Source organism: Methylomonas albis, from assembly GCF_014850955.1.
Classification (GTDB): domain Bacteria; phylum Pseudomonadota; class Gammaproteobacteria; order Methylococcales; family Methylomonadaceae; genus Methylomonas; species Methylomonas albis.
The window spans coordinates 3,223,110-3,453,795 of record NZ_JACXSS010000001.1 but is presented as its reverse complement, the minus strand read 5'-3'; the positions used below and the strand labels follow the sequence as shown (position 1 = coordinate 3,453,795).

207 protein-coding genes and 4 pseudogenes (1 of these 211 running past the window's edge) are annotated in these 230,686 nt (G+C 51.4%); 92 read left to right on the top strand and 119 right to left on the bottom strand.

Annotation, left to right across the window (positions count from 1 at the left end; all coding sequences use genetic code 11):
* Positions 1-2 precede the first annotated feature (2 nt).
* Both EBA_RS15860 and EBA_RS15855 read left to right on the top strand, forming a co-directional pair.
* On the top strand, positions 3-458 hold the full coding sequence (locus tag EBA_RS15860; RefSeq protein ID WP_192375610.1) for a hypothetical protein: 456 nt from the start codon (positions 3-5) through the stop codon (positions 456-458).
* Between the two features lie 3 nt (positions 459-461).
* Positions 462-1,313 carry a TIGR03758 family integrating conjugative element protein gene (locus EBA_RS15855; protein WP_192375608.1) on the top strand — a complete coding sequence of 284 codons (852 nt, stop codon included), beginning with the start codon at positions 462-464 and terminating at the stop codon, positions 1,311-1,313.
* Between the two features lie 24 nt (positions 1,314-1,337).
* On the opposite strand, the gene EBA_RS15850 is transcribed toward EBA_RS15855, so the two are convergent.
* A complete protein-coding gene (locus EBA_RS15850) occupies positions 1,338-1,970 on the bottom strand; it encodes a hypothetical protein (protein ID WP_192375607.1) in 633 nt (210 codons plus the stop codon).
* Positions 1,971-2,337: 367 nt separating this feature from the next.
* Here EBA_RS15850 and mobH point away from each other — a divergent pair, with 367 nt between their 5' ends.
* The gene (gene mobH, locus EBA_RS15845; RefSeq protein ID WP_192375606.1) at positions 2,338-4,107 is read left to right on the top strand and encodes a MobH family relaxase; all 1,770 of its coding nucleotides are present in this window, start codon (positions 2,338-2,340) and stop codon (positions 4,105-4,107) included.
* A 127-nt stretch (positions 4,108-4,234) separates the two neighbouring features.
* Here the strand turns inward: mobH and EBA_RS15840 are convergent, their stop codons facing one another.
* Positions 4,235-4,546, bottom strand: coding sequence for an integration host factor subunit beta (locus tag EBA_RS15840; protein ID WP_192375605.1), 312 nt, complete (start codon positions 4,544-4,546; stop codon positions 4,235-4,237).
* A gap of 558 nt (positions 4,547-5,104) precedes the next feature.
* Between EBA_RS15840 and EBA_RS15835 the strand changes: the two genes are divergently transcribed.
* The 4 genes from EBA_RS15835 to EBA_RS15820 all read left to right on the top strand — a co-directional run bounded on the left by EBA_RS15835 (position 5,105) and on the right by EBA_RS15820 (position 9,583).
* Entirely contained in the window at positions 5,105-6,775 is a 1,671-nt protein-coding gene (locus tag EBA_RS15835) for a Mu transposase C-terminal domain-containing protein (RefSeq protein ID WP_192375604.1), read from the top strand.
* A gap of 2 nt (positions 6,776-6,777) precedes the next feature.
* Positions 6,778-7,686 carry a TniB family NTP-binding protein gene (locus EBA_RS15830; protein WP_192375602.1) on the top strand — a complete coding sequence of 303 codons (909 nt, stop codon included), beginning with the start codon at positions 6,778-6,780 and terminating at the stop codon, positions 7,684-7,686.
* Complete coding sequence (locus EBA_RS15825) at positions 7,683-8,870, top strand: TniQ family protein (protein WP_192375601.1); 1,188 nt, start codon at positions 7,683-7,685, stop codon at positions 8,868-8,870. The genes EBA_RS15830 and EBA_RS15825 overlap by 4 nt, the downstream gene beginning before the upstream one ends.
* Positions 8,871-8,968: 98 nt before the next feature.
* On the top strand, positions 8,969-9,583 hold the full coding sequence (locus EBA_RS15820) for a recombinase family protein (RefSeq protein ID WP_192375600.1): 615 nt from the start codon (positions 8,969-8,971) through the stop codon (positions 9,581-9,583).
* 218 nt (positions 9,584-9,801) lie between these two features.
* On the opposite strand, the gene EBA_RS15815 is transcribed toward EBA_RS15820, so the two are convergent.
* Positions 9,802-11,274 carry an IS1182 family transposase gene (locus EBA_RS15815; RefSeq protein ID WP_192375599.1) on the bottom strand — a complete coding sequence of 491 codons (1,473 nt, stop codon included), beginning with the start codon at positions 11,272-11,274 and terminating at the stop codon, positions 9,802-9,804.
* A 565-nt stretch (positions 11,275-11,839) separates the two neighbouring features.
* On the opposite strand from EBA_RS15815, the gene EBA_RS15810 reads away from it, so the two are divergent.
* Positions 11,840-13,393 (top strand): vanadium-dependent haloperoxidase, encoded by a 1,554-nt coding sequence (locus EBA_RS15810; RefSeq protein ID WP_192375598.1) that lies wholly within the window; start codon positions 11,840-11,842, stop codon positions 13,391-13,393.
* 42 nt (positions 13,394-13,435) lie between these two features.
* Here the strand turns inward: EBA_RS15810 and EBA_RS15805 are convergent, their stop codons facing one another.
* The 15 genes from EBA_RS15805 to EBA_RS15740 all read right to left on the bottom strand — a co-directional run bounded on the left by EBA_RS15805 (position 13,436) and on the right by EBA_RS15740 (position 25,870).
* Positions 13,436-14,104 (bottom strand): TIGR04282 family arsenosugar biosynthesis glycosyltransferase, encoded by a 669-nt coding sequence (locus EBA_RS15805; protein ID WP_192375597.1) that lies wholly within the window; start codon positions 14,102-14,104, stop codon positions 13,436-13,438.
* Positions 14,105-14,107: 3 nt separating this feature from the next.
* Positions 14,108-14,899, bottom strand: a complete 792-nt coding sequence (locus tag EBA_RS15800; protein WP_192375596.1) for a sterol desaturase family protein — start codon at positions 14,897-14,899, stop codon at positions 14,108-14,110.
* Entirely contained in the window at positions 14,899-15,582 is a 684-nt protein-coding gene (locus tag EBA_RS15795) for a TIGR04283 family arsenosugar biosynthesis glycosyltransferase (protein ID WP_192375595.1), read from the bottom strand. Before EBA_RS15795 ends, EBA_RS15800 begins: the two co-directional genes overlap by 1 nt.
* Before the next feature lie 16 nt (positions 15,583-15,598).
* Positions 15,599-17,749, bottom strand: a complete 2,151-nt coding sequence (locus EBA_RS15790; RefSeq protein WP_192375594.1) for an FAD-dependent oxidoreductase — start codon at positions 17,747-17,749, stop codon at positions 15,599-15,601.
* 174 nt (positions 17,750-17,923) lie between these two features.
* A complete protein-coding gene (gene nrtS / locus EBA_RS15785; RefSeq protein WP_192375593.1) occupies positions 17,924-18,226 on the bottom strand; it encodes a nitrate/nitrite transporter NrtS in 303 nt (100 codons plus the stop codon).
* Between the two features lie 195 nt (positions 18,227-18,421).
* Positions 18,422-19,384 (bottom strand): arsenosugar biosynthesis radical SAM (seleno)protein ArsS, encoded by a 963-nt coding sequence (gene arsS / locus EBA_RS15780; protein ID WP_192375592.1) that lies wholly within the window; start codon positions 19,382-19,384, stop codon positions 18,422-18,424.
* A 2-nt stretch (positions 19,385-19,386) separates the two neighbouring features.
* Positions 19,387-20,034 (bottom strand): DUF3047 domain-containing protein, encoded by a 648-nt coding sequence (locus tag EBA_RS15775; protein ID WP_192375591.1) that lies wholly within the window; start codon positions 20,032-20,034, stop codon positions 19,387-19,389.
* Positions 20,035-20,126: 92 nt separating this feature from the next.
* Positions 20,127-20,327 (bottom strand): zf-HC2 domain-containing protein, encoded by a 201-nt coding sequence (locus EBA_RS15770; protein ID WP_192375590.1) that lies wholly within the window; start codon positions 20,325-20,327, stop codon positions 20,127-20,129.
* Entirely contained in the window at positions 20,320-20,907 is a 588-nt protein-coding gene (locus tag EBA_RS15765) for a sigma-70 family RNA polymerase sigma factor (protein WP_225616333.1), read from the bottom strand. Before EBA_RS15765 ends, EBA_RS15770 begins: the two co-directional genes overlap by 8 nt.
* Positions 20,908-20,933: 26 nt before the next feature.
* Positions 20,934-21,977 carry a methyltransferase domain-containing protein gene (locus tag EBA_RS15760; protein ID WP_192375588.1) on the bottom strand — a complete coding sequence of 348 codons (1,044 nt, stop codon included), beginning with the start codon at positions 21,975-21,977 and terminating at the stop codon, positions 20,934-20,936.
* 73 nt (positions 21,978-22,050) lie between these two features.
* The gene (locus tag EBA_RS15755; RefSeq protein WP_223146695.1) at positions 22,051-22,935 is read right to left on the bottom strand and encodes an MIP/aquaporin family protein; all 885 of its coding nucleotides are present in this window, start codon (positions 22,933-22,935) and stop codon (positions 22,051-22,053) included.
* Positions 22,936-22,970: 35 nt separating this feature from the next.
* Positions 22,971-24,092, bottom strand: a complete 1,122-nt coding sequence (locus tag EBA_RS15750; RefSeq protein WP_192375587.1) for an inorganic phosphate transporter — start codon at positions 24,090-24,092, stop codon at positions 22,971-22,973.
* A 455-nt stretch (positions 24,093-24,547) separates the two neighbouring features.
* The gene (locus EBA_RS24620; RefSeq protein ID WP_267874710.1) at positions 24,548-24,616 is read right to left on the bottom strand and encodes a hypothetical protein; all 69 of its coding nucleotides are present in this window, start codon (positions 24,614-24,616) and stop codon (positions 24,548-24,550) included.
* Between the two features lie 80 nt (positions 24,617-24,696).
* The gene (locus EBA_RS24615; RefSeq protein ID WP_267874709.1) at positions 24,697-24,750 is read right to left on the bottom strand and encodes a hypothetical protein; all 54 of its coding nucleotides are present in this window, start codon (positions 24,748-24,750) and stop codon (positions 24,697-24,699) included.
* Positions 24,751-25,015: 265 nt separating this feature from the next.
* Positions 25,016-25,870, bottom strand: a complete 855-nt coding sequence (locus EBA_RS15740; protein WP_192375586.1) for a hypothetical protein — start codon at positions 25,868-25,870, stop codon at positions 25,016-25,018.
* Positions 25,871-26,427: 557 nt separating this feature from the next.
* Here EBA_RS15740 and EBA_RS15735 point away from each other — a divergent pair.
* Complete coding sequence (locus tag EBA_RS15735; protein ID WP_192375585.1) at positions 26,428-27,048, top strand: recombinase family protein; 621 nt, start codon at positions 26,428-26,430, stop codon at positions 27,046-27,048.
* Between the two features lie 3 nt (positions 27,049-27,051).
* On the top strand, positions 27,052-27,294 hold the full coding sequence (locus EBA_RS15730; RefSeq protein WP_192375584.1) for a WGR domain-containing protein: 243 nt from the start codon (positions 27,052-27,054) through the stop codon (positions 27,292-27,294).
* A gap of 4 nt (positions 27,295-27,298) precedes the next feature.
* On the opposite strand, the gene EBA_RS15725 is transcribed toward EBA_RS15730, so the two are convergent.
* The gene (locus EBA_RS15725; protein ID WP_192375583.1) at positions 27,299-28,417 is read right to left on the bottom strand and encodes a DUF3800 domain-containing protein; all 1,119 of its coding nucleotides are present in this window, start codon (positions 28,415-28,417) and stop codon (positions 27,299-27,301) included.
* A 205-nt stretch (positions 28,418-28,622) separates the two neighbouring features.
* Between EBA_RS15725 and EBA_RS15720 the strand changes: the two genes are divergently transcribed.
* The 14 genes from EBA_RS15720 to qatD all read left to right on the top strand — a co-directional run bounded on the left by EBA_RS15720 (position 28,623) and on the right by qatD (position 48,460).
* A complete protein-coding gene (locus tag EBA_RS15720) occupies positions 28,623-29,216 on the top strand; it encodes a DUF1819 family protein (protein WP_223146694.1) in 594 nt (197 codons plus the stop codon).
* Positions 29,216-29,803: a DUF1788 domain-containing protein gene (locus EBA_RS15715; protein ID WP_192375582.1), complete on the top strand. Its 588-nt coding sequence runs from the start codon at positions 29,216-29,218 to the stop codon at positions 29,801-29,803. The genes EBA_RS15720 and EBA_RS15715 overlap by 1 nt, the downstream gene beginning before the upstream one ends.
* Positions 29,804-29,829: 26 nt before the next feature.
* Positions 29,830-33,453 (top strand): BREX system P-loop protein BrxC, encoded by a 3,624-nt coding sequence (gene brxC, locus EBA_RS15710; RefSeq protein ID WP_192375581.1) that lies wholly within the window; start codon positions 29,830-29,832, stop codon positions 33,451-33,453.
* 82 nt (positions 33,454-33,535) lie between these two features.
* The gene (locus EBA_RS15705; RefSeq protein WP_192375580.1) at positions 33,536-33,769 is read left to right on the top strand and encodes a hypothetical protein; all 234 of its coding nucleotides are present in this window, start codon (positions 33,536-33,538) and stop codon (positions 33,767-33,769) included.
* A complete protein-coding gene (locus EBA_RS15700) occupies positions 33,766-34,188 on the top strand; it encodes a type II toxin-antitoxin system VapC family toxin (protein WP_192375579.1) in 423 nt (140 codons plus the stop codon). Before EBA_RS15705 ends, EBA_RS15700 begins: the two co-directional genes overlap by 4 nt.
* A complete protein-coding gene (gene pglX, locus EBA_RS15695) occupies positions 34,185-37,739 on the top strand; it encodes a BREX-1 system adenine-specific DNA-methyltransferase PglX (RefSeq protein WP_192375578.1) in 3,555 nt (1,184 codons plus the stop codon). Before EBA_RS15700 ends, pglX begins: the two co-directional genes overlap by 4 nt.
* 33 nt (positions 37,740-37,772) lie before the next feature.
* Positions 37,773-40,379 carry a BREX-1 system phosphatase PglZ type A gene (gene pglZ, locus EBA_RS15690; RefSeq protein ID WP_192375577.1) on the top strand — a complete coding sequence of 869 codons (2,607 nt, stop codon included), beginning with the start codon at positions 37,773-37,775 and terminating at the stop codon, positions 40,377-40,379.
* Positions 40,380-40,387: 8 nt separating this feature from the next.
* Positions 40,388-42,226: a protease Lon-related BREX system protein BrxL gene (gene brxL / locus EBA_RS15685; RefSeq protein ID WP_225616332.1), complete on the top strand. Its 1,839-nt coding sequence runs from the start codon at positions 40,388-40,390 to the stop codon at positions 42,224-42,226.
* Between the two features lie 2 nt (positions 42,227-42,228).
* Positions 42,229-42,429 (top strand): hypothetical protein, encoded by a 201-nt coding sequence (locus EBA_RS15680; protein WP_225616331.1) that lies wholly within the window; start codon positions 42,229-42,231, stop codon positions 42,427-42,429.
* A 62-nt stretch (positions 42,430-42,491) separates the two neighbouring features.
* Entirely contained in the window at positions 42,492-43,475 is a 984-nt protein-coding gene (locus EBA_RS15675) for a PIN domain-containing protein (RefSeq protein WP_192375576.1), read from the top strand.
* A gap of 30 nt (positions 43,476-43,505) precedes the next feature.
* Positions 43,506-45,458: a Qat anti-phage system ATPase QatA gene (qatA, locus tag EBA_RS15670; RefSeq protein WP_192375575.1), complete on the top strand. Its 1,953-nt coding sequence runs from the start codon at positions 43,506-43,508 to the stop codon at positions 45,456-45,458.
* Positions 45,459-45,643: 185 nt separating this feature from the next.
* Positions 45,644-46,321, top strand: coding sequence for a Qat anti-phage system associated protein QatB (gene qatB, locus EBA_RS15665; RefSeq protein ID WP_324615379.1), 678 nt, complete (start codon positions 45,644-45,646; stop codon positions 46,319-46,321).
* On the top strand, positions 46,318-47,691 hold the full coding sequence (qatC, locus tag EBA_RS15660) for a Qat anti-phage system QueC-like protein QatC (protein ID WP_192375573.1): 1,374 nt from the start codon (positions 46,318-46,320) through the stop codon (positions 47,689-47,691). The genes qatB and qatC overlap by 4 nt, the downstream gene beginning before the upstream one ends.
* 13 nt (positions 47,692-47,704) lie before the next feature.
* Positions 47,705-48,460, top strand: coding sequence for a Qat anti-phage system TatD family nuclease QatD (gene qatD / locus EBA_RS15655; protein WP_192375572.1), 756 nt, complete (start codon positions 47,705-47,707; stop codon positions 48,458-48,460).
* 27 nt (positions 48,461-48,487) lie between these two features.
* Here the strand turns inward: qatD and EBA_RS15650 are convergent, their stop codons facing one another.
* From EBA_RS15650 to EBA_RS15635, 4 genes and pseudogenes are all read right to left on the bottom strand, one after another.
* A complete protein-coding gene (locus EBA_RS15650; RefSeq protein WP_192375571.1) occupies positions 48,488-50,395 on the bottom strand; it encodes a tetratricopeptide repeat protein in 1,908 nt (635 codons plus the stop codon).
* A gap of 29 nt (positions 50,396-50,424) precedes the next feature.
* Positions 50,425-50,721: a hypothetical protein gene (locus tag EBA_RS15645; RefSeq protein ID WP_192375570.1), complete on the bottom strand. Its 297-nt coding sequence runs from the start codon at positions 50,719-50,721 to the stop codon at positions 50,425-50,427.
* 156 nt (positions 50,722-50,877) lie between these two features.
* A pseudogene (locus tag EBA_RS15640) lies at positions 50,878-51,336 on the bottom strand (ATP-binding protein); the annotation flags it as partial.
* Between the two features lie 131 nt (positions 51,337-51,467).
* Positions 51,468-52,277, bottom strand: coding sequence for a retropepsin-like aspartic protease family protein (locus EBA_RS15635; RefSeq protein WP_192375568.1), 810 nt, complete (start codon positions 52,275-52,277; stop codon positions 51,468-51,470).
* A 459-nt stretch (positions 52,278-52,736) separates the two neighbouring features.
* Between EBA_RS15635 and tnpA the strand changes: the two genes are divergently transcribed.
* Complete coding sequence (gene tnpA, locus EBA_RS24940) at positions 52,737-52,832, top strand: IS66 family insertion sequence element accessory protein TnpA (protein WP_407663600.1); 96 nt, start codon at positions 52,737-52,739, stop codon at positions 52,830-52,832.
* Between the two features lie 31 nt (positions 52,833-52,863).
* Here the strand turns inward: tnpA and EBA_RS15630 are convergent.
* From EBA_RS15630 to EBA_RS15615, 4 genes and pseudogenes are all read right to left on the bottom strand, one after another.
* Positions 52,864-53,063, bottom strand: a pseudogene (locus EBA_RS15630) (cold-shock protein).
* A gap of 163 nt (positions 53,064-53,226) precedes the next feature.
* Entirely contained in the window at positions 53,227-54,558 is a 1,332-nt protein-coding gene (locus tag EBA_RS15625; RefSeq protein WP_192375567.1) for a tyrosine-type recombinase/integrase, read from the bottom strand.
* 384 nt (positions 54,559-54,942) lie between these two features.
* Complete coding sequence (locus EBA_RS15620; protein ID WP_192375566.1) at positions 54,943-55,407, bottom strand: IS3 family transposase; 465 nt, start codon at positions 55,405-55,407, stop codon at positions 54,943-54,945.
* A gap of 60 nt (positions 55,408-55,467) precedes the next feature.
* Positions 55,468-55,755 carry a transposase gene (locus EBA_RS15615; protein ID WP_192375565.1) on the bottom strand — a complete coding sequence of 96 codons (288 nt, stop codon included), beginning with the start codon at positions 55,753-55,755 and terminating at the stop codon, positions 55,468-55,470.
* 223 nt (positions 55,756-55,978) lie between these two features.
* Here EBA_RS15615 and EBA_RS24935 point away from each other — a divergent pair.
* Positions 55,979-56,122 (top strand): annotated as a pseudogene (locus EBA_RS24935) (IS3 family transposase); the annotation flags it as partial.
* 375 nt (positions 56,123-56,497) lie between these two features.
* Positions 56,498-56,689, top strand: coding sequence for a hypothetical protein (locus tag EBA_RS15605; protein WP_192375564.1), 192 nt, complete (start codon positions 56,498-56,500; stop codon positions 56,687-56,689).
* A gap of 189 nt (positions 56,690-56,878) precedes the next feature.
* On the opposite strand, the gene EBA_RS15600 is transcribed toward EBA_RS15605, so the two are convergent.
* Positions 56,879-58,183 carry a DUF3422 family protein gene (locus tag EBA_RS15600; RefSeq protein WP_192375563.1) on the bottom strand — a complete coding sequence of 435 codons (1,305 nt, stop codon included), beginning with the start codon at positions 58,181-58,183 and terminating at the stop codon, positions 56,879-56,881.
* A 567-nt stretch (positions 58,184-58,750) separates the two neighbouring features.
* Between EBA_RS15600 and EBA_RS15595 the strand changes: the two genes are divergently transcribed.
* Entirely contained in the window at positions 58,751-59,728 is a 978-nt protein-coding gene (locus tag EBA_RS15595; RefSeq protein WP_192375562.1) for a YcbK family protein, read from the top strand.
* 65 nt (positions 59,729-59,793) lie between these two features.
* On the opposite strand, the gene EBA_RS15590 is transcribed toward EBA_RS15595, so the two are convergent.
* The 3 genes from EBA_RS15590 to EBA_RS24610 form a co-directional block, all read right to left on the bottom strand.
* Positions 59,794-61,560: a L,D-transpeptidase family protein gene (locus EBA_RS15590; protein ID WP_225616330.1), complete on the bottom strand. Its 1,767-nt coding sequence runs from the start codon at positions 61,558-61,560 to the stop codon at positions 59,794-59,796.
* Between the two features lie 299 nt (positions 61,561-61,859).
* Entirely contained in the window at positions 61,860-62,534 is a 675-nt protein-coding gene (locus EBA_RS15585; RefSeq protein ID WP_192375561.1) for a transaldolase family protein, read from the bottom strand.
* A 56-nt stretch (positions 62,535-62,590) separates the two neighbouring features.
* Positions 62,591-62,716: a hypothetical protein gene (locus tag EBA_RS24610; protein ID WP_267873591.1), complete on the bottom strand. Its 126-nt coding sequence runs from the start codon at positions 62,714-62,716 to the stop codon at positions 62,591-62,593.
* A gap of 202 nt (positions 62,717-62,918) precedes the next feature.
* Here EBA_RS24610 and EBA_RS15580 point away from each other — a divergent pair, with 202 nt between their 5' ends.
* Positions 62,919-64,016, top strand: a complete 1,098-nt coding sequence (locus tag EBA_RS15580; protein ID WP_192375560.1) for a DUF1624 domain-containing protein — start codon at positions 62,919-62,921, stop codon at positions 64,014-64,016.
* A 120-nt stretch (positions 64,017-64,136) separates the two neighbouring features.
* Positions 64,137-64,910, top strand: coding sequence for a hypothetical protein (locus EBA_RS15575; RefSeq protein ID WP_192375559.1), 774 nt, complete (start codon positions 64,137-64,139; stop codon positions 64,908-64,910).
* 434 nt (positions 64,911-65,344) lie between these two features.
* Here the strand turns inward: EBA_RS15575 and EBA_RS15570 are convergent, their stop codons facing one another.
* From EBA_RS15570 to EBA_RS15560, 3 genes are all read right to left on the bottom strand, one after another.
* On the bottom strand, positions 65,345-66,484 hold the full coding sequence (locus EBA_RS15570) for a DEAD/DEAH box helicase (protein WP_192375558.1): 1,140 nt from the start codon (positions 66,482-66,484) through the stop codon (positions 65,345-65,347).
* A gap of 209 nt (positions 66,485-66,693) precedes the next feature.
* Complete coding sequence (locus EBA_RS15565) at positions 66,694-67,059, bottom strand: sirohydrochlorin chelatase (RefSeq protein ID WP_192375557.1); 366 nt, start codon at positions 67,057-67,059, stop codon at positions 66,694-66,696.
* A gap of 9 nt (positions 67,060-67,068) precedes the next feature.
* Complete coding sequence (locus tag EBA_RS15560) at positions 67,069-67,470, bottom strand: thiol-disulfide oxidoreductase DCC family protein (protein ID WP_192375556.1); 402 nt, start codon at positions 67,468-67,470, stop codon at positions 67,069-67,071.
* 1,249 nt (positions 67,471-68,719) lie between these two features.
* On the opposite strand from EBA_RS15560, the gene ppgK reads away from it, so the two are divergent.
* The 4 genes from ppgK (at position 68,720) to EBA_RS15540 (ending at position 73,153) form a co-directional block, all read left to right on the top strand.
* Positions 68,720-69,463, top strand: coding sequence for a polyphosphate--glucose phosphotransferase (gene ppgK / locus EBA_RS15555; RefSeq protein ID WP_192375555.1), 744 nt, complete (start codon positions 68,720-68,722; stop codon positions 69,461-69,463).
* A 532-nt stretch (positions 69,464-69,995) separates the two neighbouring features.
* Positions 69,996-70,463, top strand: a complete 468-nt coding sequence (locus EBA_RS15550) for a (2Fe-2S)-binding protein (protein WP_192375554.1) — start codon at positions 69,996-69,998, stop codon at positions 70,461-70,463.
* Positions 70,460-72,817: a xanthine dehydrogenase family protein molybdopterin-binding subunit gene (locus EBA_RS15545; protein ID WP_192375553.1), complete on the top strand. Its 2,358-nt coding sequence runs from the start codon at positions 70,460-70,462 to the stop codon at positions 72,815-72,817. The genes EBA_RS15550 and EBA_RS15545 overlap by 4 nt, the downstream gene beginning before the upstream one ends.
* Positions 72,818-72,982: 165 nt before the next feature.
* Positions 72,983-73,153, top strand: coding sequence for a hypothetical protein (locus EBA_RS15540; RefSeq protein WP_192375552.1), 171 nt, complete (start codon positions 72,983-72,985; stop codon positions 73,151-73,153).
* An 80-nt stretch (positions 73,154-73,233) separates the two neighbouring features.
* On the opposite strand, the gene EBA_RS15535 is transcribed toward EBA_RS15540, so the two are convergent.
* The 6 genes from EBA_RS15535 to EBA_RS15510 form a co-directional block, all read right to left on the bottom strand.
* The gene (locus tag EBA_RS15535) at positions 73,234-74,079 is read right to left on the bottom strand and encodes a PA4780 family RIO1-like protein kinase (RefSeq protein ID WP_192375551.1); all 846 of its coding nucleotides are present in this window, start codon (positions 74,077-74,079) and stop codon (positions 73,234-73,236) included.
* 7 nt (positions 74,080-74,086) lie between these two features.
* Positions 74,087-77,488, bottom strand: coding sequence for a DEAD/DEAH box helicase family protein (locus EBA_RS15530; protein WP_192375550.1), 3,402 nt, complete (start codon positions 77,486-77,488; stop codon positions 74,087-74,089).
* Between the two features lie 6 nt (positions 77,489-77,494).
* Entirely contained in the window at positions 77,495-77,857 is a 363-nt protein-coding gene (locus EBA_RS15525; protein ID WP_192375549.1) for a HepT-like ribonuclease domain-containing protein, read from the bottom strand.
* Positions 77,854-78,144, bottom strand: a complete 291-nt coding sequence (locus tag EBA_RS15520) for a nucleotidyltransferase family protein (RefSeq protein WP_192375548.1) — start codon at positions 78,142-78,144, stop codon at positions 77,854-77,856. The genes EBA_RS15525 and EBA_RS15520 overlap by 4 nt, the downstream gene beginning before the upstream one ends.
* Positions 78,145-79,359 (bottom strand): restriction endonuclease subunit S, encoded by a 1,215-nt coding sequence (locus tag EBA_RS15515; RefSeq protein WP_192375547.1) that lies wholly within the window; start codon positions 79,357-79,359, stop codon positions 78,145-78,147.
* Positions 79,360-79,525: 166 nt separating this feature from the next.
* The gene (locus EBA_RS15510) at positions 79,526-81,064 is read right to left on the bottom strand and encodes a type I restriction-modification system subunit M (protein WP_192375546.1); all 1,539 of its coding nucleotides are present in this window, start codon (positions 81,062-81,064) and stop codon (positions 79,526-79,528) included.
* A gap of 182 nt (positions 81,065-81,246) precedes the next feature.
* Here EBA_RS15510 and EBA_RS15505 point away from each other — a divergent pair, with 182 nt between their 5' ends.
* The 4 genes from EBA_RS15505 to EBA_RS15490 all read left to right on the top strand — a co-directional run bounded on the left by EBA_RS15505 (position 81,247) and on the right by EBA_RS15490 (position 86,463).
* Positions 81,247-82,782, top strand: a complete 1,536-nt coding sequence (locus EBA_RS15505) for a phytoene desaturase family protein (RefSeq protein WP_192375545.1) — start codon at positions 81,247-81,249, stop codon at positions 82,780-82,782.
* Positions 82,783-82,785: 3 nt separating this feature from the next.
* On the top strand, positions 82,786-84,378 hold the full coding sequence (locus tag EBA_RS15500; protein ID WP_192375544.1) for an aldehyde dehydrogenase family protein: 1,593 nt from the start codon (positions 82,786-82,788) through the stop codon (positions 84,376-84,378).
* Complete coding sequence (locus EBA_RS15495; protein ID WP_192375543.1) at positions 84,378-85,877, top strand: phytoene desaturase family protein; 1,500 nt, start codon at positions 84,378-84,380, stop codon at positions 85,875-85,877. The genes EBA_RS15500 and EBA_RS15495 overlap by 1 nt, the downstream gene beginning before the upstream one ends.
* 172 nt (positions 85,878-86,049) lie before the next feature.
* Entirely contained in the window at positions 86,050-86,463 is a 414-nt protein-coding gene (locus EBA_RS15490) for an RNA recognition motif domain-containing protein (RefSeq protein ID WP_192375542.1), read from the top strand.
* Positions 86,464-86,490: 27 nt separating this feature from the next.
* Here EBA_RS15490 and EBA_RS15485 read toward each other — a convergent pair whose 3' ends face one another.
* From EBA_RS15485 to EBA_RS15455, 7 genes are all read right to left on the bottom strand, one after another.
* A complete protein-coding gene (locus EBA_RS15485; protein ID WP_192375541.1) occupies positions 86,491-88,155 on the bottom strand; it encodes a diguanylate cyclase in 1,665 nt (554 codons plus the stop codon).
* Positions 88,152-88,607: a response regulator gene (locus EBA_RS15480; RefSeq protein WP_192375540.1), complete on the bottom strand. Its 456-nt coding sequence runs from the start codon at positions 88,605-88,607 to the stop codon at positions 88,152-88,154. The genes EBA_RS15485 and EBA_RS15480 overlap by 4 nt, the downstream gene beginning before the upstream one ends.
* Complete coding sequence (locus EBA_RS15475) at positions 88,597-89,793, bottom strand: sensor histidine kinase (protein WP_223146692.1); 1,197 nt, start codon at positions 89,791-89,793, stop codon at positions 88,597-88,599. Before EBA_RS15475 ends, EBA_RS15480 begins: the two co-directional genes overlap by 11 nt.
* A gap of 116 nt (positions 89,794-89,909) precedes the next feature.
* Positions 89,910-90,791, bottom strand: a complete 882-nt coding sequence (locus tag EBA_RS15470; protein ID WP_192375539.1) for a CHASE domain-containing protein — start codon at positions 90,789-90,791, stop codon at positions 89,910-89,912.
* The gene (locus tag EBA_RS15465; protein ID WP_192375538.1) at positions 90,788-92,971 is read right to left on the bottom strand and encodes a PhnD/SsuA/transferrin family substrate-binding protein; all 2,184 of its coding nucleotides are present in this window, start codon (positions 92,969-92,971) and stop codon (positions 90,788-90,790) included. Before EBA_RS15465 ends, EBA_RS15470 begins: the two co-directional genes overlap by 4 nt.
* Positions 92,972-93,018: 47 nt before the next feature.
* Positions 93,019-95,430 (bottom strand): ABC transporter permease, encoded by a 2,412-nt coding sequence (locus EBA_RS15460; RefSeq protein ID WP_192375537.1) that lies wholly within the window; start codon positions 95,428-95,430, stop codon positions 93,019-93,021.
* Positions 95,427-96,125, bottom strand: coding sequence for an ABC transporter ATP-binding protein (locus EBA_RS15455; RefSeq protein ID WP_192375536.1), 699 nt, complete (start codon positions 96,123-96,125; stop codon positions 95,427-95,429). The genes EBA_RS15460 and EBA_RS15455 overlap by 4 nt, the downstream gene beginning before the upstream one ends.
* Before the next feature lie 88 nt (positions 96,126-96,213).
* Here EBA_RS15455 and EBA_RS15450 point away from each other — a divergent pair, with 88 nt between their 5' ends.
* Positions 96,214-96,786, top strand: coding sequence for a methyltransferase family protein (locus tag EBA_RS15450; protein ID WP_225616329.1), 573 nt, complete (start codon positions 96,214-96,216; stop codon positions 96,784-96,786).
* A 44-nt stretch (positions 96,787-96,830) separates the two neighbouring features.
* Here EBA_RS15450 and trxB read toward each other — a convergent pair whose 3' ends face one another.
* Positions 96,831-97,787, bottom strand: coding sequence for a thioredoxin-disulfide reductase (gene trxB, locus EBA_RS15445; RefSeq protein WP_192375535.1), 957 nt, complete (start codon positions 97,785-97,787; stop codon positions 96,831-96,833).
* 171 nt (positions 97,788-97,958) lie between these two features.
* Between trxB and EBA_RS15440 the strand changes: the two genes are divergently transcribed.
* From EBA_RS15440 to EBA_RS15425, 4 genes are read left to right on the top strand one after another with little or no spacing between them, the layout of a single operon-like run.
* Entirely contained in the window at positions 97,959-100,262 is a 2,304-nt protein-coding gene (locus EBA_RS15440) for a DNA translocase FtsK (RefSeq protein ID WP_192375534.1), read from the top strand.
* A 5-nt stretch (positions 100,263-100,267) separates the two neighbouring features.
* Positions 100,268-100,462 (top strand): hypothetical protein, encoded by a 195-nt coding sequence (locus EBA_RS15435; protein ID WP_192375533.1) that lies wholly within the window; start codon positions 100,268-100,270, stop codon positions 100,460-100,462.
* Between the two features lie 10 nt (positions 100,463-100,472).
* On the top strand, positions 100,473-100,739 hold the full coding sequence (locus EBA_RS15430; RefSeq protein WP_192375532.1) for a SemiSWEET transporter: 267 nt from the start codon (positions 100,473-100,475) through the stop codon (positions 100,737-100,739).
* A 19-nt stretch (positions 100,740-100,758) separates the two neighbouring features.
* Entirely contained in the window at positions 100,759-101,577 is an 819-nt protein-coding gene (locus EBA_RS15425) for a GntR family transcriptional regulator (RefSeq protein ID WP_192375531.1), read from the top strand.
* On the opposite strand, the gene EBA_RS15420 is transcribed toward EBA_RS15425, so the two are convergent.
* Positions 101,574-102,518 carry a ribokinase gene (locus EBA_RS15420; RefSeq protein WP_192375530.1) on the bottom strand — a complete coding sequence of 315 codons (945 nt, stop codon included), beginning with the start codon at positions 102,516-102,518 and terminating at the stop codon, positions 101,574-101,576. The two genes, EBA_RS15425 and EBA_RS15420, sit on opposite strands and share 4 nt — an antisense overlap.
* Positions 102,519-102,649: 131 nt before the next feature.
* Between EBA_RS15420 and EBA_RS15415 the strand changes: the two genes are divergently transcribed.
* The 10 genes from EBA_RS15415 to EBA_RS15370 all read left to right on the top strand — a co-directional run bounded on the left by EBA_RS15415 (position 102,650) and on the right by EBA_RS15370 (position 109,579).
* The gene (locus tag EBA_RS15415) at positions 102,650-103,513 is read left to right on the top strand and encodes a hypothetical protein (protein WP_192375529.1); all 864 of its coding nucleotides are present in this window, start codon (positions 102,650-102,652) and stop codon (positions 103,511-103,513) included.
* A 45-nt stretch (positions 103,514-103,558) separates the two neighbouring features.
* The gene (locus tag EBA_RS15410) at positions 103,559-104,389 is read left to right on the top strand and encodes a hypothetical protein (RefSeq protein WP_192375528.1); all 831 of its coding nucleotides are present in this window, start codon (positions 103,559-103,561) and stop codon (positions 104,387-104,389) included.
* 132 nt (positions 104,390-104,521) lie between these two features.
* On the top strand, positions 104,522-105,112 hold the full coding sequence (gene cobO, locus EBA_RS15405; RefSeq protein WP_192375527.1) for a cob(I)yrinic acid a,c-diamide adenosyltransferase: 591 nt from the start codon (positions 104,522-104,524) through the stop codon (positions 105,110-105,112).
* A 62-nt stretch (positions 105,113-105,174) separates the two neighbouring features.
* Entirely contained in the window at positions 105,175-105,582 is a 408-nt protein-coding gene (locus tag EBA_RS15400) for a ketosteroid isomerase-related protein (protein ID WP_192375526.1), read from the top strand.
* A 105-nt stretch (positions 105,583-105,687) separates the two neighbouring features.
* Positions 105,688-106,050 (top strand): hypothetical protein, encoded by a 363-nt coding sequence (locus tag EBA_RS15395; protein ID WP_192375525.1) that lies wholly within the window; start codon positions 105,688-105,690, stop codon positions 106,048-106,050.
* A 375-nt stretch (positions 106,051-106,425) separates the two neighbouring features.
* Positions 106,426-106,749 (top strand): cold shock domain-containing protein, encoded by a 324-nt coding sequence (locus EBA_RS15390; RefSeq protein WP_192375524.1) that lies wholly within the window; start codon positions 106,426-106,428, stop codon positions 106,747-106,749.
* Positions 106,750-106,811: 62 nt separating this feature from the next.
* Positions 106,812-107,447 carry a DedA family protein gene (locus tag EBA_RS15385; protein WP_192375523.1) on the top strand — a complete coding sequence of 212 codons (636 nt, stop codon included), beginning with the start codon at positions 106,812-106,814 and terminating at the stop codon, positions 107,445-107,447.
* A gap of 9 nt (positions 107,448-107,456) precedes the next feature.
* The gene (locus EBA_RS15380; RefSeq protein WP_225616328.1) at positions 107,457-108,536 is read left to right on the top strand and encodes an AI-2E family transporter; all 1,080 of its coding nucleotides are present in this window, start codon (positions 107,457-107,459) and stop codon (positions 108,534-108,536) included.
* 8 nt (positions 108,537-108,544) lie between these two features.
* Positions 108,545-109,318: a DUF3530 family protein gene (locus EBA_RS15375; protein ID WP_192375522.1), complete on the top strand. Its 774-nt coding sequence runs from the start codon at positions 108,545-108,547 to the stop codon at positions 109,316-109,318.
* Between the two features lie 24 nt (positions 109,319-109,342).
* The gene (locus EBA_RS15370; protein WP_192375521.1) at positions 109,343-109,579 is read left to right on the top strand and encodes a TIGR02647 family protein; all 237 of its coding nucleotides are present in this window, start codon (positions 109,343-109,345) and stop codon (positions 109,577-109,579) included.
* Positions 109,580-109,586: 7 nt separating this feature from the next.
* On the opposite strand, the gene EBA_RS15365 is transcribed toward EBA_RS15370, so the two are convergent.
* Positions 109,587-109,952, bottom strand: a complete 366-nt coding sequence (locus EBA_RS15365; RefSeq protein ID WP_192375520.1) for a DUF6164 family protein — start codon at positions 109,950-109,952, stop codon at positions 109,587-109,589.
* A gap of 79 nt (positions 109,953-110,031) precedes the next feature.
* Here EBA_RS15365 and EBA_RS15360 point away from each other — a divergent pair, with 79 nt between their 5' ends.
* Complete coding sequence (locus EBA_RS15360) at positions 110,032-111,735, top strand: ATP-binding SpoIIE family protein phosphatase (RefSeq protein WP_192375519.1); 1,704 nt, start codon at positions 110,032-110,034, stop codon at positions 111,733-111,735.
* 10 nt (positions 111,736-111,745) lie between these two features.
* Here the strand turns inward: EBA_RS15360 and mutM are convergent, their stop codons facing one another.
* From mutM to EBA_RS15340, 4 genes are read right to left on the bottom strand one after another with little or no spacing between them, the layout of a single operon-like run.
* A complete protein-coding gene (gene mutM / locus EBA_RS15355; RefSeq protein WP_192375518.1) occupies positions 111,746-112,561 on the bottom strand; it encodes a bifunctional DNA-formamidopyrimidine glycosylase/DNA-(apurinic or apyrimidinic site) lyase in 816 nt (271 codons plus the stop codon).
* Positions 112,562-112,568: 7 nt separating this feature from the next.
* Positions 112,569-113,192, bottom strand: a complete 624-nt coding sequence (hflD, locus tag EBA_RS15350; protein WP_192375517.1) for a high frequency lysogenization protein HflD — start codon at positions 113,190-113,192, stop codon at positions 112,569-112,571.
* A 1-nt stretch (position 113,193) separates the two neighbouring features.
* Complete coding sequence (locus EBA_RS15345; RefSeq protein WP_192375516.1) at positions 113,194-113,631, bottom strand: rhodanese-like domain-containing protein; 438 nt, start codon at positions 113,629-113,631, stop codon at positions 113,194-113,196.
* A 28-nt stretch (positions 113,632-113,659) separates the two neighbouring features.
* Positions 113,660-114,865: an EAL and HDOD domain-containing protein gene (locus EBA_RS15340; RefSeq protein ID WP_192375515.1), complete on the bottom strand. Its 1,206-nt coding sequence runs from the start codon at positions 114,863-114,865 to the stop codon at positions 113,660-113,662.
* Positions 114,866-114,985: 120 nt separating this feature from the next.
* Between EBA_RS15340 and EBA_RS15335 the strand changes: the two genes are divergently transcribed.
* The 3 genes from EBA_RS15335 to EBA_RS15325 all read left to right on the top strand — a co-directional run bounded on the left by EBA_RS15335 (position 114,986) and on the right by EBA_RS15325 (position 118,078).
* Positions 114,986-115,195, top strand: coding sequence for a heavy-metal-associated domain-containing protein (locus EBA_RS15335; RefSeq protein WP_192375514.1), 210 nt, complete (start codon positions 114,986-114,988; stop codon positions 115,193-115,195).
* Positions 115,196-115,261: 66 nt separating this feature from the next.
* Entirely contained in the window at positions 115,262-117,508 is a 2,247-nt protein-coding gene (locus tag EBA_RS15330; protein WP_192375513.1) for a heavy metal translocating P-type ATPase, read from the top strand.
* A gap of 12 nt (positions 117,509-117,520) precedes the next feature.
* On the top strand, positions 117,521-118,078 hold the full coding sequence (locus tag EBA_RS15325; protein ID WP_192375512.1) for a Uma2 family endonuclease: 558 nt from the start codon (positions 117,521-117,523) through the stop codon (positions 118,076-118,078).
* Between the two features lie 44 nt (positions 118,079-118,122).
* Here EBA_RS15325 and EBA_RS15320 read toward each other — a convergent pair whose 3' ends face one another.
* Genes EBA_RS15320 through EBA_RS15305 form a run of 4 tightly spaced genes read right to left on the bottom strand, consistent with a single transcriptional unit; the run spans position 118,123 to position 122,301 of the window.
* Positions 118,123-119,739: a methyl-accepting chemotaxis protein gene (locus tag EBA_RS15320; protein WP_192375511.1), complete on the bottom strand. Its 1,617-nt coding sequence runs from the start codon at positions 119,737-119,739 to the stop codon at positions 118,123-118,125.
* Positions 119,740-119,744: 5 nt separating this feature from the next.
* Entirely contained in the window at positions 119,745-120,326 is a 582-nt protein-coding gene (locus EBA_RS15315; protein WP_192375510.1) for a hypothetical protein, read from the bottom strand.
* An 11-nt stretch (positions 120,327-120,337) separates the two neighbouring features.
* Positions 120,338-120,844 carry a cytochrome c3 family protein gene (locus EBA_RS15310; protein WP_192375509.1) on the bottom strand — a complete coding sequence of 169 codons (507 nt, stop codon included), beginning with the start codon at positions 120,842-120,844 and terminating at the stop codon, positions 120,338-120,340.
* A gap of 2 nt (positions 120,845-120,846) precedes the next feature.
* Positions 120,847-122,301 (bottom strand): hypothetical protein, encoded by a 1,455-nt coding sequence (locus EBA_RS15305; RefSeq protein ID WP_192375508.1) that lies wholly within the window; start codon positions 122,299-122,301, stop codon positions 120,847-120,849.
* A 238-nt stretch (positions 122,302-122,539) separates the two neighbouring features.
* Here EBA_RS15305 and EBA_RS15300 point away from each other — a divergent pair, with 238 nt between their 5' ends.
* From EBA_RS15300 to lpxB, 3 genes are read left to right on the top strand one after another with little or no spacing between them, the layout of a single operon-like run.
* Complete coding sequence (locus EBA_RS15300) at positions 122,540-123,478, top strand: Gfo/Idh/MocA family protein (RefSeq protein ID WP_192375507.1); 939 nt, start codon at positions 122,540-122,542, stop codon at positions 123,476-123,478.
* A 12-nt stretch (positions 123,479-123,490) separates the two neighbouring features.
* A complete protein-coding gene (locus tag EBA_RS15295) occupies positions 123,491-124,588 on the top strand; it encodes a DegT/DnrJ/EryC1/StrS family aminotransferase (RefSeq protein WP_192375506.1) in 1,098 nt (365 codons plus the stop codon).
* Between the two features lie 54 nt (positions 124,589-124,642).
* Positions 124,643-125,797, top strand: coding sequence for a lipid-A-disaccharide synthase (lpxB, locus tag EBA_RS15290; RefSeq protein WP_192375505.1), 1,155 nt, complete (start codon positions 124,643-124,645; stop codon positions 125,795-125,797).
* Positions 125,798-125,846: 49 nt separating this feature from the next.
* Here lpxB and tgt read toward each other — a convergent pair whose 3' ends face one another.
* Entirely contained in the window at positions 125,847-126,956 is a 1,110-nt protein-coding gene (tgt, locus tag EBA_RS15285) for a tRNA guanosine(34) transglycosylase Tgt (protein ID WP_192375504.1), read from the bottom strand.
* Between the two features lie 299 nt (positions 126,957-127,255).
* On the opposite strand from tgt, the gene EBA_RS15280 reads away from it, so the two are divergent.
* From EBA_RS15280 to EBA_RS15245, 8 genes are read left to right on the top strand one after another with little or no spacing between them, the layout of a single operon-like run.
* Positions 127,256-128,356, top strand: a complete 1,101-nt coding sequence (locus EBA_RS15280) for a response regulator (RefSeq protein ID WP_192375503.1) — start codon at positions 127,256-127,258, stop codon at positions 128,354-128,356.
* Between the two features lie 7 nt (positions 128,357-128,363).
* A complete protein-coding gene (locus EBA_RS15275) occupies positions 128,364-129,284 on the top strand; it encodes an ATP-binding response regulator (protein WP_192375502.1) in 921 nt (306 codons plus the stop codon).
* A gap of 17 nt (positions 129,285-129,301) precedes the next feature.
* Positions 129,302-131,509 carry a PAS domain-containing protein gene (locus tag EBA_RS15270; RefSeq protein ID WP_192375501.1) on the top strand — a complete coding sequence of 736 codons (2,208 nt, stop codon included), beginning with the start codon at positions 129,302-129,304 and terminating at the stop codon, positions 131,507-131,509.
* Positions 131,506-132,012, top strand: a complete 507-nt coding sequence (locus EBA_RS15265; protein WP_192375500.1) for a DUF4118 domain-containing protein — start codon at positions 131,506-131,508, stop codon at positions 132,010-132,012. Before EBA_RS15270 ends, EBA_RS15265 begins: the two co-directional genes overlap by 4 nt.
* Positions 132,012-132,272, top strand: a complete 261-nt coding sequence (locus EBA_RS15260) for a hypothetical protein (protein ID WP_192375499.1) — start codon at positions 132,012-132,014, stop codon at positions 132,270-132,272. Before EBA_RS15265 ends, EBA_RS15260 begins: the two co-directional genes overlap by 1 nt.
* 13 nt (positions 132,273-132,285) lie before the next feature.
* Positions 132,286-135,405: an ATP-binding protein gene (locus tag EBA_RS15255; RefSeq protein ID WP_192375498.1), complete on the top strand. Its 3,120-nt coding sequence runs from the start codon at positions 132,286-132,288 to the stop codon at positions 135,403-135,405.
* Positions 135,402-135,839 (top strand): response regulator, encoded by a 438-nt coding sequence (locus EBA_RS15250; RefSeq protein ID WP_192375497.1) that lies wholly within the window; start codon positions 135,402-135,404, stop codon positions 135,837-135,839. The genes EBA_RS15255 and EBA_RS15250 overlap by 4 nt, the downstream gene beginning before the upstream one ends.
* A gap of 13 nt (positions 135,840-135,852) precedes the next feature.
* The gene (locus tag EBA_RS15245; RefSeq protein ID WP_192375496.1) at positions 135,853-139,014 is read left to right on the top strand and encodes a response regulator; all 3,162 of its coding nucleotides are present in this window, start codon (positions 135,853-135,855) and stop codon (positions 139,012-139,014) included.
* Positions 139,015-139,067: 53 nt separating this feature from the next.
* Here EBA_RS15245 and bfr read toward each other — a convergent pair whose 3' ends face one another.
* From bfr to pta, 15 genes and pseudogenes are all read right to left on the bottom strand, one after another.
* The gene (gene bfr / locus EBA_RS15240; protein WP_192375495.1) at positions 139,068-139,538 is read right to left on the bottom strand and encodes a bacterioferritin; all 471 of its coding nucleotides are present in this window, start codon (positions 139,536-139,538) and stop codon (positions 139,068-139,070) included.
* A gap of 171 nt (positions 139,539-139,709) precedes the next feature.
* Positions 139,710-140,687 (bottom strand): CobW family GTP-binding protein, encoded by a 978-nt coding sequence (locus tag EBA_RS15235; RefSeq protein ID WP_192375494.1) that lies wholly within the window; start codon positions 140,685-140,687, stop codon positions 139,710-139,712.
* A 36-nt stretch (positions 140,688-140,723) separates the two neighbouring features.
* Entirely contained in the window at positions 140,724-141,725 is a 1,002-nt protein-coding gene (locus EBA_RS15230; protein WP_192375493.1) for a CobW family GTP-binding protein, read from the bottom strand.
* Positions 141,726-141,736: 11 nt separating this feature from the next.
* The gene (folE2, locus tag EBA_RS15225) at positions 141,737-142,525 is read right to left on the bottom strand and encodes a GTP cyclohydrolase FolE2 (RefSeq protein ID WP_192375492.1); all 789 of its coding nucleotides are present in this window, start codon (positions 142,523-142,525) and stop codon (positions 141,737-141,739) included.
* Between the two features lie 82 nt (positions 142,526-142,607).
* Positions 142,608-144,247, bottom strand: a pseudogene (locus EBA_RS15220) (formylmethanofuran dehydrogenase subunit A).
* A gap of 10 nt (positions 144,248-144,257) precedes the next feature.
* Positions 144,258-144,974, bottom strand: a complete 717-nt coding sequence (locus EBA_RS15215; RefSeq protein WP_192375491.1) for a DUF1826 domain-containing protein — start codon at positions 144,972-144,974, stop codon at positions 144,258-144,260.
* Positions 144,975-144,984: 10 nt separating this feature from the next.
* Positions 144,985-145,770 carry a ZIP family metal transporter gene (locus tag EBA_RS15210; RefSeq protein WP_192375490.1) on the bottom strand — a complete coding sequence of 262 codons (786 nt, stop codon included), beginning with the start codon at positions 145,768-145,770 and terminating at the stop codon, positions 144,985-144,987.
* Positions 145,767-146,012: a hypothetical protein gene (locus EBA_RS15205; RefSeq protein WP_192375489.1), complete on the bottom strand. Its 246-nt coding sequence runs from the start codon at positions 146,010-146,012 to the stop codon at positions 145,767-145,769. The genes EBA_RS15210 and EBA_RS15205 overlap by 4 nt, the downstream gene beginning before the upstream one ends.
* On the bottom strand, positions 146,005-147,222 hold the full coding sequence (zigA, locus tag EBA_RS15200) for a zinc metallochaperone GTPase ZigA (RefSeq protein WP_192375488.1): 1,218 nt from the start codon (positions 147,220-147,222) through the stop codon (positions 146,005-146,007). The genes EBA_RS15205 and zigA overlap by 8 nt, the downstream gene beginning before the upstream one ends.
* An 81-nt stretch (positions 147,223-147,303) precedes the next feature.
* Positions 147,304-149,340, bottom strand: coding sequence for a TonB-dependent receptor (locus EBA_RS15195; RefSeq protein ID WP_192375487.1), 2,037 nt, complete (start codon positions 149,338-149,340; stop codon positions 147,304-147,306).
* 966 nt (positions 149,341-150,306) lie between these two features.
* Positions 150,307-151,449: a hypothetical protein gene (locus EBA_RS15190; RefSeq protein WP_192375486.1), complete on the bottom strand. Its 1,143-nt coding sequence runs from the start codon at positions 151,447-151,449 to the stop codon at positions 150,307-150,309.
* A 522-nt stretch (positions 151,450-151,971) separates the two neighbouring features.
* A complete protein-coding gene (locus EBA_RS15185) occupies positions 151,972-152,193 on the bottom strand; it encodes an ATP-binding protein (RefSeq protein WP_192375485.1) in 222 nt (73 codons plus the stop codon).
* Between the two features lie 707 nt (positions 152,194-152,900).
* Positions 152,901-154,100, bottom strand: coding sequence for an acetate/propionate family kinase (locus tag EBA_RS15180; RefSeq protein ID WP_192375484.1), 1,200 nt, complete (start codon positions 154,098-154,100; stop codon positions 152,901-152,903).
* A 193-nt stretch (positions 154,101-154,293) separates the two neighbouring features.
* Positions 154,294-154,821 carry a DUF2380 domain-containing protein gene (locus EBA_RS15175; protein ID WP_225616326.1) on the bottom strand — a complete coding sequence of 176 codons (528 nt, stop codon included), beginning with the start codon at positions 154,819-154,821 and terminating at the stop codon, positions 154,294-154,296.
* Positions 154,818-156,947, bottom strand: a complete 2,130-nt coding sequence (gene pta, locus EBA_RS15170; RefSeq protein WP_192375483.1) for a phosphate acetyltransferase — start codon at positions 156,945-156,947, stop codon at positions 154,818-154,820. The genes EBA_RS15175 and pta overlap by 4 nt, the downstream gene beginning before the upstream one ends.
* 246 nt (positions 156,948-157,193) lie before the next feature.
* On the opposite strand from pta, the gene EBA_RS15165 reads away from it, so the two are divergent.
* Together EBA_RS15165 and EBA_RS15160 are read left to right on the top strand one after the other, a co-directional pair.
* Positions 157,194-157,838 carry an FHA domain-containing protein gene (locus EBA_RS15165; RefSeq protein WP_192375482.1) on the top strand — a complete coding sequence of 215 codons (645 nt, stop codon included), beginning with the start codon at positions 157,194-157,196 and terminating at the stop codon, positions 157,836-157,838.
* A 4-nt stretch (positions 157,839-157,842) separates the two neighbouring features.
* Positions 157,843-158,226 (top strand): PilZ domain-containing protein, encoded by a 384-nt coding sequence (locus EBA_RS15160; RefSeq protein WP_192375481.1) that lies wholly within the window; start codon positions 157,843-157,845, stop codon positions 158,224-158,226.
* A 9-nt stretch (positions 158,227-158,235) separates the two neighbouring features.
* Here EBA_RS15160 and EBA_RS15155 read toward each other — a convergent pair whose 3' ends face one another.
* Genes EBA_RS15155 through EBA_RS15135 form a run of 5 tightly spaced genes read right to left on the bottom strand, consistent with a single transcriptional unit; the run spans position 158,236 to position 162,406 of the window.
* Positions 158,236-158,715: a protein disulfide oxidoreductase gene (locus EBA_RS15155; protein WP_192375480.1), complete on the bottom strand. Its 480-nt coding sequence runs from the start codon at positions 158,713-158,715 to the stop codon at positions 158,236-158,238.
* Positions 158,715-159,449 (bottom strand): M48 family metallopeptidase, encoded by a 735-nt coding sequence (locus tag EBA_RS15150; protein WP_192375479.1) that lies wholly within the window; start codon positions 159,447-159,449, stop codon positions 158,715-158,717. Before EBA_RS15150 ends, EBA_RS15155 begins: the two co-directional genes overlap by 1 nt.
* The gene (locus EBA_RS15145) at positions 159,446-160,117 is read right to left on the bottom strand and encodes a transglutaminase-like cysteine peptidase (RefSeq protein ID WP_229427846.1); all 672 of its coding nucleotides are present in this window, start codon (positions 160,115-160,117) and stop codon (positions 159,446-159,448) included. The genes EBA_RS15150 and EBA_RS15145 overlap by 4 nt, the downstream gene beginning before the upstream one ends.
* Positions 160,104-162,008, bottom strand: coding sequence for a bifunctional diguanylate cyclase/phosphodiesterase (locus EBA_RS15140; protein WP_192375478.1), 1,905 nt, complete (start codon positions 162,006-162,008; stop codon positions 160,104-160,106). Before EBA_RS15140 ends, EBA_RS15145 begins: the two co-directional genes overlap by 14 nt.
* Before the next feature lie 5 nt (positions 162,009-162,013).
* On the bottom strand, positions 162,014-162,406 hold the full coding sequence (locus EBA_RS15135; RefSeq protein WP_192375477.1) for a group II truncated hemoglobin: 393 nt from the start codon (positions 162,404-162,406) through the stop codon (positions 162,014-162,016).
* A 126-nt stretch (positions 162,407-162,532) separates the two neighbouring features.
* Between EBA_RS15135 and EBA_RS15130 the strand changes: the two genes are divergently transcribed.
* A complete protein-coding gene (locus tag EBA_RS15130) occupies positions 162,533-163,201 on the top strand; it encodes a Bax inhibitor-1/YccA family protein (RefSeq protein WP_192375476.1) in 669 nt (222 codons plus the stop codon).
* Between the two features lie 302 nt (positions 163,202-163,503).
* Here the strand turns inward: EBA_RS15130 and EBA_RS15125 are convergent, their stop codons facing one another.
* A complete protein-coding gene (locus EBA_RS15125) occupies positions 163,504-163,644 on the bottom strand; it encodes a hypothetical protein (protein WP_192375475.1) in 141 nt (46 codons plus the stop codon).
* Between the two features lie 362 nt (positions 163,645-164,006).
* Here EBA_RS15125 and EBA_RS15120 point away from each other — a divergent pair, with 362 nt between their 5' ends.
* Complete coding sequence (locus EBA_RS15120) at positions 164,007-164,573, top strand: globin family protein (RefSeq protein WP_192375474.1); 567 nt, start codon at positions 164,007-164,009, stop codon at positions 164,571-164,573.
* Positions 164,574-164,733: 160 nt separating this feature from the next.
* Here EBA_RS15120 and EBA_RS15115 read toward each other — a convergent pair whose 3' ends face one another.
* A complete protein-coding gene (locus tag EBA_RS15115; protein WP_192375473.1) occupies positions 164,734-166,113 on the bottom strand; it encodes an L-serine ammonia-lyase in 1,380 nt (459 codons plus the stop codon).
* Positions 166,114-166,363: 250 nt separating this feature from the next.
* Here EBA_RS15115 and EBA_RS15110 point away from each other — a divergent pair, with 250 nt between their 5' ends.
* On the top strand, positions 166,364-166,726 hold the full coding sequence (locus tag EBA_RS15110; RefSeq protein WP_192375472.1) for a hypothetical protein: 363 nt from the start codon (positions 166,364-166,366) through the stop codon (positions 166,724-166,726).
* A 138-nt stretch (positions 166,727-166,864) separates the two neighbouring features.
* Here EBA_RS15110 and glnA read toward each other — a convergent pair whose 3' ends face one another.
* Positions 166,865-168,274, bottom strand: coding sequence for a glutamate--ammonia ligase (gene glnA / locus EBA_RS15105; protein ID WP_192375471.1), 1,410 nt, complete (start codon positions 168,272-168,274; stop codon positions 166,865-166,867).
* Positions 168,275-168,436: 162 nt separating this feature from the next.
* Positions 168,437-169,861, bottom strand: coding sequence for a porin (locus tag EBA_RS15100; protein WP_225616325.1), 1,425 nt, complete (start codon positions 169,859-169,861; stop codon positions 168,437-168,439).
* A 407-nt stretch (positions 169,862-170,268) separates the two neighbouring features.
* Here EBA_RS15100 and EBA_RS15095 point away from each other — a divergent pair, with 407 nt between their 5' ends.
* The 5 genes from EBA_RS15095 (at position 170,269) to EBA_RS15075 (ending at position 174,822) form a co-directional block, all read left to right on the top strand.
* Positions 170,269-170,607, top strand: a complete 339-nt coding sequence (locus EBA_RS15095) for a P-II family nitrogen regulator (RefSeq protein ID WP_020485491.1) — start codon at positions 170,269-170,271, stop codon at positions 170,605-170,607.
* Positions 170,608-170,629: 22 nt separating this feature from the next.
* Positions 170,630-172,033, top strand: coding sequence for an ammonium transporter (locus EBA_RS15090; RefSeq protein WP_192375470.1), 1,404 nt, complete (start codon positions 170,630-170,632; stop codon positions 172,031-172,033).
* Between the two features lie 181 nt (positions 172,034-172,214).
* On the top strand, positions 172,215-172,553 hold the full coding sequence (locus tag EBA_RS15085; RefSeq protein WP_020485493.1) for a P-II family nitrogen regulator: 339 nt from the start codon (positions 172,215-172,217) through the stop codon (positions 172,551-172,553).
* Between the two features lie 132 nt (positions 172,554-172,685).
* Positions 172,686-173,978, top strand: a complete 1,293-nt coding sequence (locus EBA_RS15080) for an ammonium transporter (protein ID WP_407663558.1) — start codon at positions 172,686-172,688, stop codon at positions 173,976-173,978.
* A gap of 79 nt (positions 173,979-174,057) precedes the next feature.
* The gene (locus EBA_RS15075) at positions 174,058-174,822 is read left to right on the top strand and encodes an inositol monophosphatase family protein (protein WP_192375469.1); all 765 of its coding nucleotides are present in this window, start codon (positions 174,058-174,060) and stop codon (positions 174,820-174,822) included.
* Here EBA_RS15075 and EBA_RS15070 read toward each other — a convergent pair.
* The gene (locus tag EBA_RS15070) at positions 174,801-176,015 is read right to left on the bottom strand and encodes a glycosyltransferase (RefSeq protein WP_192375468.1); all 1,215 of its coding nucleotides are present in this window, start codon (positions 176,013-176,015) and stop codon (positions 174,801-174,803) included. The two genes, EBA_RS15075 and EBA_RS15070, sit on opposite strands and share 22 nt — an antisense overlap.
* Before the next feature lie 249 nt (positions 176,016-176,264).
* Between EBA_RS15070 and EBA_RS15065 the strand changes: the two genes are divergently transcribed.
* On the top strand, positions 176,265-178,082 hold the full coding sequence (locus EBA_RS15065; RefSeq protein WP_192375467.1) for an autotransporter domain-containing protein: 1,818 nt from the start codon (positions 176,265-176,267) through the stop codon (positions 178,080-178,082).
* A gap of 73 nt (positions 178,083-178,155) precedes the next feature.
* Here the strand turns inward: EBA_RS15065 and rpe are convergent, their stop codons facing one another.
* From rpe to EBA_RS15045, 4 genes are all read right to left on the bottom strand, one after another.
* Positions 178,156-178,827: a ribulose-phosphate 3-epimerase gene (gene rpe / locus EBA_RS15060; protein ID WP_192375466.1), complete on the bottom strand. Its 672-nt coding sequence runs from the start codon at positions 178,825-178,827 to the stop codon at positions 178,156-178,158.
* Positions 178,828-178,962: 135 nt separating this feature from the next.
* The gene (locus EBA_RS15055) at positions 178,963-181,335 is read right to left on the bottom strand and encodes a sensor domain-containing protein (RefSeq protein WP_192375465.1); all 2,373 of its coding nucleotides are present in this window, start codon (positions 181,333-181,335) and stop codon (positions 178,963-178,965) included.
* A 21-nt stretch (positions 181,336-181,356) separates the two neighbouring features.
* On the bottom strand, positions 181,357-182,058 hold the full coding sequence (locus tag EBA_RS15050) for a response regulator (protein WP_192375464.1): 702 nt from the start codon (positions 182,056-182,058) through the stop codon (positions 181,357-181,359).
* A 27-nt stretch (positions 182,059-182,085) separates the two neighbouring features.
* Complete coding sequence (locus EBA_RS15045; RefSeq protein ID WP_192375463.1) at positions 182,086-187,203, bottom strand: ATP-binding sensor histidine kinase; 5,118 nt, start codon at positions 187,201-187,203, stop codon at positions 182,086-182,088.
* Positions 187,204-187,322: 119 nt separating this feature from the next.
* On the opposite strand from EBA_RS15045, the gene EBA_RS15040 reads away from it, so the two are divergent.
* Entirely contained in the window at positions 187,323-187,889 is a 567-nt protein-coding gene (locus tag EBA_RS15040; RefSeq protein WP_192375462.1) for a thioredoxin family protein, read from the top strand.
* Between the two features lie 45 nt (positions 187,890-187,934).
* Here the strand turns inward: EBA_RS15040 and EBA_RS15035 are convergent, their stop codons facing one another.
* Complete coding sequence (locus EBA_RS15035) at positions 187,935-189,515, bottom strand: methyl-accepting chemotaxis protein (protein WP_192375461.1); 1,581 nt, start codon at positions 189,513-189,515, stop codon at positions 187,935-187,937.
* Positions 189,516-189,771: 256 nt separating this feature from the next.
* Here EBA_RS15035 and EBA_RS15030 point away from each other — a divergent pair, with 256 nt between their 5' ends.
* Genes EBA_RS15030 through EBA_RS15020 form a run of 3 tightly spaced genes read left to right on the top strand, consistent with a single transcriptional unit; the run spans position 189,772 to position 192,297 of the window.
* Positions 189,772-190,809 (top strand): YjgN family protein, encoded by a 1,038-nt coding sequence (locus tag EBA_RS15030; protein WP_223146691.1) that lies wholly within the window; start codon positions 189,772-189,774, stop codon positions 190,807-190,809.
* The gene (locus EBA_RS15025; protein WP_192375460.1) at positions 190,810-191,823 is read left to right on the top strand and encodes a M48 family metallopeptidase; all 1,014 of its coding nucleotides are present in this window, start codon (positions 190,810-190,812) and stop codon (positions 191,821-191,823) included.
* A 60-nt stretch (positions 191,824-191,883) separates the two neighbouring features.
* The gene (locus EBA_RS15020) at positions 191,884-192,297 is read left to right on the top strand and encodes a Dabb family protein (RefSeq protein WP_192375459.1); all 414 of its coding nucleotides are present in this window, start codon (positions 191,884-191,886) and stop codon (positions 192,295-192,297) included.
* Positions 192,298-192,363: 66 nt separating this feature from the next.
* Here EBA_RS15020 and EBA_RS15015 read toward each other — a convergent pair whose 3' ends face one another.
* The 7 genes from EBA_RS15015 to amrB all read right to left on the bottom strand — a co-directional run bounded on the left by EBA_RS15015 (position 192,364) and on the right by amrB (position 199,698).
* Positions 192,364-192,993, bottom strand: coding sequence for a bifunctional 4-hydroxy-2-oxoglutarate aldolase/2-dehydro-3-deoxy-phosphogluconate aldolase (locus EBA_RS15015; RefSeq protein ID WP_192375458.1), 630 nt, complete (start codon positions 192,991-192,993; stop codon positions 192,364-192,366).
* 75 nt (positions 192,994-193,068) lie between these two features.
* Positions 193,069-194,889 carry a phosphogluconate dehydratase gene (gene edd, locus EBA_RS15010; RefSeq protein WP_192375457.1) on the bottom strand — a complete coding sequence of 607 codons (1,821 nt, stop codon included), beginning with the start codon at positions 194,887-194,889 and terminating at the stop codon, positions 193,069-193,071.
* 90 nt (positions 194,890-194,979) lie between these two features.
* The gene (locus EBA_RS15005) at positions 194,980-195,900 is read right to left on the bottom strand and encodes a methyltransferase domain-containing protein (protein ID WP_192375456.1); all 921 of its coding nucleotides are present in this window, start codon (positions 195,898-195,900) and stop codon (positions 194,980-194,982) included.
* A gap of 63 nt (positions 195,901-195,963) precedes the next feature.
* Positions 195,964-196,674, bottom strand: coding sequence for a 6-phosphogluconolactonase (gene pgl, locus EBA_RS15000; RefSeq protein WP_192375455.1), 711 nt, complete (start codon positions 196,672-196,674; stop codon positions 195,964-195,966).
* A gap of 31 nt (positions 196,675-196,705) precedes the next feature.
* Positions 196,706-198,172: a glucose-6-phosphate dehydrogenase gene (gene zwf / locus EBA_RS14995; protein WP_192375454.1), complete on the bottom strand. Its 1,467-nt coding sequence runs from the start codon at positions 198,170-198,172 to the stop codon at positions 196,706-196,708.
* A gap of 202 nt (positions 198,173-198,374) precedes the next feature.
* On the bottom strand, positions 198,375-198,932 hold the full coding sequence (gene amrA / locus EBA_RS14990; RefSeq protein WP_192375453.1) for an AmmeMemoRadiSam system protein A: 558 nt from the start codon (positions 198,930-198,932) through the stop codon (positions 198,375-198,377).
* Positions 198,919-199,698 carry an AmmeMemoRadiSam system protein B gene (gene amrB, locus EBA_RS14985; RefSeq protein ID WP_192375452.1) on the bottom strand — a complete coding sequence of 260 codons (780 nt, stop codon included), beginning with the start codon at positions 199,696-199,698 and terminating at the stop codon, positions 198,919-198,921. The genes amrA and amrB overlap by 14 nt, the downstream gene beginning before the upstream one ends.
* A gap of 156 nt (positions 199,699-199,854) precedes the next feature.
* On the opposite strand from amrB, the gene amrS reads away from it, so the two are divergent.
* The 7 genes from amrS to EBA_RS14950 all read left to right on the top strand — a co-directional run bounded on the left by amrS (position 199,855) and on the right by EBA_RS14950 (position 205,103).
* Complete coding sequence (gene amrS / locus EBA_RS14980) at positions 199,855-200,937, top strand: AmmeMemoRadiSam system radical SAM enzyme (RefSeq protein ID WP_192375451.1); 1,083 nt, start codon at positions 199,855-199,857, stop codon at positions 200,935-200,937.
* Between the two features lie 189 nt (positions 200,938-201,126).
* Positions 201,127-201,972, top strand: a complete 846-nt coding sequence (locus EBA_RS14975; protein ID WP_192375450.1) for an OmpA family protein — start codon at positions 201,127-201,129, stop codon at positions 201,970-201,972.
* 23 nt (positions 201,973-201,995) lie between these two features.
* On the top strand, positions 201,996-202,544 hold the full coding sequence (locus tag EBA_RS14970; RefSeq protein WP_020485518.1) for a V4R domain-containing protein: 549 nt from the start codon (positions 201,996-201,998) through the stop codon (positions 202,542-202,544).
* 33 nt (positions 202,545-202,577) lie between these two features.
* Positions 202,578-202,991: a roadblock/LC7 domain-containing protein gene (locus EBA_RS14965; RefSeq protein ID WP_020485519.1), complete on the top strand. Its 414-nt coding sequence runs from the start codon at positions 202,578-202,580 to the stop codon at positions 202,989-202,991.
* A gap of 20 nt (positions 202,992-203,011) precedes the next feature.
* On the top strand, positions 203,012-203,455 hold the full coding sequence (locus tag EBA_RS14960; protein ID WP_192375449.1) for a roadblock/LC7 domain-containing protein: 444 nt from the start codon (positions 203,012-203,014) through the stop codon (positions 203,453-203,455).
* A gap of 152 nt (positions 203,456-203,607) precedes the next feature.
* Complete coding sequence (locus tag EBA_RS14955) at positions 203,608-204,480, top strand: class I SAM-dependent methyltransferase (RefSeq protein ID WP_223146689.1); 873 nt, start codon at positions 203,608-203,610, stop codon at positions 204,478-204,480.
* Positions 204,481-204,719: 239 nt separating this feature from the next.
* Positions 204,720-205,103, top strand: coding sequence for a NifB/NifX family molybdenum-iron cluster-binding protein (locus EBA_RS14950; protein ID WP_192375448.1), 384 nt, complete (start codon positions 204,720-204,722; stop codon positions 205,101-205,103).
* A gap of 63 nt (positions 205,104-205,166) precedes the next feature.
* Here the strand turns inward: EBA_RS14950 and EBA_RS14945 are convergent, their stop codons facing one another.
* The 5 genes from EBA_RS14945 to EBA_RS14925 all read right to left on the bottom strand — a co-directional run bounded on the left by EBA_RS14945 (position 205,167) and on the right by EBA_RS14925 (position 211,322).
* Entirely contained in the window at positions 205,167-206,057 is an 891-nt protein-coding gene (locus tag EBA_RS14945) for a TonB-dependent receptor plug domain-containing protein (RefSeq protein ID WP_225616324.1), read from the bottom strand.
* Positions 206,042-207,175, bottom strand: a complete 1,134-nt coding sequence (locus EBA_RS14940) for a TonB-dependent receptor plug domain-containing protein (RefSeq protein ID WP_225616323.1) — start codon at positions 207,173-207,175, stop codon at positions 206,042-206,044. Before EBA_RS14940 ends, EBA_RS14945 begins: the two co-directional genes overlap by 16 nt.
* A 439-nt stretch (positions 207,176-207,614) precedes the next feature.
* Positions 207,615-208,298: a Fe2+-dependent dioxygenase gene (locus EBA_RS14935; protein ID WP_192375447.1), complete on the bottom strand. Its 684-nt coding sequence runs from the start codon at positions 208,296-208,298 to the stop codon at positions 207,615-207,617.
* A 3-nt stretch (positions 208,299-208,301) separates the two neighbouring features.
* Positions 208,302-209,012, bottom strand: coding sequence for a PepSY-associated TM helix domain-containing protein (locus tag EBA_RS14930; RefSeq protein WP_192375446.1), 711 nt, complete (start codon positions 209,010-209,012; stop codon positions 208,302-208,304).
* A gap of 117 nt (positions 209,013-209,129) precedes the next feature.
* Positions 209,130-211,322 (bottom strand): TonB-dependent receptor, encoded by a 2,193-nt coding sequence (locus EBA_RS14925; protein WP_192375445.1) that lies wholly within the window; start codon positions 211,320-211,322, stop codon positions 209,130-209,132.
* Positions 211,323-211,757: 435 nt separating this feature from the next.
* Between EBA_RS14925 and EBA_RS14920 the strand changes: the two genes are divergently transcribed.
* Positions 211,758-211,970, top strand: coding sequence for a hypothetical protein (locus tag EBA_RS14920; protein ID WP_192375444.1), 213 nt, complete (start codon positions 211,758-211,760; stop codon positions 211,968-211,970).
* 59 nt (positions 211,971-212,029) lie between these two features.
* Positions 212,030-212,275 (top strand): hypothetical protein, encoded by a 246-nt coding sequence (locus EBA_RS14915; RefSeq protein WP_192375443.1) that lies wholly within the window; start codon positions 212,030-212,032, stop codon positions 212,273-212,275.
* A gap of 47 nt (positions 212,276-212,322) precedes the next feature.
* Here EBA_RS14915 and EBA_RS14910 read toward each other — a convergent pair whose 3' ends face one another.
* From EBA_RS14910 to EBA_RS14825, 18 genes are all read right to left on the bottom strand, one after another.
* Positions 212,323-215,079: a M16 family metallopeptidase gene (locus EBA_RS14910; protein ID WP_192375442.1), complete on the bottom strand. Its 2,757-nt coding sequence runs from the start codon at positions 215,077-215,079 to the stop codon at positions 212,323-212,325.
* A 60-nt stretch (positions 215,080-215,139) separates the two neighbouring features.
* Positions 215,140-215,400, bottom strand: a complete 261-nt coding sequence (locus EBA_RS14905; protein ID WP_192375441.1) for a hypothetical protein — start codon at positions 215,398-215,400, stop codon at positions 215,140-215,142.
* Positions 215,401-216,154: 754 nt separating this feature from the next.
* Complete coding sequence (locus EBA_RS14900; RefSeq protein ID WP_192375440.1) at positions 216,155-216,469, bottom strand: HNH endonuclease; 315 nt, start codon at positions 216,467-216,469, stop codon at positions 216,155-216,157.
* Positions 216,470-216,632: 163 nt separating this feature from the next.
* Complete coding sequence (locus EBA_RS14895; RefSeq protein WP_192375439.1) at positions 216,633-217,286, bottom strand: hypothetical protein; 654 nt, start codon at positions 217,284-217,286, stop codon at positions 216,633-216,635.
* A gap of 100 nt (positions 217,287-217,386) precedes the next feature.
* Entirely contained in the window at positions 217,387-218,226 is an 840-nt protein-coding gene (locus tag EBA_RS14890) for a hypothetical protein (protein ID WP_192375438.1), read from the bottom strand.
* Positions 218,227-218,299: 73 nt separating this feature from the next.
* Positions 218,300-218,698 carry a GFA family protein gene (locus tag EBA_RS14885; RefSeq protein WP_192375437.1) on the bottom strand — a complete coding sequence of 133 codons (399 nt, stop codon included), beginning with the start codon at positions 218,696-218,698 and terminating at the stop codon, positions 218,300-218,302.
* Between the two features lie 39 nt (positions 218,699-218,737).
* Positions 218,738-219,055: a hypothetical protein gene (locus EBA_RS14880; RefSeq protein WP_192375436.1), complete on the bottom strand. Its 318-nt coding sequence runs from the start codon at positions 219,053-219,055 to the stop codon at positions 218,738-218,740.
* A gap of 11 nt (positions 219,056-219,066) precedes the next feature.
* Positions 219,067-219,882 (bottom strand): heme ABC transporter ATP-binding protein, encoded by an 816-nt coding sequence (locus EBA_RS14875; protein WP_192375435.1) that lies wholly within the window; start codon positions 219,880-219,882, stop codon positions 219,067-219,069.
* 1 nt (position 219,883) lies between these two features.
* Positions 219,884-220,978 carry a FecCD family ABC transporter permease gene (locus EBA_RS14870; protein WP_192375434.1) on the bottom strand — a complete coding sequence of 365 codons (1,095 nt, stop codon included), beginning with the start codon at positions 220,976-220,978 and terminating at the stop codon, positions 219,884-219,886.
* Positions 220,975-221,877, bottom strand: coding sequence for a heme/hemin ABC transporter substrate-binding protein (locus EBA_RS14865; protein WP_192375433.1), 903 nt, complete (start codon positions 221,875-221,877; stop codon positions 220,975-220,977). The genes EBA_RS14870 and EBA_RS14865 overlap by 4 nt, the downstream gene beginning before the upstream one ends.
* A 154-nt stretch (positions 221,878-222,031) precedes the next feature.
* Positions 222,032-222,568, bottom strand: a complete 537-nt coding sequence (locus EBA_RS14860; protein ID WP_192375432.1) for a HugZ family pyridoxamine 5'-phosphate oxidase — start codon at positions 222,566-222,568, stop codon at positions 222,032-222,034.
* Positions 222,569-222,650: 82 nt separating this feature from the next.
* Positions 222,651-223,652 carry a ChuX/HutX family heme-like substrate-binding protein gene (locus EBA_RS14855; RefSeq protein ID WP_192375431.1) on the bottom strand — a complete coding sequence of 334 codons (1,002 nt, stop codon included), beginning with the start codon at positions 223,650-223,652 and terminating at the stop codon, positions 222,651-222,653.
* A gap of 122 nt (positions 223,653-223,774) precedes the next feature.
* Complete coding sequence (locus EBA_RS14850; RefSeq protein ID WP_192375430.1) at positions 223,775-224,506, bottom strand: VPLPA-CTERM sorting domain-containing protein; 732 nt, start codon at positions 224,504-224,506, stop codon at positions 223,775-223,777.
* Between the two features lie 146 nt (positions 224,507-224,652).
* Entirely contained in the window at positions 224,653-224,898 is a 246-nt protein-coding gene (locus tag EBA_RS14845) for a hypothetical protein (RefSeq protein WP_192375429.1), read from the bottom strand.
* Between the two features lie 14 nt (positions 224,899-224,912).
* Positions 224,913-227,315 (bottom strand): TonB-dependent hemoglobin/transferrin/lactoferrin family receptor, encoded by a 2,403-nt coding sequence (locus EBA_RS14840; protein WP_324615358.1) that lies wholly within the window; start codon positions 227,313-227,315, stop codon positions 224,913-224,915.
* A gap of 320 nt (positions 227,316-227,635) precedes the next feature.
* Entirely contained in the window at positions 227,636-227,920 is a 285-nt protein-coding gene (locus tag EBA_RS14835; RefSeq protein ID WP_223146687.1) for a hypothetical protein, read from the bottom strand.
* Positions 227,866-228,990, bottom strand: coding sequence for a PepSY-associated TM helix domain-containing protein (locus EBA_RS14830; protein WP_192375428.1), 1,125 nt, complete (start codon positions 228,988-228,990; stop codon positions 227,866-227,868). Before EBA_RS14830 ends, EBA_RS14835 begins: the two co-directional genes overlap by 55 nt.
* 12 nt (positions 228,991-229,002) lie before the next feature.
* Positions 229,003-230,686, bottom strand: partial view of a TonB-dependent siderophore receptor gene (locus EBA_RS14825; protein ID WP_192375427.1) — the 3' portion only. The gene runs 518 nt beyond the window's last position; the window shows 1,684 of its 2,202 coding nt (coding positions 519-2,202); the start codon falls outside the window, past its right edge; the stop codon is at positions 229,003-229,005.

Below are 230,686 nucleotides of genomic sequence, written 5' to 3'. Positions count from 1 at the left end.
TCATGAATATAAAGTTGGCGCTTTCTTTATCCGTTATTCTCAGTGTGAAACTGTCCATGCTTAGGGCGGAAGTCGTTGACCGTGAACTCGAAAGTTTGCTGAAGCAACAGGTAACCATCAACGAAGGCGTGCAGATAAGACAAGTTATGCCGGTGGAACTCGACGATAGTATTACGGGCGTTGAAAAGGCCGTGCTGTGGACAATCCTGGGGCCGACTTATTGGCGCAATCAGTTGAGTATTTTAGCCAACCAACCAGAGCATCTGAGGCTTTTGGCAACAATTCCGGTTACCGGTATGGCAATCGGATTCGGATCCGTAAAACCGGATGGCACGTTGCAGGTCAAAACCAAAATCAGTGTTCCGAACGATCCTTTGTGCTGCCCAAGCCAGGCTAAAATGCTTTACTTTCGTTATCGGGCAGGGCAGTTGTCGGCTGTCATGCCTAATTCGCAATAACGTATGGCGAATTCCAGGCGACTGATTGTTCTGGGGCTATCCTTTTCAGCGCTGCTTTGGGCGGCGTCTGAATATAGCGACTACTTGGCTGCACTGAGCGCAAAAGAGTCCGGTAACAAGCCAGCCAGCGTGAATCCTTACGGGTTTTTGGGCAGCTATCAAATGGGCGAAAGCGCTTTGATCGATGCGGGTTATTACCAAAAAGATCCGACTCCGAACGTCAACGATTGGCAAGGTAGCTGGACGGGAAAAAACGGTATTTACAGTAAAACCGATTTTTTGGCCAATGCCTCCGGGCAAACGCAAGCCATCAGCGATTACAACAACAAACAATGGAGCATGATACAAACGTTGGGGCTGGACAGTTACGTAGGTCAAACAGTGGGCGGCATGCTGTTGACCGAGTCGGGTTTGTTGGCCGGCGCTCATCTGGTGGGGGTGGGTGGGCTTCGATCGTTTTTAAAGTCCAATGGCACAGTGCTCCCCAGTGATGCCAACCACACTGCAATCACCCAATATATAGCGGCTTTTAATGGCTTTAACATCGCGGCAATTACAGGCAATACGACTTCTGGCGGCAATAGTGTTAGCGGAATGCAAAATCCACAAGCCGGTAAACATCAGCCATCGCTTTCGACCGCTTTTGCCTCTGGCGCTGGGGGTATAAGCTTTCAGAATATCAAAACGGCGATTCAGTCGATCATCGCCATCCTGCTGTTTTTGTGGACAGCCTTTGTTACCTGGGGGCAATTCAAATTATGGGGTGATAACGGGATCTCGATGATGGGGATGCAGACCAATATTCTCAGAGCGAGTGTCGTGATGCTGTTATTGATGTTTATTTTTATGACGTAGACTTCCTACCAAATCGGAAAGTGGTCAATAAAGACCGCCTTCTCGAAAACCATCGTCCCATTTTCCAGTGGCGTAATTGTAAGCAGAGCCACCCCATTTGGCCTCGAAATCTTGTTCAATTCGATCTGTCAGACCTATCCGAGCGACTAAAATAAATCCAAACACATAAAAAACAGCACTTACCAAATTTTCGATAAAAGGCGTGAACAGTATGAATGTTGCAAGCAAGGTTCCTGCACACCAAAAGGCTACTTTATTTCTAATCAATGGCCTTGCCTGTTTCAATAGGACGCGGTGAATTGCGCCGATCAGCAATTTGAAATGAATACACCGAGTGAGACCCAATCCCAGCAAGCTCAGGATCAACAGGCTAGCGGCAACTATCATTGCTAGGCAACCGGCAACACCCAGATTGACTATCCATTTAACGCTGTTGTCGGCATCGAAAATCAACCCCATCACCAGAGGAAAGGTCGCTACGCAGCCGGCAAGAATCAGCCACTTGCCGGCGCAATTAAGCCAGAACAACGCCTTGTCATTGAAAAATGAAGCATCGCTATTCCGTTGCAAGTTGCTGAGCACGGTGTTCAATCGGTAAATCGCCGTCAGCAGACAGAGGGGTAAAACAATGGCCAGAACGAATAAAAATGTTTCCAAATTGCCCTCCGATACAACGAATGCAGGCTCTTAGGATTTTGGTTGTGGCGTCAGTAGCGCAGTCCAAGATTGAGGTTAGCGGCTTAACTGGGTTGGCTCAATGCCTAGCCTAGCAAAATAAAGTGTCCGCTGTCTATCGTTAACTTGGGTTTATTCGTTCCAGCTCGGAAGCGAAGTGCGTTCTTTAAAAACCTAAACGCCAAATTTAGCGTTTTTGCTATTGGGCCGTAGCTGGCATTAGTTATCATGAGGACTCGCTGAACTCAATATCTGGCCTATCAATTCGATCGGATATGAGCATGACACAAACGCTTGAATTCATTAAAGCCTTTACCTGCTTGGGCTTAGATAGCTGCTATCGCTACTCATGCTAAAACTCAGATGGTTTAAAGAACCGATCAAAAAGGTACCTGCCGCGCGGAAACCTGATGAGTTGAGCGATATTCCTCATTTGCTGCCAATACAAACTGCGGCCGAACTTTTGACAGCTCATCACAGCTTTTTGGTTCAAATTGAGGAGCTTGCAGGCTTGGCCAAAGAACCTTTCAACGGCTTTTATTTAACCGCAATCCAACGTTTTGCCCGTTTCGTACAACAATTGCCCGCTTCCGAAGTACATCATCATGCAGGCCCGGGCGGTATGTTGACGCATACTTTGGAAGTGAGTGTCATTGCCCTGAAAGTGCGCCGGTCTTATTTATTATCCGAAACTGGCGGGGCGGAAGAGATTGCGTCTAAACAGGATTTATGGACCTATGCGGTTTTTCTGGCGGCATTGTGTCATGACTTGTCTAAGGTGGCGGTCGATCAAACCGTCACGATATTCGACCGAAATCGCCAGCATCAAATGTGGGATCCTTGGAATCAATTTATGGACGAGCAAGGTATAGGCTATATCGCTGAATTTGTGCCCAATCGGCGCTATCGGCTGCATGAAAAAGCCACGCCGTTATTGACCAACAAAATCATACCGCCACTGGGACTGCGCTGGTTGACCAGCGATCAAAACATTTTTGCGCGCTGGTTGGCTTGTGTTTCCGGCTATCTTGAAAATGCCGGCAGCCTGGGCCAGATCGTCAACATCGCCGACAGTCAATCGGTGGCGGCCAATTTAGGGGCCGATGACAGCCGCATGTCCACCGTGAAAACCATACCGTTACATGAAAAAATGCTGACGGCCTTGCGATATTTATTGGCGGAAGGCACCTTGCCATTGAACCGAAACGGCGCCGCTGGATGGATACAAGGCGAATATTGCTGGATGGTCAGCAAAAGAACCGTGGATGCGGTTCGGGAACATTTGATACGCGAAGGCCATACCGGTATCCCAACGAAAAATAGCCGGTTATTCGATCTATTGCAGGAACATGCGGTGCTAATCCCTTACGGCGACAAAGCCATCTGGACGGCATGCATAGCAGGAGAGGGCTGGTGTAATGAATTAACCTTAATTAAAATCCCGCTGACCAAAATCTGGAGCAATCCGGAACGACGACCGGAACCCTTTGCAGGTAGTATCAGTGTCATTGAAAGAGAATCGTCAGTAGTCAACGACACCGTCGATGCAAAATTAGATCCGGCACAACCCGCATCTGCTAAATGCTTGACCTCGAAGAACATCGAAAACGACAGGACCGAAATCGATACGGACGATACGACTATTTTGCCTTTGATGGTTGATAGCGGTATTGATGAGTGCCCTGAAATTACGCACGATGCCAATCTTGATGAGCAATCCAGTAACCCAGATAAATCAACAAAAGAACCTATCGATCCCGTCGATGGCTTTTTTGCATGGCTACAAAACGGGATTCGCCAAGGCATTATCAAAATCAATCAACCCAAAGCCCGCGTGCATTTGGTTAACGAAGGGGTTGCCCTGATGACCCCCGGCATTTTTCAAGATTACGCTGTGTTTCAGGACGGCAACCCTGGAAATTGGTCCGTCATCCAGAAAAAAGTCTTGAAAAAGAACTGGCATGTAAGGGGAGAAAACGGCTTGAATGTAGTGAAATATCAAGTCAGTGGCGCCAGCAAATCGACTACCGTCAATGCCATTCTATTTGAAGAGCTTTCAACTGTATTCGGTGCAGGGTCTGCACCAGCCAGTAATCCACATTTACAAAAAGTACCTTAACGACAAAATGAGAGAGGTAAGGTGCGTTGATCTCAACAAGCCTAACTATCGCGCATTTAACTATGCCTTGGAGCGGCAATGGCTTGGCTGTGGAAAGCAAAGAATGACAGCTGATTTAATGGTGCCATTAAAGGTCTTTGATATTCGGATAGATCTCTCTCGAATGATTAACGCGTTCGCGCAAATCCAACCCTGGTTTAAAGTGGGTGGCATAACGGCTTGGTAAACTTACTCGTTCACCCGTTTTAGGGTTGTGGCCCATGCGGGCGGCTCGCCGGGTAATTGAGAACCCACCGAAACCGCGAATTTCAATGCGTCCGCCCGTCGCTAAGTTATGAGTCATACTGTGAATCAGGCTATTGATGGCCAGTTCGACATCCCCTCGCAATAAATGTGGTAATTTTGTTGCCAGTTGTTCAATCAATTCGGATTTGGTCATCTTGATACAGCGAGTTCTGTAAGTGCGTGTATTTATTGTCTACCGCTGACGCTGCATTGATTGGCAAAACCAGCAGCATGCGGGCCACTTGTGCATAGCGGTTTTGGTCTCTGGCTTTAAGTAAGCTTAGCAAAAAAAAGGTTTGGGATGCATTCACTAAGGAATGGATAGTAGTGATGTGATGTTGGAGTCATCGATCCTGTGCTGTGTTCCGGTGCCTGCGGTTCGGTTGTTAAGATGTCGAGCTCATTCGAGCAATCCGAAAATCTTTATCAGCGGTTGGAATCCCGGCGAAAAAGTGTTACATCAAAGCAATTTAATGATCTTTGTAAATCATAGAATATGTTACGGGTTATATGATAATTTTTTTGATGGCACAAGCGAAGTCTTTTGGGGTGTCACATAAAGGACCGGTGTCAATGTCAGAAGACGACTGCACCATCTTATTGGGCTAGAACCACTTAGTGCAGTCAACTATTGAGCAAAAAAATATCAATAGACATCTGCACAGTGCGTCATTATGCTCAATACTTCTCTTCACTGAAGTGAGTATTTGGTATGGAACCCGAGTCCACTAAATTCACTGAACAGGGAGTGTTGACTTTATCTCAAGAACATTGGGAGCTGGCTCGTGAGCGAGCCAGTATCATTGGCCGACTCGCGGCCTTAGAAATCGTTGGACATCAAACAGCCGATGAAGCCGCCCAAAAATTGGGTATCTCCCGAAGACAAGTTTATGTCCTCATTCAAAGATTCCGGCAAGGTACCGGGTTAGTGACGGATCTTGCCCCAGCACACACCAGTGGGGGCAAAGGTAAAAGGCGATTAGTCGAAGCGGTAGAAAATATCGTCAGTGAATTGATACGGAAAAAGTTTATGAATCGGCAAAAGCTGACTATCGCGAAACTTTACCGGCGTATTAAACAGGAATGTAAGACGAGAGGATTACCGGTTCCCGCCCGTAATACGGTTGCCCTAAGAATAAAATGGTTGAATCCAGTGCAGGTGAAACAAGCACGGGAAGGAGCCGATGCTGTTCGATCTTTGTTGTCAGCCGGCGGTACGCCGCCAGAAATCACCGCCATTTTGGAACAAGTTCAGATTGACCATACGGTAATCGACCTAATTGTCGTTGATGAACGCGACCGGCAGCCTATTGGTCGACCGTACCTGACAATCGCTATTGATGTGTTTAGTGATTGCATTGTCGGTATGGTTGTGACGTTAGAGCCTCCGTCCACCGTTTCTGTCGGACTCTGTCTAGCCCATATGGTTTGCGATAAGCGTCCCTGGCTTGAACAATTACAGTTAGATGTCGATTGGCCTATGAGTGGAAAACCCAGGTCAGTTTATGTGGATAATGCGCCGGAATTTAAAAGCGAAGCGTTGCAGCGGGGCTGTGAACAACATGGCATTTTGCTGAGTTATCGTCCGCTAGGGCAACCGCATTATGGCGGTATTATTGAACGGTTGATAGGCACCATGATGGGGGATATTCATGAGCTCCCCGGTACCACCTTTTCAAATCCGGAAGCTCGCGGCGATTATGATTCTGAAAAAAAGGCCGCGTTAACACTCCATGAATTGGAACGCTGGCTAACGATAGCGGTCGCTTATTATCATGGTGAAGCACATTATAATGATCTACAAGAACCCCCGGCAAAGCGTTGGTCCAAAGGGCTTACCTTAAATGGCCCGCCGCCTGTTGTCACTAATGCAAAAGCATTTCTGATCGATTTTCTACCGATTATCCGACGCTCCTTGACGCGTACCGGTTTTAGAGTCGACTACATTGATTACTTTGCCAATGCGTTAAAGCCCCTAATTGCTCGGCGGAAGAAGGGCGGCACTATGTTCCTGATACGTCGCGATCCAAGGGATATTAGCCGTATCTGGGTATTGGACCCGGATAGTCAAAAGTATCTGGAAATCCCTTACCGCTCCTTGGAAAACCCTGCCATTACGTTGTGGGAACATCGTCAAGCCATCAAACGGCTGCGAGCTGAAGGTCGGGACCAAGTGGATGAAGTTTCTCTGTTTCGGATGATCGACCAGATGCGCGATATTGTCCACGATGCCCAAAAAGCCACGAAACGAACTAGGCGAAACAATGAGCGGCTTAAACACTTAACGCATTCGACAAAGAAAAGTAAACCCCAGATACCGCCTGATTCCGACCAATCGGAAATTAAGTCTGCCGTACCCTTCAGCGACATTGAGGAGTGGTAACGATGAAAGACAATTCTATTTTAGACCTATCCTATTTGACCCCTTCCGCTCAGCGCTTGGCACATCTCCCTTCTGCCGAGCGGATCATGCATACACGTGCTGAACGATGGATCGGTTATCCACGTGCGGTGGACGCAGTCAATCGGTTGGAGGCGCTGTATCAATGGCCGGCGAAACAACGCATGCCGAATCTCCTCATTATCGGGACGACCAATAATGGAAAATCCATGATTGTTGAAAAGTTTCGCCGTCAACATCTACCCAGTTCGAGCCCGGACGCTGAGCATATTCCTGTTCTTTGTGTGCAAATGCCATCCGAGCCTTCAATACTTCGCTTTCATATAGGATTGCTTGCCGCGATGGGGGCGCCACTAAGATCGCGTCAACCTATCGCCATCTTAGAACAACAAGCACTGAGCTTAATGCGCCGTATCGGCGTCAAGATGCTGGTGATTGATGAACTGCATAATATTTTGGCGGGTAACAGCAACAGCCGGCGGGAATTTCTTAACTTGCTGCGGTTTTTGGGGAACGAACTTCGAATTCCATTAGTGGGGGTCGGCACTCGCGACGCCTATTTGGCAATCCGTTCCGACGATCAACTGGAAAATCGGTTCGAGCCCTTGATATTACCGTTATGGCAAGTTGACAAGGATACCTGTTCGTTGCTGGCAAGTTTTGTGGCGGCATTCCCCCTACGCCGCCCGTCCAATATTGCGACCGACGACATGGCCCAATATCTGTTAGCGCGTAGTGAGGGCACGATAGGTGAGCTGGCGTTGTTGCTGACCAAAGCCGCTATCGCCGGTATCGATACGGGTGAAGAGGCCATCAACCAAAGGACATTAGCATTAGCTGATTACGCCGGCCCGAGCGAACGCCGCCGGAAATTTGAAAGAGAGCTCAATTGACATCGGCTCAACGATGGCCGATACATCCGGTCCCCGTCGAAAACGAAGCCTTATCGTCCTGGCTATCTCGAATTGCCCGGTGTTACCAAATGGACTTGGAACATTTAATACGTTATGAATGGGGACAAGGACAATTGCTGGATATTGACATTCTACCCCCCATAGGTTTTCTTGAAATCATTGCTCAACGCAGTGGCGTAGGGCTGGAGAGACTTCGACTGATGACGATGTCGGGCTGGGCACCTTGGTTACTGGACAGTTTGGCCCCTGATCCTAATTCTTACGCCAGTTATGTTCATCAAATGTCGGTTTTATTTCCACACCCAAAGCGTCAGCGCAGATTGATACCGAGATGGCGAGCTTGGTTGCCCAAGCAAACCCTACAGCGAGCCTGTCCAAGTTGTTTGAATGAATCACCGGGTCACGAAACATTTAAGCTGATGTGGCAGTTCCCTTTATTTATCAGCTGTCCCATTCACGGATGCTGGCTGCAATCTTATATTGGTGATGGCCAGCTGAGTTCCTGGCATCAACTGGATGCGGCATTAATACGTGAAGCCAGTGACGCGATCAAGACAATGGATAGGCGTACCGAGCAAGCATTGACGTGTGGGCAAGTTGACTTGCCTAGACGACCAGTACATGCTGGCGTTTGGTTCCGGCTGTTACGGGCGTTAATTGAAGAATTGAGTATGCCGGTTTATATCAGCCGGCTGCAATCGAAAGACCTTGCAAGGATATGGGCCACCAGCGGCCACCCTGTTCGAGCAGGACAATCACGCTGGTATCCATTCGAAACGTTAGACCCTTCGGCGCAATTGCAGTTTTTGGAAGCCTCGGCGGTGGCAATGAGCATGATAGAAAACCAAGAAATAAGGGCGCGCGGTTGTCTAGCCCCCTTATTTTTGTCTGAACCAGATCAATTCGTTGATGCTGGTCATCCGCTGCCTGAGCCTCCGGAATCGACTGAGAAAGAAGTTCACTATTGGCAGATAGCCGAAAGATCGTTAGCAAAGACTATTGACGAGGCTCGAACAAACCCAGTAGTCGCAAAAGCGTTGTTTACGGTTCTGCTGTTTGGTCGTCGTGATGCCAAGACCATGCGAACAATCCGAACACATCTATCCGCTTTTGGAATTCCCGCGAAATGGTGTCACAATAAACCAAATTCTTACCCTTTATAACACATAGATTATATTACGGGTTATTTGACATTTTTTGACGGCACTGACGAAGTCTTTTAAATTGTCACATAAACGACCGTATAAGTGACAGGTGAAAAATGCTAATTGGTTATATGCGGGTATCAAAAGCCGATGGTTCTCAGGCATGCGATTTGCAGCGCGATGCCCTCTTAGCCGCCGGCGTTGACCCCGCACACATTTATGAAGACCAGGCCTCCGGAAAACGGGAAGATCGCCCAGGTCTAACCGCTTGCATCAAAGCCTTACGCGAAGGGGATACGCTGCTGGTTTGGAAGCTGGATCGGTTAGGGCGTGATTTACGGCATTTGATTAATACCGTACATGATCTGACAGGCCGAGGCATCGGCCTCAAAGTTTTAACGGGTCAGGGCGCCGCCATCGACACCACGACTGCTGCAGGGAAATTAGTCTTCGGCATTTTTGCGGCACTTTCCGAGTTTGAACGGGAACTCATCTCAGAACGAACTGTAGCCGGTTTGGCTTCGGCGCGTGCCCGCGGACGAAAGGGAGGGCGACCCTTTAAAATGACTGCCGCCAAACTGCGTTTGGCTATGGCGGCTATCGGGCAGCCAGAGACCGTGATCGGAAATCTATGTAAAGAATTGGGTATTGCCAGACAAACTTTATATAGACACGTTTCACCCAAGGGGGAGCTGCGACCAGACGGCGTGAAACTCTTATCTAATGGTTAGAAAATGGGTGGCGACTTCTGTTACCGGCCCAGACCGTGTAAAAACGCAAAAATGGGGTGTTCGAGCAAGAATATGGAATTTAGTTGGGTTTTAAAGCCATCGTGGTTAGCAGGGGAAGCTTCCATTCTGGAAATAGCGGGATCGACTTTTGCCGAAAGAGGACTCTGTAAAGCCCTATTGGCCGACTGGTTTTTCACAACCGTATTGTGAAATAGCACTTAAATGGCTATGACTGATTCACTATGACGACACAATGCCATGTTGGCTTTGATACCTTCAATCAGCGCTTTAAGACCTATGATATTGATCACTCGCTTCAAATTATAGGCCAGCACATGCAAGCTCATTTCGGTGCGAACGTGCGCCAAGGTTTTCATCAGAAAATGCGTGGCCCCCATCCAGGCTTTGAGCGTGCCGAAAGGATGTTCAACCGTTTGCCGGCGAATACGCATACTATCAGACGCTAAGTCCAGGCGAGTTTGCATGGCATCAAGAATACCCTCATGTTCCCAACGCTTGACGCGCCGTTGTGGGCTGGGCGTACATTGTACCTTGAGCGCACAGCTTTGACAGGCCGAACTCCAGTAGCAATGTAATTTCAAACCTTTCTCAATAGTGGAAAAGCGCCAAATCAAAGCCTCCCCAGCCGGGCAGCGGTATTCGTTTTTCTCGGCATCAAAAATGAAATCAGCTTTGCCAAAACGGCCATCAGCTGTGGCGATTGATGTCACGGTCTTGGGCACAATCACGGTAATACCGGCTTCGTGGCAGGCGAGGATTTCTTCGCTTTTGAAATAACCGCGATCGGCAATGACGGTTAAATCTTCAACCCCCATCGCACTGCGGGCTTTTTTTGCCATGCTGGACAATTGGCTTCGATCCACACCCTCGTTGATCACCTCGTGTTCTACAATCAAATGATGTTCAGTATCTACGGCGGTTTGCACGTTATAGCCGACGATACCCGTACCGCGCGTCTTCATTGAGCGAGCATCAGGATCAGTCAGGGAAATCTGTTTATCGGGTGTCTGATTAAGCTGAACCTCGATGTCTTTCAGGGCTTTCATCTGCGCTTTTAAGGCGCCAATTTTGTCTTGCAAACGCTCGGCTTTCGGCTGTGCTACAGCAGGCTCTTGACGATCTGCAGTATCCAGTTCCGTCAAATAACGATTGATACTCGACTCGATCTCTTCCATGCGACGCTGCAATTTCGCGCTGGTGAAGTTGCGATCACGGTTATTGACGGCTTTGAACTTGCTGCCGTCTATAGCCACCAGGGCTTCCGAAAATAATCCCAGTTGCTGGCAAAGCATGACGAATTGGCGACAGACGTTGCGGATGGCCTTACCGTTCTCTTGACGGAAAGTGGCGATGGTTTTGAAATCCGGCATCAAGCGTCCGGTTAACCACATCAACTCGATATTACGCTGAGTTTCTTTCTCCAAACGACGGCTGGATTGGATGCGATTGAGGTAGCCGTAGATGTAAATCTTCAATAAAACGGCTGGGTGATACGCGGGTCTGCCGGTAATGGCGGGTTGAACGCCTTCGAAACCGAGTGACTTAAGATCCAATTCATCCACAAAGACATCAACGACACGAACGGGATTGGTCTCGACCACATAGTCATCCAGACTTTCCGGTAGCAAGGTAATTTGAGTGCGACATTCGCCTTTAATGAATCGAATCATCAGCTGGCTCCGATCAATAAATCCTGAGCGAAATTATACCAAAGCTGGCGTTTTGACACAGTCTGGGCCAAAAGCAGACGATCAAGGTCGGGTTCCATTTTCAATAGTAAAGGCACCCTTTAGCCCAGTTCACTGACTTCTATTGGGCGAGCAAATTGCCTTATAACTGAATCACTAAGGCCTGAAGCTGCCAATAATAATTGATTAGGTGGCCTACTTAGTCCGCTGAGAACATTAATTTTCTTGAGTAGATTGCTTTAGGTGTTTTTCACCTACATGGAAAGTCTTGGCCAAATTAATGATAACGGCAGGATGCGGTAACAGGGTACCCAGAGCTTGTCGGGCAATTACTTTTCTCACTTTTGATTTGCACTTAAATTTCAAATTACTTCTTAATCGGGTAACAAATTCAGGCAGTTAATTTAATGAATTAATACACAAAATTACTTGTAATTTTCCATGTTATCTCTGTACGTTGGTACACATGATTTTTCCTTACTTATCTTTACAATGAGAATTGCCGTCAGTGAAGCCGGCAAACTTTTATTTCGTAGGGGGAGAAAATATGCATTCAAAAACAACCGAACTTTCTATTTCTAAAGGTCGAATAGGGATCCTAGCGGGAACGATCTTATTGGCATTGTCATCTCCGGCGCGAGCTGCGGTGCCGGGTGTAGATCCAAACGAGAACGTTCTTTTACAGTGGAATGATGCCGTATTGGAAGCAATTCGAGAAACCCATCCAGGGCCACCAATGGTTGCTAGGATGTTGGCTGTTTTAAATACCAGCACTTTCGATGCCTGGGCGGCCTTTGACAACAAAGCCCGTGGTACACGTTTTGGACCGACATTGAAGGCACCGGCGAATATCCTTAATGATGCAGGTAAAAAAGAAGCGATAGCGTATGCTGCCTTCCGTGCTGCCTCGGATTTATTTCCACAGTCCGCTCAACAACAGTATTTCAAGGATCTAATGGCTCAGCAAGGTTACGATCCTAATAACGCTACAACGAACAAGAACACAGCAGCAGGTATTGGTAATGTTGCAGCGGGTGCTGTATTGACTTATCGCCATCAAGATAAATCCAATCAATTGGGTAATATCAACGGTGGTGCGCCATATTCCGATTGGACCGGATATCAGCCAGTTAACACACCGGATCAAATCAACGACCCGAATCGCTGGCAACCGCTCCGAGTATCGGATGGCCACGGCGGCACTGTAGTCCAGAAATTTATAGCACCGCATTGGGGACGTGTGTTGCCTTTCGGAATCAAAGATTGGGATAAGGACGTCGTAACTCCCGTGCGCAAAGAAATCAAACAGCGTACTGGTAGAGTAGGCCCAGCGACAGTTGATCAGCCCGAGTATAGAGAACAGGCGTTACAAGTTATTGCTTATAGTGCCTCTTTAACCGACCAACAGAAGGTCATTGCCGAATTCTGGGCTGACGGTCCTAGCTCGGAATTGCCGCCCGGTCATTGGAATTTATTCGCTCAAACGGTTTCTCATCGCGATAACCACAACCTTGATCAAGATATTAAGCAGTTCTTTGCGGTGTCAAATACGGTATTCGATACTTCAATCGCGATTTGGGGAGCAAAGGTCAAATTCGATTCCGTTAGACCTGTGACTGCAATTCATTACCTATTCGGTGGACATACGATTAACGCCTGGGCGGGGCCTTATCAAGGAACACAAAGTATTGATGGTCAAAACTGGGAGCCATACCAAGCATCGACCGTTGTCACTCCACCATTTTCCGAATATCCCTCCGGACATAGTGCGTTCTCATCTGCGGCGGCAGAGGCTTTGAAACGGTTTACCGGCAGTGACGTGTTTGGCGATACTTATACCCAGTCTGCCGGAGTGTCCAGGGTTGAATCCGGCCAAGTGCCAGCAGCAGACATCTCATTGAGTTGGGCGACCTTCAGTGATGCGGCGGACGAGGCGGCCATTTCTCGTCGTTATGGCGGCATTCACTTTGTCGATGGCGATGTAGATTCTCGTCAAATGGGTCGAAGAGTTGCGAAACTGGATTGGCCGGTAATTCAATACTATTTTGGTAATTCAAATAGCAAAGAATGGCACGAGGACGAACACGATCATGATGATTAATATCGTTAGCTGATCAAAAATCGTTTGTCATGAAAGCGGGCTTTAGTGGTTAAAACTGCTTTGGCCCGTTTTTTTGGATTGCTGCTTCAGTTGAATAACTTCAAGATAACGTTGCCAATCTTGGTAAGTATCGACGTCCCATTGCATAGCCAACTCATACATGCTCAGTCCACTCTTCTTGGCTCTGCGCCGGGTGTTCGCCATAACCTGGGAATTGCTCCAGACCATATTGCTGAATAAGGTTGGCTGAACAGAATTTAGACCGATCATCACATAACCACCATCTTCCGCCGGAGCGACAACAACATCGTGACCTTCGTGCAACTTCATAAAAGCTTGATGGATATCGTTAAAGGAAAGACTTGGACAATCGCAGCCCATCAGTAAGGCATATCGATATCGGCAGAAACCGGAATCAAGTGCGAGGTGCATACGAGTTCCTAAATCGATTCCGTACTGTTCTTGAAGTGTGATTGGGTAAACGCGCGCGCAGTCCTGAAAAAAATCATGGTTAGCGTCGGGAGCACAGTAAAGCTCAACCGGACACAACGGTTGTTGAACAGCTCTATCCAATGTCATTTTAGCCAGCTGCCGATGTGCATTGGCAGCCTGCTCGGCATTTAATGCTGGTTGTAGCCGGGTTTTAACCTGGCCCGGAATCGGTGCCTTGCAAAAAATCTGCAGTACGCTGTCGGGAAACTGATAAACCATGGTTCAGCGTTTGTACAGAGGTCGAAACGGCATGGCTAATAACTGGAAGAAACCCAGTGCTTGTCGGTCGCGAAATCCGTTCAAACCAATAGTCATCTCGGATTGCGGTTGCTGTGATCGATGACAGTAGGTCTTGAACAGGCGGTCCCAGCAAGACAAGGAAAAGCCAAAATTGCTGTCGGTTTCCTGTTGCCGGGTGGAATGATGAATCCGGTGCATGTCAGGCGTGACCAATAGATAACGCAGCATCCGCTCGAAAAGCGGCGGCAGGCTGAGATTACCGTGATTGAACAATGCGCAGCTATTCAGGATGATTTCGAATGCGATGACGGCCAGAGGATCGGCACCGAGTGCCATCACCAGCAATACTTTGTAAGCCATGGACAGCATGATCTCTAAGGGATGAAAGCGCACGGCGGTGGTGGTGTCGAAATCAAGGTCGCTGTGATGGACTTGATGCAGACGCCAGAACCATTGCCAACGATGGGCCGCGACATGTTGCGCGTAAATCGCCAAATCCAGGAAAAGCAGGGTTAGCGAAATGTTTAGCCAATCAGGTACGGGTAAGTTGTTAAACAGGCCAAGCTGTTGGTCGCGGGCCCAGTTCGCCGCCAGCCAGGCTGCCGCACCGATGCTGATGCGCATCACACCGGCATTCAACGCCGCCAAACCGAGATTTATGGTCCAACGTTGACGGCGAGACATACTCAAACGTCGCGTTGGACTTAGCAATTCCCAACTCAACATCGCCAACAAAATGCCGATAAACACGCCAAAGCTAAGCATAGCTTCCATCACCGCCTCCTGTAATAACGCATGGCCAGATCTTCGGGATCGGCACCGAAAAAATACGCTAAACGCAGCCACCACATTAGCAGGATGGTTTTGAATAGTCCGTACTGTTGCCAGCGCCGTGCCGAAGTCAGCACTTTGGCCTTCAAACAACAGGGTTTACCGAGTTTTTTCAGTTTCTCACTGACAGCAATATCTTCCATCAACGCAATCTGCGGAAATCCTCCCACAGCTGCAAATGCTGGTAGGGTCATAAACAAAGCTTGGTCACCGGTTGCAATGCCGGTCAGCCGCGAGCGCTGATTCATCATGAAGGCGATTAGTTTGAAGATGGGGTTAGGGGTGTCGAATGCCACATCGAAACGTCCCCAGTGGAAACCTTCAGCTATGGCTTGGCTAATCAAATCAATCCCGTTTTCCGGCAATCGAGTATCGGCATGTAAAAACAGCAGAATCTCAGCATCAGCTTGCAAAGCACCTGCATTCATTTGTGTAGCCCGACCGCGAGAACTAAGTATGACCTTATCGACCAATGGCTTGGCCATTTCCGGGCTATCGTCGTGACTGCCGCCATCAACCAGAAGCAGTTGGCAACGATCACGTAGACCTTGCAAGGCATGTAATTTAGCAGGGAGTTGTCCGGCCTCATTGAGAACTGGGATGACGATACTCATTTGGTAAGTCATGTCTTGAATTTGTCCCTCAAACCTTACGCCGCCAAGTATGATAACGGCCCAGCCATGCCAGTAAAACCTTGGGCGCATGATTGCGCTTCCAGACCCCCGCTACGTATTTATTGGCTTCGGCCAGGGTCGGATAGATATGAATGGTGCCGAGGATTTTATTCAAACCAATACCGTGTTTCATTGCCAGCACGAACTCGGCCAGCAAATCCCCGGCATGCTCACCGACGATGGTCACGCCGAGAATCTTATCCTTGCCGGGCACAGTCAGCACTTTGACAAAGCCGTGCGCCTCCCCGTCGGCAATCGCCCGATCCAGGTCGTCGAGGCCGTAGGTTGAGACTTCATAAGCGACATTTTGCGCTTGCGCGTCCTGTTCATTCAAGCCAACTCGGGCTACTTCAGGATCGGTAAAGGTTGACCAGGGAATCACCGAATAATCGGTACGGAATTTCTTGAATTGACCGAACAAGGCGTTGACCGCCGCATACCAAGCCTGATGTGCGGCGGTGTGGGTAAATTGATACGGCCCCGCCACGTCGCCGACGGCGAAAATACTCGGGTAATTGGTTTGTTGGAACGGGTTGATTTCCAGGGTGTTGCGCGGCGACAAGGCAATACCCAGTTCTTCGACGCCGTAACCTTGCACATTGGCGGCACGACCGATGGCGATCAACACTTTGTCGAAGGCGATTTTGACGATTTGCCCATCATGCTCGGCCAACATAATGTGTTCGCCGTCTTCGACGATGAATTCCTTGGCTGTGTGATTGACTTTGACGTCGACGCCTTCTGCTTCGAAGCTGGCCTGGACAATGTACGACACTTCCGAGTCTTCCCGCAGCATAAGGCGCGGGGCCATTTCCACATGCGTGACTTGACTGCCCAAGCGGGCGAAGGTTTGCGTCAACTCGCAGCCTATCGGACCGCCGCCCAGCACCAGCAAGCGCTTGGGTAAGTAGCTTAAATTCCAGATGTTATCAGAAGTCAGATAATCGATGTTTGCCAGTCCGGGAATCGCCGGAACTAAGGGCCGGGCGCCGGCGGCGATGACTATAGCGCGGCTGGTGATGGTTTTAACGCCGTCGACTGTCGTGACTTCCACCGCCCAGGGCGAAACGATTTTGGCCGAGCCTTCAATAATTTCCACGCCCAGCTCGGTATAGCGTTCGGTGGAGTCGTGCGGCGCTACGGTTTTGATCACCTGTTGCACCCGTTCCATCAAGGCGGCGAAATCAAATTCAGCCTCGGCTTTGGCGATACCAAACTCTCCAGCACGTTTGATATGAGACAGCAACTTGGCCGAACGGATCAGCGCCTTGGATGGGACGCAACCGGTGTTAAGGCAATCGCCTCCCATTTTGTGTTTTTCGATCAACGTCACTTTGGCTTTCACAGCAGCAGCGATATAGGCCGACACCAAACCGCCAGCTCCGGCACCGATGACAATCAGATTGTTGTCGAAGTGGTTCGGTTTAGGCCAGTTCGCATAAATTTTGCGTTGTTTGAAAAATTCGAGCATTTTCTTGGTCACCAAAGGAAACAGACCGAGCAAGGCAAACGAACCGAGCAAAGCTGGAGACAGAATAGCAGAGAGCGAATCGATTTTCGCCAACTGGGTGCCGGCATTAACATAAACCACGGTGCCTGCCAGCATGCCGACCTGACTGATCCAGTAAAACGTCCTGGTCTTGATCGGCGTCAAACCCATTGCCAGATTGATCATGAAAAACGGAAACAACGGCACCAATCGCAAGGTAAACAAATAAAAGGCGCCGTCGCGGCTCACGCCCTCATCAATGACTTGTAATCGGTTGCTAAATCGCGATATGACCCAGTCGCGCAACAAAAATCGCGCTGCCAGAAATGCCAGAGTTGCGCCGATGGTAGAAGCAAACGAGACAATCAGCGTACCCCATACCAAACCGAACACCGCGCCGCCGGCCAGGGTCAATATCGTCGCCCCCGGTAATGACAGCGCAGTGACCGCGATATAAAGCGCGGCATACAGTGCCGACGCTAGCATTGGGTGAGCCAGACGGTAATAAGTGATGCCGATCTGTTGGGCTTTTAAATTTTCCAGCGTCAGATAGTACTGTAAATCCAGGGCAAAAAAAGTCGCTATCAATGCGGCAACACCCAGCAATAAAAAAAGTCTGGAGGTTTTCATACCGACCTGCCGATTCTGAATAGGCAAGGCTTCGGAGGGTGTTTGCAGGTTTTCTGGGTAAACATCTAAGTTCCTTAAATACTATTGGGCTCGCCTGTTAGTCGTGTTTGCCTGTCGTTCCTGTATGGCGTTAAGGGAATAGGTTGCGGAGCCTTAGTTGAATTGAATGACTCGCTACGAGTCTGTCCGCTGATGAAGAGTAAGCGCGGTTAAAGCGCCATAAGTAGCCACCAGAAAAGGCACGCTATAGGTTAATAACGCCCTGATCACATCGAGTCCTTGCATTGCCGGGTAATCCAAAAACAGTAAGCCGAGCACGGCTTGTGGTTGATTGATCAGATTCAACAGAGTGCCGACGACAAAGGCGATCTTGCCGGAGCGGCGGTATATGCCAAGTCTGATGGCCGTGCGATGCAGATCAAGTAATTTTGCAAAGCAACTTCCTACTGCGTCTTTGCAACCCCTCCACTTAACCATCCAGGATCACCTCTAACAAAAATGTAGATTTGGAGCGCGCTGTATGGCAAAAATCAGTGCGCATAAATCCATGCGATTCGTTCAAAATATGCTATTAAGGTTATATTATTTAAATAGTTGCTCGTTTAATGTCATGCGTAGGACAGCCAAGCAAGCACTTTTGTATGGTTTGCTTAAGCCCGGATAAGGCCAAAGTCAGAGCAAAGCCCCGCCGCAGCTGCTGCCTTGACCGGCAGTGCAACCGTAACAATGGGCGGCGGTGGCAATTGGTGCGTTTTTGAGTTGTTCCAACTGCAACTCGCTAATATTTACTTTGGGTTTGGCTACGGCACCCAATGGCAAATCCAGCATCTGGTTGAAATCGCAGTCATAGACATACCCTTGCCAGTCAATGCTGAGGGTATTTAGGCACATCAGGTTTTCAAGATTGTCGGCGCGAAAACTGTCTTTTAATAACGCGAGATAGGAGTCGAAGCGGCCATGGCTGATCAAGCTGCTGCCAAAGCGCTGAATCGGCATATTGGCGATGGCAAACAGGCGGTTGAAAACGATGCCGTAATGCTGCTGTAAGTGCTGTTTGTAAGCTTGTTCCAGTTGCTGCTGGTCGGGCGGCAACACGGCATCTTGCGGATTAAAAACCAAATTCAACTCCAACCCACTATCCAATTGACCATAACCCAGTCGATTCAGGCGCTGCAAGGCCGCCAGACTGTCTTTGAACACACCTTTGCCGCGCTGCTTATCAACATTTTCTTGCAAATAGCATGGTAAGGAAGCAACGATCTCTACCCTATGTTCCGCTAGAAAATCAGCCAAAAATCGATAGCGTGGGTCTTCCAAAATGGTCAGATTGCATCTGTCGATGACTTTAATACCCAATTGCCGGGCCGTGCGAACCAGATACAAAAACTGCGGATGCATTTCCGGTGCGCCGCCAGTCAAATCCAGCGTGTGAATGTTAGCGGCTTCGGTCAACGCCAACACCTGATCAACGGTTTCGCGACTCATCATCTCGGTGCGTTTGGGACCGGCGTTAACATGGCAATGCACACAACTCAGATTGCACAGATAGCCGAGATTGACTTGCAACACTTCCAGCGGCTTGCGGAGTAGGGCCGGAAAGTCACTATTAATCAGCAGAGGTTTGGAGTCGTACATGCTTAATCCTTGGAAAACCAGATGTCGCCATAAGCGGCAGCAGCTTGACCGCCACCGTTGTCGGTATCGGTCATGATGGCGACGGCATCGATAGCGGTGATGTCTTCACCGAATAGTTTCTTGAAATCGTCCCGGACATTGCGTTTTTCGGTTTGCCAAACGTTCAGTGAGGCTTCCGGCCCACGTAAAGCCAACATCATCGCATGATCACCGGCAAAGGCATTGGGCCAAACGGTATCCTTTTTAGTGTTGCCGGCCCAGACATAATTGATGGCCTTAGTTTGCCAAAATGCCAGACCGCCTTTGACTACCACATACACCCGCGCAGCATAATCGTCGCCGGGTTTGCTTTGTTCGTTCAAGCCGGTCAAACGATTGCCGATGCGCCACGACCAGTTCAGGAAAGGGGTTTGTTCCAAATCGATACGCTTTTCCTTGAACATGCCCGAACCGGCGGCACGACTATCGGCAGTCAATACCGACACGCCATCGATAGCTTGTAAGCCATATATGGTTTCGCCTTTGAAACTTTTCTGCTCCCAGCCCTCCAGCGTATTGCGGCTGAATTCGCCGATAGGCAATTTGTTATCAGCGACTGCCACCTTAATCAGTGTGGGTATGGTTAAAAATACCCACCAGAATATTTTCATGTTTACCCTGCTGTGAGTAGTCTCAAAAAATTATCCATAGCCAAGCAGCAACTGAATAAATATAAGTAATGTAAACAAGCATGATAAGGCGATTAAGATTTTCTCTTAGCTAGATCTTGGATATGCTGAGTATATGTCTGTGCAGTTTTGCGAATGAATTGTGATTGAGTCTTGAAGTTTCGACACCGGGAACACATCATTAAATGCACTCTTACCGTCAGTCGTTCGCCTAAGCCGAGCTTTTTGTCTAAACCCTGAGATATCAGGGAAGTAATGTTCCGACAGCTACGCATTACTATTCTCCTTTTTAACGTTCGTTTGATTAAACCACCGAACTTCCAGGCATTCACGCAGCCGCAAACGGGCTCGGTGCATGGTGACCCAGTAATTGGCGTCGCTTAAGCCTGTTTCCCGGCAGACTTCTTCTGTTTCCAGACCCACGATTTCGCGCAACATGAACACTTTTGCCATTTTCGGCGGCAGATTGTTCTGGCACATTTCGTAAATGGTCCAGAATTCTTGTTGCTTGAGTGCCGCTTCGGGATCGTTCCAAGTTGTAGGGCAACCAATCCAAAGACCGTTGCTCGTGAAAAACTCACCCTCATCGCCTTCATCTGTATTGCTGTAGTCTTGATCAAAACTGTAGAGGTCGACTTCACGGCTGTTGCGTCGCCAATGATCAGCAATTTTGTTTTTCAAAATTCCAATTAGCCAAGTGCGTAAGCTAGCCTTCCCTGCGAAACTCGCAGAAGATTGCCAGGCAGCCAGCAACGTTTCTTGCACCGCGTCGTCTGCCAGTTCGGTGTCTTTGAGTTGAAGCAAGGCATAGCGAAGCAGCATCGGTCGATGCTCGACCAGTAGGGTTTCGCTCAATGGAACGGGTGTGCTTATCTCCTCACTCAACAGCATGCGCTATCAGCCGAGATACCAGGATTGCCAGGTCCGGGGGCGCAATCGAATAAACCAAAATGACGCAACTTATCGCCGAGGACTTGAAAGTGATCACCGTAGCGACTGAGCGCGAGCATGTCGGCAGTGTTGCCGCATACTCTTAATGGTCTGCCGGTCTCGAAATGGTGGTGATCATCTAAATCAAAGCTGTGTGGATGTTGATCAATGGTGCCCAAATAGACGGCGACTTGGCCGAAGTCTTCGCAACGATCCTCCAAAGCCATTTTGAAGGCCCGCACCGTGACAGACTCGAATTTAACCATACCGATTTTTGCGAATACTTCCGGGTCGTCAATGCTGATCGGGTTGTGTTTAGCCCGACGGACGTCTGGGCACCCCAAGTCCTGCAATATGCGCCGGAAGTCCTCCCAATATAGCGCGCCGCCCAGGCATTCGCCCAGCAAGACCGGATCTTGACGTAATTCGACGGGGATACGGCGGTCGGCGAATACATCGGAAAAATACAGTTCACCACCTGGCTTTAATACTCGAAATATTTCCGCCAATACACGAGGCTTTTCCGGTGAAAGGTTGATCACACAATTGGATACCACGACGTCGATGCTGTTATCGGCTATGCCCACGGTGTGCAGATTTTCGATATGCCCGTGCAAAAACTCGACATTAGCGAAGCCGAATTGCTCTGCATGCCATTCACGATGGCGCACAGCCACTTCCAGTTGTTCAGGTGTCATGTCGACGCCAATTACTCGCCCGGTAGGGCCGACCAAGTTCGACAGCAGATAACAGTCCCGACCGGTGCCACACCCCAAATCCAATACAGTTTTACCTTCTAGGGCCGGTGGTAAAGGTGAGCCGCAACCGTAAAAACGTTCCAATACCTCAGGGTGTAAGCCGGCCAACAGGATTTTCAAATAACCGGGCATAGCATCAATGCTACAACAGGCGCTGGTTTTCAGATCGTTACTTGATTTCAATACCTGGCCATAGTAGTTCTGGACGGATTCGTTGATTTCGATAGAGCTAGTCATTGGGATACCTCAAGTGGTAATGTCTGTATATAGAAAATAGGAAGATTGATGTAATTATTTTGGCGTATCGTGTTCACGAACAGCAGGGTGGAGTTTTCATGGCTGGCTCGAGGATACGCACAACAAAAACGGCAGCGACAATACCACCCAACAAAGGACCGACTATGTAGACGAAAAAAAAGCCACCGTCTTGATCCGGGAACGCGGCATCATTCCACCCCATTAAAAAGGCGACCATGCGCGGCCCAAAGTCCCGTGCGGGGTTTAATCCGGCTTGAGTGAGCGGAGCAATTAGGCAGATGATAGAGGTTACAGTCAAACCGATGAAAACTGGAGCCAACCCGTCATCCGGCCGGCCAACGTTACAGCCTTCGGTTAAGGCGAATATCATCAATACTAACAACAATGTCCCAAAGGCTTCCGCAATCAATGCCAAGTGCATGGATACGACAGCTGTACTGCCCGGACTGAGGTAGTACTCACCAAATAGCATAGCGGTTTTGATAGAGTCAGCAGTGCCTCGAATGATGCCATGAGCTGTTTCATAAGCCGCAATTGATGGCGAGAACAGCCCGTAAATGACCAATCCCGCTGTAACGGCTCCGACAAATTGACTGATTATATAAATCGGTAATCGGGCAATCGGCATCCGTCCACCGAAGACCATTGCTACACTGACGGCAGGGTTAAGATGCGCACAGGATAAATGCCGGGTCAGGTAAATAGCCAGGGTCACGGCTATTCCCCAGACTAAGGCAATCTGCATTAATCCTTGATGTGCATTAAATAAAACCGAAACAGCAACAGATCCACAGCCGAACAAGACCAATACAAAAGTACCTAGCGTCTCACCAATCATTTCTCTCAAATATTTTATCGACATATTTCCACTGGGTCGGTTTGTTGCTTCATCGTAAGCCTTAGCCCGGTTATAAACGAGTAGTTCGACTAAACTCAAAACCGATCTTCATGCTGTTTCTTGTTTTTTGACTTTTAAAGTTTGATGTTAAGGCAGAGTGTGATTGCTGCCGAACAAATAGCCGCACACGGCAAGGTCAGCAACCAGGATAAGGCAATTGACGTGATCACTTCTGAATTGGCCTTGCCGCTGACCAAACCAATGCCAAATAATGAACCTACCGAAACATGGGTGGTGGAAACCGGCATACCAAGTTTGCTGGCAAAAATGACTAACAGTGCCGTAACCAGATTAGCCGATAAGCCCTGTCCATGCGTGATGGTAGTGATTTTATGACTCATGGTTTCCGCTACCCGTCGGGCATTGAACACTCCACCCAACATCATCGCCGTAGCAACCAGAATAATGATCCAATGCAAATCAAAACCGGGAGCCAGCAATAACAAGGCGGCAATTTTCGGTGTGTCGTTCAGGCCGCGCGCAAAACAAACTGCGCCGGCGCTGCAAAAATGCAGCCCATCTCGAAGGCGCTCAAGATTAAACCCCAAAACCAGGCTAGATTCTCGCTCAGCGCAAACCTCGTGACGATCAAGGCTTAAAGACGGAACGATTGCTGAATCGATTGCCAGGGTCATATTGACGTTACTGACCAACGCCATACTTTCCGGATTTTCAATGCATAAACACAGGTCATTAGTTAGTTGTCTGTGGTTATGCCAAATGCTCAGACCTCGATACAACAAGCCCGCAGATAATAACGCCACAAACGGACTCAATAGCAATGGCAGTACGAAGTTGTTCAGCAACGGTGCCAGACTGAGATTACCGGATGTCGCTAATAGGGTGCTACCCGCCATGGCGCCTAATAAAGCGTGAGTCGTTGAAATCGGAAAGCCATAACGAGTCGCTAGAATCACCGTCATTCCAGCGCCACCCGCGACGGCAATCATGAACGGTAAAGTGTGTATCAATTCGTCCGGTGCCAAGCCTTTACCGGAAAACTTGACCAGCAAAGTCTGTGCTAAAAACAGCGCGGAAATCGAACCGGCCAATGTCGTTAGCGTTCCCCAAGTCAGAGCCTGCCGAAAGTTCGCGGTGCCGCTACCGAACAAACTCGCCACACCCTTGAAGTTATCATTGGCACCATTGGCATAGGCCAGAAAGCAGACGCTGATAAATAAAATGCTGGTGAGCATGAGAAATCTCCTGGATTGGGTCGACTATATGTTCTAAGTCGTTAGGAGAGGATCAAACCTTACAAAAAATATTCTGTAATCGAGAAATCAATGGTAAGTCATGGTGATAAGCAACATCGTAAGTTCATGATGGGTTGGTTTTTTCGAAATTGCCTAGTACCTCGCCAATGAACGACGTTACAGATATCTGTTAAAAATGCTTAACTGTTCGGTTTAAATGCCCAAAGCACGTTAAATCTTAGTTTCTCCCGCGAGCATTCCAGTTACAAATGCCGCGGGCAATCCCGCCAAGATTTTATAAGGATGCCAAGCTGTCGGTACAACCTGCAGTCCAAACTGGCATGATCGTCGAGTCTACGACCCAAAGACCAGTGGAACAAACGCTGTTCTAATTTGATCGGCAAATCGTTGATGCTGGCAAAGCGCCGCTGTATGAAGCCTTGTGGGGTGAATTCCTAATTCTGATTATCGTAACTGCGGAATCGCTGGCCGGAATCGTCGCGCCATTCGTAGGCAAAGTGCACCGAAAGCCGTTGATCGGGAAAACCCACAATTCCTTAATCAATCGATAGCCGAATTCTTTGACCCAATAGCGTCGCAAGGATTACCCCACTTGTTCGCGGCCTTGCGGAAATTCGGCGCGGTTACGCCAGGGGATGTCTTCGGTATAGATCAGCGCATCGCGATCCGGGTAGCATTAGTTTCAGGCATCCGCTGGCTGCGCACTTTCTGATCACGGCAAGAGTCCTTCGAGATAGTTCAGAAACCTTTCGCGCCGCGAGAGTTTGCCTTAGTTGGTGTATTTGGCATAGCTCAAACCGGGCTTTTGATACTGTTCCATTTGCGTCATCTCGAATATGGGTATGTGCTGAATAATATCACTCGCGGGTTATAAATCAGAAGTTCCTCGGTTCTCACGCAATTTATCGAGTACCGAAAACGACGCTTGGGTCATTGTAAACACCATCATAATTTCCGGCACCGTCAGAGCCTGAAAAGGTAAGTACATTACGTGTGTTCAACTTCATAATACTTTTTGGTGCTAAACCGTCAGCAACGGGAACAGAACCGCCAACGCCTTGTGCTTTTCCAGGTCCCCAAGGGCTAGACGTAATTTCGCATCGAAAAAAAATCGACCCGCTTGAACCTGTGGGAAGGATGGGTTCACCAGATTGATACCGAATAACAATAGGCTCTCCTTTGTTTATTAGAACTTTAGTGCCGCGAATTTCCTTGAGACTGCTCGGTTGGATTGCATAGCCACCAAACACCACCATGGTTCCTCCTGGAACGGTAATACCTGTCCAATCACCACCAAGCTCAGTTTTAGCTTGCAAAATAAGCAGAAAACCGCCGTCATGTACTTCCCAACCCAACTTATGAATATTATATTTATCAAGAATATGGGCACGATAATTGGCTCTTGGATCAGTAGAAAAGGGAGAAAAGAAAGCTTTACCGTTAGCTGTAGCACTATCGACATTTATTCCAAATCTTTTTAAGAAAAAAGTCTTTGCTGCCGCTTCTTCTTCGTCTATTTGCTTTGGAGTTAAGCCCATGATGGTTTCGAACCAGTATGTTCCAAAGCAAAATAAATTTTGGCAATTAGGTATGTCTTGATTTGGACTTGCAAGATCGTACTGACCATCCATAAAATAGACTGCCATACTTTTAAAACCTTCAGGTATGGCAATCGGTTTGTTTTCTTGAGCATTGGCAGTAAAACTTGCCAGAAGAAAAATACTGGGTAAAGTTATCCTTGAAATAAAACTAACCATTTGATTTTACTCGTTTTGGTATAGATTACTTTTTCCACTACTTAAACTACTTAAGTGCGGTCTGGACTATAGTTGAAGTGAACCCCATTGTAAAGGAACCTCTGATTAATACCTCGCCAGCGCTATAATTCAGCAATATCACCGTATTAGTGATGCCAAATGAAAAATTGAAGGCCCGCTTTTGAGGGGCTTTTTATTTGAACCTATCATCCGGTTCCTCAAAACAGTCGTCATTTGGAAGACTGGTTTATAGAAATAATAAACGACCGCTTTGTAGCGCTAGAACTCGCGGAATCTGTATTTTACTGAATGGCCGGATTGGAGAAACTCGATAGGCCGGTTAGGGTCGAAATGCCACATTCGCAATCTCCCCGAAAGATATTTCTAACCAATCCAGCATATTAAAGTAGTGCAGTTGTCTTCTGACATTCGTGCAGTCGTCTTCTGACATTTACAACCGGTTTCGGACAGTCCTTACAAGGCATGTACTAAACTAGGCTTATCGATTTACGTACATGTGTTATAATTCGTACATCCTTTTCGGACGGAATTAGAACATGTCACGCGTCTTTGCTTACTGTCGAGTGTCGACCACAGACCAGACCACCCAAAACCAAAGCCGGGAAATTCAATCTGCCGGTTTCGCTATTCAACCGCATCGTTTGATTGAAGAAAGCATCAGTGGTTCAGTCGCGGCTAAAGAACGGCCAGGTTTTAATAAGCTGATCGACCGAATGGAATCGGGCGATGTGTTGGTGGTTACCAAGCTGGATCGCCTAGGTCGCAACGCCATGGATGTAAGAGCCACGGTCGAGCATCTTTCTGATTCTGGGGTGCGGGTCCATTGTCTGGCGTTAGGCGGGGTTGATCTGACCAGTTCTGCCGGAAAAATGACCATGCAGGTGATCGCAGCGGTCGCTGAGTTTGAGCGTGACTTGCTGATTGAGCGAACCCAAGCAGGCCTTAGTCGTGCGAAGGCAGCGGGTAAACAGTTTGGTCGACCGCCGGCACTTAATGCGGAAGCTCGTGCTGACGTTGTCAAACGATTGGCCGCAGGCAGCAACGTTTCGGAGTTGGCTCGGGAATTCAAAACCACTCGGCAAACCATTATGCGGATTCGGGAAGCGGCGATGAAATCACCGCAAACTGATAATACGGTCCACTCGCCTGGGGAGTAAGCGATGAATCATCTCTATCTGGAAAGACACGATACCGAAAACAACATGCATCGTTTTTATCAGATGTTTGTGACGCCGGGCCTATTTGACGATTGGTCGTTGATCAAGGAGTGGGGCAGGGTTGGCTCACCCGGTACTGTCAGAACGGAGTGGTTCGACAGCCAGGAAGAGGCCATCGTCGCGGGGAAAAAGTTGTGTGCGTCTAAATGTAAAAAGGGCTATTACGCTATTCGCACAGGTAAATGACACTTTAGATAGTTGTTTGCCCTATGCGATCTTGTACATATTCATTTTCTATATCTAAAAACATTTGCGCTCGTTTCAATTCCTCGGCAGTAGGCGGCTTTTTCGTCGAAAAGTATCCGTTCAATGCTTTTTCCAGATTTTTGAAGGAAAAGTCGCTTTGATAGGCATTTTTAATCACATAATTTATTAGCTGTGCAGAATGATAATCAAGCGGCTTCCCATCAAAGAAGCGTTTGTACAGCCAAATCACTATGTCGATTGCTTGTATTCCGGCGCTATCTGCGGAGGCGCTTATTCTAAATTGACTTCCTTCGACGCATCGTAATTTACGCTCTTCGCCCATCGATAAAATAATATCATTGGGGAAATTTTTATGTATGAGGTGCCACTCTTCAAGAGTTCTTGCAAATTGGCTTTGGCGATCATGAACAATTTCTGCTACTTGTCGTTGCCATTTTTTTGACCTTTGCTCAATGCCATTAAGCAAATTGGAGAAGCCAACCATATTCGGCCAATGACCCAATTTGACAGACTTTGTACTGTAAATACTAATTGAATCTGGGTTTTGTTTAGCCCACTGTATAGCACAACTGATTAGTTGTTTCAGACCTTTGTTAGACATATTCAAAGTATCTTGTTCAAGAGCAAGTAATGTATTCAAAAACATTTGCTGTGCTCTTGCGGCCTTCTTTTCCATAAGCGATAACCAAAACTTATTTGCAGTCTCTTCATTAAGATTAATAGCGAAATGATACGTTAAAAGTAAACGTGACCACCGGCTATGATAATGATGTGGTGGAACTGCTTTATTTTCTGTTGGATCAAATAACGTATCTACAAATTTAGTAACGATTAGATATTTTTTTTCAACGCGAGAAATAAAAAAACGGGCATTGCACTTTTTAAAAAGCTTAAGAAGATCCTCCGCGATTCTCTCGATCTTTTCAGGTCCTAAGTCATTGGCATGTAATTCAGGTTCACCGATCTTCGAAGCGATGGTTTTAATATCTCGCGCATGAAGCAAGTCAAAGTTTATTTTTGTCATCAATGCGGCTGTAATGAATACCGGCTGATCTGAGTCGAAAATTCCAGCGTTTCCGGTTTCGTCAACGTATGCGTACATTTATTACTTCCAATACCTGATAGAAACGATAAGCCCAATAGCGACAAAGCCATCAGGCCAAATGCATTCAATATAGAATATGTTTAGACCTTAAAACAACAATCATTGGAATCCACCTAAGACGAAGGCATCTCATTTTTTAGCGGCTAAAATTTGAATTTTTCACATAAAATGCTCTGATGGTTTTCGTATTCAAGCCTTATAAGTGACTAACATATACAACGCAGAAATCTCAGCAGGCTCCCTGATGCCCCTAGAGAGCCGCCGAATTGCGGCGTTTCTCTTGACTCAACCAACTGAATCCGCATGGCGGAGAGCATTGGTCGAAGAGAATCTTTTGCAAAAAAAAGCGCCTTCCACTGCGCTACGTCAGGCCAAATTGATCAGAAAACGCCTTGAAACACTCGATCCGCCGGCCTGGGAGTTGGTCGCTAACCGTGAGCAAGAGGTGTCTATTCAATTGTTGTTGGTAGCAGCCATTAGGCATAGCCAACTGTTAGCTGATTTCATTGAGCATGTTTACATCGATCACCAGCGCCGCTTAGACTTAGCCATTTTGCCGGGTAACTGGGATGGATTTTTCACCGAATGCACTCATAAAGATCCATCGGTAAGTTCTTGGTCAGCGTCCACTCAGACTAAATTATTCCAGGTCATTATTCGTATTCTGTCTGAAGCCAAATACATTGAAAGCACACGTAACATGAAGCTCACACCGCAATCATTACATCCCGAAGTGAAACGTTATCTATCAACAAGTGGCGACACTTATGTAATGTCATTATTGGAGCGGGCCTAATGGCTTTAACCTTTGAGGAACGACTCAATCAAATTATCCCCAAAATCAGTTCCAAAGAATTCCTAAGCAACAAAGGATTGGGTAATGAAATAGGTTTTTGGATTTTCGATTACCCTCCAGAACGGGAGCTAGAGATGAGGGATTTTCTCACTAGAACAGTTCTCCCCAGTGTGCATAAAACCCAGCCGCCTATCCGAACCGGCGTCATCAATTTATTCGATCTAGTCATACAGCTACTTGAGGAACGCAAGTTGTTGGATAAGGCAATCGAAATGCAGGGCAAGAAAGGGGATGATGCAGTCATGGCTGCGCTACGCCCAGTGCTTAAGGAAGACAAATTGGCTCAAAAAGTGGTGTCCTTAGTAGAACTGGATACCATCGACTTGCTGATTCTTTGCGGCGTTGGAAGCGCTTACCCTATGCTGAGAACTCATACGTTACTTTCTGCTTTGCATCCTCTGATGGGCGCAACGCCTTTGTTGATGTTATACCCCGGTCGTTACGACGGCTACTCTCTGCGGTTGTTTAACAAACTCTCCGAAGATCATTATTACCGTGCCTTCAGATTGGTTCCTGAAGTGCAATAACTCACCTATGAATTAAGAAGAATAAGATGGAAATAAGGGATTTATTCACCAAGCCTATCGACCGTCCCATCAATGGCGTCATCAAAGCCGACCAATTAGATGCCGAAAGCGTTTGGCAGGAATTGGAAGAGTACGTTGTAACCAAACAGCTAACAGAATACTTTCGGCGTTTTTTCGATGCCTATCTAGCTGCTGCCGAAAAAGCCAAAGACCCGACCATCACCGCACGTATGGGTGTTTGGGTATCGGGTTTTTTTGGCTCCGGTAAATCCCACTACATCAAAATTCTGTCTTACCTGCTGGAAAACATTGAGGCCATCGATCCTAAAACCGGTGCGCATAAGAAGGCGGCGGAGTTTTTCGATGAGCACAAGATCAAAGACCCTTTGCTTCTGGCCGATATTCATAGAGCCATCAAAGGTACAGCCGATGTCATGCTGTTTAACATTGATGCTAAAGCCGATGCCAAAACCGACCGTGATGCCATTGTTCAAGTGTTTCTGCGCGTCTTCAATGAAAAGCTCGGGCTTTGCGGTGATGCGCCTCATATCGCTGAAATGGAACGCTACTTAATTTCCAAAGACGCCTACGACACTTTCAAAACCGTCTTTCAAAGTAGAAATGGCAATACCTGGCAACAAGAGCGCGATGCCGTCGATTTTCTGCGTGATGACGTAGTGGCCGCTTTGGCGCAGTCGCTGAATATGACCGACGAGTCAGCGGGCCGCTGGTTCGATAATGCCCGTGATGATTACCGGATCAACATCGAAGGTTTCGCTAAGCTAATCCGCGAATACTTGGAAGCCAAACCAGCCGACCATCGTGTCATCTTTCTGGTCGATGAAGTCGGCCAGTTTATCGGTGACAACACGCAACTGATGCTCAGCTTGCAAACCATTATTGAGCAGTTAGGGACGCTCTGCCAAGGCCGTGCCTGGGTGATCGTGACTAGTCAGGAAGACATTGATGCGGCGATTGGCGAAGCCAACAAAGCCAAGTCTCAGGATTTCTCCAAGATTCAAGCCCGCTTTCATACTCGCTTGTCTTTAGCCAGTTCCAACACCGATGAGGTCATTGGCGAGCGTTTACTGGCAAAAACCGAGCAAGCCCATGTCACCTTACGCGATACCTTTGCGCAAAAGGGCGACATCATTAACAACCAACTGTCCTTTCTGGGAAATGCTGTCAATTTGCGCGGCTACCGGGATGCCGCCGAATTTGTGGCCTACTATCCCTTTGCGCCGTATCAGTTTCAACTGCTGCAAAAAATATTCGAATCAATTCGTAAAGTCGGTGCCACGGGCAAACATTTATCGCGCGGCGAACGCTCGTTGCTTGATGCGTTCCAGTCCGCCGCCGTGCAAAATGCCGGCAAGCGTACCGATGCGTTGATACCGCTGTATGACTTTTATCCGTCCATCGAAAGCTTTATTGATAGTGTCGCAAAACGATCAATTGACCAAGCACCTTATAACGAAGCGTTAGAGTCCTACGACACAAAGTTGCTCAAAGCCTTGTTCCTAATACGGTACATCACGGAAACAGTCAAACCCACCATCGATAACCTGGCAACCTTGTGTGTCGAAGAAGTGGATGCCGACAAGCTCGCCCTTAAACGCCGAATCCAAGAATCCTTAGCCCGCTTGGAACAGCAACAACTGGTCAGCCGTAATGGCGATTTATGGTTTTTCCTGACCAACGAGGAGCGTGATGTTGCCCGCGAACTGGGTCATGTTGAAGTGTCATCCGCAGAACGGACCCGCTTGCTGTCCGAGTTGATTTTTGAAGACATTCTTAGAAGCCAAACCAAAGTTCGCCATCGCGATTCCAAAGGCGATTATGACTTTAACCGGCTTCTGGACGGTACGCCGTGGAAAACCGCCAACCACGTACTGACACTGGAAGTGCTCAGTCCACTCGGTGACGACTACGACAGAATGCAGGAAGCCACCTGCATCATGCGCAGCGCAGAAGGCTCAGGTCGCGCGATTCTTCGCATGGCAGAAGGTCATCGGCTCTATGAAGAGCTCAACCTTTATCTGCAAATCGAAAAATACATCATCAGTCCCAAGGCCGATCAAGCGACACCATCATTAAAACGTATTCTCGGTGACAGAAAGGACGAAAATCGAGAACGGCGCTCACGACTGGTTGAGCAACTTGGCAATCTCATGGCCACCGGCGACTACTATGTTTTAGGTCAAAAACCCGACATTAAACCTGGCTTGCATCCGACTAGCTTGTTGGATGAAGTGATCAATTATTTGATCGCCAACACTTACAGCAAACTACCTTATCTCAAGTACCGTTGTGCCGATCCAGTTGCCGAAATTAAAGCGGTTTTATTGGCAGACGATGTCAAACAATTATCGCCACTAGATAACAGTATCGAAGAACTCAATCCCCTGGCACTCAACGAATTACGCCAATACCTGTTACTGACAGCCTCGCAAAATCGAGTGCTGTTATCGGATATTGTCGACCGCTTTACCGGCATCCCCTGGGGCTGGAAACCTGATTGGGAAATTGTCTTGCTGGTCGCCAGGTTGTTCATGGCCGGCGAGATCAAATTAATGCTGGAAGGATCAGACCTCGATCCGCGCGCGGCGCTTGATCCGTTAACCAAGTCTGTGCGCTTTCGACAAGTATCTATCCTCAAACGCAAATCCGCCGATAGCGTGTCGTTAAAACGCGCTCGTGACTTACATCGGGAGCTATTTGCCAAATTACCCCGCGAAGAGGAAGACGCTCTGGTTGCCGATACTCGCGACAGCCTGAGCCACTGGCAAAACGAACTCAAAAGCTACAGTCACACTGCATCGAATAGATACTACCCCGGCAAAACCGTCATCGATCAAGCTATTACCACTATCGGCAAACAATTGGCCATTCGCGATAGTTACGAATTTATCGAAACCTTGCTAACTGGCAAAAACGACTGGTTGGATTTGGCTGACGAGATTCACGATGTCCTCAGCTTTTACAAAACTCAACTGCCCACTTGGCAACGCATGTTGGAGGCTATGACGGCCTTTGCCGACAACCATGAGGCCTTACAACAGGATGCTGATGCCGCCGAGGCCATTAAGCTAATCATCGCTATTCGGGATAACACTGCACCTTACGGGCAAATCAACCGTATCGATCCTTTACTCATCACGGTTGAAACGGTGAGTGAGCGACTGGCCGGCAAAGAACGGGAAATTGCCCTATTAGCGATTGAGCAAAAATTGGCGGAAGTTGAGTCGGATCTGAATAAGGTGAATGCCGATGCTGCGTTACGGAATAAAGCCTTGTACCCTTTACAACAGCTTAAGGCCAGTATTGCTGGGTTGATAAGCATCCCCAAAATCCGTTATCTGGCCGAACAAGCCGATCTGCACCTGGATTCGGCCATGGATGCCATAGCTGCCTCGCAAAAACAAATGCCGACTGGCGGGAATGAGCCTGTATCTGGCAAACAAGGTACAGAAACATCGGCAAGACCCGTTGTAACGCCGCAGCAAAAGCCCATCAAAGTGATTCGTGCCCAAGCCTTAACCAGCAAAAGCTATCTGGAAACCGAAGCGGAAGTCGATACTTATTTAGCCAAACTTAGACAAGAACTACTGACGGCCCTGGAAGAAGGTAAAAGAGCTCGAATTCAATAAAGGAGCCTGTCTATAAATCGTTGCACTTTCCATGGCAATGACCAATAATTTGTTGAAATCTTCAACAACACAGGAGAGAGCCATGGCTACCGTGAATTTCAGCGTTCCCGACGACGTTAAGGAAGCCTTTAATGTCGCTTACCAAGGACAAAACAAAAGCGCCGTGATTGCCGATTTGATGCGAGAAGCCATCGAACGTGCAGAACGCAAACAACGCAGTCACGATGCGATATTGAGAATAATGGACCGGCGCAAGCACGCACCGGCGATTACCGATGATGAGATTCGGGCAGCGCGGGAAGACGGTCGTCCATGATATTGGTGGTCGATGCCAGTGTTGCGCTCAAATGGTTCTTCCAAGACCGGGACAACGAAGAAGATTGTGATTTGGCGCTAGCCATTCTCTATGGTGTCGATGAGGGGCGCATACGACTCATGCAGCCCCCGCATTTTATTGCGGAAGTGGCGGCGGTACTCACCCGCGAAAAACCAGATGAAGCGGAAGATGATCTGTTTGATTTATTAAACATTGAAAGCCGCGTAGCCAATGAACCAGAAATTTATACAACCGCAATCGACCTCGCAGCACGTTATCGGCATCACCTGTTTGATACTCTCTATCACGCAGTTGCACTAAATACTCCCGGCGCAACACTCATCACTGCCGACACCGCCTATTACCGAAAAGCCGAAGGAAGTGGTCGGATTTTGCTACTAAGGGATTACACCGAGTGAACAAAGCTAAACTCAAAACCTACGCACCACAGGCTCGCAAAGATTTCATCGCCGCCGTCACCGCTCGCGCGCATCGTCTCGGGCTATCTGAAGAAAACGGCCAATTGCAGGTGTCACCCGCCGAAAAAAGTGGAGATCTGGTGATCATTGCCGGACAATCCTGGCCAGCCAAAATCAGCCGCCAACGCGATAACCTCATCGGACTGATGCAGAAACACGGCTTTGCTCAAACCGTGGAAAACGTGGCCTATACCTGGTTTAACCGCTTCGCCGCCTTGCGGTATATGGAAATTCACGATTACCTGAATCATGGTTATCGGGTACTGTCCAGCCGCGAAGGCGGTTTGCCGGAAATACTCAGCCACGCTCCGGAACTGGCGCAAAACGGCAATCTTCCCGGCCTAAATCCGCAACGGGCCATCGAACTCAAGCTGGCTGGCGATCAGGACGGCGAACTCTACCGTCTGACCCTGATTGCCCAATGCAATGCACTGTCCAACGCTATGCCGTTTCTGTTCGAAAAAATCGACGACGAAACCGAACTGCTGTTACCGGACAACCTGCTGCTGACTGATTCGATCATCGCCAAGCTGGTCGATTCGATTCCGGAAGAAGACTGGAGCCAGGTCGAGATCATCGGCTGGCTGTATCAGTTTTACATCAGCGAGAAAAAAGCTCAGGTCATCGGCAAGGTGGTTAAATCCGAAGACATTCCCGCCGCCACCCAGTTGTTTACCCCCAACTGGATCGTTCAATACCTAGTGCAAAACAGTATTGGTCGACTGTGGTTGATGGCCAATCCTGCATCGACACTGAAAAGCGAATGGCCATATTACATCGAACCTGCCGAACAAACTCCGGAAGTTCAAGCCCAGCTCGATGCTCTAATTCAAACACGCATTGCACAAGACGGCGGCAGCCTGAATCCTGAAACACTAACCGTCCTCGACCCCGCTTGCGGTTCTGGGCATATCCTGGTGGAAGCCTATGAGGTGTTGAAGGCGATTTATCTGGAGAGAGGCTATCAACCCCGCAGCATTCCAAGGTTGATACTGGAAAAGAATTTGTACGGTCTGGACATCGATGACCGCGCCGCGCAATTGGCCGGCTTTGCTTTGTTGATGAAAGCCCGTGCCGATGACCGCCGCTTGCTGGACAATCCGCCCAAGCTTAATGTTTTGGCCTTGCAGGAAAGCAAAGGGCTGGCTACTGATGAGTTGGTTCAAGCATTGTCGGGTTACGCTCCGCTAACCCGACCTAATATTGCATCGTTATTAGAAACTTTTGCGAATGCCAGAACCTTCGGTTCGTTGATTCAAATTTCGTCGGAATTGTATGTGCAATTTCCCGCAATGCAGGAAGCCTTGCTACAGACCATTCAGAGCGGTGACCTGTTTACCCAAGCGGCGGCATTTGATTTGTTGCCACTTGTACGGCAGGGGATGATTTTAGGGATGCAGTTTGATTCGGTGGTGGCAAATCCACCCTATATGGGCGGCAAAGGTATGAATGGAGCCTTGAAAGAATATGCCAAACATCAATTTCCCGATAGCAAATCTGATTTGTTTGCCATGTTTATTGAGCGGGGCTTTAAGTGGTGTAAACCATTCGGTTTTAACAGCATGGTGACAATGCAGAGTTGGATGTTTTTATCGTCATATAAGGAAATGCGGGAAAAGCTGTTGTTGGAGCGAACAATTCAAACCATGGCTCACCTAGGTGCTCGTGCGTTTGGCGAGATTTCTGGTGAGGTTGTCCAGACAACCGCAGTTGTTCTTCATTGCCGGCATTTTAATAACTATAGGCCAGTTTTTTTTCGACTGGTTGATGGACAAGAAGCGGAAAAAGAAGCGGCATTGCGTGCTGGTCAGAATCGATTTGATGAGTCGGCACAGGATGATTTCAATAAAATCCCTGGGAGTCCTGTGGCATATTGGGCTTCGGATAAAGTTCGCTCGGTGTTTTCGACGATCCCTCCGTTGGGGCAAAAAATAGATTCTCGCCAAGGTATGGCGAGTAGTAACGACACAAGATTCGTGCGCTATCACTGGGAGATAGATAATTCAATAATAGGATCTAATTGCGCAACTCGCTCTGAAGCTAAATTATCTGGGAAAAAGTGGTTTCCATATGACAAAGGTGGTGAATATCGAAAATGGTTCGGAAATAACCTGCATGTAATCAATTGGGCTAACGACGGCCAAGAAGTTCTTGCTTTTGCAGCGGATCTATATGGATCACCAACAAGGACTATCAAGAACATTTCCTATTATTTCCGAGAAGGCATCACTTGGTCCGCAATATCATCAGGCAAACTATCAGTTAGATTGACAAATTCTGGTCACATCTTCAGCAATGGTGGAATGAAGGCGTTCAGTGATGATAGAGATAGACTTTTAATAGGGCTCGGTCTTCTTAACAGCAAGATCACGGACTGCTTTATCTCTTATTTATCTGAAACGATAAATTATGATGCTGGTCTTATCGCCAGACTTCCTTTAGTTGAAACGACATCAATCACTCCGTTGGTTGATAAGTTAGTGATAATTGCAGCTGAGTTTTGGAATTATTCAGAACAATCCATGGAATTCCAAGCCTCACCACTAATTATTCTTGGGCGCTGCGAATTGACTGTTAATGCCGCATGGCTTACTTGGTGCCGCCATGTAGAGAAAAGTATTGAAAAAACAAAAGAGTTGGAAGAACAAGTTAATCATTTCTTTATCGAAGCCTACGGCATGCAAGATGAACTATCGCCAGAAATTCCCGAAGAACAAATTACTATAGCCCGCGCCGACCGCGAAAAAGACTGCCAACGTCTGATTTCCTATGCCATCGGCTGCATGATGGGCCGTTACAGCCTTGATAATCCAGGCTTGATTTATGCGCACGCCGGCAATGTTGGTTTTGACCCAAACCGCTATAGATCGTTTTCCGCCGACGCCGACGGCATCGTGCCGATCACTGACGAACTTTGGTTTGAAGACGATGCCGCCAATCGCATCCGTGAGTTCTTGCTGGCGGTATGGGGCTCGGAAACCCTGGATGAAAACCTGACCTGGCTGGTTGAAAGCCTAGGCCAAAAAACCAACGAAACCCAGGAAGAGACCATCCGCCGCTATCTGGCCGGCAGTTTCTTCAAAGATCATCTGCAAACCTACAAAAAACGTCCGATTTACTGGCTGTTTTCCAGTGGCAAACAAGGCGCATTCCAGGCTTTGGTCTACCTGCACCGCTACCACGAAGGCACCTTAGCCCGCATGCGTGCCGAGTACGTGGTACCGCTCATCGGCAAAATTCAGTCCCGTATCGAAATGTTGAAAAAAGATGCCGATGCCGCAGCATCCAATGCTGCCCGCAGCAAATTGAACAAAGAGAAGGAAAAGCTTGAGAAAAAGCATGTCGAATTGCTCGCCTATGACGAAAAACTCCGTCACTATGCAGATCGCCGCATCCAGCTCGACCTTGACGAAGGCGTAAAGGTCAACTACGGCAAGTTTGGCGATTTAATGGCTGAGGTGAAGGCTATAACGGGCGGCAGCGATGACTAAAATAAACAACGATTGTCTAACGAAGATATTCGCATGAGTTTACAACGTATCACCGATTCGTTAGTCAGCTTGTTTGCTGCTTATCCCATTGTGTTTTGGAATGATGTCGATGCTGAGTTTTCTACGTCTATTGAAAACCTCGCCTTGGAAGGCGTCAATTTGGTTCGGCTGAATGAGACGCCGGCGCTGCAAGTCAAAATCGATATTGAGAGGCAACTCGATCAACGCTGGTTGCTTTATAGCCCACAAGCAGAGCCCGATCCACATCACGATTGGCTGCTGGATATTCGGCTGCGCAGTAAGTCCTTTAAAGCCGATTCGACATCGATTTTACTGGATGACTTGGGTTTGGTGTCGCAAAGTCTGCGCGGCTATTTGAAGGGACGCGGTAAATTCTTTCGATCCAAAGACCGGGTTGAACGCTTGAAACGCTTGGTGGTAGCCGGCGATAACGCCGACGATCTTGACCGTAAGATGTTGGCCGTTCTGACTCGTGCAGACCAGCCTGAGTTTTTTGCCATACTCCAGCGCTTGTTTGCGGCACTGGTGAGTGACGGCAACGTCGAGTTGAATGCTCAACCTAAACTTTGGCAAGACATTATCGGTAATGATTTGGGCGATGCGTTTTGGTTGTTGGCAAAAGCGCAATTCGGCTACTCGGAAACCGACCCCAGCTTGCGCGATTTACTGTTCCGCATCCTGGTTACCGATTTTTGCCGGTCGTTACTTTGTGATCCAGCGGAATCGTTAAAGCATTTCATTCTGCCAGAACAACATCTGGCCGCCAATGCCTCGGTATTTGCTTCCCGATGGCGTTCTGACTTAAGCCATTACAGTAGTTACAATTTGATTTCCGCCACTGTGGAAAGGGATTTGGAGCTTAATCGGGTGCTAAGCGGATTTTCAGCCGATGATCTCGTTGAAGTGATGACTTTTGAAGAAGTCGAGCGGCGTATCATCAGTGACTTGAAAGATAGAGTCCTCAGCGGTGCCGGCGCTATGATGGAGTCGGTGTTTACCTTGATTGGCCGTCGCCGGGAAGGTCATTGGGCCAACGCTATTCTGGCCAATGCCAATGACGTGAGCCGAGCATTGGCGGCCAGTTATGACGCTTTGGAAGCGGGTACGCAATTTCTAAGCCTTAAGGCGCAGTATCCGGACGGCTTTAGTTTTGCCTCTGCCGAGGCCGGGTTTACCGTATATCAAGCTGAGCTATTTCGTTTCGATCAACTCTATCGGCATTTCAATCGCGCGGCTGAATATGTCGAACCGATGGGCTGGGCGGTTTTGCATGAATTGAGGCAACGGATTGAAGCCAGCTATTCCGGCTGGTTTATTCCCCAGCTGAGTTCGGCATGGGATAGAGTACTGGAGGGCGAAACCGGTTTGCTTTCCACCTGGCGACTACCAGCGGTTATTAATCAGCAAGACTTTTTCGCCAAGGTTGTCAGCCCCTTATCGGATAGCGGTACCAAACGAATGTTTGTAGTGATTTCTGATGCCTTACGCTATGAAGTTGCAGAGGAGTTGGTTCAGATCATCAATAGTAAGAGCCGACTCAAAGCTAACCTTTCCAGCCTGTTAGGCGTGTTGCCGAGCTATACCGGCTTAGGTATGGCGGCTTTGCTGCCTCATCAAACACTGTCTTACAAAACCAATGCGAATCTGGATCTTGTCGCCGATGGCAAGCCGGTATCGTCAATAGAACAACGTAGCGGGCATTTAACGGCCTATGCCGGCGTTGCCATTAAAGCTGAAGACTTGCTAGTGATGGGCAAAGATAAGGGCCGGGAGTTCGTAAAGGATCGGCAACTGATCTATATCTACCATGACCGTATCGATTTGATTGGCGATAAGCAATCGTCCGAGAGCAAAACCTTTGAGGCGGCCGCCGACACGGTCACAGAACTTGCGCAGTTAGTCAGTTTTATTGTGAACAGTCTGAATGGCTCGAATGTGCTGGTAACGGCGGACCACGGCTTTATGTATCAGGAATCCGCACTGGAAGAAGCAGATAAATCCGCATTAAGCGATAAACCGGAAGGGACTTTACGAGCGAAAAAGCGTTATTTGCTTGGCCATAATCTTGGCAGTATCGACAAAGCCTGGTCTGGAAATACTGCGTTGACAGCGGGTACCGAGATGGAGGGTAGTCTCGATTTTTGGGTACCGAAGGGAGCCAGTCGTTTTCATTTTGCCGGTGGCGCACGATTTGTTCATGGCAGTGCGATGCCGCAGGAAATCGTGGTTCCATTAATAGCCATTCGCGAGAGTGAGTCGGAAGCGACCAAAACCAAGCCAGTCAGCATCAGCTTGTTGGGTGCGTCCAATAAGGTGGTCACCAATACCCAGCGTTTTGAGTTTATCCAGAACGAGGCCGTTTCTGAACGGGTGTTAGCGCGGTCGGTGGTGATTTCGCTACGCGACGGCGATAAGCCCATCAGTAACGAGCAGACCGTTACTTTTGATAGTAGCTCGCAATTGCTGGATGAACGTAAACGGTCATTGATGCTGACGGTGTTGTCTGGTGCTTATGATCGCAATAAAGATTACTTTTTAGTTGCCCGAGATGCTTCCACGAAAGTGGAAGTGTTGCGGGTGCCGGTGAAGGTGGACTTGGCTTTTAGCAACGATTTCTAGGATCACCGATGACCGAAACTTTAAATCCCGTCGACATGGATACCAGTCTGGATAAGCTGCTAAACCAGCACTTTGCCGGCAAGGTGGTCCGCAAAGACTTAACCAAACTGATCAAAGAAGGCGCGAACGTACCTGTCTATGTGTTGGAATATTTGCTGGGCATGTACTGCGCGAGTGACGACGATGAGACGATTCAGGCCGGTTTAAAAAACGTCAAACGTATCTTGGCGGAAAACTATGTGCGTCCTGACGAAGCCGAAAAAGTGAAGTCGAAGATAAGGGAAAGCAGCACCTACAAGGTTATCGATAAAGTCACCGTCAAACTCAACGAAAAGAGGGATGTTTATGAGGCATTGCTGGCAAACCTTGGCGTAAAAAATGCGGAAATATCGGATCGATTTGTCCGTGATTTTGAGAAGTTATTGGTGGGCGGCATTTGGTGCATTGTGACGGTACTGTACCAGTTCGAGGAAAATCAGAAGGGCTCTCCTTTTATCGTCACGGAATTAAAGCCCATCCAGATGCCCAATATGGACATGCAGGAATTGTTCGAAAGTCGGAAGCTGTTTACCCATGAACAATGGATAGACGCACTACTGCGTTCAACCGGGATGGAACCCTCCTGTTTTAAGGAACGGGCGAAGTGGCATTTATTGGCCAGGATGATTCCGTTGGTCGAAAACAATTACAACTACTGTGAACTGGGTCCGCGCGGTACCGGTAAAAGCCACATCTACAAAGAGATCAGTCCAAATAGCATTCTGGTGTCCGGCGGGCAGACCACGGTCGCCAACTTGTTCTACAACATGAGTGCGCGCAAAGTCGGGTTGGTGGGCTTATGGGATGTCGTGGCATTCGATGAAGTTGCCGGCATCAATTTTAAAGACAAGGACGGCATCCAGATCATGAAGGATTACATGGCCTCGGGCTCCTTCAGTCGTGGTCGGGAATCGATCAACGCCAATGCGTCAATGGTGTTTATCGGTAACATCAATCAAAGCGTCGAGTCCCTGGTCAAAACATCTCATCTGTTGGCCCCGTTTCCGGAAGTGATGATCGATTCCGCATTCTTTGACCGGTTCCACGCCTATGTGCCGGGTTGGGAAATCCCCAAAATGCGGCCTGAGTTCTTTACCAATCAGTACGGCATGATCGTCGATTACCTGGCCGAGTTCTTACGGGAAATGCGTAAGCGTAATTTTGCGGACGCTATCGACAAGTGGTTTAAGCTTGGTAACAACCTGAATCAGCGGGATACGATTGCGGTAAGGCGCACGACATCAGGCTTATTGAAGTTGCTTTGCCCGAACGGCGATTACGATAAAGAGATCGTTCGCAAGTGCCTGGAATATGCCTTGGAAACTCGGCGACGAGTCAAAGAGCAATTGAAAAAAATCGGCGGCATGGAGTTTTACGATGTGCATTTCAGTTACATCGATCTTGAAGAGGCTCAGGAACGTTTTATTACCGTGCCGGAACAATCCAGTGGCGCACTGATTCCGGAAGGCCGCTTGCAACCCGGTACATTGCATACCATCAGCATGGGTTCGTCTGAAATGCCAGGCACTTATCGCCTGGAAATACAATCGATCAATGGCAACGGCAAGATCAACGTCTCAGGTCTTGCGCCACGGGAATCAGTCAAAGTGGCCTTCGATTACTTCAAAGCGAATGCGTCGAGAGTGAGTGCTTCCATAAAAAGTGGCGAGCATGACTTTCATCTACACCTTGTCGAACTACAAAATACCGGTACACCGGATGCATTAACCCTGGCCGGCTTTATAGCGCTGTGCTCCGCTGCATTAATTAAACCCATGCAATCGCAGATGGTCGTGATGGGGATATGAGTTTGGGCGGGACTATTGTTCAGGTTAGAAATCTGGCAGAGAGTCTTCAAGTTGCTTTCGATGCAGGTGCAAAACGCATTTTGCTGCCGATGTCGAGCGTAACGGATATTCCGACCGTGCCGGGTGAGTTGTTTGCCAAATTCCAAACCAGTTTTTACTCTGACCCTGTTGATGCGGTTTTTAAGGCGTTGGGGGTTGAATGATGGAGTTTGAGGCGCAATGGAGCAGTTATATTGAGTGTCAGGCCGCATGAGTAAAATATCCCATGTTTAGGATTCTTATTGATACCTGCGTATGGCTCGATCTCGCCAAAGATTACCAGCAGCAAGCTATTCTGAACGCTCTCGAAGAACTGGTTCGGCAGGGAGATATAGCATTGATCCTTCCCCGCACAGTCGTTGATGAATTCGACCGTAATAAAGCTCGGGTCATCGAAGAGAGCAGTCGCAGCCTGTCGAGTACGCTGAAGCGTACTAAGGAGGTCGTGGAAAAGTTTGGCGACCCAGAGCTAAAGCAGGCTGTCCTAAATCAGCTAAACGATGTTGATCACCGGCTTCCGACTTTGGGAGAGGCTGCAATTGGCACTGTCAGTCGGATCGAGAGGCTATTCGAGCATACCCCAATTATTGAAATTTCAGATGCGGTGAAGCTACGCGCGGCACAACGTGCAATTGATAAGCGCGCACCGTTCCATAGGCAACGCAATGGTATCGATGATGCCATTTTAATTGAGCTCTACGCAGATGAGATTAGTACAACGGTTAAAAGCCGGTTTGCCTTTATATCCCATAATACGAAGGACTTTAGCCATCCGAGCGCGACGAACAAGCAACCACATCCAGACATTGCATCCTTATTTTCGAGAGTAAAGTCGCTCTATTTTATTACTCTTGGCGAGGCCCTACGTCGCATTCATCCCGCACAATTCGCCGATTTGATGATTGAGCAAGAATGGGTTGAAGAGCCAAGGCGGCTGACGGAAATCACTGATGCAATCGACGAACTTTCTAACAAGGTTTGGTGGAACCGACACCAGAATTGGCTGTATCGTCTTGATACTGGGGAAGAAGAATTGACAGAGGGGCAAAAACCAATCCTGGAAAAGGCAAAGCAGGCAGCGGAACAGATTGAACGCAAGTATGGCAGGGAAAATCTGGGCTGGGATGACTTCGAATGGGGAATGCTTAATGGCAAGCTGTCTGCCCTACGTTGGGTTCTTGGCGACAATTGGGACATGCTGGATACATAAGAAAAAGGCACTGACGATGAGGAATGGCGAATGATTCTGACAGACAATGAGACAAGTATCGATCTACTCAACAACGAAGCTATCGCTATTACAATCATCGATCTACTGCGTAAGCGTCCGGATCGGCCATTGACAATCGGTATACATGGCGACTGGGGTGCTGGAAAGTCGAGTGTTCTGGAAATGATCGAAGCGGGCTTCGTCAGCGACGATAAGGTTCTATGCCTCAAGTTCAATGGATGGAAATTCCAAGGTTTTGAGGACGCCAAAATAGCGCTAATCGAAGGCATCGTGACAGGGCTTATTGAAAACCGTCCGACGTCGACTAAAGCCGCCATAGCGGTCAAAAACGTCTTCAATCGGATCGATTGGCTGAAGGTTGCCAAGAAATCAGGAGGTTTGGCCATGACGGCCTTCACCGGCATACCGACAATGGGTCAAATCGATACTATCGTTAGCGCACTTGAAGGCGTGCTGGCTGATCCTGGACAGTTGGCGAACAAAGAAACTCTTACCACTGCGATTGATGGCGTCAAGTCAATCCTGAAGCCAGCCGAGACGAAGAATGTGCCACAAGAAATCGAAGGCTTTCGCAAAGCCTTCGATCAGCTTCTAAAGGATGCTGATGTGGAGCAATTGGTTGTTTTGGTTGATGACCTTGATCGTTGTCTGCCGGAAACAGCCATCGAAACACTCGAAGCTATTAGGTTGTTTGTTTTTGCCGCAAGCACGGCATTCGTTGTCGCCGCCGACGAGGCAATGATCGAGTATGCAGTGCGCAAGCATTTCCCGGACTTGCCGGAGACAACAGGACCACGCGACTATGCAAGGAATTACTTGGAAAAGCTGATCCAAGTACCTTTCCGTATTCCAGCGTTGGGTGAAACAGAGACGCGCATCTATGTAACGCTCCTGTTAATCGGCGCTGAGGTTGGAGAGGACGATAAAGGCTACGCAGAACTCATCAAAGAGGCTCGATTAAAATTAAAGCGACCCTGGGAAAGCGCACCACTCGACGCCGCAACTGTCAACAAAGCGCTCGGCGACAAAGCTGACAAGGCGCATAACGCCCTTATGCTCAGTGACCAGATCGGGCCTATTCTCGCCAGCGGTACAAAGGGAAACCCTCGACAGATTAAACGTTTCCTCAATACGTTGCTGCTGCGAAAGCGTACTGCTGATGCTCGCGGCTTCGGTGATGAAATCAATCTACCGGTTCTCGCGAAGCTAATGTTGGCCGAACGCTTTTTGCCAAGCCTGTTCGAGCAGATCGCGACAGTATCGGTGACTCATCCGCAAGGACATTGCGTGGATTTAGCATCTTTGGAATATGCCAGTACATCCGATGGAAACGGCAGCAAAAAAAACGACACAAAAGAGAAATCTTCCGACGATAAAACGTCGAAGGCAGTGGCGACTGCAGAGAGCGCCACTCTTTCCGAATGGAAGGCATCACAATTGATTATGGCTTGGGCACAAGTGCAGCCATCGCTCGCAGGAATTGATCTTCGTCCCTATCTGTTCGTGACCAAGGACAAGAAAGATTACTTTGGTCCAGCGTCAGCACTCGGGCATCTCGCCAAAGTCGCAGAGAAGCTTTTTGAATCGAAACTGTCCGTGCAAGCATTAGAGCCGGAATTGAAACTACTCGCGCAACCCGAAGCGGAAAGTCTGTTTGAGGCAGTGCGAACTAAAATCATGAGTGGCGATAACTTCAAGACCAAACCCACCGGGGTTGAAGGAATGGTAATCCTTGTCAAGGCACAACCCAGCCTGCAGGGCAAGTTGTTGGATTTCATTCAAGCACTACCAGATAGTCGATGTGGGGCTTGGGTAGTTGGTGGTTGGCAGACTGCACTCAAAGATGTCGATGCAATTGCCAGATACGAAATGATGCTTGAAGGCTGGTCTAAACTCACGAACAACCAGATGCTCAAACTTGCGGCAGAGGGCGCGAGTAAGACTCGCAAGGGAGACCTGTAGTGGGAACATCGACAACATACAGTGGCCCAGGCGGAGGCACGCCACTTGTTCCGTCATGGCTCGAATCGAATGGCCAGGCAGGTGAACCTGCTCAGTCAATACTGCCAGACAGCCTACCAGACAGCGTACCGCTAGCACCACCAAATCGACCCGAAATACCAGTGCCAGCAGACCCTAATCGCTTCATGGCTCCTAGAGGGAACTTCACTCGCTTTGCTCACTCCGATGGGAGCGATAGAGCTAGCTTGGGGCGCGCGATTTCAGGCTATGTAACTACATCCTCAGGAGGCGCACGACACGCTGCACAACGGATGGGCGCTTCACGGGGGGCCGGTGCGCGGTTGTTAGGGTTCCTTACAGATGTTCAGACTCGCGGTGTAACAGAAGCCCTTCGTACACTTAATCTGGAGGGATTAGCAGGACGTCCAATTGGCGAAGTCTTTATTGGCTTGGCTGACTACATATGCCCGAATGCAGGAACCGTTGATGATGGTATCGCCAGGGAAGCGTTCGTCGAAACGATAATCGAGCTTACAACAATGGGTGTCGCAAATTTGGACGCACTTACACCTGACCAAATGCAGACGGTCTTCGAGCTTTATGCAACCCACGCCATTGAAGCGCGCTTGTGTAATGACATTGGCACCAAGCTCATCATCATGCCTACCAATGCGCAAACTGCGCTCCATATCCAAGAACAGTTGCGAGATTTTATTCGCAATGGCGTCAGTGATGCACTAACCTCAGCTCGTACCGAAACGCCTGTACTGACGCAAGATCGCATCCAGGCATTTGTCGATTCTGTTTATGAGCGATCCTTTGGAATTCTCAAGGCACTTGGTGACGCGGAGGCCTATCAATGATGAGACACCTTATTGCAGGTCGCTTCGGCCCCGACGATCAGATTCACATCCCAAATGCTACTGATGAACAGGTGACACGATTAGAGCTTGTCGCTGGAGAAAAATCACTTGACCACGGCATCGACGGAGCCTTGACCAGCCTCAAGAACCTTAATGTTTTTCCTTCAGAAATTGGCCTTGATCTGCTCATCGTCGCCGCGCACGTTCATGCCGCCGACACGAGAATATCGCGCGTCGAACAGTCGCAAGACTCATGGACGCGCGAAATCAGAATTGTTGTCCCTGTTAGCGACCCAACTCGTTGGAAGAATGCCGCCGGAACCCTTATATGTATGCTGGATTTTCTGACCGGAGATCGCTGGTCCATAGGTTTCAGGTCGCGGCCAAAACGATTTGGCAGCATCATTAAGTCGCAAACCACGTTGTTACCAAATACATTCGATGAGGTCAGTTTATTCTCTGGTGGACTAGATAGCTTGATTGGGGCCATCGATCTTCTGGAAAACGGACATATACCCCTACTAATTAGCCACGCAGGCGATAGCGCATCAAGTGATGCTCAAAACAAGCTGTTCGCTAAACTCAAAAACCATTACCCAAGCTCATCGTTCGATCGACTTCGGTTGCCAATGGGTTTTGCTGACGGTCTTGTAGAAGGCGTCGGCTCCGAAAACACGACTCGTGGGCGATCATTCCTATTCTTCGCGCTTGGCGTGTTTGCTGGCACAGGGCTTGGCTCACAATTCATGCTACGCGTACCGGAAAACGGGCTTATAGCTCTGAATGTACCTCTTGACCCTTTGCGACTGGGCTCGAACAGTACGAGAACGACTCACCCCTTCTACATGGCTAGGTGGAACGATTTGCTTGCCAAACTGGGCATTAATGGAAAAGTCGAGAATCCGTACTGGGACAAGACCAAAGGTGAAATGGTCGCTTCATGTGCAAATGAGGCGCTTCTTCGCTCTACCGCTAACGACTCCCTTTCGTGCTCATCACCCGCATCAGGTCGATGGCAAGGGCTGCAAGGGCACGGAATTGAGCACTGCGGACACTGTCTTCCATGCTTGATCCGTCGCGCTTCGTTTGATGCGGCTTGGGGACCTGGCTCCGATTCGACTGTTTATACTGTGTCTGATCTTAGAGCTCATCCACTCGATACGAAAGGATCGATTGGCAAACAAGTACGCTCGTTTCAATTTGCAATCGAGCGATTACGGAGGCGACCAGACTTGGCAAGGTTGCTCATTCACAAACCTGGGTCGCTTGCTGATGAAATTGGTCGCCTCGATCAATTGGCCGACGTTTATCAACGCGGCCTCAACGAGGTCGCCCAGTTAATAAACGGTGTCACCACAAAGCCGATCTGATGAAGGAATAATCATGAGTGTGTTTGAAGGTCTCGTCGATTTCCACTGCCATCTTGACCTTTATCCAGATCATCGACTGGCCGTACAAGAGGCAGAGGCGGCTGGCGTTTTCACGCTTGCCGTGACGACTATCCCAAGAGCTTGGCCGCGTAATCACGAATTCGCGCAAACTACACGCCATGTGCGTGCAGCACTTGGTCTTCACCCTCAACTCGTTGAGGAACACGCCAGCGAGCTTGAGTTATGGAACGTATATCTTTCGGAGACACGATACATCGGCGAAGTAGGGCTTGATGCGGGGCCACGCTTCTATAAATCATTTGATCTACAAAAGAAGGTTTTCAAGCATATTTTGCAGCGCTGCGCGGAAGCTGGTAACAAGGTGATCTCCGTGCATAGTGTTCGGACGGCAAAAACCGTGCTAGATCACATCGAGGCATATCTTCCGCCAAACCAAGGGAAGATCGTACTTCATTGGTTTACAGGAACTAAGGCTGATGCCAGGCGCGCTATCGAGATGGGTTGCTACTTTTCCGTAAATGCCGAGATGTTTAACAGTGAACGTCATATTTCTATGGTTTCGGCTCTACCGCTCGAAAGGCTGTTGACGGAAACGGATGGTCCCTTCACCCAAACGGGCGGACGTCCATCCAAGCCATCTGATGTACTAGTAGTCGTTGAAGCCATAGGACGTCTGCATGATTTATCATCCGTTAAAGTGATAGCAAGTATAAAATCCAACCTCCGTAGGTTGCTTGAATCCAAATAGGGGTTAGACAAATCGTGGCAAACATTTCTAATGTTTTGTTTCACGCTGTTTTAGACGTTGTAGGGCAAGACTTAAATTCTGTTTGGTACGCTCGATATAGTACTGTGCCTGTGCTGTTTCAAAAACGCTCAAGGCCACTTGATAGGCCTGCACCGCTGCCTCTAGCGATTCTGTGCCTGATTCACGCTCACCCAAGGCTTGAAGGACAGCCCCAAGATTGACTTGGGTCAAGGCCCATTGCAGCGGCAATCGCTCGCGGGTTCTTTCCTCCTGCGCGGCGCGATGGGCCTGTAGCGCTGCCTTCAGCGTTTCCGTGCCGGATTCTCGCTCGCCCAAGATTTGAAGGGCAGTCCCCAAATTGTTTTGGGTCAAGGCCCATTGCAGCGGCACGCGCTCGCGGGTATATTCCCCCAGCGCGGCGCGGTAGGCGGCGACGGCTTCTTCGAGGGTTTTAGTGCCGGACTCGCGCTCGCCCAAGAATCGAAGGGCATTCCCCAAATTGTTCTGGACCGTAGCCCATTTCAGCGGCACGCGCTCGCGGGTATATTCCTCCAGCGCGGCGCTGAAGGCTTGCACTGCCGCCATCAGCGTTTCCGTGCCGGATTCACGCTCGCCCAAGGTTCGAAGGACAGCACCTAAATTATTCTGGGTCATGGCCCATTTCAGCGGCACGCGCTCGCGGGTATATTCCCCCAGAGCTGCGCTGAAGGCCTGCACTGCCGCCACCAGCGTTTCCGTGCCGGATTCACGCTCGCCTAATCTTGCAAGTGCAGTCCCCAGATTGACGTGGGTTCCGGCCCATTGCAGCGGCACGCGCTCGCGGGTTATTTCCTCCAGCGCGGCGCGGTAGGCGGCAACGGCTTCTTCGAGGGTTTTCGTGCCGGACTCGCGCTCGGCCAAGGCTCGAAGGGCATTCCCCAAATTGTTCTGAACCGTAGCCCATTTCAACGGTACGCGCTCGCGGGTATATTCCTCCAGCGCGGCGCGATAAGCGGCTACGGCTTCTTCGAGGGTTTTCGTGCCGGATTCACGCTCGCCCAAAGTTTCAAGGACAATCCCCAAATCTGTCTGGGTCCCGGCCCATCGCAGCGGCTCGCGCTCGCGTGGAAGATTGAGTAGCTGTTGACGGAAAACTCCAATTGCTTGTGCTAGCACCCCGTTATCGCCTTTTTCATCGCCATAACGATAAAGGGCTGACGCTTGACGGTTTAGATAATCCATCCGGCTCTCCGTATCCGCTGCCGGCAGCATTTCACTAGCCTCCTTGAAGTGCGATGCTGCCACTAAATAATCCAATTGTGTCAGACTCAACTCGCCACGTTCAGCGCGATGGGCCGCAGCGGAACGGAAGTGCTTATCTGCCGTTTCCTGATGCCGCTTCGCAACGGCCAAGTCTTTGTCTTCAGCGGATGCCAAGAGCTGCTCGGCGAGCGTATAATTGCCGTTATCAATGGCTTTTGCCGCTTCTTTGTGTAAATTTTCTACTGCAGGGTCTTCGTCTTCAAGTGATTGCATTCTTGCAACCAGCTCTTGATGTTGAGCCGCAATTTCCGCCAGCTTTTCGAGTAATTTATCCGGTTGAACCTTCTTTTCTCCTAAAATCCGGAAAAAAGTTTTAACCGCTTTGTCAGTAACGCCTATAGTGTTTGTTAAAACGGCTATAGTTTTTTTGGTATCGTATCGGCTATGAATCGCCGCAAGAATTTGCTGATAGGTAATATTGGAATTCTGGATATTAACTAAGATAATATCTCTACCCGCATTTAAATTGGATGCTGTTATTCCGCTATTGCCATTACCTTTATCGACAACAGTAATATTTCCCTTCTCAGATTTGGCATCATTAAGCTTGATACCATTCTCCGGTGAGGCATCAAGCGCAATAATGCTCAATGCGGCTAGCAGAATAATTTTGGATTGTTTTAAGTTATTCATTAACCAAACTTTTTTAAAAAAAATAACAGCTAATGTGTTTGTTCTGAATCTTTAGCTGATTTCTCATCCACTAAGGTTATATCGCCCTTAGCTGTTATCTTTTTCACGTCAATACCACGCCCTTCTTTGTCGTGCGCTTTAATATTGCCATCCGCTTTAACATCTTCTGCTCTAATGCCAGGTGGAGGCTGTTGATTATTTTCGCCGTGCACTGTCACATTCGCGGCAGAAGTATGAACCGCAATATTCACTTGATCTCTAAACAAGAAAAGAAAAATGACAACAACTGTTGCCAGTATCAATGTTATGGCAATTTTAGTTTTCATGAATAATGATGTAAGTCTATTAGAGATTAAAAGATTAACATTGTTGACGCCAGTTGAATATTGATTATCTAGAAGGCGTTGTACCGATCGAAAATTGACCAAGGACTTTAGTGGTCCAGCGTACACCACAGGGAGGTTTTAGTCGACCCGACTAAGTCAGCTCCGTTTGTGGTTGATGGATCGTTGCAAGGATGGGCGACTCCCGCTTGGTCGCTTCCTAGACTGGATGCGCTGTTTGGCATTAGCGCTGCTGTGTTTAAACGGAATGAGTCATTACCGGTTTCGATAATCTGGCAATGATGGGTCAGACGATCCAGCAACGCAGTGGTCAGTTTGGCATCGATAAACACGCTAGTCCATTCCGAGAAGTTCAAGTTGGTCGATATGATGACGCTCCTGCGTTCGTACAGCTTGGATAGTAAGTGGAATAGCAGTGCGCCGCCGGCCTGTGAAAACGGTAAATAGCCTAACTCATCTAAAATCACACAATCCACCTGCATCAGACTGAGCGCCAAGCGCCCTTGTTTACCGGCTGCCTTCTCCAGCTCCAAGGCATTGACTAATTCAAAGGTAGAATAAAAACGCCCGTTTGCCGTGATGCTGGATACCTGAAATGTCAAACGGTCTGGGCCGGTCGGCGCCACTGGCGGGTTTCGATTGGAATTCCTGGTGGTTTTGACATTGGAATCGGTGGTGGATTTAATTGGAATACGCAATGACCAAGAATAAGGCATTTGATACTTATGTCAGCGGTCGCTGTATTTCGTGGTGCATACTTTGCTGGCATCACAACTTACAGTTCTTTTTATGGTTGTCGGTCGCTTAATTTCTTGTTTTGCAATTGGTTGTTCTACAGCCAAAATATTTGGTCGAACAGAGGAGGGCGGCATGATTGAAGCCCTGGTAATTTGTTCGGGCGAAGAACCATTGGCCACCAGTGTCATGGTGTTGCCGCTTTGGGTGATATTGAAATACTTCAAGGTATTCATGCCGATCAGCACTTCTTCCAGATGCTCGTTAATGGCCGCATCAAGATTTTGGATTTTCGCATTGCCGATTTTCAGGTGGTTTATTTTAGTAAGCCGGTCTACAACTTGGCCTCCGGCTGTATGTGCGTTTATTTGGGCGCCAACGGGCAGGTGAGCTGCATAGGCTAAGCTGGCAGGAATTGAGGTTATGGTTGCGCCGGTATCAATCAAGAAAGGCATTGGAACGTCATTGATATATGTCGTCCCCCGGAAATGTCCTTGCCGGTCGGCCGTTATTTCAAGACCGCCTGAAATGGGAATAGCAACAGGATCAGAACCACCAGGAATGGAAATGGTGGGCGATGTTGGGCGATGATCTGCTCTTTGTTTCAGCAACCTATCTGCACCTTGCCAAAGCCCGAACAGCATCAGTGCCGGCATCAAAAGATATTTAAAACCCCCAGAGTTCTGTTTGGAGGATTTCTTGGTGTCTTTATTGCGCTTGAGAAATTGGTCAAAGTCACTGACATTCGATTTTGACGCTGATTTATGTTTTTCCCAGTAGTAATCTCTATCCTGAATGCCCATGCTGCGCTCTCACGGTTGTAACGTACGCCATAATTCGCTGATTATCACATGAGAGGCGTCGTCAGGATGATAACTACCGCACGCTGAGCGTAAATAGCTTCTGATAATTTTTGAATAACTTCGACGCGATGTCACCCTGTCGGGTTCATGGTCATAAATTCCTTCATAGCTTCCGACTCCTGGGTAAATTAACGCGTGGTTAAGTTACTCCGGATAGGACATTTCAACTTTGCTAAAACAGGACATTACTATATTGCACTAACAGTGTGACTTCGCATAACATTGATTATGTTAATTTTTTTGAGATTTACTGTCATACTTTATAATAAAAACAAACATTTAGACAGAATCTGAGTAAGCGCTTAGCCGTACCGCCTGTGAAAAATATTGCGCCGATGGCATCCTGTGCTTTTTTGATCAGGAGCAGGTATGGCCATCACATCGAAATAGCGGCAGCATATTGAAGCGTGGCAAAGCAGTGGTTTGTCACAGGCAGAGTATTGTTCGCAACAGCAGGTCAGTGTCCGCACGTTCACGGCGAGGCTACGAATCTGATTTCACACTGTGCAGTACACTGATTAGACGACTATAAAGGCGTCACGTTTTCAGCTTGTGGACCTTTGGCCCCCGAGGTCACTTCCAGGGTTACTCGCTGACCTTCGTTCAGGTTTTCCGGCCGTTGCCTTGGATCACGCTAAAGTGAACAAAAACATCTTTGCCGTCGGCTTGCTCAATGAAACCAAAGCCTTTTTCATCGTTGAACCACTTTACGCCCACCGGATAAATTTGAAAGGAGAATCGATGCGGAAAAAATTGAATTCCTTGACCCAAGTTGAACACTTGGAGTAAAAATCCGCTTCCACCGATGCGTTGGGTTTTAGGTGTTCAAGTTCAACCAGAATCGGTGTTCAAATTAATCAGAATACGCACCGGTTTCAGGGTGAACGTTTTATTCAATCAAAGGAAGTTGGTTTGATTGGCTAATAATGGTTTCTAACCAATCAGTCCATTGGTTGATACCTTCCCGCTTTTCTTTTAAATAATCATAACGGTCATAATGGATTGAGCCAATGTCTTGAAAAGCATGACCCTGGATTTTGTTTCTAACTTCTAGTCCAATGCCTATGCTGCCTGCCAAGGTTTTCCAGGTTCTACGCAAGTCTCTGGGGGCAAATTTTGGAAAGGGCGTTCGCTTACTGTTTCCCTGAGGCGAACAGAATCGGTAAACAGCTTGTGACAATGAATCGCTAGTGCGAGGTTTGGTGCCATCGAGATGATGAGGAAAAAGGAACTGACTATTGCCAGAGTATTGTCTGAGTTCATCGAGCAAGCGAAGATGGAACTCCGTGATAGGAACCAAGTGGGGTTCCTTGCTTTTATTTTTACCCCTATTTTTTCTTCGTTCGGCCGGGATAGTCCACAATAATTCTTGCCGATCAAATTCAGACCAAGAAGCATTTAACACTTCCTCAACCCGCTGGCCGGTAGAAATTAACAGTTTAATGGCCAGGGCCATGTCGGGGCTCATGGCATCCACACCGATTTCGCCCCAAAGCCTGCTAACATCTGCCTTACTGAGATAATTATGTGCGACTCGATTTTCACCCGGTGCTTTTTTAGTATCAATGACTGGATTGATGCTGATGTTGAAATTAGGGAGTTCTTTGTTTTTATTCCAACGGGGTGAAGATTTGCAATGTTGGCCAAAAGAGAATGCCGCTCTGAGATATGAGCGCGTTCGGTTGGCAAGTGTTGGTGCGCCTCTATTTTCGATAGTGGCGATAATATCAATAATGTGTTCGGTGGTGACTTCACTGCACTTTAGGTCACCTATGCAAGGATCTATGTCCCTGAGATAAATCGAATTAACTTGTTTGGCAGATCGCTTGAGATCCATTTCCAGGTCAAGCAAATAAAATTTAAACAAATCCTGTACTGTGCCTAGTTTGTTAACTCGTTCTTTTTGAGTCAGCGCATCAATTTTTAATTGTGTGCCATAAGATATGGGGTCTAAACCTTTGTCCAGTATCTGGCGGTTATGTCGAGCCGCTTCGCGGCCTTCTTTTAGCGACATGGCAGGGTAGGTCCCTAGCTTTATAAATCGTCTTTTTCCTGATTCGGGACTGGTATAGGAAAGCGCAAACGTTTTTAGGCCGCTTGGTAAAATTTGCAGCATGAAGCCTTTTAAAGCAGGGTCGGAAGAATTATCCCTGAGTCTTACGGTGTTTGTGCTTGCTTTAGCGTTTTTGATTAATCTATCGGTTAAGCCAGTTTTTAGCATGATGAGAGCCTACTTAGAGAACAACAGCTTTCAACGAAAAATGCATAAAGACTATAGCATAAAATGTCGCTTTTAATGTCGCGTTGTGCTTGCGATTTGGTGATATGGAGTGAGACGAACTGAGATGCATCAGACTTATAAGGTAATGAAAATTAAAAATAAATATATAAAATGAGATTTTATGATACAACGCGTTTTGTGCCTGTTAATCACTAGGTCGGCGGTTCGAGCCCGTCCGGGGGAGCCAAATAAATCAAGGGCTTGCAGCGATGCAGGCTTTTTTTTGCTTGCTCGGGACACTGGCGGGACAATTGTTCACAAGTGTCTACAATTGACAGCAATAAATACGGCTGCTTTTCCAATTGCAAGTTTTTCTAAAAAATATCAGTGATTTCTGATATTCAAGGCTGATAGTGATTTAATGAATGAGCTAGAGACCGCCAATGGTTTTGGAATAATCTTCGTCATTGCTGTGGTTGTGCTTTGCGCCCTTATTGTTTGGTTACTCCAGACCTGATTGGGCCGAATAACATCGACACCCCGTAACAGGTACGGATAAAGCTTGTGCTGCGGATGCGGCTTACTAGTGTTGGGGCCGGGGGCCATGCCAACCAGACCCAACTGCTGTATCAAACGCTGAACCCGCTTGCGATTGACGCGGTAGCCGCAGTCCTGAAGGCAACGCCTCATCCGCCTGGAGCCGTAAAACGGGTGGCGGGTGTACTCCTCGTCCTGTAATTTCAATAAGATGAGATCACGTTCAGCAACGTCTTTCAGCAAGCGCTTTTTCTGCTCAGACACCACCGAACGAGTGACCTTGAGTAGTCGGCATTGTCGGGAAAGCGTCATCGTCTCATCCGCTGCAATCCAACGTTGCCGCTCCTCTACAGGCTGATCCCAGATTTTTTTCTAGTGCCCCGTGTGGGAATTAAGCCAATCCAGTTCCATGTTCAATTGCCCAATCTTGGCGTATAGTCGATCGGGGTCGCTTTGGGCGTTGACCGGTTTCGGCCCGCGCTTGCCCTCGAACAGGCTGCCGGCATGGTCCAGCAACTCCTTTTTCCATTGGCTCACCTGTGTCGGATGGACGCCGTGCTCTTGGGCAATCTCATTGATGGTCTTGGCACCCTTGACCGCTTCCAAGGCAATCTTGGCTTTTTGGGCACCTGTAAATATCTTCCGTTTGCTATTACTCATTTCCTGCCTTCTATTTTCCGACAGGGCATAGCTTAAACTACTGTCTGGATTTCGGGGTCCACTTTACATTGGCGAGTCTGGAGTTGGGTGGCTGGATAACAAGAGCCGTATGAATCGAGATGTTCACGTACGGTTCTGTGAGCAACTGAAGGGGGCGGTTCCCTTCGGTTGACTCGACCACCAACCGAACGATTTTTTCGCAGCGTGAAGCGAGCAGCTCAACTACGAAACATTCAAAACCCACGAAGCGGCAAAACTTAGCGTGACCAATTATTTGGCTTTTTACAATGGCCGAAGATCACACGCAACATTGGGCTATCTATCCCCGATCGAATTCGAACGGGAGTATTTTAGCGATGCTGCCTAAACAGGTGTCCGGATTTCGTTGGCCATTACACTTTGGTCGAGGGTCGTGTTCTCGGATAGGCTTCTAGCGTCTCTGGTGGTTGAACAAGAACAATTTAAAATTGCGACAATTCGCCGCACTTTTTCTGGACAAAGCGGTTTCAGTAAACTAGAATGCGTCCACCTTGACTTAGGTCAATACCAACCAAAAGGTTTGTATCTAGTGGGGGAGGAAAAAGCGACCGTGTAACGGTACAACAATAATAAGAGCGCAAGCTATTAACCTGCTATCACTGATAACAGGCGTCCAACAAAACATAAAAATAACACCGGACGAAGCCCACTTAATTGTGGGCTTTTTTATGCGTGCATTGCCATAAACCTGTTTGCTATTCAGATGGCCGAAAAATCAGATTCGCTTCCACTAGAGATTATGGAAGCAGAGCGCTTCATTGATGAACTGATGAATGACACCAAGCACCCGATTCACAATCATGCTCATCCTTTACATAAAGAATCAGTTAAAGCATTAGACGATCTCATGCAGACTCTGGATGCGATGCGCCATGAATGGCTGTCTAAGGGATAAGTCGCTTAAGAGTGAATTACAGCGATTCAAATTAGATTCAGTTTGCAATCCGGAAGCTTCAAAAGAATGAATTAGCCAGAAATTTAGTCTCTACTATCCGGGCCTCGTCTAGTCCAAGAATAGCAATGCTCAAGTTTAATTGCGGGGCGAAGCTAAAAGATCATTTCGATTCAAGAATAGGGATGGAATTCACTCTGTTGTATTTGCAATGATTCTGTGAATCCGTCTGGTACTAATGCCAATGATGACCAAAATAAACGGAATCGATACGCCTTCAACCAACTCGGCGTTAACGTGCCAACCTAAGCTGTGTAGCGCTTCGGCGATTTTACCAATCAGGCTTGCGGCGTAATAGGTAATGGCTACCATTGAAATACCCTCAACCATTTGTTGCATGCGCAACTGCATTTTTGCTCGCAGAGCCATGGACGATAGCAAGCCCTGATTTTGCCGCTCGATAATAATATCGACTTTGGTGCGTAACAATTGGCTGGCATTGCTAACGCGTTCGGATACCAGCGTGAAGCGGTGCGATACGGAGTTACAGGTATGCATCGCCGGTTCCAGGCGGCGTTTCATGAATTCCCCCAGGGTTTGAATGCCTTGGATACGCACTTCGCGCAGGTCTTCCAGGCGTTGTCCGACCAATTGATAGTAAGCGCTGGCGGCGGCAAAACGGAATTGATGCGTGGAAATATGATTCTCGACTTCCGCCGCCAACGCCGTTAATTCATCCAACAGTTTGGCATCGTCGTTAGTTGGCTGGGTCATCGAATTGGTGATGGTATACAGCTGCCTATCGGCCTTCTTCAATTCCGGATACAGCTTCCGGGCAATTGGGAAGGCCAGCAGCGCCATTACCCGATACACTTCGATATCGAATAAGCGGTGCAACAAGCGGCCTGCTTGCGCGGTTCTCAAGTTTTGATTCACTACCAGGAAACGACTAAAGCCGTCCACGTGAATACGAAAATCGGTAAAAACCGCAGCGGCACCACCGGTCACTTTAGAGCCGACGATAGGATTGCCGGCGAAGTAAGTCATCAGTGGCGATAAGTCCATTTCGTCCTGGTAATTAACCTCCTCAGCGGATATGACGCTGGCGTGCGCTGCAACGATTACTTGTCCGCCGATTTGCGATAGCCAGTCGACCGGGACTTTTTTTAAAGCCGGATCGGCAAAGGGTTCCCCGTCTGTGTCGTAGGCGTAAAAGGCATAAGTGCTGAATTCGCCGTGTTGCTCCCAACTCATTTGAAATGCGTCAAAGCTGGCGCTAAAGTGATCGCCATCGTTATCTGGCGAGGTGGCGCCAAAACGTTCGCAGAGCGCTTTCAGGTGTCGACGTTCTTGCGTTTTTTCGTCGCTTGAAAGCGACAATGCCAAGTAACTGGCTCTAACCGGCAAACAAAGAATAGCCGAAGCTCGTGCATGAACTTCGTTGTGCAGGACAAATCGCTGCGGGTGATTTTGTGGGATTTGAAATAAGGTGGTCACGAGTATTTTGGTAGTAAGAGGTAAGCTTATATTTAGCTATTGGCGATGAATATAACGTAGAGATGAATAGGTTGCCACCACGTATGTAAGAATGGGCTACGTGGGGTTAAGAAATCCATAGCTGGGGGTCTAGTTTATATTCTTAGTGAAATCGGCTAATTAAGAAGTGGATGCTAAGCAAGGCTGTGATTTTGCAGAGGTATTGACATTGCCGGGTCGATTGCTGCGGGCGCAAGGCGGGTGATTTCCATTTCAGTAGCCTAATTAATTTGGAGCTGACGCGGTTTGGTCTGCTTCGCAAGCTGAAACGGTCGAATTGCCTGTGCTCTCACTCAGTTATCAATGGATTCCTTAGGTTTTTTCATTGCTGTTCGAAAAGGGCTAAACAAGCAGATAGCGCGAAATCTCAGCTATGTTTGATTGCTTGCTCATTATTCGCGATCACTGTGGCAAAATTGGGTAAAAGCAAATTAGAACTGTGACGGAGTGCTATAATCAGCGAAACCCGTTGGGCATTAGCCTTCGGAATCATCACTATCCGAATGATGTTGAATCAGGAGATTATGGATGCTGAGACGTAATTTAGAAAATGATAAGAATGAGCAAGACGGGGTGGAGCTTTCTAGGCGAAGCTTCTTCGGGCGTTTTGCTGTTGGTGCGGTGTTATCAATTGCAATGCCCGGAGTAGTTCATGCTGCAAAAAGCGTAGCGGTAAAAGCGGATAAAAATCATCGATTGGCGCAGTCGACAAGGACCGCTGTGCGATTACCTAAACACGGGGCCATTCAGGCAACAAAAGCTGTTCGCCAAACTACCAAATTAAGTAAAACCGCCGGTGGCAACAACCTTAAATCAGTTGCTGGCGAACATGGGCGCTTGCATACTGCCCACGCGGATCATCATGCCCAACGTGATTCTCGTGTGCGAGACATTTATACGGGTAAAAAACAGCACGTAACTACTGCATCCTACCAGGCCAACCGGCATACTAATCAAGGTGGTAGAGCGCATTCGATTATCCAGCCAGGTCCAAGAGAACCATTCCTTGAGACAGGGCAAGACTCGTTGTTCTTATCTGATCGCGGTCGTTTTGCGACTCATCGTGCTTTGGCCTTTCAAAATCCGCACACAGGCGACAGATTGAGCCTGACGTATTTTGAAAAAGGCCGCTACCTTACTGATGCCTTGGATGAAATCAGCTTTTTGTTGCGCGATTATCGGACTGACGATGTGCATCCTATCGACCCGGAGCTACTGGACCAGTTACACGATTTGAAACAAATGTTGGGGCTGAATCAACCGTTTGATGTGATCTGCGGTTATCGTTCGCCGCTAACCAACGCGAAATTGCATGCTGAGAATTCCGGCGTTGCCAATAACAGCTTTCACATGCATGGCCGGGCGGTGGATATTCGTATCGAGCGTTTTGATCTTCGTCGTATTCACAGTGCCGCGCTGGCTATGCACCGGGGTGGAGTAGGTTATTATCCGGAGTCAAACTTTATCCATCTGGATACCGGAACCTTCAGAACCTGGAAATTGTAGAGTAGCCCGCTCATAAAAAAGCGCCATCTGTGGCGCTTTTTTATGTCTATTCGATTTTTTGAGGCTTATGGGTTCGCGCCTACGACGGTGCTTTTGCTCATGACCAACTGATTATTCGAGCTTGAATTAGTCGTTGCCTGGATTTTGTTCAAGGCTTTTTTCAGTTGTTCATCCTGTCCGTATATATCCGGGTAGAAGCGCAACTGGTTTTGATGATCGACAAACGTAGTGCCGTAATAAAACAGTACCGGTACCGCACGTTTTAGCGTGACATGGCGAGTTTTAGGCGCCGACATCGCTTGCTTGATGGATTCTTTATCCCAACCGGCCTGGTCTCCCAGCACGAATTGGGCTAGTTGCTCGGGCGCCGATACCCGCACGCAACCATGGCTTAAATCGCGACGTGGGCGGTTAAATGCGGCGTGGCCGGGGGTGTCGTGTAAATACACGTCTGCGGTATTTGGAAATACGAATTTAACCCGGCCCAGCGGGTTTTTCTTGCCAGGGCGTTGTCGTGCGCGCAAATAACTGCCGCCGCCTTTTTCTTCGCTGTTTTGATGCCTTACCAGTTCAATGTCTTGACTAGCCAAATAGCCTTCGTTGTTTGCTGCTTTTGGCAGTATTTCCTTTTCATAAATGGTTTTTGGAATATTCCAGTAAGGCATAAACTCCAAATACTTCATTTCTTCCCACAGTACCGGTGTTTGGTTGCTTGGGGACTTGCCTACTACTACTTTCATGTTTAGCGGGTTGGGATCGTCGATTGAATTGAACGCCCATAACTCAAATGCCGGGATATTAACTACAATCATCGGCCCGTCGGTGGTATCCGGAATCCAGCGCGCGCGCTCCATGGCCAACGCGAGCTGGGCGATTTTTTCGCTGGAAGACTGATTGAACAATGCGGCAGTGGATGAGCCGATCACGCCATCGGCTGTTAAGCCTTGTTGTTGCTGCACTTTTATGACGGCGGCAACCAAGTCATTGTCGTAGATTTTGCTATCGGTGGCGGCATTATTACCTAGTAGGCCCATGCCTCTTAGCCGTTGACGCAAATAAACGATATGCGGATGCTTATCGCCCGGACGTAGCATTTTGCCTGGTTTAAATTCGTCCGAGCTCGCTTGATTTCCCATTTGCTGTAAGCGTGTCAGAATTTGTTTGAGTTGCTGGTATTGCTTAGTTTTAGGCTCAAACTGACCCACCACCTCTGTCAAGGTTTGCGATGCCAGGTGTTGTTTCAATAAACCGGCTAAGTCTAAAGCGGGTTTGGGGGCAATATGTACTGGATACTCAACATCGCGTGGTTCGACTTGGCCTTGCCGTAAATCGTGCAGATAACGCACCAACGACACAGTCAACGCCACATCGTAGCTCGCAACGGTGGAGCTATCGGGATTTTGGCCGCTAATCAGTTGTTTAAGGCGGTCAACATCATAATTGGCCGGATTTAACGCATTGCTGGGTGCACTGTTTAAAATGCTCAACAAGTCGGCTAAATTTTTTTCTGAGCGATTGGCAGTAAACCAGATCGGTTGGAATTGCGAGTTTTGATAAATTTGGCTAACAAGTTCGCTAACGCGACTGAAATCGCTACGTAACAGTAGCGGATGTTGTTTGCTAAGTAGAATGGCGCCAATCGGGTTGTCGGCAGGAATAGGATTAACTATCTCCGGGCCGCCATTGATAGCCGGTAGGCTGGTTTCGGGCGCTGCGACGGGCATATCCGCACTCAATGCGCGCTCTGTTCCAGCATAATAAATACAGGCCACCAACGCAAACCAAGCATACCTATGGTGCGAGTCTTTTAGGGCGTGCGATTTCGTTATCATGGTTACACGAATAGAGTTCGAATTTGAAGTTTATCGTATGCTTGACGGTAAATGCCACCAAGCAAATCGACATAATGTTAGTTCAATTGTACCCTGTTATCACAAAAATTGACGAGGAAAGCTTGTCAAAGCTATATCTGATGAGGTATGTAGGTAATCCGAAGCTAACGGCATTTCCGAGTGACCACAATTATGTAACGTTAAGCTAGTCAACAAAGCGAATAGGTTGGCCGACAATTTAAGGTGTATAGCGCCAGTTTACGTATTAACACATTAACATTGGTTCTCATCGGGCAACTTTAACTTTCAAAAGACAATTTATTGGCAAATGTTGCTTGCCAGTCTAGGCTGAATTTTTCGACTGCGGTGTCAGTGGCAGGGGTGGTCAAAATTTGCTGGGCAATGTCCAGAGGTAAGGTTACTGCACCAACGCCAAGTTTTAACACTTGCAAAACTTGGTTAACATTTTTGAAGCTGGCAACCAAAAGTTTGCCGGGCAATTGGTAGCGATCAATCATGCCTTGCAAATCAGCGACTACACCCACGCCGTCGGAGCCTTGATTGTCAATGCGATTGAGATAAGGCGCCAGGTAATCCGCGCCATGCAGCGCTGCCATCATGCCTTGTTGTACGGTGTAAATCGCGGTGGCCAATAGCGGGATATTGTCTTTTTTCAGTTGTTTGATTGCGCTTAAGCCTGCAGTATGCGCGGGTATTTTGACGATAATGTCGAACGGCAATTCAAGGAGTTTGCGGGCTTCTGCAACGATACCCTCTACCGTGTTATTAACTACCTGCACGTGATACCGGCCATGTGGACCGATGACTTCTGTCAGCGCCGTTAGCAGATCGTAGAGTCCGACACCGCTAGCTGCCATAATCGACGGATTGGTGGTAACGCCCGCCAAGGGCAACGCAGGACAAAGGTTTTTGATGCCGGCTACGTCGGTGCTGTCTAAATATATTTCTAACATGGAACGGTAGGTAAGCAGAAAAAGGATGCCAGTATAACCAGCGCAGGCATATTGCTTTAGAAAATTACCTCGGTAAACCCGGTGTTGGGCGTGAGTTCTTGTCGTTTTACCGGTTGATCTAACGCGATTTTTTTGGTTTCGGAATTGTCCGGCAATAGAAATTCGAGCTCTTCTTCGGTCATGATATTCGTTGTCTGACCTTCGACGACTCTCTTACCCTTTAACAATCATCTAAGAAGATCGCCGTACAGACAGGCAATTTCGATATGGTCGTGCAAGTTTCGAGCGATCCGGCCTTCGCTCATGGCAGTCTCTCCTTGAATTTTTTGCTGATCGATCTTAACCTCGGTGCCACTTATTGCCAATCGTACGGGGCAAATTACTTTGAATGCCGATTTATCTCCGAAACGCTTATCGTCTATCGACACCTTACGCGGTCTGGTAATGGTGTTGATGACGCTGGATCATACCCGCAATTTTTTCAGCGCCCCGGTGTTTGTGTTTTTGGCCGGCACCAGCGCTTATTTGTGGCAGGACCGGCGTGGAGCCGACGCGCCGCTGAGTTGGTTTTTATTGGAGCGCGGCTTATTGCTGCTGATTTTGACTTGTACGGTGGAAGCTTGGTCGTGGAATTTTCGCGCCGACCTGCGGCACATTGACGGCGGCGTGTTGTGGGCAATTGCCTGGTCGATGATCGCGTTGGCAGGGCTGGTCAAGTTGCCGCTAAGCGGGTGTGTGTCGCTGGGAGCGATCATGATAATCGGGCATAACGCCTTCGATGTGCTCAAGCCTGCCGACTTAGGAAGTTTCGGTCCTTGGTGGGCAGTGCTGCATACCGGTGACGATGTGTCGTTCGGCGAAGGCTGGTTATTAAATCCTTACTATCCGCTGATTCCATGGATAGGGGTGATGGCGGTGGGCTTCGGTTTTGGCAAATTACTCAGCAATAGTGTCTGGCGCATGCAGCGACGGCTTTTGGCCTTAGGTCTGACCTTGATAGGTGCTTTTTTGCTGCTGCGTTTTAGTAATGTCTATGGCGATCCCCAGCCATGGCAAAGCTATCCGCACCCGGTGTTTACATTGCTATCGTTTCTTAATTGTCATAAATATCCGCCGTCTTTGTTGTATCTGTTAATGACTTTGGGGCCGGCGCTACTGGTCTTGGCGCTGGCGGAGGGCGGGGCGGCAGAGCGCTTTGGCTTTCTGCAAGTATTCGGCAGGACGCCGCTGTTCTTTTATCTGCTGCACGTATACCTGATTCATGGGCTGGCGGTGTTGGTGGCGGCGATTACCAATGGACCGGTAGCGGCAATAATCGGCGGCGGTATTTGGGTGCCGGAGCTGCCGAACGACTATGGTTATGGTTTGCCGGTGGTTTATGGCGTTTGGTTGCTTGTGCTGCTAACGCTGTATCCCCTGTGCCATGGCTTTGAAGCCTTAAAAGCGCGGAAGCCGCATTGGCGATGGCTCAAATACCTGTAAAGTGTCGGACTGTGTTAGCTCAGAAAGCGAGTCTCAATAGCTGGCTGTCGCTTTACTTTTAAATTAGAAGGCAATGGATTCAGATGCTATTGCCATTAATCATCCTCTTTGGAGTTTAGTATGAAACGCATGATAGACTGGATTGTTCCCACTTTGCTGGCAACAGCGGCTTTGCAAGTGCAGGCCGACGAGCACGATGGTAGGGCGCTCAACGTCGTTTTTACGGATTGCACCGAGTTTGTCGGGGTCGCTCCCGTCGCTGAAAGTAAAGCCCGGGCTTTGGTGCCTAGCCAATACCAGCTTGTCGTGGATGACGCTGGGGCAAAATTGGTGGTGCGTATCGCGCACTGTGAAGGCGTGGCGGTGAATAATCGCCAGGCTCAAGCCGGCACGGTGGCCCACCTAGGCATCATGCTGTATTCACCTGACGGTACCGGGACCGATCCCAATACTGCCATCAATAACTACACGCTCACTTACGCAAGCAATGTGCCGGCTTTGATCAACGGTTTACTCAAGCAAGGGCTGTCGGCGCAATGGGATGGCAATTTGACCTATGAAGTGACACCGGCCACCGCGACCAGCGAATTTTATGCGGCGGTTTCTCCCGGTGCGCCCGACGCAGTCACATGGTTTTTACATGGTAGTGTTGCGGAGCCGGAGATAGCCACCGAGTTTTTGGCAAATTGGTGGTCTTATTCCAAAAAAGGCGAAGTCAAAATGGCAACCAACATAGAGTCGATTTATTTTGACTTTGGTTCAGCGGTGTCTTTCTTTACCGCTAGAAATAGCCTAATCGGCGACTTGCTTGGCAGTAACAGCGTAGCTAACTTCCCATTAAGCTTTCGCGGCAAGTTTAGCAGCGGCAAAATGACAGTGTCTCGCACTCGCTAGTTTCTAACACGACTTTAAAGGTGTCGTTTGTTTAGCCTGCTTTTGCTTGTTCAGCTGAGTTAAAAAATAGCTTTGGTAGTTCCAGCTTGGACGAGGCGGTGGTGGTTGGTGAGCGAAGGGCATAATAAACCTCTGTGGTGCATTGTTAGGGGTTGAAGATGCTCCCGTAGACTCAGCAATGATGCGCTTGATTACTTTAATCGAGTCTACGGGAACATTAACTAGGAAATACTGAAACTAATACACTGCCAGGAAGAATCTACCAGCGAAAAACCGACAAGCAAGAGCGGGTAGGATTTTCGCTGGGAGGAAAATTAGTTCAATTGCGCTTCGCTGTGCTGTCGATAAATCAGGCGACAGAACAGCGAAGTGTCCTAGGCTTGCACGCCCACCAACTCCGTCTGACGGTTTGGTGGGCGTGGATTGGCGGTCATTTAAGCGGCCGCGAAGCCCTCTACCTGCTCGCGGGGTATTTGCAGGCCTATCAGTTTTTCCACCAGGCGCAAGGCCTGATATTCGTCTTGTGAGACCAGCGAAACTGCCTGGCCGTTTTGTCCGGCCCGGCCGGTTCTACCGATGCGGTGTACATAATCGGCGGATGAGCGCGGTAATTCGAAATTAACCACATGAGGCAATTGGGCGATGTCGATGCCGCGCGCTGCCACATCGGTGGCGACCAACACGCGAATGTCGCCGGCTTTGAAACCGGCCAAAGCGCTGGTTCTGGCGCCCTGGCTTTTGTTGCCGTGTATCGCAGCGGCCTTGATATTGGCGGTGTTCAGCTTTTCGGTAAGTTTGTTCGCGCCGTGCTTGGTGCTGGTAAACACCAATACTTGTTGCCAATCTTTGGTTTTCACCAGATGGGTCAACAATGCGGTTTTGGCGGTTTTACTGACCGTATAAACCCGCTGCTCAATGGTCTCGGCAGCGGCGTTTTCGACAGCCACTTCAATTTTGACCGGGTTGACTAGCAAATCGCCGGTTAGCTTGCGGATGTCGGCAGAAAAAGTCGCGGAAAACAACAGGTTCTGGCGTTTTTTCGGCAGCATGGCCAGAATTTTGCGGATGTCTTTGATAAAGCCCATGTCTAGCATGCGGTCGGCTTCGTCCAGCACCAACATTTCTACCTTATCCAGTTTGACGGCGTTTTGACTGACCAAATCCAATAGCCGACCCGGTGTTGCGGTCAAGATGTCCACACCGCCGCGTAAACGCATCATTTGTGGATTGATCTTCACGCCGCCGAATACTACTTCCGACTTTAAACGCGGTTGCTGATGCGCGCCGTATTTAGAAACGGATTCGGCAACTTGCGCGGCGAGTTCGCGGGTCGGTGTCAGGATCAGTGCACGGACCGGGCGATTGCGGCCATGGCTGGTTTGCGCCAAGCGGTGCAAGATCGGCAAGGTAAAGCCTGCAGTTTTGCCGGTGCCGGTTTGCGCGGCGGCGAGTAAATCGCGCCCGGTTAATACGGCGGGTATGGCTTTACTTTGAATAGGTGTAGGGGTGGTGTAGCCTGAGTCGGCAATAGCTTTAATTAAAGCCTCGGATAAACCGAGATTGGAAAATGGCATTAAGGGTCTCAAAGGGGAAAATAAGGGGAGAAATCTGTGTTCGGCAGTGCTGCTGTCGCGATGTCCGCCCGGGGACTAAGGGAATTACATATTGAAGATGAACTTTCAGACTGCAGTCTATCACGGTTACTGGTTTAAGGTTAGGAAACCCGTGCTAGCCAAATTGGACGGCTGGTCGCGGCCGTGAAATTGATGTGCAAAAGCCATGTTCAAATGGCCAAACTGGCAAGGTCAATCACTATCTCGCGGATGTTTTCCGCCGCGCCCAAATGATTCGCAATGCGTATGTCGATTTGCGGATGTATGTCACGAATCCTTTGCACTTGTTCGGGAATATCGATACTAACGTGGCGTCCTGCCGCCAGGAAATAAGGCATTACAACAATCTGTCGCGCGCCCTGGGATATTTGTTGGCTTAAGCCTTGGGCAATAGTCGGTTCGGCGATTTCCAGAAAAGCACAGTCTATTGCGGCGAAGCGGGTAGTCGCTAGCCGCAGTTGTTGTATCAGCTCGCGAATCTCAAGATTGGAATCCTCCCGACGGCTGCCGTGCGCTACCACTAGTAAATGTGTCACTGGACAGCCTTATTCGATGTCGGTATGAATTTTGTTTTGGCAGGGTTTGGCGCCAAACAAGGTACTGAAACGTAAACGGTGCCGGGCAAACCATGCATACAGACGGTCAAACAGCGGTTTTAGCAGGGGCCAGCCGGTGGGCGCCATCAGCCATCCCAAACCGACAGCGCTGTAGGCCGCGTAAAACACCGGCATGCCTTTGATCAGACGGCCATCGGCGCGCACGCCATGGATTTCCGCCATCAATTCGTCCAGCGATTTGCCATAGTGCGCCGGACTGAAACCCTCGGCATGAATATCTTGCAAAGCCAGTTTGTTTTGCTTGTTTCGCGACTGCAACCAAGTGACTTCCTGCCGACAAATGGGACAGCGACCGTCGTAAAGTAGAGTTAAGTCGTATTCAGTATTCATCGGACTCTTCTGGGAAATGGCGCTAGGGGCTTGTGATGCTGCGACTGGCACCTTGATTCACAGTCGTGCGAGTCTGTATGGGTTTGCTTTGTAATTTCACAATTTTTGCGCAGCTTATATTTCCGGACTTCGGGTTCCGCAAAAAAAAGTCCCCCTCGCCATGCAGGACTCGCGCAGTCGGCGAGATACTCGCATCGAAGGGGATAGTGGGCTACGGAGCACCCCTCTGAGGACGGAACGTGTGTCAGGGCAACAAACTTAGCTGTTCCCAATCTACCAGCAGATGCCGCGGAAGCAAGGACGTCAATGCTAAAAATGCGCTGGCATGGGCTTGGTGCAATCTCGTTTGGGTGAGGCTGATAAGGAGGGGGCAGTGTTTTAGGCTTTGCCAACAGTTTATTCAAGAGGAAGTTCCCTGTTTATTGTTTAGCAAAAAGAAATTATCCATAACATAAATGGCTAATTGTAAATTTTTGGTAGAGGGTTATAGTGAAACCGTACTTTAAATCGACTGCAAGCGGTCAAGGCGGAAAAGATGAGCGCTCCAAGTACTTTTCAGAAAGACACTATTGCCGGCATTCAGTTTGTTACCGGTATCTTGAGCTTTTCGGTAGGGGAGTTTGTGATAACTACGCTTTTGTTCGGTACTGCGTCCATTTCATGTAGTTTGATTTTGTTAGACCCGCTAGTGCTTTAAGTTTTATGTGTGACCTCCCTCGTTGTTAAGCAGTGGCTCCGGCACTGCACACTCTACAGCCTCTATCGGAATCAACGATAGAGGCTTTTTTTGTACCTACCTTAAAAGACTATTTGCTGCGTACGTGGTAAATGGCGTATCCGGCAAAAAACATGGTTAGAACGTAAATTGTCACTGTAATCATTTTGTACTCCTGGTTATCTTTATTGTTGTCCGGTATTTATAACAGAAATCCGGGTAGATAAGATTGGATTTGCGCCTGCAGCAGTTTGTGCGTGTTAGTGTTTTTGCGGATGAGTGTGGTTTTCCACAAAAGCTGTGGATAAGCTTGTTGGTATGCTGATTAAAGTAAGCACAAGTGGTTGTAATTATGGAGGCGCTTTCAAATTGGCTAAAAATTGGTCACGGTCATCTTGATCAATGGCTTATCGGTATCGGGACTTCGTTAACCGCAATACCAGCGAGCCGATTGCTTGGACGGAAAATTTTCCAAGCCATTCATCGTGCATCGCCTAAAATGCTTAGCCTACGTAGTAAATTTCAGGACATGTTATGCAAATTCTTGGTGTGGATATCGGCGGTTCCGGTATCAAAGGTGCGATTGTCGATACCTTAACGGGCGAACTGGTCTCGGAACGGCATAGAATCGATACGCCGCAACCGGCAACGCCCGAGGCCGTGGCCGCGGTGCTGGCACAATTGGTTTTGCACCTTAATTGGAGCGGGCCAATAGGTTGCGGTTTCCCGGCGGCGATTCAACAGGGCGTGGTCCGCACGGCGGCGAATATATCCAAGGCCTTTATCGGCACCAATATCGATAAATTATTTTCAGAAGCCACCAACTGCGAATGCCACAACTTAAACGATGCGGATGCGGCGGGTATAGCGGAAATGCATTTTGGCGAGGGTGCCGGCCAAGCTGGCGTGGTCTTGTTAATTACCATCGGAACCGGTCTGGGGACTGCGCTTTTTACCGATGGCAATCTGCTTCCTAATACCGAACTGGGCCATGTGTATTTGGAAAATGGGCTGGAGGCAGAGCGTTACGCATCTGATGCCGCCCGAAAACTGCAAGACTTGGGTTGGAAATCGTGGGGCAACCGTTTCAACACCTATTTGAGTGCGATGGAAAAATTGTTCTGGCCCGATTTGATCATTTTGGGCGGCGGCGCGAGTAAGAAATTCGATAAATATAAAGAGCAGATCGCCATCAACACCACGGTCAAGCCCGCAGCTTTTCTGAACCAGGCCGGTATCGTCGGTGCGGCCTTATACGCCAAATCGAAAGTCATCTAAGCGATAGCCCTGCGTCTATAAACGCTACTCGTGGTAACGACAAAACCAGGGCTTTTTGACGTGGCCGAAAATATTTTCGCCATCGGTAAAATTCTGTTTCCAAGCGCACTTGACTATCGAATTACCTGCGGTAACCTCCCTCGCATGAGGTTGCCGGTGGTGAAAATTTAATTTTTCCATGAGAGCAATCAGACAATATAGTCGGCAGCCTCATATTATTCCGATGCTGTAAACGTTAATTGTCTTGCTTTGTTTTATCCGAACATGCAAGCGATTAGCGCCAATTATGGGTGGTGCTGGTGACGCAAGCTTCTAGGTCGGGAGATAGCTAGAGGCCCGTCATCAGTATCATTCCTGGTCTTCTCGAGATCCCGCAACGCCCCGTAAATAACCCATCCAACTATCGAATATTTCGAGGTCTAGCGTCTTTACGCCCCAATCTTGCCCGTGTACCATGCTGCGAACAACGCGCCGATGTTGTTGATGGATGTGCCGGCGCCGTTATCAACTGCCGAGCAAAGCGAGAAAGATTATGACCACGCTGATTATCAACGGTACAAGTCGCAAGATAGACCTGCCGGCTGACACGCCACTGCTATGGGCACTGCGGGACCACTTGGGGTTGACCGGTACCAAATACGGATGCGGCATGGCTTTATGCGGTGCCTGCACGGCGCATATGGACGGCGAGCCGACCCGTGCCTGTGTCACACCCATTTCGGCTGCGGTAGGCAAAAAAATTGTCACCATCGAAGCCATCGAGCAGGACGACACCGGTAAAAAAGTTCAGGAAGCCTGGCTGAATTTAGGCGTACCGCAATGCGGCTATTGCCAGGCAGGACAAGTCATGGCGGCTACCGCTCTGCTGAAACAACATCCGCAACCCAGTGATGTCGAGATTGATAAAGCCATGAGCGGCAATTTGTGCCGTTGCGGCACTTATCCGCGGATCCGCGCCGCGATCAAGCAGGCTGCCGGTTTGCCGGAGGTGCAATCATGAAAAATTTCGCCGAATTAGCGGACACAAATATCGAACAGATCGATGCCGAAGACGGTTTTTTAATCGACAATGTCAGCCGGCGTACTTTTATCAAACAATTTGCGTTGAGCGGCTTTGTCTTGACCATTGGCCTGCCTACATTACTCAGAGCGGATGAAGCGGCCGCGCCGGCAGCGGCCGGCAAGTTCGGCGCCGACGCGATGCCGCACGGTTGGGTGGATAACCCGCTGGTATTCGTGGCGATAGCGGCTGACGGTAAAGTCACCATTATTTGCCACCGCTCCGAGATGGGGCAGGGCGTGCGCACCAGTCTGCCGATGGTGGTGGCCGATGAACTGGAAGCGGATTGGTCCAGAGTATATGTCGTGCAAGCGCCTGGCGACGAAAAGCGTTTCGGCAATCAAGATACCGACGGCTCGCGCAGCCTGCGCCACTTTTTTATGCCTATGCGCCGGGTCGGGGCCGCCGCCCGGCAAATGCTGGAAGCCGCGGCCGCCGCGCGCTGGCGAGTGCCGGTAGCGGACGTGCGCGCCGAACAACATCAGGTGTTGCACGTCCCTAGCGGCAAAACTTTGAGCTACGGCGAATTGGCTAAAGCGGCGGCGAAACTGCCGGTGCCGGCCCGCGACACCTTACGTTTGAAAAATCCGTCAGAATTTCGTTACATTGGTAAAGGCCGGCAAGGTATTTACGATGGTCGGGATATTGTGTCCGGACGCGCCATATACGGCATCGATACTCAGCTGAAAGGCTTGCTTTACGCGGTGGTGGCACGGCCGCCGGTATTGGGTGGCAAGGTTTTAAAATATGATGCCAGCGCGGCGTTAAAAGTAACGGGTGTTGTCAAGGTCGTTGAATTGCCCAGCAGCCCGCTACCCGCCGAATTTAATCCCTTGGGCGGCGTCGCGGTGATTGCCCACAATACCTGGGCGGCTATACAGGGCCGAAATGCTTTAAAAGTCGAGTGGAACAACGGGGAACATGGCAGTTACGATTCACTAGCCTACAAAGCCGAACTGGAAGCCGCCGTGCGCCAGCCGGGTAAAGTAGTGCGCCAACAGGGCAATGTCGATGCTGCATTACAAGGTGCGGCCAAACGCCTGGAAGCGGAATATTATTTGCCGCATCTCGCCCAGGCACCGATGGAACCACCGGCGGCGACGGCCCGTATCAGCAAAGGCCATTGCGAAATCTGGACCTGTACCCAGGCACCGCAATTATCCCGAGATAAGGTCGCGAAATGGCTGAAATTGCCGGAGGACAAGGTTACCGTTAATGTTACGCTGCTGGGTGGCGGTTTCGGGCGTAAATCCAAACCCGATTATGTGATCGAAGCGGCCTTGTTATCGCAAGCGATGCAAGGCAAGCCGGTGAAAGTGACCTGGACCCGCGAGGACGATCTGCATCATGCTTATTTCCACACCGTATCCTTGGAGCGGCTGGAAGCGGGTTTGGATGCGCAGGGCAAGCCGGTAGCCTGGCTGCACAGAACGGCAGCGCCGAGCATTTCGTCGACGTTTGGGCCGGACAGCAAGCAACAAATGCCGGTGGAATTGGGCATGGGCGTGATCAATGTGCCGTTTGTGATCGACAATCTGCGCATCGAAAATCCGGCGGCGGCGGCGCACACTCGTATCGGCTGGTTTCGTTCGGTATCCAATATTCCGCATGCGTTTGCCGTGCAGTCTTTTGTCGCGGAAATGGCGGCGGCAGCGGGGCGCGATCATCGGGATTTCCTGTTGGATTTAATCGGCCCGGCGCGGCGTATCGATCCGACCAGTTTGGGTGACACCTGGAATCACGGCGAATCGCCTGCGCTTTACCCGGTTGATACCGGCCGGATGCGTCGCGTCATCGAAACGGTGACTCGCGAAGCCGGCTGGGGACGGCCACTCGCCAAGGGCCAAGGCTTGGGCTTGGCCGCGCACTATAGCTTCGTGACTTATGTGGCGGTTGTCGTGGAAGTTATGGTCGATGATGCCGGCAAATTGCGCATTCCTCGAGTTGATGTGGCCGTGGATTGCGGGTCGCAAGTCAATCCGGAACGGATTCGTGCGCAGATCGAGGGAGCTTGCGTCATGGGTGTCTGTTTGGCGACGCTGGGTGAAATCAGCTTTAAAAACGGCGCGGTGCAGCAGGACAATTTTCATGCGTACCAACTCACTCGTATCGATGACGCGCCGCGCGAAATCAAAGTACATTTGTTGCCGGCACTGGAGTTCGATACCCCCTTGGGCGGAATAGGCGAACCGGGTGTGCCGCCGATTGCGCCGGCGCTGTGCAATGCTATTTTTGCCGCCACCGGGCAGCGGATTAGGCAATTACCGATAAAAGACCAGCTGTTGAAAGACTGAGAACTTTGGGTGGCGGTGAGCTGATTTGGTTTACCGCTGCGGTTTTACCGGATGGCGAAAACTTAATCAGGTTAAGGTAGAAGCTTAAAGTTTTTGTAAAGCAGGCCGATAACCGGGTGCCAGTCGAAACATGGCAGGCATTATTCAATCCAGAGGAGATAAACCATGTCATCCGTATCGGGAGTGGGTTCAACGCCGTATTTTCCCATCACCAATCAACCAAAACAGGCCGCAGCCAATCAGCAACCGGCAACGCCAGCAGTGCAAGCTGTTGTGAAAGATGCCGATGGCGATAATGATGCTAGAAAAGGCAGCAAGATCGATACCTATGCCTGATAACGCCAGCGGTGCCAAGCAGTAAGAAAAAGCCGGGTAACACCGGCTTTTTCTTTGGGGGAGTGGCCGAAAGCAGCGAGTTACGGGGTCTGCAAAAAGCGTTGCTTGGCTTCGTTGTCTTCGCGTGCGGCGTCTATTTCCCTAATCACGCTGCGCAAATCGGCCGGTTTAGCGCTGTCTTCGAAATGTCCGGTCAGATTGGTTTCCGGATGCAAATCGCCGCTCTGATAGAGCTTCCACATTTCCTTACCAAAGTGCGTCGTCAACAATTCCGGTGCGAACTGGCCAAAATAGGCGGCCATATTGGCGACGTCGCGTTCCAGCATGGCGCGGGCGTTATTATTGCCGGCCGCATCCACCGCTTGCGGTAAATCGATAATCACCGGCCCGTCGCTGCCGACCAGTACGTTGTATTCGGATAAATCGCCATGCACCAAGCCATCGCAGAGCATGCGCACAATCTGGCCGATCAGAAAGGCGTGGTATTCGCGGGCCAGCTGCGCCGGCATTTCCAGGTCGTTGAGCCTAGGCGCCGGGTGGCCATCGGTATCGGCCACCAGCTCCATCAGCAGGACACCATCGATGAAGTTGTAAGGTTTCGGCACTCTGACGCCAGCATCTGCCAGGCGATATAAAGCCGTCACCTCGGCGTTTTGCCACGCCGATTCCTGCTCTTTTCGGCCATAGCTGCTGCCTTTTTCCATGGCTCTGGCGCGGCGGCTATTGCGGACCTTACGGCCTTCCTGATACAAAACGCTCTGCTTGAAGCTGCGCTGGTCGGCTTCTTTATAGACCTTGGCGCAACAGATTTCCGAGCCGCAACGCACGACATACACGGCGGCCTCTTTGCCGCTTTTCAGCGAGCCGATGACTTCGTCGATCAGGCCGCTATCGATTAGGGGTTCAAGTCTTTTCGGTGTTTTCATACGCCTATTATGCCGCGCTCGCACGAATATCGTGTAAAACTTCCGCCAATCGATCGACTTCCAGTGCTGAGAACAATCCTTCCGGCCCCCTCGGGCTTAAATCAATAAAAGGCGATTCGTAAAGCCGATCCAGCGGCATCACGCCGTTTTGCGTCAGCTCCTGAATAATATGTTCGATAAATTCGATCTGATCCGACGACACAGTGGTGCCGCGGATGAAGTCACTGAACGCTTGTTTCGCCGCTTCCCGATCTAAACCAACCAGCGAGCGAATGAAAATGCCCAGACTCTGATTTTCCTGCCTGGCTTGATCGATCAACGCCTGTGATCCACCGGCCTCAAGCAGCATCTTTTCCAGCTCAATCAGGTCGGACGGTGTCAGTGCTTGATTGCGACGTAGCCTCTGCAGCGAGACATGGCTTTCGTGCGCCTGCAAAAATTGCCGGGCTTTGTCGCGAAACTTGAGCATATCCAAACCATTTCCCACATCCGGTAGATCGATGGATGTAGCCGTTCCCAGTTCGTCTGCAAAGTCGGTGTAAACGACGATGCGTTTGCCTTTTTCGATTAGCTTGACCAGTGCCCGCAGCTTTTTGCGCATGCTTTCCAGCATCGTGACGGTGACATCCTGCCACCATTCGTCGCCGACTACCGCCTGTATCAATACCATCTGCGCTTTGATCGACGGGATAGCGTCTTGGGCTGCCAATGCGGCGGCAATGGCCTGAATCTTTTCCTGCATGTCGCTGAATCCGGACCCGGCTTGCAGTATCGCCAATTGCGCTTTCAATACCAGCATGTCGAAGCGCTTGGCGTCTTCGTCCTCATCGGTCAACGCGCTGGGCAGTGCGGCAAGGTTGCCGGCCAACTCGTTGAAGTCTTCGACGCCCAATTGTTGCCACGCGGGTTGTTTGGCGAACTTCTCGACTGATTTGCGTTGCGGTCTGACGACGAAATTGTCGATGTTCATCGCCGCTACCTGACTGTGCAGAAAATCGGCCAGCTGGCTACGCAAGCCACTCGCCCCCAGCTCATCATAAGCAGCCGCCGATTCGGCGACTTTCTTGGCATCGGCCAGTTGTTGATCCAGTTCGGCAATCAACGCCAAACGGGTCTTGAATAAGCGCGTGCCCAACGCTTCGGGGATGCCGGCGTCGGCCTTGTCCGGGTTCTGGCTGAAAAACTCCAGATTTTGGCAGTAATCGAAGATGTAGAAAAACTGCTTATCCTGTTTGGGACCAAACAAATCCGGGCACAAACGGGTGCCGCGGCCCAGCATCTGCCAGAACTTGGTTTTCGAACGCACCACCTTGAAGAACACCAGATTCAACACTTCCGGCACGTCGATACCGGTGTCCAGCATGTCGACCGAGATGGCGATATGCGGCGGTTTGTCCTTGCTGGAAAAACTATCGATCAGGCTTTGCGCATAAGTGGTCTTGTAAGTCACCACCCTGGCAAATTCGCCTTTGTAATGCGGATAGTTGGCATTGAAACGCTCGGCAATGAACTCGGCATGTGCGTTGTTCTTGGCGAAGATGATGGTCTTGCCCAGTCGGTCGCCGCCGGCCACTTTCTGGCCGTGGGTCATCAAATGCGCCAACACCTTGTCGACGGTGTCGATATTGAACAGCCATTGATTCAATGCCGCCGCATCAACCGCATCCGGCGTGGTGCCGTCCTCGTTCCATTCCAGCGCGTCCCATTGTTCCTTTTCGTCTTCCGACAAATCATCATACTTGATACCTTCCCGTTGAAACTTCAAAGGCACCGACACGGCTTTAGGCGGCACCAGATGGCCGTCGGCCACCGCTTCATCCAAGGCATAAGCATCGGTCGGTACCCCGGTTTCCAGATCGAATAGCCCGTAAGTATTGCGGTCGATCTCGTCCTTGGGCGTGGCAGTCAAGCCCACCAGCAGGCAATCGAAGTACTCGAAAATAGCCCGGTATTTTTGATACACAGAGCGATGCGCCTCGTCGATGACGATCAAATCGAAATGGCCGACACCAAAACGCCGCTGTCCGTCGCTGGCATCATCAATTAGACCCATCATCGTTGGATAGGTCGAGACAAACACCCGGCCCTCGGCGTGTTTTTCGGTGACCAAATTCACCGGCGAGGCATCCGGCAGATGCCGCTTAAAAGCTTTAACGGCCTGATTGACCAGCGCCACCCGGTCGGCCAGAAACAACACTCGCTTTACCCAGTTGCTGCGCATCAGCACATCGGCCAAGGCGATCACCGTGCGGGTCTTGCCGGCACCGGTAGCCATCACCACCAGCGATTTGCGTTGATTATCGGTTTCGAAAGTTGAGGCTATGCGGCGTACCGCGCGAGTCTGGTAATAACGGCCGGCGATGTCGGCATCGACCACCATTTCGGCCAACGGCTTGCGGCTGTGGCGGCGCTGAACCAATAATTCCAGCTCCGGTTTCTTGTAAAAGCCCTGCACCGCGCGCGGCGGATACATCGCATCGTCCCACAACCAATGCTGATAGCCGTTGGAATAAAAAATGATCGGCCGCTGGCCGTATTGCTGTTCCAGACAATCGGCATACAGCTTGGCTTGTTGCTGACCGACACGGGCATCTTTACGGGTACGTTTGGCTTCGATCAGCGCTAACGGCTTGCCGTCGTCGCCCCACAGCACATAATCGACATAACCCTTGCCTTCGTTATTCGGCATGCCGCTTACTTCAATCTCGAAGTTCTGCTCCGGCTGCAATTCCCAACCGGCTTCCTTCAACAACAGGTCGATGAAATAGTCGCGGGTTTCGGCTTCGGAGTAATCGTGGCTGTCGGGCTGAGCGGTATTGGCTTGCTTGGCGGCGGCGATTTGCGCCCGCAGTTGCTGTAGTTCTGCGTCCAGCGCGGCTTTATCCGTCAACAACGCCGACAGCTTTTCGTCGCGCTCCGACAGTTTGTTCTGCAATTGCTTGAGCTGATCCAGCGTCTGCGGCGTGACTGCCACCGGTTTTGGCAGCAACGCAGGATCAAAATGCAAAGCCGGATCGGGGCGCGAGCGTTGCCCATAATGCCGAGCCAGCCAGTAACAGACATGAAACAGCTCCCGCGTCGCCACCAGCGCATCGGCCGGCAACACCTTGCGGGTACTGTGGACCGCCAGATTGCCCAAATCCTTGATCACCTTGGTTTTGGCAAACAAGGCTTCGCCGACCGTGGTGCGAAAGCTGGGTTCATGCAGCAAGGCGCTCAAATGATCCTGATAAGGCAATCGCAGCGAACCGTCATACTTGTAGAGCCAAGCTACCGCCAATTCCAACGAACGCCGGGCGTAAAAACAGGCGGCGCGGGCATCGCTGTTAGCCAAACTTTCAGCTTTAGCGGCCGCTTCATGTAGCGCGGGCCATTCGGTTTGCAGAAATTGGAAATGCTGGGAAGTCATACAAATTCAATCCTTTGGTTCAATCAATTCCCTAACTTGTTGATGAAGCGCCGGCAAGTCGCTGTGTATCGTTTGCCAGAGCAGTTCGTAATCCACTTTGAAATAACCGTGAGCGATCCGGTTGCGCATCGCATACATCAACGTCCACGGCACATCGGGGTGGGCTTCGGCATAATTTGTATGGTAACGCTCGATGTTATGCGCCGCCTCGCCGATAATCTCGAAGTTTCTGACCACGGCATCCTGGGTTTTTTCATCATCCAGAAATACCACTTCCGACATATCTTCCACATAGCGATGAATCCGCTCGATCGCTTCCACGATATGCTCCAGATAATCCGGAATGCGCAAAACGTCTTTTTTGCTCATAGCGGCTGGGCTTCCTGAATGACTTGCTCGCGAAACTTGTCCGGCAAGGCTCTGGGTGTCAGCACATCCACGGTAATATGCAGCAAGCGCGCGAGTTCAACCTGAATCTTGGCGATATCCATCATAGTGGTTTCCGGTGTTGGATCGACCAGCAAATCCAGGTCACTGTCGTCGGTATCATCACCATGCACGACTGAACCGAACACGCGGACGTTCTTGACCCGGTGGCGCAGCACAATTTCGCGGATGGCGTCGCGGTGAGTTTGCAGAGCTAGGGATGGGCGCATTTACAGTTCTCCGCGGAAGGCTCGGTGTTGGAGGGAGGCAAAAAGGGAGTCAAGTTCCGCTAGAAAAACTCGATGCTTTTCCTTAATTACGTTAATAGCCAGAACTCGTGACGAAAATTCTCGTTGTAATTCTACAGGTGGTAGTTGTACAGGAATACTGTTGCAAACCGACTTATTCATATATGGCAGAGTTGTTGAAGATGCTTTGGCATACATATATGCAGTTTGTTTTGCTAAACAATACATCAGGTAAATATTGTTTACGTGATCATGGCATTGAAAAGAATGGAGTTGTTGATTAATAACAATTTCTTCAGCTGCTATTGTGGCAATTCCTAAATTACCGACGCAACTAATAATAACGCTTTCGGCTGGTATCACTCTCGCTTTGACCTCATCAATTTCTGATGTCGAAAGCCCAAATCCCTTTGTCGAGCAATAAGTGAAATCGAGATGCGCAAGGTCATCTGTTGTTACCCAAGGAATATTGCCTGTAAATGACTTAGGCTTATCGCGCCCAGGAACAATGCAGTCCGTCACATCACCAACTGCGCAACATTTCCAACCATTGGAATTATTTCCAGGTGTACCAAACATCTCAACAAAAATGGACTGCGTGAGGCTGTCCAGCTGCGCCAAGGCTTCCCGGCGCTTGGCTCTGAGCACATCGGCTTGGTCGAGAATGGCGGCGATGCGGCGTTGGTCGGCTAATCCGGGTAAGCGAATTGGTACAGCACAAAGACCCTTTTGGTCAATGGTCGTCATCGTGGAAGTTTTGGATCGGGACTTAATCAAGTTTCGCAGTTGTTCTGTACGTAACAAATGATTTAGAAACTTGGGGAATACTAAATTGGGGTTAGGACTGATACGAATGACGTGACATTCAAATAATGCTTGGAAATCTTCACCGGCGTATACATTGCTGAATCCGATTCCATCAAGTTTTAGAGACGAGCGGCAAAACAAAATATCGCCGTGGCGGAGTCCGTATTTTTTTATTTCTGTCGATGTTGGCTTTAATCTGCGTGATTTTTCAGTGCAGATTTGATTACCTTTAAATAGCTCTTCGACCCAAACAACAGGCATTCCGTCACCATCGCTGTCACTTTCCAAATATTCTGGATTTTTTCGGAATATTCCATTGTTTACCTGCTCAACAGCAATCTCGCCTAGCGTCGTTTGCCACCAACTAGCAGCATTTATTTTGTCTGGCACGACAACATCTCCTCAAGCACTTTCATCCCTGCCAGAATCTCTTCCTCCAGCACTGCCAACTGGGCAAGCCCCGTAGGGTACGCACCGCGTACCTTTTGAAGGCGTTGATTATCAGCGAACTTTGGAAAACGGTACGCAATGCGTACCCTACGGAATTGTTTGCATGTCATTGGAGCATCCCTTCCAGTATTTTCATCCCCGCCTGTATCTCGTCCTCCAACTTAGCCAGTTTCGCCAGAATCTCCTTGGGGGGCAGATGCTCGATTTCCTCATGCACCACTTCCTTGTAACGGTTGATCGACAGGTCGTAGCCATTGGCGACGATGTCTTCGAGCGGTACGCAGAAGCTTTGTTCGGTGCGGGCGCGTTGGCGTTCGCTGCTGTCGCGTAGCGCCCAACGAGTTAGCACATCCGGCAGGTTGTTCTTGGCGTGTTCCTCGGCATTCAGAATATGCAGCGGCGCCAGGCCGAGTTTGTCTTCCGCCAGCAGCGGCTGGCGTTTGTCGTCCAGGCTCCAGCCGTCGGCTTTCATGTCGTAAAACCACACCCGGTCGGTGCCGCCGGAGTTGGTTTTGGTGAACAACAAAATCGCGGTGGAAACCCCGGCATAGGGTTTGAAGCAGCCGGACGGTAACGAAATCACCGCGTCCAGTTTTTGCTCTTCAACCAGCATTTGCCGCAGTTGCTTGTGGGCCTTGCTGGAGCCGAACAACACACCGTCCGGGACGATGACCGCCGCGCGGCCGCCGGGTTTCAGCAGGCGCAGGAACAAGGCCAGAAACAGCAGCTCGGTTTTCTTGGTTTTAACGATGTCCAGCAAGTCTTTGGCGGTGTTCTCGTAATCCAAGGAGCCGGCGAACGGCGGATTGGCGAGAATTAAAGAGTATTTTTCTTCATCGCCGGCATGATCCTGGGCCAGCGAATCTTTATAACGAATGTCCGGATTATCGACGCCATGCAGCGCCATGTTCATGCTGCCGATGCGCAGCATGGTGTTATCAAAATCATAGCCGTTGAACATGGCGTGATGGAAATGTTCACGGCTGGCGGCGTCGCGCAGGATTTCCGGATGCTTTTCGCGCAGGTATTCGCCGGCGGCCACCAAAAAGCCGCAGGTGCCGCTGGCCGGGTCGCAGATCACATCTTTGGCGGTCGGCGCGGTCAGTTCCACCATTAGGCGGATGATGTGGCGCGGGGTGCGGAACTGGCCGTTCTGGCCGGCGCTGGCGATCTTGCCCAGCATGTATTCGTACAGGTCGCCCTTGGTGTCGCGGTCTTCCATCGGCACATGGTCTAGCATGTCCACCACCTTGGCCAGCAGCGCCGGGGTGGGGATGGTAAAACGGGCGTCTTTCATGTGGTGGGCGTAAGTCGAGCCGTCACCGCCCATGCCGCGCAGGAACGGAAACACATGCTCGCCCACCACTTCGAACATTTCCCCTGCGGCAAAGTGCTTGAAGCGCGACCAGCGCAAGTCGTCGTATTCGCGGCCTCTGGCGTCCCGGCCTTCTGGATAGATACGCCGCTCCATCGGTCTACCCAAGCGTAAGGCTTTGTTTTCTTCCAACGTGTGCATTTCATCCAGTCGGCGCAGGAACAGCAAGTAAGTGATCTGTTCCATGACTTCCAGCGGGTTGGATATGCCGCCGGACCAGAAGGCATTCCAGATAGCATCGATTTGGCTACGAATTTCGCCGGTGAGCATTAGGTTCAAATCCTCTTTGAAAGTTAAAGCCGGTATTCTCAATGACCAGCCGGCTTTAGGTCAAACCGGGTATGTGCGCTTGGATTTTGCTTTGGTCTGGGCGAATAGGCCGCTTTTTGACATTTTGCTGTTACATTAACGGCTTTATAAAACGACTCGGTAAGCACCGCTCAACTCAAATCATGGCAGATTCAAAGCATATCATCATCGTTGGCGCCGGCCCCGGCGGCTTATGCGCCGGCATGTTACTCAGCCATCGCGGCTTTAAAGTGTCCATATTCGATAAACATCCTAATGTTGGTGGCCGCAATCGGGCTATCAGCATGGACGGGTTTACTTTTGATACCGGCCCGACCTTTTTATTGATGAAGGGCGTATTGGATGAGATGTTTGAATTATGCGGCCGGCGTAGCGAAGACTATATGCAGTTTATGCCGCTCAGTCCGATGTATCGTTTGTTATACGAAGACCGCGAGATTAATGTGTTTTCCGACCGGGAAAACATGCGCGCCGAGTTGGAGCGGGTGTTCGACGAAGGCAGCGCCGGCTACGAGCGTTTCATGGACAACGAGCGCAGCCGCTTCAATCGTTTGTACCCTTGCATCACCCGCGATTACTCCTCGCTAAGCTCGTTTTTTTCGCTGGATTTAATCAAGGCCTTGCCTTGGCTGGCGTTTCCGAAAAGCGTGTTCAAGAATTTGGGCCAGTATTTTGACAAGGAAAAAATGCGCTTGGCGTTTTGCTTTCAATCCAAGTATTTGGGCATGTCGCCCTGGGATTGTCCGGCTTTGTTTACCATGCTGCCTTATCTGGAACATGAATACGGTATTCACCACGTCGCCGGTGGTTTGAATAAGATTGCGACGGCGATGGCCCAAGTGGTTACCGAGTCCGGCGGCGAGATTCATTTGAATGCCGAAATCGCCTCCTTGATCGTCGAAGACGGCGCGACTAAGGGCGTAAGGTTGCAAAATGGCGAGGAAGTACGCGGCGACGAAGTGATCGTCAACGCTGATTTTGCCCACGCTATGACCCATTTGCTGGCACCGGGTACCTTGAAAAAGTACGATCATAACCAATTGGAGAAGCGCGATTATTCCTGCTCGACCTTCATGCTCTATCTGGGGTTGGACAAACAATACGATTTGCCGCATCACACTATCGTGTTTGCCAAGGATTACCGCACCAATATCAGCAATATTTTTAGTAATAAAACTTTGACCGAAGATTTTTCGTTTTACGTGCAAAACGCTTCAGTCAACGATGCCAGCTTGGCGCCGGCCGGCAAGTCGGCCTTATACGTGCTGGTGCCGATGCCGAATAACGATAGCGGTGTGGATTGGCAAGCCCATTGCCAGACAGTGCGCGAACAAGTGTTGGATACGCTGGGCGCACGCCTGGGTTTGAGCGATATTCGCGAGCATATCGAATGCGAAAAAATCATCACTCCCGCCACCTGGGAAAGTGATGAACATGTGTATAAAGGCGCGACCTTCAGCCTGTCGCACAAGTTCAGCCAGATGCTGTACTGGCGGCCGCATAACCGCTTCGAAGAACTGGATAACTGCTATCTGGTCGGCGGCGGCACCCATCCCGGCAGCGGTTTGCCGACCATTTACGAATCGGCGCGGATTTCCTCGAATTTGATATCCCGCAAGCACCGGGTGCAGTTCCAGGAAATTCAACAGAGCGCCTGGCTGAAAAAAGCCAAGGCCTAAGTGATGGCGACGATGCAGGCCGTGTCGCCGGTCGATGGCCGCGTGCTGGGTGATTTTCCGGTTAGCGAGGTAGCGGCGATTCAGCAGCAGATGCTTGCTACGCGTGCTGCGGCGCAAATCTGGGGCAAGCGGCCGGTAGCCGAAAGGGCGAAAATTCTAGCCAAGCTGGTGCCTTTATTAATGGCCGAGCTGGACTCGATTTGCGAGCAAATCAGTCTGACTACCGGCAAAGTCCGTACCGAAGCCTTGTTGGGCGAGATTTATCCTGTTTTGGATTTGGCCCGCTACTACCAAAAACACGCCGCCAATATTTTAAGCTATCAAGGCATTCCCACTTCACCGTTCGCCTTTCCCGGCGCCACTGCCGGCATCGAGCGTCGGCCCTTTGGCGTGGTGGCGGTGATTTCGCCGTGGAATTATCCGTTTCAACTCTCGGTTGGACCGATGCTGACAGCCTTATTTGCCGGCAATGCGGTGATCCTGAAACCCTCCGAATTAAGTTTGCCGGTCGGCCAGCTAATTATTGATCTGTTCAAACAACTGGATTTACCTGAAGGCTTGGTGCAATGGCTGGTCGGCGATGGCGGAACCGGCACCCAATTGATCGACGCCGGCCCGGATTTGGTGTTTTTCACCGGTGGTTTAAATAGCGGCAAAGCCGTCATGCAGCGCGCCGCGCAACATCCCATCCCGGTGCTGCTGGAATTGGGTGGCAAGGATCCTATGTTGGTATTCAAGGATGCGCAATTGCAACGTGCGGCCGATGCGGCTTTGTATGGCGCGTTCTGCAATAGCGGTCAAGTTTGCGTGTCGGTAGAGCGTTTGTATGTCCAGCAGGACTGTCACGATGAATTTTTAAACTGCTTAATAGATGGTGTCGCGCAACTGCAAGTCGGCCATGGCCCGCAAGGCGATTTAGGGGCGATGACCACGGAACGGCAATCTGCAGTTGTTGAAGCGCATTATCAGGATGCTATCGCTCAAGGTGCGCAAGCCTCCGGACCGCTGGAACGGCAGGGCAATTATCTGAAGCCGGTAGTGTTGTGGAATGTGCATCACGGCATGCGGGTAATGCGTGAGGAAAGCTTCGGGCCCTTGCTGCCGGTAATGGCCTTCAGCGACGAAGCCGACGCCATCCGTTTGGCCAACGACAGCGAGTTTGGTTTGAATGCCAGCATTTGGAGCCAGGACATAGCCAAAGCCGAGCGGGTCGCCAGCCAGCTGCACGTTGGCAATTGGGCGGTCAACGACGTCATCAAAAATATCGGCCATCCCGGTCTGCCGTTCGGCGGCGTGAAAAAAAGCGGCTTCGGTTGTTATCACGGCGCGGAAGGCTTGCGCAATTTCACTTATCCGGTGGCCGGCATGACCAGCCGCAGCCATTTGCCCAAGGAACCCAACTGGTTTCCGTATTCGGAGCAACGCTACCAGGATTTCAAAGGCTATATGGACTTTGTCTACGGCGAAGGGTCGCTGTGGCAACGCATCAAACGCAACTGGCCCGCGCTGCAAGCATTTCGGGAATATTCAGCGTTCGATTTAACCCAGCGCTGGCAAAATCTTAAATTACTGTTGTCATGGAAACGGGACTACTGATGAAGCAAGACAATAACAATAAACGCGTCGTCGTCATCGGCGCCGGTCTGGGCGGTTTGTCTGCAGCGATTTCGCTGGCTAGCGAAGGCTTTGCGGTGGAAATGGTCGAGAAGAACGACAAGGTCGGTGGCAAGCTGAACATCATGACCCAAGACGGCTTTACCTTTGATTTGGGGCCGTCAATTCTGACCATGCCGCATATCTTCGAGGCCCTGTTTACGAAGGTCGGTAAAAATATGGCCGATTATGTTGGTATCGAAAAAGTCGAGCCGCATTGGCGCAATTTCTTTGAAGACGGCACGACGATAGACTTATGTGAAGACCCGGAAAATCAGCGCCGTGAGCTACACAAATTGGGGCCGAATACTGCCGCCGAGTTTGCCAACTTTATGGCCTATTCCAAAAAGCTGGGCACCGAAACCGAAGCCGGCTATTTTGCCAAGGGCCTGGATACATTCTGGGAATTACTGAAGTTTTACGGCCCTATTCGCGCCTTAAATTTCGACGTGTTCCGCTCGATGGATCAGGGGGTGCGACGCTTTATCTCTCATCCCAAACTGGTCGATATCCTCAATTACTTCATCAAATATGTGGGTTCATCGCCTTACGATTCGCCGGCTTTGATGAATCTGATGCCTTACATTCAATATGAATACGGCCTATGGTATGTGAAAGGTGGCATGTACGGTTTGGCGCAAGCCATGGAAAAGCTGGCGCTCGAGTTGGGCGTAACCATTCGTTTGAACAGCGAAGTGGAAGAAATTCAGTATCAGGCCGGTCGTGCTACCGGGATTAAGCTGCAAGGCGGTGAAGTATTGGCGGCCGACATCGTGGTGTCGAATATGGAAGTGATTCCGGCCATGGACAAACTGCTGCATAGCTCGCCAGCGGAATTGAAAAAGATGCGACGCTTCGAGCCCACTTGTTCCGGTCTTGTTTTGCATTTGGGTGTGAATCGGCTGTATCCGCAATTGGCGCATCACAATTTCTTTTATTCCGATCATCCGCGCGAGCATTTCGACGCAGTGTTTCGCAGCGGCAAGCTGTCCGACGACCCGACGATTTACTTGGTCGCGCCCTGCAAGACCGATCCGAACCAGGCCCCGGAGGGTTGCGAGATCATTAAAATCTTGCCGCACATTCCGCATATCAACCCGGACAAACCACTGACACCGGACGATTATTGGGCGCTGCGCGAACGGGTGCTGGTCAAATTGGAGCGCATGGGTTTGACCGATTTACGCCAACACATCGTCACCGAGGAATACTGGACGCCGCTGGATATTCAGGCCAAGTATTATTCCAATTTAGGCTCGATTTACGGTGTGGTTTCGGATCGCTGGAAAAATCTGGGCTTTAAAGCCCCGCAACGCAGCCATCAGCTGAGTAACCTGTATTTCGTCGGCGGCAGCGTCAATCCGGGGGGTGGCATGCCGATGGTGACCTTGTCCGGGCAGTTGGTGCGCGATAAGATTTTGGCGGACTTGGCGCAAGCATAATGCTGTGGTAGACAAAAAAGCCAAGCTGATTAATTGGGCCTACACTTATCGGGCGTTATGCACGGCTGGGTTTTTTGTGTTTAGACTTGGTATAACCTATCCGCGCCGAAACCGCTATATAAGAGGCTTCCGGCTTATTTTTATCAAACTGTTGATGGTTCGCTAGATTTTTATGCTGCTTTTTTTTCGGAATATCCCGGCACCGACCCGGCCCAACGAGTTGTACAGTTACTTGGCGATGGGGGTGAGCGAAGACTTAATGGAACAAGCTAAACCGGTGATGAAAGCCGAGGTGATGGTGATTCGGGATAAGCGCACCAATCGGCTGGAGCATCACGGCTTGGTATCGGTGAATTCCGATGAGGCCGGCATCTACGCTATCAAGAATCTGGACGGCTTGTTGTTCCATGGCTGCGCGGTTTTGGTCAGATGTTACAAGCAGCGCGACGTTAACAATGATAGGCGCCGCAACAGCTTGCCGGTGCCGCAAGAGTTCATGGAAAAACGTATTCAGGACCGGCGGCGCGGCGATAAAGTGGAAATCTATGTCGATTTTTCCAATGTGTTCTATCCGATTGAACTCTAGGCGTTGTTCACTGCCTGTTTTGCCCCATTAAAGCCAGACGCGCACGCGGTTACGGCCGTGTTCCTTGGCGGTGTATAGGGCTTTGTCGGCCTTGGTCAAGACGCAGTCCGCTGTACCGCTATCGGTGTGCATAGTGGCAATCCCGATACTGACGGTTATCGAAATGGTATGACCGTCAATAATCATAGGTGTATCGGCTAGTAGTTTACGCAAACGCTCGGCAAATACCACGGCTGGCTCTGCTTCGGTGTCTGGCAGAAAAATCGCAAACTCCTCGCCGCCTAGCCGGCCCACGACATCGATTTTGCGCAACTCGGTGCGAATAATGTTGGCGAAGTGTTGCAACATCGCATCACCGGTTGGGTGGCCGTAATTGTCGTTAATCTGCTTAAAATGATCCAAGTCCAGCATTAATACCGCCACTCGATGCTGGTTGCGCTGCACTCGGGCGAATTCCTCCTCCAGACGTGTCATGAAATGCCGGCGATTTAAAAAACCAGTCAAGCCGTCAGTAGTCGCCAATTCCCAGAGCTCCGTTTCTGTCCGCTTGCGTATGCTGACATCCTGCTTAACGCCGACAAAATGGCGTATGCAGCCTTGAAGATCCTTAACCGGCGTAATCACCAGCTCTTCGTCATAGAGTTCGCCGTTTTTGCGGCGGTTGACAACTTCGCCACGCCAGGTGTTCCCTGAAAGTATGGTATCCCACAAATTCTGGTAAAACGCCGGGGTTTGCTCGCCGGATTTGAGCAATTCGTTGGGTCGCATGCCAATGGCCTCGTCGCGGCTATAACCGGTTAGCGTTTCAAAGGCTTTATTGGCCCACTCGATGCCGGCATTGATGTCGGTGATCAGCACACCATGTTCCACTGTTTCCAGCGCCGACACTAACAAATGGTCGCGCAATTCGGAGGCTTTACGCAGGCTGATATCTTGATGGATGCCGACCGCGCGGATCGCCTGTCCCTGCATATCCCATTCCAGCACCCGACCGGTATCGTGCACCCAAACCCAATGGCCTAGTTTGTGCCGTAGGCGATGTTCTGAAGAGTAAAGTTCGGTTTCACCGCGCAAATGCGGATCCAACGAGGCATGGATTACTTGCCAATCGTCCGGATGCACCAAGCGTTTCCAGATGTCAATATCGGCTCCGATGTCGTCGAGCGTATACCCTAGCATCGAAGCCCATAGGTCGTTGAAGATTATCTTCCCGCTGGGAATATGCCAATCCCATAAACCCAGATTGGCGCTCTGCAAGGCCATGCCCATTCGTTGTTCAGACTCGTAAAGCCGCCTTTCCAGGCTGATCCGACTCATCGCATAGCGTATCGCCCGCACTAAACTGTCGGTGTCTATGCCGGTTTTGATTAGATAGTCCTGAGCACCGCAGTCCAGAGCCTTCAGAGAAAACTCGGTATCGTCGTGCCCGGTCAGCACGATAATCGGCAGTACGCGGGTCGCTTTGCGGATGCGTCTGACGGTATCCAGACCGCGCGAATCCGGTAGGCTTAAATCCACCAGCACCACGTCGATTTTTTGTTGGGCTATGGTTTGTTCGCCATCCGCCAAATTTTCGCGCCAGATCAGTTCGAAACGCAGATTAGGCGAGGCGCGCAAATATTGCCGAACCAGACTGGCATCGCCCGGTTCGTCTTCGATCAATAAAACGCAGCAGTTAGTCGCTTCTGTCATATTTGTTGCTTGCTCGGTAAGCGCACCACGTTAAACCAATACCCTTCGATATGCTTAACGACCGTGATAAATTCTTCGGCATCCACGGGTTTGGTGATGTAACTGTTGGCACCTAGTTGATAAGTCGAAACTACATCGCGCTCAATATCGGAGGTGCTGAGTACTATGACCGGGATGCTGGAAAAGTCGGGCGCCGATTTGATTTTAGTTAGAAACTCGCGGCCGTTCATGCGTGGCATATTCAGATCCAGCAAGATCAGATCCGGGCGTGGCGCGTCGGCATAGTCATCGCTTTGCCGCCGTAAAAATGCCATAGCCTCGACACCGTCGCAGACATGATGCAGGTTGCAGCGCAGCCGATTTTCCTTGAAACTCATTTTTACCAGATGAGCGTCGGCGGGTTCGTCTTCCACCAACAGTACATCGAACAGCGGACTCGCTTTATCCGTCATGCTTGTTTCCTTTGATATTGGGTAGCTCGAATACCACGGCGGTGCCGTCGTGCCCGCTACTGTCTATCCAAATTTTGCCGCGGCAGCTGGTAACGATACGGCGGGCAATCGATAGACCGATACCGGTGCCGGTCGGGTTGTCGCGATAGTTTAAGCGTTCGAAAATTTCGAAGACGCGTTGCTGATATTCCGCATCGATCCCGCTGCCGTTATCGCGTACATAATAGCGATTTACGTCCGGCTCCGATACGCCGCCAATCTCGATTTGTAAGTTCAATTCAGGGTTGGTCGGGCGGCCGTGCCTTAACGCGTTGTCCAGAAACAGGCGAAATAGCTCGGTCAGGCGGGGGAGGTCGATATAGGCATTCGGTAAGCAGCCGACGCTAACGATGGCGCCGGCGGCGGCAATCTGATCCGCTAAGGCGGACACAGCGGATTTCGCAGCTACTTCGGCATTCACATGGCCAGGTTTGTCGCGAGCTTGATCGGCGGTAACGTAGAGTTGAATGTCGCGTACCAGGCCAAGCAAGCGCTCTGCGTCTTGTTCCAGATAAGTCAGGCTGGCATTGATGTCTTGGTTGTGCAGTGCATCCGGATAAGCGCTCAAGGAATGACGCAAGCGTTGGGTAAAGCTGCTAAATCGCCGGGTCGGTTCCATCAGATGATGCGCGGAAATTTCTGCGAACCGGCTCAGGTCGGCGTTGCTGTTTTGCAGATCGATACGGATTTGCCTGTTTTCGGTAATATCGATACAGGAGCCGATATAGCCGAGGAACTCGCCTTTGTCGCTGTAACGAGGAATGCCGTTGTCGAGCAACCAGCGGTATTCGCCATCGTGGCGTCTCAGGCGATATTCCATAGTAAAGGGCAGGCGCTTTTCAAAATTCTGAGTGTAGTGGTTTAAGCAAAAATCCAGGTCGTTCGGATGTACGGCTTCTAGCCAGCCGTTACCCGTTTCCTGTTCGATACTGCGCCCGGTAAAGTCTAACCACGTCTTATTGAACCAGTAACAAAGCTTATTGAGGCCGGATAGCCAAATTAGTACCGGTGCTGAGTTTGCCATGACCCGGAACCGGTTTTCACTCTCGCGTAATTCGGCGGTAATAGTTTGCGCCATGGCCATTGCTCGACTGCGGCTGTTCACCAATTGCCAGGTTAGCAAACTTAATAGCAGGCTGAGGCTCACGCAGCTGCCGGCGACGAGCAAGGGCTTGTCTTGATCGACGCGGGTTTGAAAACCCGGTTCGGCGTGAATTAATAAGGTCCAGGGATGGCATGCCAGAACGATCTGTTGTTTTGATGCTAGTGTCGGACGGGGGGGGGCGGTGGTGCCGAGCCATACATGCGGTTTTCTTCGTTTACCTCGGTACCGTTGAATATTTCCAATCCCAAATCGCTTTCTTGTTCACCGCCAATGCCGGTCATTAAGTCTTTGGTACGGAATGGCGCATAAACCCAACCGAATAGATTGGCGCGGCGCTGTTCGAGAGTGTCGTGCGGCTTATTTTTTTTGTACACAGGCAGATACATTAAAAAGCCGGCTTGCACGTCTTGGTCGGTTTCTTGTAGTAATTTTACTTTTCCGGTGATACCGAGGCTATCAGTATCACGGGCATAAGTGAGTGCGCGGTTGCGGGTTTGCTCCGAAAACATGTCGTAACTGAAGGCGCGCAGATTCCGACCGGAAAACGGTTCCAGATAGATAACCGACGTGTAAAACTCGCGTTCGCCGAGCGGATGGATATCATAATCGGCGAAGCCTTGCTTGCGCATATCGGCAACATGCCGGTCTTTCTCGATTCTGGGAATCCACAGGGAAAAGCCCACACCTTGGATGCCGGGGAAGCGTTGGTCGAGATTGAGTGCGGATATATATTCCCGATATTCGCTACGTTTTACTAGCCCTGAAGCCGCAAACAAGCCTCTGGCGCCATAGAGCATTTGTTCGTAAGTTTGTAAGCGTTGCTCAATACGCTGCACTAGTTGGCGGACGCGGAAGTCAAAATATAGCTGACGTTCGTGTTCCAAGTCCTGAGCTGCTAGCCGCCAAGCCTGGTAGCTGGTTAACAATGTTACGGCAAGTACCGTTGCCGTCAGCCAGTGACTGTAATACCGAGGTTTTTTCAATTCGCTCAGGTTTGCGAGCGGCGGGCTGGCAACCGAGTTTTTGTGCTGATTATTCATGTCGGTTGTGTGTTGGATTCGGGTGTATAACCCAAGGGGATTTCAAAGCTAAAGCAGGAGCCCCTGCCTTCGCCAGCCGAGTCTACCCAAATTTTGCCATCGTGATGTTCGACTATGCGCCGGCACAAAGCCAGGCCCATGCCGGTGCCTTCGAAGCGTTTACGTGATTGCAGGCGACTGAAAAACTGAAATAGCCGGTCAAATTGCTCGGGGTTTATACCGATACCGTTGTCGCGCACGCTCAGCCGCCATAGGCCATCACTGACCTCGGAGCTTACCTCGACAACGGGTGCTTGATTTTCTTGGCGATAGTGCAGGGCATTGACCAGTAGATTTTGCAGTAAGCGGCTCAGTTCATCGCGGCTGGCATAAAGGATGGGCCAGTGGCCTTGGCAGAGGATGTTGGCCTGACATTGTGTAGCCAAGGGTTCGACGAACTGCAACGCTTCATCGCGCACTGCATCGCTGGCAATCCAGGATTTTTGTTGGGTCTTGCGGCCGATTCGCGAATACTCAAGCAGCGAGACTATCATCGCATCCATGCGTTTGGCGCCGTCCAAGGCAAAATTCAGATTCTGCCGCGCGTCTTCGTCCAGCGGCTCGCTCAGATTGCGTTCCAGAAATTGCAAATGGCCGGAGACCATGCGCAGTGGCTGACGCATGTCGTGCGATACGCTGTAAGCGAATTGTTCCAGGTCGACATTGGAGCGCAACAAGGCGTCGTGGCTTTGCAGTAATTCCCGCTCGATTTGCTTATGTTTGTCAATATCGACATGCGTACCCAGCATGCGTTGCGGTTTGCCTTCCGGGGTTTTCGCCACCACCATGCCTTTGGCGAGTATCCATTTGTAATGGCCATCCTTGCAGCGCATGCGAAACTCCACCCAATACAGTTTTTCCTTGCCGTCAAAGTAGTCGTTTAGGGTTTTGAGTACTCGGTCAGTGTCGTCCGGATGCAGACTGTCGCGCCAGGCATCGAAGTTATTAGCAAATTCTTCCGGTTGATAGCCAATCATTGATTTCCAGCGTGGCGAGAAAAACACCTCGCCGCTGACGATGTCCCAATCCCAGGCACCTTCGCCGGCACCTTCCAGCGCAAATTTCCAGCGATATTCGCTGTCCATCAGGCGAATATTTTGTTCCCGTACTCTGCGCCTTTCCGCTGCCAGGTAGAGGTTTACCGAGAATAAACTCAAGCTGAGTAAAATCACCAAGAATACCCCAGCGGCGAGTGCCATCACCGGCGTGGGGTAACGTTGCCAAATGTCGGTCAGAGTAAATTGCGGAGCTGTGTCGAAAGGTTTTACGCGGAGAGTGCGTAGTAACTGTTCTACCGAATTGTAGTCGGCGGGTATGGTAAAGCCGACAATCCCCGGAATGCGGTCGGCGCCCATCAGCAACAAGGTGCCGGCGACTTTTTTGGCCAACTGGTGGTCTACCGTCGGCATGGCTAAAAACGGCCACTCGGGATAAAGCTGAGTCGATAGCAGCTTGAAGCCTGCCGATGCTTGCGCATTGAGGATTTTGATCTGTCGCAGATCAAGTTTGCCATTTTTGGCCAAATCCTCCAGAACGCCGCTGCGGACGAAACCTATATCCGCTTGTCCGGCCAATACAGCTTCCATTACTGCATCGTGCGGCATGCCGGTGAGTAGCAATTGGGATGCCTTGACAATGTCTATTCCGGCCTGCGCGGCTTCATAAGCTTGCATCTGGAAGCCGCCCAGTGAGTCTTGACTCGTTACGGCGATTTTTTTGCCGCGCAGGTCACTGAGCGCGTTTAGATCTTCACGCTCGGCCAGCGCGAAGATAACGCCGCCGAACATATCCTGGGAGCGGTCGTTCTCACGCCTGACTAAGGTTGCTAAGGGTGCCGAAAAGCTATGTTGATAGCTGATATGGATGTAGTGTCCGGGATTGGTCAGCACAAAGTCCAATTGTTTAGCGTCTATGCTGGCTTCCAGTTCTTGGTAGTTCAATGCTTCGACAATAAACTCGCGCTCGGGGATGGCTTGGTGCAAGACTTTGCCTAGCGCTTGCCACTGTTCCAGTGTTTGCGGTTTGGGCCGATAGGCCAACACGCCGATGCGCACCGGCGCGTTGGCTAGTGCTGTAAAGCTGGTTAGCAAGCAGCAAAAAAGCAGGAATTTAAATCGGTTATTCAAAGCTTTTTTTGTCATTGATAAGTGGTTATTGCTCATTTAGGTAAAATCCAATACTGAGCCGTTCAGTGTCCCAAACACTCCCTAATGCTTAAGCGGGTTGCCTTACGGGCAGGCCAGAAGGCGGCTATCCAAGCTACGGTTAAAACAATAAGCAGCCAATACAGAATAGCCCACAAGTCGAAGCTGAAATCCAGTTGTATACCAAGCATAGTCCGACCCAATTGTTTGGCTAGAGGTTCGGCGGCCAGATAGGCGAGCGGAATGCCGATGAGCCAGGCCATGCCGCCATGCAATAGGCCTTCCATTAAAAACATGCGGAACACCACTTTGGAGGGTGCGCCTATGGCGCGCAATACGCCTATTTCGCGAATGCGCTGCAATACACTGATTGCTAAAGTGCCGGACAGGCCGATGCCACCGACTGCCGCAATCATACAGGCCAAGCCTAGTAAGGTGTTTAACACCGGTTTGAACTGGTTGCGGGCAAACTGGCGTTGTTCCAGTTTGGCGAGGGTGGTGTAAACATCCAGTTGTATGCCTTGATCTTGAAAGCGCTGTTGCAAGTGGCGCAGGTAGTCAGCTTCCTGATTGAGGTTGGCGACCTGTGCATCGAGTAAGGCGAATGACGCTACGTCCTGGCTTTGGGTAATCCGTCTGAGTGTTTCGAGTGGCGCGTAAACCGGTTCCACCGCATAACTACCGCCGGTTAGCCAGCGATAGATGCCGATTACTTGCCATTTCTGGTGATCGGTGCCTAGCCCAACATCCAGCATATCGCCGGTTTGAATAGCGTTCAGCGCGGCCGTATCCGCGCTCAGCACCAATACGCGCGCACCGGCGTCACTGGCCTGCAACCAGCGTCCGGATTCGATCAGAGGCTGATACATATTCGAGTTTGCCGGCAATGCCAGCATTTGCATGCCCAGACTGCCTTTTTGCCGCAAGGCTTGGCTGTCCTTGGCAATTTGTATGCTTGAGCGTTGCCAAAACTCCATATACTCCGTGCCTTCCACGGCAGCGGCGATGTCGCGTATTTTTTGCTCGGGCTGGTCGATGCTAAAACCCAGGCGCACTGCATAGCGGCTGCGGGCCATTTCCCGGTCCAGGGTTAAATTCAGCGAGGCGATCAAGCTGGTCAATACCAAAAACATCACGCCGGCAACGATCAAGACACTTTGCGTCAGCACCAGCCTGGCTTTCCGGCGGAACAAATTCCCTAAGGCTGCGGCGGATAAAGTCGGCAGAAAGCGCGAGCCGAACTTCTCTATAAGCAGGTCGAAACGGTTGTAGCCAAAATCTGCGCCCACACCGTAACCGGCGATTGCCACACGCACCGTCATGGCCGCACCGCGCAGAATTGGGGTCATGGCCGCCAGCAATGGCGCCAGCAGGCCACCCAACAGCATGTATGCCAGGGCGGGCTGGGAAATCGCGAATGCACCGCAGTCGATATTGAATAAAGCCAACAGTCGGCAAGCGCTAAAATAAGCGCCGGCAAGTGCCGGTGGAATGGCGAAGACTACCGCGACCAAAGCCAGCAGCAGGATTTCCAGTAGATACAGTTTGGCAATGGTTTGTGTTCTGGCACCCAATGCTTTCATCACGCCGATCTGATCGGTTTGCTGGGTAATATGGGCCGATACGGTGTTTAAAATCAATACGCTAGCCAAGGCTAATGATACCAAGGCCATGATTTGCAAGACGCCATTGATACCGGATAAGAACGGCCGGCCCCAATGTTGTTCCGGGTCTTGCAACAGGGTGACGTTGACGCCTATATGCTGTTTGCCCAGCAAGTTGCGAATTTGGCTGGCAACGCTGCGGGCTGTTTCGCTGCTGTAAGGTGGGGTGATTTGCACCAATAATTGTCGAAAACTGTGTGCCGGAATGCCGAATTGGGCAGCTTTGGCGGCGCTGGCAAAAAAATGCACCTGGCCGCCAAATTTGGGCGGTTTAACAAAGGGATGACGGACGATGCCGCCGATAGCCAGCGCTTGCGGGCCTTGGACGGTTTCGAATTCGACGTCGCCGCCTTGTATGCCGCTAGACAGGGCGGAGAGGTTTTCTATCGCTACTTGATTTACGCTCGGCCAATTGCCTGATTGCAAGGCGGTTTTGTCGAAATGTTGATTTTCATAGTCTGGCCGGATTATGAGCGTACCCAAGCGCCAGTCGGTTTCGCCGGGTTGGCGGAAATGCACGCTCAGCGGCGTCATGGTATCGACGCCGGCTACGTTGGGTAAGGCTTTGATTTGCTCCAGTACACTGATGTCGGCATCCTTACGCAAAATCAGATTGATATGCGAGGGTTGCGATTGTCGGTGTGCGGCATCCATTTTACCCAGCAGCAAATCGATCATGCCGAACAAAATGCCGACACAACAGACGCCGACGGCGATGCTAATAATTGCCAAGGCAGTGCGACTTTTTGTCAGCCACAAGTCGGCCCAGACTTTATGCCAAAGTGTATTCACACCCAGTCTTCCGGCTGGGTGTCGGCGTGTATTCGCCCGGAAAGGATTTCCAGTTTGCGGCTAGCGGCATCTGCCAGGGTTTCGTTGTGGGTAACCATCATCAGGGTTTTGCCTTGATCACGTAAATGCGCGAACAAATCGAACACCGCATCGGCGGTGACCGCATCCAGGTTGCCGGTGGGTTCGTCGGCGACGATTAACGGTGGGTCGTTTGCCAGTGCGCGGGCAATCGCCGCCCGTTGTTGCTGGCCGCCGGAAACCTGGCTGGGTAAGCGCTGCGCCGCATCGGCCAATCCAACCAGTTCCAACAAATACATGGCGCGTTCGCGGCGCTGCTGTTTGGTTAACGCACCGAGAAAGTCCATCGGCAGCACGATGTTTTGCAATAGGTTAAGGGCTGGCAGCAATTGGAAAAATTGAAAGACGATGCCGACATTGGCGCCGCGCCAGATGCTGAGTTTTTCGTTGCTGAGTGTTTGCAGCTCGGTGCCGTTGACGTTGATTTGGCCTCGGCTGGGATGGTCGATGCCGGTCAGCAGATTTAATAAGGTGGATTTGCCGTTGCCGGATGGGCCGACGATGGCCACGAATTCGCCGGGGTAAATATCCAGATTGATGTCGTGCAAGACGGTTTGCAGCGTGCCGGCTTGCGGATAGTCCTTATAAACCTGTTTGAGTTCTATGATCTTTTTCATAACAGCCGGCAAATTGCGGTATGTTACACGAGGCGCGGGCATCCTGGCATGCCCGTCATTCCACGCACGCTGCGCCGGAGGGCGATTAATGACATCGGTACGGATTTTGTGGCTATTGCTGTGCTTGGTTTGGATGGCGGCGGAAATTAGTCTGGCTCGCCGCACTGCCGCGCAAGCCGGGCCGGTTGTGCATACGGAACGGCGTTCGCAACGCCTGTTATGGGCTAGTGTACTGCTAAGTCTGGCGTTGGCGTTGTGGTTTAAAAATCTGGCGTGGACGCCGATCGCGCTGGAGTATTTGCCCAGACAAATCCTAGCCATGCTGTTGTTTGCCGCGGGGCTTTATCTACGTTACCTGGCCGTGCTGAAATTGGGCCGGTTTTTCACGACGAATGTGGCGATACAGCAGGAACACCGGCTGATCAAGGTCGGGCCTTATCGTTGGTTGCGGCATCCGGCCTACACCGGTTTGTTGCTAGCCTTGTTTGCGGCGGGGGTGGCGATGGGCGATTTTATCGCGCTGGTATGCTTGCTTGTGCCGACAGTTTGGGCGTTTACCCGGCGCATCGACATAGAAGAACGGATGTTGTTGGCAGAGTTCGGCAGCGTCTATGCCGATTTTTGTGCAGTGACCTGGCGGCTGTTGCCCTGGGTATATTGAAGCTGTTGCTGGGGCGATTTTCACCGCCCCAACCGCAGACCGGTCTAGCTCGTCAATTCGTCCAAATATTTTTCCACATCTAAGGCTGCCATACAGCCGGCGCCGGCTGAGGTGATGGCTTGTTTGTAATGCGAGTCCATCACATCGCCAGCCGCAAACACGCCGGGGACACTGGTGGCGGTGGCGTTACCGTCAATGCCGCTGTTGACGACAATGTAACCGTGCTCCATTGCCAGTTGACCGGTAAAAATATCGGTATTGGGAGTATGGCCAATGGCGATGAATACGCCGTGTACATCCAAGTCTCTAGTGGAACCGTCCTGACTGTTTTTGATGCGCAGACCGGTCACGCCCATTTCGTCGCCCAATACTTCATCCAGTTGGTGGTTCCACTCGATGCGGACATTGCCGGATTTGGATTTTTCGATCAGTTTGTCTGACAAGATTTTTTCGGAACGGAATTTATCGCGTCTGTGTACCACGATCACCTCGGAGGCGATGTTGGACAAATACAGCGCTTCTTCGACTGCGGTATTGCCGCCGCCGATCACGGCCACGGGTTTGTTGCGATAGAAAAAGCCGTCGCAAGTGGCGCAGGCGGAAACGCCTTTGCCTTTAAAGGCTTCTTCGGATGGTAGGCCCAGATATTTAGCCGAAGCGCCGGTGGCGATGATCAGCGCATCGCAGGTATACACGCCGGCGTCGCCGGTCAGCGTGAACGGTTTTTGCGACAGATCGGCGGTATGGATATGGTCGAATATAATTTCGGTATTGAAGCGCTCGGCATGCAAGCGCATCCGTTCCATCAAATCCGGACCTTGCAAGCCTTCCACGTCGCCAGGCCAGTTGTCCACTTCAGTGGTGGTGGTCAATTGTCCGCCTTGTTGCATGCCGGTGATCATCACCGGATTCAAATTAGCGCGCGCGGCGTAAACGGCTGCGGTGTAACCGGCCGGGCCGGAACCTAGGATTAAGAGTTTGCAATGTTTTGCTGCAGCCATTATGTCGAGTCTCCATGCGGGTTAGGGTAGGAAAATTATAAGGGCATTCCCCCCGCGATAAAACCGATTTACCAACTGGTTTTTAATGGCGTGGCCGGTAAAGCTAATGTGAAATCGATTTACATCATCTATAATCATGTTTTGTGACGCTTTTATTGTGAGCCGACAACTATGGTTGCTGTTGTGGAAGAGAGAGCCGCGCGAGGCTATCGCGAAATCGCATTACTGGGATTTTCGAGTTGTGCGTTGTTTTTTTTAATTGCCCTGGTCACTTTTAATTCCAACGATCCGGGTTGGAGTCATAGCACCTCCTACCAATCCATCAGTAACGCCTGCGGTTTGTTTGGTGCTTGGCTGGCGGATTTTGTACTGAGTTTTCTAGGATTGATGGCCTACCTGATTCCGGTGATGATTTTCTGGTACGGCTACATCCTGTTTCAAGGTTCCCGCCAAACCGGTGGGCAATGGGCTTTGGCTTCGCGCTCGGCAGGTTTCCTAGCCACTACGGTGTCCGGTTCGGCCATTCTGTTTTTGCATCTGCATTTTCTACGCACCAAGGTCGATTTGCCGGAAAGTCCGGGCGGCATTCTGGGACGGGAAATTGGCGACGCCTTGGTGCATCTGTTAGGCAACTCCGGTTCTACCTTGCTATTACTGGCCATTTTCATGACTGGTGTGACCTTGTTTACCGGTTTATCCTGGCTGATGATGATGACTTTGATCGGCAAAGGCGCGATGTCGGCCTGTTCCATCGTGGGTCGGCAAGCGGTTACAGTGCCTGAGCGCTACCGTGCCGATAGACCGGAGCGACCTGAGTCCACAAAAGAGGCCAAAAAACCGCGCAATCAGCCGGAAGCTAAAACCGAAGAACGCGCCAAAAAGCCGCAAATTCAAGTGCTGGAAACCGCGCAACCTTCTGCCGCCGCTGCGGTTAGACCTTTGCGCAGAAAAGACAGCAAGCCGGTAGACGACATGGCCCCCGGCGCCTATATCAACGCCTTGCCAACCTTGTCTTTGCTGGATAAGCGCGAAATCAAAGTTAAACGCTATTCCAAAATCGAGCTGGAAGAAATTTCCCGCCAAGTGGAAGACGTTTTACGGGATTACGGCATCGCTGCCGAAGTGGAAGCTGTCTTACCAGGTCCGGTCATTACGCGTTTTGAATTGCGCTTGGCGGCCGGCGTGAAAGTCAGCCGCATCAGTAGTCTGGCTAAAGACTTGGCGCGCGGTTTGTCGGTCACCAGCGTGCGTATCGTCGAGATTATCGAAGGTAAATCCGTTATCGGCCTGGAGATTCCTAACCAGGAACGGGAAATGGTTTCGCTACGTGATTTGCTGGTGTCGGATGAATTCGAGCGGGCCAAATCCAAACTCAGCATCGCGATGGGCAAGGATATTTCCGGTACGCCGGTGGTTGCTGACTTAGGCAAAATGCCGCATGCGCTGGTCGCCGGTACCACGGGTTCCGGTAAATCGGTGGCGATCAACACCATGATTCTCAGCTTGCTATACAAATCCAAGCCCGAAGACGTGCGGATGATCATGATAGACCCCAAGATGCTGGAGTTGTCGGTGTACGAAGGCATTCCGCATTTGCTGACGCCGGTCGTGACCGACATGAAGGATGCGCAAAACGCCTTGCGCTGGGCGGTGGCGGAAATGGAGCGACGCTATAAATTGATGTCTAAAGTGGGGGTGCGGAATCTGGCCGGTTATAACCAGGCGGTCAGAGAAGCGGAAGAGGCTGGTCAGCCGCTCCGAGATCCTTTATTCCGGCCGGAAACGCCGGTGGCTTTAGACGATTATCCGCTGCTGGACACGCTGCCCAGCATCGTCATCGTTATCGACGAGCTGGCCGACATGATGATGGTGGTCGGCAAAAAAGTTGAAGAACTAATTGCGCGTTTGGCGCAAAAAGCCCGAGCCGCTGGCATCCACTTGGTTTTGGCGACACAGCGACCTTCCGTGGATGTATTGACCGGTTTGATCAAAGCCAACGTGCCTACCCGGATTTCCTTCCAGGTGTCTTCGCGGATCGATTCCCGGACAATTATCGATCAAGGCGGTGCGGAAGCCTTGCTGGGTAACGGTGATATGTTGTTCCTGCCGTCCGGCACCAGCATTCCGCTGCGTGCCCATGGTGCGTTTGTCGATGATCACGAAGTGCATCGGGTGGTGGAATTTTTGAAGAAAACCGGCCCGACTAATTATCTGGACGAAATCACCCAAGAGCGCACCGACAGCGGCGAAGTCGCGGGCCTGGATGGCGAAGACAGCGAGTCGGATGCTTTGTATGATGAGGCGGTGGCTTTTGTGACCGAATCCCGCAAAGCCTCTATATCCAGCGTGCAACGCCGCTTTAAAATCGGTTACAACCGCGCGGCGCGCATCATCGAAGACATGGAAAATGCCGGCGTGGTTAGTATGCCGGAAACCAATGGCTCTCGCGAGGTACTAGCGCCACCGCCGCGCTGATTGGGATGAGCATCGTCATCATTGGCTTACTGGCCGTCGCTGCCGTTTCCGGCCTTGGCGGTTGGTTGCTTAGTTCGAAAAAAAGCTTGGAAACGCCAGTTAAAATCATGATGTTCGTTGGTTATTTCTGGCTGCTGGCTTTTGCACAATTATTGCTGATCGCCTTATGCTACTTGAGCTGGCAACGTTTCACAGCTTGATTTTTCTGACATGAACCTAATCCCCGAGCTGATCGGTTATCTGGCGGCGACCTTGACGACCGCTTCTTTTCTGCCGCAAGCAATCAAGACCTTCAAAACCCGCGATACCGAGTCCTTGTCTCTAGGCATGTACAGCATGTTTACGTTGGGGGTGTTGCTGTGGTTGATTTATGGTATTTATCTGGTGAACGTAGCTATCATAGTGGCCAATGCAATTACCTTTTTGCTCGCGGCGGCTATCTTGGGCTTTAAGATTCACAATCTGCTGCGTAAATAAAAATGCCGGGTCAACCACAATGCCTTCAAATGCTTCCAACCATATCGAAATAACAGCTGATACTTCCGCCGCCAATGACAGCAGTGCTTTCATTGAGAAAATTCGCCCGAATACCGGGATTTCCGAGCCTGTCTACAAGCAACTGCAAAGGCGCATTACCGATATGATCCTGTCCGGTGAGCTTGGCGATGGTATTAGCTTGCCATCCGAGCGGGCTTTAGCGGAAGCGCTGGATCTTAGCCGCACCACGGTGCGGCGTTGTTACGAAGAATTACGGGCTCAGGATTGTATTGCCACCCATGGCCGCGCCGGCGTTACCGTTAAGGCACCGCCGTCGCGGATCAATCCGGAAATGGGTAAGCTAAAAGGCTTTACCGAGGAAATGCGTGAGCTGGGTATCACGCCATCCACGCAAATTCTCGATCACCAGATTGTCGTCGATAGAACTATCGCCTCCATTTTTAATCGCCCGGCCTCGACGCGATTTCTACGTTTGGTAAGGGTACGCTTGGGCGATGGTATGCCGCTATCGCGGGAAGTGGCGTGGTACGATTTGACTGTAGCGCCGGCTTTGACTGATTGGGATGGCGAAGGCTCCGCCTATCAATACCTTGAGACCCAATGCGGCCTGGGCTTGGTGCGCGCCGAGCAATCTATAGAGGCGGTGCTTAGTGATGACGCGGAAGCCATCGTATTCGGCTTTGACCAGCCGGGGCCTTGCTTATTGTTGAAGCGCAAGACCTACGCCGACAACGGGCAGATCGTGGAATATGTCGAAGGCACCTTTCGCGGCGACGCTTATACCTATCGGGTCAATCTAAAAATCCGGCCGAACTAGACTGATTTTGGTGTTGGACTGGTTTTCATAAAGTGGTCAATCTCGGCTTGCGTCGGCAAGCACCCCAATACCCCATGGTGCTTAGCGACCCAGGCGCCGCTGGCACAGGCTAGTCTCAAAGCCTCGGTTAAGCTCAGATTATTCAGCAAGGCAGTCGCCAGTCCGGCGCTGAACGCGTCACCGGCGCCGGTGGCGTCCAGTGTGGCTACCGGCCAAGCCGGTTGATGAAGAACCAAGCTTTTCGTTAAGGCCACGCATCCCGCTTCACCTAGTGTGACCACCAGCAGTTCCCCAGACCAGGCAATGTGTTCCGACCAAGTGGATAAGCTATTTAGCCAATGTTCCACGCTAATTTTATTATCGTTTCGGCCCAATAATGCAGCGGCTTCGGTTTCGTTCACCACCAAAATATCGGTTAGCTTTAACAAGCCATGATCAGGTTGGTGCCAGGGTGATGGATTTAACATGGTGCGGATGCCACGCTGACGTGCAATCTCGAACGCTCTGCGGATTGGTGCTTCCGGGATTTCAAACTGGGCGTAAATCAAATTTAGGTCTGGAAGGGCGGCTAAGGCCTGTTCGACATGTTCCTTATTCAACAGGGCGTTGGCGCCTGGATAGACGGCCAAAAAATTCTCGCCATTCGGGCCTATAAAGCCGACACCAAAACCGGATTGTGGTCCTGTCCTTAGAAGCCAGCGGTCGTCCAGTCCTTCATTCCTCAGTAATGTAATCACGCTGTCCGCGACTGCATCCATTCCCAGCGGCAATAGCATTGCCACCTTAGCGCCCTGTTTATGCGCGGCTAAACCGACATTCAAACCCTTCCCGCCGTGCTCCTCAAGTATACCGGTAGCTTGCACGGATTCGCCTGAACAGGGCAGGCGCTGAACATGCAGGCAGTGGGCATGGACATAACTGGCTAAAACTAGGATGGACACGCGAACTCCAATTTTCGGAAAAAATTTGTGAAATAGTACCGAAATAAATCCAAGAATTTACGATTGACGCAAATATCTCTATCTGGTATTTCTATGGTACCTAAGTTGAATACCAAAAAAGAGGAGGTATCATGAAGCGTCAATGCATCATAGCTGGGCTATTACTTTGCGGCTCACCCACACTGCATGCTTATACAACATTCGCCGGCGCAGGCGCTAAAGTAGGGGGGCATTCGTATCCTGATCCATCGCCGTACACGGTATTGCCGTTTGCAGATGGTCAAACCGATTCTCATACCAACGCAGTGTCACACGCTTATGGTTCGGTTTACGATCAAGGGTTCGATGCCAACACCGAATCAGGCTATTCCTATAGAAGACAAGCAATAGCTTCAGCCGACGCTAGTCCAGGCATATTAAAAGCCTACGCCAGTGCCGGATATTTTTTAGATGGCCCACATCCAAATAATTTTGGTGTGGTTGGAGTTGCCAATGCCGAATTCACGGATACTTTCTCTATTTTTTCAGGTAAGTTATTCGTCGACATTAATATCGAATATCACTTAAGCGGCAGCCTTCAGGGATTAGCTAAAGTCAAGGGCGGCTTGAAAATTTCCTCGTACGATGACACGTTTAACATCAACGCGAGCGAGGCATTGGCTTCCCCGCTACAGTTTGATTGCTCATCAAACATTAGCTTATGCACGGGTAAAGCGACAGTGTCAGTACCAGCCAATTGGGATATATCCATTTCCGGCTTTTTGGAAGTCCTTGCTGCAGCCAACACCGATCCCAACACCCATAAATATGGCGATGCGGTCGCCAATTACGGCAATACCGCTCGAATATTTATCAGTCCGGTAGACCCTAGAAATAAGATAGTTAGTAGCAGTGGCTTTGATTATTCCCCGGTGCCACTTCCTGGATCTATTTGGTTATTTGCCAGCGTCATCCTGGGCTTTTTCTGGCGCCCAAGAATGCAATCATCATGTTAACACCCGGCTAAAATTTTTTAACAAACTCAACTACCAGAGGTTTATATGAGTTCATTTCCAATGTTGCTAACATTAAGTGCCGTATTAGCTTATGCGCCAACAGTTGGCGCGTACACCACATCGTTGACCGTCATTGCCAGCGCAAATGCCGCCTACGGTAGTTCATCCTACGATGCGGAATCCAAGGTGTTAGACAACATCGACGGCACTTCATCGTATGCTGTCGATGCACTTTATCAAGTACCGAATGCGGGTGGGCCTGGCAGTTACGTTGAGACATACCGCTCGTCCGCCGGCGGTTTTGTCACTCCCGGCGTAATGAAAGCCAGCGCCAGTGCCAGCGCGACGGCCTATGCCGCGAATGTCGCCAGTGCCAGCAGCAAAGTGTCGTTTGCCGACAGCTTCAAGCTGGTGGGGCCTAGCGGTCGAAATATCGATCTTACCTTGACTTATTTGGTGTCGGGAGCACTGTCAGGTACCGCGGCCGCCAGCGGTACCGTTCAACTAAGTACGGGTGACAGGATCTCTTTTACGGAAAATGGTTATACACCGCGCAGCTTCAGTTGTTCATGGCTGGCGTCGTGTAACGGCGTGGCGACATTTTCGGTGCCGGTGAATACCTTGATTTCGCTGGATGCTTTTCTGGAAGTCGGGGCGGGAGCCACTAGTTATTTCAAACCTACCCTAACCCAATCTTCCGCCAACTTCGGGAACACCGGTTTGGTGTATCTCGGTATATCCGATAGTCGTTATCAGTTGCAGAGCGGTAGCGGCTTTAGCTACGCCGCTGTGCCATTACCTGCCGCGTTTTGGACCTTTGCTACCGGTTTGTGTGCCTTTGGTTTTTCTGCTCAGCGCAAGCGAGTTCAATGCTAAATCAATACCCCATTACTGCTAAACGGGCGCGGCAAAAGTATTCAAAACCGAATCTTCTGCCTTGCTTCCTGTCTGATCGATTGCGGTGCCGCAATCCTGCTTCTGTCTCTTAGTTACTACTAAGTTGTTACAATGCCCGACCAGTTTGAACAAGCGGCTGATAAATCGGCAAGAGAAACATCATTAATGAAAACCAGAGATAGAAGACACGGTGTAGTGTTAGTGCATGCCGGCGAAGGTAAGGGTAAGTCCTCAAGTGCGTTTGGCATGGTGTTCCGCGCCGCCGGTTGGGGTATGAAAGTCTGCGTGATTCAATTTATCAAAGGCCAATGGCAAACCGGCGAGCAACGTGCTGCGACGCGTTTCGAGGAAATAGAATGGCATGCATTGGGCGACGGTTTTACCTGGGATACCCAGAACCCGGAACAGGATATTAAAACCAGTCGGGAGATTTGGGAGTTTGCCAAACAAAAAATTCTTTCCGAAGAATTCGATCTGGTGATCCTCGACGAAATCAATTATTGCTGCGGCTATGGCTGGATAAGTGGTCAGGAAATCGCCGATTTTATTAAAAACCACAAACCGGCCTGGCTGCATCTGGTAATGACCGGTCGCAATGCCGCACCGGAAGTCATTGCTGTTGCCAATACAGTTACCGAAATGACCAGAATCAAACATGCGTTTGAAGGCGGTATCAAGGCGGAACAGGGCGTGGAATTTTAAGCTGAAAAAAAACCGGGCTTCTGGCAGAATTGCCGGTTTTTAATCTAGGCATCAAGACCACTATGCAACAAGCAAAAAAACTTATCGAACAGTACTATCAAGCATTCAACAGCGGCGACATGGATACCTTTCTGAGCTTGTTGACCGAGGATGTGGTGCATGACATTAACCAGGGCGACCGCGAGCAAGGCAAGGCCGCGTTTGCTGAGTTCATGAAAAAAATGAATCACCATTATAAAGAACAGTTGGTGGACATGGTGATTATGGTCAACGAAGACGGTACGCGTGGCGCGGCCGAGTTTGTGGTGTTGGGCGAATACCTGAATACCGACGAAGGTCTTCCTGATGCCAATGGTCAGACTTACCGGTTGCCGGCCGGCGCATTTTTCGACATCCGCGACGGCAAAGTGGCGCGTATTACCAACTATTACAACTTGGGTGACTGGATCGCACAGGTGGATCCGCAGTAAGGCTTTTGTCTGGCGCATTGCCGATACCGGCCAATTGGCATAGAATCCGAAGGGTGACAATTCGGATTCGCCGAAAAAATAACTACAAAACAGAGGAGAGCAACAATGGGTGAAACACAGAAATTGATGATCGCTGTCGTGGGGGTGTTTGTAGCCGGTTTTATCTTGGTGGCCGTCAGCAAAGATCAATCCAACGAGGAGAAAGAAGCCGCCGCGCAAATTCGCACACTGGTAGCCATGCAAGAAATGGCTAACCAAAAATGTCCGAAGTTGATCGAAAACAAAACCGGTACTCAGGTGTATTTCCCGTCCAAAACCGATACCGACAAAACCACCTACGTCAAGATGGAATGGATAGGCGAGAAAGATTCTAATTTCAAAACGGCATCATGCACCTTGCATTTGGCTTTGGGAGGCGTGTCTAAGCTGGTTATCGATGATAAGGTTTTGATTGACAAAAAGTTTTAATCCGAGTCGACGTTTTGCACGATAGCTGGAAACGTCGCTTTGTCTCCAATCGGATCGGTTATCGGTGAAAAACGCCGTTAGCCGATTTGTCAGTGTTTTTCTGAACATCGACGCAGGTGTTGCTGTCGTCATTCGCAAATTACAACGCTAACAGAACTGGCAACAGGGTGAGCCGATCAGTAACCCTATTTAGGGGTAATGAACAACTAATATGTTGTCGTGCTTTACTGGCGCTCACAAAGTCGGCTATGGTCCAGTGCACCAAGCCGGACTATATATTTTAGGGACAGTGAATTTGCCGGGCGAGGATTTATAAGTATCGCCGGATGTTTCAGACTAAATGTACAAGAATAATAATTTACTAGAGGTGAAATGATGGCGGATACGACCATCCAAAAAGGTGTTTTAAAAACCTGGAAAGACGATAGAGGCTTTGGCTTCATTCAGCCGGATAATGGCGATAAAGATATATTTGTACACATATCCTCTTTAAATGGCATGGCCCGCCGTCCTGTGCGCGGTGATGTAATGTTTTATGAAGTTGCCCGCGATACCGGGGGCAAGCTCAAGGCTGTCAATGCCAGAATTGATGGGGTTGAATATCAAGAAAAAGTGGCTAGACCCGGCAAAGTCTGGCTATGGGTGTTGGCGGCTGTACTGGGCTTGATCAGCGCGGCCGTAGCAGCCTATTTTTTATAAGGCGAGAAAATTTCGCCACCGACGGCAGTTTTTACCCATATTTTTAACACAAAGAGTGATACATGGACTGGCTACACTATCTGATCGACATTCTGCTGCACATCGATAAACATTTGGCCAATATCATTAGCGAATACGGTGCGCTGACCTATGCCATCTTGTTTTTGGTGATTTTTGTGGAGACCGGTTTTGTAGTAATGCCGTTTTTGCCTGGGGATTCGCTGTTGTTTGCCGCTGGCGCGTTTGTGGCGATGGACGCTTTCAATCTTCCGGTATTGCTTGGGGTGCTGGGGTTTGCGGCAATATTGGGCGATACCCTTAATTATTGGATAGGCCGCAGCATTGGTCAGCGCGCTTATTCGCTGAGCTGGGTAAACCGTGAGCATCTTGATCGTGCCCAAGCGTTTTACGATACCTACGGTGGCAAAACCATCGTGCTGGCCCGCTTTGTACCGATCGTGCGCACCTTTGCGCCGTTCGTGGCCGGAATAGGCAAAATGCCTTACCGTTATTTCATTTTGTATAACATTGTCGGCGGGGTCGCGTGGGTATTGATCTGCGTGTTTGCCGGCTATTTCTTCGGCAATATTCCGCTGGTCAAGAAAAACTTCGAGTTAGTGGTGCTAGGGATCGTGCTGATTTCGATCTTTCCGATCGTGGTTGAAGTTTGGAAAGCGCGTAAACAAGCCAGGCAATAGGAGTGCAATATGGTACAGATGAGCGATTCGCAAAGATGGTTTGTGCTGACATTTATACTGGCGTTCGGCGGCCTGCTGTATCTGTTGGCGCCGGTGCTGATGCCGTTTGCGTTTGCGGCTATCCTCGCCTACCTTGGTGACCCTGTAGTAGACCGGCTGGAAACCCTGCAATTTCGCGGTTGGCACTTGAATCGGACCATGGCTGTCATGGTGGTTTTTTCCGGCATCATCTTTTCCATAGCCGCGCTGTTGATCGTCGTCATTCCAGCCGTGGAATATCAGATCGGCGAATTCATCGACAAACTGCCGTCTTACCTGAATTGGATTAACAAATCAGTCGTCCCTATCTTACAAAAATATCTGGGCCGTACTATTAGACCCTTGCGGGAAGATCAGTTGCTCAATCTGATCAAGAGCCACTGGCAAGCTGGCGAAGGTGCCGCCGAAAATCTGCTCCAATCGGTTTCGCATTCCGGTGCCGTGGTCGTCGGTTGGGTAATGAATCTGGTGTTGATTCCGGTGATCACTTTTTATCTGCTGCGGGATTGGGATAAATTGATGGCGCAAATTCACGATCTGTTTCCGCGCCGCTTTGCCGCCACGGTCACGAAGCTGGCCAGCGAAGCCGACGATGTGTTGGGTGCCTTCATGCGCGGCCAGTTTTACGTGATGCTGGCGCTAGGCATCATTTATAGCGTCGGCTTGTGGTTGGTCGATCTCGAGTTGGCCTTGGTGATAGGCATGATAGCCGGTTTGGTCAGTTTTGTGCCGTATATGGGCGCTATTACCGGTATCGTTTTCGCCTGCATGGCGGCGCTGCTGCAATTTCAGGATGCGATGCATTTGTTGCCGGTTTTAATGGTTTTTGGGGTGGGGCAGAGCATGGAAGGCATGCTGCTGACGCCCTGGCTGGTGGGGAATAAAATAGGTCTGCACCCAGTAGCGGTGATGTTTGCTGTGCTGGCAGGAGGTCGGCTGTTTGGGTTTTTAGGCGTGTTGTTGGCTTTACCGGTGGCGTCGGTGATTATGGTGCTGCTACGGCATATCCATGAGCGCTATACCTTCAGCGGTTTTTACAGCAACGATTAGCGTTTGCCATGCGTGGAACGGTGGTATTAGGCATGTGGTTGACAGTCTCGACTTTGGTGTTCGCGACTGATAGCCGCCGGGAACAGGATTACGCGACGGACATTCAGCAACAGTTGTCTATGGGGCAGGCGATTTGGTTAAAATCCGCTGGCAAAACCTATCTGGCGCTCTACACTGAGGCGGAAAAGACCGACAATAGTCAGGTTGCCATCATATTGCACGAGATGGGCGAGCATCCCGATGCCAAGCCCTTGATTCATCGCTTGAGAACCACGTTGCCCGTGCATAATTGGGCTACGCTAGCTGTACAAATGCCTGTCAGGGAAAGCGGAGCGCAGTCTGAAGACTATTATCCGCTGTTCGACGAGGCGCGTGAGCGTATTGATGCTGCTGTCGAGCATCTACTGAAAAGCGGTGCGAAGCATATTGCGATTGTCGGCTACGGCATGGGTGCTTTGATGGCGGCGTATCGGCTTGCCGATAAACCCAATGATGTGATGGCGCTGGTATCGATTAGCTTGCCGGTGCCGCAAACTACCGCAGTGCAGGCGCAAAGCCTCGATTTGATTAAAAAAGTGCAATTGCCTTTTTTGGATGTATATGCCGAGTTTGATCTACCGGCAGTGCTCGATAGCGCCCGGCAACGGCGCATGGCCGGCAAGGATAACCCGGTGTATCGGCAGATAAGAATGGATGGCGAGGACCACGGCTATCAACAAGATTACGATTTGCTTGTAAAGCGCGTATATAGTTGGCTGACCACTACGGTCAGCGAAGATTAATAATTATTACAAAGGGTGTAACACATGGTTTTAACCGACGAATTGGTCGCGGAAATTAAATTTTTATCCTTGTTCAATCTGGAGTCCGTACAAGAAGGCGTCAAGGTGCATGGAAATGCTGATCCGGTGTTGATTGATGCGGCTCAACGCCTGTTCGATAAGGGGTTGGTGACCCAGCATGACGGTGGGTATCTGACCGACTTGGGTATAGAAGTGACTGAGCACGCTCAACGGATGTTGACGATATTGAAGACAAACTAAAATCGATTCAAAGGCCTAGCTCGAATAACCATTTCACCGACACGTAAAAAACCAGGCCGATGACCAGACTATAGCCGAGAAATCGGAGGGGTTTGTTCAGATTGTGGCGCAAAAAGCCATGGTATTCGCCTTGGGCCTTCGTTTGCCGATACAGCGCCTGTTGAGCTAGGGCGCGCTGTTGTTGATATTCGTCGAATAATTGTCTGGCGTTATCAAGGTCTTCGCGTTGATAAAGCCAAATAGCCGGCGTGGAAATGCCCCAATTGCCGGGCGACGTTTCATAAAACTCAATATCGTTGTCGGCCAGTAACTGGCGGACATCGTCGGCTTCGTCTGCGGGTACGCCTCTCAGCGAGAAAAATAAAATCGTCATTGCCGGGCTGCTGCATGGTGTTGGGAGTGGCGATTATAAATCAATAAGCTTTCATCGAGAGCTAAGCAGTATCTATCGGATGAATCAGTCGAATCCATTTTCTAAGCCGGCTCAGACCTCGATTGTGTTGCTAGAGGACGATGGGACGAATTCAAATGCGGATAGTTTGCAGGGCGAGTTGCTTGCGCAGGATTTTCGTTGTGCGGCGGCGGCGAGCGCCGATGATGTGATAGCGCGGCTGACAACTGCTTCGGTCGATTTATTGATCATTGCCTGCCGTGAGTGGCCCTGGCAACGGGTAGTCGAGATGCGCGAAGCGGCCGATTCCTATTTACCTATCATACTGATTGCCGATGATTTGACCGACACGCTGCTGGATCATTGCGCTGCGGTTGAGATCGACGCAGTAATTTGTCGACCGGTCAATCATCGTTTATTGCTGTTAAAAATTCGTTCATCCCTAAAACTGGGTGAGTTATATCAGCGAGAGCGTGAGCAAAAAAACCAATTGCTCGACTATTGGCAAACATCCGACCTCGAACATGAGGTGGCGGCGAAACTGTTCAACAATGTCTTAAAAGCCGGTTTTCTAGAAACCGAAGCCGTGAAAGTGGTGATGTCGCCTTTGGCCTTGTTTAACGGTGATTTGGTTTTGGTTGCCAAAACCCCGGAGAATCATTTGCACGTGCTCTTGGGCGATTTTACCGGTCACGGTCTGTCGGCATCGATAGCCGCAACGCCGCTGGCCGATATTTTCTATGGTATGACGCGCAAAGGTTTCGACATTAACGAAATCGTCACCGAGATTAACGCCAAACTGTATCAAATGTTGCCGGTAAACCGTTCTCTAGCGGCCTCGGTGATAGCGCTTTACCCCGAGTCATCGTCGCTGAAAAGCATTACCTGTGGGTTGCCCGAACATTTTTTAGTCAACCATGCCGATAACAGTTTTTTGGCGATACGTTCCTTGAATATTCCGTTGGGTATTCAGGCAACAATTGACATCGAAGAACAGTTGCATCGGGTCAGCGAGAACGACAGTTTGTATCTGCTGACAGATGGCATTTTTGAGGCGGAAAATGCCCAAGGCGAGCTTTTTGGCGGGGAACGTATTCTCAGCGCTATCCGCCAAAGCAAACGCGATGATATTAAGAATCTGCAGGCGAGCCTTGAGGTGCATACGGGCGGTACGGTTCAAAAAGATGACAATAGCTTGGTTATTTTAAGTTGTGCGGTCGATAGCGTGCCCTGGGGACGCAGAGAGGTGCGGCAACCCATGCACAGCATTGCCGCGACGACCTGGAAGCAAATGATGGAGTTTGATATTGATAGTCTGCGGCTTATCAATCCGGTGCCGGTAATGGTCAATACCTTGATGGAGATACAGGGCTTGCAGAATTATCGTCAGGATATCTTCATGATAGTCAGCGAATTGTTCGCGAATGCGCTGGATCACGGATTGCTGGGCTTGGATTCCAGTCTGAAGAGCAGTCCGGAAGGCTTTATGCGTTTTTACGCGCGGAAAGACCAGTGCTTGCAACAACTTAAGCAGGGCAGAATCCGCTTATTGTTTATTCACCAACCGACTGAACAAGGCGGTCGCTTGATCGTTAAAATGCGCGACAGTGGAATGGGCTTTGATTGGCATGCGCGCACTAGCGCACTGGACAGTAATCAGGCCTACTGCGGTCGCGGAATTTCTTTGCTGGAGACTTTATGTAGCAGCCTGGTTTATCACGGCTGCGGAAATCGGGTGACCGCCGTTTTCGATTGGCAGCGTTGATCTATGTGGCTTAACGTTGGCATTTGCTGCAGTAATAGCTGGCGCGTTGACCTATTTTAAGTTGCTGAATCGGCTCCTCGCAGCGCAAGCAGGCTTGCCCACCTCGACCGTACACTTGTAAGGATTGTTTGAAATACCCCGGTTTACCCTCGGCATTGCTAAAGTCGCGCAGGGTCGTGCCGCCTTTATCGATGGCTTGTTGCAACACGGTTTTAATTGCCGCAACCAATGCTTCGCACTCCAGTACAGTCAGTTCCCCGGCGGCACGAACAGGTTTTACGCCTGCTAAAAATAAGGCTTCGCTGGCATAAATATTCCCCACGCCCACCACAACATGGCTGTCCATAATTAATGACTTGATCGGTACGGCGCGGTTTGTCGCGCGCAGCCGCAGATAGGCCGCATCGAATGCTGTCGATAAGGGTTCAGGCCCCAGCGTTGCCAGTAAGGGATGCATCATCGCATCTTCAGTAGTCCATAACGCCGCGCCGAATCGGCGCTGGTCGTTAAAGCGCAATACCGTGTCGTCAGCAAAAATGAAATCTATATGGTCGTGCTTGCGAACGGCTTGCTCGGGCGTGGTGATACGCAAATTCCCCGACATGCCCAAATGCAGGATCAGTGTGCCGCGTTGCGTGGTCAGCAATAAATATTTGCCGCGCCGCTCGACACTGTCCAGGCGCTGGCCGGGTAAATCGCTTGTCAAAGACTCGGGAACCGGCCAACGCAATTGAGGGTGACGCACAATGACGGCTTTAAAGACTTTTCCGGTAATATGCGGAGCTATGCCGCGCCGGCTGGTTTCAACCTCGGGTAATTCCGGCATGTTTGCGTCAGATTTGGGTGAGTAGAAACTTGGCTTCGTCCTGGATTTTTTTACGAAAGAACAATAACTTCCAGCGGCTGCCGCCGCATTGCCGCCACAACAAGGTGGCGCGAATCCCCGCCAACAGCAGAGCACGAATTTTATTCACGGTAATTTGATTGCCCAGATATTGCTGATCGCCCTGCACCATGATGCGAGGTTGTAGCGTGCTGATGGTGCTGTGATATACATCGGCCAGATTGGCCAGTACATTTTCATGCAATATGCCGAAATGTTCGACTTGAGCCTGCGCCTTGCTGACGCCGGCCTGTATGGTTTTTTGCATATCAGGCTTCGAAATCAGTTGTTTTTGCAAATAGACGATCTGCGCGGCATAACGGGCTTGCTCCGGACTGGCCAGGACTCGGCTGCCGAGTTGGGTGGTGAGCTGTTGTAAGCCGTGTTCGACGCCGATCAAGCCGCCATAGACATCGGCCACGCTATCGGCGTCTATTTTCAACAGACTGGCGATACTGGCTTCCAGCGCGGCACTTTGACAATTGCCGGTGCCGGCAAGTTGGTGTACCAGTGAGCAAGCCTGGGCGATGCCGGCCAGCGCGATGGTTTGGTTGCTGAGCGTATTGAGGGACATATTACTTACAGGCAGTGGTCAAACAATCGGCTTTAACCGGGTGGCCGTCTTTGATCCACGACTGGATACCGTTGGACAAATGATAGACATTTTTCATGCCCAACTGCTCGGTAAGGATTTGGCCGATCTTGCCGCTACGATTCCCGGAACGGCAGACCAAAATAACCGGTTGGTCGGGCGACGATTTCAGTTTTTCCAGGTCGGCCAGCCATTTTTCCTGGTCAAAGCGGCCGTTGCTGTCAAAGGATTCCAGTTTTTGGCTGTTGGCGATGACGCCGGTGGATTGCCATTCCGGCGCGGTACGCACATCCACGACCAGCGCATTGTTGTTTTGCTGCATGCTTAGCAGTTGTTCCGCCGTTATTTTGCCGAGTTCGGTGGCGTAAAGCGGGGTGGCGAACAGACAGGCTAGCCAGAATAAAGTCAATCTCAGTGTCATGGTGATGTCGGTATTTTGGGTAAATGGCTCAAGCGGCCAAGAAAGGTAAAATGCGGGTCGCCCACCAATCTATGCTCTCCAGATAAATATTGGCGATGCGCTCGGGACTAATGTCGCGAAAGGTGGTAAGTCCGGGCTCCCAACGCTCGTAGGCGATGCAGAATTGTAACGCTTCCCCGGCCTTGCCGCGATAATTCAAAACCGCGTTGTCAATATCTTCCGCCAGCGGCAATTGTTCCATTACTTTGGTTACCGGCATGTCGAGCAGACTGTCCAGTCCGGAAAGCATGCCAATCAAAAAATAATGTTCCTGATCATCTTTAATTTCGCGCGCGATCAGTTCGCACATCTTGGCGCGGATCAACACGTTCTGCAGTACCGACGGTGGTTTTTCCGACATGGACGATAAGGTCAGAATGTTGACCCAGCGTTTGATCTCGATCAGCCCTAAACAGGCTATCGCATGCTGAATGGACTCAACCTTTTGCGGCAAGCCGAAGAACGCCGAATTTAAATAGTGCAGCAATTTAAAACTCATGCCGACGTCTTGCGAGATAATCTTGCCGATTTCCGCAAAGCTGGCATCTGCTTTATTAACGGTAGACAGCAATTGAATGGCGGCGGTTTGGCTGACGCCTAGCCGCTTGCCTTCCACAATGTTGGGTTTGCTGAAGAAAAACCCTTGAAACAGCTCGCAGCCCCATTCGCGTAAGGTTTCAAATTCCTGATGCGTTTCAACTTTTTCCGCCAGCAATTTGAGCTTATAAGGTTTTAGCTGTTCAATCAGGTGTCGGGTGCCCTCCAGGCCGTCGGCCATCACATCCAGTTTGATGATGTCGGCAAACTCCAGTAAGGGCAGCCACTCGGGCGATAATACGAAATCGTCCAGCGCGATGGTATAACCGAGTTGGGATAATTCTTTCAGATTGGCGACGATGTTGTCATCGATGGCAACGCTTTCCAACACTTCAATGACGATGCGCTCTTTTGGGAGATGCAGTGGTGTTTTGTCGAGTATGTTTTGTGTGGTGAAATTAATGAAGGCTTTGTGGGGGCCGACCAGTTCGTTCAGGCCGATTTCCAACAGCGTATCGGTGATGACTTGATTAGTGGCGTTGGCGGCACCATCTTTCAAACTCAGGTCGAAATCCTTGCCTCTGAATAAAATCTCGTAGGCGAAAGTGTCGAGATGGCGGTCCAGAATTTGCTGTCTGCCAATCAGAAAATCTGTCATTTATTTACGGGCTCCCGATCATTGCACTATCATGCGAATAGGTCGCGCCTTATACCATGTTCAAACAGTTTAAGTCGAGAATGGCGGCCCAGTCTTAATTTGAATCATAAGGAGATAAATATGTCCGAATCAGCGTCATTAACAGTAAGTGGTATGAAATGTGGTGGCTGTGAAAACAGCATCGTCAGCAAAGTATCGGCTATCGCCGGCGTGGTAACGGTAAAGGCATCGCATCAGGACAAACGGGTCGATGTTGAATTCGACCCGGCGCAAACCGATCTGGATGAAATCGAAGACGTTATCAGCGACGCCGGTTTCAAGGTCGAATAAAGCCCGCATCAGCGGCTGGCAGCTTTTGGGCGCGGATCAACACGGTATTGCTCGGGAATCCTCATCATGACTTTAGATCAATCGACTAATCAGCAACAGGAAATACGCCTTTCCATACTCGGCATGCGTTGCGCCGGTTGTGTCAGTGCGGTGGAAACCGCATTGCAATCGGTGCCGGGGGTTGCGTCCGTAGCCGTCAATTTTGCCGATCATTCCGCTACTGTCGGCGGCAATCCGGACCATCAAGCCATGAAGCAGGCCTTAAAGTCCGCTGGGTACGATGCGGCGGTGATGGAAGGCTTGGAAGACCCTGGCGAAGAGGAAAAGCAGGAAGAAGAGCGTTATCGCGATTTACTCCGCAAGGCCGGCGTGGCGGGTGCATTGGGTATACCCCTAATGCTAGGTGCGCATCTGGATTTGTTTCCGGCGATGGGCAGTGCAGCCGGCACGGTGTTTTGGTCCGAGGTGGCTTTGTTGACGCTGGCTGTCATGTTTTATTCCGGCGGGCATTTTTTTCATAGCGCGCTGAAATTGCTGCTGGTCAAGCAGGCCAATATGGACACCCTGATCGCGCTGGGTACCGGTTCGGCCTGGTTGTATTCCTGTATTGTCATTGATTATTCCAGTCAGCTCCCTTCGCTTTCCGCACACGCTTACTTTGAAGCCTCAGCGGTGATTTTGGCGTTCATTAATCTGGGCAGTGCCTTAGAAACGCGCGCGCGGGGCAAAACCTCGGCGGCGATACGGGCGCTGATCGGACTGCAACCCCGTACTGCTCGCGTGGTGCGTGAGGGCCAAGAGATCGACATTCCTATCGAGAAAGTCGGGCTCGGTGAGACCTTGCGGGTTAGACCAGGTGAAAAAATTGCCGTGGACGGCGTGGTGTTGGAAGGGCACTCGACTCTCGACGAATCGATGCTGACCGGCGAATCGATGCCGGTAGAGAAAGTGGAAGGTGCCAGCGTCGCCGCCGGCACCATCAATCAGCAAGGCAGTTTTTTATTCAGTGCGACTCGCATCGGTCGTGATACCGCCTTGGCGCAGATTATTCAAAGCGTGCGGCAAGCGCAGAACAGCAAGCCGGCCATCGCCAAGCTGGCTGATAAGATTTCGGCGGTATTTGTGCCGACTGTAGTGATTATTTCCGTGCTGACTTTTTTGATTTGGCTAAGCATAGGCCCCGATCCGGCCATGGGTTATGCGTTTGTCACCTCGATGACGGTATTAGTGATTGCTTGTCCATGTGCGCTAGGTTTGGCGACGCCGATTTCGGTGATGGTCGCGGTCGGCCGCGCCGCGCAAATGGGTATATTGATACGCAAGGGCGAAGCCTTGCAAAGTGCCGGCAAGCTGACTTGCCTGATCTTGGATAAGACCGGCACGGTAACCGCCGGTAAACCCAGTCTGGCTGAAGTGAGCGCTTTTGGCGATTACGACGAAGCTCAGGTGTTGCAGTATGCAGCCAGTCTGGAATCGGGTTCCGAACATCCCTTGGCCGCGGCGATACTGACTGCTGCCGAGCAAAAGCAGCTTAAGTTGGACAAGGTCAGAAAATTCCAGGCAGTGGCCGGCCACGGTATCGTCGGCCGCATTGCAGATCGGCAATGCTTGTTCGGTAATGCCGCGTTGCTGGCGGAATATGGCGTCGACGATAGCAGTCATCGCGATAAAATGGCCGAATTGGCGGCAAAAGGCCAGACGCCGATGTTTTTGGCGGTAGAAGACGCGGTGGTTGGTATTGTTTCGGTGGCTGACCCGATTAAACCCGATTCTGCCGCTGCGGTACGGCAATTACGGCAGCGCGGTATTCGCGTGCTGATGATGACCGGCGACAACGAAATCACCGCGCGCGCCATCGCGGCACAAGCCGGGATAAGTGAGGTGCGGGCGCAAGTGTTGCCGGAAGATAAAGCGGCTGTGGTCAAGGCCTTGCAACAGCAAGGCGAAATTGTCGGCATGGTCGGCGACGGTATCAACGATGCGCCGGCTCTGGCGCAAGCCGATGTCGGCTTTGCGATTGGTACCGGCACCGACGTGGCTATCGAAAGCGCCGACATTGTGTTGCTGCAAGGCTCCTTATTGAAGGTGTCCGAAGCGATGGCGCTGTCTAAGTTGACGGTGGCCAATATCAAGCAAAACTTGTTGGGTGCGTTTTTCTACAATACCATCGGTATTCCGGTGGCGGCCGGTTTGCTTTATCCGCTGTTTGGCATATTACTGAATCCGATGATTGCCGGTGCGGCGATGGCCATGTCATCGGTAACGGTGGTCAGCAATGCCAACCGTTTGCGCTGGATTAAGCTGGGTGTTTAGTAGGAGCGAAGAATGAATAGCGTACCTAAATTGTCAGTACAAACCTTCAGTGTCGCCGACTATACGGGATGGCCGGACGACGAGCGCTGGGAGTTAATAGACGGTGTTCCTTACAATATGAGCCCCGCGCCCAGTATCAAGCACCAAAATGTGGTGATGACTATTGCCGCGAAGTTAAAAGCCGAGTTGAAAGGTAAGCCCTGCAAACCTTTCATAGCACCCGTGGACGTCATTCTCTCCGAGTATGACGTCGTGCAACCGGATTTACTAGTGGTCTGCAACCCGGAAAAAATCGGCGAAAAAGCCATACACGGTGCGCCGGACTTGGTGGTAGAGGTTTTATCCCCCAGTACGGCGTTGAAGGATATGCGTGAAAAGAAAGCGCTCTACGAGCGTGCCGGCGTGAGGGAATATGTGGTGATCGACCCGTTGGAAAATTATGTGCAACGTTTTTTTCTGGGCGCGGACGGCCGCTATGCCAATGCCGACGTTTTTGGGGTTGAGGAAGATTTGCCCCTGTTGAGTTTGCCGGAGTTGATTCTGCCCTTGGCGGAGGTATTTGAGTTGTAACGCGCCATTGGCTTGCAGCCAAACCGAATAGCGCGCTGGGTTGCTTACAGTTTGAACTGGGAAATCGTGGTATGCAAATTACCGGCGATTTCTTGCAAATGATGCGCTTCCTGCGCGGTTTGCTCCGCGTCCATCGAATTGTTGATGGTGACGTCATTAATCGAGTTGATGTTTTGATTAATGTGCTCGACCACGATTTTTTGTTCTTTCACCGCATTGGAAATATGCGTGTTCATATCCGAAATTTGCGCCACCATGTTCGAGATATTATCCAGCAACTCACCGGTGCTTTCGATGACCTCAACGGTCTCCTTGGCTTGGTTTTGGCTTTCCGACATGGCTTTTACTGCTTCCCGCGAGCCTTGCTGCAAGCGTTCAATCATCGCTTGGATTTCATGCGTGGAATCCTGAGTCCGGCTAGCCAGCGTGCGCACCTCGTCCGCCACCACCGCAAAACCGCGGCCTTGTTCGCCGGCTCTGGCTGCCTCTATGGCAGCATTTAGCGCCAACAGATTGGTTTGGTCGGCGATGCCCTGAATCACGTCAAGTACCGAGCTGACGTTCACGCAATTTTGTTCGACATTGCCGATCACCGTGCTGGCTCTATCGATGTTGTTCGACAGCGCATGAATCGACTGAACCGTTTTAGTTACCACCGCCTTGCCGTTGTTGGCCGCCACGCTGCTCTTCTGAGCGGTTTGCGCGGCGTTGGAGGTGTTGCTCGAGACTTCGGCGACGGTGGCCGATAGTTCGGTGACCGTCGCCGCAACCTGATCGGTACCCATTTGTTGCTTCAGAATATCCTGCTGTACCCGTTCGGACATTTCACTCAAGCGGTTCGAGGCGGTGTTTAACTGATCGGACTCCGTCGCCACTTGCCGCATCAAGCTGTGTAGCACACTGAGAAAGTCATTGAACTGGGTAACGATAAGGCCTACTTCGTCATTGCCTTCGTGCGGAATGCGTCGGGTCAAATCGCCGCCGCCCTGTCTTAGCAGATATAGTGACTTTTGCAGCGCGGTCAATGGCGGTTCTATTTTGAAATAGAGCATGACCAAACAAGCAACCACAAATAACAATAATACGATAGAAAAAGCGATTCGAGATACGCTGTAATCGTGCAAAGACGAACTCAATTGTTGCTTGGCCTGTGCTAATTCCCGGTCCAATTGTTCGGTAAGTGTCGCTAATTCGGTGGCGAGCCGTTCTGCCGTGTCGTCTAGCCCTGTGCCAGGCGCTTTCATAGTGACGGTGCCAGCTTCGGTACCCAATTTAATATAATCCCAGGCCATTTTTACACCGGCATCGTGCATTGCGTGAATTTGCCGCTTCAATGTTTCGATTTGAGGTTGCAATTCCGGGTGAGCTTGCGCCGCTTGGTCGAGATTAACAAATGCGGCGTCCAGGTTTGCTTTTGCCTCTGCAAATCCCCCGTCATCGTGAGTGGCGCCAACATCGGTAAGAAATTGCTGAATCTGCACAACATGAAAACGGACATGGGATAAATAGTCAGAGGTGTTTTGTTTCTGTGTAGCCTCCCGGAGGTTTTCGTCTATGGATTGAAAGGCGTGCCATAGTGAAAAGACGAACACTAGGTTGGCGAGGGCCAAGGCCGACGCAATTAAGATCAGCGAAGATTTGATCGAGGTATTTTTAAGCATGAAGATTATTTGTCTAGTTTTTCTAAATCAGTTACCAACGCTGCCATGGAAGCAACGGCATGGTGTTGGGTTTCCGATAGTGCATCGCCGTTGTTTAAGGCGTACAGGCCGATCTGTCGGTTGAGGTCGGCAATTAAACGGGCACGATGCTCCCGGCGGCTGCGTAGTTTGGCAACCATGTTCGAGAAGGATTGAGCTAAATCTTGTAGCTGATCGTGTTCTCGTAGATGAGTCACGGTATCAAGCTTGCCGTCGCCGACTTCTTGGCACAAGGTTTCGAAGCGGTATAGGGGGCCGGCAATTTTATGCGAGGCATAAAGCACCGTGCCGATGGCGATGCCGCCGGCCGCCAGAATTGCCACTAAATTGCCGATTAAAATCGATACGCCCAGTCGATCTGCGGCATTGACGATATTGACATGCGCGGATTGCGACTGTGCTTGCAGGTCGCCGCCGGTCATCCAGTAAATCAGTAAAGCTGAACACAAGCCGGACAATAAAATCAGTGCGAAGGCACCGAGAATAAAACGGCCTTGAAAGTCCTTTTTGATAAAAATTTGGCGACGTTTGGTAACGGTATTGTTCATTGGCAGGAACCCTAGTTGGTGTTATGACAAGTTAAACAGAGCTCGCCGTCGCTGTTATTACGGCGTAACAAGAAGCTTTTTTTCAGCCTTTCGGCATTCATCAGTTTATCCATGAAGCTGTGGCTGGCTTGCGGACGATCACTATCCAGTTTGCCATGGGTATAGTGGCAGGTTAGACAGGTGATGTCGTTGTCTTCGTTTAGCGGCAAGTCGGCCGGTACTGGAAAGTCGATATTCAAGCCTACTTTGTGGCCTTGGTTGGGGTTGTGGCACGAAGAGCACATGGCCACGCCGTCCTTACTGAACGTGGCTTGATCGGCTGTTATATTTTTGCTTTGCAAAATCCCCTCGTCTTTTAGTTGCGGCGTTGCAGTGTGGCAATTGGTACACCCGCTCTGCGATGATTGTTTGGAAATAAGGTGTGGATTGTCGTCGGCGGTATGCGCGCCGCTGACGAACAGCAGTAAAAGTGCGCCGGTGCCGCCGGCCAATAAGCATTTGTATAGAAGCTTGTTCATGGTTAGAAAGACATGACGATTTGGGCTATGCCCATTTTTTTGTCGAAGTATCGTTCTGCGATCCAAGTACCCAAGGCGTCGTTGTATTCAAATTTGATTCGCACATGGTCGCTGAACTTGTAGTTGAATCCCAGGCTTAACATTGAAATATCGTTAATTGCGACGGTGCTGCCGTCAAAATCCAAGCCTAACTTTTGGCTGGGTTGCCAACTACTGTAGCGGACAAATGCCTGAATAGGTTGTTTGATTAAGTTTTCCAGGTCTGCTGTCAGGGTCGAGTGATAACCGAGTTGATGGCCTTTGCCAAAAGGCGTGTTAGCGTCGGAAAAGTCCGGCACTATATTTCCATTTGCGTCGAGAAAAACTGCCTGATGCGACTGCAGCAGCATAACCTCGTTATACAACCTTAGCATGCCATAGCCTATACTAAAATCGGCCCCGTAAACGGTGTTTCGGATGTTGTTGTTACGATCCAGCTCGCTAAGGTGTGAGATACCAAACTCTATACCTTCCGGATTGCTGTTATGGATCTTGTAGGCATTCTGACCAATCGCCATGCCCAGGCGGCCACCGATTGCGTGGCCATCATCTGCGTACATTGCATCGGTCCAGAAAGCGGAGTAGTTAAACATCCCGAATGAGCCGTATGAACGTACGCCGTCGCCATTGAAGCCACCCAACTGTATTCTGGAGGTGGTTAACGGTGCGGTAATTGTGACCCGGTCTTTGTTAGCGAAGTATTGATAGTCGCTGCCAAAGGGTAAATCGAAGCGGCCAGCCTGAATATGTAAGCCTTGGTTATTGAAAATTCTGCCGCGTGGCGGGATACGGTCGTTATAAAGATGGTAATCGACCAAAGCAACCGCAAAGCCTGCTGCCGTCCCGCCTCCGCTGAGGCCCCCTGGTCCGCTATTTCCGCACGTAACAGCGACGGGAGCGGCATAATCGGTGTTGGAAGAATTGCCGCATAATACTAAGGCCGTGCTGGCACCGAAATGATCGTCATGTACATAGTCTAAATCCAGTTCCACCGAGCCTACGCTAAACGTCTGGTCTGTAGAATTGCTGGTTTTAGCATTGACATCGAAAAAACCGCTAATTTGTAGGCCATCAGCTTCAGCAGCTTCTTTTAAGTCATTAATTTTTTTGTCCAAGGCTTTCAATTTATTATCGAATGTCGGCTCAGGCTTACTATTGTTAGCAGTTTTTAGCGGTGCTGGTGTCTGTGCGCCTGCGGAGCTAACTGCTGGGGTTGGTGCTGCCGCGACAGCACCGCTTCGCTCCTGCTCCAGTTGCTTGATGCGGGCTTCCAGTTGCTCGATTTTCTGGTCTTTTTCCTTCAGCACGCCTTGCACAATTTGCCGAATATGCTCGTCTTCCGCAGCCGTTGCATGGCTGTCGGTCTGTGCTGCCAGGCTAAGCAGGGCGATAGCTAGTAGCTGGTTTCTAGGTTGCATGTCTGTCTCTTGGTGTAAGCGTAGGACTACGTTATGTTCGGAATCAGTGTAATGAAGCAAGACTAGTCCCTTTTGTTGGCATTACAAGTTGCTCAGTTTTACGCTGTAAATTCAAGAATCAGCTTGCGAATGATGGTGCGGCTTATTCAACAAAGATTCTAATGTTACAATGAGCGGTTTTACGCCCGGCGCGCGTCTATCAAAGGCTGGGGAACCGCGAATCAAGCTTAGGTTGTTTATGAGTAAATTGAAATGTGCCGTGATTGGTGCCGGATATTTGGGGAAATTTCATGCGGAAAAATACGCGTCGCTAAAAGATTGCGAATTAGTGGCGGTGGTTGACATCAATGCTGAGGCTGCCCAGCAAGTTGCAGAAAAAAACGGTACCCAGGCGTTGACCGATTACCGGGAGTTACTGGGTAAGGTTGACGCGGTGAGTATTGTGGTCCCTACCAGCCACCATCACAGCGTATCCAAGGATTTTTTGAATGCCGGCACGCATGTCCTGGTGGAAAAGCCAATCACCGTGACCGTTGAAGAAGCGGACGAGTTGATCGCTATCGCGAAGGAAAAAAACGTTATTTTACAGGTGGGGCATTTGGAACGCTTTAACCCGGCCGTGCGCGGCTTGGAAAAGATGGAAGACAAGCCCTTGTTCATTGAATCGCATCGCTTGTCGCCGTTTAACCCGCGTGCCAACGACGTCAGCGTGGTGCTGGATTTAATGATTCACGACATCGATATCATCATGGCGCTGGTCGATTCGGAAGTGGAAAAAATCGATGCCAGCGGCACGGCGGTGTTGACGCAAGGCACCGACATCGCCAATGCCCGCATCACCTTTAAAAATGGTTGCGTCGCCAATGTCACCGCCAGCCGGATTAGTATGAAAATGGAACGCAAGATGCGCATGTTCCGCCCTTGTTCCTACATTTCGGTGGACTTTCAGAACCGGGTTTTGATTAAACATAGAACCGGCGAGAAAGAAATGTTCCCCGGCATCCCGGAAATAGTGACCGAGGAATCGGTATTCGAAAGCGGCGATGCCTTGCTCGAGGAAATCAAACATTTTGTCAATTGCGTCAAGACCGGCGAGAATCCGCTGGTTCCCGGCGAAGCGGGCCGTAAAGCCCTGGCTACCGCGATAGAAATCACTAAATTCTTAATCCATCGATAAAGGGCTGACACTATGATCCCCATGGTCAATCTGCAAGCGCAGTATGCGGAAATTCAAGATGAAATCGTCGGCGGTTTCACCGAAACCCTTAACAATTGCGCGTTCATCCTGGGGCCGAATGTACAGGCTTTCGAAAAAGAAGCCGCTGCCTATCTGGGTGTCAAACACGCTATCGGTTGCGCCTCGGGTACCGATGCATTGCATTTAGCCTTATTGGCCGAAGGCATAGGCGCGGGCGACGAGGTCATAACCAGCGCGTTCACTTTTATCGCCACCGCCGAAGCGATCAAATATGTCGGTGCCAAACCGGTGTTTGTCGACATCGATCCGGGTACGTTCAATATCACCCCGGAAAATATCGAAAAAGCCATTACAGCCAAAACCAAGGCGGTGATGCCGGTACATTTGTTCGGCCAGCCCGTTGATTTGCCGGCCATCAAAGCGATTTGCGACAAGCATGGTTTGAAGCTGATCGAAGACTGCGCACAATCCTTCGGTGCCACTGTCTACAACAAGCAAACCGGCAGTTTCGGTAACGCAGCCGGTTTTAGTTTCTTCCCTAGTAAGAACCTGGGCTGTTTTGGTGACGGCGGCTTGGTAACCACCGATTCCGACGCGACGGCAGCCAAGATCAAGCAATACCGCAATCACGGCTCGGACGTGCGCTATTATCACGACGTCATAGGTTACAACAGCCGACTTGACGAGTTACAGGCCGTGGTGTTGCGCGCCAAATTAAAACGCATCGACCAATACAACGCCGCTCGCCGGCATGCCGCGCATTTGTATTCCGAATTAATGGCCGATTTGCCCTTGATCACGCCCTATGAAGACAGCATTGGCGTGCATGTCTATCATCAATACACTTTGTTGTCGGACCGCCGCGACGAGGTGATGAAGGCATTACAAGACCAGCAAATTGGCTGTGCGGTGTATTATCCGGTGCCGCTGCATCAACAGAACGTGTTTAAGGAAGAGTGTGCCGGTGTGTCTTTGCCGGTCACCGAATCGGTGGCGGCGCGCTGTTTCTCTTTGCCGATTTGCTCCAATCTGAGCGACGATACCGTCAAGCAGATTGTCAGCGTGATCCAAAGCGTTTTCCAAGCCTAAGCCAAAAAATGTAGGGTGGGCTAAGCAAAGCGCAGCCCACCAACTCATCCGTACATGACCAACTCCCCCACATCCTATACGCTGCTATTTAGCGCCGGCGAATCCTCCGGTGATCAACATGCCGCCAATATGTTCCTGGAACTGCAGCAGCATTGTCCGACGATTCGCGGCATCGGTATGGGCGGCAGCAAAATGCGCCAGGCTGGTGTCGACGTGCGTTACGATTCGGCGGGAATTGGCGTAATCGGGTTGGTTGAAATTTTGAAGCATTATGGTGAGGCTAGCCGGGCCTTGAGTTTATTGAAACAAATCGTTGCCGATGAAAAGCCTGACTTGGTGGTTTGCGTCGATTACAAGGAATTCAATTTAAGATTGGCGCGTTTTGCCAAGAGTCAAGGCGTAAAAGTGCTGTTTTACGTCAGCCCACAGGTTTGGGCCTGGCGACCAGGAAGAGTGAAAACTTACGGCAAGGCCATCGATATGATGGCAGTTATCTTTCCATTCGAAACGCAATATTACGAAGCCGAAAACGTACCGGTCCGTTATGTGGGCCATCCCTCGGTAGATAAAGTCCATCCGCAGCGCAGTCGGTCCGAGGATTTCGATGTGTTTGGCCTGGACCCCAATCGGCCTGTCGTTGGCATACTCCCCGGCAGCCGAGGCAACGAGATCAAGCGCATCCTGCCGGTGATGCTGGCTGCGGCGGCTATATTGAAGGCGCAGCGGCCGGAATTACAGTTTGTATTGCCGCAAGCCGATTCGATTAGCGATGCCGAATTGACCGCGCATCTGGATAACTGCTCTGTTGCCATTCATGTAGTCAAACAGCAGCCGTATGATGCGATTCAATGTTGTGATGCGGTGCTGACGACCTCCGGCACGGCCTCGCTGGAAATAGCCTTACTGGGTGTGCCGATGGTAATCGTATACAGGTTGGCGGCGTTCAGTTACTGGTTGGGTAAGCGCCTGGTAAAAATTCCATTTATCGGGCTGCCAAATATCATTGCCGGTAAATCCGTCGTCAAGGAATTGATTCAGGAACAACTGACGCCGGAAAATTTGGCGGCCGAGATTCTACAACTGTTGGGCAACGGCGATTATCGGCAACGCTGTATCTCGGAGTTGCAGGCCGTCAAACGCCAGCTTGGCGATGGCGGCGGCTCAAAAAATATGGCGCTCCTGGCTTTAGAGATGTTGGGCGGTTCCTAGCCCGCTCAAGACTGGCAAATCGTCGGATTTTGACACGTAACGGCCGCTTTTAAAGTGGTCCGTGGCTGTCGCGCTGGTCGTAAAACGCCGCAACAAATTCATCGAAAGTCTGTCCTTCAATGGCGTCCCGCAAACCTTGCATCAACTCTAAATAATAGTGCAGATTGTGGATGGTGTTGAGCCGGGAGCCCAGCATTTCCTTGCACTTGTCCAAGTGCTTTAGATAAGCGCGCGAGTAGTTTCGGCAGGTGTAGCAACTGCAATCCTCGTCCAAAGGCCGGGTATCGTATTGATATTGCTGGTTTCTGATCTTGATGACGCCGTGGCGGGTGAATAAATGGCCGTTGCGGGCATTGCGGGTCGGCATCACGCAATCGAACATATCGATGCCGCGTCTCACGCCTTCCACCAAATCTTCCGGGGTGCCGACGCCCATCAGATAGCGGGGTTTATCCACCGGCATTTTTAGATGAATCGCATCTAGGGTTGCCAGCATTTCGTGCTTGGGTTCGCCTACCGACAAGCCGCCGATGGCATAACCGTCGAAACCGATGTCGGTCAGGCCGGCGATGGATTCGTCGCGCAATTGCGGATACATGCCGCCTTGCACAATGCCGAACAAGGCAGACGGATTGCCTTCGTGGGCGCGTTTGCTGCGTTCCGCCCAACGCAAGGACAAGCGCATGGAATCGGCGGCTTCTTGATAGGTGGCCGGATAAGGCGTACATTCGTCAAAAATCATCACGATATCCGACCCCAAATCGCGCTGTACCTGCATCGATTCCTCAGGACCCATAAAGATTTTGCTGCCATTGACCGGTGATTTAAAGGTTACGCCTTGTTCGCTGATTTTGCGTAGCGCGCCGAGACTGAACACTTGAAAACCGCCGGAGTCGGTCAGGATCGGTTTTTGCCAGCGCATGAAATCATGCAGGTCGCCGTGGGCTTTCATCACGTCCATGCCGGGCCGCAGTAACAAATGAAAGGTGTTGCCAAGAATGATTTGTGCGCCCAACTCGGTCAAATCTTCCGGGGTCAAAGACTTTACCGTGCCATAGGTGCCCACCGGCATAAAGATCGGCGTTTCCACCACGCCGCGGGCAAAGGTCAGTTGGCCGCGGCGGGCGTGACCGTCAGTGGCTTTGAGTTTGAATTCCATGCAAATCCGGCAAACGAAAAAAGCCGGGATTATCGGTCCTTTTCGTTCCGCAAGCCAGAGGAGTTGTCGTTTGATGTTGAATAAGTGACAGGTGACGGCCTTTGTCGCCTGAGAAAGCTTGTTTGTGCCATAGTGTGTTATAAATTTGGGGAACTTGCCGCAGATTTTCTATCGAAATACCTTCGGGTCGGCGATTCCGTTTATTATCGGGATATTATTAATTTCACTATGTAACTTAGCAAAATTGATGAATTTTCTTCAGGCCATAACAATAATAATCGGCCGTTCTCGGGATAGCTATGTTTGATACTAACAGCAAAACCGTTTTGGTAGTTGACGACTCTCCGGAAAACCTCACCGTCATTAGCGAATTACTGCAACCGCAATACCGTGTGCGCATCGCTACCTCCGGGCAGCGAGCATTGCAGATGGTTGCCAATCAGCCTTACCCCGATTTGATTTTGCTCGATGTGATGATGCCGGGCATGGATGGTTATCAAGTATTCGAGCAGCTGCGCGCCGATCCTATTACGCGTACTATCCCGGTGATTTTTGTCACGGCTATGGATAGCATGGAGTCCGAACTGCATGGACTGGATGTCGGTGCGGTTGATTACATTACCAAACCCATTTTGCCGCCTATTGTTTTGGCGCGCATTCGCACTCAGCTGGAGCTGAAGCAGGCCAGAGATTGGCTGCGTGATGAAAATACCTACCTGGAAATGGAAATAGCCAAGAGGATGAGTGAAAACCAATTGATTCAAAAAGTCAGTATTCGGGCTTTGGCACATCTGGCGGAAATTCGCGATCCGGAAACCGGTAATCACATCCTGCGCACCCAAGGTTATGTTCAACATTTGGCTAACGCCTTGCAAGGCCACCCGCGTTTTGCCGGGACATTGACCGATCATTACGTCGAATTGCTGACGCGTTCCGCGCCGCTACACGATATTGGTAAAGTGGGCATACCTGACGCAATTTTACAAAAGCCTGGCAAACTAACCCCCGAAGAATGGGCGGTGATGAAGACCCATGCCAAAATGGGTAGCGATGCAATAGAAATGGCAGAACGCGATGCTACACGCTCGGTGGAATTTTTGGTTTTGGCCAAGGAAATCGCGCACTGGCACCATGAAAAATGGGATGGCAGCGGCTATCCGGATGCCTTGCTAGGCGATGCTATACCGGTTTCAGCCAGGATCATGGCGCTGGCGGATGTTTTCGACGCGCTGATTTCCCGGCGTGTTTATAAAGAGCCCATGGCTTTCGATGCAGTTAATACTATCATTGCCGAAGGACGTGGTAGACACTTTGATCCGGATATGGCCGATGCATTTTTAGCCGATTTCCATGCCTACTGCGACATTGCCCAACGACACCTCGATTCGCCCGTGGAGTAAATTAGATATGAATCAAAGCGCTCGCATTTTGTTGGTTGAAGATGAGGACATTATTGCGATTATTATTCGAGAGTTGCTGGCCACCGAAGGCTTTGTAGTGACGGTCTGTACAGATGGCTTCGCTGCCTGGGAAACTTTGCAGCACGATCAAACCGGCTACGATTTGGTGCTGTTGGACAGGGGGCTGCCGAAGATGGATGGGATGGAATTGCTGAGATTGATCAAGGGCGATAGGGCCTTAGCCTCAATTCCGGTGATTATCCAGACCGCTCGTAGCGACAAGCAAAGCATACAGGAAGGTCTCAGCCAGGGCGCTTATTATTATCTGACCAAACCGATCCAGCCGGAAGTTTTGCTAGCGGTTATCAATGCTGCATTACAACAGCGTCGGGAATTGCAGGATATGTTCGACAGCGTCAATCGCGCCGAGCGTCCGTTGGCTTTCTTATATGCCGCCGATTTTCGTTTTCGTGATCTCGAACAAGCAAAATTGTTGAGTCATTGCTTGGCCCAATCATGCCCCGAACCCGAACGCGTTATCCAGGGCTTGCAAGAGCTGATGATTAATGCAGTCGAGCACGGCAATCTCGGCATTTCCTATGCCGAGAAAGGCGAGTTAATGTTGGCGGGAACCTGGCAGGATGAAATCCAACGCCGCTTGCAGCTACCGGAGTTCAACAAGCGTTTCGTTTCGGTTCATTTTCAGCGCCTGCCTGACAAATTAGTCTTCACGGTGCAGGACCAAGGCGAAGGCTTTGATTGGCAGGATTTTCTGGACTTTTCCCTAGAGCGCGTGTTCGATTTGCACGGTCGCGGTATTGCGATGGCAAGACTGATGAGCTTTGATCGCCTGGAATATCAAGGTAACGGTAATACGGTATCCGCTGTGGTTAACAGCGCTTCTTCTTTGTGTGGCTTGGATAACTAATTCGATTTTGTAAGCCCATGCTGTCGAATAACGATAACTCAACACCAGCGCAGGTCAGCCACAAAAGTATATTAGCTGTAGTGTTGGCGTATGCCATATTTGCCGCCAGCTGGATTTTGGTGTCCGATCAGCTGATACATCAAATTTTCAGGGACCCCGACCAGCTTATCCTAGCCAGTATGTTGAAAGGCTGGGTTTATGTGCTTATTACCTCTTTACTTCTCTATGGCTTGATGCTGCGCTGGTTTGGCCGAAACGCCGATTCGCAACACGCTCCCCCCGCTCCCCGCCGTCTGTTGTTAGCGTTAGGCTTGTTGATAGCCGTCATTTTGGCTTTGATGGTGGCGACGGTGCTTCTGACAATCGAGCAACACACACAAGAAGAGTTCGGTCGGCTGCAGGCCGTCGCGGCCCTAAAGTCCAGACAAATCGGCGACTGGCTCCATGAACGGCGCGGCGACGCGGATTTTATCCAAACCAGCGAATTTTTCATCGAACAATATCAACGTTGGCAGGTCGATGGGGATATGCACAGTGCCGAACGCCTGCAAACCCGATTGGAGCAATTTGCTAAAAGCCGTGGGATTTCGGCTATCAGTGTGCTTAATCCCCAAGGTGAGCGTTTATGGCGTTCAGCAAATGCTCCCGCGACAATCTTGCCGGAGGCGTTAACGGCTGCAGAGTTGTCGACAAAAACTCGGCAAGTCCAATTGGTCAATCCTTATCGAGATAATGACGGACGCGTGCGACTGGATTTGGTCGTGCCGCTGACCGCCCGGCCGATAGCTGCGCCGTTGATTGTGATGCATATCGATCTTAGCGAGTGGCTTTTTCCGGTGTTGGAGAGATGGCCGATGGCCAGTGCCAGTGGCGAAACCTTGCTGTTTCGACGTAGCGGCGATGACATTCTCTATATATGTCCCTTGCGTTTTCGGCCGGATGCGGCAGCATCGTTCCGTTTGTCCTACCAAACCACAAACTTGTTGGCCACCAAAGCGCTGCAAAGCGAACCTAGCCTAAATAAAGTGCTGGAGGGTAAGGATTATCGTAATGCTCCCGTGATTGGTCTGGTTCAGGCGATAGGCGGCACAGACTGGTTGTTATTGACCAAGCTGGATAAGGTCGAAATCTATGCAAAGGCCAGAAGCGAAGCGGTTTGGATCATTTGTGTCGGGAGCCTGACTATTTTTATAGTCTGCGCGGGTTTTTATCTATTGCGCCAAAGTCAAAGCCTGGCATTGGCCAGGGCGATGCAGAAATCTCAAGCGGAGCGTCTGCGGGCGCTTAATTTGTTAGCCGCGATATCCGATCTGTCCGTTGACGCCATCTATGCCAAGGATCTTGATGGGCGTTACATGCTATTTAACACTGCGGCCTGTAATTTTGTCGGTAAGCCGGTTGAAGAGGTATTGGGTCAAGACGATACGGCCATATTTCCGCACCATCAATCCGAGCACTTAAAGGCATTTGGCCGCCGAGTAGTGAAAGAAAATATAACCCTGACGGAAGAAGAGACGCTAGATACCCGCTATGGACCGAGAGTGTTCCTGGCGACCAAAGGGCCGTTGCGCGATGCGAACGGTAAAGTGATAGGGCTGTTCGGTATCTCGCGCGATATTACCGAACGCAAACAGGCGGAGCTTGAGTTACGCGACAGCGAGGCGCGCTTTCGCGGTTTGGTGGAGCAGTCGCTGGCGGGCATATATATCATCCAAGAAGGGCGTTTCGTTTATGTCAATCAGGGATTTGCGGCCATCTTCGGCTATGAACGGGCAGAAGATATTGTCAGCAGCAAAACGGTTGCCGATTTGGTTAGCCCGCAAGACCTGCCGATGGTCTTGGAAAACTTGCGCAGGCGGATTAATGGCGAGGTTGAAAACCTTCAGTATCGATTTGAAGGCCTACATCGGGCCGGACACCGTATTTATGTCGAAGTACACGGCCGGAGTCTGGAGTACCAGCAGCGGCCGGCAGTTATCGGCTTCATCCTGGATGTTAGCGCGCGTAAGGTTGACGAAGACAAGCTAAATAGCCAGGCCGCGGAATTAAAGGTTCGCAATGACGAGCTGGAACGCTTTAACCGGGCCATGGTTGGCCGAGAGCTGGATATGGTTAAACTAAAACAGCAAGTCAACGCATTGTCTAAGGAGCTTGGCCGGCAACCGCCCTATGCATTGACCTTTCTAAACGACGATAAACACGCTACGGACGCCGGTGACTTATGAGTGGCACCGAAGGCTCATTCGGCACTTTTTCCAAGCGGTTGAGACCCCGTTATCAACATAGGCACAGACTTGCTTATCTAGTCGCAGTCGTTCTGGTTTTGATTGCGCTGGCAATCCGTCTGTATTTGCCGGCATCCTTCGGCGAACGCACGCTGCTATTGCTGTTTTTGTTACCGGTGATCGTTAGTGCCTTACTCGGCGGCTTAGGGCCAGGATTATCGACCGCCGTGATAGCGGCCGTCGTTACCCGGTATCAGTTGTTGCCACCGTATCGCAGCTTAGCGATTGCCGATGCGCAGACCAATTTATTTTTGGCGGTGAATCCGGTATTTGCTGCGGAGCGCGGATATACCGCGGAAGAATTGATCGGTAAACCGGTACTAATGGTTTATCCGGGCGATTTAGTGGATCAGGTCAAACAGTGGATCGAGCTTCTGGATACCCCTGTCATGGTGTATTCGAGGCCGAACATCAACGCAAAGACAGTAGTCGTTTTCCGGTGATGATGGACGTTACTGTGATAAAGTCCGGCGATGGCAACCCCGTTCGTCGAGGTGCTTATGTTTTGGACATTAGTGAGCGCAAAGCCGCCGAAGCTGCTCTACGGGAGCAAACCGATGCACTACAGCGCTTCAACCGGGCCATGGTCGGTCGTGAAATAGACATGATTGCACTCAAGCAACAGATCAACGATCTGAGTCGGCAGCTTAGTCAAGGGTCGGCTTATCCACTAGCATTCCTGGATGCGGATGCGCGTCGTTAAATGAGGATACTTCATGATGAAACGTACTCGTCTGTTGCTATCGATACTCTTACCCTTGTTTGCCTTGGCCTTGCAATGGTTGCTCTGGCCCTGGATTAGCCCATTCGTTTGGTTCTTATTCTTCCCGACGGTATTTTTCAGTGCCCGTCTTGGCGGTTTTAAGGGTGGGCTGGTCAGCACCTTTTTAAGCGCGGGCTTGGTTTGGTATTTTTTTATCCCGCCGCAAATGAGCTGGGCAATGGATAAGCCGGCTAATTTCTATTCGGTTGGTATGTTTCTGATAATGGGTTATTTATTCAGCGATACCCATGGACGTCTGCGCACGGCGCAACAAAATACGGAATCCGCCTTGGCACAAACAAGTGCCGCAAAGGAGGAAATTACTCAGCTGTATCAAAAATCCCTGGAGTTGGATCGGCTCAAGACTGAATTCTTTGCCAATATCAGCCACGAGTTGCGTACGCCTTTAACCCTGATTATCAGTCCGTTAACCCGGCGATTGGCTCTGGATAGTCTTTCTGCGGCAGAGCGCGGCGAAGATGAATTAATCCTGCGCAATGCCCGCTTATTGTATCGCCAAGTCAGCGACTTATTGGATGTCGCCAAGCTGGAAGCGGGCCATATGGCGGTCGATTATGCGTACATAGATCTTGGCGAATTAACGCGTGCGGTAGCCTCGCAGTTCGATTCGTTAGCCAAGGAAAAAAACATTAGCTACTGCTTAGATGTGCCGGTGCCGATTAGAGGGGAAGCAGATGGTGAAAAAATACAGCGCGTTTTACTTAACCTGCTGGCTAATGCCTTCAAATTTACACCCGACGGTGGAAACATCCGTGTGACGCTACGTGAGAATGCGGGTATGGCCGTTATTATGGTAGAAGACAATGGCCCCGGCATACCTGAAGACATGCGGGAGGTAGTTTTCGAACGTTTCCGGCAAGTCGAGGGCGGGGCGCAGCGACGCTTTGGCGGCACTGGCTTGGGATTGGCCATCGTTAAAGAGTTTACCGAACTGCATCTCGGCTCGGTTACCTTAAACCAGGCAGTGGACGGAGGGGCTTTATTCAGCGTGAGTTTGCCATTACAAGCGCCGTCAGGAACGCTGGTTAGAGACACCTCCACGCGACTAGATCCCAATTTCAATTTACAAAGCTCTGCTAAAAATCGTTCGCCTTCCCAGCAATTGCGCGCGACTACTGTTGTGGATGCTGATGACGCTAACACACCCTTGATACTGGTCGTGGAAGACAATGCCGACATGAACGCGTTTATCGTCGATACCTTGCAGCCATACTATCGAGTAGCCAGCGCTTACGATGGTCGGGAAGGCTTGGCGTTGGCGAGAAATTTGCGCCCCGACCTGATTTTATGCGATTTGATGATGCCCTTAATGAGTGGCGATCAAATGGTCATCGAGTTGCGCCGGCAACAGATTCTGCTAGATGTGCCTATTGTGATGCTGACCGCCAAAGCCGAGGATGAACAACGGGTACGGATGCTGAATCAAGGCGTACAGGATTATATAAATAAACCCTTTTTGGTGGATGAGTTACTGGCGCGGATTCACGGATTGATTGAGGTGCGGCAGCGTAACGCTGCCAAGCTGAGTGCAAGTGAACGGCGCTTTGAGGCCACTTTTGAACAAGCGGCGGTAGGCATAGCGCTGGTTGCCCCGGATGGCCGTTGGTTGCGGGTTAACCGCAAACTCTGCGAAATAGTGGCTTACAGTCATGACGAGCTATTAGCACTTAGCTTCCAGGATATTACGCATCCGGACGATCTGGAAACCGATATGACTTATCTCCAGCAATTGCTAGCTGGGGAAATCCCAAACTACTCGATGGAAAAACGCTATATTCGCAAAGGCGGCGAGTTGATTTGGATTAATCTGACGGTCGCGTTAGTACGCAGCGCGGACGCTAGTTCGAATTATTTTATTTCGGTGATTGAAGACATTACCGAGCGTAAACTTTTCGAGGAAAGCCTGAATAAATCGCAAGCCCAGTTGAAGACCTTTATTCAACATGCACCTATCAGTATCGCGATGTTCGACAAAGAGATGAACTATCTGTCCGTCAGCGGCCGCTGGCTAGCGGATTTCGGGAGTGGGCAGGCGAGTTTGATGGGGCTGAACTATTACCAAGTTAATCCGGATATGCCGGCCAATTGGCGAGATATTCATCAACAGGGTTTGAGCGGTGCCACGATTAACAATGACGAAGATTTGTGGGTACAGGCGGACGGCACTATGCGCTGGCTGCGGTGGGTGGTTTCGCCCTGGAGCGACGAGAATGCGGCGATAGGTGGTGTCATCATTTCCATAGAAGATATAAGCGATAGAAAACTGGCAAAGGAAGAAATTCGCCGGCTTAACAACGATTTGGAGCAACGTGTGCTTGCCCGCACCGCCGAGCTCAGCGCCGCAAATCAGGAGTTGGATAGCTTTGCTTATGCGGTTTCGCACGATTTGCGCGCACCGTTGCGGGCTATGAGTGGCTTTAGTCAGGCGCTTTCCGAAGATTACGGTGATCAGTTACCAGGCGACGCGCAAGTGTTTCTGAAACAGATACAAATCGCCAGCAGCAAGATGAGCGAATTGATCGACGGCTTGTTGGTTCTTTCGCGTACTACACGCGGTGTGTTGGCAGTTGATCGGATCGATCTCAGCACCCTGGGTGAAAAAATCTTGGCCGACCTGCAACGGGATTGGCCGGAACGCCGGCTGGATATTGATGTCGAAGCGGGGATGTTGGCCAACGGCGATAAGCGTATGATCGAAGCGCTGCTCCGCAATCTACTGGAAAACGCCTGGAAATACACCGCAAACACGCAGACGGCCAGCATACGTTTTTATAGCGAACAGCTCGGCGGGAAGCAGCGTTTTTGCATTTCCGACAACGGTGCCGGGTTCGATATGGTCCATGCTGGCCGCTTATTCCAGCCGTTTCAGCGCTTGCATCGCCAGGATGAGTTTCCGGGGATAGGTATTGGGCTGGCTACCGTACAGCGTATTGTGTTTCGCCATGGCGGCACTATCGAGGCCAGTGGTGAGCCGGGCAAGGGTGCGGTTTTTTGTTTTACCTTACCGGAGTTGATTGCCGGCTCTGTGGCGGATAAGCAGGAGGTTGTATGAATAACGCCAAAACCATCTTGTTGGTGGAAGACAATCCTCAAGACGAAATGCTGACTTTGCGCGCCCTGCGCAAAGCGAATTTGGCAAATCAGGTGGATATAGTGCGAGATGGCCAACAGGCCTTGGATTTTCTGTTCAAGACCGGTGAGTTTGCGAATCGCGAAGGGCCGGATCTACCGACTGTGATGCTTCTGGATATTGGCTTGCCCAGGCTGTCCGGCCTTGATGTTCTGGAACGGATACGTGCTGACAGCCGTACGGCTTTATTACCAGTGGTGATTTTGACCTCTTCGGATGAAGAGCGCGATCGAATTAAAAGCTATCAGGTCGGTGCGAATAGTTTTGTGCGTAAACCGGTGGACTTTGGTGAGTTTGCCGAGACTGTGGCGAGTTTGGGCGTGTATTGGTTAGCCACCAACGAGCCGCCGCATTGAGCGTGCTACGCGTATGAAAGCTTTATTGAAATGTCTGATCATCGAGGACGTACAGGCTGATTATCTGTTGCTGGAGCGTCACTTGCATCAGAGCAGTATGGCCGTGGAATGTCGGCGTGTAGACAGCAACGCGTCGCTGGCGCTGGCCTTGCAAGATGAGTGGGACTTGGTATTGTCGGATTACAACGTGCCGGGGATGGATATTCGCGATACCTTGCAATCCATTCAAGCCCTGAACGCGGATTTGCCGGTTATTTTGGTATCCGGCAGTGTGGGCGAGGAAGTTGCGATGGAGCTGTTGCGGCTAGGTATGGTTGATTTCGTATTTAAGGATAATTTGCTGCGCCTGTTGCCATCCATAAGTCGTGCGGTTGAAGAGCGTGATCAACGCCGGATTAGGCGTGAAGCGGAGCAGGCCTTGCGGCAAAGCCAGGAACAGGCGCTGTTAGAGCAACATCAGGCGCAACTGGCGGCATTGAATTTGATGGAAGATGCCATCGCGGCCCGGCGCCACGCCGAAGCCGCTGCGGAAGCCTTGCGCGAGAGCGAACGGCGTTTAATGCTGGCCCAGGAAGGTGCGCATGTCGGGATTTGGGATTGGGATATTGTCAACGATCACGGTTATTGGTCGCCGGAATGCGAGCGTCTGTATGGCTTGGAACCCGGAAGTGTGCGTTTCAACGCCGACTGGCGAGCAAGGGTGCATCCGGATGATCAGCATTTGATTGATGCGCAGTGGGGAAGCCGCATTTTGCGTGGCGAGGCGTTCGAGGTGGAGTTTCGCTATATTTTGCCATCCGGCGAAACCCGCTGGCTGAGCAGCAAGGGCCGCGCGCAATACGACGCTGCGGGTAAACCGATGATGCTGTTTGGGGTCAATCTGGATATTAGCGAGCGCAAACGAACCGAACAGCAACTACGTAAATTGGCGCAAGCGGTAGAGCAGAGTCCCGCCAGTATTATCATCACCAACCTGAACGGCGAAATCGAATACGTTAACGAGGCGTTTTTGCAGGTCAGCGGCTACCAGCGCGACGAGGTTATCGGCCGTAATCCGCGGATGTTGCAATCTAAGAAAACGCCGCCGGAAAATTATCGGGCTCTTTGGACCGCGCTGGGTCACGGCCAGACCTGGAAAGGCGAGTTTATTAATAAACGCAAGGACGGTAGCGAATATGTGGAATTCGCCATCATCGTACCCATTCGTCAAGCCGACGGTAGCATTACCCATTTTGTAGCGGTACAGGAAGACATCACCGAGAAAAAGCGCGTAGCGCTAGAGCTGGATCAATATCGGCATCACCTAGAAGAGTTGGTGGCCAGCCGCACTGCGGAGCTGAAAGCGGCAAAAGTGTTGGCGGATTCCGCTAATCAAGCCAAGAGCGCTTTTTTGGCCAATATGAGTCACGAGATTCGTACACCTATGAATGCCATCATCGGTTTGACCTATTTATTGCGGCAAGGCAACCCCAACCCGGAACAAACTGACCGTCTGGACAAAATTGACAATGCCGCTCAGCACCTGCTTTCCATTATTAACGATGTGCTGGATTTATCGAAGATTGAAGCTGGGCGCCTGGAACTGGAGCAAACCGATTTTTCCCTGGCGACAGTGTTGGATCACATCCGCTCCATCATCGCCGAACAGGCGCGGGCCAAATCCTTGACCATAGAAGTGGATGGGGAGGGCGTCCCGCAATGGCTGCGCGGCGATCCGACGCGTCTGCGGCAGGCCATGCTTAATTACGCTACTAACGCGGTCAAGTTTACGGAACACGGCTCCATTCGGTTACGGGCGATGGTGCAGGCGGAAAGCGCCGCGGGTTTGCTATTACGTTTTGAGGTGAGCGATTCCGGAATCGGTATCGACGCGGACCAACAATCCACCTTGTTTGAGGCTTTTATTCAGGCCGATGTGTCTACCACCCGCAAGTATGGCGGTACCGGTTTGGGTTTGGCAATTACCCGCCGTCTGGCAAATATGATGGGCGGGGATGCGGGTGTCGATAGTGTAGCGGGTGAAGGTAGTCGCTTTTGGTTTACCGCGTTGGTGCAACGCGGTCATGGCGTAATGCCTTTGGAACCCAATGAAAAACCCGCCGATGCGGAAATGATGTTGCGTAGAAATTATGCCGGTGCGCGCTTGTTGTTGGTGGAAGACAATCCAATTAATCGGGAAGTGGCGCTGGAGTTATTACACGGTGTGGGTTTGGCAGTGGACACCGCCGAAAACGGGCGGATCGCGCTCGAAAAAATCGGCAAGAACGCCTACGATCTAGTGTTGATGGATGTGCAAATGCCGGAAATGGATGGTTTGGAGGCAACTCGGGCGATACGGGCGCAGCCCCGTTTTGCCCAATTGCCCATTTTGGCGATGACAGCCGCGGCTTTTGAGGAAGATCGGCATATTTCTCTCGCCGCCGGTATGAACGATTTTGTTGCCAAGCCGGTAATTCCGGAAGATCTTTACGCGGCCTTGTTGCGCTGGTTATCGCGTTCCGGTCCGCGCTCTGTCGCGGCGGATAAGGCTGGACAAGTGCGTCGGCCCTTGCCAAGCACACCGGTAAACACGGGTGCCGTGCCGGACGCCTTAGTGTCCATTAACGGCCTGGATACCAGGCAAGGCCTTGCGGTGGTGAAGGGCGATGTCGATAAATATCAACGCTTGCTGAACATGTTTGCCGCTAGCCATAGCGAAGACGTAAAACAAATTAAGGCGTACTTAGCGAATGGCGCACCCGAGGAAGCAAAACGGATTAGTCACTGTTTAAAAGGCGTTGCCGGCACACTGGGTGCCAAGCAGGTTGCGGAACTGGCTTCCCAGTTGGACAAGGCGATAGCCGAGAATGTCGGCTTGATGGGTTGCATGGAGTTGGCGGGTTTGTGTGATAGCGAATTGACGCAACTGGTAAGGGCTATCTTGGCTTTGCCCTTACAAACGGAAAGCGGCGACGTGGGCGAGGCGATTATCGATGCGGAAAATATGAATCAAGTTGTTGCCGAGCTGGCAAACTTGCTGGCGATTGGGGATGCGCAAGCCAGCCGCGTGGCGCGCGAAGCCTCGAAGTTGTTGCGGGCTAAGTTGGGCGATTCGTACCCGGCGTTTGCTCGGCAAATCGACAACTTCGATTATCAAGCCGCCTTGTTAACTTTACAGGCGGCGGATACAAAATAACCGCAGTGGCTAACAGACACGGCGGTTATGGATAAGCAGTTTGCCAAGCGGATTTAGGATATTTGCGATTGCAGATAATTTTGCAAACCAATGATGTTGATCATGCCCAATTGTTGTTCCAGCCAGTGGGCGTGGTCCTCTTCGGTATCGTCCAGCATCATTTCCAGAATTTCCCGAGTTTGATAATCGCGAACCGTTTCGCAATAGGCAATCACTTTGCGCAAATCAGCGACTACCTTATATTCGACCGCTAAATCGTTTTTCAACATCTCCGGCACATCGCTGCCGACTGCCAGCGGTTCGCGCTTGGATAAATCCGGTGTGCCTTCCAGAAACAAAATCCGTTTTATTAAGGCATCGGCATGACCGGTTTCGTCCTGCACTTCGTGATTGATGCGTTCGTATAATTTGTTGAAGCCCCAGTTTTGATACATCCGGGAATGGATAAAGTACTGGTCAATAGCCGTCAGTTCGCCCGCCAGTAATTCGTTTAAATGTGCTATGACTTGTTTGTCACCTTGCATATGCCGCCTCCCGATAAATTTGATCTAGCCCTTGACTATGGTAATACAAAAAGCCGACAGGTTCTTGGTTTGAGCGGCTAAGAATAGATAATGCTGGCCCATTAGTCGGTTCTGTCCGGGTTAGTATCGGTTGAAAATATAGGGGGATATGATGCCGAAAACCTTGCAAAATTAATGCTGTCGGATAGCGTTTGGCGGAATAAAGCCAGCAAATATTCCGGTCAATTCCTCTGCAAGTGTTTTACTGTCGCCGCTGGTAATGAATACCAGCCTGCCGCGCCTATCGTCGCTGCTTCGTATGGTTAGTGGGGTGGGTGGATAAAGCCGATTGGCGGCGGCCTGGACCGCCAGAGCTTCTGCTTGCTCAGGCAGATAAACCACGCCTTTTATGCGCAATAAATCAAGCGGATGGCGAGCTAATAATTCTTGCAGGATTGCTTCTAACTGCAGCCAGGGTAAAGCCTGATCCAAATGCAGCGAGATGCTGGCAAAGTTATGCGCGGGTAGTGGATTGCCGGTAGGCAAACGGCGCAACGCTGGGCCTATGTTTGTTATTCGATCACCTGATTGGCATTCACCATCTGTCATCATATGCCTGGATGTGGCCGGCGCCAGGGTTTGCAGACGCTTGTTCAGCGCCGCATCTTGATCGGCAGCGGCCAGATCGGCATGGGTGAGTAACAAGGTATCGGCCCACACCACCTGGGCGCGCGCTTCGGCGAAATCATCCAATTGCTGCAAAGCCGAAGGAATCGCCAAGGTGGTAATGACAGCGGCCAAATGATAGCGGCTGGCCAGCCAACGTTCGCGCAGCAGCGTGTCCAAAATCGGTTCCGGACTGGCTACGCCGCTGGTCTCGATGATGATGCGGTCGAAAGGCTTGATTGCCGCACTGTTCCAGGCCATCCACAAGTTCTTCAAGGTCGGCGCCAGCGCACCTTTGATCTGACAGCACAAGCAACCGCCGGACAACACCGTCATCGGGATGTTTTGATCGGACAACAAATCCTGATCGACCGGCGTATTGCCAAACTCGTTGATGACAACGGCGGTTTTGACGCCATCGGCCAATAATCGATTCAACAAAGTGGTTTTGCCGCTACCCAGAAAACCGGTTAGGACGATGACGGGGATTTTGCTTGGATTCATTCGTCAATCAAAGATGCATTCATTTAAGATGCCACATCAAGCTACCGCATCGACATGGCAAGCCTCTAAGCTTGTCAATATCTGCTGTTTGGGCAGGTTACGGCCAATAAACACCAGTTGCGACTGGCGAGGTTCACCCGCCGGCCACGGCAAACCCAAGCTGTCGCCCATGATCATATGTACCCCCTGAAACAGGATTTTATTATCGTTACCGGCAATATTAAGGATGCCTTTGTAGCGTAATAAGTCCTTGCCGAACCCACCTACCATAATGTCCAGAAAAAGCAGCAGGCGCGACATCTCGAACGGCCGTGGCGAGCGATACACCAGGGAGCTGATGGCGTCGTCGTGTTCGTGGCTGACATCCTCCAGAAAATCCGGCTCGATTTTCAGAATATCTTCGAGATTAAAGCCACCGATGTCCAGTATATCCCGCAGCTCGGTTTGGCCAAAATGCACGGGTTTGATGGGCGCTCTGGGGTTCATCGAGCGCAAGCGGCTTTCCAAATCAGCCAGCACTTCCGCTGCCACCAAGTCGGATTTGGAGATCAAAATCCGGTCGGCGAAACCGACTTGTTCCTGGGCCTCATGGTGTTCTTCGAGTTGCTGGTGGGCATGAGCCGCGTCAACCACGGTAATGATTGCATCCAGCCGGTAATTTTTCGCAATAGCCTGATCGACAAAAAACGTCTGCGCCACCGGAGCCGGATCGGCCAAACCGGTGGTTTCGATGATCACCCGCTCGAAATGAATATCGCCGCTTTCCCGCCGCTCGGCCAATTCGCCGAGGATGCGCACCAGATCGCCGCGCACCGTGCAGCAGATGCAGCCGTTGTTCATTTCGACGATTTGCTCGTCGGCTTGCAGCAGCAGTTCATTGTCGATGCCGGCTTCACCGAATTCGTTTTCGATCACCGCAATACGCTTACCGTGGTGTTCGGTGAGAATGCGGTTTAGCAAGGTGGTTTTGCCTGCACCGAGAAATCCGGTGAGGATGGTAACCGGCACTGGATAATTGCGTTGGGTAATTGGGTTCATAAATGTCTCTTTCAGGGCTGGGTTCTAAGTCGTTGTATCAGGGCATAGGCTGAGTGGTTGTGGATAGACTCGAAGTTTTCCGACTCGACGCTGTAGCTTAATATCCGAGGTTCCGCGTTTAATCGGGCGGCTACGTCGCGCACCATGTCTTCGACGAACTTGGGATGGTCGTAGGCATATTCGGTGACGTATTTTTCGTCGGGGCGCTTTAACAGCCCGTAGATTTGTGACGAGGCTTCGGCTTCCACTAGCGTGATCAGCTCTTCCAGCCAGATGAACGCATTTGCTTCTACTGTAACGCTGACGTGTGAACGCTGGTTATGCGCGCCGCGCTCGGAGATTTCTTTGGAGCAGGGGCATAGACTGGTCACAGGTACCACCACTTTGACTTTGATACGACAGCCGGTGTGATCGATTTCGCCGATAAAGCTGACTTGATAATCCATTAGGCTGCGCACGCCGCTAACCGGAGCGGCTTTATCCACGAAGTACGGAAAACGCATCTCGATATAACCGGATTCGGCTTCCAGCCTGGTCAGCATTTCTTGTAACATGGCCGGGAACGAGGCGATGCTGATCTCCCGGTCGTGATTATTCAAAATTTCCACGAAGCGCGACATATGCGTGCCTTTGAAGTCGTGAGGCAGGTTGACGTACATATCAAAATGCGCGACGGTTCGCTGTTCACCGCAGCTTTTATCTTTGACTCTAACCGGGTGCCGAATGTCTTTGATGCCGACTTTGTCGATCGCTATGCGGCGCATATCCGGCCGGCCTTGAATATCTTCAATGGTGCTCATGGGTTTAATTTAACAATCACGTGGGGGCAGGGTTTTGCCGGCAATGTAAAGGCGCTAACGAAGGTCATCGTATGCGAGAGATTCAACCGTGGAACCTAAACCGGCTGGGTTCAGCGAAATCGTCGTCATTAACCGCGAAGTTGCTAAGTCTCAGGCTGTAGAATCGGTCGAAATGGTGTTGCACCGTAGGCATAATGCTGGGGTCGTAATCGGGTTGCAGGGTTTGGGTGCAGCCGCTTGGCCGGGATACGACGATTCCATCCCGCACTACCAGCTCGCCGTTTTTGAAAACGAGTGCTGCATCGGTGAACATGCTGTCTTCGTTCCTACGGCCCGGGGGCAGTAGACGGCAATGTCCGCTATCGCCCCCGGCGCCAAATGGCCGCGATCATGCAAACCCAGCAAATTCGCGGCAGCACTCCTGGTCATCGTGGCGATGTCGCTCAAGCTAAATTCTCGCTTTAGGTTTGGCAATAAGCTTAGTGCCAAGGCTTCTTGGTTTAAGCGCGCCATGCAGGCTTGGCGGTAATCGGCGTTCATCAACAAACGCATTAATTCAGGATAGGCGGTGAAGGGGGCGCCGTTGGGATGATCGGTAGTGAAAAACAGGCGCTCCGGTGCATCGGCTAGCAAAAATAATTCTAAACCAATCGCCCATTGCAGGGTGTTGACAAAGCTGGCCTCACGGTAGCGATAAGGCACCACGCCGCCCGAGCCCTCGCATTCGGCATCCCACATCACCCATTTTGTAGGGCTGGCGTCGCCGTGGCGGCTGTACTGCGCAATCACATCGCCGGAAATGGTGACTGTTTGGCCGAACATGACCTGGCCGACATCCATGGTGATATTCGGATGGCGGTTGAAGGCTTCCAATAGTTGTGCGGCTGCCGAGGAAAAGCCCTTGGCTCCGTCCTTGCCGTAGGCGTAAAACTGCACGTGGGCCAGATGCATAGGCAAACCTTGTGCGGCTGCCATGGTGGCGACGATGGTATCGACATTGCCTGCCATGCCCAGGTTATTGCAATGTACGTGCAGCGGATGGGGGACGCCCAGTTGGCAAACGGCTGTTTGCAGGGTTTGCAGAATTTGCCTGGAGCTAACACCGTAGTCGGGGACGATGTCGTCCAAGTCGAATTGGCGCACGTTGCTTTTAAAGGCGTTGGCTCCACCGGCGTTAATGACTTTTAGCCCCAGGGCGCGGGTGGCATTCAGCGTCCAGGCGACGTAATCGTTGATTTGGTTTTGGCCGGCTTTACTGCGCAGCAATCGCAGTAGAAAATCGTCGTTACCCAATATCGCAAGTGCGGCGGTATCCAGAATGGGAATATCGGCCAGTTGCAGATGTACGTCCAGCGCATTCACGGGCAACATGGCCGGCTCGACCACGGTGGTATAACCCATGCGCGCGTAGCGATAGCCGATGTCGGTAGTGGACCATTTTGCCGTGCTGAACCTGTGATTCAGTCGACGGGCCATATGGTTCCTATGCTGCTCCGGTAACAACAGGCGGGCGGTATTCAGATTACCGCCGGCAATATGGCTATGAATGTCCACGGCGCCGGCCATGACAATCTGGCCTCCCAGGTCATACACGGTGTCAAATTTCGCATCCGGGCCTGGGTCGCTGCTAATTAGTCCATCCCGGATATAGAGGTCACCCAGTTGGCCGTGCATGTTTTGGGTGGGATCGTAAATGTGTCCGTTTGCTAATTTGATCAGCAAAATCTTGTCCTCACAGCATATCCAGCGTTAGCACCAAGCGTCGTGGTTGGACGGCGGTCGGGATAGGTGAGCGATGCACGAATCCATGGCCTTCGTTGCCTTCCCAGGCTTCGCCTTTCATCAAGCCTACGGCATAAGCTGGCATCCGCCGAATGGCGGTTTGATCGACGATCAAGCCGGACTGCGCATCATCCTGGCCGCAACTACCCATGCCGAGCTTTCGTCTGTTCAGCGCATATTCCGGCAGCCACTCGGTACCGATGCCACCGTAGCTGCAGATCATGCGGGCAGGCACTCTATCCACATGAAAGCGCGGACACATGGCGGTTTTCAAGGTTCGCAGGCGCAAGCCGGCTTGCTTGAGTTCGAATAGCTCGCAGAACGCCGAGGTCAATAGTTCGATATCTGCTAACCATTCCCCGTATCCCGCGCAGCGGCTGGCTTGCGGCCATAGTTCGGTAAAATTGAAATGCAGGGGATTGATCGCTTGGCTGAGTTCCAGGTTGCCGAATGCTTTTAAGGCGTTGTTGACAAAGTTTTCAATCGCCTGCGGGAGCGGCCGTTGTACCAGGCAAAGATTCACACCGTCTTCGTAGATGCGGGATAAATCGGCAAACTCCGTCGAGATGACGGTTTTGCTTGCCGGCGTATATGACACCGCTTGGAATGTGCCAACGAAATTCAGTGGCGCGATCGTCGCTTGGCGAAATGGGGTACGAGCAAACACAAAAAACTCCTTAAACAGCCAATAAGGCCTGTTCGAAAAATACAATGAATTGCATAAAGCCGATGCCTATGCCGAACGCGGCGGTTTGGCCGCTAAGGCTAGGGAAGCTGCAGCGTTCGTGTAACACAGGAATTAGATCGGAGGCGGCGATATAGATGAAGCCACCGGCGGCAATCGGCAACAATAAGGTTAAGGACGACTCCGCCAACTGACTGAGCACTAAGGTAAATAGCGCGCCCGGTAGCACGGTCAGCGAGCAATAAAAGTTGTAGAGCACCGCTTGTCTGGGTGAATAGCCGCCGCGCAGCAATGCGCCAACATCGCCAAGTTCCTGCGGTATCTCATGAGCGATGATGGCCAAGGTGGTGGTCAAGCCCAATGCCGGGTCCGCCAGAAAACTGCCGGCGATCAAAATGCCGTCAACGAAGTTGTGCATGGCGTCGCCGATCAAGTTCATTTTAGCCAGCGGCAGAATGTCGTTCTGATCAGGGGTGGTATCGACGTTATGGTCGTGGCGCCAACGCACCAGTTTTTCCAGCACAAAGAAACCGAATACACCGACTAATACCGTTAAACACACTTCACTGACTGCGCCGTGGCGGCTGACCGCATCGGGAATTAAATGAATGAAGGCATCGCCCAACAATACCCCCACGGCCAGTGCTACCAAATACGGGACTATCCGTTTCAAGGTGTCTGGTTTTAGGTATAGGGCAAAGATGCTGGACAGCGAACATAAGCTGACCGCAAGACAGGCGGCAATGGCGCCGGCAGTTGTGCTGAGTGCGATAGTCATGTGCGCTTTGGTCCGGTAGATTTGATCGAGTGGTATGCGGGGTGCGAGCTGTAAATAAAGCTGGCTACTTTGTTCGGCAAGGCATGGGTGGCGAAATGGGCCAGCATAAAGCCCAAGACACTTAAAAAGAGCTTGGACAGCACGCGTTTAGGTGCCGGTCTGTCAATCAACGGCAAGACTATGGCCAGGATAAGCAACAATTCAATGCCGATGATATGCAGATAGCTGTCGATGCTAGCCATCGGCAAACCATTGTGGAAACTCGTCTTGATATCGGTGCCACGCTTTTGGTCCGGCAGCCAGCTCCGCATCGGTCAACAGACAGGCATCGAGTTCGCGACGGACTTTTTCGGCATCGACATTTTGCCCGATGAAGACCAGTTCTTGGCGACAGTCGCCGTAGGGTTCCGCCCATTGGGATTCAATGTCTGACAAATACTCTTCCGGCCATTCTTGTCGCGGGACGGAAGCCCACCAACGTCCGGCTAAGCCATGGTGCATCACGCCGCCAGCTTGTGACCAACTGCCGGCATGATCCGGACGTGACGCCAGCCAGAAAAAACCTTTAGAACGCAGCAAGGTGCCGTTTTCCCATTCGCCTTCGTGCAAATGGGCGTAGAAACGTTGCGGATGGAAAGGCCGGCGCACGCTGTAAACAAAGCTGCCTATGCCGTAATCCTCTGTTTCCGGCGTATGTTCGCCACGTAACTCTTTCAGCCAGCCCGGCGCCTGTTCAGCTTTATCGAAATCAAACAAGCGGGTGTCGAGGACTTTTTGTAAATCGACCTGACCCATGACTATAGGGATGATGTCGGCATCGGGGTTAAGGCTGCGTAATACGGCTTTCAGATTCACGACTTCGTCGCTGGCGATCAGGTCTATTTTTGAAATCAGGATGACATTGGCGAATTCGATTTGGTCCACCAGCAAATCTGCGACATTGCGCTCGTCGTCTTCGCCTAGCGATTCGCCGCTTTCTTTTAAACTTAAGGCCTCCATGTAATTGCGCATGAAGTTCACCGCACCCACAACCGTGACCAGCGTGTCCAAGCGGGCAATGTCGGATAAACTCAAGCCATGTTCGTCGCGGAAGGTAAAGGTTTCCGCAATCGGCAGAGGCTCGGCAATGCCGGTGGACTCGATCACCAAGTAATCAAAGCGGCCGTCCTTGGCCAAGTTGCCGATCTCGATCAGCAAGTCCTCGCGTAGCGTGCAGCAAATGCACCCGTTGCTCATTTCGACCAGCTTTTCCTGGCCACGATTCAGTTGTATCTCATTCTTGACCGTCGCAGCATCGATGTTGACCTCGCTCATGTCATTGACGATGACGGCTACTCTTAAATTTTCCCGATTGTTGAGAATGTGGTTCAACAAGGTGGTTTTACCTGCGCCGAGAAAGCCGGACAGCACGGTGACAGGTAGTACTCTGGATGGGGCGTGTTCAATAGGCATGCTGGTGACAATGTTATATTGTAGCGTTGTTGGTGCCTAAAAAAGGCGCTGTCGATAAAACAGCGCCTGCATAAGCGGTTCTCAATAACTGACTCTAAATCCCACTTCCACACCACGCCCGGCTTCCGGTGCAAAGTTGCGCAAATACGAAGTCGCGTTGCGGATGTTTTGATCCAGCAGGTTGTTGCCTTTGGCGAAGAGCATTAATTTGGCGTCCTGATACGCTTTAACTTGGTAATTGACGCCGACATTCAACAGGTAATAACCGGCCGTTGAGGTTTCGAATTCACCGACGTGGGTTTGGTCGTCGGCGCGGGTCAGGCGCAGGTAGCTGGATAAACGGTCTTTGTTGTAGTCCAGTTGCAGACCGTATCGTAGCGGCGGCATGCGCGGCACGTCGCCGCCGGATTTGAATTCGCCGCGGGTGTAGTCGCTGAACAAGGTTAGTTCCAACAGGCCGATGTGGTTTTCCATCATCGGGAAAATCAGCTTGGCTTCGTAACCTCTGAATATGGCGTCCTGCTGGTTGCTTTGCATGACCGGAATCGTACAGTCGGGTGCACAGGCGTCGCTGCCGTCCTCGTTTACATGGTTGCCGGTGCGGTGTTGGTAGATGTAGTCGCTGGCCCAGTTGTGGAATAGGTCGAATTCGGCGCGCAGCCAGTCGGTTTTAAAGCGGTAGCCCAGGTCGAGGTTATACGAGGTCTCTTCCTTCAGGCTAAGGCTACCCAGTTCGAAACTGCGAGTGGCGTCGTGGTAGCCATTTGCTAGCAATTCCTGTACGTTTGGTGCGCGCGACGAACGGGTGATCGCCAGATTCAGGCTGTTACGATTATCCAGCTTCCATAAGGCGGAGGCTGAAGCGCTAACCGGCGTGTAACTCAAGGGCGTGAAACCGTCCGGGTGAATGTCGGTTTGTTCGACGCGGGTGCCGAGCTGGTAGGTGAGCGGGCCAAGGTCAAACGATTCGACGCCGAATACGCCGTAGCTGTAGGTATCCGAACGCGGCACGATGCTGGCGCCGGTCAGTTTTTCGATGGCGTTGAAATTGCTGGACTGAGCCTGAAAACCGATCGCGCCGCGCAAGGGGCCGATGTCATGGTGGTTTAACTCAATCCGGCCTTCGTAGCTTTTGTTGGTGAAAAACGCACCGGGGGAGCCGTTGGTGATCTCGGTATGCTCATAATCGGTATAACCCAGCCGGGTACGTAGGCTTTTAGCAAACGGCAGCGGGTTATTAAGTTCACTTTTAAAGTCGTATTTGTTCTGGCGCATAGCAATGCGCACGGTTTCGTCGCCGGTGCCGTTCGGCGCGATGGCGTAGTTGTTATTCAAATTATTGATAGAGGCGCCGACGAAACCAAAGTTGTCGATCCAGGACAATCCGGCCGAGCCGCTGATCGCTTCGGCACCGGTGTTATTTAGATAACCGCGTGGGTTGTCGACGACTTCAAGCGCCGGATCGGTGATCGCTACTTTAGCGGTATCGATGCCCTGGCCGCCAATGTCCAGATTGTTGCGGTGCCGGTAAAAGCCGTCCACATGGTAGGCGATATGATCTTTGCTGCCCTCGACTTTCATTGTGGTGCTGGTTTCGTCGCTGGTAGAGTCGAACCGCTGTTCCAGCGCGGCGTTGAGCGCTTTGTCGAAGGCTCGTCCCGGAATCCGGTTATCGATGACGTTGACCACGCCACCGATCGCACCACTGCCATAAAGTAGAGAGGCCGGGCCGCGTAACACTTCGATACGCTCTGCCAGCAGCGGTTCGACGCTGGTGGCGTGGTCGGGACTAATCGCCGACACGTCGTTGCTGCCAATGCCGTTGCTTAATACCCGCACCCTCGGACCGGCTTGACCGCGAATCACTGGCGTGCCGACGCCGGGACCGAAGGATTGGCTGCTGATCCCCAATTCGTTTTTTAAAGTATCGCCGATACTGTGGCCGGTTTTCATCCTCAGTTCGTCGTCGCTTAATACAGTGACCGGAACGGGGCTGTCTGATTTTTTATCTTGCAGCGGTGCGGTGACGACGATTTCTTCAAGCGCTTGTAAAGGCGGTTCTTCGGCAAGCAGCACGGAGGAGGGTAGCATTAAAATCAGAGCGGTGGTTTTTTTCATGTTAAGTGGAGCGGTCAGGAGTGATGGGCAAAGATGTTATAATATAACAGATGTGGATGCAATATTATCGCCTCGGTTTTTACTTGTCTCTGGCAAGGCGGCTTTACGGGTTTGGGTTGGATGCGCTGTTAAAACAACAGCATTGATAGAAACAATCCAAGCGCGCAGCTGGACCGTTACCCGAATGACTTCACTCCCGCAGGCGGGGCGCAAATTCGCGAGATTTAAGAGCTATTTGCACCCTAAGCTTGATACATCAGCTTGGCCTATAGCTAAAAATATTTCAGTATTGGGCAAAATTAGGTTGAATAAGCAATAGGGAAATCGGGCGTTCTGTGTAAAACGGGGTTGAGATTGTTGATTTGCCGCAATCGACCCGTTGCTGACACCTGTTCCCTTAGCTTTATTGATGGCACTAGAATACATACCTGTCGTTCAAGGTCACATCGGTGCTTGATTGCAAGACCTGCCCCATTCTTGTTCTGACTCCCGGCTTGTTGAGTGGCAACGGCAGTTTCATTGGCAATTTCGGTGACCCGCTTGCTAGTACAGTCACCTTGCCGCCGGGTGCGCCAGTTGGAATTCTGAGCGTCGATACCGATCAAGCCGCATTGACTTGCGCGGGCTGCATGGTGACCATTGAAATCGCGGACGCTAGTAGCGTCGACCAACTACATGTGGCCGGCCTTAGACAATTGGTGGCTCAATGTTCAGTTGCGCGAAGGCTTCATTCCATAACTCGGTACAAGTTTTAGCATCGTGACGGCGGATTCGATCACGGAAGAGAGTGGCGCAACAACTTATATTCTGCCGACGTTATCCAACGGACGTACCAAGGCGGTTGATAACAACGGTACAGCGATTACTTTGACGGAAAATTGACAACTTCTCGAAAGCAAGATAGGTCAGGGAACCCGATAGCGTTCCCTGACGATTTACCTTTAAGTCAATTTGTTTCTGTAGCTATCAAATTACGCTCAATTTTAAACTGGTACCGTCATTCTCGAAGTGCCATTGCAGTCCCGCCGGCAGTTTCGGCAAGTTGAGGTTGTCTTGATTGAAATCATCCGTCCCTACATAGTTAGCGGTGAGCAATGTAAAACTGTTTCCCGCGCTTGGAACAAAGCCAATTTTTAAAATTACGTTGATTTTGGCGTTACCGACAATATAAACATCTCCGTCAACGTGAAGCTTGCTGTTGTTATTTACACCGCCGATGGCGAAATCCAGCGCCCCGTGTTCAAGCACCGAATAACCGATTTCTGGAACTAGGGTCAGCTCACTGAATGGCGCATTGGCATTTCCGCCCGGCGAAATAGTGAATCTGGCGCTGATTAACTGTTCCGGGAACCTTAACACCTTTCCAGCGCCGCTCAGCGTGCCGCCTTTGAAATCGAGTACATGGGCTCCGAAGGTGCCATTTATTCGAGTTTCGCCGCTGTTTTGAATGTAAGTAGCTTTATTGTATTGCGAGGCTGTATCTGATCCAAAATCGCACTTGCTGCCAGAGCCAACTTCAAAATAGCCCTCGTTGTTAACGGTTAATATTCGGCCCCACTGCAGGCAAACATTCCCGCCGTCGTAGCCATCTGGAGTATTTTTTCTTTGAATCAGAAATTTTCCAGTATTATGAATGAGGCCTTGAAACATATAGGTAAATGGAACCCAACTACCCGCAGGGGCACCTATGCCGTCTCCCACTCCATTCGCTACAGCAATTGTGCCCGCGTTTTCAATGGCCGTCGTTTGGTAGCCATCGATGTAGTTTGTGAAAACCATGTATCCATCGGGATTGTTAAAGATTGATAACGTTCCCGCCGTTATTCCGCCTTCGAACAAGATATTGCCGTCATTGTTTAGGGTGACGGTCCTGGAGCTTCCACCTTGAAGCGTGGACGTATGGTTAGTGGTCTTTATCAAACCTTTGTTGTTAATCACGCCGTTATGAAAAGAGATATCTCCCTGCACGGTATCGTCCGAAGCAACGTTTACGATTTGGTAGGTTGTACTATTGCCTTGTATCCCCGGGATTATTGCAGCGCTGGCGGCTTGACAAGAAAGCAAAGTAGCCGTGCAAATAATTTTTCTGAATTTTTCCTTATTTCTCATGATTTCTACTCCTGATTGTAAATAACTTCCACTATTACGTTTTAAAGCTTGGGCATGTTACCGTCTGGCGAGTTGAATCATTTTGGCTTCTTGAAAAATATGGTTTTAGTCAAATGGACTTCTAGCCAAATTTGACGTTGGATCAGTGGTCAAAAATGATTGCTTTGAAATAACATCCCGTCTTGCTTGCTCGTATCTTTGTGTTGAGCATGCGAATAAAAAAGGCGAATATCGTGCCATTTATATCATTCTGATTTATAAAGAATATTTATGTGGGGCTTTTTGAGTTAAGGGTTTTGCCGCGCAAGTTGGCGGAAAAGTGAGGCATATCACTTGATTTTGGTGGAGTTTTCAAACTGCGGGCGTATCGGTTTGCGCGTGCGAAATCTTGACCAGGCAGACGAAGATATAAGTTGCTTAAATGGCAGTGGCGATTGCTTTGAAGGGGTTACAGGTCAGACCAGTAAGGGTCTTTAGTTTTCGGTGCGAGGATTGAAAGGAGAGGTTATTTGGGTTTTTTCGCTATTTACTATTGCAACGGTAAACCGCTTTCTCCTTGGTTAACGGCTTCGTCGTCGCTTTCAGCATTTCATGCACACCCATATCGGCTTCCGAAGCGTCTCGATTTTCGAGTTGACGTTTGATTAGTCGATGATGGATTGATTCTTCGTCGCCCAGGATATGGAGGATGGCGAACGGCGCGGCAAGCTCCGTCGCGAGGTCGGGGTCAGGTCTTGTAATCAAGCATCTATAGCTAAGCTGACGGACAGATATCCATTCAACTGCGGTCACTGACGTTCGAAGCACAGTCGTCACCTTTTGGCCGCTATGTTAAGCTCAACATAGCGACCCCTATGTGTAGTACGAAACTATGAGTAGATTGTTAATCCCACCTAGATGATAGATTGAGTTCACCTGGGTTATGGCCAATATGATTAAATCGTAACTTCACATAGTTTTGCCGGTGTCCTGAAGTAAAAAAATCAGTGACATCATGGATTCTAATGAATCACGTCCGGCGCCAATTTAACCAGTTGGCTATTTAAAAGCCGGTTGGCGCTCTACGGCGAGATTTCATGGTCTTTGGTATGCTCCAAATTACCTGGATCAACAATCGACCGATAATATCCGGTCGATGGCAAGTTGACGCGACATCTTCAAGTGTTGAAATTATGTGTAGTTGCGTTCGACCTTATGCCACGGATACCAAGGGCTAAGCCACAAGGTAAATTTGCAAATACACATAGGTTCATACTACACATAGTGGCCGATTGGAGCCGGATGCTTGGTATCTCCAACCAATCCCAATAATGTATCTCGATACAAACTTTCATCGATTTCAACCAAGCCAACATTGAATGAGTACAGCCACGGCAGCGCGTTGCGGGATCATTTCCAAGCAGAAAATGCACATGGCCGATTTAAGCAATTTGCATTTGCTGGCAGCTAATTTATAGAGACGAATGTTCCAAACAATGCATGGACTGGACCGCGATTTCCAGCTCCTCGTCTGTAGTAATCACTAATACTGCCAAGCCGGTGTTGGATTGGCTGATGTTGCCGCAGGGCCGCGCTGGTGTTTGGTTTTTTTGCGGGTCTATGGCAATGCCGAAGAGTGTCATATCCTGACAGCATTGTTCACGCAACCACGCGTCGTTCTCGCCTATGCCACCGGTAAATACCAAGGCATCGACATGGCCCAGCACCGCAAAATAAGCGCCGATGTATTTTTTGATGCGATAAGCGTACATCGCTAATGCCAACCGGGCATGATCGTCGCCGGCTTCCGCCATCAGGTGTATGGCACGCATGTCGTTTTCGCCGCAAATGCCTTTGCAGCCGCTTTCTTTGTTTAACAAGGTTTCGATAGCGTCGTTGGACAAATTTAGCGTTCGGCTCAGATAAAAATGGATTGCCGGGTCGATGTCGCCGCAGCGGCTGCCCATCATCAAGCCTTCCAGCGGCGTCATACCCATTGATGTATCGATGCTCCGGCCGTTTTTGATTGCGGTGACGCTGGCGCCGTTACCCAGATGCAGCGTGATTAGATTGGTTTCCGACAAGGGTTTGCCGAGATATTGTGCGGCTTGCTCGGCGACGTAACCATGCGAAGTGCCGTGGAAGCCGTAACGCCTTACGCCATGTTCCGCATAAAGAGGTTCGGGCAGGGGATAGCGATAGGCATAATCCGGCAGGGTTTGATGAAACGCAGTATCGAATACCGCCACTTGCGGCGTGTCGCCCATTTGCCGGATGGCTTCCTCAATGCCCAACAGATTGGCGGGGTTATGCAATGGTGCCAGCGGAATGACTTCGGCAATGTGCTGCATGACTTGCGTATCGATCAAAGCCGGTTCGCGAAAATGTTCGCCGCCATGGACGACCCGATGGCCGATGCAGGCCAATTCTCGGCGGTCATTTAGCACGCGGCAAGCGGCAAGCGTTTCGAATAAGACTTGCAAGGCTTGATGATGATTGCGGCTGACGATGTCGGCATGTGTCCTGTCGGTATTCGCCAGCGTGTAGCTATGGCTGGCGGCTGTTTCACCGATACGTTCGATAATGCCGGCAATTAACACCGAGTGATCGGTCATCTCGAATAAGCTGTATTTAACCGATGAACTACCGGCGTTGAGCACCAGAATTTTCATGAAAATCTCGAAGGGGTTTGTGATTAAGGTGGTTTTTGAGAAAGTTTGTACCCATTGGCAATGCCAAATATGTCGTTCGCTTCGGGTCCGCTCAGCGAACGGTCGACTTCGAGTACTTCGGCTTCGCTCAGCACAAGTCCGCTGGTTCAACGGAAAATTGCTTGGTTTGGGTACATTTATTGCGATAAATAGCCTAGGGCGCAAGTTTCGCTGGTGGTGGCGGGCTGTAGCGGCGCTCCAGATCATGGTCGATTTTACCGGTTAGGCTTTCCACGGCTTTGATGGTAAGGCTGGCATTGGGGCCTTTGGATTCGGCAATGTAGTCGCCAACCAATTTGCCATCGTCAACCTTGACCAAACGTCCCATCAGATAAGCGAACAAAAAGCTGGGTTTGTGTAGCCGTCCGACCAAAATGTAGTCGGCTTGGAATTGCTTGCCTAGCTCCGCGGCGACATCGGCATGGTCGAACAAATAGCCGACTCCGCTGTTGGCGGCTTGTTGTGCTGGGTGCGGAATAGCCACGACAGTATAGCCGGCGCGGGTTAATTCCTGTTCCAGCAGCGGTTTGATCGACGCGGTTCTTTGCAGTTCAGTGGGGACGCCCGGCGCCAGTGTTAGGTCTTTCAATTCAAAATCCAGAACGGCGATGCGGGTTGCCGCCAGTGAATCAAAGCTGAGCAGACCAAGCAGCAATCCGCGTAGCATGGCGTTAACCATCATGTCTTATCGGCTTCTTGAGCTTGAATCGCGGTAATGACGACGGTGTTGACAATGTCTGTCACGGTGCAGCCGCGGCTTAGGTCGTTGACCGGTTTGTTTAGGCCTTGCAGGATGGGGCCGACGGCTATGGCGCCGGATGAGCGCTGAACGGCTTTATAGGTATTGTTGCCGGTATTCAGGTCGGGGAAAATCAATACTGTCGCTTGGCCGGCCACCTTGCTGTTGGGCAATTTGGTTTTAGCTACGCTGGCGTCCACGGCGGCATCGTATTGCATTGGACCTTCCAGCAGCAAATCCGGGCGCAAGGTTTGGGCAATTTTGACGGCGTCTCTGACCTTATCCACTGCTTCGCCTTTGCCGGATTCGCCGGTGGAGTAGGACAACATGGCAATCCGCGGTTCGATGTTGAACATGCGCGCGGTTTCGGCGGCGTTAATGGCGATGTCGGCCAATTGCGCGGCGTTGGGGTTAGGAATCACCGCGCAATCGCCATAGACCAGTACGCGATCTTCCAGGCACATGAAAAACACGCTGGACACTATCGATGCGCCGGGTTTGGTTTTGATGATTTCGAAGGCGGGGCGAATAGTATGTTGAGTGGAATGCACCGAACCGGACACCATGCCGTCGGCATAAGAGAGATGAATCATCAAGGTGCCGAAATAACTGGGATCGGCCATTAAGTCGAAGGCTGTGTCGTACACAATGCAACGATGCTTGCGGGCTTGGTAATAGGTTTCCGCGAACAAGGGCCGCAGTTCGGATTTAATCGGGTCGATGATGTTGATATTGTCCATCTTCAAGGCCATGGCCTGAATTTTCTGACGGATCTCGGCTTCGTTACCCAGCAGGGTGATTTTGACGACATCGCGCAGTAGTAAAATCTCCGCCGCGCGCAGAATTCGCTCTTCATTGCCTTCCGGTAGCACGATATGCTGCTTTTTGGCCTTGGCGCGCTGCAGCAAATCGTACTCGAACATTAGCGGCGTGGTTTTATGCGAAACCTTGCTGCACAGCCGCAGCCGCAGTTCCACCATATTGATATTGTTCTCTATCAATCCTAGCGCGGTGGCGATTTTGCGGTCGTCTTGCGAATGCAGACGGGCGGTAACTTGGCTGACTTCTAAAGCGGTGGTGAAGGTGTCGGAATCGACGCCGAGTACCGCAAACGGCGTACCGCCCAAGCCATCTATTAATTTTTGCACTTGCGGGGCGGGTTGTTGATGGCCGGTCAATATCAGACCGGCAATCTGCGGATAGTTGCTGGAGTTGTAGGCCATCAGACTAGCCATGATTATGTCCGATCTATCGCCAGGCGTGATGATCAAGTCGCCGGTTTCCACATAATCCAGAAAGTCCGGCACCAACATCGCCGCGACTTTGTAGTGATACACCTCTCTGCTCATGGTCGCACTTTCGCCGGAAAACACTTTGGCGCCTATCACTTTGGCGATATTGCCGATGGTGGGTTTTTCCAAGGAGGTTTCGGCAGGCACCACGTACACGGGGAATGCGCTGGAATGATTTAAGCTGTGGCGTAGGCTGGCAATTTGATTTTGCGCGACGCCAATGATAACCGTAGCCAGCGATTCGCAATCGTGCTCGTGCATGGAATGTTTCAGGCTGGCCAAACCATTTAAAATTTGTTCGTCGCTACGATTTTCGCCTTGCATAACCGGCATCATCAGGCAACCCAAATTATTGGCGACATCGGCGTTGAAATCGAATTCGAAAATGGCGTTGCCGTGTCGATAGTCGCTACCGACGCAGAGCACATGATTGCAACGTGTCTTCAAGGCCCGGTATTTGGCCAGAATGGTTTTCAACAGTTCATCGTACTGCTCGGCGGCCAAAAATTGGCGGGCTTCTTCGCTGGTACAGCCATACATGGCTTCGTATGGGGTGCCGAGCTGATAACGGTGGGTAATGAATTGAATCAAATCGTCTTTGTCAGCATTACCTCGAATAATCGGCCGGAAAAAACCGATATTGTCGGCATAGCCGGACAACATTTCGATGATGGCCAACATGATCAAGGATTTTCCGTTACCCTCGTCGACGCCGGCAATATAAATGTCCTGCGAAATCAAAGGCTCGCTTTGTGGATTCGGCTGAGTTGGATTCATGATCGATGACTTATGAATAAATTGGAAAGTCTAGCCCTTGATGTTGCCACATGGCGCGTCGCTTGGCGACTCTATATTTATTTATCCGGGTTCCCGATAATGCTAAACGCGCGTAAATAGTCTTTGGCTATCATAGGTTTGGAAATATAAAATAATGTAATGTCAAAATAATTATTGATTAATCTGCAAGCTCGGCTTTAATGGCTATACTACTAGCCGGGCGCAGGGATTACTTGAACAACAGAGATGGCGAAATTTACCGTTTATTTTAAAGATAGTGCAATCCATACAGGTGTTTTTGATTCTGGTGTAGTGCATATTGGTCGTGATGAAACCAGTGACCTAGTGGTTGACAGTCTTGCTGTTGCGCCTGCGCATGCCGTGGCAATCATAAAAGATGGCACGTGCGTTCTGAAGCAATTGAATGAAAAGTTTCCGTTATTGGTAAACGATCAGCGCACCAAGGAATGGAACCTGCAGAACAACGACATCATCAATATTGGTAAGCACTACATTGTCTATAACACCACCGATGAATTTGCGGAAAAAGTCCTTGTTTCCACGATAGCCGACTTCGGCGATGCCGACGTGCGGGCGTTAAATCAGCGGCTTGAAGAAGCCGTAAAATCCCCTGATGCTAATTTGCAAGTGCTAAATGGCGCGCATATCGGCCGTATTTTGCGCTTGAAGAAAGCCATGACGCGTCTGGGCCACGAAGGCGCCGGCGTGATCGTGATTGCCAGGCGAAAGGACGGTTATTTCCTTTCCGCGTTGCAGGGACACAATGGCCTGGCAATAAACGACGAGCCACTGGGCGATCGCACCGTACAGTTGCAAAATCACGATGTGATCGTCGTTGATAGCACCTCTATGCAATTTTTCTTGGATTAAGCGTATGACACTTGATAAAAACGATGATAAACGCCGTTTTCACAGGATTTTTTACCATGCCGGCGCGGTGTTAACCGGTTCGGGTCAAACTTATCCTTGTAAAATTGTCGATCTGTCTTTACGTGGTTGTCTGTTGGATTTAGAGCAGAGCTTATCTGGTCCACCCGATACCTTATATTCTTTGAAATTGGATTTATCCGAAGAAATTAGCATTACCATGGAAGTGATGGCCACTCATGCGGTTGATAACAGAGTCGGCTTTAAGTGCGTTCATATCGATATTGACAGTATTTCCCGTTTGCGGCGATTGGTCGAGCTCAACTTGGGGGATAGCGAATTGCTGGAGCGGGAGTTGGCGGCTTTGAGTGATTTAGCCGAGCATCAATAAGTCGTAACTTCAGCCCAATCCGGCTAGCCAAAGTCTAAAACGCATTCCCCATTCCGACGTAAAGCCTACCGTCGTAAACATAATGTCGCCGGCGGCGTTAATGAAGAACACTGCCGGTACGCCTTTGATCCCGTAAAGTTGACTGAGACTGCCGTTGTTGTCGTTCACGACCGGCCATTGCAGTTGCTTGCCGTCTAAATAGTTCTGCAATTTGCTATCGTCGCCGGACCGCACTGCAATCGTTACTCCCGGATAATCCCGTAGTACATTGCTGACGCTCCCCTGCATGCTTCGGCATATCCCGCACCATTCCGCCCAGAAATACAACACAGCCGGCCCTTTGCTTATACGCTGCATCGGGTTTTCGCCGGTTAGCGTGGTTTGGACTATGGCCGGTGGCGTACCGCTGACTAAATCCTGATTGACCAGAAATTGCCCGGCAAATATAAATAACGCCGCAAATATATAAAACCCCAACTTTTTCAGCATTACAAGCCTTGCATCACGCTGGCGCCGTGTTGTTTAAGCCAGAGTCGGCGTTGCTTAAAGTCGGGTAGATGTTCGGCGACCAGTTGCCAAAACTCCGGGGAATGATTTTTGTGTTTGATGTGGCAAAGCTCGTGGACCACCACGTATTCCAAAGCCGCCGGCGGCGCCAACAGCAATAGCCAATTCATATTAATATCGTTTTTCGGTCCGCAGCTGCCCCAGCGGCTTTTTTGGGTTTTGATTCGAATGCTGCGCGGAAACAGAGCAAAGCGCGGGGCATGCATATCGACCAGCCGTTGTATATGTTGCTTGGCTTGATTTTTCATCCAGCGTGTCAAGGCTTGTTGGATTAGTGCGGAGTGTTGTTCGTCAGCAATGCCGGTTGGCAATTTAACCCAAAATACGGCGTCATTCATTAATTCGATACGAACGGTTTTGGTTTTGCTGGCTGTGACTTTTAACGGCAAGCGCCGGCCTTGATAGGGAATTTGCGCACCATCCAGATACGCGCTCGGCGCCAGTCGCGGGGCGGCGTGCTGCACCCTGTCGGCGACGCGTTTTAGCGCTGCTTCTATCCAGTCTTTTTGGGCATGCACAAAAGCCTGAATCCGCCGCTCGGACACTTTTAGCGGTGCCACCACTTCTATTTTGTCGGCGGTGACGACGATACGGGTGTTTTTGGCGCGGTTGCTGCGGCGCAGGCTGTAAAGTAACGGGGTGGTTTGGCTGTTCAAAACGGCGATTCCAGCATTCTTAGTTTAAGCTCGGTCCACATGCTCAAGCGATCCGAACCGCCGACATGTTGCCCGGAGCCTTTGCTTTTGGCAAGCCACAAGCCGGTACCGTTAAAGCTGTACACTGGCTGCAAGTCGCTGCGTTGCGTAGCCGGGACGATGCCTGGTTTCAGGTTGTCCAGCACTAGCGGCACCGCGCGGGGCGAATCGAAGTAGGTTAACACCATGTGTGCCTGATTAAGTTCCAAAGCCTTGACATAGGTAATCCGTAGCTTATCTTCATCGACACCCATTTCGACCAAGGTAAAATATTTGGCGATGGAATAATCCTCGCAATCGCCGGCGCCTTTGGCCAGAAGCTCGGTCGGCGCTGCCCAGTAATCGGCTTTTTGCCAGAGGACAATGTCGTCAACAAACTCGATGTTACCATTGAAAAAGTCGTTAACCCGTTCCAGTTTCTCGGCTTCCGGCCAGTTTTTGCCGTTCTCGATTAAACTTTGCCAGCCCACAAAACGTTGCTTGGCGGCAGGGCCGTATTTTTTTTCTACTCTATCCAGCAGGCTCTGATCAATTAATAAGCCGGCTGCCAGCACAATGCCGCAACACAGGCTGAAGAAGACAATGGCTACTCTGGCAGCGTTTAGTGCGCCCTTATTAACGACTGGCACCGACGATTCCTATCGTCTTTAAGCTGCGATAATCCTTATCCGATTGTACGTTTTCGGCCAAAATCGAAATATCCAGTAAAGTGGAAATTTCCTGCATGGTTTGCACGAAAGCATGTTTTTGCGACGAACTGTCGATGCCATTACCGATGTCGCGCGCCAGGCGGATATAGTCCGGTTTCAAGCGTTTGACCAAGTCGGCTGACATGGATTGGGTTTCGAAGCGTTTTATCATCACCCGTGCGCCCCAATTATGCACGGTTTCGATGAAGGCCTGGTAGGCGTCTATATCTTTGGCGACTGCATAAGCGGATAAACTGAACACCAGTTTTTTGACCTCCGCCGGGTTTTGCTTGATCAGTTTCTCCAGCCAAAGCCGGAAATCGCTGCTTCTGATGGTGCGGGTGGACACATTTACCGCGATGGCGTGTTCGATGTGATTACGTTGAATATGATCCAGCGCGATGCGAATCACGCCTTTATCCAGATCGACGATTTTGGCGAATTTTTCGGCGATAGAGATAAACGGGCCGATCGCCACCAAGCCGCCCTGTTTATCGTGTACCTGAATGAAAGCCTCTTCCATCAAGAGTTCGCCGCTGCTAAACGCGGCGATCTGACCGATATACCAAACCGAGTAACCGTTATGGTCGACGCAGTCGAAGACCAGATCCTTCCAGGTGGCAATATCGCGGGCAAAATTATCGCCGGTACGGATGAAATAACTGTTGGCTCCGATCAGATGGGCTTGTTCGTAAGCTTCGTAAGCGGCCTCCAGTAGGCTTTCGGTGGTCATCAAGGGATTGAAACCAACGACGCCGATGTGGGCCAAATCGGTTTTTTGGTAACGTTCGCCGAGTTCGGTAAATTCGCTACTAAGGGATTTGACCAGTTCTTCAAGTTGTTCTGGATTATCAGTTCTGACCAGCAGGGCAAATTCGGCCCCGTAAAACCGATAGGCTTTGCCGGCTTCTTCTCCGGCCGATTTGGCGACTTTTTGCAGAATGGCGGCAAAAGCCTGTAAAAATTGATCGATCGCGTCGCTGTCGTGCTCTTTAACCAGATCGACCAAGCTGTCGATTTTTATCAACACTATGAAGGCATCCGCGTCTTCCAATGCCAAGTGTTTCATGTCGGTTTCGAACACGGCTTTTTTATACAGCCCGGTCAAGTCGTCGCGTAACAGGCTGGCGCCCATTTGGTCCAGTTTGCCATGCAGTGCAGCTATCGTAGTTTTGATTTTATGCGACATGGTGTTCATCGATGCCGCGACATTGCGCACTTCGCGGGTCCATGGCAGCGCTTCGATACTTTCGAAATGGCCTTCGCTGATCTGCTGGGCCAATAGATCGATTCTGCTTAGCGAGGCCAATGTGACGCGTAGTAACAGCGCCAGCAGGGCGATGGAGAACAAAAATGCCGCCAGCGAATAATAAAACCCGGATTTGGCTTGTTCATACAGTTTTAGATAGGCGTAGCCGGAGTTGACGGTGACGTAGATCACCCCGCTCATGTTCCAACCCGAGCTGATTTCGCTTTCGGCGGTGGCCGATGTCATTGGCAGCAGCTCGGTAAACCAGCCCGGCACACCTTCTATGCGTTTATCGCTGCTTAGGGCTACCAGCTCTTTGTTGTCCGCATCGACCAGCCTGATTTCCTTGTAATAACCCATATCAAAAATAGCGTTCATCATGGTTTTAATTACCGGATCGTGGTTATCGACCATATAAGGACTGAGCGATAGGCCCAGCGAGGTGGCGGTATCCTGGGCGTGATTCTTCGATTCGCCTTCCAGATAGTCCTTGATGTTGTTCACGCTCAACGCGAAGTTGACGCTGAAAATCATCAAAAACAGCGCCGATATTAGGATTAACAATTGTTTGGATAGTGACATGAGGCTCAGCTTCCCGTGGCTTCTTGATTGATCATATGCGTCGCGAGTTGTTGTAAGGCGGTACTAATGTTCTCGCGTAGGCGTGGGTCCATCTCAACTTCGTCCAAGGCTTTATTCATACACTGCATCCATTGATCGCGTTCCGATTCGCCAATCGGAAACGGAAAATGCCGGGCACGCAGCATTGGATGGCCGAATTCTTCAATAAATAGGTTGGGGCCGCCCAGCCAGCCCGAGAAGAACTTATATAATTTGTCTTTGGCGCTGGCCAGGCTGGGGGCGTGCATGGCGCGAATGCCCTGGGCTTCCGGCAGAATATCCATATAAAAGTAGAATCTATCGACCAAGCTGCGCAAGGCAGTCTCGCCGCCGATTAACTCGTAGGGGGTGGGGCTCATGTCCTATTTAACCTCGTATGTGCAATTTCTTTAGGTATACTAGCAGACGGTACCGACAATGCCCTGAAACTCCGGGGACATTGCGCGGTCACAGCATTACTTGTAACTTTGAGAGGATAACTGATCATGCGTTTAAATACTGCAACTGCTCGTTCGGAAGCCGGCGTACTGGCGACCAATAAGGTTTTAAAGAATACTTATCTACTGCTATCGATGACATTGCTGTTCAGTGCAGCTATGGCTGCGGTGGCAATGACGTTGGACTTGCCGCATCCGGGCTTGATTATTACCATGGTAGGCTATTTCGGTCTGCTGTTTTTAACCACCCGTTTTAGTAACAGCGCACTGGGTTTGGTGTTCGTGTTTGCGTTGACCGGTTTTATGGGTATGACCCTGGGACCGATTTTAAACATGTACGTGCATGCGTTCAGCAACGGTCATGAACTAATTTTAACCGCGCTTGGCGGCACCGGTGTTATTTTCCTGGGTTTGTCCGGCTACGCGCTGACTACCCGCAAGGATTTTAGTTTCATGGCCGGCTTCCTGATGGTGGGTGTGCTGGTAGCATTCTTTGCCGGTTTGGCCGCGATATTGTTCTCGGTGCCGGCGCTGTCGTTGGCGGTTTCCGCGATGTTCGTGTTGTTGATGTCCGGTATGATTTTGTATCAAACCAGTGAAATCATCCACGGCGGCGAAACCAACTACATATTGGCGACCGTATCATTGTATGTTTCCATCTACAATTTGTTCACCAGCTTGTTGCAGTTATTGGGCGTATTCGGCGGTAACGACTGATAACTCGGTGAGTTTAGCTATTTGCTACGAGCGTTAACGAAAGCAGATTGATTAAGCAAAGCGATTAAAGCAAAAATGCCCCGTCGGGAAACCGGCGGGGCATTTTCTTTTTAGAGTGCATGGGCGCGTTTTCTCTGACAGTTCAGAATTAAAGTATGCATGCGCGATCTTAGTCCAACTTCTAATCGATAGTTAGTTGCCAGCTAAGATTCAATTTTCAACACCAACAAATGGTCAATAAGTTTGGCCATTGAAAAATTAGCGTGCGCAATCGGATATATCGAAAGAACGCAAAGCCTGTCTTAATGTTGCTCAGGGCTATACCAAGCCTCAGCCGCCATTTTCAAGGTTTCTTGAAAAATGACTTTCAAGAGTTGGAGTGCTGAAATAGTTATCAGAGCGCCGATAGTGACTCCCGCCATTGTGACTAGTGCGATTTTCATAGTGCTTCCTCGTTCTATCGAAATAAAGTGTGAACGGCATCATATAAATGCCGATTGGAGCGGGATTCTCCTACGTTAAACGAGGATTTCAAGTGGTTTTTAAACTACAGCTGTCGCGTGATTTTTCAATGTTATGTATCTTCAGAGACTTAACATTCGACCTTAATGTTGTTTGCTAAAAATTTATTTTTCAAATGCCGTGTCTTTGCCGGTGATGAGCAGTTTTTGAAATACGGTTATGCCCTTATTGTTGGATCGGACTTATACTCTAGCGCTCTGTCTAAATGACACGGAAAAGGGGCACTCATACGACTTTGGGCTTAAGCAATAAAGCCGGTTAATAAAAAACGGGGGATATAACGATGAACGATAAATCAACACCAAAAATTGACGACAATCTGGTGTCTAAAATTGTGGATGTTTTCTATGCCAGTATGCTTGATGACTATCGAGTCAACCGATATTTTTACTCTAGGCCCATCGAAGAGCAAACCAAGCCTTTAAAAAAACTGTTATACGCTTTGCTCGGCGCAGAAGCTGTTGAACCTAAAAAACTCTCGGAATTAGCGGATAATTATTTTGCTGCGGCTTTTGCCAGAGGGAATGCCAAGCCCAGTTTGGTCAATAATCGAGACTTCGCATTTTTGGAGATGTTTGTAACCGGCGATATTGTCGGCAGCGATGAAAAGCCGCACCTGACCTTACTGTGTCCGGGTCATTCCCATTTTCTCAGATTACAGCCCATCGACGACAACTACGATGTGGTTTTGGAAATACTGCAAAACAGCCTCAATCTATTAAACGTCCCTCAGGAAACAGCTGCCGAGATTAGTGCATTCGTGGCATCAGGCCGTGAAGGCATTCTTGGCCGCGGCTTTGCGATTTATGATGATGGCGATAACTCGATTGAATTTCGAACACACGGCTAACTTTTACTATGGCCTAAAGTGTTGAAAGCGAAATATGGGGCTGATAATCGGTTGCCCAAAATAGGGTGAGCGGGTGGGCGCAGTTTTTGTGCCCAACCGCTACCGGATGTTTTAGCGAAAATACGAGTCTTGGTATTGAGTTGGCTCAGCCCTATAGCTTTCAGCACTCAATCAAATTCACAGCCAAACCGCCGCGTGAGGTTTCCTTGTATTTGGTTTTCATGTCGGCGCCGGTTTCGCGCATGGTTTTGATTACCTTGTCCAGGGAAACGAAGTGCGTGCCGTCGCCGCGCAGGGCAATTCTGGCAGCGTTGATTGCTTTAACCGAGCCCATTGCGTTGCGCTCGATACAGGGTACTTGCACCAAGCCGCCTACCGGGTCGCAGGTCAGTCCCAAGTTATGCTCCATGCCGATTTCAGCGGCGTTCTCGACTTGTTCGGGCGTGCCGCCCAATACTTCGGCCAGCGCGCCGGCCGCCATCGAGCAGGCGACGCCGACTTCGCCTTGACAGCCGACCTCGGCGCCGGACAGCGAGGCGTTCTCTTTGTACAAGATAGCAATTGCCGCTGCCGTGAGTAAAAAGCGAATCACCCCTTCCTCGTTCGCGCCATCGCAAAATCGGCAGTAATAATGCAGCACCGCCGGAATAATCCCGGCCGCGCCGTTAGTTGGTGCGGTCACGACCCGCCCACCCGAGGCATTTTCCTCGCTGACAGCTAACGCGAACAAATTCACCCATTCCATCGTACCCACCGGCATACTCGGAGTTTGCCGGGGTATTTCGCCGCTAAGTTGTCGATAAAGATTCGCGGCCCGGCGTCTTACTTTCATGCCGCCGGGCATTACGCCTTCTTCATGCAGACCGCGTTTGACACAGGCCTGCATCACCTGCCAGATGTTCAGCAAGTTGTGGCGGATCTGCTCTTCGCTCAGCCAAGCTTTTTCATTGCTCAGCATCAAGTCGCTGATTGATTTGTTATGTGTCGCGCACAGTTTTAGTATCGCTGCACCAGTTTTGAATGGGTAGGGCAGGCAGGTATCGTCATTGCTCAACCGATCGGCAGCAGCAGCCGCGTCGGTGACGACGAATCCGCCGCCTACCGAGTAATAATCGCTTTGTAGCTGTTCGGCGCCGTTTGCGTCGAATACGGTAAAGCGCATACCGTTTGAGTGATACGGCAACACTTTGCGCTGAAACAGTAAATCGGTCTTCTCCTTAAACGGCACCGGATAGCGCTGCAATAGCCGAACGGCTCCGGTTTCGCGGATCGCTGCCAGTCGTTGCGGAATGACAGCCGGGTCTATCAAATCAGGTGCTTCGCCTTCCAGGCCAAGTAATACCGCCTTGTCGGTGCCATGGCCTTTGCCGGTCGCGCCAAGTGAACCGAATAATTCGATGCGCAAGCGCTCTACCTCGCCAATAATGCCTTCTTGTTCCAAGTTATTGACGAATGTCATCGCCGCGCGCATTGGTCCTACAGTGTGCGAGCTGGAAGGTCCGATACCGATTTTAAAAATATCGAAGACGCTGATAGCCATAATTGTCGCCTAAAGAGTGCTGAGAAAAGAGTTTCTAGAATAAAGGGTGTGCATCCCCTAGATAATAAGCAATTAATATGCCCCTGTCGTGGCGCTGGATATACATTCTGCAGGACGGAAAAAGCTCGTAATTACCAGGGGGAGCTATATTCCTAACTAGACTTATGAGTAAAGGCTGCGTTGGAAAACATTCCGAGCATCAATTTGTCCGAAAGCGAATATCTTACTTGTGAATTAATGGAGCTATGCCGTGAAAATACAAATCCTAATTGGCCTTAGCATATCTGCATTTTTACCGATTTGTCAGGCATTGGCTGAGCCGATGAAGTGTGTCGTGGATGGAAAAACCCTGTATACCGACGATCAGTCGCGTTGTGCCAAAGCTGCTATCAAACCCATTAATGGCAGTGTACTGATTTCATCTTTTCCAAAGGGAGCAACGGCAGCAAATAATAATGCCAAGCCAACTCTTGAAGTACCGTCCGGCCTGGATGGAATTCTCCAGTATTTCGAAATTACTCAACAGGAACTACGGAATGGCTGGGAAACTGTTATGGAGGCACATAAACGCGGTTCTTGGAAGGCTCCTGAAATACCTGATGATGACAAATAGCTTTAACGATGTGGGTGTCTGAGCTCAATCAAAATAGCCAATTGTATTGATATGTGATGAGCACAAAAAAACCCCGCGAAGCCAAATGACCTGCGGGGTTTTGCGAGATCGTGGGGCTATATGAAGCAGCCCTGCGTCTTACAGGCTGTAGTACATATCCAGCTCAACAGGGTGAGTGCTCATACGCAGACGAGTCACATCTTCTTGTTTCAGGGCTATGTAGCCATCGATTACGTCGTCGGTGAATACGCCGCCACGAGTTAAGAACTCGCGGTCTGCATCCAGAGCAGCCAATGCTTCATCCAGAGAGAAAGCCACTTGTGGGATAGCTTTTTCTTCTTCCGGCGGCAAGTCGTACAAGTCTTTATCCATCGCTTCACCTGGGTGAATTTTGTTTTGGATACCATCAAGACCTGCCATCAACATGGCGGAGAATGCCAAGTATGGGTTAGCTGTTGAGTCTGGGAAACGTACTTCGATACGGCGACCTTTTGGATTGGTGACGTAAGGAATACGGATAGACGCAGAGCGGTTACGTGCAGAGTAAGCCAGCATAACAGGCGCTTCAAAACCAGGAACCAGACGTTTGTAGCTGTTGGTTGACGGGTTGGTAATCGCGTTCAATGCTTTAGCGTGTTTGATGATACCGCCGATATAGTAAAGCGCGGTTTCAGACAAGCCACCGTACAGATTGCCGGTGAACAGGTTGACGCCGCCTTTAGCTAAGGATTGGTGAACGTGCATACCGCTGCCGTTGTCGCCTACCAATGGTTTTGGCATGAAGGTAGCGGTTTTGCCGTATGCGTGGGCGATGTTGGCAATGACGTATTTCAAGCCCAATACTTCGTCGGCTTTTTTAACCAGAGTGTTGAATTTAACACCGATTTCGCATTGCCCAGCAGTGGCCACTTCGTGGTGGTGTACTTCAACGGTTTGGCCGATTTCTTCTAGAACTAGGCACATTGCAGAGCGCATGTCTTGGAAAGAGTCGACTGGCGGAACAGGGAAATAGCCGCCTTTAACGCCTGGACGGTGACCGATGTTGCCGTTTTCATAAACTTTTTCTGAGTTCCAGCCGGCTTCCTCGGAATCAATTTGGTATGAGCAGCCGCCCATGCCGGTGTTCCAGCGAACGTCGTCGAAAATGAAGAATTCGTTTTCAGGGCCGAAGAATGCGGTGTCGGCAATGCCGGTAGATTGCAAATAGGCTTCAGCGCGTTTGGCGATAGAGCGTGGGTCGCGAGCGTAACCTTGCATATCTTTAGGTTCGATAATATCGCAACGCAAAATGACGGTTTTGTCGTCAAAGAATGGGTCAATAACCGCTGTACTTGGATCAGGCATCAGAATCATGTCGGATTCGTTGATGTGTTTCCAGCCGGCGATGGATGAACCGTCGAACATATTACCTTCTTCAAAGGTATCTTCATCGATGGAATGTGCAGGGAACGTAACGTGTTGTTCTTTACCGCGAGTGTCGCAGAAACGGAAATCGACAAATTTGACGTCGTTTTCTTGGATTAATTTGAGGACGTGATCAACTGACATTAGTGAGGGTCTCCGTAGGTTATAGTTGTTTGGTCGAGCAGCTAAAACGGCCGTAACAATATCATCAAACGCCGTAAAGCGCTATAACAAACCGAGTCTCCAAAGGCCTTCCGGTCCTTGGAGACTCGATGATTTCAAATGCTAATTTGCTTTTGTGTTGGGTTAGAAAGTGACAACCGCATCAGCAGAGAACAAGAATTGGGTTCTATTGTTTCCAACTCCATTTGCATCAACACCAAATACTTTTTGATCAGAGTAATCCAAGCGCATATTAGGTCTTAAACTTAGCCATTTTGCGGCTTTGTAGTTTAATCCAACAGTCAATTCGTAATAATTTGTTCCGGGAGTCGGGGCGCTGAAATTGCCTGTGCTGCTCATCCAACCGTTGCAGGAGCTGCCGGTGACGTTATAAGCCGCTCCGTTACCACCATATGTGTTGACTCCAGCGACGCAACGGCCAGCGCCGTTAACACGGTAGCCGTTGTTGTCTCGAAACCATTCCGCTCTGACACCAGCGCTTAATTTATCAGTGGCATCATAAATCAGGTAGGAGTTGATGCCGTACCACTCAGCATTTTGAATGTTACTGGTAGTCATGCCCGCAGCAACAGCATTGATGCCATTGGCGGTTATGACTTTCTCAGCAAAGCCATGATCATGTTGAATGACGAAATGCAGTTTGTCGGTAAAGTTGTGTTTACCTACCAAGCTGTAGATACCCCATAAATTATTGTTGTTGTCTGCTTGTCGGCCTAGCGTAGTGGTCAGATTCAAAGAGGTGCCGGCGTCATCACTAGTCCAGGTGCCGCCGCCTAACCATGACCAGGTTCCAAGGTTGCGATCAAAATTACCATCCCAGCCGCCAGTGGCGCTGCCGGTAACTGCACCGGCCATTACGCTCCAATTGCTGTTTAAGCTGTAGGTACCGTAAGCGCCCGTGTGAGTGAAGGGCTCACCGTATTGCATGGTATACGGTTTACTGACCATGAAGTTGTCGGGTGATGTGACCACTTCATAGCCTAGTGGGGTGTAAAAATGGCCGACTTTAAGATCAATACCGCTGCCAACAGGCAAGTTGAATTCAGCGTAAGCGTTAGGCAAGGCAATGCCGTAATTTTGGTCGCCTGATAAATGTAAATCCCAGTTGCCCCGCGGTGCAGCTGTTCCCGTTAACGGGTTGTAAGCGGGATTGCCGTATGCTTGGGTAAAAATGGCATCGGAACCGTACATAAAGTCAACTCGGCCGCCCCAATCGAAGCTGTCACCCCCAACTGTAATCGCTTTTTGCAGATAGAAATTCAATTGGTTCATTTGGAATTGCGAGTCTCTGTCTTGAAAAGTCACGGGGCCGTTAAAGCCATTGTGGGTAGAGTTCGCGTTCACACTTACGCTAGTTTCCAGCCAGCCGCCGAATTTCAGATTGTGATCCTTCATAAATTTGGATTCATTCGGATCAATGCCCGCGGCGCCCAGCAGGCCGGATGCTTCTGTCCAGTTATCCGCGCTCGCGGCTGTACTGCAAATCACCAACAAACCCGCTAAATAAGCGCGTGTGTATGGTTTTGTTAACGTTGTGTTGTTTCTCATGTCGGTTATCCCCTTGGTTCAGTGACTACTGAATATTATCAAGCATTTTTCGGGCCATAGTTGATTTATTGAAAATCAACAAGATACGCTTGTAATGAAGGGTAGTTGATGAATCGGAATGGTGCAAATTGTTTTTGTTGCACCAGTGTAATGCGTTGTTGCTATGTTGCGACAAGACCCTAATTGCTTCTGTGGAAATTGAGAAAGCCAGTATTTCAAGGCGTGTAAAGAGGGCTTGAATTGCAATGGTGCAATCCAAAGAGTGTCGCACCATTTAGGTGCGATTCTTTTGTCCTTTTAATTGATGTGTTTAATAAAAGGTTATAAAACATGAAGATAGATAATGGCATGCATCATGCTTTGCTTGTTTCGGGAATTTATTAACTCAAGCAACGAGGTGTTGAACTATGAAACTGATAACAGCGGTGGTTAAGCCGTTTAAGCTAGACGACGTGCGCGAAGCGTTGTCGGATATCGGTGTATCTGGCGTAACGGTTACTGAAGTAAAAGGCTTTGGTCGGCAGAAGGGCCATACTGAACTCTATCGCGGTGCCGAATATGTGGTGGATTTTTTACCCAAGGCAAAAATAGAGGTAGCTGTTGCGGATGCTTTGCTTGAGCAAGCCGTCGAAGCGATTGTGAAAGTTGCCAATACCGGGAAGATCGGCGATGGCAAAATTTTTGTAACCGATTTGGAGCAGGTAGTTCGGATTAGAACCGGCGAATCCGGCGAAGAAGCTCTTTAATATCAAGATGGGGAAACCAACAATGAAATATTTAACAGGCATGGCGCTATTCGCGCTGTTTGGACTCTCGGGCATGGCGTTTGCGGAAGAGGTTGCTGCACCGGCTGTGCAAGCCACTGTGAATAAAGGCGACACCGCTTGGATGATTGTAGCCACCGTATTGGTAGCCTTAATGGTCATACCCGGCTTAGCTTTGTTCTATGGCGGCATGGTAAGAGCCAAAAATATGCTGTCTATCCTGATGCAAGTTTTTGTCATCTTTTCCTTGACGGCGATCATGTGGGCCGTATTTGGCTACAGCGTTGCCTTCACCGAAGGCAATGCATTCTTCGGTGGTCTCAGTAAGACATTTCTAAAAGGAATTACTCCGGATTCTATGGCTGCAACGTTTAGTAAAGGTGTTTATGTGCCTGAATACATTTACGTAGCGTTTCAGTTGACTTTCTCCGCCATTACACCGGCATTGATCATCGGCGCATTTGCCGAGCGGGTTAAGTTTTCCGCCGTGTTGTTGTTCACCGTGATTTGGTTTAGCTTTTGCTATTTGCCGATGGCGCATATGGTTTGGTATTGGGCAGGTCCTGATGCGTATACCGATGCCGCTGCTGCTGAAACTGCCGGTGCGACTGCGGGCTTTTTATTCCAAAAAGGCGCGCTGGATTTCGCGGGCGGCACCGTGGTGCATATCAACGCCGGTATCGCAGGCTTGGTCGGTTGCTTGATGATAGGCAAACGTATTGGCTATGGTAAAGAGTTCATCGCTCCACACAGCGTGACGATGAATATGATAGGCGCGTCCTTGTTGTGGATAGGCTGGTTTGGCTTTAACGCAGGCTCTAACCTGGAAGCGAACGGTCTGGCGGCATTGGTTTTCGTAAATACGTTACTAGCGGCTGCGGCAGCAACGCTGGCCTGGATGGGGGCGGAATGGGCGGTGCGCGGTAAACCTAGTATGTTGGGCGCTACCTCCGGTGCGGTTGCCGGCTTAGTGGCTATCACGCCGGCTTGCGGCTGGTCAGGCCCGATGGGTGCTATTGGTTTGGGCTTGGCGGTGGGAGCGGTTTGCTTCTGGTCTGTAACGTTTCTAAAACATGCACTCAACTACGACGATTCGCTGGATGCGTTTGGCGTGCACGGAGTCGGCGGTATTCTAGGTGCCTTGGGTACCGCTATCGTTGCCAGCCCCGACTTGGGTGGCACCGGTGTATGGGATTATGTAACCAACGCTACCTTGCCTGATTACAGCATGTTGACGCAAATTACCAGTCAAGCCTGGGGTGTAGGTATCGCTATCGTCTGGTCCGGTGTGGTGTCCTTTGTAGCGTTCAAAATCGCCGATGTGGCTGTGGGTCTGCGGGTCAGCGAAGCGACCGAACGTGAAGGTCTGGATGTTACCGAACACGGCGAAACCGCTTATCATGTTTAGGCTTGAAAGCTGCGGATAACGCCAAAAGAACGGGTGGTCGGCGATGGCTGCCCGTTTTTGTTATCATGAGGCACTACTTTGGTGCTTTTGCCCGCGTAAATTGTAGGTTCTATCGGAATTATTTATCATTGGCGGCAACAGTGACGAAACAGCTTTTTAATCATTCGAATTTGGGGATAGCATGAAATTAATTACAGCGATTATCAAACCATTCAAGCTGGACGACGTCAGGGAAGCCTTGTCCGAGATCGGCGTGGCCGGTGTGACGGCAACCGAAGTAAAAGGTTTTGGCAGGCAAAAAGGCCATACTGAGTTATATCGCGGCGCCGAATACGTGGTGGATTTTCTACCCAAGGTCAAACTGGAAATTGCAGTTGCCGAACACGTTGTCGACCAAGCCGTGGAAACCATCGTTAAGGCCGCAAACACCGGCAAAATTGGCGACGGTAAAATTTTTGTTACCAACCTGGAACAGATTATCCGTATTAGAACCGGTGAGACCGGAGAAGACGCTATCTAAGTCTTCAAAAAAAAATAAAAAGCAGTAGAACATCAAAAATCGCCCTGGTCTGCGCGTTTTCGCAGACCAGGGCGATTTTGTCGTTTATAGCCTGCTTAATAAACACAACACACCATCATCTCGTGATACACCATGACAACAATAACAAGAGCGCTGCTGCTGATTGTATTCAGCATGATATTGCCGGACCAGGCTTGGGCTGACGGCATTAACCAAGCCAATACGGCCTGGGTTTTAACCTCCACCGCATTGGTTTTATTCATGACGATTCCGGGGCTGTCGCTGTTCTACGGCGGCTTGGTCAGAAGTAAGAACGTGTTGTCAGTATTGATGCAATGTTTTGCGATTACCTGTGTGGTATCGATATTATGGCTGGCCGGCGTCTACAGCTTCGTATTTGCCGACGGCGGTAGTTGGCAGCCGTTCCTGGGCGGCGGCAGTAAGATTTTTTTGCCGGACATGAGTACCCAAAACTTGATCGGCGATATTCCGGAAACCGTGTTTTTCATGTTCCAAATGACGTTTGCAATCATAACCCCGGCGTTGATCGTCGGCGCCTTTGCCGAGCGCATGAAATTTTCGGCGATGCTCTGGTTTAGCGGGCTTTGGCTGATCGTGGTGTATATGCCGATTTGCCACTGGATCTGGGGTAACGGTTGGCTGGCGGCTTTGGGTGCCAAGGATTTCGCCGGCGGGATTGTGATTCACGTCAATGCCGGGGTGGCTTCCTTGGTGGCGGCATTAGTTTTGGGGCGTCGTAAAGGTTTTCCAACCGTAGCGATGCCGCCGCACAATATGACCATGGTGGTAACTGGTGCCGGGATGCTCTGGTTCGGCTGGTTCGGTTTTAATGGCGGTAGCGCCTTAAAAGCCGATGGTAGTGCCGGTATGGCGATTGCGGTGACTCATATCGCCGCGGCCGCTGGCGCGTTGACCTGGATGACGATCGAATGGCTACGTTTCAACAAGCCCAGCGTATTGGGTATCGTGACCGGGATGGTAGCCGGATTGGGTACCATCACACCGGCCTCCGGTTTTGTCGGGCCGATTGGTGGTTTGATTATTGGTATCGTGGCCGGCATCGTGTGTTTTTATGCCACGCAGTTCGTCAAACGCCGTTTAAAAATCGACGATTCGTTGGACGTGTTCCCGGTGCACGGGGTCGGCGGCTGCGTCGGTTCAATTTTAACCGGCGTGTTTGCGGCTGAAAGCTTTGGAGGCTTGGGTTTAAACGGCGTTACTATCGCCGAGCAAGTCGGTGTGCAAGCGCTGGCAGTACTGGTGACCGTCGCCTGGAGCGCTTTTTTCAGCTATGTCTTGTTGAAATTAATCGACCTATTCATCGGTTTGCGCGTCAGCGAAGACGAGGAACAACAAGGTCTGGATATTGTGTTGCATGAAGAGACCGGTTACCACAATCTGTAAACTTTAGCGTTTAAAATTTAGGCTTGGCGAGCAGGGCGGGTAGCCATGCTGCCCGCCTCTCTACAAAACCAGGAAAATCATGCCCATTACTCTCGAAACTTTGGAAATCATCGTCCGCGCCGCTGGCGATGTGGCGATGCACTATTTCAACGATTTAGGCGCGCTAGCGATCAACAAAAAAAGTGCTCGCGATCTGGTCACTGATGCCGATGTTGACGTGGAAAATTATTTGCAACAGGCTCTCGGCGAGCAATGTCCGGAATACGGTTTCTGGGGCGAGGAAAGCGGACAATCCGCTAACCAAACCAGCCGCTGGATCGTCGATCCTATCGACGGCACTCACTCGTTTTCCAAAGGCCAATATTTCTGGGGGATCAGCGTGGCTTTGGAAATCGACGGGGAATTGATGATGGGCGCGGTTTACGGCCCGGCGTTGGACGATTATTACTGTGCGGAAAAAGGCAAGGGTGCCTGGAAAAACGGCAAACCTATCCGGGTGTCGGACGAAACCAATCTGGCCAGCAGCATGGTGTCTACTGGATTTGCCTGTCTGCGTCAGTATTTGGAAGACAATAACCTACCTCGTTTCAATCGCATCGCCCAGGCCACTACCGGTCAACGGCGCTTGGGTTCCGCTGCTCTGGATTTATGCACCGTTGCCGATGGTCAGGTCGATGCCTTTTGGGAACAGGAGCTGAATCTTTATGACATTGCCGCGGGCGTGTTGATAGCCAAAGAAGCGGGCGCAACGATTACCGATTTTAAAGGTAATCCAGGCGTGTTTCCGAAGCAGGTGTTTGCAACAAACGGGAAAATTCTCGATCAGCTGCTGCCTTTGATGTAAGGGCTTTGCATTAGTGTATGGCAACGCTCGGCGATGTCGATAGCTTGTTGTGCGGGAGCGAACCCTGCGTATTTTTTCGAAAATTTCCGGGCGGCCAGTGCGTATTTCGAATTGCGCAATAGTTCGGCCATTGGCGCTTTGTAGTTGGGGTTTTTGCTTTCCGCGCTGACGTAAGTGCCGACGCCGAGTGTCGCGATGTTCTGGGCGCTGATTAGTTGTTCGAGATGAAATGGCAATACCAGCATGGGTTTGCCGGCCAACAAAAACGCCGATAGTGTCGCAACGCCGCCATGGCAAATGGCCAGATCGCATTGTTCGGCGGTTGCCGAGATGATGACCGGGTGTGGGGTGATGTGCAAGTTGGCGCTACTATTTTTTGCTATAAAAGCGGGCGTTGTTCCGGGTACATGCACCAATATCGACCAAGGCGACGCGCGCAATTGTTTTAGCAATATCTCCAGGCCGGAATATTCAGGGCGTAAATATGCGAATATTTTTTCGGCTCCGACGCTTGGCCAAACCGGCGCCATGCCGTCTGTCTGCAAAATAGTCGGTCCCCGATAGTTTGCGGTGCGCCATTGCCGATAATGGTCCAGCTCCGGAAACGTGCAAAGAAAGTCTTCATCAAGGTCGAATAAATCTGCCAAAATCCGTAGCGGCGGCGCATTCATACGTTCTAATGCCGAGTTAGCTGCGTTCAGCACCTGGTTTTCAGTATCGGTCAACACTTTGTCTGCGACTCGCAACCAGGGACGGATATTGGGCATGGGGCTGAGGCGCGGCGGCGAGAGAAAACCGCTGCCGAATCCGGCTCGTGGAATGTTCAGTCTCCGAGCCGCGAGCAATGCTATCGGTGCATGATCTAATATCAGCATGTCTGGCTGCAAATGCGCATATAAAGACTGCCAGGCTTTTGCTCTGGTATATAAATTGGTTGCATCGTGAAACCCGGAGTTCAGAAGGATTCCGGAATAGCTGGAAGCCGGCGGTAACGGCCGACCATCCGGCCAGCGTATCGGTGCCTGCAGATAACAAAAGCGATCTTTAGCCAACAAGGTTTCGGCGTATTCCAAATCTCTGAGCGCGAATATTACATCGTGCCCGAGTGATTTCAGCTGTCGGGCAACTGGCAGGAATGCGGCGGTATGACCATAGCCGGCACCCAATTCCCAGCAATACAGGGCTCTACTCATAGTTGCGGATTTTAAGTATAAATTGTTGGATATAGTATTTGATGGCTTAGATTAATACATTTTATCCGAGTGATTATTTTTCTAATTACCGGCGTATTGTGCGTGGCATTAGTAAATGCCGGGCAATTTGTTACGGAATTCGGGGGATGTCATTTAAGTTGACATTGACTCACAAACGGTATTAGCTGGCATAATTTGCGAAACTGAGCTTTAGTCTTAAATTACGCAGTATTAACTCGGGCGATTTTTATGATATTACCTCTAACACATCCCGAAAACGCGGCATGTTTTTGCGGCATCGAAGTATTTCCGAAACGTTCAAACCGGATCATTCGCCACCGTGTGTTCACTTCCAAGGCGGTGTTGCTGGCGGCGGCGGCTGTTCTGTCGCTTAAGCCGTTTGCGGTAGATGCGTCGACTTTAGCATTCATTCCGAGCACGTATAGTGTGAACGAAGCCGGTGGTAACTTGCAGGTGATTGTTGAAATGAATAGTGGTTATGGCGGCAGCTGTATTATCGAAGGGGATGTGGTTGCTAGCGGCGGTAGTGCCAGCTCCGGGAGTGACTACAACCTATCCGGCGGGCGAGTCACATTTGACGTCCAGAATGGTAGCTCTCAAACGCAATCGGTAGTTATCAATATTATCGACGATACACTGGTCGAAAGTGCCGAAACGATAAATTTGTCGATTCAAAACTCCTCCGAATTGTGTTTACCGGGAGCCGTCCCTGGCGCCGGGGCTCAAGCGGTCGTCACGATAGTGGACAATGACGTTGCTTCTGCCTCCACCACGCAAACGACACCCACAACGCCGACAACCTCGACACCCTCGACACCCAACTTAACTGCCGATCCGACCTTTACTCCCAATCAGCAATCAATTTACGAAGGTTTAACCAGTGCTTGCTCCGGAGCGAGCGGCGATTTATTGAACCGATGCAACGAAATAAACAACGCCGACTTGAACGCGGTGATTCCCGATGCGGTTGCCGCGCAAGGCTCGGCGGCCGTGGATTTTGGCTTTAAGCAATTTTCCGTGATTCATGGCCGTATCGTTAATCTGCGCAACTCCCAACAGCAAAGCTCGTCGTTGCTCGGCTATTCCACCATCAATATCAATGGTGAAACCATACCGGTCGGCAAGGCTTTGATGACGGCATTGGGTCCGGCACGCGGCGGCGCAGCAGGCGATGATCCAAACGACCAGCTATTCCGGGATAGTCCGTTGGGTTTCTTTCTGAAAGGTCAATTCAATGTCGGCGAAAAAGCCAATACCGGTAGCGAACGGGGGTTTAAAGCCGATAGAAAGGCCGTTACTTTCGGTCTTGATTACAGCGTTATGGACGAGTTGGTGTTGGGAGCGGCTTTCGGTTATGGCTCCACCGATACCAATTACAATCTCAATAGCGGCAGCATGTCGGCCGACGCCTTCGAATTTTCTTCTTATGGCAGTTATTTCTTGCCGCAATCATTTTATATCGACTGGATAATGAGCTATGCGCTGCATTCCTTCGACATCAATCGGCGCATCCAATACACCGGTTTCGACAACACGGCCACGAGTGCCGCCCATGGCGACCAATACGGGTTTAGTTTGGGCTTTGGTAAAGATTTTGCGCTACAAAGTTTTGTGATCAATCCGTATCTAAGACTGGATTACAGCAAAACCAAAGTCGATAGCTATCGGGAAAGCGGTGGCGGCGGCTTAGCGATGGAGTTTGCCGGTCAGTCTATCGATTCAGCGACATCGACTATCGGTGGTCAAGCCAGTAATGCGATTAGTACTTCTTGGGGAGTATTGTCGCCCGGCGTGCGCTTCGAATGGGTGCATCAATACCTGGACGAAAGCCGTTTGATCCAGGCGCGCTTTAGTCAAGCGGCGGCCGGCACCGGTCGTTTCAGCGTAAAAACCGACACGCCGGATCGTGACTATTTCAATATCGGTACATCGTTGGCGTTGAGTTTGCCGGAAGGTCGGGCGGGCTTTTTGCGATACGAATACCGCTTGGGGCAGGCCTATATTACCGACCATACTATTGAGTTGGGAGCGAGAATTCCGTTTTAGGAATGATCGAGGTATTGCTTAGAGGAAGTGGCCGCGCCGGGAATATCCCGTAGCGGCCGACTCTAATGCAAACTTATACGGCTTTAGCCATTTCCGCGCGCATGTCGTCGATCACTTTTTTGTAATCGGGTTGGCTGAAAATGGCGGAACCCGCGACGAAGGTGTCGGCGCCGGCGGCTTTGATTTCACGGATGTTGTCCACTTTAACGCCGCCGTCGATTTCCAGGCGAATATCGAAGCCGCTGTCGTCGATAATTTTTCTGGCTTGGCGCAATTTATCCAGCGCGGATGGAATGAAAGATTGGCCGCCAAATCCGGGGTTGACTGACATCAACAAAATCATGTCGACTTTGTCCAGTACGTGTTCCAGATAAGTTAAAGGCGTGGCCGGGTTGAATACCAGACCGGATTTGCAACCCAGGTCTCTGATCATTTGCAATGAACGATCAATATGCCTTGATGCTTCCGGGTGGAAGGTAATATAAGAAGCGCCGGCTTTGGCAAAGTCCGGAATAATGCGGTCTACAGGTTCCACCATCAAATGTACGTCGATAGGCGCGGTGACGCCGTGTTTACGCAAGGCTTCGCAAACCAGCGGACCGATAGTCAGATTTGGCACAAAATGGTTGTCCATAACATCAAAATGCACAATGTCGGCACCCGCATTCAAGACATTAACAACTTCTTCGCCCAAGCGCGCGAAGTCTGCGGAGAGTATGGAAGGTGCAATCAGATTGTCAGCCATCTTTTGATCCTTTTGGTAAGGTTAAAAACGACCATTATAACTATTTTCCGGCGTTTGGCTAAAACAGTGGATCCATCGAACACTGGGAGGCAGTCGATCAGCGTCTCATGTGTTAATTGTTAACGCATTGCCCAATCATAAACTGCAGTCCGGCAGGTAATCGGTCAGAAATTTTTCAAATTCCGCTACCGGTAGCGGTTTGCTGGTCAAAAACCCCTGGTACAGATCGCATTGCCGGCTTTTCAGAAAAGCCAGTTGCTCGGCGGTTTCCACGCCTTCCGCAACCACCCGCATGCGTAGTGTTTTTGCCATGGCAATGATCGTAGCGGTGATTTCCATATCGTCGGTGTGTTTCGGAATGTCCTCAATGAAGCTCTTATCGATTTTTAAGACGTCCAGCGGAAATAGTTTTAAATAGGCCAGTGACGAATAGCCCGTGCCAAAATCATCGATGGCCAGATGCACACCCAAGGCATGGAGTTTATGCAAAATTTCGATGGCTTCTTTTTCACGCTTCATTAATGCGCTTTCCGTGAGTTCAAGTTCCAGATATTCGGCTGGAAAACCGGTTTCATTCAGAATTCTGGCGACCACATCGCTAATGTCACTATGTAAAAACTGTTGCGGGGATAAATTGACCGCCAAGCGTAAGGGCGGAAAACCCGCCTTGCGCCAGCGCTGGCCGTGGCGACAAGTTTCTTTTAATACCCAATTGCCAATCGTGGTAATCAGACCGGTTTCCTCGGCAATGGGAATGAAACGAATCGGCGATATAAGTTCTCCACTGGCTGTCTGCCATCTTACCAGGGCTTCGGCGCCGACTATGGTGCCGTTATCGATGCAAAATTGCGGTTGAAAAAACACCCGCAATTCGCCTTGCTCGATTGCTTGCCGCAGACGGATTTCGATATCGATGCGTTCTCGGGCCGCGCGGGTCAGGTCTTCCGAGAAATATTTAAAGCGATTGCGGCCTTCGTTTTTGGCTTGATACAAGGCAGTATCGGCTTGCTGGATCAACTCGTCCGGTGAGGCGCCGTGTTCGGGAAACATCGCGATGCCGACGCTGACGCCGATGCGTACCTCATGACCGCTGGGTAGTCGCCAAGTTTGGTTCAAGGCATGGATGATTTGCGTGGCAACATGTGCCACGGTTTCGGATTGGTTGACTTCCTCCAGCAATATCACGAATTCGTCGCCGCCCAGTCGGCAAATGGTGTCACTGGTACGCAGCCGGCTGGTCAGGCGCTCGGCCACCATTTGCAGTAAGTCGTCGCCGGCCAAATGGCCGAAACTATCATTAACGTCCTTAAAACGGTCTAAATCCAGCATCAGCACCGCCATCTTGTTGGCTTGGCGGCGGGCTTTCTCAATATTATGTTGCAGACGCGACAGGAACAGCATGCGGTTGGGCAACTTGGTCAGCGGATCGTGGTGGGCCAGGAACTCCAGCTCCATTTCCGAAGCCTTGAGCTTGGAAATGTCCGCAAATACGCCCACATAATGGCTAATCTCTCCATTGCCGTCGCGCACGGTGCTGATGCTTAATAATTCCGGATACACTTCCCCGCATTTGCGACGATTCCAAATTTCGCCTTGCCAATGGTCTGTCATGGCAATATTGGCCCACATTTCCCGATAAAAATCGGTGTTATGGCGCCCGGAACTCATGACGCCGGGACTTTTGCCGAGCACATCCTGATTGTCGTAGCCGGTAATATCGGTAAACGCCTTGTTGACCATCGTAATCCGACGCCGGGCATCGGTAATCATCACGCCTTCGCGCGTGCTTTCGAATACGGCGGCGGCTTGTCCCAAGCGCTCCTCGTTGGCTTTGATGTCGGAAATATCGGTGATAGTGCCAACGTAACCGCACAATTCGCCCGCTTCATCCAGTTCCGGCTCGGCGCGGCCCACCACCCAGCGCACACTGCCGTCCGCAAGTTGAAACCGGTATTGCATATTGAAGGGCTGCAAGGCGGATACGCAGCGCTGCCATTCGGCAATGATGGCTTCGCGGTCTTCGGCAAACAAACCGGCTATCCAGCCAGCACCGTGCGAGTCACTAAAATGTAAGCCGGTGATTTCGCACCAGCGATGATTGACGTAGTCGCATTCGCCTTTTTCGTTGGTGCGAAAAATACCGACCGGGGCAATTTTAGATAGCGTATGGAAGAGTAATTCGCTCTCCTGCAGGGCTATTTCCGCTTGCTTACGGGCAGTGATGTCCCGTAGCCCAATCACGTAGGCCGGGGAGCCTTCCCATTCCAACGGGGTGGAGCGCATTTCCGCCCAAGCTATGCCGCTGGGTCGAATCAGGTTGATGTCTTGATATTGAATTCTGTCAGCGGGAATCGGAATTGCCAAGGAATGGCCGATCAGGCTGCCTCGCTCCAATAGTTGTTCCGCCGCCTGATTGGCATAAATGACGCTGCCTTGCGGGTCGACCACCATTACGCCGTCGGTAATGGTATCGAGGATCAGATTAAGTTGTTTGAGTGTTTGCGGCATTTAGTGGTAAGCGACCTATCCTCAAACGATCACGGTCTGGACACCTGTTCCGACATTCTGGGTAGTGATTGCCGCCATCACCGACGACATCCGGGACAGATCACCCAGCAGTTTTAACACCGGTTCCGGCAAATCGCGCACCAGCATCGGCGTGGCAAAGATTTCTTTTTCCAGGGCTTTTTCCGGCATGCCCAATACTTCGACTACATCGAATACCCAATGGCCCGGCTCGTAAATGCCGGCCAGCACGGCGCTGATTTGTTCGACCAGTTTACGGGTTTCCGGATTTAAGGACACCACATACAAGGTCAGGACCAGCTTATGGTGGTTGGCACGGCGTCCTTCATGGACTTTGGCGATATGCACAACTTGGGCGATATTTCTGATTTGCGACGCCGATAAGGGCTTGCTGGCCAGTTCGAATTGCAAGCCTTCCTCATGAGCGTCTTTCAGTTGATCCATGAATTCGGCGGCAAAGGCCGTGACAATATAGACATTCAGGCTGGTGTCCAGTGTCTTCAGACGCCGCAAGGTTTCTACGCCATCGATGCCAGGCATGCGTAAGTCCAGAAATATCAGGTCGGGACGATCAGCTTCAACCATGGCGATACCTTGCAGACCATTCTCGGCTTCACGCACATTGTAGCCTTCCTCTTCCAGAATCAGCTTGAAGGCACCGCGTACCGCCGGATCGTCGTCAATCACCAGAATGTTGTTTACCATTGCTTCTGTCTCAGTCTGCTATAAATATTAATAGTGGGGGAATTTTAACCGTATGCAGCAGCCTTCGCCAATGCGACTATCCACTGCTATCGAGCCGCCGGTATCCTGAATCAGACGGCGAGTGACCGATAAACCCAAGCCGGTACCCTGGCCGGGCGGTTTGGTGGTGAAAAAAGGATCGAACATGCGGCTTTGCACTTCATCGGGGACGCCAGGGCCGTTGTCTTTTATGGTCAACTCTAGCATTTTTTCCACGGAGCTGACGCTGATTTCAATAACCGGTTGCTGAATGCCGCGCAGTGCGTCGCGGGCATTGATTAACAGATTGATCAGAACCTGTTGCATGCTTTCCGCCGTGCAGGCAAGTTTTGGCAAGTTTGCCGGTATCTCGAGGCGCAGCTCGATAGCGGATTTGCGTAATTCGCCTTCCAGTAACAGTAGGGTTTGGCCTAAAACTTCCTCTATCGAGCAACTGCCGGTTTGCGTGTTTTTTTGATGCATGAACACCAGCATATTCGAAACAATGTTTTTGATACGTTGAATTTGCTGTAAAGCTTGCGCTAGCACTTGTTTGGATTTGGCGTCTTCGGTGCGGTCCGCGACAAATTCCACGAAGTTCATCACCCCCATTAGCGGATTATTGATCTCGTGAGCCACGCCGCCGACCAGGGTGCCCAGTGCCGACAGTTTTTCCATTTGCAGCATGTGGTCCTGGTTTTCTTGCAACTGCTTATAAGCCTGCCGGGTTTGTTCCAACAAGCGGGCGTTTTCCAGTGAAATGGCGGCTTGCGCGGTCAACAGTTCGGTCATACTGATTTTTTCCGGGGTGAACACCCCTTCCGACAGCCGGTTTTCCAGATATAACAGACCGATTAATTCGCTTTGCTTGATGACCGGTAAACACAATACCGAGCGTAAGCCGAATGCCATGACCTCGGGGGCATTCTGAAACGCGCCATCGCTACAGGCATCGCGCAGCACGACTTTTTCGTGGGTGCGTTGCACGTAATTGACGATGGCGTAGCAGATGCCGCGCACCTTGCTCAGGCTGTAGTAGTGTCTGTGTATCGTGCGTTTTTTACCGACGTGCTGCTCGGCGGCGACCAACAGTTCGTCATTTTGTTTAATCAATAAATAACCGTGCTGGGCCGCGGAGCTTTCCAGTACCACGGCCATGATCTTTTGCATCAGCTGCGTCAGATCGATTTCCGCCGATAGTGCCAGCGCCGATTTCATTAAATAACTGGTATCCAGGCTAGGCAGGGTGGCCGGGGCCGGCTGGGTTTTGGCTATTCTGGCGCCGGTTTCCGGGCTGACATATTGATGGCGCTCCTGTAACCGGTTGTTCTTGGCGTCGGCTCGGCACAAACGGTAATAGCGGCGAGCTTCGCCGAAATATAGTTCCGCATCGCCCTGGCTGTGCGTATATATCAGATCGGCCAATGTTTCGTATAAATGGCCGGTTAGCAGGTCGTAGTTCTGTGCTAACGATAGGGCGATGGCGTCCAGATAAAGATTGCGCGCTTCCCGATACTGGCCCTGCTGCCTGGCAATTTCCGCATGGATAAACAGCAGGTAAGGCTTCAACAAGGGGCCGAGCAGTGCCCAAGTTTCCAGTTGAGCAAGCAAGGGTTTTATCTCGGAATCGATTTGTGCGTAATCCGTTTCCGAGCGCAGCAGGTTCAAGATTCGAAACACATACCAGAGACGCTTCAAAACATTGTCGGTTAAACCGTGCAAATAACTTTCCACGGTTTTTAACGATACGGCCGCCGCACTATAGTCGCCCAGGTAATATTGGGCAAAACCCAGCAATACGAAATAACTGCCGGTAGCAGCGACATAATTATTGGCTTGCCAGTCGGCCAGGGTCGCTTGCATATCGACCGGGGGATACTCGGGTTTCATGGGTAATACCCAGCCGGCGAGCACCGCCTGAGCCAGGCCTGTCGAAAACGACAGCTGGTTTTTGCGGGAAAATTGCAAACACTCCTCGGCGGCTTCCTCAACCCAGCGCAGGTTTTTACCCTGGACCACCAGATTCCACATCAGCGGGCCGTAGGACAAGCCGGCGTTGTATAAATCACCGCAATTCTTGCCGGATTGAATGGCTTTATGCGCGTAATCCACAATATCGGCCGGGTGGCTGCGCGAGTGCATATTGCACCAGACGATGCCGTTCATGCCTCTAGTAGCGCCAAACGTGTTGGGGTGTTTGGCGCAAAGGTCGTGAGCTAAATCCTGATATCGAAACGCTTGGTCGAATTTACCCTGTTCGCCCAGATTGAGGCCCATGATGGAAAACGAATAAATGACCGATTCGTCCATACCGCCTTCCAGGCAATGCAGTGTGGATTGGGCGGCGGACAAATAAAGCTGCGGTACCAGTCCGCACATATATAAATCCGGGATCAGTTCGCTGTAAAACGCCAGTTCGATTTTACTTTGCCGTTGCTCGGTAAACGGCATGCTCAGGATTTTTTGCCAGACGTCGTCCTGCCGCTCGATCATTAACATCAGATTTTCCATACGCTGCCGAGCTTGTTCGGGATCGTCGGGAATGGATTTGTTGAAGTAGGCCAAACCACGATTGGCGGTGGCGATAGCTTGTTTGAAGTTGCCGAACGAGGATAGCGAAGTGGTCTGATCCGCCAGTGCTTCGGCTTTATCCAAATCGCTGACCGCATGCTCGATCAGTCGATTCAGCAAGGCTTCCGAGCTGTCGTAGCGGCCGCACATCAGATCGGTTTTGGCCAGGCGTTGATAAATCCGAAACGTTAGCGCATAGGCCGTTTCCCAACAATCGGTCGGTAGATAGTTGTGAGCTTTCAGGAAAAATTCGTTGGCGGCCTCGCCGGCCAAGGCATCCAGCGCTTTATTCCCGGCGTGGAAGTTAATATCCACCAGCCAATAGCCTGTTTCGTTATCCAGCAGCTCCGGACAGCCCTGGTTGAGATGCGCGGCGATAGTGAATAAATTGTCTAGGCCGGCTAGTTCGGTGCCAGCCGCAACGGCCGATAACAAGCGGTTGCCGATGCGCCAATGTATATTCGGACGGGTGTAGGCCGCTATTTGTTGCAATACCGCCTCCTGAACCCTGTCGTGCACAAATTGCAAGTCGGCTTTATTTTCCAGTAAAAGCCCCATGCTTAACACCGGCTTCAAGTCTTCAAACAGCTGCTCGATGCGCGTATCCAGCACCAACCCGACATCTTCGGCGGTGAAGCGGTTGCCCATGCAGGCGCAATGGTAAAGAATGTTCAAAGTTCGGCTTGGCAGTTTACGCACTTTGGCGCTGAACAACTCCACCACGCTGGCGGGCATTTGCGTATCGCGGATGCGGTTCATATCCCATTGCCAGTGTTGATTGGCATCGATGCTGAGTAAACCCTCGTTGTACAACCAAGCCAAGCTTTCGCTGACAAACAATGGGTTGCCTTCGGTCAGATCCGCAATAAAGTCGGCCAAATTCGCCGTGGCTTTTAGAGACGAATCCAGAATGTAGGCAACCATTTCGTGGCAATCGGCGTCGCTGAGCTCGGTCAGATGAATCTCGGCCAGCGGGCCGGTGTGTTCTTGCACGTTACGGATCAGCTTGATCAAGGGATGGCCGCTGTCGACCTCGTTGTGACGATAAGCGCCCATAAACAATAGGTAGGGGTGTTCGCGATGATTGGCGAACAGGTTTTGCAGGAAATCGAAGGTGGCGCTATCGCACCATTGCAGATCATCGATGAATAACACCAGCGGATTGTCTTTGTTAGCCAGGCATTCAAGGAAACGGCCGAGCAGATTGTTGAAACGGTTACGCGCTTCTACCGGCGGCAAGTGTAAGGGTTCCGGTTGCGGGCCTATGATGAATTCCAACTCGGGCACGACATCGATAATCACCTTACCGGCATTATCCACGGCTGCCATGATTTTGGTGGACCACTGTTGCACTTGTTCATCGCTCTCGGTCAGAAAGGTACGGATCAGATTGCGTAGTGCCTGGATCAGTGAACTGTAGGGTATATTTTTTTGGTATTGATCGAATTTGCCGGCGCTGAAATAGCCGCGATTTTTTACCAGCGGTTTTTGCAATTCCTGAATCAGCCGGGTCTTGCCGATACCTGACAGACCGGAAATAAACACCGAACGAAACTGGCCTTGGGTTACCTGGCTATATTCCTGATGGATTAGCTCGGTTTCACTTTGGCGCCCGACCATTTTCGAGATGAAAATCACTCGGCGGCTACGGTCATGTTGACCTATGCCAAAATCGGATACGGTGCCGGTAAGTTCGTGTTCTTTCTGGCAGCGCAGCAAGTCCGCCAGTAAGCCGGAGGCACTTTGATAGCGTTTTTCTGGTTGCTTCAAAATCAGTTTGGCGATGATTTCGCTCAGCGTGTGCGGTATACCGGGGCTGATGTCATGGACTTTGACCGCTTCCTCGGCCAAATGCGAGTGAATCAATTCCAAGGGATCAGGTGAAAAAAACGGCAGCCGGCCGGTCAGCAGTTCGTAAAAAACGATGCCCAGCGAATATAAATCGGTAGAAAAATCAACTCGGTAGTTGATACGCCCGGTTTGCTCCGGCGAGGTATAGGCCAGTGTGTTGCGGACAAATTCCGCATCGTAAATGAAATGGCTTATATCGCGGATATCCAAGGGCGTGATGAAGTCGGTCAGACGCAGATTCAGCGTACCCGGCTGCACCAGAATATTATGCGGTTTGATACCACCGTGGGTAATGCCGGCGTCATGTACCGATTGCAAGGTATCGGCCAGCGAACAGGCCAGCGTAAAAAAATCGGCCAGGTTCACGGCTTGTTGTTGGCTAACCCAGTCGTTTAGCGGTTGGCCGTTGAACCAGGCTTGGACGAGGAACTGGTCGTCGTCGTTTGATTCTAGCGCTAATGGGGTGCTGGTTCTGGGGTCATGCAATACTTTCAGTCGTTCGATTTTTTGCCGCAAGTGCCGGGATTGGTCGTCCCAACTCGATAATAATTTCAGGCATTTCACCACTAGCGGGTAGTCCGGCACATGTTTGTGATAGCCCTTGTAAACCGTGGCTTGTAGGCTCTCGCCGAGCTTCTCGATCAGCAGATAGCTGTCCAATTGCGGCGCGTTTTCTAGCGGAATTTTTCTTGTGGTATCTATCATTCGATAGCTCTGCGTAAGATAGCGGATAGCTGGTTGGGACAATAAAGCGATTTTTCGGGTAAACCCGGAAACGAGCTGCCTTATAATTCTAGTCTCGATTTACAACCATAGGAGTAGCCATGGCCGCGACCGCTTCCACCATGTTGCCTTTGCATACTATTGCCCCGGATTTTTGTTTGCCGGACACCGTCACCGGCCGCGAATGTGCCTTGCAAGCTTTAAAAGGCCAGCAGGGCACGCTGATTCTGTTTATCTGCAACCATTGTCCTTACGTGCTGCACATCAAACAGCAGTTGATCGCGATTGCCCGGCAATACGCCCCGCTTGGGATCTCGACTATTGCGATTAGCGCCAACGATATCGAAAATTACCCGCAGGACGCGCCGGATAAGATGAAACAACTGATGGCGGATTGGGGGAATCCGTTCAGCGCGTATTTGTACGATGAAACACAGGATGTGGCGCGGGCCTATCAAGCAGCCTGTACCCCGGATATTTATTTGTTCGACGCCGATTTGGCTTGTGTTTATCGTGGCCGTCTGGATGGCGCGACGCCGAAGAACGATATGCCGGTTACCGGCGAGGATTTGCGCAAGGCATTGGAGAATGTGCTGGCCGGTTTGCCGATTACCGAGGAACAGCTGCCGAGTATCGGCTGCAATATCAAATGGAAAAACGCGGATTAGATTTAGGTATGGATTTAGCGCAGTTCCGGTTTGTTCAGGCGGGGTTTAACCTTGTTTATCGTCGAATTGTTCCACCATTAGATCCAGTTCCTTGCTTAGCGCCGAAACGCTGCCGCTGGCCGCGCTAGCCTGAATTGCGTGTTCTGAGGTTTGTCGGGACAGGGAGCCGATGGCTTCCACATTTCTGGAAATTTCTTCGGCAACGCTGTGCTGCTGTTCGGCGGCGCTGGCAATTTGCACGATCATTTCGTTAATGAAGTTAACCGACCGACTGGTTTGCTGTAATAACTCGGTAGAGTTTTTTCCGTGTTCGGCGCCGGTCGCGGCCATTTCTCGGACTTTGGCCATTTCCTGAACCGCGTTATGCACGCCGGAGCGCAGGCCGACAATCATCTTATGAATCTCTTCGGTGGATTTCTGGGTACGGCCGGCCAGGGTCCTGACTTCATCGGCTACCACAGCAAAGCCCCGGCCTTGCTCGCCGGCGCGGGCTGCTTCGATGGCGGCGTTGAGAGCTAACAAGTTGGTTTGCTCGGCAATGCCTTGAATCACGTCCAGTACGCCGCCGATGTTTTTGCTGTGATCGGCTAGAATTTTGATCACCGCTTCGGCTTGGCCGACCGCTGTCTCCAGCCTGTCTATCATTTGGATAGTGTCATTGACCCGAGACATGGTTTCCTGAGACTGCCGATTCGCATCGTTCGCAGCATTCGCGGCATTTGCGGCGCTTCTGGCTACTTCGCTGACGGTAGCGCTCATTTCATGTATCGCGGACGACACTTGTTCTATTTCCGACAGCTGTCTATCCATCGCCGAACTAACCTGACTGACCGCTTTATAGCTGGCATCAGCTTTACCGGCGAGCGGTTCGGTCGCCTGGATCAAGCGGCGAATAATGGTTCTGGATTTGGCTTTCAATAGTTTTACTGCTAGCAGCAGTTGGCCTACCTCACCGCCGTCGGCGGTGTAAATCTGTTGCGTGACCGGATTTTCGATGACTTGCCGGGCTTCCGCGGCAGCCGATTTCAGCGGACTCAAAATCAGCGACGTCCAGACGTAAATGGCCAACACAGAGCCTGCCCAGATTGCCGCCGCAATGCCTAATTCGACCGCCCCATTCAGATAAAGACCGGCGGCAACAATCAATTGCAGTAGCGCAAATCCGGCGGTCAATTTGCTGAGTATGCCGATTTGGCCTAGGCGGGATGCACTATTTTTGCCGGCACTTAATGTTTGGTAAGCCGCATTGGCGCGAGCAACGGTATCGGCATCGGGTCTAACCCGTACCGATTCATAACCAATAATTTTACTGTTTTCGAAACGTGGCGTGACGAATGCATCCACCCAGTAATGATCGCCGTTTTTGCAACGGTTTTTGACGATACCCATCCAGGGCCGACCACTTTTCACGGTTTGCCATAGGTCGGCGAAAGCCGCCGCCGGCATGTCGGGATGGCGGACGATATTATGGCTTTGCTCGAGTAGTTCCGCTTCGCTAAAACCGCTAATTTTTAAGAAGTCCTGGTTCACATAGGTGATCCTGCCAGCCGGATCAGTGGCGGAGGTAATAGTCGTCGATGTGGTGAACGTGACTTCGCGCTGGGTAACAGGTAGATTTTTTCTCATCGTTATGGTTTTCGCTATCAGGTTGCCCGTTTCGAATAACAGCTTGCATTAAGCTAATGCTTAGGGATTATAGGGGAATACTGATTTGTTACGAATGAAATCTTCGGAAATCCTTACGGAAAAAATCAGTCCAACTTCACTTTTCTCGATCGAAATAGAAAGGTTTATCCGATCTGAGTTTGCGGCACCTGATATTTTTGTTAGATTTTGGCTATGGGCTATGCTTGCAGCGGAAAACCTACAAAAGAGGATGGAAATGACAGAATATCAATCACGGCAGTTGCAATTTAGCGGTAGCGGTGGCGAGTATTTCCGGATTTGGGTTGTCAATGTCTGTTTGAGCATTGTCACCCTGGGAATTTATTCCGCTTGGGCCAAAGTCAGACGCAATCAATATTTTTACCGGCACACCACGCTGGCCGGAGCAGGTTTTGATTATCACGGCGAGCCCATGGCGATTTTGAAAGGACGGATCGTTGCGTTTCTGCTCTTCGCTTGCTATACCTTGGTCGGTAAATTCGATCAGGTTGCAGGCTTGGTCATTTTGCTGGTGATTGTGTTAGTGATGCCCTGGTTATTGGTGCGTTCGATCCGCTTCCGGCTGCATAACACCAGTTACCGGGGCTTACGTTTTGCCTTTCATGGCAGCACCGGTGCAGCGTATTTCAATTTTCTACTACTACCCGTGTTATCGGCGTTGACGCTGGGTTTGCTCTGGCCGCTGGTGCAGCAACGCATTGCCCGGTACACACGGGAAAACAGCACGTATGGCAGCGAATTTTTTAAATTCTTCGCTACCAGCAGCGCTTACTACCGCATCTATCTAATGACGATATTCATTGGCGTGCTGGTGTTTGCCGGCCTGATGGCCTGCGTTATGTTACTGGGTAGTAAAGAGCTGATTCCGGTCGAGGCCGGACAATTGGTGGCCATGAGCGTATTGGTTGCCGCGATAGGGACTTATCTGGCCTTATTTTTACTGGCTTATCCCTACGTCGCTGCGCGTTTGCAAAATTTGGTCTGGAATACCACGCGGCTGGGGCCGCACAGTTTTCATGCCCAGCTGCGGGCGCGGGAGATGCTGGGGATTATGTTCGGTAATGTATTGTTGGTGGTGTTGACCTTAGGCTTATACAAGCCGTTTGCCGATATTCGCTTGGCACGTTATCGCATCGAACATGTCGCATTATTACCGCGCGGTAGCTTAGACGAGTTCGTGGCCGGATTGCAGACTAATACTTCTGCGGCCGGCGAAGAAATGGCCGAGATGTTTGATTTCGATATTGCCTTGTAAATGTGGCTCACGGCTGTTTACTACGACGGGCGGCAAGCCCGGCCGCATCCGGTTACCCTCTGCGTGGAGGGCGATAAACTATTGTTGCAGGGGCGGGACATTGTTCGCCGCGAAGAGTTAGTCAGTCTGAAAATTCCACCGCCGCTGGGCAGCACGCCGCGCCTGATTTTGTTCGCCGACGGCGGTCGCTGCGAAATTGCCGACCGGCAAGGTTTTGCCGAGATGTTGCAGGATTTAGGTAACTGCGCGGTGGCCGGCATGGAAAATAGCTGGTGGTATGCGTTGGCGGCGTTGCTGTTAACCTTGAGCTTGCTTGCCACTGTATATTTGTTTGGTCTGCCTTATGCGGCGCGGGTGATGGCGGATCGGATTCCGGTTTACCTGCTGGAGCGGATGGACAATCAGTTTTTTGCCAGCCTCGATCAAACCCTGTTATTACCCAGTGCGCTAACCACTCAGCGCCGGCAAGTCATTCAGGATGGCTTGCAGCGGCTTGCATTGCCGGCAGGCGGCGGCCGGCCGGCGCGGATAGAATTTCGCGCTAGTCCTTCATTGGGTGCCAACGCCTTCGCATTGCCAGGCGGCAGTGTGCTGGTGCTCGACGACCTGGTGAACCTAGCGAGTAACGACGAAGAGATTTTGGCAGTGCTGGCCCATGAAATGGGCCATATTCGTGAAAAACACGCGTTGAGGCATATGCTACAGGCTTCCGTGGTCGGTTTGGCCACGGCTTGGTATATTGGCGATGTCAATAGTTTGTTGGCCGTCGCGCCGACAGTGTTATTGGAGACGCGCTATTCCCGCGATTTCGAACGCCAAGCGGATGCCTTTGCCGCCGAACTGTTGCGCGGTAACGGCATTCCGCTCAGTCGACTAGCCGATATTTTGCAGAAACTGGAAGCCGCACATCAAACCGTAGCGACGGAAAAGCCGGTAAAATCCACCGAGGCGATGGATTATTTGTCCAGCCATCCCAATACCGAGGAGCGGATCAAACGTTTGCGTGGGCTGTAAAATGTTCGGGAGCGGTATGATGTTGGCTATCAGGTCATCCTCATCAGGAGAACAAAAACCATGAAATGTCTTTACCCTGTTGCGCTAGTGTGTCTGCTGGCGGCCAGCGGCACTGGTTGTGCCTATAATCCCAAGGCCGATCACCGCTTACAAAGCCACAAAGTGCATCACCTAGTCATAGTCTGGTTGAAACAGGCTGGCGATGAAAAACTGCGGCAACAGTATATTCAAGAGAGTGAAGGCCTGGCTAAATTGCCGGGTGTGTTGGCTTACGATGTCGGTACACCGGCGGCGGTTAATCGCAGCCGCCCGAATGCCGCGCTAGATGAAAGTTATGACGTGGCGGTTTCCAGCGTTTATGAAAGCCAACAGGCTTACGAAGCGTTTTTGCAGAATCCGGAATATCTGCGCTTGGCACAACAGGTGCTGCGGCCCTTGGTGGATAAATATAAAGTTTACGATTTTTTCGAATGATGCTGGCAGTCTGCGCCTTCGGCTTTGAGTCGGGTTGGGCGATGAGCGCAACCCGACATGCTTGGACTATTTTTTTAAGGCTGCGGCTTCTGCGGCGCGGCGGGTAATTTCCGCCCAATCGCCGGCGTCGACCAGTTCGGATGGTGCCATCCACGAGCCGCCGACGCAGGCCACATTGCTTAGTGCCAGATATTCCACCGCATTTTTCGGGTTGACGCCGCCGGTCGGGCAGAAGGTCACTTGCGGCAGCGGGCCGCCGATGGATTTCAGCATCGGGATGCCGCCCGCTGCTTCAGCCGGGAAAAACTTCATCGCGGTAATACCTTTGTCCATCAAACGCATCACTTCGCTAGGGGTGATCACGCCTGGCAAAATCGGTACGCCGGAAGCCAGAGCCGCATCCAGCAAGCTGTCGGTGACACCTGGGCTGACGATGAATTCGGCGCCGGCATCGATGGCACTTTTCAGCGTTTGTAAATTGATGATGGTGCCGGCACCGACAATCGCGCCAGGTACTTCGGCTTTGATGCGACGAATTGCATCCAGCGCCACGGGCGTACGCAACGTGATTTCCAATACTTTCAAACCGCCTGCCACCAACGCGCGCGCCAACGGTACAGCCTGGTCGAGTTGATTAATAACCATCACCGGCATTACCGGAGAGGTGGTCATGACTTCTTTAATTGATACGCTCATTTCTTCATCCTGTTGGTGGGGTTGGCTTACGCCGGATTGTTATACCCAAAGCGTAAGCTCGTTGTTTTTATTATTTTAATCGACGTAAAATAGATTGGTTGCGCCGGTTTCCGCCGATGAGGCATGCGCACGGAATGCACCGAACAATTCGCGGCCCATTCCGTAATGATGACCCTTGGCGCTGTTGGCTGCCGCTACTCGGGCATCGAATTCGGCTTGATCGACTTGTACATTCACTTCGCCGGTTTGAGTGTTTAGCACGATAATGTCTCCATCGTGGACTTTAGCCAACGGGCCGCCGTCTATGCATTCCGGACACATGTGAATGGCCGACGGTACTTTGCCGGAGGCACCGGACATGCGACCGTCCGTAATCAAAGCGACTTTAAAACCTCTATCTTGCAGCACGCCCAATGGCGGCGTGAGTTTATGCAGCTCAGGCATGCCGTTGGCTTTCGGGCCTTGGAAACGTAATACCACGATGCAGTCTTTTTCCAGTTCGCCGCGTTTGAAGGCGGCGACCACGTCGTCCTGGTCGTCGAATACCAGCGCCGGGGCAGTGACGACTTGATGCTGTTCCGCAACCGCCGAGATTTTCGATACACCGCGACCGAGGTTGCCGTGCATCACATGCAAACCGCCACCGGCCGCGAACGGTTTGGCTACCGAACTGATCACCGCTGCGTCCAGCGACGTGCCCGGCCCTTCTTCCCAATGCACTACGCCATCGGCCAGTTTCGGTTCCTGGCTGTATTGGGCCATGCCGCGTTGGTCGCCGATGGTGAGAATATCGCCATGCAACAGGCCGCTACGTAAAAGTTCTGCAATTAACACGCCCATGCCGCCGGCGGCATGGAAGTGATTGACGTCTGCGGAACCGTTGGGATAAATCTTTGCCAATAACGGTACCACTTTAGACAGCCTGTCGAAATCGTCCCAGTTAATGATCACGCCGGCCGCACGGGCAATCGCGATTAAATGGATGGTGTGATTAGTCGAGCCGCCAGTGGCGAGCAAACCGATCAATGCGTTCAAAATCGCTTTTTCGTCGATGACATGCGCAATTGGCCGGAAATCGTCGCCGAGTGCGGTGAATTTCAATACCTGTTTGGCGGCGGCTTTGGTAAGTTCGTCGCGCAGCGGGGTGTAAGGATTAACGAATGAGCTGCCCGGTAAGTGCAGACCCATAATTTCGACCATCATCTGGTTGCTGTTGGCGGTGCCGTAAAATGTGCAGGTGCCGGGGCTGTGGTAGGACTGCGATTCCGACTCCAGCAATTCCTTGCGGCCGACTTTGCCTTCCGCGTATAGCTGGCGGATACGGACTTTTTCCTTGTTTGGCAGGCCGCTGGGCATAGGGCCGGCCGGCACGAACACCGCCGGCAAATGGCCGAAGCTCAAGGCGCCGATCAATAAACCGGGGACGATTTTGTCGCAGACGCCTAAGTACAATGCGGCGTCGAACATGTTGTGGCTCAGGCCGATTGCGGTGGATAGCGCGATGACATCACGGCTAAACAGCGATAATTCCATGCCGGGTTGGCCTTGGGTGACGCCGTCGCACATAGCTGGCACGCCGCCGGCGAATTGCGCCACGCCGCCGGCTTCGCGCACCGCCTGTTTGATCAGTTCCGGGTAGTGTTGATAGGGTTCGTGAGCGGACAGCATGTCGTTGTAGGCGGAAATAATGCCGACATTGGCTTTTTGGGCTTGTGCCAAGTCGTCTTTTTCGCCACTGGCGCAGGCCGCAAAGCCGTGAGCCAGATTGCCGCAGGCCAGTGTGCCGCGATGCGGTCCTTTGTCGACGGCGGCATCGATGCGGGCTAGATAAGTCGCGCGGCTTTCCCGGCTACGTTCCACCACGTCGGCAGTAATTTTTTCTAATATCGGATGCATGAAAGTTCCTGATTCTTTGGTTAATGACTCGCAAACGCCTGGCTGATTTTGCGGGTTTGGCTAAACGGTAGATGGGATATGAATGGCAGGCTAATCGACATGTTCTAAAACCATCCAGAAACTAAGCCAGCTGAGCTCTTCTTTGGAAATGTTCCGAAAGTCTTCGGCAAGATAAGGTGCGATGGTGTCGATTTTTTCGTGGCTCAGTGTTTCATTAGCGGCTAAATTTTTGATGGATAATCGAGCATTTTGGGCCGCTTGCACATATTTATTGACTCGCCATCTATTGGGGAAACCTTTGTGAGAATACATCAATCGGTAGCTCGCGTTCGACCAAGTCAGAAAATCGAAAGGCCGATACCGGTCCAAACCGTGGCTTTTTAAATCGACTTTATGAATCGATGTTCCGGCGGCTTTTAAAGCGTTTTTAATATCTAAAAAGGTTGCTTCCAAGTCGTTGACGTGTTCTAAAACAGCTCTGGATATAATCAGGTCGTAGATGTCAGTTTCCCCGGATAAGCCGCTGTTTGTGACTGAATACTCGATAATATCTCTATTAAAACCGCTCTCAGGGTCGCCTGGGACATTGAAAACACTCATCGCTCTTTGCTTTTCATCGCCTGCAAGACGATTGATCAACGCTTGGTAGACCAACATGTTCTTTTCGCTGATCTTGTTCAGCGGGAAACGGTCGACACAGTGTATGGTCTTCGCACCGTAGGCACGCAACAGTAGAGCCACGCCGAGAATATCGCCGGGGCCATATTCCAGAATGGTTTTATCTGACAGGTAAGCCCTGAATTCGGCTTCGTCCAGGCCAAGTTGTTCGCGATAATCCCGGCAACATTGGTAGAAATAGTCGGCTATCTCATCGCTGTTGCCTTCGCCTTCGCCTCGACCTGTTTGCGCAGTGATTCGCACATAAAAGCCAGGCAAAAATTTGGCTATTTGGTTTGTGAGAGTTGCTTTTACAAACAGGAGTACATCTTTTTTAATATTTTCGGTATACAAAATGTCTCCTGATGAATCGATAATTGTATGTCCTTAGACGTTATCAGAGCGATCGCAATTTCTCTAAGGTGCCCAATATAATTCGACCGGCACGTCTTCCTGATTCAACAAGGCGCGAATCGGCATGTCTTCCACCGGGCCGGGTTTCTGGGCGGTACTGAATACCGCCAATTTATCTTCACCGGTGAAGAGAATCACGATGCGCTCGGACTTTAGCAGCGCGTTACGGGTTAAGGTTAGTCGCTCTGTGTTAGTGCCGGTCACTTCGCTTTCAACGGCGGAAATGGCTGCGGTCAGGTTTTGATTGTCCGCGCTCAATGCATCGGCCAGACCTTCGGCGTGCGGAAACAAGGAAGCGGTGTGGCCGTCCGGGCCCATGCCGACGATACTCAGCGTGAAAGGCTGCGGCAATTTGGCGTAACGGCCTTCAGTTTCGGCCTGGCCTTGTTTGGCCTTGGCAGCCGGGGTTTTCATGCCGATGAATTCAACGTTTTTGGCGTTGTTGACCAGCAGGCTGCGGCGAATGAGTGCCTCGTTGCTGGCGCTGTGTTGATCGTCCACCCAGCGTTCATCCACCAACGCCACCTTGATTTTTTTCCAATTCAGATCGGATTTGGATAAAGCTTCGTAAAGTGGGGCAGGGGTGCTACCGCCGGATACCAATAAAGTCGCCTGACCGTGTTTGCTGACTGCTTCGGACAAAACATCCTGGCATTCAGCCACCAATGCGGTAAACAGGTGGGTGCGTTGTTCGAAAAAAAATTCTCTAACCATGTTCGTTATTCTCGTGATGGATACAGATTGATTACTCTTCCCAGGCGCGGCCGTCGCGGGCCAACAATGCCACTGAGGCAATCGGCCCCCAGCTGCCAGCCGGGTAAGATTTTGGAGCGCTGTGGCTTTGCGCCCAGGCATCCTGGATCGAGTCGACCCAGGCCCAGGCTTGTTCGATTTCCTCGCGGCTTAAAAACAGCGTTGGATTGCCGCGCAGGGCTTCCAGAATCAGTTTTTCGTAACCGCCGAAAATACTGTTTTTCTTGAAGGTTTCCGAAAAACTTAAGTCCAGCTTGGTTTGTTGCAATTTGATATTGCCGTCTATGCCCGGCACCTTGTTCAGCATCACCACGTCCACGCCTTCGTTGGGTTGCAAATGGATCACCAGTTTGTTGGCCGGCAGATCGCGGAAGCTGTCCTTGAAGATGTTATGCGGCAATTGCTTGAAGTTGACGACGATCTCGGTACGTTTGTTGGGCATGCGTTTGCCGGTACGCATATAAAATGGTACGCCGGCCCAGCGCCAGTTGTCGATGTCGACGCGAATCGCCACGAAACTTTCGGTGGTGCTTTCCTTATTCGCACCTTCTTCTTCCAGGTAACCTGGTACCGCGGCGCCTTTGATGAAGCCGCCGGTGTATTGGCCGCGCACGGTTTTTTCTTCAACATTGCGCGCGGTAATCGGTCGTAAGGATTTCAACACCTTGATTTTTTCCATGTGGATGCTTTCCGCCTCCAAATCTGCGGGCGGTTCCATCGCTACAAAGGTCAGAATCTGCAGCAAATGATTTTGCAGCATGTCGCGCAACTGGCCGGTTTTGTCGAAGTATTCCCAGCGACCCTCGATGCCAATGTCCTCGCCAACCGTGATCTGGATATGATCGATGGTGTTGTGGTTCCAGTTGGTGGTGAAGATCGAGTTGGCGAAACGCAGGGCCAGCAGATTTAACACCGTTTCTTTGCCCAGATAGTGGTCGATGCGATAGACCTGGTCTTCGTGAAACACGTCGGCGACCACATCGTTGATTTCTTTCGACGACTTTAAGTCGTTGCCGATGGGTTTTTCCATCACCATCCGCGATTCCCGCGTCAACACACCACAGCTTTGCAGGCCTTGGCAGATGTTCTTGAACAGAAACGGCGCCACTGCGAAATAGTTAACCATCACCCGTTTTTCCGGGTCGACCGCGCTATTCAACTGCAAATATTGCTCCGGCTGAGTCAAGTCGATTTTTATATATGACAGTCGATTTGCTAAGCGGCCCCAGATTTCGTCATCAATGGGTATGCTCAAATGCGACTTTAGGCTGTTATGAGCGATTTCGACGAAACCTGCGCTGGTTTCGTCGAGGCGGTCAACGCCGATGATGCGAGTGTCCTGCTCCAATAGTTTGGATTGTTCCAATCGATATAGAGAAATCAATAACTTTCGCTTGGATAAATCGCCCAATGCGCCGTAGATGACCAGGTCGCAGGGCTTGTAATTGTGGTTTTTCATTAGTGATACCAGGAATGAAGAAGATGTTTGATCGGCTTTGGCTGGTCGAATGCAGTACGCAAAAAGCGAACTTTGCGGAAAACTCCAGGCTCGAATTAGCCGAAAATGTTGCCATTATAATGTTCGTTGGCCGCTTGGAACAAGATCAAAGGCCGCCAGGGCCGATATTACTTGGGTTTGCGGTGCCTGAAACGCCTGGTGGTCAGCCGAACATTTCGGTGGTATAGCGGTAGGCCTGGATGGTATCCGACCAGTAGGAAGCAGGGAAACCGACCTTTTGTTTTAGATGTTGCAAAAACTGTTTGGGATGGGGCAAGTCCTCCCACACCGAGGGCAGGAAGGTGCCGCGCCGGTGGCCTTCTTGCAATATGATGCCATCTACGCCGGGGCGAAGTTGCGCGAGAAGGTCTGCTTCCGAGGCGAATGTCATCGCTGCGGCGGGGCTAAGCACCGAGATATGCACGTCAAGATCAGCCAGTTCGCCGGCAGCTAAGGGCGGAAAACGCGGATCGCGGAAGGCGGCCGCAAAAGCATTCTCGGCTACGTCTTCCGCTAAAGGCCGCAACGCTTCCAGCATGCCGATACAGCCGCGCAACTGGCCGTTGCGTTCCAGCGTGACGAAGGTCGCGCGGGTTTGGCGCAGTTCCTCCGGATAGTCATCCAGTTTGGCCGGCAACGGCCGACCGGTTTGCAGGCCATGTTCTATGGATTGCCGGGCTAGCGCCAGCAACTCATTTTGCAGGGTTTCAGTCAACGACATAGGCACCGTACCCCACGACTTGTTGCTTGTCGCCGGCCGTGTCGCCGGAATTACGCAGATCTATGGTTTTAATCGCTAGACCTTTTTGCTCCAACAGTTTCAACAAGCCATTGACCGGCACCTTGCCGCAGGCGGCTTCTCCGCATATTTCGCGGTATTGCAAATGCTCTATCATCCGGCTGGTCGCCTGATCCAGGCGTTTGGCAGTGTCATAGTCGTGATAATGGCTGAGGTCTGAGCTGACCACCAGCAAGGTTTCATCGCCGCCCCACAACAGGTCCAGAGCCTGACTGACTTGTTCGGGACTGGCGTCGCCGGCAACGATGGGGACCAGCGTGAATTGCTGTAAAACTTCCTGTAAAAACGGTAGATGTACTTCCAAGCTGTGTTCCAGAGTGTGGGCTTGTTCGATGTATTCGACAAACGGCAAAGACAGCAATGCGTCGATAGCGGCTCGGTCCACCTCGACATCGCCTAGCGGTGAGCTGTAAGCGTGGGTTCTACTGACCGCCAGACCGCGAAACGCCACGCGATGCGAGGGGCCGATCAGTACGACGCGGGTAATACTGGCAGCGGCTGGTTTTAAACGGGCATAGGCGGTAGCGGCTATCGGTCCGGAATAAATGTAGCCGGCATGCGGGACGATCATGGCTTTGGGGACTTTGCCGGTTTGGCTTACACCGTGCAAATAGCCGGAGACCGCGTCATGGAGTTGCTGGGGGTGGGCAGGATAAAACCGTCCTGCAACGGCGGGTTTTCTGTTCATGCGCTGATCCTTTTTTTAAAGTTTTAATACGATCAGAGGCTTGGCGCTTCGCGGATCATTAAAAAATTGAATACCACGCTCGCCTAGGGTTTATTCTACTGCTAACTCTCGCAGATAACGACCCGATTTTACGCTCGGGGTTCAAGGAGCATAGCCATGACTACATTCCTCAGCGCAGATACTGTGACCACCAATTACTGGCACGTGTTGGACGACGGCAAAGTGCAGTGCGACGTGTGCCCACGCTTTTGCAAATTGCATGAAGGCCAACGCGGATTGTGCTTTGTGCGCCAGAATCTGGACGGGCAAATCGCAATGACCAGTTACGGCCGCTCCAGCGGTTTTGCCATTGATCCTATCGAGAAAAAACCGCTGAATCATTTTTTGCCCGGTACACCGATTTTTTCTTTCGGCACCGCCGGCTGCAATTTGGCCTGCAAATTCTGCCAGAACTGGGACATCAGCAAGTCACGGGAGATGGATACCCTGATGAGCCGGGCCGCGCCGGAAGCGATTGCCAGGGCCGCGCTGGAACACGGTTGCAGCAGCGTCGCCGTTACCTATAACGACCCTGTAGTCTTTCACGAATACGCCATCGATACGGCCCAGGCCTGCCGGGAGCTGGGCTTAAAGTCCGTTGCTGTTACGGCGGGATATGTTTGTGCCGAGCCGCGCGCCGAGTTTTACCGGTATATGGATGCCGCTAACGTCGATTTAAAAGCCTTTTCTGAAGATTTTTATCACAAGATCACCGGCGGTCATTTGCAGCCTGTGTTGGAAACCTTGCAATATTTGAAACACGAAACCCCGGTCTGGTTGGAATTGACCACACTGCTGATTCCCGGTGCGAATGACTCGGAAGCTGAATTGGAAGCGATGACGCAATGGGTGGTCGAGCACTTGGGTCCTGATGTGCCTATGCATTTCACCGCGTTTCATCCGGATTGGAAAATGCTGGATACGCCGCCCACGCCGCGTTCGACATTATTGTTGGCACGCAGTATTGCCTTGAAAAACGGCGTGCGCTACACCTATGTCGGCAATGTCCACGACAAGTCGGCGGAGAGTACCTATTGCCACAGTTGCGGCAAGCTGTTGATCGGCCGCGATTGGTACGAATTGTCGGGCTGGAATCTGGACGCAGCTGGCAATTGCCGGTTTTGCGGTACTTCGTGCGCGGGCGAATTCAATCCGCTCCCTGGTGATTGGGGGGCGAAGCGGCAGGAGGTGAGATTTTAATTGTTTGCAGAAATACATTTGCTATTTGTGCTGGAGTTCACATCAATTTTGCTTATCAGGGAAAATTCAATATGATGCCCCTATCAGTGCGGAAGCTGAAAAGTTGGGCGAGGGTGCTTAGAGTTTTATCATGATTTTTCACCTTTACTCAGCAGTGTGCCGAATAGCTTGTGGAACCCAGGAAATTGCATGAAAAAAACTCGGTCTCTCGATCACGACGGTTTGGACGGTATTATTCCATCTGCGGCTAAAGCCCGATCCAAAGCCGACATCGCGTCAGTAAAATCCGATAAATTGCCGGCTAAATCCAGTCGCGGGAAAGTGGTTTGGTTGTTTACTGGTTTGGGTTCGCTGTTGGTCGGTGGCTTTTTGCTACAGGCGGTATTACAAAATCCCTCATCGATGTCCAGTCAGCTGGCGTCGGCTGGCGACTCAAGCGGTTCAGTGCCTCCGGGCCGAAACACTCCTTTAGTACCAGCCCCGGAACAAAGGTCGGATCAGGCTACTGATGCCGCCCCACCGGTTGCCGACTCGACGCCGAAAGTCGTTGCGATGGCCGAGCAGCAAGATTTGTCCGACGCGGAAGCGGCGGCAAATCCAATTCCTGGAAGTGATAAGCAACAGCCTGTTGAGTTGCCTACCGAGCCTACCGGGGCCGGCATAGCAAAATCGCCTGTGCTTAATGGCGGTCAACCGGACGCGATGGCACCCTTTACCGTGTATTTCAAATTCGATTCCAGCAAATTGACGCTGGCGTCGGCCAACAGCGCCAACGAGTTACTAAGTGCTGCGAAAAATTGTCAGAGCCTGATTAAGCTGAATGGACACACCTGCAATTTGGGTAGCGATGCCGCTAACTTGCAGTTGGGTTTGATGCGGGCCAATGCGGTAAAAAAATTATTGCTTGCCAAAGGTATCGGCGCAACAGCCATCATCACCGCATCGGAAGGTATGAGAAAACCGGTGGCACCGAACGATACCAAAGAGGGCCAGGCCTTAAACCGCCGGGTCGAACTGCAGTGTGTGGATAATTAACCGAATTTAAGAGGATAGACGCCATGATACAAAACAGTAAATCAGACTATCAGATTGCCCAGCAGCAAATTCTCGACGGTATTATTTCCGGCGAGTTCGACATCGAAAACCGTAAGGATTTGGGGCCTTTGATTCCGATCCGCTTGTTTCAAGCCTTGCGCATGGTGGCGCTGGGATCGAATGTCGAAGACATACTGGGGCAGGGCGCGCCGTCGCTGGTTTATCATTCCGGCCAGAGTTTGGGTTTGGCCATGGGCCAAATTGCCGCCGCCAATATCGATAAAGACCTGGAAACCTATGTCGGCAAAATCAAATTACTCTGCCGGCAGCTGAGCATAGGCTTGGTGGTACCCGACAAAGTGGATTTGTCGGCGGGTGTGTTGGAATTGCGGGTGGACGAATGCGTATCCTGCGCCGGCATCCACCACGTCTCCGCGCCTATCTGCCATTTCGAAGCAGGCATGGTCGGCGGCATTGTCAGAACGTTTTTCAACCGCAATGTGAAAGCCACGGAAACCAAGTGTAATGCGCTCGGCGACAAGACGTGCTTGATCCGCGTGGATTTACTGTAGGTTGAAAACCAATAAAAGAATAAGGAGAGCAACATGAGTAGTAATGTCCAATTTCTCGACCCGCGCAAATCTCAAAACAACGAAATCGATTCCATTCTGCGTAATCTGATGAACATTCAGGGCGTGTCGGCGGCGGCTATTGTTGATAGCGATGGCTTTGTCACGCATATCCACCGCGATTTTGAAATCAATACCGATGCTATCGGTGCTTCCGTGCAGGTGGTATTCGGCGCTGCCGCGAAAGCGGCGCAACACGTTGGTCATCATTTGACCAATATGGTGATCTGCGAAAACAACGACGGTTATATTTTATCCACACCAATAGACGGGGGCTTTATCTTGGCCCTGGTAACCCAACGCGAAGCGCTGCTGGGTCGGGTGCGTTTTGAATTAAAAGAAACCATTCCGGTATTGAAAAAATTGTTCACCAGTTATCTGGCGAATTAAACGCTGCCTAGAGCCTAAACATGCATTGGTTTGAATCGCAGTTGACACACCTGGATACACTCGCCGCCGATTATCTCTCTGCGCAACGGCAACCGGCCGCAGACATCGTCAACGTCAGTGAAGTCACCCGACTAAAGCGCGCGGCATTTATCGACGCCGTGCAAGCTTTGGTGGATAAGGTAGTCAAGATTAAGGGCGTGAGTGCCTGTGCAGCCTACCACGACGGCCTGATCCTGGCGCAATCGGCCGAAGCGTCCAACATGGATGCGTTCGGGGCGATTATTCAGGAGACTATCCGTGCCGCCCAGCACGGCGAAACCTCCCTGGAGCTGGGTAATATCGAGCAGATCGTCATCATTGGTGCCGTCAACAAGCTGGCCATGCTTAGCGTTGGGCCTATCATTTTGTGTATTTCCAGTCCCAAGGGCGTCAATTTGGCTTCGGTTTTGAGTCAGGCTGTATAGGTCTGCGTGCTTGCTTTAGCACACGTAGCTCGGAATAGTGATGAAGTGTGTTCGGAGGAATGAAGGGGTGGAGTCATCCGAATCCTCCTCTGAATTGCGTATGGTTTTAGGTTAATTTAAGTTCAGGCTAATAATAGCGCAATGAAGCTACCGTGATTCGAATACCAATTGCCGTAGTCGCTATTGCAGCCCTCACTGGTTGCTCTCCAGCGGACGAAACCGATCACAAAACAACGGGCAACCCAACACATGCCGAACCCGCATTAACGCTAGAAACGGCGGCTGCCGGCAAGTGGCGAGACCAGGCTAATGTTGCCCGCGACAAATGGCGGCATCCGGCGCAGACGCTGGCGTTTTTCGGCGTGAATCCCCGGCAGACGGTTATCGAAATTACCCCCGGTTATGGCTGGTACGCCGAGATTCTGGCGCCTTTGCTCCGCGAAAATGGCCATTACATTGCTGCCGTGATAAATCCCGATAGTGCTATCAAGGACAGTGCCAAAAGCTATTATGCGAAGCAGTACACCGCGCTAAAACATAAATTGCTTGCTTCGCCAAGCCTATACGGCAATCCGGAGATTCGACTGTTTGATGAAGCTAAGCCGACCTTCGGCGAAACCGCTTCAGCCGATGTGGTGCTGACGTTTCGCAATGTCCACAACTGGCGTGAAGCGGATACGGTTGCGTTGATGTTGAAGGGCATTTTTGAAGTGCTTAAGCCGGGCGGCACGCTGGGTTTGGTCGAACACCGGGCCAATGATGACGGGGTAGACGATGCCTCCGGTTATATCGGTCAGACGCAACTTATTACCTGGGCTGGCGCAGCCGGTTTTGTGTTGCTGGATTCCAGCGAGATCAATGCCAACCCGGCCGACAACAAAGACCGCGAGGGCGGCGTGTGGCGCTTGCCGCCGGCATTCAGCCGGGGCAGCAAGGATAGAGAGAAATACGCCGCGATTGGTGAAAGCGACCGCATGACTTTGCGGTTTATCAAACCTGAAACGGCGCTTAGTGCTGTGCAATAGGCCGAGTTGAAACCGTGAATCTGTCGGCGTCGAAGTGAGCGGAAGGATGTCCGGCTTGACTATTTTGGGATAAGGGGGGAATACCGTTAAGTTAAGAAATTATTGCCAAGACAAACCGCTGGCTGAGCGGAGTCGAAGCCTGTCAATCCGCTTCGACTTCGCTCAGCGAACGGCTTAACTTAACGGTATTGCGGGGTTTACTCCGTCAGATATTTTCTTACATTATTGGAGCTGAATTAATGAACGAAACACTAATTGCTGTAGCTATAGGCGAGGATGGCAACATTGCACCGCATGCCGGCAGGGCGTCGCGCTGGCTGGTTTATGTTGCGGGAAGCGAGCCGGAGGCAAGTCTGGCCTGGACGCTTGATCTAACCGAAATTGGCAGCCTGCATGAATGGCATGTGCGAGGCGATGGCAATCGCCATCCGCTGCATTATGTCGATGTGGCGATTGCCGGATCGGCGGGAGATGGGGTGAAGCGCAACCTGCTGGAGAGACACACCATGCTGCATACCACCACCGAGACTGCGCCTTTAAAAGCGGTTGCGGCCTATCTGGCCGGGGAATTGGTCGACGGTCTGCCTCATGAGGAGCAGCATTGCCTGAAAACTAAAGATTAGTCCCAAATAAGCATCAGGACATTTTGCTCAGACCGGGCAAAATACGCTGAGTACGCTGGCTTATTAAAACGCCCAAACCACTTTACCGTAGACACCGCGCTGCAGTTCAGTGGCTTGGGTGAAGGTTTCCTGGATGTATTCCAAATGCTGGTTATCCAATAAGTTTTGCCCGACCAGCGATAATTCGACAGCCTGATTCAGCTTCCATCCCAGACGTAAATCCAGGGTGGTAAACGATTTGATATACGCTGGGCCGGATAAAGTAAATGCACTGGCATTGTCGACGTAACGTAGCCAAGCATCCAGCGTAATATCCGGGGTGGGGTTTAGCAGTGCCCGCAACGAGGTTTTGTGTTGCGGGGATATGGCTTCCTGATAATACTGATTGCTGGTCAATTCGGATTTTAAAAAGCTATAGCTTAAGTCCCAACGCCACCAATCCAGCATCTTCCAAACCACTGCGGTTTCCACGCCGTAGGTCTGACCTTTTCCGGCATTGTCGATGATAAAAGGCTGTTTTAGGTAATACGGTATATTCGTGGTGTCGCTGTTGCCGGCGCTATAGGACCGCAGGTTCTTGTAGTCGTTATAAAACAATGACAAATCCAAGGACAAATTATTGCTAGGGGTGTAGCGATAGCCTGTTTCATAGGCCAACACTTCTTCAGATTGAAAAGCGTTAGAACCGTTTACCGCCAGGGCAAGTGGCAGGGGGGTGCTATTCGGGCTGGTGAGCGGCGGAACGACTTGGCCGATTAGCTCCATGTGGGCATCCACCCGCGAAGGGATTCTGACGCCGCGCGAGATCGCCGCCCATAGCCGGTGGTTGGGATCCGGTCCCCAAAGTAGCCGAGCGGTGGGTTGCACTTCTATACCTGTGTAATCGTTATGCTCCAGTTTGGATCCCAGCGTCAGCCACAGTTGTTCGTCAACCAAGGTCAATTGGTCTTGCAAGAACGTACTAAGATAATTGTCGCTCCGTTGCGGGGGGTAAAGTTAAATATACTTTGCTTAACTTGGTTTTCTTTGGTGTAGGTATACCGATAACCCGCCCCCCAAATGATGTCGTTCCAGTCGTTAAGCGCAAAGCGGTGTTGAAAATCGACATCGCCGGTATAGCGTTCTTCTTCAATAAAGCTTTCTCGGCGGTCGTAGCTGTCAAAGTACAGTTGGAGGACGTAATTTGAGGTATCGGAAATGCGATGTTGCAGACGACCCAGCAAATTGCCGCCGGTGGCTTGCGCCTGATCGGCGATGGTCTCGCGAAAAGGTGCAGCCAGCATGGCTAGACCGATTTGTTGGTTTAAATCACTATGATAAACGTCGCCTTGCACGGTAGCGGAGTCGGCGGTAGACCAGTCCGAGTCGATACGAAAACCGCCTTGCATTTTGCTCCAGGCGTCACCGGCCGGCCGGCCGGAAGCCCTGGCCAAAGCATCGCGCTCAAAGCCTTTGACATAAGCGCGCCCACTGGTGCTTTCATTTAGTTTACCACCGTAGCGGAATGCGCCAAAACCGCGTTCTTCGCTACCGCCGCCTGCGCTCAACAAGCCGCCTTGGGTATCCGCGGAATGCTTGGTGATGATGTTGATTACCCCATTTACGGCATTGGCGCCCCACAGCGCGGCACCGGAGCCGCGAATCACCTCAATCCGTTCGACGTCTTCCAACATCACGTCCTGCATTTCCCAATACACACCGGAAAACGCTGGGGTGTAGATATTTCTGCCGTCGATCAAAACCAGCAGTTTATTGGAAAATCGGCCATTAAAACCGCGGGAACTGACCGCCCATTTATTGGCATCGATCCGCCCCACGTCGATACCGGGCGCTAACCGCAGGGCGTCGGGAATATTGGTGGCGCCTGAGCGCTTGATGTCGTCATGGCTAATCACAAACACCGCCGCTGCGGCATCGCCTAGTGCCTGGGTTTTTTTTGAGACGGATGTGATTTTCACCGAAAGCAGTTCTTCTAAATTCAACTCGGTTAAGTCGGTTTCGGCAGAAGCAATTGCTGTATGGATGGCCAACGATAGCGAGCCTATCCAAACGGTGTAAAAGGTATTTTTCATTTTTTTTGCAAATGTGGCAAGGCAAGAGACATAGTGTCTCTATAGTTAACTCTTCAGTTGCAAATGTAGCGCAGCATCGATTTATCACAAGGTTTTTGTAGCAATCAAGCCAGTCAATTAGCTGATAGTGCAGCTGACCGCAAGGTTTCGGGGAGTATTGGGATAGGGTGAAAGCTAAGCGAACGGCGGAGGGTAAATTGGTTGGCCGCTTGCTAGATTGTGGCTGGACGGGGATAAAACTTTAAGCAGCATTCCAGCTTAAGACGCATGAGGACTTAAGCTGCCGCAGTTTGATAATGCCCGCTCCTTACGCAGCATCGCGCCCGTGTAGGCGGGAACCCAGTGCTACACGGGATTTGCTGGGCGGTCTGACGACTCCCTCTTTCGCGGGAATGACGATAATGGTAGTAAATGGGCCGGGATAATACTCAGGTATCTGTCATACATCCGCCCACATCCGCAACAGATTGTGATAGCAGCCGGTCAGGTTCACCGTCGGATTGCTATCGCCCTGTGTATTGCGCAACTCCAGAATAGCCATATCCATTTCAAATAACAGGCGGCGGCGTTCGGTTTCCCGCACCATGGATTCCAGCCAGAAGAACGAAGCCAGCCGCGCGCCGCGCGTCACCGGTTCCACCCGGTGTAGGCTGGAACCGGGGTACAGCACCATATCGCCGGCCGCCAGTTTCACCGCATGTTCGCCGTAGGTGTCTTCAATCACCAACTCGCCGCCTTCATAACTGTCCGGGTCTGCCAGAAAGATGGTCGCCGACAAGTCGGTACGCACCCGTTCGCTGCTGATGGGGCAATGGCGCACTGCATTATCGATGTGGTTGCCGAAGGTGTTGTGTTCATCGGCATAGCGATTGAATAACGGAGGGAAAATCTTTTTCGGCAGCGCTGCCGACAGAAACAGTGGGTTGCGATTTAACGCGCCCAGCAAGATAGCGCGAGCGGCCTGACTTTGCTCAGTTTGCTCCGGCAGTTGCCAGTTGTTTTTGACCTGTGCCGATTGACTGCCGGCGGTGATACGGCCATCCGCCCAGGGTGCATCGGCCAATAGTTCGCGGACTTGCTGCAGTTCAGCCGGGGTAAGGACTTCCGGAATTTGGATCAACATGCTCTAGCCCGAGATGGCTTGCACGGCAAAAAACACCGCCAAACTCATGGAGCCCAGCCCTAAGCCGGCGGCGGCCAAACGGTTGCCGTGCAGTCTGGTCCACAACAAGGTGCCGGTCAAGGCCAGCAGGATCAAACCGCCCGCCAAGGTATCGACTAACAGGACCCAGCCTACACCCATGCCAGTGCCTTTGTGTAGATTGTTGAGCGTGTTCAACAGGTTTGCCTCGCCTTGTTTGACTGTGACAAAGGCGTTGCCTTCCCAATAGTCGGCCGACAGCATTTTTTGCGGATTGCGCACGTTGATTTGCCAGGACGCTGGTTGCTGAACCGGCTGATTGTTCCAGGTTACCGTTTTACCGGGTTCCTTGCGGATTTTGGCATGGGCCGTATCGACGCCCAGCGTTTCACCCAGCCAGGCTGCCATTGCTTTCGGGTCCGTGGGGCGTGGTTCCGGCAAGGCCAGCTGGATTTCTTTTTGTTCCATGCGGCCAATCGGTATTTTCAAGATGTCGCGATGATTCATTAGAATCCCGGTAAAACCGAACAGCAATCCCAACGCCGCGCCCCACAGCCCGAACCAGGCATGGGTGCGGCGCAGCCATTTTAGAAAGGCGCCGCGCGATAGGTTTTTCGGTAAGAATAAATAGCCGCCGTTGGTTTTCTTGGGCGGGCGGTTGGCTGGCGTCAATAATGAGTCGGTTGCAGTGTTCATCGGTCGGGTTCCAAAAGATGGCTATGGCAATTGCAAATAAGGGGTTTGCGGATATTGTGGAACGGTTAAACCATCTGACTAAAGGGAATGTTGTTTAACCGTTCGCATACGTCGAGTTTAGTATTTAAAGCTCACCGTCAACTGCCCGGAGACCGGCGTACCGGGCAAGGCCGAGTTGGTTTGGCCGGATTCGTAATACACGGTATCGGTCAGGTTGAACACGTTCAGCTGCACATCGTAATGCTTTTGATGATAGGCCACCACGGCATCCAGGCGGGCGTAACCCGGCAAGACCGCTTCGTTGACACTGTCGGCATAACGGTGGCTGGCGTAATATACCCCGCCGCCGACTTCCCAGTTGTCGGTTAAGTGGTAGGTGCTCCAGGCTACGCCGCTGTGTTCCGGTACATTGACGGCAGTCATTCCCTCAAACGATTTCACTAAACCGCTGACCGAGCCGGTTGCTGTTGATGTGGATTTGCTGATTTTCGAGTCGAGATACGCATAGGTCAGCGATACATCCCATTTCGGCAGTAATTCGCCGGCCAGACCGGCTTCGAAGCCGTCCGTGCTTTGCTCTCCCGCGAGGATTTGTAGATTGGCATCCAGCGGCGAGGTAGTGCGGGCATTGGTTTTTTCCAAGCGGAACAGGGCGGCAGTAGCCGACAGTTTGCCGTCGAACAGTTCCCATTTGCCGCCGATCTCATAGTTATGATTCTGCTCGGGTGGCAGGTTGGCGTTGTTGGCTGAGAGGCTGAGACTTTCCGCGGACGGATTAAAGGACTTGCCGTAACTGAAGTAATAGGACTGAGCCTTGCTGGGCTGCCAGACGATGCCGCCGCGCGGGCTCCATTGGTCGACGCTGCTGTTAAAGTCGGCCGTGCCGATGCGGTCGGTTTGTTGTGCCTCGAACACGTCGTAGCGGGTGCCGGCCAGTAATTTCCATTCCGGATTGATCTCGAATTGATCCAACACATAACCCGCGTAGGTTTGGGCTTGGGTCAGGCGGCTGGTATCCAGCGTGCCGCTAAAGTCGTAAGCCAAGCCGGTGACGCTGGCGGTAAGGCGCGGATTGAATATCGACACCCGGCTGACACCGGTCGAGTTTTTGGATTTGTAATCGTATTCTTCCCATCCGAATTCGCTACCGAACATCAAAGTATTGTTAAAACCGAACAAGGGCTTTTTGTAGACAAAATCGGTCTGGTTGTAAACGTTTTCCTGCGTATTCAGCCGCAAGGCTTGCGAGCGGGCGATGGTGCCGGCATTGGCGCCGGTGTATGCGGCCGCGCCGGAATAGAGATGGGTCAGGTATTTACGCTCGTAGTCGCCGTAGCGTATCGAGTTTTTAACCGAAAAATCCTGGTTGAAACGGTGGGTTAAGGCCACGGTGGCCACGTTGACATCGGTGTCCATCATCCGGTTATCGGTAAACCCATAAAAGGTGTTGATCGGCACGCCGGCCGGCCGGCCTTGATACATGGGCACGCCGTAATCGAACACGCCTTCATCCTGCTGATGCAACAGGTTTAGCGTTAAATCGGTATCGGCGTTGATGTCCCATTTGAACGAAGGCGCGATGCCCCAGCGGTTGCTGTAGTTGTAGTCGCGATAGGAATCGGCGTCCTGATACATCACGTTCAAGCGGGCCGACAGGTCTTGATACTTGGTCTCGGCATCGATAGCGGTGCGTTTGAAGTCGTACAAGCCATAGGTAAAGCTGCCGTTGATTCCGGTTTTGCCGGTCGGCTTCTTCGCGACTTGATTGATGACGCCGCCGGTGGCGCCGCGACCGAATAAAATTGACGATGCGCCTTTCAGCACTTCGGCTCTTTCGATGAAAAACGTGTCGCGAGTGTACTGGCCGTTGTCCTTGACCCCGTCCAGATACTGATCCGAACTGGCGGCGAAACCGCGCAAGGTAATCGAGTCGCCGGTGCGGCCGCCTTCGCCGGCGGCAATGGTCAGGCCGCTAACGTTGCGTAAGGCATCGCGCAGGTTGAAGGCGTTTTGCGACTCAATCAATTCTTTTTTTACGACGCTGACCGATTGCGGAATATCGCGCAACGCCATCTCGGTTTTGCTGCCGGTGGTGGAGGTTTCGGCTTTGAAACGAATGGCTTGTTTTTCGCGGTTGGCTTTGACCTTGACGTCCTCCAAAACCACTTCTTGATCATTGTTGGCCGCTACGTCGGCGGCCGGTTCGGTGGCGAATGCCGCCCCGCTCAGAGCCGCGCCCAGCGGCAATAAAGCCCCCAAGCGCCACTTGGCAGGGGTGTTTTTTTTCGTGGTTGAATGGTTTGCAGACATAGTATTCCCGTAACTGAATAAATAATGCTGGCTGCCTGGCTGGGAATGCTGGGTGGCTAAGATTTTACGAACCGACCGTTATTCTCCGTCGGTTATTGATCGCTATTCGAGAGATGCGGCTGCAAGAAGCCAAGAAATAAGATCATTCTCAAATAATAACGATTCTCATTTTATTTTTTTTGAGGCTAATGTCAACTCCGGAATTTGCGTGCAGACTGTTTCCCAATTCGAAATCAAAGTTTGGATAGGCTTACATCTTTGAGAGCATTCCAGCCGTTTCGGGCGCTCGATAGCCTAAAGGCTTGCGGAAATTAGCCTTACGGCTGCAAAAGAAACGGCGAGTTAACGGCTGAAATTTCAAAGGGGAAGAAATACTTTACTTTTCAAATGAGAATAATTATCATTTAAGACAGATTAAAAATCGGCTGCCGTGACGTGAAAAGATTATTCCCCTTATTTAGAGAACCTGAGGCTGTGCGCTTGGCAATCGCTCCGGAAGTTTTGGCGGCGTTGGTCGAAAAAGGCGAAATCCATGCCACGGATTTCCGCTGTCTTGATTTAGGGTCGAAACAAATCGTTTGGAAAATGTTTTTGGCTCAGGCAAAAGCCAAGCTCAGTCGTGGTTTAGCGAATCCGGAGCGGCAATAAGTTTTAACCAGCTTAAAAGTTTTTACCCAATCCCTGACGATTTTTGAAGGAGTAAATGTATGAGCAAGAAACCCTGTACCCACGAATGTTTGGCGGCGACGGAGTTAAGTAAGGTATTGATTTGCCGGGGATGCGGCGTCGTTCATCTGCATTTGCAGAACATGTCCTTGCGTCTGGAAGTGGCCGACTTCCTAAGCTTTGCCGACACCATGGCTGAAGCCGCACACCAAGCCAGAGCCGGAGAAAAAGACCAAAGCAAACGCGCCGGATTTACGGTTGTTAAATCCAGCACCAGACTCAATTAGGAAAGCTGGCCGCTTGCATTGGGTAAGCTAAATCTAGTTAGTTTGCTTCATTGTTCGGCGTCAACAAACACCTCCAGCAACTGATCGGGGTTGATGTGGCGGGCAATTGCCGTGTTCACCTGGGCTAGCGTCAAGGCTTCAACGCGGGCATTGATGTCCGCGTAGTAGCGCATGTCGCGGTGTAAGCGTAAGAGCAGATTCAGCTTGCCGAACAGCTTGTCCCGATCCAGCTTGCTTAGGTCGTGACGATGGCGCCAGGTATCTTTCGCGCTGTCGAATTCCGCAGCGCTGAGGCCATCTTTAACCAGCAGCGCCAGTTCCTCGTGTACGGCTTTGGAGAGCTGTTGGCGCAGGGCCGGCGCATAGCTTGCGCTGATGCTAAGGGTAGCGCGGGGTTCAAAGGCCGAAGCGCTCATCTTGCTGGCCACGCCGTAGGAAATGCCCTCTTGTTGACGTAGGCGGCGACCGAGGCGGGATTGAATCGCATCCTCGCCAAGCGCGACATTCACCAGCACTAAGGCCAGCGCGTCAGTCTCGTCCGCTTGCAAGGGCTGTCTGAGCTGTGCCGTGTAAATACCGTGCGCGCCATCGGCCACGGTCATGACATGCTGGCCTGGCGCCAATGCGGTGTAAGGTTGCGGCGGCCGCAGGTAGGCCTGCTTGCTGTGCCATGGACCTAACAGGTTTTCCAACTGCCGGCGCGTCGCGTTGGCATCAAACTCCCCGGACAGCAGCAACTCTCCATTCGCGCCGTAATAATCGGCGTGGAAGGCTTTTATATCGTTGAATTCGATACGTGCCAACGCGGCGAGCGCTTCGACCATGCTGGGTTCGCGACGGATGTCGCCGATAGGGTAGGGGCTGGTGAATGCGGTCAAGGCTGCTTCCGCGACAACTTGCGGTTTGGCGCCTTGGCTTTGGTAGGCGACACGCAACTGATTGCCGACTTCCATAAATCCCTGCTCCGGCAATGCCGGATGACGAAGAACATCGATCAGAACGCCCAGAAATTCCGGCAACGATTGAGCGGGCAGATCGAAGCGAATCGCCAAACGGTCCTCCATCGGCGTCATCGACAAGTGAGCATCCAAACTCACCAAGCGATCAAACAGTTGTTGCCGATCTAAACTGGCCGAACCGTGCGCCAACAGGCTGCCGGTGAGGTCCGCCAAAATACGTTTGCCAAGCATGCTGTCCGCCGTGCCCATACGTAGATTCCACTGACCTTGCACGCGACCGGTCGGTATGGGCTTGGGCCAGAGGGCAACCGCCAGCGACTCGTTAATGCTAAAGCGCTCGATTTGTGCATCAATAGCCGCCGCCGTCGCATCGTTAACCGCCGGGCTCGCGGTTTCCGGCAGGTGCGCCGGAGCGGATGCGGGGGATGGTACGGCGCTTGTCGCCTGCGGTACGAGGGCTTCTGTCCGCGCCGTGACACTTGCCGCATGCCGACTGCTCATCAACTGGGAAACCGGGAGACCTTGGTGGAAAAGTGTTTTGGCGGTTTGTTGAATCTCCGGCAAAGTCATTTTTTGGGCCGCGTCGATGCTCTCGAACCACAGCCGCCAGTCGCCGAGGGAGGCAAATTCAGCCAATCGGTAGCCAAAGGCGGCGGCTTGAGATTGCACGTGTAAAGCCTCGTTGCGGATCAAGTTTTTGGTGCGTTCCAGTTCTTTTTCCGTGAACCCGGTATCGCCCAGGGACTGAACTTGGCCTGCTAAGGTAGTTTGGAGTTGTTCCAACGCTTCGCTATCGGCTGTCAACGGGAGAGCAGTGACTTCGAATGCACCCGCATGGCGCAATAGCAACGGTATAGCCGAGACAGAGGCTGCCTGTCCGGCGCTAACCAGCGACTCATGTAAACGACTGGCCGGCGAACCGGCCAGCAACCCGCTCATTAAGCCCATGGCCGCTATTTGCTTGGCATCGACCGAATTCGGTAACGGATAAAATAACGAGACGGAAGCAACATCGCCGTCGCCGCGAAAACTCGTTTGCGGGTCGCCGCTCTCCAACTGGGACGCCGCTTGGAATGCGGGCGCTTGCCCAATTTTGGGCGATTCAATCTCACCAAAATGAGTGTCTAATTGCTTCCAGGTTGCGGCCGCGTCAAATCGGCCGGTAATCACCAACAGCGCATTGTCGGGACGATAGTGTGTCCGATAAAAAGCCCGGACGTCGTCGATGGCGATACCGCGTAATTCGGCTTCGTTACCTATCGGCGGACGTAAATAGGGGGCAAAGCGCGTGACAACCGGCAGTATTTGTTGCGCTAATTTTTGCCGATGATTGCTATCGCCAAGTTCCTTTTCCCGCAATACCACGGGCAATTCCCTGGCAATATCCGTTTCCGTAAGCGTCAGTTTATGCATGCGCAAGGCCTCTTGTTCCAGCAGCCAGTTTAGAGTGGGCTGGTCGCTGGAAAAGGCCGTGTGGTAGATAGTGCGGTCGAAATTGGTATTGCCGTTATAGGCAATGTTGCGGCGCGCCAGCTCGCTAACCAGCGAATGATTGCCCTGCGTCGTCGGCGCGTTAAACAGCAAATGCTCCAGCAAATGCGCAAGGCCCGACTTTCCCTCGGGATCGGCGAGAGAACCGCTGAAATACACCAGCGTCACCGCCGTCTGTTCGGCCGTAATATCGGGAACCAACACGGCCCGGAAACTGTTCTCGAATCGCCGTTCGACTGCGCCGTATTTCTCGGCGGCGGCGCTGTTTGTATTATTTTCTGTGGCGTGCCCGGTAATAACGTTGACGAAAGTTAGTATTAAAAATGCTATTGAGGTCGAGCGGGTACAGTTCATGGGTAAGATTCCTTTCCATGGTTGGATAAGTCGAGGTTTGTTAAATGATGAAAGATGGCGTTAGTCATGAACGGCCGAAATAAGCCATAGCGCCGGAGTGGCAATGATGATCGCACCGCCATTTGGGACCAACATACCGTTAGCGTTGGTTCGTTTGATATAAGACGCAAAGCTGATAAATAAAACGGTGATGGCGATACGCGTGAATACAATCCCGAAGACAAGCCACGACGACCAGGATCTCGCCAGCAGGATGTCGCCTTCCAAGCGTCCGGTCTGCGCTGCCATGGCTTCCGCGCGATAAAGATTCGTCGAGAACATTCGTCCTGCCTATCGAATTTCGATGTTTGACAGAAAGGCGTTTCGTTGGGCCGGCTTAGGAATTTATCCCTGGTGCCGCGTTCGGGCTGAGCGCGTCGAAGCCTGAGCTGCTTGGCCCTTCAGTACCCTCAAGGGCATGGAGGCTAACGGTGTTTAAGGGCTGGATTAATAACGTAGAGATAAAAATCAGCTGTTGGATGGCGTTTGCGGCTGTAGTGAGAAAGCTGGAAACGAAATGGCGGCTAGCGAAAAATGATTTGGTCATAAGGTCCCCTGGATGAATTGATTAGCACCGTGAGGGCTGGCTAGTCAGGAGACATGGCTGGCAATACACCTTCTGCGTGAAGGCTGAGTGGACTTTAAGAAAATCGCTGCTGTTTGTCAACTCATCTTTTATGTAGCCCGCTAGGGATTTTAGGATGGCTGGGATATTTCATCGTCCGTTGCCAGGACGGCGCAACGGGATCGATTATTCAACCGCGCTTACTTACCACGGGTATTCCGTTTGCGCTGAGCGCGTCGAAGTCCATGCCGGCGCGCCCTTCGACAGGCAAACGGCATTTTAGGGCCGGGTGAATAGACTATTCCGGCGGAACTCGCCCGCCGGAATTGCCGCTTACCAGTTGTAACGCAAACTCGCCAACACGTTGCGGCGGTCGCCGAAATAGCACGAGCCTTCGCCGCAAGTCGTCACGTACTCGCGGTCGAACAAGTTACTGATATTCACGCCCACCCAGACTGGCTATACGTGAATTTACAAACCACTGTCGAGGGCTTGCTTGACAATTGGCGCCACGGTGGCCGGACCAATACCACGAATTAAGCAGTATTTCGATTGCAGCCAAACCGATAACTGTTTTTGCCCCTTGCTGGCGTTACAGCCGCAGCAACACGGGGCGATATTTTCTCTAGTGATGATTTTAGCGTCGTTAATAATGTGCTCCCAACTGGCCGCTGACCGTCGAGAAACCTGGGCTGGTGTGAACATAACACCGCAATAGACACAGACTTTGTCTCTTTCGCGCACTTCGTGTTCAAGCCAGTCTGGAATGTTCCATTTATTGGTCATGCTCGGGCTCGTCAATTTGACTCAGTGTGATTGTGCGTTGGTATTCATGTATCCGCGTGGGCACAAAAAACATGCTGACCTTGGCTAACGTGCAGCTAACCGGTGCTGCGCAGCTTTGTCGCGTAGTGCCCAGCGACCGAAGGGCGCGAGGTTGAGCGCTATGTTAGGGCGATAGCTGCGACGATTGTGCATCAAGGATGTTTTTCAAGAACGGAAACTCTTGTAAGCAAATCGCATCAATTTGAGAACGAAGCAGGTCATCGCCACTATTGTGTTTTCCGAGACTGAGATAGTAGTTCTTGCCTTCGTGCTTAGCAAAAATTAGCCATTCGCCAGTAAGCGCCTTTTTATTTATAAGGCGTTCCCAGTTGGATGCTATTGCATCATGTGCAATGTGCGCTACGTCCGCTTCCGTGACATACCATTCTTCGCCAGAGGCTTCTGCGTCTGCAATCTTTTGCTTAAACCACGGAAGACCAAATTTATCGATGCCTCTTTGGATATTGTGAGTCATGCTTGGTAACCCGTCTTCAAGGTAGTGCTGATGCCACAATCCTTGAAGCGGAGGGTACTTGAACGGGGTTGCCGCCTTTAGTCCTTTCGCCACCTCAACGCCCTCTAAAACTCGAATTTGGTTCACGACTTTTGCCGGATTAAGCATTCCAGATCGAGTTGCGCCAAATAGTTCGAGCAAAAGCAAAAAACTATATCTGCCCGCAACGACCGATTCGAGACCAATTGCTTCGGCGAAAGATAGCAACTCTGATGTAGCATCGGTGCCATCACTACGGGTTGCTTTGAATCGTGGGCTCGACATTGTTTGGGCGGCTTAGCGTTTGAAATAAGGGGTGAGCGGAAAGCTGCGAAGCAGCTTGTAGCGAGTCTCCTGGATTGAATTGTTGGGTGTCACTAGGCGCTCACCAGTCCATCTCAATCGAGCTCTCTGTCTTGAGGTAGCGAGCGCCTTTAAACTGCTTGATGTACGGCTGAGCTCTGACGTTGTTCATGAGTCTCCAAAACCATTGCTTTGGAACATCAGCTTGGATATTTTCAGGGTATTCATATCGATATTGACCGGTGTCGCTTGAAACAAGGGTGTAAGAACGAACGAAAGTTGGCCAAAGGTAGGATTGCAAACCCCATCGAATATTGTTTAGCAATTCAGAAAGCCATGTGCCGTAATAAATGAAATAATTTTCAGACAAATGCTCTCTGAAGTCATCCAGTGCGAGGGGAATTTGCTCCTGTGATACGGGGTGGCCGTGATCGTTGAGTATTTTTGCGACATCTCGCGATACTCCGGTAAGGCGCGCGAGGTTGTGCTTTGAATGGTTGCCAGAAATACTTAAGAATTCGAACCTAGAGACCAATAGCTTGGCCTCGGTATCCAGCGTTGGCAACCAGAGAGATATTTCTTTTTTGTGCTGCAACCAAGCCTCAAGCGCCTCTACGGCTTTTTGCAGTTCTGTGACACATCCATTGACATCAAAGTGCTTGGTTTCGCATGCCGCCTTGAGAACAGATATGCAGGAGCCGGGAATGCCCGTTAGGCTTTTATCGCCCTTTTCCTTTACGAAGTCGAGAAGACGAATTAGGAATAGATCTCGATGAATATGCGTATGGAACCGAACTTCTGCCTCTCCCGGATATTCTGATACATCACATAGTGTGAGTAGAGCATGGTTTGCCATATCGCCAATTGCCTCTAGGCATATGCACAAACCAATGGTTTCGCGCTCAGCACTGCTGTAGGTCATGGTGATGCCCAACGTGTAGCTAAGGGGCTGCGCGCTTTTGCGCAGTACCGCTTGAGCGTAGGGTTAGGGAACTTCATTTCGGAAGCTCCTGAAATTGTGGAAGGTTGTCCGTTATATCGTGCCACGGAGCCTTGCTGCCGACGAAAGCATGAAGCATTGGTTTTAACTTTGGGTCATCGTCGAGAGCGCCCAGCGGCAAGCCAAACACGGAAGGATTTTGATCGAAGCGACTCAGAAGCGGAGAGCCGCACACACGACAAAACCCGCGATGGTTACCTGGTGAAGAGTCAAAATACGTGACGAGTTCCTCGCCTTGCACCCATTTGAAATCCGAAGCGTTCACACTGGCTCGACTACGGAATGCGGCACCGTGAGCTTTGCGGCACATTGAACAATGGCAGTTCAATGCGCCAGATAACTCGCCGGAAATTTCGTATTTAACACCTCCGCAGAGGCAACTCCCATGATGCATCATTGTCTCCCTAACTAGTAATTAAACAGTTTCCGTATATCACCAAGCAAATACGGATTTTTTTAATAAGTGATTGGTTAGCATTGGATTTTCCTTTCTGTATACCATTCGGCAATCAAAACTAATGCCCGATAACTGAGCAATCTGCGTCTTTGAATCACTGGAACCATCGATTGCAACAGGGCTAGTGTCTGCTGCCAGTTTATTCGATTTTTCTCCCAACAACACCATCGCCATGCCGAAAAATCTGTGGCATTGAATCGTAAGGCGCCGCCCTCCCTGGCGGCTTTTGTTAACGCATTCCTCCGAACACGCTAAATCGGTCAACAATCCGGAACGGCCGATTGGCTGTGGCATTGCCGTAGGCCTCATTGCACCGCAACGCCCGGCGCCACTTGCCGCCGCGGAATCACCAACGGCGCGTCCGGGATTTGCGGATGACTACCGATGCTGACCGGGTAAGCGAATACTTGCCGGATCAGCTCGCTGTTCAGGGTTTGCGCCGGCGTGCCGATGGCGGCCTGCCGGCCTTGGTGCAGCAGGGCGATGCGGTCGGCATACAGCGCGGCCAGGTTCAGGTCGTGCAACACCGCCAACACCCCGGCCTGTTGTTCGTCGGCGAAGCGGCGGGCGATGGCCAGCACCGCGTGCTGGTGGGCCAGGTCCAGCGCCGAGGTGGGTTCGTCCAGCAATAAATAGCGGTGCAGCGGGTCTTGCGGCTCCCAGATTTGCGCCAGTACCCGCGCCAGTTGTACCCGTTGGCGTTCGCCGCCGGACAGCGTGGTGTAGATGCGCTCGGCCAGATGGCCGGTATCGGTCAGCGCCAGCGCCTGTTCGGCGATGGCCTGGTTTTGCGCGGTACTGTGGGTTTTGCGTTGCGGGCTGCGGCCCATCAATGCCACGTCGCGCACCGTAAAACGGAACGCCAGTCCGGCACTTTGCGGCAATACGCCGCGCAGCAACGCCGCCTGTTGCGGCGGCCATTCCGCCAGCGGCCGGCCGTTCATCAATACCCGGCCGGCGAACGGTACAAGCTCGCCGCTCAAGGCCCGCAGCAAGCTGGATTTGCCGGCGCCGTTCGGGCCGGCCACGGCCAGCACTTCACCGGGGCGCAGTTCCAGCGTCACGCCGTCCAGCAAGGTTTTCGCGCCGGCGCGCAGGGTCAGATCCATGGCTTGCAGCATGTCAATGGCCCATCAATTTTTGCCGGAACAGCAGCCACAGAAAAAAAGGACTGCCGAGCAGGCCGGTGACGATGCCGATTGGGATTTCGGCCGGTGCCGCCAAAGTGCGAGCCAGGTAGTCGGCGCAGATCAACAATAAGGCGCCGAGCAGCGCCGACGCCGGCAACAGCCAGCGGTGGTCCGGCCCCAGCGCCAAGCGCAATAGATGCGGCACCACCAGGCCGACGAAGCCGATCACGCCGGACAAGGCCACCGCCGCGCCGACGCCGAGCGCGACCAAGGCCACCAGGCCGGTTTTGATGCGTTCCACCGGAAATCCCAGATGGCCGGCTTCGGCTTCGCCGAGCAGCAAGGCGTTCAAGGCATCGGCCAGCCACGGCAACAGCAGCAGATTGGCGAGTAAAAACGGCGCGCCGATGGCGACGCCGTCCCAACTGGCGCCGTTGAGGCTGCCCAGGCTCCAGAAGGTCAAGCTGCGCAACTGGTCGTCGTCGGCCAGATACACCAGCAAACCGGTGGCCGAACCGGCCAGCGCGTTGATGGCGATGCCGGACAACAGCAGCGAGGCCAAGTCCAGCCGGTCGCCGCTGTCGGCCAGTCGGTATACCAACCAACTGACCCCAAAACCGCCGGCGATGGCCGCGACCGGCAATAAATAGGCACCGAACGCGCCGGTCACGGCGCCGAACAGGCTGTCGCGCAAGACGATGACCGCCACCGCGGCCAGCGCCGCGCCGCTGGAAACGCCGATCAAGGCTGGGTCGGCCAACGGATTGCGGAACAAGCCCTGCATCGCCGCGCCGGATGCGGCCAAGGCGCCGCCGACCAATAAGCCCAACACCAGGCGCGGCGCGCGAATCGCCAGCAGCACCGCTTGCTGGTCGGCGCCGAACGGCCAGGGCAGGGCGATACCGAAGCGGTCGGCGACGATGGCGACGGCCTGGCCGACCGAGATCGCGACCGCGCCGCTGCCCAGCGCGGCCAAGGCGGCGACGGCCAGCAGCACTGCCAGTAGCCAGCACAGGCCGGCGCGAGTCAAGGCCGGTTTTAGTCTAAGACGCGGTCCGGCTGTCGCGGCCTGGACATGGACGGTCATAGCCCGTCACCCGCGTCGGCGGCGACCGCCGGTTCGCCGTGCAGTTGTTTGGCCAGATCCAACACGGCTTGGCCGCTGTGCAAGCCAAAGCCGAGCAAGGCCAGGGTATCGACGACAAACACTTTACGCTGCCGGCCGGCCGGGGTTTGGGCGATGCCCGGTTGTTGGTAGAACGCCTCCAGGCCGCCGATGGCGTTGGCGGCCACGTCGGTTAACAGAATCACGTCCGGCGCAGCGGCGACCATCGCTTCCGTGCCGATCGGTTTGTTGCCTTGCAGCTCGCCGACGGCGTTGGCGGCGCCGGCCAGCGTTAACACCGCGTCGGCGGCGGTGCCGCGGCCGGACGCCAGCGGCGCGCCGTGGGCCACCGCCATCAAAAACAGCACCTTGGGCTGCTCGCCGCGTTGCGCGCGCCACTGCGCCAAGCGGTCGAAGTCGGCTTGCACCTGTTTGGCCAGTTCCCGGCCTTGCTCGGGCTTATCCAGCAAGGCGGCGACGGCGCCGATTTTGGCGGCAATGCCGGCGGCGGAATAATCCTCGGCCAGGGTTTCGATCCGCACCCCGGCCGCGCGCAATTGCTCCAGCACCGCCGGTGGCCCGGCGTGAGCGCTGGCTAATAGCAGGTCCGGGCGTAGCGACAGCACGCCTTCCGCCGACAAGCTGCGCATATAGCCGACTTGCGGCAGCGCCTTGGCGGCGGCCGGCATCAGGCTGGTGCTATCGACGCCGACCAGGCGCTCGGCGTCGTCCAGCGCGTAGACGATTTCGGTCAACGCGCCGCCGACCGAGACGATGCGGCTCGGCCCGGCGGCATGGGCCGGCGCGGCGGCGGTTAGCCAAAGGACGGCCGCGCATGCGGCTCGCGCCAGTTTATGGCTTAGGGATGTGGTCTGTTTCATGTTCGGTTTTTCGTTTGATTTTTAATCCGGCTCTTAAATACCCGTTCCCGCTGTCGAGGGGCGTTCCAGCTAGGGCTTCGACAGGCTCAGCCCGAACGGGATACCGGAAACATGCAGCCGGATTTTTAGGCTGCTTGGTCGTGGCCGGTCCGCCTTACGCCGGTGATTCAGCCGGTTCGCGGGTCTGGTGGCCGACGTCGTTGACGTGGCGGATTTGCGCCAGATCGTCGCCTTCTATCGCAAATGCCTTGGCAAAGCCTTGCACGAAACTGCCGCGCTGCGGACTGAGGCAAAACAGATGAAAGTCCTGCATGTTTTGTAACTGTTTCATGAAGGCGCCGAATTTTTCTTCGAATAAAACCATGATGTAGGCAAATGCTTCGGAATCGCGGTCGATTTCGCCGGCCGAGCAGTGATAGGTAACCCGCTGGCGGGCGAACAAGTGCGCGGCTTTATCCTCGTCTTCGACGAATAACAGACAAACCCGGCCGTTGGCCAGCAGATTGCGGGTATGGGTGGCTAGTTCGCTGACGTACACGTAATATTGGCCGTCGTGGCGGATATAGGCGGCGTAACTGGCTTCGGGCTCGCCGGAGCCGCTGACCGTGGCCATAAGCACGGAGGAAAATGTTTGCGGCAGCGCGGTATAGGCTGCTCTGACTTGTTCGAGATCGATGGTCTTGTCGTTCATGCGGGTTTCCTGTTTTGAGTGTATAAATAAAATGCAGTGGCTTATGGACCTAGGTAGAGACGCAAAATTTTGCGTCTCTACCCTAAACAGGCCCTATGACCGGCAAGGCTAATAGCAAGTCGCGCCACAAAGCACTTTCTCCGTCGGCTTCGTCGAATTGGCCGACAATGGTCAAGATGGTCTGCTGGTTTTGGTCACGAACCAGCAGGCCGGTCAAATCCCGCTGCTTGTAAGTGAGTTGGACGATGTCCGCGCCGGCCACGGCCATTTCGTTAAGGTGCAGATTGAAACCCTGATCCAGGACATTGAACCAGGGTCCGGTAATTTTCAGGTTTTGAATCGGGCCGTCGTGCAGTTGCATCGCGCCGGGGTTGCCGACTAGAACTTGTATCGGCAACAGTAGTTCCGCCAGTTGCCGCATGAGCTCGCGTAACGCCGGCGTGGCAATCCGGCCAGCGAGAACAGCCTCGGGCGTGTTGGCAAGCAGCAAGCGCTGCCAGTGTTCCGGTAAATCCTGTGATGAGGCGATGGCGCCAAGCGCCGGCTTGGTGCTGTCGGTGGGTAGTGCCAGATAGGGCGACTGATCGTCGGCACGAAAGATGTCGACCAAGCGCCGGTAAAGGCCGGCATCGGCATGTTCGGTCAGATAGATCTTATGCACCGCTTCGCCGGTCGTGTCGAAAAATTGCAGGCTGTGGCGCGGGCCGAGATGGGTTTCTTCAATCACTGCGAAACTCGAATGCCAAACGCCGGTCGATAGGCACAGTTCGATATGGTGTCCGGTAATCAGGATAAAGTCGCCGCATGGACATATATCCTCGTAGAGCCCGATTTTTTCGTGCACCGCAAAAGCGTTGCGGGTCAAGGCCATCACCGGGCCCAGCGTGCCTACCGCGCCCAGCAGTGCGGGCCAGTGTTCCCGCAAACGGATGACCAGGTTGCCGCAGTCGGTTGCCAGCAGTTCGGCTTCGCTGACGCCCAAAGTCGCTGCGGCATCGCGAATCCGCATATGCGGATGATCGGCGCGCAGGTCTTGCCACGCTTGTTTTAAAGTGTCCGCAATCGATACGGGATGTTTAGTCATGGATTTTGCCATTACGCGGAACTCCGTTAAGCGAATGCGCTGCGAGTTTTCAGGGCAGCTCAGGTTAGGGACTTTGCAGCCGGGCCGTGCGGCCCGGCTGCAAAGCGGTTACAGGCCGGCGCTTATGCCGCCAGGCCTTTTTTACGATTTAAACCCAGCAAGCCCATGAAGCCGGCACCGAACAGCCATACTGCGGCAGGCAGCGGCACGCTGGTTACGGGATCGGCGCCGGGACCGATGTCTATAGCGACTTGACCCAAACTCAAGCTATGTTCGGCACTGCCAAACGAAAACAAATAATTGCTAGCCGGTCCGGATAAATCCCAATAAGCCAGGTATTGCACCAGCTCGACCGGGCCGAACGAACTTTCGTAGCCGTCATCGTAGAAAGTTTGTGTCGCGAAGGTCGGCGCTACGCCATTCAGTAATAGGCTGTTGTAGTCCATCTGTATGCCCCAGGTTTCGAATTGCATGACTGCTCTTAAGGGCTCGTTGGTGGTAGAGCCGCTTAGCGAAGCCGTGAAATTCTCGGTGACGCTGAAGCTGTAAAGATTGCCCGATCCGGCCGCGAATGTGCCTGCGTTCCAGCCGATATTGGCGTCGGTGGTGCCGGCGCTGCCCACATCGGGAGCCGCGGTACGGATGCCGGGATAAGAGTTATCGACGAAGCTGTCCCATTCCGCGTAAAGCGTCCCCGTATCACCTCGGTTCCAGTTGCCCCAGCTGGCTTCGCTTGGGGTGTCGAAGCCATAGCCGGCTGCGTAAGGGTCGGGGCCATTGGTCAAGTCGGCCGAAGCGCTGCCGGAAACGGCCAACAGGCCGGCGATTAAGGTCAGTTTTTGTGCAGTTTTCATGGTTGGTTTCCTATGTAAATAAGTTGACGCATCTCTTCACCGCGAAGACGATCCGTTGCTTTGGTCTAAAATAGCGTCCGCCGCTTCGGCCCCATGCCGGCTATCCGCGCTGGCCAATGGCCTTTGCGGTGGCGGAAATTTAAAACTCAGTGCGGCTCGCGGCATTCGAGTAGCGGGTTGCTATCGCGATTGCCGTTCGGCGCGCTTTGCATCTGAAAGTCCAGTACATAGCGGTACTGTTTGCCGCAATAGATGATCACTTCCTTTTGCCCGCGTTTTAACAAGCGCATCTCTATCCGCAATTCGCCAAAGCCTTCGTGCTCCAGCAATTCTTCGAACAACGTTTCCAGTTTTTTCTGGGCCTCTTTCTTGGCCCTGTAGCCCTTGGTCATCAGATTGTTCTCCGTCAAAAAGCCAGTTTTACCGTGACGCCGAGATTGCGGCCGGGGCGTGAATAGCGGTCGGCCCAGTAGCGGGCGTCGGCGAAATTGCCCAGCGTGGTATGCGGATCGCCGGCGCGGGTGTTGATGTCTTCCCAGTCGATATATTTCTTATCCAGCAGGTTGAATACCCCGACATTGAACGAGAGATGCTTATTGGCGTTGTAGTAGGCATTGAAATCGACGACCCCATAACCGCTGGGCAGGAATAGGGCGTCCGTCGGCGCCGTATTGGCTTGTTTGGCGCCGACCAAGGTCAGGTTCAATTCCGTGCCCCAATCGCCGCCGGACTGGTCGTAGCGCAGTCCGACGACGGCCTTCATCGGGCTGATTTGTCTTAAGGCGTCGTCGTCGCTGCGTTGGCTCTTGAGATTCAAGCCTTCGGTGAAGGAGCCGCTGAATAGCAGGCTGGCACCCGACAACGACGGCAACAACCAGTCCAGATAAAACCGGCTTTTCATTTCGATGCCCTGGATGCGGATCGGGTCGGCGCTATTGACGTTCTGGTAAGTGGTAAAACCCAGCGGCGGACAAGCCGCGCCGGCCGGGTTACAAATCACCGCGTTGTAGATGAATTGCTGGTAATCGTTGCGGAACAAGGTGACGTCGAATTGCCCGGCCGCGCCTTGGCCGCGTAGCCCAACTTCCGCGCCGACGCTGGTTTCCGGCTGAATGTTGTAATTGGGCAGATTGGTGTATCCACCGGTGATATTGGTAAAACCGAGATTGCTTTCGCTGAAGTTGGGGCCGCGAAAGCCATGCGCATACTGGCCGTGCACCGTGAATATCTCGTTGAGGTGCAGTAAGGCGCCAAATCTGGGTAACAAGGCATTCGCGTCGATGATCATGGGTATTACCGGGTCGGCGCCTTCGGCAACCGCTGCCGCGGAGGCTTTATCGAACAAATAATCGGGCTTGGGTAACAAGCGAAAATATTCCCAGCGACCGCCGGGGATCAGCTCGATACGTTTGTCGAACAAGCCGATGTGGTCTTCGAGGTAAGCGCCGGCCTTGGTGACGGTGGAGAGGGGAAAGTCGCGGACCGGAAACTCGTCCGGCGTCACGGACTTGCTGATCCGGCCCTTGGGACAAATGTTATTCGGCCGGCCGGTGCGCGGATTGACGGAACCGCTGACGCAGGTATAGCTGCCGTCGCGTTGTTGCGTTATGGCGTTTTTACTGATCTGGCCGCCGTATTGCAGCGCATGCGCGGTCTCGCCTACCACAAAGTTTTTCCCCAGTTTCAGTTCGCCGCCGAAATCGTCGTTGGCAAAATCGAAAATCCGTTCGGTGAGCGTGTTGCCGTCCACGTTGGCAGTGCGATCTTGCCGGGTGATTTGGCCGGTGGCGGATTTTTGCGTATAAAACTTCCAGAGCACGTCATCGAACAACGGCGTATCCAGGTGCTTTAGGGTGTGGTCCAGCGTCAGCCGCCAGCGCGATTGGGTATCGGTGGTGAGCATGCTGTTGACGTTGCGCAAGCTGATGTCGGCACCGCGCAGATACAAAGCGTCAATATCGGATCGGCTGTCCAGCCATTCGCCGGTCAGACGCAACACGTTGTCGTCGTTAAATCGATAGAGCAGTTTAGCCAGCAGATTGTAGCTGCCGTTTTCTTGCGGGCTGGGCGTGGTGCGGCGACCGTCGGCGAAATCCGCGGTGCCCTTATTGTCGGTTTCGTTGCTTTGGTTGTGGGTGAATAGCGCCATGGCTTCCCAACCGTCCAGCGCGCCGGCCACGGTGCCGGTTTGCACGAAGCCGTTGTCGGTGGTGTTGTAATTCAGTTTCAGGCCGGTGTAATAATCCTTGCCGAATACGTTTAAGTAATCGCGCGGGTCTTTGGTGACGAAGTTGACGGTGCCGCCCATCGCATCGCCGCCGTAATAGGCCGATCCCGAACCACGGACGATTTCCACGGCTTTTAAGGCGTCCATGTCTACGGCGTTGCGGTTGGCGCTGGCAAACGAGCCGATGCGAAAGGCTTCCGGCAGGCGTACGCCGTCGATCTGCATCAACACCCGGTTGCCACCCAGGCCGCGTATGGTAAAGCCGCTGGCGCCGAAGCGCTGCGGGTCGTTGCCGACATTGACACCGGGTTCGTAACGGATCAAATCCTTGATGTTGCGCACCATGCGTTGTTCCATGGTTTTGTCGTCTATCGTCGATTGAGTACCGGGCGGCGCGGCGACCGGTTTGTCGGCTTGAGCTTTGACCTTGACGGTTTCAAGTTCCAATTCCTCGGGCAATTCAACCAGCTCGGGCTCGGCGGCCAAGGCCGCACCGGCCAGCAAGCACAGCAGCCCGCCAAGCAGGGCGCGCCAGCAAGCAGGGTGATGTCCGGAGCAGGCCGCCTCGGGGCAGTTGTGCACAGTTAGTAATAGATCAGTCGGTTTGGGTGCCATGGCATACAGTGGTTACTGCTGGCTGCCTGGCACGACGGCTAGGGGGGCTGGCGGGTTAATTTAATCAGTTGTTGTTTGGCGTTTCCGCTGTGGCGGAAACGCCGGTTTTTTCAAATCACCTTGCTGGGGACATAAAGTTAAATGTTAAACAGACCTTTAAATTCACTGGTGTCGTCATTCCCGACCGCGCCGGAACGACGATATTCGAGGGTCGGGTTAACAATTGTTAAGTTCATCCCCCTCTTTGAAAAAGAGGGGGCAGGGGGAGATTCTCCAAACCCGTCCCCTCACTCCCGTTTGTCCCCAATCGGTCCGTTGTCGCAATCACCGGAGTTACTCTTCGACGACAACAATCCCAGGCCGCAAACCGCCGCCGGCAGGCCCAACAAGGCCCAGGACGCGGCATCCCAGGCGCCGTCGCCAATCAATGCCGCCGCCAGACCGGCCGCGCTGGTCAAACCCAGCGCCAGCGGCAGGCGCCAGATTTGCCAAAACGTGCGCAGGCTGATGGCCCGCATCAGGCCGCCGCCCCGGCAACCGCCGGAAGCCGCCAGCGCCGCTGGGCCAGCCATAAGTGCACGCCGCTGATCAGCACTGCGATGGCAATTAAATCCAATACCAGCCACAGGCATTTCAGCGGCAGGCCGCCGTAATTGCCGAAGTGCAGCGGTTTAGACAGCAGCAAGGCTTTGACGTAAGCCGGCAGTTCGCGCTGTGCCAATACTTCACTGGTCGCCGCGTCAATCAGCACCGGCGTCAGCAATTGGCTGGTCAGCGGCGTATTGCCCTGCAGGAAGGCCACGAACTGGCGCGGTCCGGCGAATTCGTTGCCGGGGAAGGCCATAAAGCTCAGGGCCATGTCCGGCGCGGCGCGTAAGGCCGCCGCCAGTGCCGCGCCGGCCCGGCCTTGGCCGTTGACCGGCGCTTGGCCCTGGTAGGGCGCCAGCATCGCCGCCAGTTCGCTGTCCTGCCAACGCTGAAAAATCGGTTCGGCCACGGTGTTGACGACGCCGGTCAAGCCGACCACGGCCAGCCAGACCAGGGTGGCGATACCGAGCAGGTTGTGCAAATCCAGCCAGCGCAGCCGACTCGAACCGGCCCGGCGCACCGTACCGAACGGCAATTTAGCCATGTGGTAGTGATACAGCACGGCGCCGGAGACCAGCGACGCCAATAGCAGCAAGCCCATCGCTCCGAGCAGCAGGCTGCCGGGCAAGCCGGCGAACAAGTCGTAATGCAAGCGAAACATCAGGTTGATAAAGCCGCTGTCCAGAGGAACCGCGTGCAAAAACTCGCCGTTGCGGGCGTCGTACAGATAAAACGCACTCACGTCGCTACTGGCCGCGGTTTTACCGAGCCGCACCGACCACAAGTCCGGCTCCTCGGCGTCGCCGACCAGAAATTGCACGGTGTCGCCGGGCCGGCGGGCCAAGGCATCGGCAACGATGGCGTCGACGTCGGCTTGGCGCTGGTCGTCAGGCCGTTCGGGTACCGCGATATTTCGGCCCAGCGCCAGATCGATTTCCTCGGCAAAAATCAACGGCAAGCCGGTCAGGCACAACAGCAGCATGAACAGCGTACAGACCAGGCTGGTCCACTGGTGGACCCCATACCAAACTTTGAACGTTGATCTGGCGGACATGTTTACCAACCCTTAGAAACTGTACTTGACCGAACCGGTGATCACCCGGCGCATGCCGTAAGTGGCGAAGCCGTCGGCCGGAGTGCCGTAATCGAAGGCCGACGTCACATGTTTCTTGTCCAGCGCGTTTTGCAGGTTGAAGGCCAGTTGTAGTTGCTTCCAGGTGTAATGCAGACTGGCGTCGAACAACACGTAACTCGGCACCTCGCTGGTGTTGCGGCCGTAATAGTTGTTGCCGTACGAGGTGCCGATGTATCGGGCGCCGCCGCCGATGCCCCAGCCCTTGGCCGGGCCGTTGGCCAAGGTGTAATCGGCCCATAGCGTGGCCTTGTGGTCCGGCACGTACTCCAGGTGCTCACCGACTTCGCTGGCAAACGAGCTCTTCGTGACGGTGGCATCCAAGTAACTGTAACTGGCCGTCACATTCAGGCCGTTATCCAGACTGGCCAAGCCCTCCAATTCGATACCGCGCGAATGGGCGCTGCCTTTCTGCACGTTCTGGAAACTGGTCGGGTCGGTGGTCAGGTAGTTGTCGCGGGTCAGGTCGAAATAGGCCAAGCTGACGAAACTTTGTTGGTACCTGGGTTGGTATTTGACGCCGAATTCGTATTGTTCGCCGGTTTCCGGCTGGAACGTTTGCCGGGTTAGGGCGTCTCGACCGAGCGCCGGCAGGAAGGAGGTAGCGTAACTGAAATACGGCGCCAAGCCATTGTCGGCCAGATAGACCAAGCCGGCGCGACCGGTCGCCTTTTCATCCTGCTGGCCGCTGGCCGATCCGCCCAAACGATCCGTGGTGGCGCTGTCGGCCAGATCGTAACGGCCGCCCAAGGTCAGCCGCCATTGCTCGGTCAGTTTAATTTGATCCTGCAAATACAAACCGATCTGGTTCTGCACCGAGACGTCGTTTTGGTAAGGCGACGCGGCCGGCACCGCCGCGCCGTAAACCGGCGCGTACAGATCAAGATTCGGCGCGCGACCGAACGGCAACACATAGGTCGCGTCGGTATGTTGAAAATCCAGGCCGGCCAGCAAGGTGTGGGCAATAGGTCCGGTCGCCAATTTCAATTCGGCTTGGTTGTCCAGGCTAAATCCCTGTACGCGGCCGGCTATTTCGTAGTAGTAGCGGCTGATGGTGCGTTGGTCGGCCAATAGTGCCGCCGTGTAAACGCTGCGCGCGTCCAGTGTATTGTTGTAATAGCGGGTGTTTTGCCGTATCGCCAATTTGTCGTTAAAGCGGTGTTCGAATAGGTAACCGACCGAAAACTGTTCGCGATCATACCGATCAACGGCCGGTTCGCCGGTGAAGCGGTTGCTGGGCAGTGGCCCGTTCGGATTGCCGAACAAGGTCCCTGCCGCCGGATAGCGTTGCGATGGCTGGGTTTGGTCTTGCTGGTAATGGCTTAAAAAGGTCAGCGTGGTCCGTTCATCCGGCTTCCAGGTCAGCGATGGCGCCAGATAAATCCGGTTATCGTCGATAAAGTCGACTTGAGTTCCGCTGTCGCGGCCCAAGGCCACCAGCCGGGCCGCCAAGCTACCGGGCCGGTCCAGCGAACCGTGCAGATCCAGCTCGCCTTGCAAGCGGTCGTAGTTGCCGGCCTCGAATTTGATGTCGCCGCCGAAGGCGCCGAAGATCGGCTTCTTGGAAACGAAGTTTACTAGGCCGCCGGCGCCGGCTTGGCCGTACAGCACCGAGGCC

What these genes read in the sequence shown, in the direction of transcription:
- EBA_RS15360 (WP_192375519.1), top strand. Translation starts at nt 110,032, where the DNA reads ATGAATCAGTCGAATCCATTTTCTAAGCCGGCTCAGACCTCGATTGTG.
- EBA_RS14845 (WP_192375429.1), bottom strand. Translation starts at nt 224,898, where the DNA reads ATGACCAAGGGCTACAGGGCCAAGAAAGAGGCCCAGAAAAAACTGGAA.
- EBA_RS15615 (WP_192375565.1), bottom strand. Translation starts at nt 55,755, where the DNA reads ATGAGTAATAGCAAACGGAAGATATTTACAGGTGCCCAAAAAGCCAAG.
- EBA_RS15455 (WP_192375536.1), bottom strand. Translation starts at nt 96,125, where the DNA reads ATGAAAAAGATCATAGAACTCAAACAGGTTTATAAGGACTATCCGCAA.
- EBA_RS15510 (WP_192375546.1), bottom strand. Translation starts at nt 81,064, where the DNA reads ATGCTCACCGGCGAAATTCGTAGCCAAATCGATGCTATCTGGAATGCC.
- qatC (WP_192375573.1), top strand. Translation starts at nt 46,318, where the DNA reads ATGATGAGACACCTTATTGCAGGTCGCTTCGGCCCCGACGATCAGATT.
- EBA_RS15040 (WP_192375462.1), top strand. Translation starts at nt 187,323, where the DNA reads ATGGCCGCGACCGCTTCCACCATGTTGCCTTTGCATACTATTGCCCCG.
- EBA_RS15100 (WP_225616325.1), bottom strand. Translation starts at nt 169,861, where the DNA reads ATGAGAAACAACACAACGTTAACAAAACCATACACACGCGCTTATTTA.
- EBA_RS15175 (WP_225616326.1), bottom strand. Translation starts at nt 154,821, where the DNA reads ATGATGGTTAACGCCATGCTACGCGGATTGCTGCTTGGTCTGCTCAGC.
- EBA_RS14905 (WP_192375441.1), bottom strand. Translation starts at nt 215,400, where the DNA reads ATGTTCTCGACGAATCTTTATCGCGCGGAAGCCATGGCAGCGCAGACC.
- EBA_RS15530 (WP_192375550.1), bottom strand. Translation starts at nt 77,488, where the DNA reads ATGACTTCCCAGCATTTCCAATTTCTGCAAACCGAATGGCCCGCGCTA.
- EBA_RS15035 (WP_192375461.1), bottom strand. Translation starts at nt 189,515, where the DNA reads ATGAGAAAAAATCTACCTGTTACCCAGCGCGAAGTCACGTTCACCACA.
- EBA_RS15760 (WP_192375588.1), bottom strand. Translation starts at nt 21,977, where the DNA reads ATGACTAGCTCTATCGAAATCAACGAATCCGTCCAGAACTACTATGGC.
- EBA_RS15265 (WP_192375500.1), top strand. Translation starts at nt 131,506, where the DNA reads ATGAGTGGCACCGAAGGCTCATTCGGCACTTTTTCCAAGCGGTTGAGA.
- EBA_RS15090 (WP_192375470.1), top strand. Translation starts at nt 170,630, where the DNA reads ATGAAATATTTAACAGGCATGGCGCTATTCGCGCTGTTTGGACTCTCG.
- EBA_RS15345 (WP_192375516.1), bottom strand. Translation starts at nt 113,631, where the DNA reads ATGACACTGAGATTGACTTTATTCTGGCTAGCCTGTCTGTTCGCCACC.
- EBA_RS15050 (WP_192375464.1), bottom strand. Translation starts at nt 182,058, where the DNA reads ATGGTAAACAACATTCTGGTGATTGACGACGATCCGGCGGTACGCGGT.
- EBA_RS15275 (WP_192375502.1), top strand. Translation starts at nt 128,364, where the DNA reads ATGAATCAAAGCGCTCGCATTTTGTTGGTTGAAGATGAGGACATTATT.
- EBA_RS15740 (WP_192375586.1), bottom strand. Translation starts at nt 25,870, where the DNA reads ATGGTTAGTTTTATTTCAAGGATAACTTTACCCAGTATTTTTCTTCTG.
- EBA_RS15325 (WP_192375512.1), top strand. Translation starts at nt 117,521, where the DNA reads ATGAATAGCGTACCTAAATTGTCAGTACAAACCTTCAGTGTCGCCGAC.
- EBA_RS14915 (WP_192375443.1), top strand. Translation starts at nt 212,030, where the DNA reads ATGAGCAAGAAACCCTGTACCCACGAATGTTTGGCGGCGACGGAGTTA.
- EBA_RS15045 (WP_192375463.1), bottom strand. Translation starts at nt 187,203, where the DNA reads ATGATAGATACCACAAGAAAAATTCCGCTAGAAAACGCGCCGCAATTG.
- EBA_RS15575 (WP_192375559.1), top strand. Translation starts at nt 64,137, where the DNA reads ATGAAACGCATGATAGACTGGATTGTTCCCACTTTGCTGGCAACAGCG.
- EBA_RS15675 (WP_192375576.1), top strand. Translation starts at nt 42,492, where the DNA reads ATGTTTAGGATTCTTATTGATACCTGCGTATGGCTCGATCTCGCCAAA.
- EBA_RS15085 (WP_020485493.1), top strand. Translation starts at nt 172,215, where the DNA reads ATGAAATTAATTACAGCGATTATCAAACCATTCAAGCTGGACGACGTC.
- EBA_RS15715 (WP_192375582.1), top strand. Translation starts at nt 29,216, where the DNA reads ATGGCTTTAACCTTTGAGGAACGACTCAATCAAATTATCCCCAAAATC.
- EBA_RS14970 (WP_020485518.1), top strand. Translation starts at nt 201,996, where the DNA reads ATGATACAAAACAGTAAATCAGACTATCAGATTGCCCAGCAGCAAATT.
- amrA (WP_192375453.1), bottom strand. Translation starts at nt 198,932, where the DNA reads ATGTCGTTGACTGAAACCCTGCAAAATGAGTTGCTGGCGCTAGCCCGG.
- EBA_RS15705 (WP_192375580.1), top strand. Translation starts at nt 33,536, where the DNA reads ATGGCTACCGTGAATTTCAGCGTTCCCGACGACGTTAAGGAAGCCTTT.
- EBA_RS14910 (WP_192375442.1), bottom strand. Translation starts at nt 215,079, where the DNA reads ATGAACTGTACCCGCTCGACCTCAATAGCATTTTTAATACTAACTTTC.
- EBA_RS15190 (WP_192375486.1), bottom strand. Translation starts at nt 151,449, where the DNA reads ATGAGAAATAAGGAAAAATTCAGAAAAATTATTTGCACGGCTACTTTG.
- EBA_RS15860 (WP_192375610.1), top strand. Translation starts at nt 3, where the DNA reads ATGAATATAAAGTTGGCGCTTTCTTTATCCGTTATTCTCAGTGTGAAA.
- EBA_RS15255 (WP_192375498.1), top strand. Translation starts at nt 132,286, where the DNA reads ATGATGAAACGTACTCGTCTGTTGCTATCGATACTCTTACCCTTGTTT.
- EBA_RS15245 (WP_192375496.1), top strand. Translation starts at nt 135,853, where the DNA reads ATGAAAGCTTTATTGAAATGTCTGATCATCGAGGACGTACAGGCTGAT.
- EBA_RS15830 (WP_192375602.1), top strand. Translation starts at nt 6,778, where the DNA reads ATGAAAGACAATTCTATTTTAGACCTATCCTATTTGACCCCTTCCGCT.
- EBA_RS15260 (WP_192375499.1), top strand. Translation starts at nt 132,012, where the DNA reads ATGATGGACGTTACTGTGATAAAGTCCGGCGATGGCAACCCCGTTCGT.
- EBA_RS14830 (WP_192375428.1), bottom strand. Translation starts at nt 228,990, where the DNA reads ATGTCCGCCAGATCAACGTTCAAAGTTTGGTATGGGGTCCACCAGTGG.
- EBA_RS15365 (WP_192375520.1), bottom strand. Translation starts at nt 109,952, where the DNA reads ATGACGATTTTATTTTTCTCGCTGAGAGGCGTACCCGCAGACGAAGCC.
- EBA_RS15650 (WP_192375571.1), bottom strand. Translation starts at nt 50,395, where the DNA reads ATGAATAACTTAAAACAATCCAAAATTATTCTGCTAGCCGCATTGAGC.
- EBA_RS15595 (WP_192375562.1), top strand. Translation starts at nt 58,751, where the DNA reads ATGCTGAGACGTAATTTAGAAAATGATAAGAATGAGCAAGACGGGGTG.
- ppgK (WP_192375555.1), top strand. Translation starts at nt 68,720, where the DNA reads ATGCAAATTCTTGGTGTGGATATCGGCGGTTCCGGTATCAAAGGTGCG.
- qatB (WP_324615379.1), top strand. Translation starts at nt 45,644, where the DNA reads ATGGCTCCTAGAGGGAACTTCACTCGCTTTGCTCACTCCGATGGGAGC.
- EBA_RS15370 (WP_192375521.1), top strand. Translation starts at nt 109,343, where the DNA reads ATGGTTTTAACCGACGAATTGGTCGCGGAAATTAAATTTTTATCCTTG.
- EBA_RS15810 (WP_192375598.1), top strand. Translation starts at nt 11,840, where the DNA reads ATGCATTCAAAAACAACCGAACTTTCTATTTCTAAAGGTCGAATAGGG.
- EBA_RS15505 (WP_192375545.1), top strand. Translation starts at nt 81,247, where the DNA reads ATGGCAGATTCAAAGCATATCATCATCGTTGGCGCCGGCCCCGGCGGC.
- lpxB (WP_192375505.1), top strand. Translation starts at nt 124,643, where the DNA reads ATGACCAACTCCCCCACATCCTATACGCTGCTATTTAGCGCCGGCGAA.
- EBA_RS24610 (WP_267873591.1), bottom strand. Translation starts at nt 62,716, where the DNA reads ATGACCGAAGAAGAGCTCGAATTTCTATTGCCGGACAATTCCGAAACC.
- EBA_RS15440 (WP_192375534.1), top strand. Translation starts at nt 97,959, where the DNA reads ATGGTTGCTGTTGTGGAAGAGAGAGCCGCGCGAGGCTATCGCGAAATC.
- pta (WP_192375483.1), bottom strand. Translation starts at nt 156,947, where the DNA reads ATGAATCCAACTCAGCCGAATCCACAAAGCGAGCCTTTGATTTCGCAG.
- EBA_RS15815 (WP_192375599.1), bottom strand. Translation starts at nt 11,274, where the DNA reads ATGATTCGATTCATTAAAGGCGAATGTCGCACTCAAATTACCTTGCTA.
- EBA_RS14870 (WP_192375434.1), bottom strand. Translation starts at nt 220,978, where the DNA reads ATGACCGTCCATGTCCAGGCCGCGACAGCCGGACCGCGTCTTAGACTA.
- EBA_RS14835 (WP_223146687.1), bottom strand. Translation starts at nt 227,920, where the DNA reads ATGGCTGGCCCAGCGGCGCTGGCGGCTTCCGGCGGTTGCCGGGGCGGC.
- EBA_RS15750 (WP_192375587.1), bottom strand. Translation starts at nt 24,092, where the DNA reads ATGCTCACCAGCATTTTATTTATCAGCGTCTGCTTTCTGGCCTATGCC.
- EBA_RS15395 (WP_192375525.1), top strand. Translation starts at nt 105,688, where the DNA reads ATGGGTGAAACACAGAAATTGATGATCGCTGTCGTGGGGGTGTTTGTA.
- zwf (WP_192375454.1), bottom strand. Translation starts at nt 198,172, where the DNA reads ATGAAAAACCACAATTACAAGCCCTGCGACCTGGTCATCTACGGCGCA.
- EBA_RS15800 (WP_192375596.1), bottom strand. Translation starts at nt 14,899, where the DNA reads ATGGAAGCTATGCTTAGCTTTGGCGTGTTTATCGGCATTTTGTTGGCG.
- EBA_RS15020 (WP_192375459.1), top strand. Translation starts at nt 191,884, where the DNA reads ATGAAATGTCTTTACCCTGTTGCGCTAGTGTGTCTGCTGGCGGCCAGC.
- EBA_RS14855 (WP_192375431.1), bottom strand. Translation starts at nt 223,652, where the DNA reads ATGACTAAACATCCCGTATCGATTGCGGACACTTTAAAACAAGCGTGG.
- EBA_RS15550 (WP_192375554.1), top strand. Translation starts at nt 69,996, where the DNA reads ATGACCACGCTGATTATCAACGGTACAAGTCGCAAGATAGACCTGCCG.
- EBA_RS15380 (WP_225616328.1), top strand. Translation starts at nt 107,457, where the DNA reads ATGGTACAGATGAGCGATTCGCAAAGATGGTTTGTGCTGACATTTATA.
- EBA_RS15250 (WP_192375497.1), top strand. Translation starts at nt 135,402, where the DNA reads ATGAATAACGCCAAAACCATCTTGTTGGTGGAAGACAATCCTCAAGAC.
- EBA_RS15495 (WP_192375543.1), top strand. Translation starts at nt 84,378, where the DNA reads ATGAAGCAAGACAATAACAATAAACGCGTCGTCGTCATCGGCGCCGGT.
- EBA_RS15415 (WP_192375529.1), top strand. Translation starts at nt 102,650, where the DNA reads ATGAAGCGTCAATGCATCATAGCTGGGCTATTACTTTGCGGCTCACCC.
- EBA_RS15590 (WP_225616330.1), bottom strand. Translation starts at nt 61,560, where the DNA reads ATGATAACGAAATCGCACGCCCTAAAAGACTCGCACCATAGGTATGCT.
- EBA_RS15025 (WP_192375460.1), top strand. Translation starts at nt 190,810, where the DNA reads ATGTGGCTCACGGCTGTTTACTACGACGGGCGGCAAGCCCGGCCGCAT.
- amrB (WP_192375452.1), bottom strand. Translation starts at nt 199,698, where the DNA reads ATGAACAGAAAACCCGCCGTTGCAGGACGGTTTTATCCTGCCCACCCC.
- EBA_RS15155 (WP_192375480.1), bottom strand. Translation starts at nt 158,715, where the DNA reads ATGCTGAAAAAGTTGGGGTTTTATATATTTGCGGCGTTATTTATATTT.
- EBA_RS14850 (WP_192375430.1), bottom strand. Translation starts at nt 224,506, where the DNA reads ATGAAAACTGCACAAAAACTGACCTTAATCGCCGGCCTGTTGGCCGTT.
- EBA_RS15805 (WP_192375597.1), bottom strand. Translation starts at nt 14,104, where the DNA reads ATGGTTTATCAGTTTCCCGACAGCGTACTGCAGATTTTTTGCAAGGCA.
- EBA_RS15235 (WP_192375494.1), bottom strand. Translation starts at nt 140,687, where the DNA reads ATGAATCCAAGCAAAATCCCCGTCATCGTCCTAACCGGTTTTCTGGGT.
- EBA_RS15490 (WP_192375542.1), top strand. Translation starts at nt 86,050, where the DNA reads ATGCTGCTTTTTTTTCGGAATATCCCGGCACCGACCCGGCCCAACGAG.
- EBA_RS14930 (WP_192375446.1), bottom strand. Translation starts at nt 209,012, where the DNA reads ATGAACACTGCAACCGACTCATTATTGACGCCAGCCAACCGCCCGCCC.
- EBA_RS14940 (WP_225616323.1), bottom strand. Translation starts at nt 207,175, where the DNA reads ATGAAAAATACCTTTTACACCGTTTGGATAGGCTCGCTATCGTTGGCC.
- EBA_RS15390 (WP_192375524.1), top strand. Translation starts at nt 106,426, where the DNA reads ATGGCGGATACGACCATCCAAAAAGGTGTTTTAAAAACCTGGAAAGAC.
- EBA_RS14965 (WP_020485519.1), top strand. Translation starts at nt 202,578, where the DNA reads ATGAGTAGTAATGTCCAATTTCTCGACCCGCGCAAATCTCAAAACAAC.
- EBA_RS15605 (WP_192375564.1), top strand. Translation starts at nt 56,498, where the DNA reads ATGGCCGAAAAATCAGATTCGCTTCCACTAGAGATTATGGAAGCAGAG.
- EBA_RS15790 (WP_192375594.1), bottom strand. Translation starts at nt 17,749, where the DNA reads ATGAAAACCTCCAGACTTTTTTTATTGCTGGGTGTTGCCGCATTGATA.
- EBA_RS15160 (WP_192375481.1), top strand. Translation starts at nt 157,843, where the DNA reads ATGACACTTGATAAAAACGATGATAAACGCCGTTTTCACAGGATTTTT.
- EBA_RS15525 (WP_192375549.1), bottom strand. Translation starts at nt 77,857, where the DNA reads ATGAGCAAAAAAGACGTTTTGCGCATTCCGGATTATCTGGAGCATATC.
- rpe (WP_192375466.1), bottom strand. Translation starts at nt 178,827, where the DNA reads ATGGCTGACAATCTGATTGCACCTTCCATACTCTCCGCAGACTTCGCG.
- EBA_RS14885 (WP_192375437.1), bottom strand. Translation starts at nt 218,698, where the DNA reads ATGCATCATGGGAGTTGCCTCTGCGGAGGTGTTAAATACGAAATTTCC.
- EBA_RS15465 (WP_192375538.1), bottom strand. Translation starts at nt 92,971, where the DNA reads ATGACAAAAAAAGCTTTGAATAACCGATTTAAATTCCTGCTTTTTTGC.
- EBA_RS15560 (WP_192375556.1), bottom strand. Translation starts at nt 67,470, where the DNA reads ATGAATACTGAATACGACTTAACTCTACTTTACGACGGTCGCTGTCCC.
- EBA_RS14895 (WP_192375439.1), bottom strand. Translation starts at nt 217,286, where the DNA reads ATGTCGAGCCCACGATTCAAAGCAACCCGTAGTGATGGCACCGATGCT.
- EBA_RS15055 (WP_192375465.1), bottom strand. Translation starts at nt 181,335, where the DNA reads ATGCCGCAAACACTCAAACAACTTAATCTGATCCTCGATACCATTACC.
- arsS (WP_192375592.1), bottom strand. Translation starts at nt 19,384, where the DNA reads ATGTACGACTCCAAACCTCTGCTGATTAATAGTGACTTTCCGGCCCTA.
- EBA_RS15485 (WP_192375541.1), bottom strand. Translation starts at nt 88,155, where the DNA reads ATGACAGAAGCGACTAACTGCTGCGTTTTATTGATCGAAGACGAACCG.
- pgl (WP_192375455.1), bottom strand. Translation starts at nt 196,674, where the DNA reads ATGGTTAGAGAATTTTTTTTCGAACAACGCACCCACCTGTTTACCGCA.
- EBA_RS15195 (WP_192375487.1), bottom strand. Translation starts at nt 149,340, where the DNA reads ATGAAAAAAACCACCGCTCTGATTTTAATGCTACCCTCCTCCGTGCTG.
- EBA_RS15730 (WP_192375584.1), top strand. Translation starts at nt 27,052, where the DNA reads ATGAATCATCTCTATCTGGAAAGACACGATACCGAAAACAACATGCAT.
- EBA_RS15070 (WP_192375468.1), bottom strand. Translation starts at nt 176,015, where the DNA reads ATGAGTAGAGCCCTGTATTGCTGGGAATTGGGTGCCGGCTATGGTCAT.
- EBA_RS15210 (WP_192375490.1), bottom strand. Translation starts at nt 145,770, where the DNA reads ATGACTATCGCACTCAGCACAACTGCCGGCGCCATTGCCGCCTGTCTT.
- pglZ (WP_192375577.1), top strand. Translation starts at nt 37,773, where the DNA reads ATGAGTTTACAACGTATCACCGATTCGTTAGTCAGCTTGTTTGCTGCT.
- brxC (WP_192375581.1), top strand. Translation starts at nt 29,830, where the DNA reads ATGGAAATAAGGGATTTATTCACCAAGCCTATCGACCGTCCCATCAAT.
- EBA_RS15130 (WP_192375476.1), top strand. Translation starts at nt 162,533, where the DNA reads ATGCGTTTAAATACTGCAACTGCTCGTTCGGAAGCCGGCGTACTGGCG.
- EBA_RS15520 (WP_192375548.1), bottom strand. Translation starts at nt 78,144, where the DNA reads ATGCGCCCATCCCTAGCTCTGCAAACTCACCGCGACGCCATCCGCGAA.
- EBA_RS14960 (WP_192375449.1), top strand. Translation starts at nt 203,012, where the DNA reads ATGCATTGGTTTGAATCGCAGTTGACACACCTGGATACACTCGCCGCC.
- hflD (WP_192375517.1), bottom strand. Translation starts at nt 113,192, where the DNA reads ATGTCCCTCAATACGCTCAGCAACCAAACCATCGCGCTGGCCGGCATC.
- EBA_RS15700 (WP_192375579.1), top strand. Translation starts at nt 33,766, where the DNA reads ATGATATTGGTGGTCGATGCCAGTGTTGCGCTCAAATGGTTCTTCCAA.
- EBA_RS15770 (WP_192375590.1), bottom strand. Translation starts at nt 20,327, where the DNA reads ATGCGTAGCTGTCGGAACATTACTTCCCTGATATCTCAGGGTTTAGAC.
- EBA_RS15065 (WP_192375467.1), top strand. Translation starts at nt 176,265, where the DNA reads ATGATATTACCTCTAACACATCCCGAAAACGCGGCATGTTTTTGCGGC.
- EBA_RS15015 (WP_192375458.1), bottom strand. Translation starts at nt 192,993, where the DNA reads ATGAGCGTATCAATTAAAGAAGTCATGACCACCTCTCCGGTAATGCCG.
- EBA_RS15450 (WP_225616329.1), top strand. Translation starts at nt 96,214, where the DNA reads ATGACATCGGTACGGATTTTGTGGCTATTGCTGTGCTTGGTTTGGATG.
- qatA (WP_192375575.1), top strand. Translation starts at nt 43,506, where the DNA reads ATGATTCTGACAGACAATGAGACAAGTATCGATCTACTCAACAACGAA.
- edd (WP_192375457.1), bottom strand. Translation starts at nt 194,889, where the DNA reads ATGCATCCGATATTAGAAAAAATTACTGCCGACGTGGTGGAACGTAGC.
- EBA_RS15270 (WP_192375501.1), top strand. Translation starts at nt 129,302, where the DNA reads ATGCTGTCGAATAACGATAACTCAACACCAGCGCAGGTCAGCCACAAA.
- EBA_RS15625 (WP_192375567.1), bottom strand. Translation starts at nt 54,558, where the DNA reads ATGCTAAAAACTGGCTTAACCGATAGATTAATCAAAAACGCTAAAGCA.
- EBA_RS15095 (WP_020485491.1), top strand. Translation starts at nt 170,269, where the DNA reads ATGAAACTGATAACAGCGGTGGTTAAGCCGTTTAAGCTAGACGACGTG.
- EBA_RS14865 (WP_192375433.1), bottom strand. Translation starts at nt 221,877, where the DNA reads ATGAAACAGACCACATCCCTAAGCCATAAACTGGCGCGAGCCGCATGC.
- EBA_RS15125 (WP_192375475.1), bottom strand. Translation starts at nt 163,644, where the DNA reads ATGAAAATCGCACTAGTCACAATGGCGGGAGTCACTATCGGCGCTCTG.
- EBA_RS15300 (WP_192375507.1), top strand. Translation starts at nt 122,540, where the DNA reads ATGAGTAAATTGAAATGTGCCGTGATTGGTGCCGGATATTTGGGGAAA.
- folE2 (WP_192375492.1), bottom strand. Translation starts at nt 142,525, where the DNA reads ATGAGCACCATTGAAGATATTCAAGGCCGGCCGGATATGCGCCGCATA.
- EBA_RS15030 (WP_223146691.1), top strand. Translation starts at nt 189,772, where the DNA reads ATGACAGAATATCAATCACGGCAGTTGCAATTTAGCGGTAGCGGTGGC.
- EBA_RS15340 (WP_192375515.1), bottom strand. Translation starts at nt 114,865, where the DNA reads ATGACAGATTTTCTGATTGGCAGACAGCAAATTCTGGACCGCCATCTC.
- EBA_RS15585 (WP_192375561.1), bottom strand. Translation starts at nt 62,534, where the DNA reads ATGTTAGAAATATATTTAGACAGCACCGACGTAGCCGGCATCAAAAAC.
- EBA_RS15180 (WP_192375484.1), bottom strand. Translation starts at nt 154,100, where the DNA reads ATGAAAATTCTGGTGCTCAACGCCGGTAGTTCATCGGTTAAATACAGC.
- EBA_RS15075 (WP_192375469.1), top strand. Translation starts at nt 174,058, where the DNA reads ATGCCCATTACTCTCGAAACTTTGGAAATCATCGTCCGCGCCGCTGGC.
- EBA_RS15795 (WP_192375595.1), bottom strand. Translation starts at nt 15,582, where the DNA reads ATGACTTACCAAATGAGTATCGTCATCCCAGTTCTCAATGAGGCCGGA.
- EBA_RS15115 (WP_192375473.1), bottom strand. Translation starts at nt 166,113, where the DNA reads ATGGCTATCAGCGTCTTCGATATTTTTAAAATCGGTATCGGACCTTCC.
- EBA_RS15400 (WP_192375526.1), top strand. Translation starts at nt 105,175, where the DNA reads ATGCAACAAGCAAAAAAACTTATCGAACAGTACTATCAAGCATTCAAC.
- EBA_RS15620 (WP_192375566.1), bottom strand. Translation starts at nt 55,407, where the DNA reads ATGACGCTTTCCCGACAATGCCGACTACTCAAGGTCACTCGTTCGGTG.
- tgt (WP_192375504.1), bottom strand. Translation starts at nt 126,956, where the DNA reads ATGGAATTCAAACTCAAAGCCACTGACGGTCACGCCCGCCGCGGCCAA.
- EBA_RS15080 (WP_407663558.1), top strand. Translation starts at nt 172,686, where the DNA reads ATGACAACAATAACAAGAGCGCTGCTGCTGATTGTATTCAGCATGATA.
- EBA_RS15480 (WP_192375540.1), bottom strand. Translation starts at nt 88,607, where the DNA reads ATGACGGATAAAGCGAGTCCGCTGTTCGATGTACTGTTGGTGGAAGAC.
- EBA_RS15840 (WP_192375605.1), bottom strand. Translation starts at nt 4,546, where the DNA reads ATGACCAAATCCGAATTGATTGAACAACTGGCAACAAAATTACCACAT.
- EBA_RS15470 (WP_192375539.1), bottom strand. Translation starts at nt 90,791, where the DNA reads ATGAATAATCAGCACAAAAACTCGGTTGCCAGCCCGCCGCTCGCAAAC.
- EBA_RS14900 (WP_192375440.1), bottom strand. Translation starts at nt 216,469, where the DNA reads ATGACCAATAAATGGAACATTCCAGACTGGCTTGAACACGAAGTGCGC.
- EBA_RS15545 (WP_192375553.1), top strand. Translation starts at nt 70,460, where the DNA reads ATGAAAAATTTCGCCGAATTAGCGGACACAAATATCGAACAGATCGAT.
- EBA_RS15320 (WP_192375511.1), bottom strand. Translation starts at nt 119,739, where the DNA reads ATGCTTAAAAATACCTCGATCAAATCTTCGCTGATCTTAATTGCGTCG.
- EBA_RS14860 (WP_192375432.1), bottom strand. Translation starts at nt 222,568, where the DNA reads ATGAACGACAAGACCATCGATCTCGAACAAGTCAGAGCAGCCTATACC.
- EBA_RS15835 (WP_192375604.1), top strand. Translation starts at nt 5,105, where the DNA reads ATGGAACCCGAGTCCACTAAATTCACTGAACAGGGAGTGTTGACTTTA.
- mobH (WP_192375606.1), top strand. Translation starts at nt 2,338, where the DNA reads ATGCTAAAACTCAGATGGTTTAAAGAACCGATCAAAAAGGTACCTGCC.
- EBA_RS14935 (WP_192375447.1), bottom strand. Translation starts at nt 208,298, where the DNA reads ATGTTGATCCAAATTCCGGAAGTCCTTACCCCGGCTGAACTGCAGCAA.
- EBA_RS15570 (WP_192375558.1), bottom strand. Translation starts at nt 66,484, where the DNA reads ATGCCATTTTCCAATCTCGGTTTATCCGAGGCTTTAATTAAAGCTATT.
- EBA_RS15410 (WP_192375528.1), top strand. Translation starts at nt 103,559, where the DNA reads ATGAGTTCATTTCCAATGTTGCTAACATTAAGTGCCGTATTAGCTTAT.
- EBA_RS15855 (WP_192375608.1), top strand. Translation starts at nt 462, where the DNA reads ATGGCGAATTCCAGGCGACTGATTGTTCTGGGGCTATCCTTTTCAGCG.
- EBA_RS14925 (WP_192375445.1), bottom strand. Translation starts at nt 211,322, where the DNA reads ATGTCTGCAAACCATTCAACCACGAAAAAAAACACCCCTGCCAAGTGG.
- EBA_RS15535 (WP_192375551.1), bottom strand. Translation starts at nt 74,079, where the DNA reads ATGAAAACACCGAAAAGACTTGAACCCCTAATCGATAGCGGCCTGATC.
- EBA_RS15310 (WP_192375509.1), bottom strand. Translation starts at nt 120,844, where the DNA reads ATGAACAAGCTTCTATACAAATGCTTATTGGCCGGCGGCACCGGCGCA.
- EBA_RS15140 (WP_192375478.1), bottom strand. Translation starts at nt 162,008, where the DNA reads ATGTCACTATCCAAACAATTGTTAATCCTAATATCGGCGCTGTTTTTG.
- trxB (WP_192375535.1), bottom strand. Translation starts at nt 97,787, where the DNA reads ATGGCTGCAGCAAAACATTGCAAACTCTTAATCCTAGGTTCCGGCCCG.
- EBA_RS14890 (WP_192375438.1), bottom strand. Translation starts at nt 218,226, where the DNA reads ATGACCTACAGCAGTGCTGAGCGCGAAACCATTGGTTTGTGCATATGC.
- EBA_RS14880 (WP_192375436.1), bottom strand. Translation starts at nt 219,055, where the DNA reads ATGCCACAGCCAATCGGCCGTTCCGGATTGTTGACCGATTTAGCGTGT.
- EBA_RS15425 (WP_192375531.1), top strand. Translation starts at nt 100,759, where the DNA reads ATGCCTTCAAATGCTTCCAACCATATCGAAATAACAGCTGATACTTCC.
- EBA_RS15135 (WP_192375477.1), bottom strand. Translation starts at nt 162,406, where the DNA reads ATGAGCCCCACCCCCTACGAGTTAATCGGCGGCGAGACTGCCTTGCGC.
- qatD (WP_192375572.1), top strand. Translation starts at nt 47,705, where the DNA reads ATGAGTGTGTTTGAAGGTCTCGTCGATTTCCACTGCCATCTTGACCTT.
- EBA_RS15540 (WP_192375552.1), top strand. Translation starts at nt 72,983, where the DNA reads ATGTCATCCGTATCGGGAGTGGGTTCAACGCCGTATTTTCCCATCACC.
- cobO (WP_192375527.1), top strand. Translation starts at nt 104,522, where the DNA reads ATGCCCGACCAGTTTGAACAAGCGGCTGATAAATCGGCAAGAGAAACA.
- EBA_RS15315 (WP_192375510.1), bottom strand. Translation starts at nt 120,326, where the DNA reads ATGAACAATACCGTTACCAAACGTCGCCAAATTTTTATCAAAAAGGAC.
- EBA_RS15385 (WP_192375523.1), top strand. Translation starts at nt 106,812, where the DNA reads ATGGACTGGCTACACTATCTGATCGACATTCTGCTGCACATCGATAAA.
- EBA_RS15165 (WP_192375482.1), top strand. Translation starts at nt 157,194, where the DNA reads ATGGCGAAATTTACCGTTTATTTTAAAGATAGTGCAATCCATACAGGT.
- amrS (WP_192375451.1), top strand. Translation starts at nt 199,855, where the DNA reads ATGACTACATTCCTCAGCGCAGATACTGTGACCACCAATTACTGGCAC.
- EBA_RS15635 (WP_192375568.1), bottom strand. Translation starts at nt 52,277, where the DNA reads ATGGGCATTCAGGATAGAGATTACTACTGGGAAAAACATAAATCAGCG.
- zigA (WP_192375488.1), bottom strand. Translation starts at nt 147,222, where the DNA reads ATGCCTATTGAACACGCCCCATCCAGAGTACTACCTGTCACCGTGCTG.
- EBA_RS14950 (WP_192375448.1), top strand. Translation starts at nt 204,720, where the DNA reads ATGAACGAAACACTAATTGCTGTAGCTATAGGCGAGGATGGCAACATT.
- EBA_RS15430 (WP_192375532.1), top strand. Translation starts at nt 100,473, where the DNA reads ATGAACCTAATCCCCGAGCTGATCGGTTATCTGGCGGCGACCTTGACG.
- EBA_RS15645 (WP_192375570.1), bottom strand. Translation starts at nt 50,721, where the DNA reads ATGAAAACTAAAATTGCCATAACATTGATACTGGCAACAGTTGTTGTC.
- brxL (WP_225616332.1), top strand. Translation starts at nt 40,388, where the DNA reads ATGACCGAAACTTTAAATCCCGTCGACATGGATACCAGTCTGGATAAG.
- EBA_RS15205 (WP_192375489.1), bottom strand. Translation starts at nt 146,012, where the DNA reads ATGGCTAGCATCGACAGCTATCTGCATATCATCGGCATTGAATTGTTG.
- glnA (WP_192375471.1), bottom strand. Translation starts at nt 168,274, where the DNA reads ATGTCAGTTGATCACGTCCTCAAATTAATCCAAGAAAACGACGTCAAA.
- EBA_RS15280 (WP_192375503.1), top strand. Translation starts at nt 127,256, where the DNA reads ATGTTTGATACTAACAGCAAAACCGTTTTGGTAGTTGACGACTCTCCG.
- EBA_RS15330 (WP_192375513.1), top strand. Translation starts at nt 115,262, where the DNA reads ATGACTTTAGATCAATCGACTAATCAGCAACAGGAAATACGCCTTTCC.
- EBA_RS15820 (WP_192375600.1), top strand. Translation starts at nt 8,969, where the DNA reads ATGCTAATTGGTTATATGCGGGTATCAAAAGCCGATGGTTCTCAGGCA.
- EBA_RS15335 (WP_192375514.1), top strand. Translation starts at nt 114,986, where the DNA reads ATGTCCGAATCAGCGTCATTAACAGTAAGTGGTATGAAATGTGGTGGC.
- EBA_RS15500 (WP_192375544.1), top strand. Translation starts at nt 82,786, where the DNA reads ATGGCGACGATGCAGGCCGTGTCGCCGGTCGATGGCCGCGTGCTGGGT.
- EBA_RS14975 (WP_192375450.1), top strand. Translation starts at nt 201,127, where the DNA reads ATGAAAAAAACTCGGTCTCTCGATCACGACGGTTTGGACGGTATTATT.
- nrtS (WP_192375593.1), bottom strand. Translation starts at nt 18,226, where the DNA reads ATGGTTAAGTGGAGGGGTTGCAAAGACGCAGTAGGAAGTTGCTTTGCA.
- EBA_RS15120 (WP_192375474.1), top strand. Translation starts at nt 164,007, where the DNA reads ATGAACGATAAATCAACACCAAAAATTGACGACAATCTGGTGTCTAAA.
- EBA_RS14875 (WP_192375435.1), bottom strand. Translation starts at nt 219,882, where the DNA reads ATGCTGCAAGCCATGGATCTGACCCTGCGCGCCGGCGCGAAAACCTTG.
- EBA_RS15295 (WP_192375506.1), top strand. Translation starts at nt 123,491, where the DNA reads ATGATCCCCATGGTCAATCTGCAAGCGCAGTATGCGGAAATTCAAGAT.
- EBA_RS15725 (WP_192375583.1), bottom strand. Translation starts at nt 28,417, where the DNA reads ATGTACGCATACGTTGACGAAACCGGAAACGCTGGAATTTTCGACTCA.
- mutM (WP_192375518.1), bottom strand. Translation starts at nt 112,561, where the DNA reads ATGCCGGAATTACCCGAGGTTGAAACCAGCCGGCGCGGCATAGCTCCG.
- EBA_RS15230 (WP_192375493.1), bottom strand. Translation starts at nt 141,725, where the DNA reads ATGAACCCAATTACCCAACGCAATTATCCAGTGCCGGTTACCATCCTC.
- bfr (WP_192375495.1), bottom strand. Translation starts at nt 139,538, where the DNA reads ATGCAAGGTGACAAACAAGTCATAGCACATTTAAACGAATTACTGGCG.
- EBA_RS15735 (WP_192375585.1), top strand. Translation starts at nt 26,428, where the DNA reads ATGTCACGCGTCTTTGCTTACTGTCGAGTGTCGACCACAGACCAGACC.
- EBA_RS15375 (WP_192375522.1), top strand. Translation starts at nt 108,545, where the DNA reads ATGCGTGGAACGGTGGTATTAGGCATGTGGTTGACAGTCTCGACTTTG.
- EBA_RS15305 (WP_192375508.1), bottom strand. Translation starts at nt 122,301, where the DNA reads ATGCAACCTAGAAACCAGCTACTAGCTATCGCCCTGCTTAGCCTGGCA.
- EBA_RS15435 (WP_192375533.1), top strand. Translation starts at nt 100,268, where the DNA reads ATGAGCATCGTCATCATTGGCTTACTGGCCGTCGCTGCCGTTTCCGGC.
- EBA_RS15775 (WP_192375591.1), bottom strand. Translation starts at nt 20,034, where the DNA reads ATGAAAATATTCTGGTGGGTATTTTTAACCATACCCACACTGATTAAG.